Source organism: Streptomyces phaeolivaceus, assembly GCF_009184865.1.
Taxonomy (GTDB): Bacteria; Actinomycetota; Actinomycetes; order Streptomycetales; family Streptomycetaceae; genus Streptomyces; species Streptomyces phaeolivaceus.
Genome location: NZ_CP045096.1, coordinates 1,719,970 through 1,949,306, shown reverse-complemented (window position 1 = coordinate 1,949,306; position 229,337 = coordinate 1,719,970). Strand labels below are relative to the sequence as shown.

Here is a 229,337-nt window from a genome sequence, read left to right as displayed (position 1 = left end):
CCCAGGTGCCGAAGGAGGTCACCCACTCGGCGAGCGCGGCGACCAGCGCGGCGGCCGGCAGGGTCAGACCCCAGGCGACGAACATCCGGGTCGCGGTGGACCAGCGGACCACCCCGCCCTTGCGGCCGAGACCCGCGCCCATCACGGCACCGGAGACCGAGTGCGTGGTGGAGAGCGAGAAACCGAGGTGCGAGGAGGCCAGGATGACCGTGGCCGCGCTGGTCTGGGCGGCGAAGCCCTGCTGCGGCTGGAGGTCGGTCAGGCCCTTGCCCATCGTGCGGATGATGCGCCAGCCGCCCAGGTAGGTGCCGAGCGCGATGGCGGCTCCGGCGGAGACGATGACCCACACCGGCGGGTCCGAGTCGGGCGCGAGCGCGCCACCGGCCACCAGGGCGAGGGTGATGATGCCCATCGTCTTCTGCGCGTCGTTGGTGCCGTGGGCCAGCGAGACCAGACCGGCGGAGGCGATCTGCCCGGCGCGGTAGCCCTTGCCGGACGCCTTCTCGCTGGTGTGCCGCCCCAGCCGGTACGTCAGCCGGGTGGCGAGCATCGCCGCGATGCCGGCCACCAGCGGGGCCGCGATCGCGGGGATCAGCACCTTGGTGACGAGCACGTCGCCATGGACCGCGCCCACGCCGACCGAGGCGATCGTGGCACCGATGAGGCCGCCCATCAGGGCGTGCGAGGAACTGGAGGGGAGCCCGACCAGCCAGGTCAGCAGGTTCCAGAGGATGGCGCCGACGAGCGCCGCGAAGATGACCTCTGGCTGGATGCCGGACTCGTCGACGAGCCCCTTGGAGATGGTGTTGGCGACCTCTATGGAAAGGAACGCGCCGACAAGGTTGAGCACGGCGGACATGGCCACCGCGACCTTGGGCTTCATGGCGCCGGTCGAGATGGTGGTGGCCATCGCGTTGGCGGTGTCGTGGAAACCGTTCGTAAAATCGAACGCGAGCGCGGTGATCACCACGATCGCGAGGATCAGCGAGAAGTTTTCCATTTACCCAAGCTTCTTTCGGACGTCAGTGTCACGAGGACCGTAGGCAACCTGGGTGAACGGAAGATGAACTGGGGCGGGCGTGGGGGTGTAGTGAATGAGGGGCTGTCATTCCGCTTGTGTGTCGACCGGCGCGTCGGGCCCGGCGTACCGGCGACTGGACGTTCGAACTCAGGCGGAACACCGAGGTCCGCTACCCCTCGGCGAACTCCTTCAGTCGGCCCATCGACCCGTTGAAGAGGTTCTGGTCACCGGGGAGGCTGCCGCTGCCGTTGTCGTACTGCCAGATCGTCCAGAACTTCCACCCCGCGGGCAGCTCTCCCGCCCCCGAGGAGTCGTACCGGGCCAGCCACAGCGCGTGGTTCGCGCCGAAGGCCCCGCTGTTGCCGGTGCAGGTCTTCCACCAGTGGGTGGTCGTGTAGATCACCGGACGGCGGCCCGTGAGGCGCTTGACCTCGTCGCTGAACGACTTGATCCAGGCGACCATCCCGCGGTCGCTCAGGCCGTAGCACTTCCTCTTCTTGTCGTACGGGTTGTATTCGATGTCGAGCGCCGGTGGCAGGGTCCGGCCGTCCGCGCGCCAGCCGCCGCCGTTGCTCACGAAGTAGCCGGCCTGGGTCTTGCCGGACGATTTGTCCGGCACCGCGAAGTGGTACGCGCCACGGATCAGGCCCGCGTCGTACGAGCCGTCGTACTGCTGGGCGAAGTACGGGTTGCGGTAGGTGGTGGACTCGGTCGCCTTCACGTAGACGAACCGGGCGCCCTTCGCCTTCGCGCTCGACCAGTTCACCTTCTTCTGGTGCGAGGAGACGTCGTGCCCCTTGGGCTTGGCGGCGGCGGAGACCGGCAGCTCGGTGAGGGCGGTCCCCCCCAGGGCGAGTGCCGCGACGGAGGCGGCGAATACGCGGTTGCGGCGACGGCACGGCTTGAGGGTGTGAGCCATGGTTCCCCCGGAATGGCGACTTGTGCGACAAAACACCCGGAGGCTATTGGAAGATCGCCGCATCACGGTCGATCACCGGCCAATCACCAACTCCAGTCGTCATATACGCAGATGTTCTCTTCCGAAGGTGCGCGTCCGGCCCTACGGTGCCCGCGCGCCGTCCGCACGGTGCCCGCCCCCGGCACCCGTCGACACGATCCGCCTGGCAGGATCACGGCATGGCTGAGCAGCGGCGCGACACCCGGGACGAGCGGGACGCGGGCGAGGATTCGCAGGGTTCGCCGGAGGTACGGGGGCGGGGTGTGCCGGACGACGACGTGGCGCGGGCGTGGGACGAACTGGTCGCGACGGCCCGCCGGACGGTGGCCGACGGTCTGGTCGTCGGCACCTCCGGCAATGTGTCCGTGCGCGTGGGGGACACCGTCCTGGTCACACCGACGGGAGTGCCGTACGACCGGCTCACCCCGGCCGACGCGACGGGCGTCGACCTCTCCGGACGGCAGGTCCTCGGCACGCTCCGGCCGACGAGCGAACTCCCCATGCACCTGGCGATCCACCGGACCACCGACGCCCGTGCCGTCGTCCACACCCACGCGGTCCACGCGACGGCCGTCTCCACCCTCGTGAGCGAGCTGCCGCTGATCCACTACATGTCCGCGGCCCTCGGCGGCCCCGTCCGGGTCGCCCCCTACGCGACCTACGGCACCCCGGAGTTGGCCGAGAACATGCTCCGCGCTTTGACAGAGCGCACCGGTTGTCTCCTCCAGAACCACGGCACGATCACTTACGGAAGCACCCTCTCCGAGGCCTACGACCGCACGGCCCAACTGGAATGGATGTCCCACGTCTGGCTGAAGGCCTCCGCGATCCCGGGCCACACCCCGACCCTGCTCACCCCCACCCAACTGGAGGAGGCGGCCCACCGACTCCAGAGCTACGGCCAGCGGCGCTAGGCTGGCCCCACCCCTGCTGGGTCATCACTCTCGGGCGTACGCCCACTGGCCCCGGGCGGGGTCCGCCAGGACACTGGACGGGTGGGTGCAGTCGGAGCGGCAGTCGCGGCCGTCGGTGTCGCGTTCGCGGCCGGCGTGGCGAGTGTCGCCGCGGGCCGGATGGCGAGCGACGTCGCGCTGAAGGCGTCGCCGGGCGAACCGCTGCCCACGGAACCCCGGCTGACCGTGCACTCCACCGCCGCCGGCCGCATCGCCCTGACCCGTGCCTTCGCCTCCCGGCGCCCCGGCACCTACGGCCTCACCGGCAACGGCTCCCACGCGGTCGTCGGCGCCGTCCTCGACGGCGCCCCGCACGCCCCCGACGCCGTCGTCCGCCGCCTGGAACGCGTCACCCACGGCACCCTGGAGCCCGGCGACAAGGTGTGGCTCACCCCCGACCTGCACATCGGCGACCCCCGCACCGCGCTCGGCCTCGGCCACGAGGACGTCGAGATCCCCGGCGAACTCGGCACCCTGCCCGCCTGGTTCGTGCCCGCCGCCCGGGACACCTGGGTGATCGCCGTGCACGGCCTCGGCACCACCCGCGCGCACACCATGAACGTGATGGAGTTCCTGCACCGCCACCGCTTCCCGGTGCTCGCCCTCGCCTACCGGGGCGACCCGGGCGCCCCCCGCTCCCCGGACGGCCTGAACCACCTCGGCGAGACCGAGTGGCGCGACGTCGACGCGGCGCTCAGGCACGCCGTCCGGTTCGGCGCCGAGCGGATCGTCCTGCTCGGCTGGTCCACCGGCGCCACCATGGCCCTGCGCGCCGCCACGCACTCCGCGCTGCGCGACCGCGTCGCCGGACTCGTCCTGGACTCCCCGGTCCTCGACTGGCCCGCCACCCTGCGCGCCCTCGCCGCCGCCCGCCGCACCCCCGGTGCCCTGCTGCCCCTGGCCGTCCGCGCCGCCCAGGGCCGTACGGGACTGCGTGTCGCCCCCGGCGACCAGGACACCGACCCGCCGGGGCTCAGGACACCGACCCTGGTCTTCCACGGCCCCGACGACACCGTCGCCCCCTGGGACCCGTCCCGCCGCCTCGCCGCCCGCCGCCCCGACCGGGTCACCCTCCGCACGGTCCCCCACGCCCCGCACGGCGCGATGTGGAACGCCGACCCCGAGGCGTACGAGGAGAGCCTGCGCCGCTTCCTGACGCCACTGACGTAGGCGTGCGCGGGAGTGTTCACGCGGGAGTGTTCAGTCTCTCCGGCATGCCCCCAGACAGGTACGCCTCATTCCGCTTAGTGCCGAACCAAGGCGATACCCACCCATGTCCCCCCGGAGGGACCCGTGCGTTGGCCACCCCTGTCGCCCGCTGTGACATTCCGTTTGGGTTTTCGGACCGTCAACCGGAAGACTGCCCCTGTGACGTCCCGTACTCCGCGCGACTCCAGGCTCCGCCTCGTCGGCCCGCGAACCCTGGCCGCCGCTCCCCGAGCAGCAGTGACCCAGCGCCGCCGACCGGCTCCCCGGCCCCCGGAGGGCACACCGCCGCCCGTGGAACTCGCCCGCATGGCCCGCGCCGTCCTGGCCGACGCGGCCCGCGTCGCCCACTGGGCCGACGCCGCACTGCGCCCCGGCCGCGACGGCGCGAGCCCCGACGGCAAGGGCACCCTCTCCGCCGCGACCGCGGAACGGGCCGCCGACGACCTGGGGCTGACCCCGGATCAGGTCCGCCACGACTGGGACACGGCACGACTGGCCGGCCTCATCGAGGTGCACGGCGACAGCGCGCGCCCCGGCTGGCGCCTGCGCGCCTGGCACCGCGACGACAGCGCCGTACTGCGCGGCTGGGTCGCGTTCTTCGACGCCTGGTCCATCGCCTACCCCGAGCCCGAGGAGCGCGAGCCCGCGGCGGTCGCCGAGGTCGTCTCGGCCATGCCCCAGGTGCTCTCCTTCCTCCAGCTCTCCGCCGGACCCGTCCCCGTGGAACAGCTCCTCGACCTCCTGGAGCAGCGGGTCACCGAACTGCGCACCGAACGCTGCGAGGTGCCCTACGGGCCGCGGCCCGAGCCCAGCCCGGAGCCCGCCGAGGACACCCCCCTCGCCCCGCTCCTCGACTGGTCCCTGCGCGCCCTCGCCTCCGTCGGTGCCCTCACCTACGGTGACGCCCAGGCCACCCTCACCCCGCTCGGCAGCTGGGCGGTCTGGGTCAAGCTGGAGCAGATCTGCGTCGCCGCGCAGAGCCCCGCCGGGAACATCGAGGTCTCCGCCGAGGACATGCTCAGAGGCTGCGCCCAGCTCCGCCCCAACGCGGCCCGCGCCGAGTACCGCGCCTGGCTCGCCGCCCGCCCCGTCGGCGGCGCCGTCACCGAACTCATCGACGCCGCCCGCGGCGAGGACGCCCTCATCCGCAGCCTCGCCTTCGAGGCCCTGCGCGTCGTCGGCGCCCCCGCCGAGCCCGACGTCCGCACGGTCGCCGACAAGACCCCGCTGCGCCCCTACGCCCTGCTCTGGCTCGCCGAGCACGACGGTGCCGACCCCGAGGACGCCCACGAGGTCCTCACCCGCGAGGAGTCCACCTGGCTCTGGGTGGACACCGCCGCCGCCGTCGCCGACCACGGCGAGGCCCCCCTGCTCGTACGGCACCTGGAGTCCGCGGTGCAGCCCACGGTCCCCGCGCTGCTCGCCGAGGTCCGCGCGGTCGGCCACCCCCGCACCGTGCAGGTCCTGGTCGCCCTCGCCGCCGCCCACCCCGACCCGGCCCTCGCCAAGGCCGTCCGCCGCGCCGCCTTCCAGGTGCACACCGGAGGCAGCTGAGCGGGGCACGCGAGCGCCGGGGCGGGTGTCAGCCGCCTATCTCGGGGGCGTACGTCCCGAAGCTCCACACATTGCCCTCGGCGTCCCGGGCCATGTAGTCCCGCGAGCCGTAGTCCTGGTCCGTCGGGGGCGTCAGGATCTCCACGCCGTGCTCCACGGCCCGCCGGTGGTGGGCGTCCACGTCGTCCACGACGATGTACACCCCGGTGGGTCCCGCGCCCTTCATCGCGCCGTCGAAGACGCTGCCGCTGCCCTTGGAACCGACCATCACCGCGCCGTTGCCCTGGGTCAGCTCGGCGTGCTGGACGATCCCGTCCTCGCCCTCGTACACCGACAGCTCGGTGAAGCCCAGCGCCTCCGTGAGCTGCCGGACGGCGGCCTTGGCGTCCGCGTACAGCAGTGTCGGATAGACGCTCGGACGTCCGTCGCTCCTGCCCGCCATACCGATCACGACCTCTCTGTCGTCCGGTCCGTCGTCCGGTCGGTCGTCCGGTCCGTCGTCCGGAACACGACCCGCTGCCCAGTTTTGCACCGGCCACCGACAACGCCCCGCCGAGCCGGTGACCGAGACCACGTGATCCCTTGTCACACGGGCGGAAATCCGCTTGCCGCCCCCAGTTAGAATCGGCCCATGGCCATTCTCCTCGCGCATTAGACGGCGGGAACGTCCTCAGCCGCCCACCCGCCACCCCGATCCGCTCTGGAGTCTGTCCGTGATCTCCGCCTCCGCCGTCGAGCTGCGCGCCGGTGCCCGCGTCCTCATCGAGTCCGCCACCTTCCGCATCGCCAAGGGCGACCGCATCGGCCTCGTCGGCCGCAACGGCGCCGGCAAGACCACCCTCACCAAGTGCCTGGCCGGTGAGGGCATCCCGGCCGGCGGCACCATCACCCGCTCCGGCGAGGTCGGCTACCTCCCGCAGGACCCCCGTACCGGCGACCTCGACGTCCTCGCCCGCGACCGCATCCTCTCCGCGCGCGGCCTCGACGTCCTGATCCGCAAGATGCGCGAGAACGAACAGCGCATCGCCAGCGGCAGCGGCGCCACCCGGGACAAGGCCCTGCGGCAGTACGAGCGCCAGGAGACCGAGTTCCTCACCAAGGGCGGGTACTCCGCCGAGGCCGAGGCCGCCACCATCGCCGCCGCGCTCAACCTGCCCGACCGGGTGCTCGGCCAGCCGCTGCACACCCTCTCCGGCGGTCAGCGCCGCCGTATCGAGCTGGCCCGGATCCTCTTCTCCGACGCGGACACCCTGCTCCTCGACGAGCCCACGAACCACCTCGACGCCGACTCGATCGTCTGGCTGCGGGACTACCTCAAGACCTACCGCGGCGGCTTCATCGTGATCTCCCACGACGTCGACCTGGTCGAGACGGTCGTCAACAAGGTGTTCTACCTGGACGCCAACCGCGCCGAGATCGACGTCTACAACATGGGCTGGAAGCTCTACCAGCAGCAGCGCGAGGCCGACGAGAAGCGCCGCAAGCGCGAGCGGCAGAACGCCGAGAAGAAGGCCGCCGCCCTGCACTCGCAGGCCGACAAGATGCGCGCCAAGGCCACCAAGACCGTCGCCGCGCAGAACATGGCCAAGCGCGCCGACCGGCTGCTCGCCGGCCTCGACGCGGTCCGGGTCTCCGACAAGGTCGCCAAGCTGCGCTTCCCCGAGCCCGCGCCCTGCGGCAAGACCCCGCTCACCGCCGAGGGCCTGTCGAAGTCGTACGGCTCGCTGGAGATCTTCACCGATGTCGACCTGGCCATCGACAAGGGCTCCCGGGTCGTCATCCTCGGCCTCAACGGCGCCGGGAAGACCACCCTCCTGCGCCTCCTCGGCGGCGTCGAGAAGCCCGACACCGGCGAGGTGATCGAGGGCCACGGCCTCAAGCTCGGCTACTACGCGCAGGAGCACGAGACCCTCGACCCCGAGCGCACGGTCCTGGAGAACATGCGCTCCGCCTCCCCGGACCTGGACCTGGTCGAGATCCGCAAGACGCTCGGCTCGTTCCTGTTCTCCGGCGACGACGTCGACAAGCCCGCCGGGGTCCTCTCCGGCGGCGAGAAGACCCGTCTGGCGCTCGCCACGCTGGTGGTCTCGTCCGCGAACGTCCTCCTCCTCGACGAGCCGACGAACAACCTCGACCCCGCCAGCCGCGAGGAGATCCTCGGCGCGCTGCGCACCTACAAGGGCGCGGTCGTCCTCGTCACCCACGACGAGGGCGCGGTCGAGGCGCTCCAGCCGGAGCGGATCATCCTGCTCCCCGACGGCGTCGAGGACCTGTGGGGCGCCGACTACGCGGACCTCGTGGCGCTCGCCTGAGCCGGCCGATCCGCCCGATGGCTTGATCGAATGGGTTGATCAACTGCCTCTGGATCATTCGGCCCATCCGTGATCCATCATCTGTGTGAGATCTCCTCGTACCGAGGTGTGTCCTACATCGATTTCGCGACCGAGTCCTTCCGTGCGAAGGGCTCGGCCGTCGTGCGTCTCTGACCTGGCACTTCACGGAACAACCCGTTCGGGCGTACGGACACGCCTGGGCGGAATGACAGGTTCCGCTTGTGGGGACGCGCTCCTGTCGTCAAAACCTTGTCTCACGGACCTTGCCGAATGGGTGGCCATCCCGCCCCGGAGGGGTGATCATGAGGAGACCAGAGCGCACTTCCCATGAGGAGGACCGGGTGGCCGAGACTCTGAAGAAGGGCAGCCGGGTTACCGGCGCCGCGCGCGACAAGCTCGCGGCAGACCTGAAGAAGAAGTACGACTCCGGTGCGAGCATTCGGGCACTGGCCGAGGAAACCGGCCGCTCGTATGGCTTCGTACACCGGATGCTCAGCGAGTCGGGCGTCACGCTCCGAGGGCGTGGCGGCGCGACGCGGGGCAAGAAAGCCGCCTCGGCCTGACGCCGGGCGGCCATCGCCTTCGATGGTGGCCACCCGGTCGGTCGGCTGATCGACCGGGTGGTTACTGTGCAGTCACTTAGCATCGCTTCATCGCTCTGCTGACCGCACTCATCGGAGGCGCCCCATGGCTTCGCTCGAACCGCTGCTCGACAAGGACGGCGTACGGCTCACCGTCGACGACGTGATCGCCACGGTGACGCTGGCCAATCCGGCCAAGCGCAACGCGCAGAGCCCCGCTCTGTGGCGGGCGCTGATCGAGGCCGGGCGGTCGGTGCCGGGCTCCGTCCGTGTGGTCGTGCTGCGTGCCGAGGGCAAATCGTTCTCCGCCGGGCTCAACCGGCAGATGTTCACGCCCGAAGGCATCGAGGGGGAGCCGTCGTTCATCGATCTCGCGCGCCGTGACGACGCCGGGCTCGATGCGAGCATCGCCGAGTTCCAGGAGGCGTTCACCTGGTGGCGGCGCAACGACATCGTGTCCATCGCCGCCGTGCGGGGGCACGCCGTCGGTGCGGGCTTCCAGCTTGCCCTCGCCTGTGATCTGCGCGTCGTCGCCGACGACGTGCAGTTCGCCATGCTCGAAACCAGCCTCGGACTCGTCCCCGACCTCACGGGCACCCACCCGCTGGTGAGCCTCGTCGGCTACGCCCGCGCGCTGGAGATCTGCCTCACCGGGCGCTTCGTCCAGGCGGACGAGGCCCAGCGGATCGGCCTCGCCAACCTCGCGGTGCCCGTCGAGCAGCTCGACGACGCCGTCCGGGACCTCGCCGGAGCGCTGGTGACGGCCCCGAGGGACGCCGTGATCGAGACGAAGGCGCTGCTGCGAGGGGCCGGGGGCCGTTCGTACGACGAACAGCGCGCGGCGGAGCGGGCCGCGCAGGCACGCCGGCTGCGGGACCTCGCGGGCGTCGGGGAGTAGCCGACCCGACCGGGTCCGATCCGGCCCGGCCCGACCGGGGGAGCCGTCGCCCCGACTAGCCGCCGACGGCCGTGACCAGCACCGCCACCGACGGGTGGTCCGGCAGGGCCGCGCTCACCGCTGACCGTACCTCGCGTGCCACGTCCAGGGCTCGTCTCTCCTCCGACACCGCCAGTTCCACACGGACATGGCGGCGGGGGAGGGCGGGCCCTGTCGTGAGAGCGCCACCGAGGGCCGTCGTGAGACGGACGACCCCGGGGACCGCGAGAGCGGCGGCGGCCGTGCGGGAGTCCTCGTCGTCGCCGGTGGGCGGGGCCGGGGCGCCGGGCGTGGGCTCAGGGGCGGGGCGGGCGGCCCCTTCCGCGTCCTCCGGGTGCTCCGCGCCCTCGGGGTTCTCCAGCAGGTGCGTCACCCGGAGATCCACCTCGGTCACCCGCAGCCCGAGGCGTTCCTCGGCGGTGCAGGAGAGCGCGGTGCGCAGCCGGGACGCCATCGCCGGGAAGGGCTCGGCGGCCGGGCCCGCCGCGGCGGCGAAGTCGGCCGTGACACGGAGCGGACCGGGCGGAAGGGCGCTCGGGGGAGCGGGTACGGCTGCTTCGGCCTCGGGGGCGTCCGGGTCGGCCGATGAGATGCGGAGGGCGCCCAGGGCGACCCCGCGCAGCGAGTCCGCGCCCCGGCGCAGCGCCGATTCGGCCGCCTGCTCGGTGATCCACGCGCCGTCGTGCGGGCCGCCCAGGGGGAGCACCCGGCCGAGCCCGAGCTGCTGGCGTACCGCCTTCGTCCAACTGTCCGCCGTCATTCCTCCAGCCTGCCGCATCCCCGGCGCGCGGTGCCGCAACCGCGCTTACTGTGGGCTTGAGGGGGTCGACCGGAAGGGACGTACGGCATGACTGACATGACGGAGCGGAACCGGACGGAAAAGCCCGACACCGGCAAGGAGCCGACGCAGGTCGGGCGGAAGACCACCCGGCGTGGCGGCGGAGATCCGGCGGGCCGGGGGCGTACCACCATCGCCGACGGCGTCGTGGAGAAGATCGCCGGGCTCGCCGCGCGGGAAGTGGTGGGCGTGCACGCCATGGGCAGCGGACTGTCGCGGACCTTCGGGGCCGTACGGGACCGGGTGCCCGGCGGGGCCAAGTCCGTGACCCGGGGTGTGAAGGTCGAGGTCGGCGAGGTGCAGACCGCGCTCGACCTGGAGATCGTCGTCGACTACGGGGTGTCCATCAGCGACGTGGCCCGTGATGTGCGCGAGAACGTCATCGCGGCCGTCGAGCGGATGACCGGCCTGGAGGTCGTCGAGGTCAACATCGCGGTCAGTGATGTGAAGCTGCCGGACGAGGAGGACGAGGAGGACGACTCCCGGCTGCAGTGAGCCAGAGAGCCAGGGTGAGCCGGCTTTGTCAGGAGACCTCGATTCGCTAGGAGCGCAGGATGGGCTTGGCCGTGATCGGCATGATCGCCGGGATGGCGCTGGGCTTCGCCGGGTACTTCGGCGGATTCGGTGCCTTTCTGCTGGTGGCCGCGTTGGGCGCCGTCGGCTTCGTCGTCGGCAGGTTCCTGGAGGGGGACCTGGAGCTGGGCGACTTCTTCCGTCCGCGTGACAACCGACGTCGATGAGTCCGGTCGACGGTGGCCCGGCCACGCGGACGAAGGCCGTCACTGCCGGGGAGCGCGGGGCGACCCGGATCGCCGACCGGGTGGTCGCGAAGATCGCCGCGCGGGCGGCGCGCGAGGCACTGGTGGCACCGGTACCGGACTCCGCGCCCCCCGACGCCACCGTGGTGGTGCATCACGAGACGGCGCGCGTCCGCGTCACGCTCGGGCTCCCTTACCCCTCGGACATCGGTGGCCAATGCGCTGCGGTGCGTCGTCATGTCATCGAGCGGGTAGGGACGTTGGCGGGAATGCACGTATCGGAGGTGGCCGTCCAGGTGGAGCGGCTGCACCTGGCGCACGGACACGACGTGGTTCAGGGGAGGACGCGATGAGCGAACCCCAGCGCTCCGAAGGCACCACACAACGACTGCCCGTCATCGAGAAGACCGCCGACAAGACCGCCGACAAGACTGCCGACAAGGCCTCCGAGAAGACCGCCGACAATGCCTCCGGGAAGGCGGCGGAGGAGGCCGACGCGACAGCCGGCGGTACGGCGGGCGACCGCGAGCCGGACCAGTCCGCGTCCGCCGCCGCCTACGACCCGCCGCCCGTCCTCGACGACGAGAACGGCGGGGAGAAACGCTTCTGGTCCGCGCGCAGAATCCCCGCGGGCGTCCTCGCGGTGCTGCTCCTCGGCGGCGCGGGCCTCCTCCTGTACGACGTCGTCGCCGTCCGCGCCGACCGGCCCGCGATGGCGTGGCGCCGTTCACTGGCCCGGGAGCTGGCCGAGCGGCCCCTCGACGACGTCTGGGTGCTCGTCGGCGCCGGGGTCGCCGTACTTCTGGGCCTCTGGCTGCTGGTGCTCGCCGCGACCCCCGGGCTGCGCGACGTCCTGCCGATGCGGCGCGTCCACCCCCGCGTCCGGGCCGGGCTGCACCGGGGCGCCGCCGCGCTGGCCCTGCGCGACCGGGCCATGGAGGTGTCCGGTGTGCGGTCCGTACGCGTCCGGGCGGGCCGCAAACGGGTCGACGTCCGCGCGGTGTCCCACTTCCGGGAACTCGACGAGGTACGGGCCGACCTGGACGCCACGCTCGCCGACGGCATCCGGGGCCTGGGCCTGTCCCGGCCGCCCGCCCTGTCGGTGCATGTCCGCAGGCCCGGCCGGAAGGGGTGAGCGGCGATGCTCAGGATCGTCAACCGCGTACTGCTCGGGTTCGTCGGGCTCGTCCTGGTCGTGTTCGGCGGCGCCGTCCTCGCCGTGGGACTGGGCGTCGACCCGCCCTCCTGGTGGCCGTACGACAGCCCGAACGACGTGCTGCTCAGCGACGCCGACCGGACGCGCTGGCGGGACTCCGGCTGGTGGTGGCCCACGGTCATCGCCGTGCTCGCCGTCCTCGTGCTGCTCGCCCTGTGGTGGCTGACGGCGGTCCTGCGCCGCCACCGCCTCGCCGAGGTGCTCGTCGACACCGGCGACGGCGAGGGCGCGCTGCTCCGGGGGCGCGCCCTGGAGGGTGTGCTCACCGGCGACGCGGCCGAGGCGGACGGCGTCGAACGCGCCCACGCCCATCTGACCGGCCGCCGCAACGCCCCCGAGGCCCGGATCCGCCTCCTCCTCCAGCCCCATGTGAACCCGGGCGACGCGTTGCGGACCCTGACGACGGAGGCGTTGGCCCACGCCAAGGACTCGGCGGGGCTGGCGGAACTACCGGCGGAGGTCCGGCTGCAAGCGGCCAAGCACGGTGCGGAACGCGTGAGTTGACGGTGCCGTCAGAACCCGTGCCGCATGCCGCCGTCCACGGGCAGCATGATCCCCGTCAGATAGGAGGCGGCCGGGGACAGCAGAAACGCCCCCGCGCGCCCGAACTCCTCCGGTCGCCCGTACCGCCGCAGCGGAATCCGTGACTCGTGCGCCGCCCGGGTCGCCTCCGGGTCCGCCGACATCCCGTCCAGCTCCCGTACCCGGTCCGTGTCGATACGGGCCGGCAGCAGCCCTACCACCCGGATCCCGCGCGGCCCCAACTCGTCGGACAGCGACTTGGCGAACCCGGCCAGTCCCGGCCGCAGCCCGTTGGAGATGGTCAGCCCCGGGATCGGCTCGTGCACGGACCCGGACAGCACGAACCCGATGACACCGCCCTCGCCCAGCTCCTCGGCCGCGGCCCGCGCCAGACGGACCGCCCCCAGGAACACCGACTCGAACGCCGTGGTCCACTGCTCGTCCGTGTTGTCGGCGACGAACCCCGGCGCCGGCCCGCCCACGCTGACGAGCACGCCGTCGAAGCCCCCGAAGTGCTCACGGGCGACGGCGATCAGCCGCCCCGCGACCTCGGGGTCCGCGTTGTCCGCGGCCACCCCCACCGCGTTCGCCCCGAGCGCGGTGGCCGCCGCGGCCACGCTCTCCTCCTCGCGGCCCGTGAGGACCACCTTCGCGCCGTCGGCGACGAGTTCCCGCGCGACCGCGTTGCCCAGTCCGCGGGTCGCCCCGGTGACGATGTAGACACGGCCCTTCAGCCCAAGATCCATGGCCCTATCCTGCCTCTTCCCCGTCGAAGAGGGCGAGGGCGGTGCCGACCAGACCGACATGGCTGAACGCCTGCGGGAAGTTCCCGAGCTGCCGGTCCGCGACGGGGTCGTACTCCTCCGCCAGCAGCCCCACGTCGTTGACCAGCCCCACCAGCCGTTCGAACAGCTCGCGCGCCTGAGTCGTACGGCCCGTCAGATGCAGCGCGTCCGCCAGCCAGAACGAGCAGACGAGGAACGTGGCCTCACCGCCCGGCAGCCCGTCCACGGAGGTGGTCTCGGCCGTGAGGTGGTCAGTGCTGTAGCGGCGGACCAGCCCCTCGTGGCTCAGCTCCTCGCGGATCGCGTCGACCGTGCCGATCACCCGGGGGTCGTCCGGCGGCAGAAAGCCCATCAGGGGGATGAGCAGCAGCGCGGCGTCGAGTTCGCGGGAGCCGTAGGACTGGGTGAAGGTGCCCCGTTCGGCGTCGTAGCCGAGTTCGCAGACCTCGCGATGGATCTCGTCGCGCAGATCCCGCCACCCTTCGAGGTCCCCGCCGATCAGCTCCGGGTCCTCCTCCAGGGTGCGCACGGCCCGGTCGGCGGCGACCCAGCACATCACCTTCGAGTGGGTGAAGTGGCGGCGCGGCCCACGCATCTCCCACAGCCCCTCGTCCGGCTTCCGCCAGGCCGTCCGCAGATACTCCATCAGCGCGCACTGCATCCCCCACATGTCCGGCTTGTCGGGCAGACCCGAACGCCGGGACAGGAACAGGGAGTCGATGACCTCGCCGTACACGTCCAGCTGCAACTGCCGTACGGCGTCGTTGCCGACCCGGACCGGGCGCGAGCCCTCGTACCCGGACAGCCAGGGCAGGTCGTACTCCGGGATCCGGCGCTCACCGGCGAGCCCGTACATGATCTGCAGGTCGGCCGGGTCGCCGGCGACCGCGCGGAGCAGCCAGTCCCGCCAGGCCTCGGCCTCCTCCTGGTAGCCGCAGGACAGCAGCGCGCCGAGGGTGAGGGTGGAGTCGCGCAGCCAGCAGTGGCGGTAGTCCCAGTTGCGGACGCCGCCGATCTCCTCGGGGAGGGAGGTCGTGGCCGCCGCGACGATCCCGCCGGTCGGGGCGTAGGTGAGCGCCTTGAGGGTGATCAGGGAGCGCACCACGGTGTCGCGGTGCGGTCCGTCGTACCGGCAGCGCGCCGCCCAGGCCCGCCAGTCGTGCAGGCTCGCCCGCAGCGCCGCGTACGGGTCGACCAGGCGGGGGCGGGGTTCGTGGGAGGGGTGCCAGGTCAGCACGAACGCGACCTGCTCGCCCGGCTCGACCGTGAACTCCGCGTACGTGGCCCGGTCCTCGCTCCACGACCGGACCCCGGGCTCGCTGCGCAGCCACACCGAGTCCGGGCCGGCGACCGCCACCCGGTGGCCGTCCGACCCGCGCATCCAGGGGACGACCGAGCCGTAGTCGAAGCGGAGGCGGAGCGTGCTGCGCAGGGTGACGCGGCCGGACAGGCCCTCGACGATCCGTACGACGTCGGGGGCGCGGTCGCGCTGTGGCATCAGGTCGGTCACCCGTACCGTGCCGTCGGCCGTCTCCCACTCGGTGTCCAGGACGAGCGAGTCCTGTCGGTACGACCGCCGGGGGTGGGCGTCGCCGTCTCTCGGGGCGATGGTCCAGTGGCCGTTCTCCTCGTCGCCGAGCAGGGCGGCGAAGCAGGCGGCCGAGTCGAAGCGGGGGAGGCAGAGCCAGTCGATGGAACCGCGGCGGCTCAGCAGCGCGGCGGTCTGGTGGTCGCCGATCAGGGCGTAGTCCTCGATGTGGGGGTGCACGGGGGTCGGGTGCCCGGAGCGGGGGGTGATCAGTCCGGTGGATCGCGGGTGCGCCGGGGGGATGGAGGGCGCAGCCCTCCTCCAGGGGCGCGGGGCCGTGTCGATATGCGGCTCCGCCGCGTGGGCGCGACCAGCCACGCGCGGACCCGCGGACGCGCACGGTGATGGCACCCCCCGCTGGTGGCGCGCCGGCGTGCACGGGTAGCGCGCCCCTCACCCAGGTCCCGTCCCCGCCGTCGTCCCTCCCACTCCCGAGAAGATCACCCCGGAGCCGGAGGGGGCCTGGTTGAGGACCCAGAGGCCGAGGAGGGTCGCGAGGGCGAAGACCAGGAGCACCAGGACGGCCAGGACCAGCCGCCGTCGCCGCTCCCGGCGGAGCCAGTCCCCCCGCGCCGTCCGGTACGCGTCCGGCGCGGCGTGCACCCCGCCCGCCAGCGCGGCGAGCGCCGACGCCAGTTCCCGTTCGGTGCGGTCCTGCCCGGTGTCGTTGCCGGTGGTGTCGTTCATCGCCGGGCCTCCATCGCCTGGGTGAGGGCGGCGAGGCCGCGTGCGGTGTGGGTCTTGACCGAGCCGGCGGAGATACCCATCGCGGCGGCGATCTCGCTCTCCTTCAGCCCGAGCCAGTGGCGCAGCACCAGCGCCTCCCGCTGCCGCGCGGGCAGCTGCTGGAGCGCGCCGATCAGCACCCGCTGGTCGTCGTGGAGCAGGGCCGTGCTCTCGGCGGACGCGACCGGCTCGTCCGGCGGGGTCTCCACATGTCTGCGGACGACCTGGAGATGGCGTATCCGCATCCGGGTCAGATTGCAGACGGTCGACCGCAGATACGCCTCCGCCGCCTCGGCGTCCCTGAGGCGCCGCCACTTGCGGTAGATCTGGTAGTACGCCTCGGCCACCACGTTCTCGGGGTCGTCCGCGCCCAGCAGCACCGCGAGCCGCAGCATCGAGGAGTAGTGCAGCTCGAACAGCCGGGCGACACCCGCCTCGCGTTCCACGTCGGCGGGATCGCCGAGGGCACCCGGCGGCAGGGCCGGCTTCGGCACGAAGGGCTCGGCGGCGGGCACCGGCACCGAGGCCGCCGGTGCCGTCGGAGCCGTCGAAACCGCCGGGGGCACCGGCACACGCCCGTACTGCTGTCTGCGTCTCACGGGTTGCTCGCTCCCGTCTCGGGGCGCCGCCTGACGGTCAGGCGGGACGGTAGGTCGGTCACGTCGGCGCCGCGCGGGACGCCGAGCCGTTCGAGGACCGTGGTGCCGAGGACGGCGACGGTCAGATTGAGGAGGAGGGCGAGCAGACCGGCGTAGATCTCCAGCGAGCCGCCGCCCAGGAGCACGATGGACGAGAACCCCTCGCGCACCACCAGGAACGTGCCGGTCACCATGCCGACCCCCCACCCGGCGAGCAGCGCCCTCGGGTGCAGCCGCCCGGTGAACAGGCCGACCGCGACCGCCGGGAAGATCTGCAGTATCCACACCCCGCCCAGGAGCTGGAGGTTGATGGCGTCCTGGTCGCGCAGCCCGAACACGAACGCCACCGCCCCCACCTTCGCGGTCAGCGACACCACCTTGGCGATCCGCACCTGCCGCTTCGGGGTGGCGGTGGGCTGGAAGTACTCGACGTACACATTGCGGACGAAGCCGGTGGCCGCCGCGATCGACATCACCGCCGCCGGGACCAGCGCGCCCACGGTGATCGCGCCGAACACCAGTCCGGCCAGCGGTGCCGGCATCAGCCGGTCCACCAGCATCGGCACGGCCGCCTCGGCACCGCCCTCGGGGGCCCGGACCCCGGACGCGAGCGCCGCGATGCCGAGGAAACCGAAGAGGGCCAGCAGTCCCGTCCAGGCGGGCAGCGCCACGGCGACCTTGCGGACCGTGCGCGGCCCGTCGGCGGCGAACCCGGCGGTGAGGACGTGCGGGTACATCAGCAGGGCCAGCGCCGAGCCGAGCGCGAGGGTGGCGTAGGCGGGCTGCTGCTCGGGGGAGAGGAGGAGGGCGGACTCCTCGACGCCGGTTCCGCTCAGCCGCGCCGCCGCCCCGTCGAAGACCGCGCCCGGCCCGCCGAACCGGTCGAGGACCAGCCAGCACACGGCGGTCAGCGACACGAAGACGGCCACCGCCTTCAGCGCCGAGATCACGGCGGGCGCCCGCAGCCCGTGCCGGTACGTCGCCACCGCGAGCCCCGCGAACAGCGCCACCATCACCAGGTCACCGGCCACGCCGTCCTTCGGATACACGCCCCCGGCCGTCAGCACCGCCCGGATGCCGAGCAGTTGCAGGGCCAGATACGGCATCGTCGCGAGGATCCCGGTCAGCGCCACCACCAGGGCGAGCGGCGCCGAACCGTAGCGTCCGCGCACGAAGTCCCCGGCCGTGACATAGCCGTGCCGCCGGGCCACCTCCCACAGCCGGGTCAGCAGCACGAAGGCCAGCGGGCAGACGATCACCGTGTACGGCACCGCGAAGAAGGCGGGCGCCCCGTTGCCGTACGCGAGGCCCGGTACGGCGGTGAAGGTGTACGCGGTGAAGATCGTGCCGCCGAGCAGCAGCCAGGTCCACACCGGGCCGAGCGCGCGGTCGGCCAGCGCCCAGCCCTCCAGCGAGGGCAGCCGGTCGGTGGGGCGCAGCCGGCGCGCGGTGACGGCGAGCAGCGACGCTCCGCCGATCACGGCGAGGAACGTCGCGGTCATGGCAGCGTCCGCCATGGGTCACCGTCCTTGGTGTGCCTGGGCCGCCGGGTGTACCGGGGCCCTTGCGTGTTGGTTGCGCGGCCGACCGGTTCGGAGGACACGGATCGGCGAGAAATCCTCCTGAAAAACATCCGGAACTCGCTGTCAACCGGATCCGGCGGGTGGGCAACTCTTGCACAGACCCACCGCGATCGGGAGAGGAGCACAGCCCATGGCACACCCCAGGCCACACCCCATGGCACACACCGCTCACCAGCGGCTACGACGCGTCGCGATCGCCGTCCTGCTCCTCGCCCCCGCCGCCGGACTGCTCTGGGTCCCCTGGTACGCCGCCGCGGAGCCACGGCTCGCGGGCACGCCGTTCTTCTACTGGTACCAGCTCGCCTGGGTCCCGGGATGCGCGCTCTGCCTGCTCGCCGCGTACGCGCTGACGGACCGACATCGCTGAGCCGCACGCCTTCCCCGCCGCCGCTTCACATCCGTCCTCTGCCGTACACCCGTCCTCTGCCGTACACCCGTTGATGTCAGGAGCCGCCATGTCCAGCTCAGCCATGCCCGAATCCGGGCGCGAGACGCCGGAGAAATCCCCTATGTCACAGAAGATGTCGCCGAAGTCGCTCGCGCTCTGGATAGCCGTCGCCCTCGTCGGCGCGATCGGCTGGGCCGTGCTCGCGCTGTCCCGGGGCGAGGAGATCTCGGCCGTCTGGCTGCTCATGGCGGCCCTCGGCTCGTATGCGATCGGCTACCGCTTCTACTCCCGGTTCATCGCCCGCCGGGTCCTCCAGGTCGACGACACCCGGGCGACCCCGGCCGAACGCCTCGAAGACGGTGTCGACTACCACCCCACCGACAAGCGGGTGTTGTTCGGCCACCACTTCGCGGCCATCGCCGGCGCGGGACCGCTGGTCGGCCCGGTGCTGGCGGCCCAGATGGGCTATCTGCCGGGCACCATCTGGATCATCGCGGGCGTGATCTTCGCCGGTGCGGTGCAGGACATGATCGTCCTCTTCCTCTCCATGCGCCGGGACGGCAAGAGCCTCGGTCAGATGGCCCGGGACGAGATCGGCAAGGTCGGCGGTGCCGCCGCGCTGATCGGTGTCTTCGCCATCATGATCATTCTGCTGGCGGTCCTCGCGATGGTCGTCGTCAATGCCCTCGCCGAGTCCGCCTGGGGCACCTTCTCGGTCACCATGACCATCCCGATCGCCCTCTTCATGGGCTTCTACCTGCGGTATCTGCGCCCCGGCCGGGTCGTCGAGACCAGCTTCATCGGCGTCGCCCTGCTCCTGCTGGCCATCGTCGGCGGAGGCTGGATCCAGGACTCCTCGCTCGCCGAGTACTTCGTCTGGAGCCCCGAGACCCTGGTCTTCTGCCTGGTCGGCTACGGCTTCGTCGCCTCGGTGCTCCCCGTGTGGATGCTGCTGGCCCCGCGCGACTACCTCTCCACCTTCATGAAGGTCGGCACCATCGCGCTGATGGCCGTCGGTGTCGTGGTCGCCGCCCCGAACCTGCGCGCCGAGCCGGTCACCGAGTTCGCGCACACGGGCGCCGGACCGGTCTTCGCGGGCTCCCTCTTCCCCTTCCTCTTCATCACCATCGCCTGCGGCGCGCTCTCCGGCTTCCACGCCCTGGTCTCCTCCGGCACCACGCCGAAGCTGATCCAGAAGGAGTCCCAGGTCCGCATGATCGGCTACGGCTCCATGCTCACGGAGTCCTTCGTCGCCGTCATGGCCCTGATCGCCGCCTGCGTCCTCGAACCCGGCCTGTTCTACGCCATGAACTCCCCGGCCGCGCTGCTCGGCCCGACCGTCGACACCGCCGCCGAGGCGGTCAAGAACCTCGGCTTCACCATCACCCCGGAACAGCTCACCGCGGCGGCCAAGGCCGTCGAGGAGGAGACCCTCGTCGGCCGCTCCGGCGGCGCGCCCACCCTGGCCGTCGGCATGTCGGAGATCTTCGCCGGGGTCTTCGGCGGCGCCGGGATGAAGGCCTTCTGGTACCACTTCGCCATCATGTTCGAGGCCCTCTTCATCCTCACCACGGTGGACGCCGGCACCCGCGTGGGCCGCTTCATGCTCCAGGACATGCTGGGCAACGTCTGGAAGCCGATCGGCCGCGTCACCTGGAAGCCCGGCATCTGGATCACCAGCGCCCTGGTCGTCGGCGCCTGGGGCTACTTCCTCTACGCCGGTGTCACCGACCCCCTCGGCGGAATCAAGCAGCTGTTCCCGCTCTTCGGCATCGCCAACCAGCTGCTCGCCGCGGTCGCCCTTGCCGTGACGACGACGGTCCTGATCAAGTCGGGCAAGCTGCGCTGGGCCTGGGTCACCGGCATCCCGCTGGCCTGGGACGTGGCCGTCACCTTCACCGCCGGCTGGCAGAAGATCTTCTCCGACAACCCGGCCATCGGCTTCTTCGCCCTCCGTGACAAGTACGCGGCGGCCATCGACAGGGGCGAACTCCTGCCGGGCGCCACGAACATGGACGACATGCACACGATCGTCACCAACAACACCGTCGACGGCGTGATCATGGCGATCTTCCTGCTGCTGGTCCTCACGGTCCTGATCAACTGCGCCGTCGTCTGCGTCCGCGCCGTACGCTCCCCGGCCCCGCTCCCGTCGACCGAGGCCCCGTACGTCGAGTCCCGCATCGACGCGGAGGGCTCCGAGAAGGAGCTGGTGGGGGCCGGAAAGTGACCGCCCGGAACTGGGTGCGCGGGGTCCGCTGGTACCTCCGGGAACTCACCGGCGAAGCCGAGTACGACCGCTATTGCGACCGCCACCGCCGACACCATCCGTCGGCACCGGTCCCGACGAGACGGGAGTACGACATCCTCCGCACCCTGCACCGAGAGGAACACCCGGAGGGCCGCTGCTGCTGAGAGCCGGGGCCGCCCCCGCTCCGGCTGCGGGTAGTCGTTCCGGCCCGGGTGTGTTGTCGGGTGCGGGCGAGTGGGGGCTGGTCGCGCAGCCCCGGCTTTTCAGGGGCGCGGGGAACTGCGCGAGAAGCCCCACCGACCCGCACCCGACAACACACCCCACCCCACCCCACTCCACCCCACCCCCGACCCGGATCCAGAGATGCCGATACGCCGCCCCGCCCTCCTGATCCGCCCCGAACTCGACGACGACGCACTGCGCAGAACCCTCGACGAACTCCGCCCCACCCAACAGCTCCACGGCCTCGGCGCGGGCCGCACCCGCCCCCCATGGGAACCGGTCGCCACCCTCCTGCGCACCACCGGCCGGGACTGGGACCGCCGAGCCCACCGCCTGACCGTCCTGGCGGAGCACCTCCCCACCGCCGTCCCGCAACGCTGGACCACCGACCGCCCGACCGACGGCGACGCCCTCACCCTGCGCGCCTTCGTCGCGTCGCACCGCACCCCCGCCACCGACCACGGCGCGGTCCGCCACGCCGAACACATCTGCCTCCGCGCCGCCGAGGCCTGCCCGGAGGACCCCACACCCTGGCTGGCCCTGCTGTCCCTGATGTACACCTGCGCCGTACCCGTCAAGGACGCGGTCCCCGTCTGGACCGAGGCCGTCAACCGGGCTCCCTGGCTCCGGACCTCGTACCACCGGCTCCTGCGCCATCTGTCCCCGCGCGGCCACGGCACGGTCCCCGACATGATGGACTTCGCCTGGCAGGCCGCCGCCCGCGCACCGCACGGCTCCCCGCTCGCCCTGCTCCCCGTGGCGGCCCGCGTCGAACTCATGGCCCACCGTCAGGAGACGACACCCCTCGACGCCCTCGGCTCGGGCGGCGGCAACTGGAACGAGCCCCGCGCCGTCCACGAGATCGACCTCGCGCTCAAGGCCTGGTTCGACGCCGACACCGCACCGCACGCCGAAGCCGTCACCGACCTCAACATCCTCGCCTTCGCCCTGACCCGCGCCCACCGCCCGGCCGAGGCGGCCCCCGTCTTCCGACGCCTCGGCCGCCATATGACACGCCACCCCTGGAACCTGCTTCCCGAGCCGGAACGCACGTTCGCGTACTGGCGGGACCGATCGACGGCGGACCGCGGCCGATAGCGAGGCCGTCTGACCGGTAGTGAGGCCGTCTGACCGGACTAGGCCGGAGAGGCCGCCGTCTCCTTCTCGTCTTCTTCCTCCGCCTGCGCGGTGGCCTCCGCCTCCGCGCGGTCGCGGCGCTCACGGCGGACGAGGATGACGTAACCGACGGGGACTCCGAGGGCGAAGAGCCACCACTGAAGGGCGTAGGCGTAGTTCAGCGCGGCGTTCTCGTTGCCGGGGCTGTCGAGCTGTTCCGGGGTGTCGCCCTTGGGCTCGGGCGCCGTCTGCGCGAGATAGCCGCCGAGCACCTGGACGCCGAGGCGGTCCGCCTCCCGCTCGCTGTCGATCAGCATGATCTGCCGGTCCGGCAGGCCCTGGAGATCCTTGATACCGCTGGCCTCGGTCGTCTCGTCGGGCATCAGCCGCCCGGTGACGGTGACCTCGCCGCCGGGCGGCGCGGGGACCTCGGGGAACGCGGTCTGACTCGGGCCGTCCGCGGGGATCCAGCCCCGGTTGACGAGCAGCACCTTGCCGTCGTCGAGCACGAACGGGGTCAGGACGTGGAAGCCGACCTCGTCGTCGGCGTTGACCCGACGGCGTACGACGACCTCGTCATCGGTGTCGAAGTGCCCCTTCGCGGTCACCGTGCGGTAGCGCTCGGCGCTGGTGACGGTGTGCCCGGGGGACGTCAGCCCCTCCACGGGCACCGGCTTCGCGGCCATCGCGTCGGCGACGAGCTGATTCCGCGCGCTGCGCTCCTCATACCGATGCATCTGCCAAACACCCAGCCTGACCATGGTCGGGACCAGGACGAGCGCGAGCAGAGTGAGGATCACCCACTGCCGGGACAACAGGAAGCGGTACACCCACTGACCGTACCTCGCGCGATTCGGCCCCCGGCGGGAGGGTCCCACCGGGGGCGGTCACCTCCGCGGACGCGGAGAGCACGCAACCGACTTGTACGGGCGTGGGGTCTACCGCGGGCCGCCCCCGCATCGGCGGGGACAAGATCTCTCGCGCTGCCACGGCGGCACGGGCAACGACGATTCGGCCGAGGCGGTCACGCGTCACCTCCGACTTTGTCGACGATCCCCACCTTCCCCTCGGCCCGTGCGCAGTGGGCGCCGCAGTACCAGTGGCCCTCGACCTCGACGCCCTGGCCGATGATCTGCACCCGGCAGTGCTCGCAGATGGGGGCCATGCGGTGGATCGCGCAGGAGAAGCAGTCGAAGACGTGCACCGCGCCCTGCGCGTGGACCTCGAAGGTCATTCCGTAGTCATTGCCGCAAACTTCGCATCTCGCCATGCGCCACAGGGTGAGCCGTCGGCACGGTGCGGGCGAGAGGGTGCCGGGCGAGTCGCGTGCCAATCACCCAGAACGACTCACCAGCCGCTCACACCTCCCGCCGCGCGCCCGCCCCCTCACTCGTCCGCGGGCTCCACATCGCGGAGCAACTGCCCGAACCCCGCCTCGTCCACTACCGGTGTTCCGTACTGCCGGGCCTTGACCACCTTCGACGTGTTCGAGTCCGGGTCGTTGGTCACCAGCAGACTCGTCACCCGGGACAGACTCGTCGCGACATGCAGCCCGGCCTCGATCGCGCGGTCCTCCAGCAGATCCCGTTCGATCGACGTGTCCCCGGAGAAGGCGACCCGCATCCCCTGCTTGAGCGGCTTGCCGTCCTCGTACCGCCCCGGGTTGGGATACGGGCACGCGGGCCGCTTCCGCGAGGGCCGCCAACTGGTGGGCCGATACGAGCCGTAGCCGCCCCCATAGCCACCGCCGTGCCCCGCCTGCTGCCCGATCCGGGGCGCGGCGGGGCCGTCCCGCCACTCGGTCAGCGGCCGGCACTCGTGCAGCGGCAGCCGTACACCGCTCGCCGCGGCGACCCGCAGACTCGGCCGGAACGCCTCCGCCAGCACCCGCGCGTCGTCCAACGCGTGGTGCGCACGCTGCTGCACGACCCCGAAGTGCGCCGCCAGCGACTCCAGCTTGTGGTTGGGCAGCGGCAACGCCAGTTCCTTCGACAGCGCGATCGTGCACAGCCGCTGCCGCACCGGCGCCTCGGTCTCCGCGCGCGCGTACTCCCGGGCGATCATCGACCAGTCGAACACCGCGTTGTGCGCGACGAGGACGCGGTCCGCGAGCCGGGACGCGAACTCCTCCGCGATCTCCTTGAAGAGGGGCGCCCCTTCGAGCACCTCACTCGTCAGCCCGTGGATCCACACCGGTCCCGGATCGCGCTCAGGATTGACCAACGTGTACCAGTGGTCCTCGACCTCGCCCCGCGCGTCCAGTCTGTACACGGCCGCCGAGATTATCCGGTCGTCCCGGGCCAGCCCGGTCGTCTCCACGTCCACGACCGCGTACCCCTGCGGATACCCGGCCGGCCAAGGCGCTTGCGACGCTGCGGTCGTGTGGTCTTCGAGCATGGTCCATGAGGATACGGGCCGGGACTGACACAGTCGGCCTCGGACCGTGGCGCCGGGCCGGCACGCCCTCACCCCGGCATCGAGAACGTTCCCAACAGGATGTCAGAAAACCCCCTCTGTGCCATTCTGACCTGTGTCGCGCAGGGGCCGGACGAGAGGTACGGGGTCACGGGGTATGGGGGAGAACAGGCGTGCGCTGATCGTGGCGGTCCCGCAGTACGAACTCTCCGACCGTTTCGCGGATCTGACGGACACCATCGGTCGCGACGTCGAGTTGATGAGCACGGCACTGCGCTCCTCCGGCTACAGCGTCGAAGTCATAGGAGCGACCGCGAGCGAATCCGCCGGGCGCTCACGGATCCTCAGCGCCGTCAGCCGGGTCTGCGCCACGGCACCGGAGGACGCCACCGTACTCGTCCACTTCACCGGGCACGGTCTGTCGGTGGCCGGCGCGGATCATCTCGTGCCCACGGACGCCCAGTTGACCTGGGGGACCACACCCCCCGAGGTCGACGTCGACAGCCTCATCCCGCTCGACCTGGTCAAGCTGTTGAAGGGCTGCCGTGCCGACGCGGTGCTGCTCACCGTCGACGCCTGCCGCGACGGCGCCGGCGGCCCGTCCTCCGGCGGCCGGGGGACGACGTTCCCGGCCGGGCTGGAGCGGGTCGCCGTCCTGTTCGGCTGCGACTCCGGGCAGACCTGTGGAACCGACGAGGAACTCGGCAGCCATTTCTCCCGCGCGCTCGCGGACGCGCTGCACGTCGACACCTCGCCGCGCACGTTCGCCGAGGTCGTCGCCCACACCACCCGCAGGACGGCGGAGTTCGCCCGTGCGGCCCGGCAGAAGCAGACGCCACGGCCGCACTACCCGCCGACCGGCCCCGTCCCCGTCCACGAGGTGGAGCTCTGCGCCGGACGCACCCTCCAGGAGGAGTGGACGGTCGCGGTCCGTGACCCGGAACTGTGGGAAGCCGTCGCCTGCGACGACCGGCGCCGTGAGGAACTCCAGGCGGCGCTGGTCCGGTTGACCGGAGAGTGCGCGAAGTGGCGCGCGGGCGCCCTGGCCGGGGTGCCCGACCCCTGGGCGGACGACGACTACCCCGTACGGGTGCTGACGCGGGGTCTGCGGCCCCTGCTCGCCCCCTCACAGACCCGGGGCGGGCCTCTCCTCGACGGCGGCGAGTTCGCGGCGCTGGCCGCCGCCCCCTTCGTACGGGAGGCGGTGTACGCCATGGGGATCAAGGACATGGCCGCCGTCGACCCCTTCCAGCTCGATCCGGCCACCGGCGACGCGGGCAGGGAACCGGAACGGGTCGATCTGGAGCACACGTTCGCGGCGCACTCCCTGCTCCGGCGCAAGGGGCGGGAGTTGGCCGGGCGCGAGCGCGAGGAGGACGCCGAGGCCGTCGCGGCCTGGCTCCTGCACCGGCATGTGGGCGCCAAGGAAGAGCTGTTGGACGCCTACGCACCCCAACTCCTCGCCCCTCTCGCGAAGGTGATCATCGGGGCCTCCGCGACACCGGCCCGGATCGGGGAGCTCACCGACGAACTGGTGCGCGTCTGCCGCCAGACCGCCGTGGTGCCCAGCCAGCCCTTCCAGGGGGAGCGGATACCGGTCGACTCCCGCTGGCGCCTGGACGAGGTTGTCCGCCCGGACGGTACGTCGGAGCGCTGGCGCCCCCGCGAGCTGTCCTGGCTGATCGGCGTCGCGGGCCTGCTCGGAGTGGATCTGCGTCAGCTCCCCGGTGTCCTGGTCGACAACGTCGGCATCACGGACGGCCTGCACCCGTCCCAGGCCGTCGAAGCCGTACGGCAGTCGCACTGGGTCCGTGGTCTGCGCGGCGAGGAACTCGACCTGGATCTCGCCTGCCCGCATCCGGCGGTCCACGCGGGTCTGGAGACCTTGACGAAGTGGGCCGACGACGCGGTCCAGAACATCCGGCAGCACATCGTCCCGAGCGGGCCCACCGACCTCCTGGCCCATCTGCCCGACCGGGTCACCTGCCGCAGACTGCGCCCCCAGTACGACGTGCTGACCAAGGGCGACGCCTATGGAGTGCCGCTGATGCGCTTCGGTCTCGCCGAGGACGAGATGCGTGAACTCCTCATGGGCACCCGCCTCTACGGCGACCGCGCGCTCGCCCTGCGCGAGCTCTACCAGAACGCGCTGGACGCCTGCCGCTACCGACAGGCCCGGCTCTCCTACGGTGAGGCCGCCCGGACCATCCCGCACACCTGGTCTGGCGAGATCGTCTTCCGCCAGGGCACCGACGAGCAGGGCCGGCCCTACGTCGAGTGCGAGGACAACGGCGTCGGCATGGGACACGAGACCCTGCACGGCACCTTCTCCCGGGCCGGCCGCCGCTTCGAGCAGTCCCGTGAGTACCGCCGGGAGCAGGCCGCGTGGCGCCGGGCGGACCCGAACCTGAGGATCTACCCCAACAGCCGTTTCGGCATCGGCGTCTTCAGCTATTTCATGCTCGCCGACGAGATCAGCATCTGGACCCGCGCCACCGACGAGTACGGGCGCGCGGAGACCGGCGGCGGACTGCGGGTGGACATCGCGTCCAGCGGCAGCCTCTTCAGGATCCGCAGAAGCGAGGACGCACAGCCCGGAGGCGGCACCAGAGTACGGCTCTACCTCCAGGCCGACGACGTGGACGTGGCCGAGCAACTCGGCACCCACATCTGGCGCTCGGGCTTCACCATGCGAGTGGAGCGGAACGGGGAGACCACCCGTACCTGGGAGGAGAAGGCGCTCTACTACTTCGGCGATCACACCCGACCGCTGCCGGCGGGCCCGGACGCCTGGTTCGTCGAGGGGTTGGGATGTCTGCTGGCAGATGGTGTGCGGGTGAACCCGGAGGGGATGCTTCACCCGGGCGTGGGTAGTGCCCGCGCGTGGCTGGAGGCGGAGGGGCACAGAGGCCGGCCGTACGGGCGTGATGAGGCCCCCCTTGACTGGCACGGACTGGGCGGACATCCCTTCGGCCTGGTGCTGGACCTGCGGGAGACCCACTCACCCGACATCAGCACTAACAGGAACGATCTACTGGCCTATGACCGGACCTGGGTCGACGACCGCATCTACGAGGCCGGTGAGGAATTCCGGCCGCCCGAATGGCTGACCCTGGAGTGGCTCTGGGCCTTCGCCCGGCATCACCCCATTGCCGCCGCGCGTCTGACGGAACGGCTGCTGGCCGCCGACGCTCACGTCACCAGCCAACTCGGCTGGAACAGGACCACCGTCGTCCGACTCCGCGCAGTCGGTTGCCTTCCCCTGGACGCGCTTCTGGTGACACTCACCCACGACCAGGTGAACTCGACTCTCGCAGGGTTCTACTCCATAGACTCCATCGTGGCCTGGCGCGTCGCTGTCCTTCGGTCCGGGCGCATCCCGTTGCGGAGGGCTGGACCCTCGCTGCCGGAACCGGACGCGGTCGAGGGTTATCCGGAGCCGCAGCCCTGGCAGACACAGATCAGCGGACGGGGCCCCAACGACTCCATCGCCCAGGTGAGAGAAGCGGCTCTGGCCGCGTTGCCGGGGGAGACGCTCACTCTCGGCACGGTGTTGCGGCGACTGCGGCGCTATGCCATCACAGGACTGACGCTCCCCGCGCTCTCCGACCTCGACTCCACGCACCGTATGGCCCTTGACGCGCTGGACCGGCGGCTCCTGCTGGGAACGGGCTATGCCGACGGACTTCTCTCCCCTGTCGTCTTCGCACGGGAGGAGACAGCGACGGACACACTCCGCCGGTTCAGCGCGGAGCTGAAGTTGCCCGTGGGCGAGGCCATGGGAAGGGCCCGTCGCTACGCGGCCGCCGGATTCGCCTTGCACGTGCCGGAGGCGGCGGCGGAACCCCCCGCCGATCTGATCGCCACGTCGCGCGAGACCTTCGTACTGTCCTGGCACCCCGACCTCGCTCCTGCTCAAGAACGTTCCCCGACGGCCCGCCCGAGTCGGCGCGAATACGAGGAAGTGCTCCAGCGGTACCAGTGGCTCGGCCTGCCCCCGGACGATTCGTCCGCAACCGACGAGCCCGCGTTCTCCAAGGAGCACCCTGACTTTGTCGTGACAAGTGAGGAGAGAATCGAGTTCCAGCGGGTCTTCGGGCTGTCCTGGCTCAAAAATGATGTGGATCTGACTCTCTGTCATCTCGCGCAGGCCTCAGGTGTGTTGTCCTTGCCCGTCGCCGCGGTGGTCGAGCGCTACACCGAGTTGTTCGCCAGACGGAACCTGCGTGTTCCGGACATCGGTGACCTGGCTGATCGGACCTTCACCCGACTCGAAAGTGATCTGGTGGGCGGAGTGTTGGTCAGCTGGGAATCCGCCCTTGAAACATCCACAGTGACCTATCCCGTGCCCCTGGCCTACACGGCAGCGGCGGTGTGCAGGGTTCAGGAGGGCGAGGCGGAGGTGAACGAGGCCCTTGAGGAACTCGTGGTCCTTGGCCTGGTGGAGAGTGAGTCGCCACACCTCGTGCATCGCTGGCGCTGTCTGTCCGACGGCGATTGGCGCTTCCTTCCGCTCACGGGCTCCCGGGTCGGCGTGGTCCCCTACCAGATCGGGCAAGCGATCAGCACCGCCGTCCGGGACGGAATCGGACACGTCTACCTCTTCTTGATCGCGTCGCACGCCCACACGTCCGTCGGTGAGGCCCGCACTCGCCTCATGTCCCTCGGGCCCCTTTTCGGTATCGACACCACATCCCTGGAGGGGGAGCTCGACCCGGCCGTGGCCGCGGCCCGTCCTACCGATGCGGACATCAACGCCTGTTGCGAACTCGTGAATCCGCGACCGGACGCCCTCTGGCTGTCGCCGACCGCGAAACGCCTCGTGACCCATGCCCGTGCCTCCGAGGGAACCCTCGGCGAGAGCATCGCCCGGCTGAACCAGTACGCCCCACTGGGCGCGTTGTGGACCGAGCCGCGCGACTCGGGCCATGGTGACGCATGGCGTGATCACCGTCCCACCGCGCACGACGAGGCGTTCCTGGCGCAGGATCTCCTGGGGGAGGCCCCCGTCGGCCCCCTCGAAGTACTACGCGTCGCCGCGCGCTTCGGCTGGCGCGTCGACCAGGCCTGGGACCGCATCGCGCTGTACCGGCCGTTCGGCGTGGAACTGGTCGTGGACCGCCCGGAGTTCGACACCGTCCCGACCTGGCGGGACCTGATCCTGCTCACCGAGTACTGCACGGGAAGCGCGCCGGCGCTGACCGGACTGGTCACTCCGGACCGTATCGCCCTGCTCGCCAGGGAGTTGGAACGGCCCACCCGCTGGGTGCACGAAAGACTCGGCCTGTACGCCGCGTTCTTCGGCCTCGAACTGCCGCAGGAATACCCGGCGGAACCGGCCCCGACGCCGGAACCCGAGTACTACCGGTCCGACGCCGAGCAAGCCGAGTAAGGAGCCCTGTTCCATGCCCGCACACCAAGCCACCGAGTTCCGCGAGCACGAGACCGTGATCGCGGCGGGGGACACCTTCACGGTCGTACGGTCCGACGACGGGCGCTGGTACACGGTGACGGGACCGTGTCCGACATGCAGGGCGACAGCCGTTTTCAGGGTCGCCTACGGGGTGTTGGGGCCGTCGAAGAGATGGTGGACCCGCGACCGTGGCCGGCCCGAGCCGCTGACCGGAAGCATCCCCGTGTACTGCCAGTGCGGCTACCCCCACGCGGAACGGCCCCCCGAGTCCCCCGACACGGGCTGCGGGGCATTCTGGGACGTACCGGTACCGGTGGGATCCGCCCCCACCCCTGCCCCTACCCCCACCCCCGATCCCTCCTCCGGGCCGACCGCATGACCGACCTGACGCGGAAGCGGTTCGCGCAGCTCGGACAGCAGCTGCAGTACGACCAGCTCGGCACCGTGCGACGTCAGGCGGAAGGGTGGCGCAACGGCCTGACCGGGCTCACCGGGCTGGTGGGCGCGGTCTTCGTGCTCAAGGGACGCGAGAGCGTGGCGGGGATGCCCGACCTCTGGCGCTGGACCACGGCGGCGCTGCTGGTCCTGGCGTTCCTGCTGCTGCTCTCGGGGGCGCTGCGCGCGGTCCGGGCCGCGCACGGGCAGCTGGGGGAGCGGACCTGGCTGAGCGGCGACCTGCTCTTCGCCGCCGTCCTGGACGAGGTCGAGCGCACTCAGAATGCCCTGACCTCGGCGCGCCGACGCTCGGTGACCGGGCTGTGCCTGATCGTCGCCGCCGTGGCCGTCTCCTGGGTGGTGCCCGCCGACGACCCGGCCGCGGTACAGCCCGCGCGGGCGCACGTCCTGGTGAGCGCCGGAGGGGAAACGCGCTGCGGGGAGCTGGTGATGAGCGATCGGCGCGCGGTGACCATCAAGGTCGGCAAGAGGGGTGCGCTGCGCTCGATCCCGGCGGCCCGCATAACCTCCGTCACACCGGTGGACCGCTGCTGAGCGGCCCACTCGGCCGGGGTGTTGGTGGAGAACGCCAAGAAGCAAGCGCGTACCACCGGAAATACTTGTCAGTAACAACGTCTGGCCCCCGCCGACCAGCGGTTCTACCGTGCCCCCATGCCGAACCTGCCCGATGTCGTGCTGTGGTCGATACCCGCCTTCGTGCTGCTCACCGTGATCGAGGTGATCAGTGTCCGGATCCATCCGGACGACGATGCCGCGGGGTACGAGACGAAGGACGCCGCGACGAGCGTCGGCATGGGGCTCGGGAGTCTCGCCTTCGACTTCCTCTGGAAGATCCCGATCGTCGCGATCTACACGGCGATCCACGAGCTGACCCCGCTGCGCGTCCCCGTCCTGTGGTGGACGATCCCGCTGATGCTGCTCGCGCAGGACTTCTTCTACTACTGGTCGCACCGCGGCCACCACGTGATCCGGATCCTCTGGGCCTGCCATGTCGTCCACCACTCCAGCCGCAAGTTCAACCTGACCACCGCCCTGCGCCAGCCCTGGACCACCTGGACCGTATGGCCGTTCTACGTCCCGCTCATCGCCCTCGGCGTGCACCCGGCCGCGCTCGCCTTCTGCTCCTCCGCCAACCTCGTCTACCAGTTCTGGATCCACACCGAGCGGATCGGCAAGCTGCCGCGCGCGTTCGAGTTCGTGTTCAACACGCCCTCGCACCACCGTGTCCACCACGCTTCCCAAGGGGGCTATCTGGACCGCAACTTCGGCGGCATCCTCATCGTCTGGGACCGGCTCTTCGGCTCGTTCGTCGAGGAGACCGAACGGCCGGTGTACGGGCTGACGAAGAACATCGACACCTACAACCCGCTGCGGGTCGCCACCCACGAGTACGCCGCCATCGCCAAGGACTTGAGGAGGGCGAACGGATGGGGCGAGCGGGCGGGCCGGGTCTTCGGCGGCCCCGGCTGGCAGCCCACCCGGCCGGCGGAAACCGCCGAGCACGACACCACCGCCCCGATCACCGCCGAGCACGACACCACCGCCCCGACCACGGAGACCGCCGCGTGAGGCCGGACAGGGGCTCCGCCCTCCTCCTCGCCTTCGGGGTGGCCGCCGCCGTCGACCTCGGCTCCCTCGCCTTCGGGTTCTCCGAGGGGCACGGCGTCGCCAAGCCCTTGCTGATGCCCCTGCTCGCGGCCTACGCGTACACACGCGGCGCGCCCCGACCGCTGCTCGCCGCACTGCTGTTCGGCTGGGGCGGCGACGTACTGCTCCTCTCCGACGCCGAGCCGGCCTTCCTCGCCGGGATGGCCTCCTTCGCGGCGGGCCACATCTGCTACCTCGTGCTCTTCGGGAGGTCCGGGGAGCGCGGGCGGCTCACGTACGGCATCGGGTACGCCCTCGCCCTGGCCGCCGCCGTCGCGAGCCTGTGGCCCGGACTGCCCCCGGACCTACGGCTCCCCGTCGCCGCGTACAGCGCCCTGCTGACCGCGATGGCCTGGTCCGCCACCCGGCTGGGGCTCGCCGTGGGCCTCGGCGGCGCTCTCTTCATGGTGTCGGACCTGCTCATCGCGACCGGCGTCGCCGAGTGGCCGCAGCCGCCCCGCCCCGACCTGTGGATCATGCTCACCTATCTGGCGGCCCAGTACCTGCTGGTCCGGGGAGTCCTCGGCGCTCGCGAAACCCCCGGCCCGCGCCGGCCCGCGCCCACCCCGGCCCACGACGAGGCATCCACGAACACGGCCTGACACCCCTCACCCTCACCCCTCACCCTCACCCCCCAACCGCACCCCTCACCCTCACCACCGGATCGGCACCGGCAACGCCGTCAGCAGCGCCGACACCGCGACGACCGCGCCCAGCACCACCACCTCCGCACGGGCGGGCGCGCAGGCGTCGAGCGGGTCGCCGGTCGTGCGCCGCAGCCGCAGCCGCAGCCGGGCCCAGAGGGCGAGGGCGGCGACGGCGGCCACGAGGAGCACCTTGGCGAGCAGGGCACGGCCGTACGCCGTCTCCGTGAGCTGGTCCAGGACCGTGCCGGGCGGCATCCGGCGCAGCGTGCTCCACACCCCGGTGGCGGTGATCGCGGCGAGCAGAACGGCGGCCACGCGCGCGTAGAGGCCCAGCAACGCGGCACCCGCCCCCGACGAGCGCCACGCGCGCGTGCCCAGCGTCCGCAGGACGTGGAGCAGCCCGCCCGCCCACAGCGCCGCGCACGTCAGGTGCACCACGGTCAGACCGGTGCCGACGAGCGGTCCGTCCTCCGCGGTGGGATGGGCGCGCAGCGCCTCCGCGACCACGATCGCGGCCAGCGGCAGCACCTGGGCCGCCGGGCGGCGGGAGAGCGCGAGCAGCCCGGCCGCCGCGAAGGCGTTGACCTCCAGGAGGGCGAGTCTGCCGTCCCGGGTCTCGTAGAGGCCGCCCACGTCCAGGTCGGCGGGGGAGTCCGGCACCAGATTGCCCGTGGCGACGACCGAGGCCAGCCCCAGCGAGGCCACGAACCCGGCCCCGGCCGCCCCCGCCGCCCAACCGCGCGGCGCCACCCCGGGCGCCCCCGGCACCCACCGCGCCAGCCACGTCACGAACAACTCGCCCACCGGTACGCACAGCGCGGCCAGCAGCACCGCCCGCAGCAGGGCGATCCCACCGGCCCCGGGCGCCCCGGCCTCACCCGTACCGTCCAGCGCGACGCGCGGCCCGAACAGGGGCATCAGCGCGCCCACGGCCACCAGGACGAGCACGACGACGGCCCGGCCGATCCCACCCCCACCCCTCGGCGGCTGCCCGGGCCTCCGCCCGGACTCATCGGCCTCCGCCCCCGCTCCTGTCCCCGCGCTCGCGTCCGTCTCCTCCGTCGTCCGTCGCGTCCGGCTCACCCCGAAAAGTTCACCAGTCGCACCAGACCTGGGCAAGTGCCGGAAACCAACTGGCAGTTCGACATTCCACCCATACGTACGGCTCAGGAGCCCCGGTGACTCAACGCCAGCGCGCCTCGTCCGCACCCCAACGCCCCGGTGGCCGGGCCCAGTCGTCCGGCCCGCCCTCGAAGGACACCGGCGGCAGCGCGTACCGCAGCCGCCCGAGCGGGCTGTCCCGCTCGGCGAGCCACGCGTCCGGCGCGCCGGGAGCCTCGCCCTCGCCCGGGTCGCGGTCGATCCCGCCCGTCAGCCAGGCCGCCGTCCGCGCGAGCGACAGCCGGACGACGCGACCGCCGCCCCCGTCCAGCCGCTCGGTGAGCGCCCGCAGCACCGCCGCCGCCAGCAGATACCCCGTCCCGTGGTCGAGCGCCTGCGCGGGCAGCGCGCCCGGCCGCTCCGCCGTGCCCTCGACCGCCGCGATCCCCGTCGCCACCTGCACCAGACTGTCGAACCCCCGCCGCCCGGCCCACGGCCCGTCCGCGCCCCAGGCCGAGAGCTGCGCCACGATCAGCCCGGGGCGCCGTTCCACCAGTGCCTCGGGCGACAGCCCGAACCGGTCCAGCGCGCCGGGCCGGTACCCGGTGACGACGACGTCCGCCTCGGCGAGCAGCGCCTCGAAGGCCCCGGGGTCGGCGGCCAGATCGAGCGTCGCCGACCGCTTCCCGAAGCCCGTGTCGGCGTGCTGGTCGAGGATCTCGGGCATCCCCGGCGGATCGAGCCGCAGCACGTCCGCGCCCAGCAGGGCGAGCGTGCGGGTGGCGACCGGGCCCGCGATGACCCGGGTCAGATCCAGGACGCGTACCCCGGCGGCGGGCGACAGCGGCCCCTCGGCCGAGGGTGCGAGCACGCGCGTGTACGCGGTGTCCGGCCGCCGGTGCTCGACCAGCGGCCCGGCCGCCACCCGCGCCTGTTCGTGCGCGGCCCATTCCCCGGGCGTCCGCAGCGCCACGGCCAGACCACCGGCCGCGTACACCGCCTCCTCGACCTCCAGGGCGGACCGCTCGGCGAGCGCCGACTCCACGGCGGGCACGTCGGCGGTGGACACCCCCAGCGCGGACAGCAACCGCTTCCGGTGATGCGGATAGTTGGCGTGCGTCCGCACCCACCCGTCCGCCGTCCGCCAGAACCGTGACAGCGGTGCGAAGGTCACCGGCGCCCGCCCGTCGATCAGCAGATGCCGTTCGCTCACGAACGCCGTGCCGACCGCCCCGTCGTCCACCCGCACCCGGGGCACCTCCGCGAGCCCGGCCCGCCGCGCCCCCAGCTCGGCCGCCGCCAGCGCGCACACCCCGACACACGCCCGTGCCAGCTCCCGTACCGGCAGCCGGGCGTCGAGCACCCCGTCCCGTACGACGGTGGAAACCCTCGCCAGCAGGGCGGGATCGCCGCCGAGCGCCGCCCACGCGTCTTCCTTCGCGTCTTCCTTCGCGTCTTCCGTCTCAGTCATGACGGGACTGTGCAACGAAAGGGCCGGACGGTGTGACACCGCCCGGCCCTTCACCGTCCTACGAGAACGTCCTACGAGAACGTCCTACGAACGACGACGAGAACGGGGTGCACCACCCCTGCCCGGTTACTTCTCGACGGCCTTCAGGGCGTTGACGATGCCGAACCCGTAGAAGCCGTTCACGCTCGGGGTGCCCTCGCAGACCGCGTCCTGGACACCGTCGCCGTTCTGGTCGTACGACGTCGGGCAGGCGAACTTGTCCGCCTCGGCCTTCAGCAGCCGCTGCAGCCGGCCCGGGTTCGCCCCCGGGTGCGTGGACTTCAGCAGCGCGGCGACACCGGCGGCGTGCGGCGACGCCATCGACGTGCCCTGGAGGAAGCCGTACTCGCCGTTCGGCATGGTGGACAGGATGCGGCCGTTCTTCGACGGCGTGTCCGGGATCTGGTAGCGGGCGTCGCCGCCCGGCGCCGCGATGTCGATGACTCCGTTGCCGTACGTGGAGTAGTACGACTTCTCGTTCTTCACGCCGGTCGCGCTGACCGTGACGATGCCCTCCAGCTGGGTCGGCACGTCGAAGCACTCGCTCGGGTCGATGGTGCGCTCGACCGGGGTGGTGTCGTTCGGGCTGGACGCGTCCAGGATCGCGTCGGAGGCGAGGTCGTGGTTGGAGTTGCCGGCCGAGGCCAGGTGCAGGGTGCCCTTCTTCGTGGCGTACTTCTGCGCCCGGTTCACCGCGTCGACGATGGCTTCCTGGTCGGGGTCGTCGACACAGTTGTAGAGCCACGGGTCCACGTAGTAGCTGTTGTTCGTGATCTCCACACCGCGGTCGGCGGCGAAGACGAACGCGCAGACGACGCTCTCCGCGTAGAACAGGCCGCTGGCGCGGTCGGTCACATTGATGCTGGAGACCTTCACACCCGGCGCGACACCGGCGACACCGATGCCGTTGCGGGCCGCGGCTATCTCACCGGCGACGTGGGTGCCGTGGTAGTCCTGCGGGGTGTACGGCCGCCAGGCGCCCTCGCTGGTGTCCGCGACACCGCCGTTGCAGTTGGCGGACTGGGACTTGGAGAAGTTCGGCGCGAGGTCCGGGTGGGTGTCGTCGACGCCCGTGTCGATCACGGCGACCGTGACCTTGTCGCTGCCGTCGTTGATCTTGGCGGCCTTGTCGGCGCCGATCGCCCGCAGGTCCCACTGGTCCGCTTCGAGCGGCTCGGCGTCGGGGATGTCCGCCGAGGCGGCCTTCACCTTCGCGGCCTCCGCGTCCGTCAGGTAGTCGACGGCACCCAGGTCCGTCGTACCGGCGGGGGTCAGCGGCGAGGTCCGGGTGGCACCGGCGGACTCCACCCCGCGCACGGCGCGGATCGTGGCACCGAACGCCGGGTCGGTCGAGTGGACCACGATCACGCCGATCTCGTCGTACGTGATGACTATCTTGCCGCCGGCCTCGGCTATCGCCTTCTGCACGGCGGCGATCGTGCGCTTGTTCGTCTTCGTGTTCACGACGTACGAGAGGTTCGGGCCCTCCGCGGTCGCGACGGTGGACTGCGCGAGCGGGGCCGCCGAGGCGACACCCGGCAGGAAACCGAGCGAGGCGGTCAGCGACAGGACGACCGGCACGGCGAGTGCGAGCTGTCGCCTGGAGCGCAGATGAGCCATGGGATCTCCACATCATCCTCAAAGAAACCGGCCCGGGACACATGGGTCCCTGGGCAGGTACATGACGTTGGTGGTGCAGCCCGAAGCTATCCCTGGTCGTCGCCGGCCAGCAACGACTTCATGGGCGGGAGGCCGAAGTAGAGGGGTAACCCTCGAAGTCACCGCACTTCCCGGCCACTTCCACATCGGCCTGCACAGCACTTCCGAATCGGTTTTCGAAAGAAACACGCACGGTTGAACCGGTCCTCGCGCGCCGCCGTGACGTTGAGCAGGGAGCCCGAGCACGATCGTGCACCCGTCACCGAAGGAACAGAGCCGACCCATGTCCGTACCCAGTCCGTCCCCCGATCCGACGGCGGAGAAGCCGCCCTCCACCGTCGCGACCGCGGCTCAGACGCGAGGAGACTCCGTGGCAACCGACGCACCGCCCCCCGCGAAGGCCGAACATCACCTCCCCTCCCCCGAGGAGTTCTCCGCAGTCCATGAGAGCGCCGAGTTCGCCGAACTGCGACGCTCCTACCGCTCGTTCGCCTTCCCGCTGACCGTGGCCTTCATCGCCTGGTACCTGCTGTACGTCCTGCTCTCCAACTACGCGGGCGACTTCATGGGCACCAAGCTCTTCGGCAACATCAACGTCGCCTTCGTCTTCGGCGTCGCCCAGTTCGTCACCACGTTCCTCATCGCCTGGTGGTACTCGCGGCACGCCGCCGCGAAGCTCGACCCCAAGGCCGAGGCGATCAAGTCCCGGATGGAGGGCGGCGCATGAGCCCCGTACAGCAGACATTCCTCGCCGCGAACGAGGCCAGCGAGCACCGGCCGCTGATCATCACCCTGTTCGGGCTGTTCGTCCTCGCCACCCTCGGCATCACCATCTGGGCCGGCCGCCAGACCAAGGACGCCGCCGACTTCTACGCCGGCGGACGCCAGTTCAGCGCCTTCCAGAACGGCCTCGCGGTCTCCGGCGACTACATGTCCGCCGCCTCGTTCCTCGGCATCGCGGGCGCCATCGCCCTCTTCGGCTACGACGGATTCCTCTACTCCATCGGCTTCCTCGTCGCCTGGCTGGTAGCCCTCCTGCTGGTCGCCGAGCCGCTGCGGAACTCCGGCCGCTACACCATGGGCGACGTCCTCGCCTACCGCATGCGCCAGCGCCCCGTCCGCACCGCCGCCGGTACGTCCACGATCGTCGTGTCGATCTTCTACCTGCTGGCCCAGATGGCGGGCGCGGGCGTCCTCGTCTCGCTGCTCCTCGGCATCACCTCCGACGCGGGCAAGATCCTCATCGTCGCCCTCGTCGGCATCCTGATGATCGTCTATGTCTCCATCGGCGGGATGAAGGGCACCACCTGGGTCCAGATGGTGAAGGCCGTGCTCCTGATCGGCGGCACGCTCCTCATTACGTTCCTGGTGCTGCTGAAGTTCAACTTCAACATCTCCGATCTGCTCGGCACCGCCGCCGAGAACAGCGGCAAGGGCGCCGCCTTCCTGGAGCCCGGCCTCCAGTACGGCGCGACCGGCACCTCCAAGCTGGACTTCATCTCCCTCGGCATCGCCCTGGTCCTCGGCACCGCCGGTCTGCCGCACATCCTGATCCGCTTCTACACGGTGCCCAACGCCAAGGCCGCCCGTAAGTCCGTGAACTGGGCCATCGGCATCATCGGCGGCTTCTACCTGATGACCATCGCCCTCGGCTTCGGCGCCGCCGCGCTGATCTCCCAGGACGAGATCATCGCCTCCAACCCGTCCGGCAACACGGCGGCCCCACTGCTCGCCCTGCATCTGGGCGGTGTCGACTCGGCCTGGGGCGCGATCCTGCTCGCCACGATCTCGGCCGTGGCCTTCGCGACGATCCTCGCCGTGGTCGCCGGCCTCACCCTCGCCTCGTCGTCGTCCTTCGCCCACGACATCTACGCCAACGTCATCCGCAAGGGACAGGCCTCCGGCGCCGAGGAGGTCCGCGCGGCCCGCTGGGCGACCGTCGCCATCGGCATCGTCTCCATCGGCCTCGGCGCCCTCGCCCGCGACCTGAACGTGGCCGGCCTGGTCGCGCTCGCCTTCGCGGTCGCGGCCTCCGCCAACCTGCCGACGATCCTGTACAGCCTGTTCTGGAAGAGGTTCACCACCCAGGGCGCGCTGTGGTCGATCTACGGCGGTCTGATCGTCGCCGTCGGCCTGGTGCTGTTCTCGCCCGTCGTCTCCGGCGACCCGAAGGCGATGTTCCCGGACGTCGACTTCGCCTGGTTCCCGCTGAAGAACCCGGGCATCATCTCCATCCCGTTCGGCTTCCTGATGGGCTTCCTCGGCACCGTCCTGTCCAAGGAGAAGCCCGACGAGGCCAAGTACGCCGAGCTGGAGGTCCGCTCCCTCACCGGCACCGGCGCGCACTGAGCCGCGACCCCTCGATCCCGGCCTCGCGCGGGGCCGTCGTAGATCTCTACGGCGGCCCCGCGCCGCGTGTGCGCCCAGCATGGGCGGTTGCTTGGGGGTGGAAGTCCTCTGGGGGAAGAGGTGGTGCTAACCCCGAGCCGGAGGCAAGGGCGTCATCGTGAGGTGGGGTCTGGAGGAAGCCCGAGGCGAGACCTGGGTACCGAGGAACACGAACCGTGTATGAGGCGTACTGGTCGGGTGAGCCTGCACGCGAAGGTGAAGCCCGTCACTGCCAAGAAGGCCAGTGCGTAGACGCGGCGGGGATCCAGGGACAGTGATCGTTCTTACCTGGGGAGATCTGTCCGGGTGTCGGTTGTGCTGAAGATGTCGCCGCGCCGACGGTCCGTGCTGGAAGGTGCGGGCTGACCGGGCAGAAGTCAGCAGAGGCCGTAGTACCAGCCGGGATGGGCACGGTGGCTGGGAAGGGCTGAACATCGAGTGGAACGGGTGATGTGGTGGTTGCTCGTGCTGGTCACAGGGACCGCAGCAACACTGCTTCGGCGGTGCCGCGGGGGGAGGAGCCGGTGCATCCGGCGGAGCCCACGGCGGAGCGTAGTGGCCGGTCGGCGCACTCCACGGAGGACGTTCACCGCGAACAGCGTTCCTCGCTTTGGGAGTTGATGCTCTCGAAGGAGAACCTGCTCGCGGCGCTCAACCGTGTCGAGGTGAACCGGGGTGCTCCCGGGGTGGACGGTATGACCACGGCCGAACTCAGGCCGTGGATCGCGGTGCACTGGCCCGAGGTCCGGGCCGAACTCGATGCGGGCATCTACCGGCCGGCGCCGGTCCGTCAGGTGATCATCCCGAAGCCTGGCGGCGGTGAGCGGATGCTGGGGGTGCCGCGGGTGCTGGACCGCTTGATCCAGCAGGCCGTCGCGCAGGTGCTCGTGCCCATTTTCGATCCTGGTTTTTCGGGGTCGTCCTTCGGGTTCCGTCCCGGCCGGTCCGCCCATCAGGCGGTCAGGGTCGCGCGGCGTGCCATCGAGGACGGCAACCGGTGGGTCGTGGACCTTGATCTGGACCGGTTCTTCGACCGGGTCCAGCACGATGTCCTGATGGCACGGGTCGCGCGCAAGGTCACTGACCGCAGGGTCCTGAAGCTGGTTCGCAGGTATCTGGAAGCCGGGGTCATGGTGGACGGCGTGAAGACGCCGGGCAGGGAGGGGACCCCGCAGGGCTCCCCGCTCTCGCCCGTCCTGTCGAACATCATGCTCGACGACCTGGACCGGGAACTGTTCAGGCGCGGTCACCGGTTCGCACGTTACGCCGACGATCTGCGGATCTTCGTGCGGAGCAGGCGGGCTGCTCAGAGGGTGCTCGACTCGGTCACGGCCGTGGTCGAGCAGCGGCTGAAACTGAAGGTCAACCGGGTGAAGTCGAAGGTGGTCCCAGCTTCCGTCATGACGATGCTGGGGTTCGGCTTCTACTTTGTCCGGGGTGGGAAGGTCAGGGTCCGGGTCGACCCGAAGGCGGTCGAACGCCTGAAGGTTCGGCTCAAGGAGCTGACCTCGCGCCGGTGGAGCGTTGCGATGGCTGACCGCATCGCGCAGATCAACCGCTTCACCACAGGCTGGATGGGCTACTTCCAGCTCGCGGACACTCCCAAGGTGTTCCAGGAGCTGGACAAGTGGTTCCGTCGCAGGATGCGGCAGATCCGCTGGAAGGAATGGAAACGGTACGCGACCAGACGTCGTAACCTGCGGGCGCTCGGGATCGGTGAGCGTGATGCTCGGGAATGGGCGGCCAGCAGCAAAGGCTACTGGCGGGTCGCGAAGTCACCTGTTCTGGACAGGGCACTGCCCATCTCCTACTGGGACGACCTGGGCCTGAAGATGCTCAAGCCGACCTGGCAACGGTTGAGACCAGCTTGGTGAACCGCCGGATGCGTGACCCGCATGTCCGGTGGTGTGGGAGGAGGGACGGGCGACCCGTCCCTCCTACCCGATCTCGTGCGATCGGGCCTGTGATGTTGTCAGTGGGGTCACGTAGGCTCGCAGATGTTCAGGAATCACTGATCCGGCGACGGGAGGGGCACACGTGCTCATCGACACCTATGGCCGAGTGGCCACCGACCTGAGGGTCTCGCTGACCGACCGGTGCAATCTGCGCTGCACCTACTGCATGCCCGAGGAGGGTCTGCAGTGGCTGGCCAAGCCCGACCTGCTCACGGACGACGAGATCGTCCGCCTCATAGACATAGCCGTCCGCGTCCTGGGCATCGAGGAGGTCCGCTTCACCGGCGGTGAGCCCCTGCTGCGCCCCGGTCTGGTCGGCATAGTGGAGCGGGTGGCGGCCCTCACCCCCCGCCCCCGGATGTCCCTCACCACCAACGGCATCGGCCTCAAGCGCATGGCGACGGCCCTGAAGGCGGCCGGACTGGACCGGGTGAACGTCTCCCTGGACACCCTCCGCCCGGACGTCTTCAAGACCCTCACCCGCCGGGACCGCCACAAGGACGTCCTCGAAGGCCTCGAAGCCGCCCGCGCGGCGGACCTGACCCCCGTCAAGGTCAACTCGGTCCTGATGCCGGCCCTCAACGACAACGAGGCCCCGGACCTCCTGGCCTGGGCCGTCGAGCACGACTACGAGCTGCGGTTCATCGAGCAGATGCCCCTGGACGCCCAGCACGGCTGGAAGCGCGACGGCATGGTCACGGCGGGCGACATCCTGACCTCCCTGCGCACCCGCTTCGACCTCACCCCCGAGGGCCGGGACGAACGCGGCTCGGCCCCGGCGGAGCGCTGGATCGTGGACGGCGGCCCCCATCGGGTGGGCGTCATCGCCTCCGTCACCCGCCCCTTCTGCTCGGCCTGCGACCGCACCCGCCTCACCGCCGACGGCCAGGTCCGCACCTGTCTCTTCGCCCGCGAGGAAACCGACCTGCGCGCCGCGCTGCGTTCCGGCGCCCCCGACGAGGAGATCGCCCGAATCTGGCGTCTGGCGATGTGGGGCAAGAAGGCGGGAGCGGGCCTGGACGACCCGTCGTTCGTCCAGCCGGACCGGCCGATGTCCGCGATCGGCGGCTGACAGGGGAGGGCCGAGCGCTCTACGGCGCCGGGTCCTCCCACTCGTCGAGCTTCACGACGTCCTTCAGGAACCCCCGCACCCCCAGGAACTGCGACAGATGCTCCCGGTGCTCGTCACACGCGAGCCAGGTCTTGCGCCGCTCCGGCGTGTGCAGTTTCGGGTTGTTCCAGGCGAGCACCCAGACCGCGTCGGCACGACAGCCCTTGGCCGAACAGATGGGGGAGGACGGATCGGAGCCGGGGACGTTGAGGATGTTCACACGTCGACCCTAGCCGCAGCGATCCGGCCGTAGAAAAGGCGACGCCGAGCAGCCACGGGGGGAGCTGCCCGGCGTCGGTCTGTCGCTCCGACGGGGGATGCGGAGCGCGTACGAAGTATGTCACGGGTAAGCCTCTGCCCGGCACAGGAACTACATGATTGATCTGAGCATTTCTTGAGCTTGGCGGGTGGCCGGATTCCGCTTCGCGGGGATACCCGGTGCTCAGGCCCGCTCGCGCGGCTCACTGCGCCGACCGTCGGCGGGATCGGCCGGGGCGTCTTCCGGGAAGGGTTCCGCGGACGGCGCGATCATCGGCCGCACGGGGGCCCGTACGAATGTCGACGGCAGCGACGGCGCGTTCTCCCGGCCCGCGTTGGCGATCACCACGGCGATGTACGGCAGCACCGCGCCGAGCACCAGTGCGACGACCGCGACGTGCCGTTCGACGTTCCAGAGGACCGCGGCGGCGATCACCGCGAGGGTGCGGACGGACATCGAGATGATGTACCGGCGCTGCCGACCGCGGACGTCGTCGGCAAGCCCTTGCCGGGCGCCCGTGATCCGGAAGACCTCCACGTGTCGCTGCTTCCGCATCACGTTCCACCACCCGCCTGTATCGGACGCTCCCCGGCCCGTGCCCGTCCGTGCCCGCTACAACGAACACGGTTCGGACAAGTTCCACGTTACGCCGCGTCTGCGCCGCCTACGAGACCGGGTCACCTTCCACGGAGAGTGCAGGAAATGCGCCGCGCCGCGTACGACCGTGCCCGACATGCGGCGTACCGCAGGCGGGCCGACACTGGGCGTAATGCTCACGTAGAGCCGTACGAGGAGGCAGCCATGGGCTGGTTGTGGGCGATCATCGTGGGATTCATCCTCGGCCTGTTGGCCAAGGCGATCCTCCCGGGCAAGCAGCACAGCCCGCTCTGGCTGACGACGATCTTCGGCATGCTGGGCGCCGTCGTCGGCAACGCGATCGCACGCGGCTTCGGCGTCGAGGAGACCGCCGGCATCGACTGGAGCCGCCACATCTTCCAACTGGTGGCCGCGATCATCATCGTGGCTCTGGGCGACATGGCCTACATGGCGACCCTGGGCAAGAGAAAACAACAAACCTGAGCCCCGTAAGGGGCGCGGGGAACTGCGCGAGCAACCACGACGGGGTGGCAGCCGCCAGATCACCCGCGCCCCTTGCGGTGTCTAGGCCCCGATGACCTCGACCGCGGCCAGATTCCTCTTCCCACGGCGCAGCACCAGCCACCGCCCATGAATGAGGTCCTCCGACGCCGGCACGGCGTCCTCCGCGGTGACCTTCACGTTGTTCACGTACGCCCCGCCCTCCTTCACGGTCCGCCGCCCCGCGGACTTGCTGGGCACCAGCCCGACCTCCGCGAGGAGATCCACGACCGGCGCCAGCTCGGCGACCCTCGCGTGCGGCAGCTCGGACAGCGCCGCCGCCAACGTGTTCTCGTCCAGCTCCGCCAGCTCGCCCTGCCCGAACAGCGCGCGGGACGCGGCGATCACCGCGGCCGTCTGGTCCGTGCCGTGCACCAGCGTCGTCAGCTCCTCGGCCAGCGCCCGCTGCGCGGCCCGCGCCTGCGGACGCTCCTCGGTCTGCCGCTCCAACTCCTCAAGCTCCGCACGGGACTTGAAGGACAGGATCCGCAGGTACCGGGTGATGTCACGGTCGTCCACGTTCAGCCAGAACTGGTAGAACGCGTACGGCGTCGTCATCTCCGGGTCGAGCCAGACGGCGCCGCCCTCGGTCTTGCCGAACTTGGTGCCGTCGGCCTTGGTCATCAGCGGGGTGGCCAGCGCGTGCGCCTCCACACCGGGCTCCAGCCGGTGGATCAGGTCCAGACCGGCGGTGAGGTTGCCCCACTGGTCGCTGCCGCCCTGCTGGAGGGTGCAGCCGTACCTCCGGTAGAGCTGGAGGAAGTCCATGCCCTGGAGGATCTGGTAGCTGAACTCGGTGTAGCTGATGCCCTGGTCGGACTCCAGACGACGGGCGACGGAGTCCTTCGTCAGCATCTTGTTGACGCGGAAGTGCTTGCCGATGTCCCGCAGGAACTCGATGGCCGACAGGCCCTCGGTCCAGTCGAGGTTGTTGACCATGACGGCCGCGTTCTCGCCCTCGAAGGACAGGAACGGCTCGATCTGGGCGCGCAGCCGGCCGACCCAGCCGGCGACGGTCTCCGGGTCGTTCAGCGTGCGCTCCGCCGTCGGACGCGGGTCGCCGATCAGACCCGTCGCGCCGCCCACCAGCGCCAGCGGCCGGTGCCCGGCCTGCTGGAGCCGCCGCACGGTGAGCACCTGCACCAGATGCCCGACGTGCAGGGACGGCGCGGTCGGGTCGAAACCGCAATAGAACGTGACAGGACCGTCCGCGAGCGCCTTGCGCAAGGCGTCCTCGTCGGTGGACAGGGCGAACAGCCCCCGCCACTTCAGCTCGTCGACGATGTCCGTCACGGTTCTCGTGTCTCCTCGAGTGGGTCGCACCAGGTGAATCAGGTACGAGGTTATACGCCCTGGCTGACAGAACTCATATTGAAATCCGGCACCCGCAGCGCGGGCATCGCGGCCCTGGTGAAGTAGTCGCTCCACTCGCGCGGCAGCGTCTTCTCGGACCGCCCGGCCTCGGTGGCCCGGCCGAGCAGGTCCACCGGCGACTCGTTGAACCGGAAGTTGTTGACCTCGCCCGTGACCTCGCCGTTCTCCACGAGGTAGACGCCGTCCCGGGTGAGCCCGGTCAGCAGCAGCGTCGCCGGGTCGACCTCGCGGATGTACCACAGGCAGGTCAGCAGCAGCCCGCGCCCGGTGTTCGCGACCATCTCCTCCAGGGAGCGGTCCTCGCCGCCGTCCAGGATCAGATTGCCGATCGTCGGCACCACCGGCAGTCCGGTCAGGCCCGCGCTGTGCCGGGTGGTCGGCAGACGCGCGATCTCGCCCGCGCTGATCCACTCGGTCGCCGTCAGCGGCAGCCCGTTGTCGAACACCGAGCTGTCGCCGCCGGAGGAGTGGGCCAGCACGAACGGCGCGGACTCCAGGCCCGGTTCGTTCGGGTCGCTGCGGAGGGTCAGCGGCAGCTCGGTGAGCCGCTCGCCGATCCGGGTGCCGCCGCCGGGCTTGCTGAACACGGTCCGGCCCTCGGCCGCGTCCCGCGCCGACGCCGACCACATCTGGTAGATCAGCAGATCCGCCACGGCCGTCGGCGGCAGCAGCGTCTCGTACCGCCCGGCGGGCAGCGGCACCCGCCGCTCGGCCCAGCCCAGCCGTACGGCCAGCTCGGCGTCGAGGGCGCCGGGGTCCACGTCCTTGAAGTCCCGGGTCGACCGCCCCGCCCACGCCGAGCGCTTGCGGTCCGGGGACTTGGCGTTCAGCTCCAGCGTCCCGTTCGGCTGGTCGTGGCGCAGCCGCAGCCCGGTGGACGTACCGAGATAGCTGGTGACCAGCTCGTGGTTGGCGAAGCCGTACAGCTCCCGGCCGCCCGCACGCGCGCGGGCGAAGGACTCACCGAGCGCCGGCGCGAAGTCGGCGAATACGGCCGAGGAGGTCTCGGCGGGCGCGTCCGTGAAGTCGGGGGAGTGCGCCACGCCCGTGATCAGCGGCTGGGCGTCCTCGGCGGGGCCGGCGCCGCGCGCGGCGGCCTCGGCGGCCCGGACCAGCGGCTCCAGCTCCTCGGGGGTGACGGCGGACCGCGACACGACCCCGGAGGCGGTGCCCTCCCTGCCGTCGACGGTGGCGACGACGGTCACCGAGCGGCCCCGGGTGACCCCGTTCGTGGTCAGCGCGTTGCCCGCCCAGCGCAGGTTCGCCGTCGAGTACTCGTCGGCGATCACCACACAGCCGTCGGCCCGGGAGAGCGCGAGGGCCCGCTCGACGATCTCGTGCGGCTTGTGGGTACGGGCGCTCATCGACCGGCCTCCTGCGTGGTGTTGAGAATGTTGACGCCCTTGAAGAGGGCCGACGGGCAGCCGTGCGACACCGCGGCGACCTGGCCCGGCTGGGCCTTCCCGCAGTTGAAGGCGCCGCCCAGGACGTAGGTCTGCGGTCCGCCGACGGCCGCCATGGACCCCCAGAAGTCGGTCGTCGTCGCCTGGTAGGCGACGTCCCGCAGCTGTCCGGTGATCCGCCCGTTCTCGATCCGGAAGAACCGCTGGCCGGTGAACTGGAAGTTCACCACCGGGTCAGGGGGCATACCTCTCTGATCGGCGTTCGCGCAGGTCAGGCGGTGTTTCACGGTCTGCCCTCAATCCCTGTTCATACGGGTTGAAACCGGACGGTACGGGGTCTGGTGATGACTTGGTGTCGACCTCCGGAGGTGCCTCCGGGGTTTTCTGAAGTGGCCTTCAGATGCTGGGATCTGGATCAGGGCAGAGACTACCGAGTGGCTGCTCGGAGGCGGTACGCGAACACCGGCGGGCGACGGAGGCGAGAGCCTGCACGGCCGTCCGGTCGCCGCCGTACCCTCGACGTATGGCTGAGCACTTGGGAGACCGGCTCGTCCGCCTGCGGGGGCTGGCAGACCTCACGCAAGAGCGACTTGCTGAGAAGTCCGGCGTGTCCTCGGACGTGATCAAGCGGCTTGAGCAGAAGCGCAAGCACAGTGCGCGGCTGCCGACCCTGCATGCCTTGGTTCAGGGACTAGGGGTCGAGTTGACTTCCTTGCTCGGCGACCCTCCGGGTGTGCCGTCCACGGGTGAGGCCGACCCGCCTCAACTCGTGGCCGTGCGGCGCGCGATCATGCCGCCGTTGTTCGTGCCGCCGCCCGAACCGAACGGGCCTGAGCGGCTGACGGTGCCGCTCCTCCGGCGGGAGATCGCTGACGCGTGGACCCTCTATCACGGCGCGGAGTTCGGTCGGCTCATGGAGGTGTTGCCCGGCATCATCAATGACGCGCGCTTCGCCGCTTCGGTCGGTCAGGGTGACGAGCGGGCAGCCGGGCAGGCAGCGTTGGGCAAGGCGCTTCAGCTGGCTGGACACCTCGCCATTCGCCTGGGGAAGACCGACCTTGCTCTGAGCGCGCTGGAGCGGGCCATGAGCGCCGCTGAGCAGTCCTCCGATCCGCTGCTGGCACCCATGGTCAGCAACTCTGTCGCGTGGAACTACCAGCGGCAGAACCGGTTGGACGACGCGGAACGCCTCGCTGTGTACGCCGCCGACCGGGTTGAGCACGATCACGGCGACACGGCCGAAGGTGTGCGTGTGTGGGGCGGGTTGCTGATGTCGGCGGCGACGAGTGCGGCCCGCTCGGGCGACTACGACACGGCGAACGAGATGATGACGACGGCCGAGACGGCGACCAAGCGCCTGGCCGTGCTCCCGCCTCCGGCCAACGGCCGGATGGTGTCCGTCTTCAGCCGCTCGTCGGTACGCATCGAGCGCGTCCGTCTCGCCGTGCAGCACGGACGCCCTGAGGAGGCTCTTGGCCTGGCCAAGGGGATGCGGCTCAGCTCCGACACACCTCCCTCGTGGCGTACCTGGCTCCTGCTCGACGTTGCCCGTGCGCACACGGACCTGGGGAACGCCGAAGGGGCGGTGAAGGCCCTGACTCGGCTGCGCGAGATCGCCCCGGCGTGGATGCGGCATCACACGCTGGCCGTGGCGATAGTGAGTGACCTTTGGGCGCTGCCATCGCGTCCACGGGGACTGCGCAAGCTTGCCGAGTTCCTTGGGGTCGCGAACTAAGGCCGCAGAACTGGGCCGTTGCGTCCCTGTACTACAGCCGTGACTCGTGATCTCGTCTGTCGCGGGTGGTGTAGTGGCAGCGTTGTGCGCGGGTCTGGTGGGTGCGGCGCCAGCGTGACTGCTTGATCACGGTTGCCGGCGGTGGGGGTGCGGTGGCCCAGAGGAGCCGGTTGAGCAGGCGGCGGATCTCTTCGGCGGTGTAGCGGATCAGCTTTTCAACAGCCCTCGGTGTTCCCCCTTTTCGGAGGTCCTGGCCGGATCGGTCGGCGTGGGCAGGTCGGCAGTGCTGTCGGGTTCTGGGAGGTGGCGGGTGCGGGTGTCGGTGATGGTCAGGAAGGCGAGGGCGGCCATGGACAGGGTGATGTGGCGGTGCCAGGCGTCCCAGGTGCGGACTTCGTAGTGGTCCAGGCCGCAGTCGGACTTCGCGGTCTCGAAGCAGTCCTCGATACTCCAGCGCAGGCCCATCACGCGCACGATCTCGCCGATCGGGGTGCCGGCCCTGGCGTGGACGGCGAAGTAGGCGATCCGGGTGGGGTCGGTGACCGAGCGCCGCACCAGCAGGAGATGGACGTAGCCGCGGCGGGGGCCGCCCTCGGCGCCGCCGGGCCAGGTGACCTCGGCCAGTGCCCAGTCGTAGGAGCGCGGCCCCTTGGCGCCGGCTCCGCACGAGCGGCGCTCGAACAGGAGCGGGACGGCGGCGGCGAACGCATCCACGCGCAGGTTTCCGGTGCCGCGGGTGTGCACGGTCTCGTCGACCGGGACGGCCATGACGTAGGGGATGCGGCGGCGTTCGAGGGCGGCACGGAGCTTGCGGTCCTGGCCGTAGGCACTGTCGGCGGCCACCCATCCGAACGGGACCCTGGCCCGGCGGCACCGTTCGACCATGCGCCGCCCCAGTTCGGGCTTGGTGACCACGGCCTTCGCGCGGGGGCGGGGGATGCGCTGGAGCTGGCAGCGACCGGCGTCCTCGCACCATGCGGCCGGCAGGTACAGCTCGCGGTCGATCAACGCCCTGCCGGTGTCGGTGGCGTAGGCACAGAACACCGCGACCTGGCAGTTCTCGATCTGCCCGGTGATCCCGGCGTACTGCGGGGCCACCCCGGCCGACATCCGGCCCTTCTTCAAGAACGCTGTCTCGTCCAGCACCAGCACCCCGTCCGGGCGGGCCAGGAACTGCACGACGAACAACCGCAGAGCGTCGCGGAGTTGATCCGCGCACCAGGTCGAACGCGCCAGGAACCACTGCACCCGGTCCGGCGTCGCGTGCCCGACATGCTCAGCGATCTGCCAGCCGTTTTTTCCGCTCGACCGGCGCGATCAACGCCTTCACATACGACATCGCCATCCGGCGCGGCTCGACCCGCCCGAAGACCCCCGCCAAAGAGGCGAAGAAGTCATCGAACCAGCCCGCCCAGACCAGCACCGCCCGTTCCGTATCCACGAACCGGACAACGCGTCACACACGGACCGGACACGGGAACGAGTCACGGCTGTAGTACCTGTAGTGCCTCCCGCGCCCTGCGTGACGATTGCCGTTCGCAGATCGTCGACGCGAGGAGTGAACGATCATGTCGGGTAGCGCGCGTGCGCGGCTGGCGGAGGCCATCAAGCTGTTCGGCACCGACGGGCGGCTACTCGTCTTCCACGATCCTCACGATCCGTGCGGCTCCACAGCGGAGGGAGCCGACCTGGCTCCGCATTCGGGCATCGAGCGGACAACGGATCCGACGCTGAGGGAGAAGGTCCGGGAGGCCAACGCTCGTAGTCGGGGCGAGGTCCTGTGAGTGCGCGTTCGGTCATCCGCCACGAGACGTGGACGCTGGAGCCGGACCATGAGCCGGACGCGGAGCCCACGACGTACGCCATGCAGTGCGCGGTGGACGACGAGACGTCACCTGCGAGTGAGGACTTCAACGAGCCGCAGAAGTGGGTGCTGGAGCACTGCGGCCGGAACCCCTCGCATCGCACCTACAGAGAGATCATCACGCGCCCGTGGCGCACTTGGCGGGATGCGTAGCCTGCGCGGGGTGGGGTCCTATCCCCTCGATGTGGCGCGCCTTGGCCACGCCGCCGGCCGTAGAGGCTTTGGGCGGGAGCTGCCGTGGGGCGAGTGATCATGGCCCCTTACGCTGCCTCGCGGATCGGGCAGTCTTTGGGACCTGCCCGCAATAGCCCGATCGGGGCCATGATCTTCGAGGCTCGCCCCATGGTGGCTGCCTAAAGCCTCGTAGGCCGTCGGCCCCCAGCCCCTGTGGGGTGAACTCGGCTGCGGCTCAGCGGGGCGTCGATTGATCCGTGAGAGAGGCACAGGGGCTCGCCGGTGCGTGCCTCGGTCCGGATCGAGGGCTGAGGTCCTGGAGGACGTGAGACACGACCATGGCCGACGGGAGTGAGCGGACCGGGAAGGGCTGTGGAGAGCTGGCTCACTTCAGGGCTGCTCGTGGGCGCGGGCGGCTGCGCCCGGACCGGACCGGCCGAAGGCCGCATGCCGGGCCGGAGCGCCTGGCCGCCCGGCGCGCCGCAGGCGCGCCCTGGAAGAAGTGAAGACAGTTTCCGCCACAGGTCCTGAGCCACTGTCCGATCAGGGACCTGGTGGGCGCATGGCGCGTGGCACATCCGGCCGGACAGGTTCGCTTGGTCATCGAATCCGGATGCGTGGCGCGACCTTCGGTCTGCCTCAACTGCTACGCCCTGGCGGTAATTCGGTCGCTCCGCAGAAGCCGTCTTGAGATCATGAAGGTCGAGCGACGAGCCTTCTTTCAGCGAATCTCAGACACAGACGCAGACATCTTTCAGACGAGACATCACAGCTCTCTTCTCTGCCCTTCGGTCTTCATCACGCTGCCTCGCCACGCTCTCAGACTCTGCGATCTCACTCTCTCTCAACTCTCGCAAAGGACTCAGCCATGACTCACATCCACGTCCGTGCTCGTGCTCCTCCCATGCCCGTCCGTCCTGGAGGTGCCCCGTGTTCAACGCCTCGTCAGAGGTGACCACCCAGTCTGCTCGCTCTGTTGAGCTGGAGTGTGACAAGCGTCTGCGGCTGCTGTCCGATGCCGATCGGGACGTAATCCGCCTCGCCAACGACCCCGGATACCCGCGCTGGCTGGAACAGATCAAGGCCATCGGGGGCTGCGCCCACCCGGTCTACCTGTCCGGCTCCACGATCACCCGCAACGCCGCAACTGGTGAGGTGATCTCGTCCTACTCGACCGCCCATGAGCCGGGTGAGCGGCTTGCCGTGCGCTGCCGCAACCGCCGGGCCTCGGTCTGTGCTCCCTGCTCCCGCCTGCACGCCGGAGATACCTTCCACCTGGTCCGGGCGGGCCTGTCCGGCGGCAAGAGCGTGCCCGACGCAGTCCGCGACCGGCCCCGGCTGTTCGTCACCCTCACCGCCCCGTCCTTCGGCCCCGTGCACCACGCTACTGACGACGGCAAGCGGTGCCGCCCCCGCCGTGACGCCCCTGCCTGCGAGCACGGGAAGCCACTGGGCTGCGGTCTGGTCCACACCGACGACGACCGCCTGACCGGACTGCCGCTGTGCGCGGACTGCTACGACTTCACCGGCCACGTGCTGTGGCACGCGCATGTCGGGCGACTGTGGGACCGGTTCACCACCGCCGTACGGCGTCACCTCGCCTCGACAGCCGAGATACCTCGGTCCCGGCTCGCTGAGCACTTGGTCGTGTCCTTCGCCAAAGTCGCTGAATTCCAGCGCAGGGCGGCCGTCCTTCCATGCCGTCGTGCGCCTCGACGGGCCCGATGGTCCGGCCGTGCCCCCGCCGGACTGGGCCACCTCCCTCCTCCTCCTGGACGCCGTGCGGCAAGCTGTGGCGTCCGCCTTCGTCACTCCGCCGGACTCAGGCGCCTACGGCACCGAACGCTTTGCCTGGGGAGCGCAGTTCGATGCCCGGCCGATCCACTCGTTCGCCGACGGTGACGCCCTGTCAGACGGCGCGGTCGCCGGTTACGTCGCCAAGTACGTGAGTAAGGGCGCGGCCGAAACGGCTGCTGGACTGGACTACCGCGTCACCAGCCTGGACGACATCCGCGCAGCGGCCGTCACCGGCCACGTACGGGCCCTGATGGGTACCTGCTGGCGCCTGGGCGGCCTCGCCGAACTCGAACACCTCCGGCTGCGGTCATGGGCCCACAGTCTCGGCTTCCGAGGCCACATCCTCACCAAATCCCGTCGCTACTCCACCACCTACGCCGCACTGCGCGACGACCGCGCCACCCATCTGCGTGCCGGTGCCGGGACGGCGGTGGACGATCCGCACACGGTGACGGAATCGGCCTGGCGATACGTCGGCTCCGGTCATACCCCCGGCGCTGCCCTCCTCGCCGCCGGAATCGCCGAAGACCTCGAACAGTCACGGCAGCTCTACAAGGAAGCGAAGGAAGACCAGGCTTGGGGGTGGGAGCTGTGAGGGGCGGCAGCAACCTGCTCATGACGCCGGATGAGGCTGCCGCAGAGCTGGGCGTCACGAAGCGGGTCCTCATGGACTCGTACCGACGTTGGGGCATCCCCTTCCTCAAAGTCGGCAAGCACGTTCGGTTCCGAACTCGCGATCTGCACAACTGGGTTGAGGGGCGCATGCAGCGCGGCTAGGCTGACGATCAGTCACTAACCAATCAACATGTGAAGGGTTAACAATCGTGGCGACCATCAAGAAGGAAGACTGCACCTGTCCCCGGCGCAAAAAGCCGACGTGCCCGCACAAGCCGTACCGGGTGACGTACCGAGAGCCCGGAGGCCGCGCGGGCAAGCCGCGTCAGGTGTCCTTCAAGAAGCTCGAAGACGCGGAGGCGTTCGCGGTCAAGGTCGAGCGGGACAAGGACCTCGGGACATACATCAACCCCAAGGCGGGGATGCGGACGTTCGAAGAGGTGTGGCACGAGTGGGTTGGGGCGGGGACCCTCGAAGAGTCCTCGAAACGGAACTACGGCAGCGTCTACGCCAACCACTACGGGCCGTTCTTCGGCAACAAGCCCATCGGCAGCATCACCCCGACGACGATCCTGGAATGGGAGGCAGATCAGAAGGAGCGGGGTTACCGGGAAAACGGCATCAATGGACGTAAGAACGTCCTCTCATCCGTCTTCAACTACGCGGTGGCGGCAGAGATCATCGGCCGCAACCCATGTAAGAAGGCCAATCCTCGGCGGCGCTCAGGGCAGACGCTCACCCCGATCACCGGCGACGACGTCCCGAGCATGGAAGAGGTCCTCGGGATCATCGCGGAGGCCCCCAAGCTGATCCGCGCTGGCTTCTGGGCCATGGCTGGCTGCGGGACGCGTCCGGGGGAGTCCCTGGCGCTGTCCGACGAGTCAATGGACTGGGAGCGCAGCGTTCTGGCTGTGGATCACCAGGTCTCGGCGTACGGCTGTCAGGAGATCTCCGGCTATCGGCGCGGGGTGAAGCGCGGTACGAAGCACCGGGCCTTTGACCAGGCGCGGCGGACACCAGTACCCGAATCGATCAACAAGATCTTCGACGATCACATCGACGCGTTCGGTACCTGGGGCGATCGGGGCTGGTTCTTCGAGTCGCCTCGCCTGAATGACCGCCACCCGTCGTATGACTGGTTTCTTGATCAGTTCAAGGCGGCGGCCAAGCTGGCGGGGACTCCGCAGTACACCCCGAAGAGCTTCCGGCACTTCTTCGTCTCGGAGGCCATCCACGCCGACATCCCGCTCTTCGAGGTGGCGGCCTGGGTCGGACACCGGACCACGAGGACTACGGAGCTGGTTTACGGGCACCTTGTGCGCCGGGCCATGGAGCGCGGCGCCCGGACCATGCACAACCGCCTGGGGCTGAAGCTGGAGCCTTTCCGGGGTCTCATCGTCCCACCCTCGCTGACCCCCTCAGAGGAGGACATCGAGGACTGGGACGACGTGGCGTAGGAGGTTCGCCGTGATCGCGTGTCGACCTGGTGCAGACTTCTGGCCCTGTGTGACGCCTCGTCAGTCGCGGCCGGACTCGTTCGTCGTGTTCAAGATATTCACACTTCGAAACAGTGCGGACGGGCAGCCGTGAGACACCGCGGCGACCTGCCCAGGCTGGGCCTTTCCACAGTTGAAAGCCCCTCCCAGCACATAGGTCTGGGGTCCTCCAGCAGCCTCCATCGACCCCCAGAACTCGGGGGTGATCCCCTGATATGCAAAGTCTCTGACCTGCCCCGCTAGGCGGCCGTTCCGGATCATGTATGCTCTCTGACCCGTAAACTGGAAGTTGTAGCGCTGCATGTCGATGGACCACGACCGGTCCCCGACGACATAGATCCCGCGGTCGACCCCGCCGATCAGATCCTCCGTCGACATCCCGGCCGGGTCCGGCCGCAGCGACACGTTCGCCATCCGCTGCACCGGCACATGCCCGGGGGAGTCGGCGTAGGCGCAGCCGTTGGAGCGGCCCAGCCCGGTCAACCTGGCGATACGGCGGTCGAGTTGATAGCCGACGAGCGTGCCGTCCTTCACCAGGTCCCAGCTCTGGCACTCCACGCCCTCGTCGTCGTACCCGATGGTCGCCAGGCCGTGCTCGGCGGTGCGGTCACCGGTGACGTTCATCAGCTCGGAGCCGTACTTCAGCTTGTTGAGCTTGTCGAAGGTGGCGAAGGACGTGCCGGCGTACGCGGCCTCGTAACCGAGCGCGCGGTCCAGCTCGGTGGCGTGGCCGATGGACTCATGGATGGTCAGCCACAGGTTGGAGGGGGCCACGACCAGGTCGTAGACGCCCGCCTCGACGCTCGGCGCCCGCATCTTCTCGGCGAGCAGCTCCGGGATCCGCTCCAGCTCGTCGTCCCAGTCCCAGCCGGTGCCCGTCACGTACTCCCAGCCGCGCCCGGCCGGCGGCGCGAGCGTCCGCATCGAGTCGAACTCACCGCTGGACTCGTCGACCGACACGGCGGTCAGCGACGGGTGCAGCCGTACCCGCTGCTGTGTGGTGACCGTCCCGGCGGTGTCCGCGTAGAACTTGTTCTCGTGCACGGTGAGCAGCGAGGCGTCGACGTGGTTGACCCCGTCGGCCGCCAGCAGCCGGGTGCTCCAGTCCGCCAGCAGCGCCGACTTCTCCTCGTCGGGGACGGTGAACGGATCGATCCCGTACGACGAGATCCACGTCTTCTCCGCGTGCACGGGCTCATCGGCCAGCTCGACCCTCCCCCACTGCCCGAAAGGCGTGGGAGGTGCCCCCACGTCGGACCCGGCGGCCTTGATGACCTGCGCGGACAGCTTCGCCATCGCCACGGCCTGCGAGGCGACCTTCGCTGCGGCGTCCATCGTCAGATCCACCCCGGAGGCGAACCCCCAGGTCCCGCCGTGCACCACCCGCACCGCGTACCCGAGATCGGTCGTGTCCGACGACCCGGCCGGCTTCGCGTCCCGCAGCCGCCAGGACGCGCTGCGCACCCGCTCGAACCGGAAGTCGGCGTGATCGGCGCCGAGGGCACGTGCTCGGGCGAGCGCGGCGTCGGCCAGGGCCCTTAGCGGTAGTGCCGTGAAGGCGTCGTCGATGGAATGAGGCACCGAGGTCTCCCTGTTGCCGAGCGGTTGTGGTGGCCTGTCGGGTCCGATCATGTCGCGCCCGCGGGCGGCCGGACCACATCTTTCCGGCTCAGGGCGGCGGGCTTTCTGTAGGGACCCCACAGCGCCGTCCCCGAGCCACTGTCACAGCTCGAATGCCCACCCGGCGGACCGGACCGATAGGTTTTCGGGGAAGGCGCCCGCCGTCCAGGCATTCGGGCAGGCGTTCAGACCGCTAAGGAAAGGGTGATCCGTTGAGCCGCTCGGTTCTCGTCACCGGAGGCAACCGGGGCATCGGCCTCGCCATCGCCCGCGTGTTCGCCGACGCCGGCGACAAGGTCGCCATCACATACCGCTCGGGGGAGCCGCCGGCCGGCTTCCTGGCCGTCAGGTGCGACATCACCGACCCCGAGCAGGTGGAGCAGGCCTACAAGGAGATCGAGGCCGAGCACGGCCCGGTCGAGGTCCTGATCGCCAACGCCGGCGTCACCAAGGACCAGCTCCTGATGCGGATGTCCGAGGAGGACTTCACCTCGGTCATCGACACCAACCTCACGGGCACCTTCCGGGTCGTCAAGCGCGCCAACCGCGGCATGCTGCGCGCCAGGAAGGGCCGTGTGGTGCTCATCTCGTCCGTCGTCGGTCTGTACGGCTCGCCGGGGCAGGCCAACTACGCCGCCTCCAAGGCCGGTCTGGTCGGCTTCGCGCGCTCGCTCGCCCGTGAGCTGGGCTCGCGAAACATCACCTTCAACGTCGTCGCCCCCGGCTTCGTCGACACCGACATGACGAAGGTGCTCACCGACGAGCAGCGCGAGGGCATCGTCAAGCAGGTGCCGCTCGGCCGGTACGCGCGCCCCGAGGAGATCGCCGCGACGGTGCGGTTCCTCGCCTCGGACGACGCCTCGTACATCACTGGAGCCGTCATCCCCGTAGACGGCGGACTGGGAATGGGTCACTGATCACCATGAGCGGAATCCTCGAGGGCAAGCGCGTCCTGATCACCGGTGTGCTGATGGAGTCCTCCATCGCCTTCCACACCGCCAAGCTGGCCCAGGAGCAGGGTGCCGAGATCATCCTCACGGCCTTCCCCCGGCCCACGCTGACCGAGCGCATCGCCAGGAAGCTCCCCAAGCCCACCAAGGTCATCGAGCTGGACGTCACCAACGACGAGCACCTCGGGCGGCTGGCCGACATCGTCGGCGAGGAGCTGGGCGGCCTCGACGGCGTCGTGCACTCCATCGGCTTCGCCCCGCAGGACGCCCTCGGCGGCAACTTCCTGAACACGCCGTTCGAGTCCGTCGCCACCGCGATGCACGTCTCGGCGTACTCCCTGAAGTCGCTCACCATGGCCTGCCTGCCGCTGATGCAGAACGGCGGCTCGGTCGTCGGTCTGACCTTCGACGCGAAGTTCGCCTGGCCGCAGTACGACTGGATGGGCCCGGCCAAGGCCGCCCTGGAGGCCACCAGCCGTTACGTCGCCCGTGACCTGGGCAAGCAGAACATCCGCTGCAACCTCGTCTCCGCCGGCCCGCTGGCCTCCATGGCCGCCAAGTCCATCCCGGGCTTCGGCGAGCTGGCCGCCGTGTGGGACGACCGTTCGCCGCTGGAGTGGGACCTCAAGGACCCCGAGCCGGCCGGCCGCGGTGTCGTCGCGCTGCTCAGCGACTGGTTCCCGAAGACCACCGGCGAGATCATCCACGTGGACGGCGGGCTGCACGCGATCGGCGCCTGACCGCCATCGCTCCGGGTCGTACGCCGGGTCGTCACCGGTTCGAGGGCGCGCATCCATTCGGGTGCGCGCCCTCGCCGTACTCCTGTCCGCCCCGATCGTCACTCGTTCGGCTCATCCGGCGGGCCGCCGGGGCCGGGTGCCGCGCACGCTGGACGTACACCGCTCAGCCGATCGGCCGAGGAGGTCCCCCTTGTGCGCATCTCCCGCAGCGTCGCCCCGGCGGTCGTCGCCCTGGCGCTCGTCCTCACCGTCCCGTCCGAGTCGGCACCGCACGCGCGCGCGGAGACCGGGGAGCGGCACGCGCGCGCGAAGGACGCCCTTCACCCGCGCGTGAAGGGCGACGACAAGCCCGATCCGGACGACAGGCCCGATCCGTTCGGCGCGGCCTGCCGCAGCACGGTCACCGGCTCCCAGGTGATCGCGCACTGCTTCAACCCGCACGCGACCGTGGACCATGTCCGGCTGCACATCGAGTGCGCGCGCTGGTGGGACATCGACAGCGACAGTGCCGCCGTCGAGACGGCGCCCGCGCGGACCGTACGGCTCACCGGGCGCTGCTGGAAGGAAGTCCGCTCGGTGTGGTTCAGCCACCGGCGCGGGGCGGACTGACCCGGCCGGGGCGGCAGAGGAACGGATAGCCGGCCGCCTCCGCCGCGGCGGTCTCGGCGTCGCCCGCGCGGATCGCGTCCATGAGCCGGGTGTGGTCCATGTACGTCTCCGGGGTCAGCTCCTCGCCCACGTCACCGCGCAGCCAGTCCCGCAGGACCTCGCCCAGGTCGGCGTGGACGGTCGTCATGACGTCGTTGTGGGACGCGGCGACGACGGACAGGTGGAAGGTGGCGTCGGCGGTCACGAAGGCCTCCGCGTCGCCCGACGCCCAGGCCTCCTCACGGCGGGCCAGGAGCGCGTCGAGCTGCTTCAGGTCCTTCTCGGTGCGCCGCTCGGCGGCCAGCCGCGCGGCGCTCGACTCCAGGGCGGAGCGCAGTTCGGCGATATGGGTCGGGTCGGCGCCCGCGAAGCGGCGGTGCATCACGCCCGCGAGTTCACTGGTCGCGACGACATAGGTGCCGGAGCCCTGGCGGATGTCCAGCAGTCCGTTGTGCGCGAGCGCGCGGACGGCCTCGCGGACCGTGTTCCGGGCGACACCCAGCTCCTCGACCAGCTCGGGCTCGGTGGGGATACGGGAGCCGACGGGCCACTCGCCCGAGGCGATCTGGTTCCGCAGAGCGGCGATGACCTGCTCGGACAGCGCCGATCGGCGGGGATGGCTCAGCGGCATGGCACACCTTCGCACGGACGGGCCGACCGGGAGTGGCCGGGCCATGGACACCCAATCATCCTATGATTCTATGATGGGTGTCATGGTGAGCGAGAAAACCCTGACGCCGACAGCCGCACCCGCAATCCCCTCCGAACGCCCCATGTTCGAACGCCCCATGTCCGAAAGCCCGGTGCCGTCGCCCACGCGCGCGTGGGCGACACGACTGGTGGTCGTGGGCATCGTCCTGACCGCCCTCAACCTCCGCCCCGCCATTACCAGCCTCGGCGCCCTCCTCGAAGAGGTGCGCGTCGGGCTCGGGATGAGCGGCAGCGCCGCCGGGCTCCTCACCTCCGTGCCACCGCTCTGCTTCGCCCTCTTCGGCGTCATGGCACCCCGGCTCGCCCGCCGCTTCGGCCCGGTCGCCGTCGTCTGCGCGGGCATGGTCGCGATCGCGGGCGGGCTGCTGCTCCGGCCGTACGCCGGCGGCACGGCCGGTTTCCTCGCCGCGAGCGCCCTCGCCCTGATGGGCATCGCCGTCAGCAACATCCTGATGCCGGTCATCGTCAAGCGCTGGTTCCCCGACCGGGTCGGCTCCATGACGGGCCTCTACTCCATGGCCCTCGCCCTCGGCACCTCGTCCGCCGCCGCCGTCACCGTGCCCATGACCGAGGCACTGGGCGGGAGTTGGCGGACCGGGCTAGCGGTCTGGGCGGGCCTGGCGGCGGCTGCCGTACTGCCCTGGCTGCCCTTCGTCCGCGACCGCGCCCCGCGCCCCGCCGACTCCCTCCCCGCGCGCGGGGAGGGACCGACCGGGACGGCGCCCGCGCGCGGGGAGGATTCCGTCGGGACGGCACCCGCGCCCGAGGACGTGCCCGCCGTCCGGATCACCCGGAGCCGTACCGCCTGGGCGCTCGCCGTGTTCTTCGGGCTCCAGGCGACCGCCGCCTACATCACGATGGGGTGGATGGCGCAGATCTTCCGGGACGCGGGCGTCCCGGCCGGTACGGCGGGGCTGCTGCTGGCCGTCACCATGGTGATGGGCGTGCCGCTGGCCTTCGTGATCCCCCGGCTCGCCACCCGGCTGCCCCACCAGGGCCCCATCGCGGTCGTCCTGGGCGTCTGCGGGCTCCTCGGCTACGGCGGGCTCTACCTCGCCCCGGCCGGCGGAGCCTGGGCGTGGGCGCTGCTGACAGGCATCGCCAACTGCTCCTTCCCGCTCGCGCTCACCATGGTCGGCATGCGGGCCAGGACCGGCGCGGGCGTGGTCAAGCTGTCCGCCTTCGCCCAGAGCACGGGCTATCTGATCTCCATCCCCGGCCCGCTCCTCGTCGGCGTCCTGTACCAGCACAGCGGCGGCTGGGGACTGCCCCTGGCCCTCATGGCGGCCCTGATGCTCCCGCAGATCGCGGCGGGCGTCCTGGCGGGCCGCGACCGGGTCGTGGAGGACGAGGCGGTCACGGGCCGCTGAGGGGCGCCCGGCGAGGGGCGCCCGGCGGCTCTCCAGCGGCTCCACGGTGGCGGGACACCCCGGAGGCTCCGCGGCGGGCCGGGGGTGCGAGACTGGGCCGCATGCCAGTGCTCGACCCGAACCCCCAGAACGGCCAGAAGAAGATGCTCCTCGTCTTCGGCTCGTTCCTCGCCATCTTCGTCGTCATCGGGATCATCGCGGTCATCGCGTCACCGTGAGCGGCCGGGGGTGGGGATAACCCCCCATCCCCTAGTACTGCAACCGCATCTGCGGGTTGTGGCCTCGGCGTTTGTAGTGGGAGCGGCGGGCACGGGCCTGGCTGCGTCGTCGGAAGCGTGACCAGTGCAGATGATGGTCGTTGCTGTGGTGGCGGGGCGTGACGATGATGTGGCCGATCAGTCGGCGGATCTCCGGGACGCTGAGGGGTATGAGGTCTTGCTCGTCGTCCGCTCCGCCCCTTTTGCGGCTTCTGCGGCGCGGACGGCGGTCAGGTAGGCGAGGGCGGCCATGGCCAGGGTGATGTGGCGGTACCAGGCCCGGTAGAGCCTCACCTGGTAGTGGTCCAGGCCGCACTCGCCCTTGGCGGTCTGGAAGCACTCCTCCACCGCCCACCTCGCGGCGGCTACCTTGACCAGGTCTTTCAGCCGGGAGGCCACCGATCCGTAGCAGACGTAGTAGGCGATCTCGGTGGGGTCGCTGATGCTGCGGCGGGCCAGAACCCAGTGCCCGAAGCCGTTCTCCCAGTACGGGCGGATGGCGACGCGGGCCCAGTCGTAGATCCGTTCGCCGTGCGCGCCCTGGCCCCCGGAAACCCGCTTCCACGCTTGCCTGGGCAGGGCGGCGACCAACTGGTCCACCCTGGCGTCGCCGCCGTCCGCCGTGGTCACGGTGTCGTTGACCTTGGTGGCCAGTACGTGCGCGATCCTGCGTTCCTCCAGCCATACCCGCAGGTGCTTGACCTGCCCGTATGCCTCGTCAGCGGTGACCCACGCGAACGGGATGCCTGCGTCGACGGCACGTTGCAGCATCCACTTGCAGTGCTCATTCTTGGTCGCGAAGGGGATCTCGTCGTCGATCCCGGCTGCGCGGCAGCGCTCACGGTCATCCGTCCAGGAAACGGGGATGTAGAGCTCACGGTCGATCAATGCCCGCCCCCTGGCGGAGGCGTAGGCCAGGAAGGTCCCGATCTGGCAGTTCTCCGTGCGGCCGGCGGTACCTGTGTACTGCCGCTGGACTCCGGCGGACTTGGTGCCCTTCTTCAGGAAACCGGTGTCGTCGCAGATCAGGACCGCGTTCTTGGCTCCGATGGTCTCCACGACGAAGTCGCGCACATCGTCGCGGACCGCGTTCTCGTCCCAGTCGGAGTGGTTGAGCAGGCGCTGGACGCCGTCCGGGCGGAGCTGCCCGACCTGCTCGGACAGCGTCCACCCGTTCTTCTTCTCCAGCGGCGCGACGAGTCCGTTCAGGTAGTCCAGCGCCCGCTCGCGGGGCTCCGACCTGCCGAAACGGTGGGCGAACCGGGCATGGAGCCCGGCCACCCCCTCGGACCACGACTCGACCTGCTCAACCGTCAGCGCATCAGCACACAGTCATACCAACGAGACCGCCGACCATCCGTCACGCCAGATGCGGTTGCAGTACTAGGGGGCGAGTCTCAGGGTGAAGTGGGTGGATCACCGGATGGGACGGAGCGCTCGCATTCCGTAGCTTCGAGATGTGGCCGGGAGACGGGCCACGACCCACTCGCGGACCACGGAGGCGGCATGTCGGCCCCTACGCACACCCGGCCCCACCCGGCGCCCCCGACCGGCGTCGACATCCGGCTGCCCTGGTGGGCCGTCGCCCTGCCCGCCCTCGGCTTCGCCGCCCTCCTGCTGCTGATCCTGAACCCCGCGCAGGCCCAGGCGGCGAGCGGCGACCCGGTGCTCGCCCACTTCCTGGAGTGGATACAGCGGGCCCTGCCGAACCACACACCGTGACGAGCGGCCAGCCCGCCGGAAGCACATGTACCGGTCTCGGGTATCCGCACTTCAACTCCCTGCGCCCCATGGCCTGTTTCGTGCGAAGCTGGGACGCATGAGCGTCGCAGAACCCCGCAAGATCGTCCTCTTCCGGCATGCGAAGGCCGACTGGCCCCAGGTTTCCGACCACGAACGGCCGCTCGCCGACCGGGGCCGTATGGACGCCGCCGTCGCCGGTCGCAAGCTGGCCGACTCCGGTATCCCCCTCGACCTGGCCCTCTGCTCCACGGCCGTCAGGACCCGCGAGACCTGGAAGCTGGCCGTCCACGAGCTGCCCGAGCGGCCGAAAACGGTCTACGAGGAGCGGATCTACGAGGCCTCGCCCGGTGAGCTGATCGCCCTGCTCAACGAAACCCCGGACGACGCGCAGAACGTCGTCCTGATCGGCCACAACCCCGGAGTGCAGAGCCTCGCCGACATCCTCGCGGGCAGCGCCGAGGGCGACGCCCGCGAGCGGATGAACCGCCTCGGCTTCCCGGCCGCCGCCTTCGCCGTGCTCTCCTTCGAGGGCGCCTGGAAGAGCCTGGAGCCGGGCGTGACCACGCTGGCCGACTACTGGGCGCCGACGGAATAACCCCGGCCGCGCGGCCCCCGGCCGCCGACACGACAGAGGCCCGGCACCACCTCGGTGCCGGGCCTTCCCGTGTATATGGCGCACACCGCTCGGTGTACGCCCCGCTACTCGTCGTACGCCCGGCCGCTCGGCACGCGCGCCCCGCTACTCGTCGTGCGTGTCCGCCGCCTCGACCTCTTCCCGGGTCACCCCGAGGAGGTACAGCACGGTGTCGAGGAAGGGGAAGTTCACCGCCGTGTGCGCGGCCTCGCGGACCACCGGCTTGGCGTTGAAGGCGACGCCCAGACCCGCCGCGTTGAGCATGTCGAGGTCGTTGGCGCCGTCGCCGATCGCCACGGTCTGGGCCAGCGGCACCCCCGCCTCGGCCGCGAACCGGCGCAGCAGCCGGGCCTTGCCCGCGCGGTCCACGATCTCCCCGACGACCCTGCCGGTCAGCCTGCCGTCGACGATCTCCAAGGTGTTGGCCTGCGCGAAGTCAAGGCCCAGCCGCTCCTTCAGATCGTCCGTGACCTGGGTGAACCCGCCCGAGACGACGCCGACTTGGAAGCCCAGCCGCTTCAGCGTACGGATCAGCGTGCGCGCCCCCGGCGTGAGCCGGACCTCGCTGCGCACCTTCTCCACCACCGAGGCGTCGAGCCCCTCCAGCAGCGCCACGCGCGCGTGCAGGGACTGCTCGAAGTCCAGCTCCCCGCGCATCGCGGCGGCCGTCACCTCGGCGACCTCCTTTCCGCACCCGGCGTGCGCGGCGAAGAGCTCGATCACCTCGTCCTGGATGAGCGTGGAGTCCACGTCCATGACCACCAGCCGCTGCGCCCGCCGGTGCAGACCCGCCGCGACCACGGCCACGTCCACGCCCAGCGCCACCGACTCGGTGACCAGGGCGGTCCGCAGGGTCTCCGGTTCCGTACCGGACACCGCGAACTCGACGGCCGTCACCGGGTACTTGGCGAGCCGGAAGATACGGTCGATGTTGCCGCCGGTCGCGGTGATCCGGGCGGCGATGCGGGCGGTGTTCTCGGCGGTCAGCGGGTGGCCCAGAACGGTGACGTGCGAGCGGCCGAGGCCGCGGGGCCGGTTGTCGCCCAGGCCGGAGATGATCTCCGCCTGCATCTTCATCGACTCCGCCCAGCTGTGCACGGTCGCCCGCAGGTCGCCCTCCTGCCCGGCGGGCGGCTCGGTCACGAGCGCGCACAGCACGATCCGGCCACGGGTGACGACCTGCTCGATGTCGACCACGTCGACGGAGTAAGCGGCGAGGGTGTCGAACAGCCCGGCGGTGATGCCCGGCCGGTCCTTGCCGAAGATCTTGACGAGGAGAGTGGGGACGTCAGAGGAGGTCTGCGAAGCGCTCATGATGTGCCAACCGTATCCGGCGTCCCGTGCGCTTCGCCCCTGAGGTCCGCCCAGCGGACGGAGAACACTGGGTTACCGGCGACTGAAGCGCACCCGGATCGTGTACGACGCCCCGGAGCGCCCTCACAGGATCGCCCGGCCCCGGACCCTCTCAACGCCCCCGGGGCCCCCGTGGAGGAGGCGGTGGCGGTGCCTCCTCCGGTGGCGGCGGCGGAGGAGGCGGCGGCGGCGCGGGCCAGGCCCCCGACCTCGCCCCTGATCCGGACCCTGATCCGGACCCTGACCCCGCTCCTGACCCGGGCCGCCGCGGGGGAGGCGTGACCCTCCGCACCGCCGTGGGCGCACCGTACACATCGGGCGACCGAGCCCCGGAACCACCACGACCCCCCGCTCCTCCGGGCGCCCCCGGCGGACCCGAAGCCCCCGGCGGCCCCCGCAGCTCGTCCGGCAGCCGCAGATACGGGTTGGTGTCCGGGTTCGGCGGCCGGTACGGCCTGCCCGGTGCGTACGGTCCCGAGGCGGAGCCCGTCGCTGAGGTCTCGTGGGGCCCGGCGGCGCCCGCCGGGCCTGCGCGACCCGCGTCACCCCGCGCCCACGGCGAGGCCCGTAGCCCGGCGGCCCGGGTCAGGCAGGCCAGCAGCGCCCCGGCGGCCCCCGCGCCAGCGCCCCACAGCGCGCCCAGCACCAGCGCCACGGCAGCCTGCCCGCGCAGCTCGATGCCCGCGTCGAACGCGTCGATGCCGAACACCGCCAGCGAGGCGTCCACCGACAGCTCCGTCAGCCGGACGAGCAGCGCCAGCGCCACCGCCGTCGCGAGCCCGAGCCGAAGCGCGCAGCGCGCGACGAAGCCGAGCGCACCCCCGCCCCGTACATCCGCACCGGGCGCGCCTCCGGCGGCGGTGGCAGCCGATTCCCGTACAAAAGGCGTACGCACGGCGGTCAGTACTCCCGCGTACAGCATCATGAGCGCCGCCGCGAGGCCCAACAGCCACACCCGGCCGTCGAGTTCGGCGAGGCGGCCGAGGGTGACGGGTTCGCTCGCGTCGATGCGCAGCAGTTCGTCGAGGGGGTCGGGCAGCAGGTCGGCCAGTGCTCCGGTGGCCCTGCCGTCCCAGGGGACGAGGAGGCCGAGGGGGACGCCCAGCCAGACCCCGTTGGGGGCGCCGAGGAGTGCCGCGCCGGCGATCCGCTTGGGGTGCGGGTCGCCGATCGCCGCGTACGCCGCCGCCGCGAGCCCGGCCAGAACCGCCACCAGCAGCACGGTGACCACCGCGGACACGGCGGGCCTTACGACCCGGTGCAGGGCGTCGAGGGCGGGCGGCAGGGGAGTGCGGCGCGAGGCCAGCAGGGCGATGAGCAGCACGCCCAGGCACCAGGTGAGGCCGCCGAGGAGGGTCGGGACGGTGTCCACCGTGAAGCCGACCCGCGCGTTCGCGTCGGCGAGGTCGCCCAGCCGGTCCGGCAGCAGCCCGCCGCCGATGTCCCCGAGGTCGCCGAGCCCGGGGATCTCCACGTCGTCGAGGGCGCCGCCCCCGCCCGGCAGTTGTCCGTCGATGCCGAGTTGACCGCCGTCGAGGGTGATGACGGCGTTCCCGGCCCAGGCCAGGCCGCCCATCAGGGCCACGAAGAGCGCGAGCACCGTGCCCACGCGCGCGAGGAGTTCGGCGGGGGAGAGCACCGCTCCCGCGCCGCGCAGGGACCGCAGGAAGAACCAGGAGAGCAGGAGCGCTCCCACCAGAGCGACACCCAATGGCGTGATCTCGATGGCGGTGGTGGCCTGCGCTCCGTCCAGGCCAAAGACGGACACATCGCCGGACGGCGTCACCGACCCACCCGCCCCGAGCGCCACAACCGCCGCCGTCATGGGCCCCAGTCCGCCCGCCGAGTCGGCCTCCAGCAGCCGCAGCCCGAGCGCCGCCGTGGCCGCCATCCCGATCAACGCCCAGCTCACGGCGGCGATCGCGGAGAACAGGACGTCCCCCCACGGCACGCGCCCGCCTGGGCCGATGTTCCGGTCGCTCATGGTCGGACCCCCCGATCCACATCGCGGCGTTGCACCGCCGATGTCCCCCTCGCGTGGGATTACCACTCTCCGGCCCGGTTTCAACCCCGTCAACGGGACCGGCGGATGCCCCCGTACGTTCTCTTCACAAGGCCCGACTTTCGGTCAGGGGGTCGAGCCTGAAATAGTTCCCCCCGATGTTCGACATCCCTAGACTCCCTGTGTTGGGGGTAATTCGGGGGACAACTCAGTGGGGCATGGAGTGCCGGAACTCGTACTGGAATTGAACGGACAAACCTGGACGCTCGATCCGTCCAGGGCATATACCCTCGGACGTGATCCGCAGGGGGACATCGTGTTCGACGACGCCAGGGTGTCCTGGCGTCACGCCACGATCAGCTTCGGCGGCCGTAGTTGGGTGATCGAGGACCACGGCAGCACCAACGGCACCTTCGTGCAGGGGCAGCGGATCCACCAGTTGGAGATCGGCCCCGGCTCGGCAGTGCACCTGGGCAACGCGACCGACGGCCCGAGAGTCGGCCTCTCCGGCACCGCCGCGTCCGTCGCACAGCCCCAGCAGCAGCCGTACGCGGCGCAGGGCGCGAGCGCCGGATACGCCGGCCAGCAGGCCCCGCAGCCGCAGGCGCCGCAGGCGGGCTGGCAGCAGCCGCCGGCGGCACAGGTCCCGCAGCAGCAGGGCTTCCCGCAGCAGGGCCCCGGTGGTGGCGCGGGGGCGCCGCCGGTCTACGGCGACCGCAGCCCGACCACGTTCCACCAGCTGGCCCTCGGCCGTGTGATGCGCATCGGCCGTGCCCTGGAGAACGAACTGGTGGTCTCCGACCTCCAGGTCTCGCGCAACCACGCCGAGTTCCACGCGACGCCCGACGGGCGCTTCGAGATCCGTGACCTCGGCTCGCACAACGGCACGTTCGTCAACGGTATGCCGATCGCCAAGGGCGGCACGGCCCTCCTCGGGCCGAACGACATCGTCGGCGTCGGCCACTCGACGTTCCGTATCGTGGGCGACCGCCTCGAAGAGTTCGTCGACACCGGTGACGTCTCCTTCTCCGCCCGCCATCTGACGGTCACCGTCGACGGCGGCAAGCAGATCCTGAAGGACGTCTCCTTCGGTGTCCCGGAGAAGTCGCTCATCGCGGTCATCGGCCCCTCCGGCTCCGGCAAGTCCACCCTGCTGAAGGCGCTCACGGGCTACCGCCCCGCCAACCAGGGCGACGTGCTCTACGACAACCGGAACCTGTACAAGCAGTTCGCCGAGCTGCGGCAGCGCATCGGTCTGGTCCCGCAGGACGACATCCTGCACAAGGAGCTGACCGTCAAGAAGGCCCTCAAGTACGCGGCGAAGCTCCGCTTCCCGGCCGACACCACGGCCGCCGAGCGCGACGCCCGGATCGACGAGGTGCTGCGCGAGCTGAAGCTCGACATCCACAAGGACAAGAAGGTCACCTCGCTCTCCGGCGGCCAGCGCAAGCGCGTCTCGGTCGCCCTGGAGCTGCTGACCAAGCCGTCGCTGATCTTCCTGGACGAGCCGACCTCCGGCCTCGACCCGGGCATGGACCGTGACGTCATGCAGCTGCTGCGCGGTCTCGCCGACGACGGCCGTACGGTCCTGGTGGTCACCCACTCGGTGGCCGAGCTGGCGATCTGCGACAAGCTCCTGGTGATGGCCCCGGGCGGCTCGGTGGCGTACTTCGGTCCGCCCGAGGAGGCGCTGAACTTCTTCGGCTACGACACCTGGGCCGATGTCTTCTCCGCCTTCGAGAACTACCGCGACTACGACTGGGCGGGCCGCTGGAAGGGCTCGCAGCACTACCAGATGTACGCCGCGGACATCGACGCCGTCGCCCCGCAGTCGGTGCACATGCCGCCGCCGCAGGCGATGCGCCCGCCGAAGCCGCAGGGCTGGTTCTCCCAGCTCACCACGCTGGTCCGGCGCTATGTCTCCGTCATCGTCTCCGACAAGGGCTTCCTGGCGCTGACGGTGATCCTGCCGGCCGTCCTCGGCGCGGTGAGCCTGCTCATCGACCCGGACAAGGACCTGCTGGTACGGGGGGTGAACAAGGCCACGGGCCTGCCGATCCCGAACGGCACGGCCACCACGGTGCTGCTGATCCTCGCGGTCGGCGCGTGCTTCGCGGGTGCCGCCAACTCCGTCCGAGAGCTGATCAAGGAACGGGTGATCTACGAGCGGGAGCGGGCCACCGGCCTGTCGCGCTCGGCGTACCTGATGTCCAAGGTGATCGTCCTCGGCGCGGTCACCGTGTTCCAGGGCGCGATGGTCGGCGCGATCGGCTTCTCCAGCCGGACCATCCCGGACGAGAGCCTGATCTTCGGCGACGGCAAGTTCGCCGTGATGCTCGAACTCTCCATCCCGATCATGGGCCTCGGCTTCACGTCCATGATGTTCGGCCTGGTCATCTCCTCGCTGGTGAAGACCGCCGAGAAGACGATGCCGCTGCTGGTCATGTTCGCGATCGTCCAGGTCGTCTTCACCGGCTGCCTCTTCGCGCTGCACGGCAGCCCCGGCGTCAACGAGTTCTCGTACCTGATGCCGTCGCGCTGGGCGGTCGCCGCCGCCGGTGCCACGCTGGACTTCAACAACATCAGCCCGCCGAAGGAGGCAGGCGACACCGACCCGCTGTGGGACCACACGGTCGGCGCCTACAGCCTCGACATGATCGCCCTCGTCGTGCTCGGTGTGATCTGCGGATTCCTCGTGGCCCGCTTCCTGCGCCGCCACGAGCCCGAGGTCATGCGGAAGTGACCGAGGTACACGTGTGAACGAAGGGCGGCACCCGCACCGGGTGCCGCCCTTCCACGTTCTCAGAGGTCCCGCGCGGGCCTCAGTACGCGCTGTTGACGTTGTCGATCGAGCCGTAGCGGTCCGCGGCGTAGTTCGCGGCGGCCGTCAGGTTGGCGACCGGGTCGTACTGGCTCTTCTTCGTGCCCGGGACGTGGTAGGCGTCGAAGGTCGGCTTGATGACCTGCAGCAGACCGATCGACGGGACGCCGTTCTTGGCGTTGATGTCCCAGTTGTTGATGGCGTTCGGGTTGCCCGAGGACTCCCGCATGATGTTCTTGTGCAGGCCGTTGTAGGTGCCCGGGATCTTGTGCTTCTTCATGATGTCGAGCGCCTCGCGGATCCAGCCGTCGAGGTTGTTCGGGTACGACTTCGCGGCGGCCTTGGCGACCTTGGCGCGCTGGGCGGACCGGCTCGCGGCCTCCTTCTTCGCGCGCTCCTGAGCGGCCTTCTTCTTCGCGGCAGCGGCGGCGGCCTTCTTGTCGGCGTCGGCGGCCTGGTTCGTGACGCTCGCCTTCGCGGCCTTGGCCGGGTTCTGGCTGAACGCCGCCGGAGCCGCGGACACGGTCTGTGTGGCGGTCTGAGCCTCGGCCGGCACCAGCGAGAACGCGAGGGCGGCGGCGCCGAAGGCGGCCACTCCGGCGAGCGAGAGCTTGTGGGTCTTGGTCAGCGCGAGACTGTGGCCGGGGTTCTTCTTGGCGTTCTTGGACATGAGTGATGGACCTCTTCGAATAGCGCGGAGGTCGCTCTCGTGCCGTGTGGGGACACTGCTCTTCCAGCACAAACGCCGCGGGGCGACCCGCGGCGTCGAGCGACAGCAGCAATTCTTAGCGGCCGCAAAATCGTGTGGCAAAGGTGTGACGTACGATCCCCGGTAGTTGGAGCGGAAACGGCAAAACAGGACAGACCAACCCGTCTCTCCCGCTCAAACCGCCCTTATCCCTCTCCTAGGCAGGTTCGTACGTGATGCGCGCCCTATGGGCGGGCTCACACGGGGCGGGCCCGCACCTCACGGGCAGTTGCTGCCGCAATGCTCTGTGTGAGGCCCTTTCCCGCGCGGGACCCCCGGCAGGATGAGGTGCACGTCCCCGAACTCGTGCCAGAGATAACGCCCCTCGACCGCCGCCTCGTACGCGCGGTCGATCGCCGCCCGCCCCGCGACCGCCTCCAGCATCAGCAGATGCGAGGCCTCCGGCTCGTGCAGCCCGGTCAGCAGCCCGTCCACCACCCGCACCCCGCGCTCCGGCGTCACCACCAGATCCGTCCAGCCCTCCCGGGCCCGTACGACACCGTCGGCCCCGGTGGCCGACTCCACCGCCCGCACCGCCGTCGTCCCCACGGCGACCACCCGGCCGCCACCTGCCCGCGCCGCGTCGATCAGCCGCGCCGACGCCTCCGGCACCGCGAAGCGCTCCGGATACGGCGGCTCGTGCGCCTCCGCCGACGCCACCCCCGTGTGCAGCGTGACCGGCGCGAACCGCACGCCCCGGCTCACCAGCTCCGCCACCAGCCGCGCCGTGAACGGACGCCCCGCACTCGGCATCTCCGCGCTCCCGGCCCCGTCCCGCGACGGCAGCGCGAACACCGTCTGATACACGGACAACGGCTGGTCCCGCTCCGTGTACGCGTACCGGATGGGCCGCCCGTGCTCCCGGAGCACCTCGGCGAGGGCCGGTGCCTCCGTGACGGCCCGCACTCCGGTGCCGTCCGACGAGGACACCCGGGCCCACCACAGCCGCTCGCCCCGCTCGCTCAGCGGCTCCTCCAGAACGAGCCGTACATCACAGGGGAGCCGCACCTCCGTCCCCACCGGACCGCCCGCACGCGCGCGCGTGGTGCCGCGTCCGTCCGGATCCCGCAGTTCGACGGCCCACCGTCCGTCGTCGCCCCGTGTGGAGAAATGCACCACCACGCGCGCGTGCCCGACCCTCCCGTCCCCGACCGTCCCGTCCACCGCCGCCGACAGCGTCGCCGAGGTGTTGACGACCAGCAGATCCCCCGCTCTCAGGAGCCCCGGCAGTGCCGCGAACGTCTGGTGCGACACCTCCGTCCCCCGCGAGACCAGCAGCCGTACGCCGTCCCGGTCGAGCCCCGGCCCGCGCTGCTCGGCGGGCACGCGCGCGTGCAGCCCCTCCGGCACCCGTACCGTCGCCGTCGTCATCGCCCCTCCAGCAGGGAAGGAGCCCCGTAGCGGCCACTGGCCGGCCGCTCGTCCAGCAGCCGCAGGAAGGCCGGGACCACACTCGCCGGACTCGGCCGCGGATCCTCGTCGTCCGGCACGGCCGCCGCGTACAGGTCCGTGCCCATGTCCCCGGGATCGACGGCCCACACCCGAAGCCCCGGTTCCTCCTCGGCCAGCACCGCCGACAGCTGGTCCAGCGCCGCCTTGGAGGCCCCGTACCCGCCCCACGTCCCGTACGCCTCGGCCGCGGCGTCCGAACTCACACCGATCACCGCGCCCGCCTCCGAGGCCCGCAACAGCGGCAGCGCCTCCTGGACCAGCCCCAGCGCCGCGACCACATTGACCTCCAGGGCCCGCCGCAGCCCGTCCAGGGCCAGCCCCTCCAGCCGGACGAGCGGCTCGGCGCCCAGCGCGCTCGCGTTGTTCACCAGCAGGTCCACCCCGCCCAGCGCCCGCGCCGCCGCCACCAGCTCCGCCCGGTGCCCGGCGTCCGTGACATCCCCCGGCAGGGCCTCCACCCGCGTCCCGTACGCCGCCAGCTCCGCCGCCGTCTCCTTCAGGACCCCGGCGGTCCTGGCGTCCAGCACCAGATCCCACCCGCGCTCCGCCAGCGCCGCGCCGAGTGCCCGGCCCAGCCCTTTCGACGCCCCCGTGATGATCGCTACCGGCATGACAACCGTCCCCTCGTCCTGGCCCGCCTCCCGAACCGGTCGGCGGTGATCCCAACGTAGGAACCGGACGGCCCCCACCGCCTCGTACGCGGGCCGCAGATCACCGGGGCACTTCGCCCTAGGACGGCGGGCCGACCCACGGGACCTAGGTCCGGTCGTAGGCCCACGGCCTAGGTCCGAGGACCCCGGCGAGGCCTCCGGCGGTCCGATCCGCCGTGTCGGACCCCGCCGGTACGGTGAGGTCATGAGTCAAGGTCCACGGTCCGGCCTCGCCGCGGTGAGCAGCGCGTTGCTGGCCATGAGCAGACACCTGGAGGTACGCGACGTCCTCAAGACGATCGTCGCCTCCGCGCGTGAGCTGCTCGACGCGGAGTACGCCGCGCTCGGCGTCCCCGACGACCACGGCGGCTTCGCCCAGTTCGTCGTCGACGGCGTCAGCGACGCCCAGTGGAAGGCCATCGGCCCCCTCCCGCGCCAGCACGGCATCCTCGCCGCGATGCTCCACGAGGCCACCCCCGAGCGCCTGGCCGATGTCCGCGAGGACCCCCGCTTCGAGGGCTGGCCCAGCGCCCACCCCGACCTGATCGACTTCCTGGGCCTGCCCATCCGCGACGGCGACGAGGTCATCGGCGCCCTCTTCCTCGCCAACAAGCGCTGCCCCAGGCCCGAGGGCGGCTGCGGCTTCACCGGCGAGGACGAGGAACTGCTGTCGATCCTCGCCCAGCACGCCGCCATCGCCCTGACCAACGCCCGCCTCTACGAACGCAGCCGCGAGCTGACCATCGCCGAGGAGCGCTCCCGGCTCGCCCACGAGCTCCACGACGCCGTCAGCCAGAAGCTGTTCTCCCTGCGCCTGACCGCCCAGGCCGCCGCTGCCCTCGTCGACCGCGACCCCACGCGCGCGAAGGGCGAACTGCAGCACGTGGCCGCCCTCGCCGCCGAGGCCGCGGACGAACTGCGCGCCGCCGTCGTCGAGTTGCGCCCCGCCGGACTCGACGAGGACGGCCTGGTCGCCACCCTGCGCACCCAGGTCCACGTCCTGGACCGCGCCCACAGCGCCCGGGTCACCTTCTCCGGCCGCGGCGCCCGCGCGCTGCCCGCCGCCCAGGAGGAGGCCATGCTGCGCGTCGCCCAGGAGGCCCTGCACAACGCCCTGCGGCACTCGGGCGCCGAGCGGGTCGACGTCACCCTCGACCGGCACGGTGGCGGGGCCGTCCTGCGGGTCGCGGACGACGGCACCGGCTTCGACACCCAGGCCGTACGCCGCGCCGGACGCCACCTGGGCCTGGTCTCCATGCGCGACCGGGCCAGCGGGGTCGGCGGCCGGCTGAGCGTGGAATCGGCGCCCGGAAAGGGCACCACGATCGAGATGGAGGTCCCCGGTGGCTGACGCAATCAAGGTGCTGCTCGTCGACGACCACCAGGTGGTCCGCCGCGGTCTGCGTACCTTCCTGGAGGTGCAGGACGACATCGAGGTCGTGGGAGAGGCCGCCGACGGAGCCGAGGGAGTCGCCCGCGCCGAGGAACTGCGGCCCGACGTCGTCCTCATGGACGTCAAGATGCCCGGCATGGACGGCGTCGAGGCCCTCCGGAAACTCCGCGAACTGGCCAACCCCGCGCGCGTGCTCATCGTCACCAGCTTCACCGAGCAGCGCACGGTCGTCCCCGCCCTGCGCGCCGGCGCCGCCGGGTACGTCTACAAGGACGTGGACCCCGACGCGCTGGCCGGCGCCATCCGTTCGGTGCACGCCGGCCACATCCTCCTCCAACCGGAGGTCGCCGACGCCCTGCTGTCCCAGGAGGAAGTCAACTCCGGTCAGGGCAGAGGCGGTTCACTCACCGAGCGGGAGCGCGAGGTGCTCGGTCTGATCGCCGACGGCCGCTCCAACCGAGAGATCGCCCGCGCACTCGTCCTCTCCGAGAAGACGGTGAAGACCCATGTCTCGAACATCCTGATGAAGCTCGACCTGGCGGACCGGACACAGGCCGCGCTGTGGGCGGTACGCCATGGTGTGGCCGGATGACGTGCTGATTGTCCGGCAACACGGAGGGTTCCACTCCGGGCTGAGATTCATACTGTCGGGTGTATGTCCCCCGGGCGGCGCATCCTGCCGGGACCGCCCGCGTTCTTCAGTGCGTGCTGCGTGCGACCGCCGCAGTGACCGCAAGGAAGGGCTCAAAGTGAAGAACCTGAAGAAGGCCGCCGCTGTCACGATGGTGGCCGGTGGCCTCGTCGCCGCCGGTGCCGGCATGGCCTCCGCCTCCGACGGCGGCGCGCACGCCGACGGCAAGGCGATCGGTTCGCCGGGCGTCGTCTCGGGCAACGTCATCCAGGCCCCCGTCAACATCCCCGTGAACGTGGTCGGCAACAGCGTGAACGTCATCGGCGTCCTGAACCCGGCCTTCGGCAACCTGGGTGTCAACCACTGACGTTCCCGCCCCGGAGCACCAGTGACCACCGGCCTCCCAGGCGCCCCTGGGAGGCCGGTCAGGTTGTCACCCCAATGCGCCGAACAGGCAGTTCCCGTCGTTCGTCCGTGCCACCCTGTGACCGCCCCGCGTTGATCAGCGCACGGCCCGCGGGCGGGCCGGACACGTACGACGCTGGAGGAACGCAGCTCATGAACTTCGCCAAGAAGGCCGCCCTGACCGTCACCGCCGCCGGGCTCGCCGCGGGCGCCTCGTCCGGCGCTGCCGTCGCCGACTCGTCCGCCGACAGCGCCGCCGTGCACTCCCCGGGCGTCGGCTCCGGCCTCGACGTCCAGGTCCCCGTCAACGTCCCGGTCACGGTCACCGGCCTCAGCGCCAACCTCATCGCGGCCCTCAACCCGACCTTCGGCAACATCTCGGCCAACCACTGAGCCGAGCCGCGCCGCGCTCAAAGGCCCCGCGACCTCCCCGGGTTCGCGGGGCCTTCGGCTGCCCGTTCAGACTGCGCCCACCCGTGCCGCTGGGGCGGCACGGGTGGGCGCAGCGGCATCTCGTGAGCGCCGAGTCGCGCAGCCGACCCCCGCCCAGCCACAGCCCCCGGGCACCGCACCATCGCCCGCCCACGACCGCGCCGTACTACCGCCCCCGCTCCCGCTCCTCCACGAACGCGTTGTACGCCGCCACCTGAGCCCGCCGAGCCGTCCGCTCCACCGGCCGCAGCGCCCCCGCCCGCGAGGCCATCTCCGAGGCGCTCACGGCCCCGCCGTCCCCGTTCTCGAACGCCACCGAGATCAGCAACCCCACCCGCTGCGCCAGCTCCAGCACCCGTACCGCACGCGGCGGATACCCGGGCGCCAACACCTCCCGCCCCCGCTCGGCCCGCGCCCGATACGCGTCGATCGCCGCCTCGGCCACCGGCCCCGACGCCGCGACGTCCAGCCGGGCCAACACCTCCGTAGCCTCCCGCAAGGCCTCCGCCAACTCCCGCTCGGCCTCCCCGAGGGACGGCACATCGGCGGGCGGCGCCTCCCGCGCCTCCAGGCAGTGCCAGACGACCTCCACGTGCTCGTCGCCCGCGGGGCCGACCGCGTACACCTCCGGCACGAGCCCCAGCGCACCCCCGTGGCAGACGACGGCCTCCTCCGCCTCCAGCGCCCGCTTGTTGAACTCCGGCGGCCCGCTCAGCCCCAGCGGATGCCCCGCCGCGGGCAGCGCGACCCGCAGCCCGGTCACCCCGAGGGCCCGCAACCGCCCCAGCGCCAGCGTCAGCCCGACGGGCGCCGACTCCCCGGGCAACCCCTCGACCCGATGCACCGAGTCCTCCCCGACGATCGCGAGCACCGCGTCATCCGGTGAGACAAGTCCGGCAAGAAGGGCATTTCCCCATGAGGCGAGGCGCCCTGAACGTGGTTCCGAAAGCATGCCCCCACCCTAAGGACCGACCGAGGGGATGGACGGCCCGACCGGTGGCGTAGATTTCCCTGAGGGCTGCGCCCACCCGGCGGTGGCTCCGACCACAGGCGTACGCGACAGCCGAGACAGGCCGACACTGCAAGGGGAGACAGCGCGCTCATGAGCGATGTTCTGGAGCTGGAGGACGTATCCGTGGTCCGCGAGGGCCGGGCTCTGGTGGACCAGGTCTCCTGGTCGGTCAAGGAGGGCGAGCGCTGGGCCATCCTCGGCCCGAACGGCGCCGGCAAGACCACCCTCCTCAACATCGCGTCCAGCTACCTGTACCCCAGCAAGGGCACCGCCACGATCCTCGGCGACACCCTCGGCAAGGTCGACGTCTTCGAACTGCGCCCCCGTATCGGCATGGCCGGCATCGCCATGGCGGAGAAGCTCCCCAGGCGCCAGACCGTCCTGGAGACCGTGCTGACGGCCGCGTACGGCATGACGGCCACCTGGAACGAGGACTACGAGGAGATCGACGAGCTGCGCGCCCGCGCCTTCCTCGACCGTCTCGGCATGACCGACTACGTCGACCGCAAGTTCGGCACCCTCTCCGAGGGCGAGCGCAAGCGCACCCTGATCGCCCGCGCCCTGATGGCCGACCCCGAGCTGCTGCTCCTCGACGAGCCCGCCGCCGGCCTCGACCTCGGCGGTCGCGAGGACCTGGTACGCCGGCTCGGCCGCCTCGCCCGCGACCCGATCGCCCCCTCCATGATCATGGTCACGCACCATGTCGAGGAGATCCCCCCGGGCTTCACCCACGTCCTGATGATCCGTCAGGGCAAGGTCCTCGCCGCGGGCCCGCTGGAGCTGGAGCTGACCTCCCGCAACCTCTCCCTCTGCTTCGGACTCCCGCTCGTCGTCGAGCAGATGGGCGAGCGCTGGACCGCCCACGGCCTGCCGCTCACCTGACCTCCAAGTTCTCCCGATCTTCCGCAACTCGGGCGCCCCGGGACCACAACAGAGCCCGGGAGCACCCGACTTGGGAGCCCTCTGTACGCGATCTTTGACCGTGCGCTCTGTTCGGCGGGCGGATCGCGGTTCTACCATGGCCGTTGTGGACAGCATCGACGCATGGGTGTGGTGGCTGATCGGCGCGGCCGGGCTCGGGATCGCCCTCGTCGTGACCGCGATGCCCGAGTTGGGCATGCTCGCCCTGGGCGCCGTCGCCGGCGCCGTGGTCGCGGGGCTGGGCGGGGGAGTCGTACTCCAGGTCGTCGTCTTCGCGATCGTCTCCGTCGCGCTCATCGCCGTCGTCCGGCCCATCGCGGCCCGGCACAGATCCCAACGGCCCCAACTGGCCACCGGCATCGACGCGTTGAAGGGCAAACACGCCGTCGTCCTGGAACGCGTCGACGGCTCGGGCGGCCGTATCAAGCTCGGCGGCGAGATCTGGTCCGCCCGCGCGCTGGACAGCGGCCAGGCCTACGAGGTGGGTCAGGAAGTGGACGTCGTGGAGATCGAGGGAGCCACCGCGATCGTCATGTGACCTCGTACGACGTGGTCACGAGGCGGTGACGCTATGACCTGAACGACCCCCCTGGCAGGCGGTGTTCTGCCAGACTCGACCACAAGATCTTCAACATCTCAACGGCCTCGACAGGCATAAGATCTTGAAGACTTTCAAGATCTTCAGGAAGCGCCACGGCGGAGAAGGGCTCGGGGAGCACACGATGGAACCGATCATCATCGTCCTGATCATTCTGGTGGTGTTGGTCTTCATCGCCCTGATCAAGACCATCCAGGTGATTCCACAGGCCAGCGCGGCCATCGTCGAGCGGTTCGGCCGCTACACGCGCACGCTCAACGCGGGCCTCAACATCGTCGTCCCGTTCATCGACTCGATCCGCAACCGCATCGACCTGCGCGAACAGGTCGTGCCGTTCCCGCCGCAGCCGGTGATCACCCAGGACAACCTGGTCGTGAACATCGACACGGTCATCTACTACCAGGTCACCGACGCCCGCGCGGCCACCTACGAGGTCGCCAGCTACATCCAGGCGATCGAGCAGCTCACCGTCACCACCCTGCGCAACATCATCGGTGGCATGGACCTGGAGCGGACCCTGACCTCCCGCGAGGAGATCAACGCGGCCCTGCGCGGCGTCCTCGACGAGGCCACCGGCAAGTGGGGCATCCGCGTCAACCGCGTCGAGCTGAAGGCGATCGAGCCGCCCACCTCCATCCAGGACTCGATGGAGAAGCAGATGCGCGCCGACCGTGACAAGCGCGCCGCGATCCTCACCGCCGAAGGTACGCGCCAGGCGGCCATCCTCACCGCCGAGGGCGAGAAGCAGTCCCAGATCCTCCGCGCCGAGGGTGAGGCCAAGGCCGCCGCCCTGCGCGCCGAGGGCGAGGCCCAGGCCGTCCGTACGGTCTTCGAGGCCATCCACGCCGGAGACCCGGACCAGAAGCTCCTCTCCTACCAGTACCTCCAGATGCTCCCGAAGATCGCCGAGGGCGACGCCAACAAGCTCTGGATCGTCCCCAGCGAGATCGGCGACGCCCTCAAGGGCCTCTCCGGTGCCATGGGCAACTTCGGCAACCTCGGCGGCGGCCCGTCCGTCCCCCGCCCCACCGACGGCAACGGCGACCGCCGAGAGAAGCCGGCGATCGACTAGGACACACGACATCGGGCCCACCCTCGAAGAAGAGGGTGGGCCCGATGTCTTTGGTCTTTTGGCTTTTAGGGGCGCGGGGGACTGCGCGACAAGCCACGACGCACCCGCGGTCCGCAAATGACAGAGGCCACGACGGCGCTCAACGGCCTTCCCGGCGGAGCCCTACGCGGCCCCCTGCGACAGCCACCCCGGAAGCGCGTCGAAGTCATCGTGTCCCAGGGACAGCAGCATCGCATCGGCCGGAGTAGGCTCGAACGGCTGCCGCAACAACGGCATCCCCGCCTGCTCCGGAGTCCGGTCAGCCTTACGGTGGTTGTCCTCGGCGCAGGAAGCCACCGTGTTCAGCCAGGTGTCCCCACCGCCCCGCGACCGCGGCACCACGTGGTCCACGGTCGTCGCCCGACGACCGCAGTAGGCGCACCTGTGCCTGTCCCGTACCAGAACACCCCGCCTCGACCACGGCGCTTGTCTTCGGAACGGCACCCGTACGTACCTGCAGAGCCTGATCACCCGGGGCGCCGGTATGTCGACCGCGGCTCCGCGCATGCGCAGTTCGGGGTGGGTCTGCTCGACGACGGCCTTGTCCTGCAGTACCAGCACGACGGCTCGGTTGAGCGTGACCGTCGACAGCGGCTCGAAGCTCGCGTTCAGTACCAGCGTGTCCCGCATTCCAGCCCACCTCCTGTGCCAGCCCACCCCCCGGCGGGCTTGGATCAACTCTGGCCGGGCACGACGAGATGGACAACGCAATAAAAAATGCCCGTCTCTGATCACTTCCAAGACCAGAGACGGGCAAACGTTCAATGAACGTCCGGCTTCGTTACTTTTCCGCCACGGCGGCGTACTCACCGAGGAGTTGAGCGCGCCCCAGCGTGTGGAACCGCAGGTTGAAGCCGACCACGGCGGGCGAGGCGTCCGCGTCAGGACCGAGCTTCTCCTGATCCACCGCGTACACCGTGAACACATACCGGTGCGCCGGATCCCCCGGCGGCGGCGCGGCCCCGCCGAAGTCCTTCGTCCCGTAGTCGTTGCGCGCCTGGACGGCGCCCTCGGGCAGTCCCTCGAACTTCCCCGACCCCGCACCCGTCGGCAACTCCGTCACCGACACCGGGATGTCGAACACGACCCAGTGCCAGAACCCGCTGCCCGTGGGGGCGTCCGGGTCGTAGCAGGTCACGGCGAAACTCTTGGTCTCCGGCGGGAAGCCCTCCCAGCGCAGCTGCGGCGAGGTGTTCCCCTCCGCGTAGACCTGAGCGTCCTTGAGCGTCGCACCGGCCTCGACATCCTCGCTCGCGACCGTGAAGGACGGCACGACCGGGTGGAAATCGTGGGGGAGCGGCGGCCTCTTCGGCTCGGTCACCTCGGTACCTCCTGATGGATCCGGGGTAGGTGTGGTTCCAGTTGTGTCGAGCAGCCAGTTGTGTCGAGCGGGTCGAGCCTAGAACCAACTGCGCTTGCTGCCGACCTCCGAAAGCCACTGGTTCAGGTACGCCGCCCAGTCCGTCCCCTGGTAGTCGTGCAGCCCCACCTTGAACGAGCGGAACGAGTCGCTGCCCTCGCTGAACAGACCCGGCTTCTTGTCCATCTCCAGCACGACGTCCATCTCGCGCTCGTCGGCGACGAAGCTCAACTCGACCTGGTTCAGGCCGTGGTACTGCTGCGGCGGGTAGAACTCGATCTCCTGGTAGAACGGCAGCTTCTGTCGCGTCCCCCGGATGTGACCGCGCTCCAGGTCCGCGTTCTTGAAGCGGAAGCCCAGCTGGATGAAGGCGTCCAGGAGGGCCTGCTGCGCCGGCAGCGGGTGCACGTTGATCGGATCCAGGTCACCGGAGTCCACCGCGCGCGCGATCTCCAGCTCGGTGGTCACACCGATGTTCATGCCCGGCAGTGTCTGCCCCTGGATGGTGGTGACCGGCGTCTCCCACGGGATCTCCAGCCCGAAGGGCACCACATGCACCGCCCCGGCCTTCAGCTCGAAGGCACCACCGAGCCGCTGCTTGGTGAACTCGATGTCCTGCTTGTACTCCGCGTCCTGGCCCTCGACCTCGACCTTGGCCTGGAGACCGACGGACAGCCCCTCGATCTGCTGGTCCACGGAACCGCCCTGGATCCGCACCTCACCCTGGACGACACCACCCGGGACGACATTGACCTCGGTCAACACCGTCTCGACCGAAGCGCCACCGGCCCCCAGGCTCGCGAGCAGCCGCTTGAACCCCATGTCTGTTCCTCCCGTCAGGCAACGCCTGCGTATATATCTGCGTGGTTCCGTGTTCGTGCCTTGTGTGGCGTGGACCCTGATCCCTACAAACGCAGTCCGACGGCCGCTGGTTCCGCACCCGTCTGGACTACGCTCGTACGCCATGATCGCGAGCCCCGACCGTACGCCCCTCGCCCGTGAGTTCTTCGACCGCCCCGTACTGGAGGTGGCCCCGGACCTCCTGGGACGCGTCCTCGTACGCTCCTGCCCGGAAGGGCCGATCGAACTCCGCATCACGGAGGTCGAGGCATACGACGGTGCGAACGACCCCGGCTCCCACGCCTATCGGGGACGCACCGCCCGCAACAGCGTGATGTTCGGTCCGCCCGGACATGTGTACGTCTACTTCACCTACGGCATGTGGCACTGCATGAACCTGGTCTGCGGACCGGAGGGCCGGGCGAGCGCGGTTCTGCTGCGGGCCGGCGAGATCACCGAAGGCGCCGACCTCGCCCGCAAACGTCGAATCTCGGCCCGAAATGACAAAGAACTGGCCAAAGGCCCCGCCCGCCTGGCCACGGCCCTGGACGTGGACCGAGCCCTCGACGGCACGGACGCCTGCGCCTGCGACACCCCGCCCCTGACGGTCCTGCCCGGCACCCCCGTCAGCGCTGACCAGGTACTCAACGGCCCCCGCACCGGCGTCTCGGGCGACGGTGGCGTCCACCCCTGGCGCTACTGGATCGCCAACGACCCGACGGTGAGCCCGTATCGGGCCCACGTCCCCCGCCGGCGCTCAACTTGACTCGCTCCTGGGCGATCCGTAACGTAGCCCGAGCCGCTTGAACCGGTTACGGCGATCAGCCAGCAGCCGAGAGCGGCCAACCCACTACCTACGACATCCCCTCGGCGGGGGCGAATTAGGCATGCCCTGATTCCAGCCCGCAGCACTCAATTATGAGTTGCCGAGGGAATCGGCTAACGTAGTGAATGTCGAAAGGCCGCAAGGGAAACCGAGAGGCCAATAGACAGCCGAAAGGCAAAACCCCCGACAGGGAATCGGACCGGAAAACGATCTGATAGAGTCGGAAACGCAAGACAGCAACACAGCAGGACCGAAGGGAAACTGCCCGGAGGAAAGCCTGAGTAACAACTTGGGTGAGTACGAAGGAAGCGTCCGTTCCTTGAGAACTCAACAGCGTGCCAAAAATCAACGCCAGATATGTTGATACCCCGTCTCCAGCTTCTGCTGGGACGAGGTTCCTTTGAAGAAAACACAGCGAGGACGCTGTGAACCATCGGATCATTCCTCCGGTGGTTCCGCTCTCGTGATGTGTGCACCCGATTACGGGTAAACATTCACGGAGAGTTTGATCCTGGCTCAGGACGAACGCTGGCGGCGTGCTTAACACATGCAAGTCGAACGATGAACCACTTCGGTGGGGATTAGTGGCGAACGGGTGAGTAACACGTGGGCAATCTGCCCTTCACTCTGGGACAAGCCCTGGAAACGGGGTCTAATACCGGATAATACTTTCTGCCTCCTGGCAGGGAGTTGAAAGCTCCGGCGGTGAAGGATGAGCCCGCGGCCTATCAGCTTGTTGGTGAGGTAACGGCTCACCAAGGCGACGACGGGTAGCCGGCCTGAGAGGGCGACCGGCCACACTGGGACTGAGACACGGCCCAGACTCCTACGGGAGGCAGCAGTGGGGAATATTGCACAATGGGCGAAAGCCTGATGCAGCGACGCCGCGTGAGGGATGACGGCCTTCGGGTTGTAAACCTCTTTCAGCAGGGAAGAAGCGAAAGTGACGGTACCTGCAGAAGAAGCGCCGGCTAACTACGTGCCAGCAGCCGCGGTAATACGTAGGGCGCGAGCGTTGTCCGGAATTATTGGGCGTAAAGAGCTCGTAGGCGGTCTGTCGCGTCGGATGTGAAAGCCCGGGGCTTAACCCCGGGTCTGCATTCGATACGGGCAGACTAGAGTGTGGTAGGGGAGATCGGAATTCCTGGTGTAGCGGTGAAATGCGCAGATATCAGGAGGAACACCGGTGGCGAAGGCGGATCTCTGGGCCATTACTGACGCTGAGGAGCGAAAGCGTGGGGAGCGAACAGGATTAGATACCCTGGTAGTCCACGCCGTAAACGGTGGGAACTAGGTGTTGGCGACATTCCACGTCGTCGGTGCCGCAGCTAACGCATTAAGTTCCCCGCCTGGGGAGTACGGCCGCAAGGCTAAAACTCAAAGGAATTGACGGGGGCCCGCACAAGCAGCGGAGCATGTGGCTTAATTCGACGCAACGCGAAGAACCTTACCAAGGCTTGACATACACCGGAAACGGCCAGAGATGGTCGCCCCCTTGTGGTCGGTGTACAGGTGGTGCATGGCTGTCGTCAGCTCGTGTCGTGAGATGTTGGGTTAAGTCCCGCAACGAGCGCAACCCTTGTTCTGTGTTGCCAGCATGCCCTTCGGGGTGATGGGGACTCACAGGAGACTGCCGGGGTCAACTCGGAGGAAGGTGGGGACGACGTCAAGTCATCATGCCCCTTATGTCTTGGGCTGCACACGTGCTACAATGGCAGGTACAATGAGCTGCGAAGCCGTGAGGCGGAGCGAATCTCAAAAAGCCTGTCTCAGTTCGGATTGGGGTCTGCAACTCGACCCCATGAAGTCGGAGTTGCTAGTAATCGCAGATCAGCATTGCTGCGGTGAATACGTTCCCGGGCCTTGTACACACCGCCCGTCACGTCACGAAAGTCGGTAACACCCGAAGCCGGTGGCCCAACCCCTTGTGGGAGGGAGCTGTCGAAGGTGGGACTGGCGATTGGGACGAAGTCGTAACAAGGTAGCCGTACCGGAAGGTGCGGCTGGATCACCTCCTTTCTAAGGAGCACTTCTCACCGATCCCTCCGGGGTGAGGTCAGAGGCCAGTTCATCAGCGAACGTCTGATGCTGGTTGCTCATGGGTGGAACGTTGATTATTCGGCATCGTCAGTCATCTCAGGCTGTGAGTACTGTCCTTCGGGGCGTGGAAAGCTGACCGGAGTGGCGAAGATGCCGGGCACGCTGTTGGGTGTCTGAGGGAATGAATCCCCTCGACGCCGACCCCAGTGAACTCGTCTGTGAAGGCGGGGTGGTGGGTGGTTGGTCGTTGTTTGAGAACTGCACAGTGGACGCGAGCATCTGTGGCCAAGTTTTTAAGGGCGCACGGTGGATGCCTTGGCACCAGGAACCGATGAAGGACGTGGGAGGCCACGATAGGCCCCGGGGAGTCGTCAACCAGGCTTTGATCCGGGGGTGTCCGAATGGGGAAACCCGGCAGTCGTCATGGGCTGTCACCCTTGCCTGAACACATAGGGCAAGTGGAGGGAACGCGGGGAAGTGAAACATCTCAGTACCCGCAGGAAGAGAAAACAACCGTGATTCCGGGAGTAGTGGCGAGCGAAACCGGATGAGGCCAAACCGTATGCGTGTGAGACCCGGCAGGGGTTGCGTATACGGGGTTGTGGGATCTCTCTTTCACAGTCTGCCGGCTGTGAGGCGAGTCAGAAACCGTTGATGTAGGCGAAGGACATGCGAAAGGTCCGGCGTAGAGGGTAAGACCCCCGTAGCTGAAACATCAGCGGCTCGTTTGAGAGACACCCAAGTAGCACGGGGCCCGAGAAATCCCGTGTGAATCTGGCGGGACCACCCGCTAAGCCTAAATATTCCCTGGTGACCGATAGCGGATAGTACCGTGAGGGAATGGTGAAAAGTACCGCGGGAGCGGAGTGAAATAGTACCTGAAACCGTGTGCCTACAAGCCGTGGGAGCGTCGCACAAGGACTTGTCCTTGTGTCGTGACTGCGTGCCTTTTGAAGAATGAGCCTGCGAGTTTGCGGTGTGTTGCGAGGTTAACCCGGGTGGGGTAGCCGTAGCGAAAGCGAGTCCTAACAGGGCGTTTGAGTAGCACGCTCAAGACCCGAAGCGGAGTGATCTAGCCATGGGCAGGTTGAAGCGGAGGTAAGACTTCGTGGAGGACCGAACCCACCAGGGTTGAAAACCTGGGGGATGACCTGTGGTTAGGGGTGAAAGGCCAATCAAACTCCGTGATAGCTGGTTCTCCCCGAAATGCATTTAGGTGCAGCGTCGTGTGTTTCTTGCCGGAGGTAGAGCACTGGATAGGCGATGGGCCCTACCGGGTTACTGACCTTAGCCAAACTCCGAATGCCGGTAAGTGAGAGCGCGGCAGTGAGACTGTGGGGGATAAGCTCCATGGTCGAGAGGGAAACAGCCCAGAGCATCGACTAAGGCCCCTAAGCGTACGCTAAGTGGGAAAGGATGTGGAGTCGCAGAGACAACCAGGAGGTTGGCTTAGAAGCAGCCACCCTTGAAAGAGTGCGTAATAGCTCACTGGTCTAGTGATTCCGCGCCGACAATGTAGCGGGGCTCAAGCGTACCGCCGAAGTCGTGTCATTCCAGCAGATACCCCCAACGGGGGCTGGGATGGGTAGGGGAGCGTCGTGTGCCGGGTGAAGCAGCCGCGGAAGCGAGTTGTGGACGGTTCACGAGTGAGAATGCAGGCATGAGTAGCGATACAAACGTGAGAAACGTTTGCGCCGATTGACCAAGGGTTCCTGGGTCAAGCTGATCTGCCCAGGGTAAGTCGGGACCTAAGGCGAGGCCGACAGGCGTAGTCGATGGATAACCGGTTGATATTCCGGTACCCGCTGTGAAGCGTCAAACACTGAACCAGGCGATGCTAAGTCCGTGAAGCCGCCCCGGAGCCTTCGGGCAAAGGGGAGTGGTGGAGCCGACGGACCAGACTTGCAGTAGGTGAGTGATGGGGTGACGCAGGAAGGTAGTCCATCCCGGGCGGTGGTTGTCCCGGGGTAAGGGTGTAGGCCGTGCGACAGGTAAATCCGTCGTACATGGAGGCTGAGACCTGATGCCGAGCCGATTGTGGTGAAGTGGATGATCCTATGCTGTCGAGAAAAGCCTCTAGCGAGTTTTATGGCGGCCCGTACCCTAAACCGACTCAGGTGGTCTGGTAGAGAATACCGAGGCGTTCGGGTGAACTATGGTTAAGGAACTCGGCAAAATGCCCCCGTAACTTCGGGAGAAGGGGGGCCATCACCGGTGATAGCACTTGCTGCTTGAGCTGGGGGTGGCCGCAGAGACCAGCGAGAAGCGACTGTTTACTAAAAACACAGGTCCGTGCGAAGCCGTAAGGCGATGTATACGGACTGACGCCTGCCCGGTGCTGGAACGTTAAGGGGACCGGTTAGTCAGGATTCGTCTTGGCGAAGCTGAGAACTTAAGCGCCAGTAAACGGCGGTGGTAACTATAACCATCCTAAGGTAGCGAAATTCCTTGTCGGGTAAGTTCCGACCTGCACGAATGGCGTAACGACTTCTCGACTGTCTCAACCATAGGCCCGGTGAAATTGCACTACGAGTAAAGATGCTCGTTTCGCGCAGCAGGACGGAAAGACCCCGGGACCTTTACTACAGTTTGATATTGGTGTTCGGTTCGGCTTGTGTAGGATAGCTGGGAGACTGTGAAGCTCGGACGCCAGTTCGGGTGGAGTCGTCGTTGAAATACCAGTCTGGTCGTGCTGGATGTCTAACCCGGGTCCGTGATCCGGATCGGGGACAGTGTCTGATGGGTAGTTTAACTGGGGCGGTTGCCTCCCAAAGGGTAACGGAGGCGCCCAAAGGTTCCCTCAGCCTGGTTGGCAATCAGGTGGTGAGTGTAAGTGCACAAGGGAGCTTGACTGTGAGACCGACGGGTCGAGCAGGGACGAAAGTCGGGACTAGTGATCCGGCGGTGGCTTGTGGAAGCGCCGTCGCTCAACGGATAAAAGGTACCCCGGGGATAACAGGCTGATCTTCCCCAAGAGTCCATATCGACGGGATGGTTTGGCACCTCGATGTCGGCTCGTCGCATCCTGGGGCTGGAGTCGGTCCCAAGGGTTGGGCTGTTCGCCCATTAAAGCGGTACGCGAGCTGGGTTTAGAACGTCGTGAGACAGTTCGGTCCCTATCCGCTGCGCGCGCAGGAATATTGAGAAGGGCTGTCCCTAGTACGAGAGGACCGGGACGGACGAACCTCTGGTGTGCCAGTTGTTCTGCCAAGGGCATGGCTGGTTGGCTACGTTCGGGAGGGATAACCGCTGAAAGCATCTAAGCGGGAAGCCTGCTTCGAGATGAGTATTCCCACCCACTTGATGGGGTAAGGCTCCCAGTAGACGACTGGGTTGATAGGCCAGATATGGAAGCCTGGTAACGGGTGGAGTTGACTGGTACTAATAGGCCGAGGGCTTGTCCTCAGTTGCTCGCGTCCACTGTGCTAGTTCTGAGACAACGACCGTTGTCGGTTTGAGCAGAACGCATAACTCATAACTACAGAGTGTGCTTGTTCGCTCGAAACCATTAGGGTTTCGGTGGTCATAGCGTGAGGGAAACGCCCGGTTACATTCCGAACCCGGAAGCTAAGCCTTACAGCGCCGATGGTACTGCAGGGGGGACCCTGTGGGAGAGTAGGACGCCGCCGAACAATCTTTGGAAAGGACCCCTGGTCCCAGCGTTCAGCTGGGACCAGGGGTCCTTTTGTTTCTAGAATGCTTGCAGTACCGAAGACAGGAGTCACCCATGTCCACCAACTCTCCCGACGATCGACCGGAGCGCGACCAGCGGCGACGGGACAGTGGTGACCGTGGCGGCTATCGCGGTGGACCGCGCCGGGACAACGACCGACGCGACAACGACCGTGGTGGCTACGGCCGGCGGGACGACCGCCGTACCGACGACCGTCGTGGTGATGACCGTCGTGGTGACGACCGCGGGGGCTTCCGTCGCGACGATCGTCGCGATGACCGTGGCGACCGTGGTGGCTTCCGGCGTGACGACAACCGTGGTGACCAGCGCGGCGGCGGTGGCGCCGGTGGATTCCGTGGACGGGACGACCGCCGCGACGGCGAACGTGGGCCTCGCCCCGCGTTCCGGCGCGACGAGCGTCCCGGAGGTGCGGGTCCCGGTGGTGCCGGTCCCCGTCGTGACGACCGCGATCGCGACCGAGGCTTCCGGCGGGACGGCGACCGGCCGGCCTTCCGCCGCGACGACCGCCGTGACGACCGCCGTGACGACCGGCGTGACGACCGAGGTGGCGAGCGTCGTGGCGACGACCGTGGGGGCTACCCCCGTCGCGATGACCGTCCGGCGTTCCGTCGCGACGACCGACGTGACGACCGGCGCGACAGCGGTGACCGTGGTGGATTCCGTGGACGGGACGACCGTGACCGGGACCGTGGGTTCCGTCGCGACGACCGACCCGACCGTCGCGAGGGCGACCGTCCCCCCTTCCGTCGTGACGACGACCGTGGCGGCTTCCGCCGCGACGATCGTCGCGACGACCGTGGCGGCGAGCGCCCCGGTGGCTTCCGTGGGCGTGACGATCGCGGACGTGACGACCGGCGTGGCGACGACCGTGGTGGGCGTCCGCCGTTCCGGCGCGACGACCGCCGGGACGGGGACCGCCCGGCCTTCCGCCGCGACGACCGCAGGGACGATCGGCGGGACGACCGTCGTGACGAGCGCCCCGTCCGTCGTGAGGGCGAGCGGCCCCCGTTCCGTCGTGACGACGACCGTGGCGGCTTCCGCCGAGACGACAACCGTGGTGAGCAGCGCGGTGGCGGCGGTGGCTTCCGGCGTGACGACAGCCGTGGCGGCGAGCGCTCCGGCGGCTTCCGTGGGCGGGACGATCGCGGCCGGGACGACCGGAGCCGCGGGCCCCGTCGCGACGACCGTGGCGGCCGACCCACCGGTGGTTTCCGTGGCCGGGACGACCGTCGGGGCGACGACCGGCGTGACGACCGTCGCGGCGGCGGGTTCCGTGACGAGCGTGACCGGGACCGGGAGCCGATCAAGCGGCTGCCGATCCCCGAGGACGTCACGGGCGACGAGATCGACAAGGACGTACGCCAGGAGCTGCTGAGCCTGCCCAAGGGGCTGGCCGAGGAGGTCGCCAAGAACCTGGTGATGGTCGCCCGGCTCATCGACGAGGAGCCCGAGAGCGCCTACGCGTACTCGCGGGTGGCCCTGCGGCTGGCGTCGCGTGTCGCCGCCGTACGGGAGGCGGCCGGCTTCGCCGCGTACGCGAACCAGAAGTACAGCGAGGCGCTCGCCGAGTTCCGGGCGGCCCGGCGGATGACCGGCAACGTCGACCTGTGGCCCGTCATGGCCGACTGCGAGCGTGGTCTCGGGCGGCCCGAGAAGGCGCTCGACATGGCCGGGGCGCCCGAGGTGCACAAGCTGGACAAGGCCGGTCAGGTCGAGATGCGGCTCGTGGCCGCCGGGGCCCGGCGTGACATGGACCAGCTCGACGCGGCCATCGTGACCCTGCAGAGCCCGGAGCTGGCTTCGAACTCCGTACAGCCGTGGACCGCGCGTCTGCGGTACGCGTACGCCGACGCGCTGCTCGCGGCCGGGCGTGAGGGCGAGGCGCGCGAGTGGTTCGCCAAGGCCGTCGAGGCCGACAAGGACGGCAGCACGGACGCGTCGGACCGGCTCGCGGAGATGGACGGGGTCGAGTTCGTCGACGCCCTCGGCGAGGACGAGAGCGGGCACGACACCGACGAGGCACCGCAGTCCGTGTCAGCCGTAGCGGACGCCACGGACGCCGAAGACCTGGACGCCGAAGACGTGGACGGCGAAGACGTGGAGGACGTCAAGGACGTCGTGGACGGCAAGGACTGACGTTCGGCGGACGATGAAGGGCGGGATCCCGTACGCGGGGTCCCGCCCTTTCGTATGTCGGGTGGTCTCAGAGTTCCAGGGCGCGCAGCACCAGCCCCGACGCCGGCTTCGGGCCGAACGACGTGGACTTGCGGGGCATGGTGACGCCCTGGCGGGCGAGGTCGCGTACGACCTCCTCGCGGACCGGGTGCATGAGGACGGCCGTGCCGCCGTCGCGTTCGGCCTTCTCGACGGTGGCGGCCGTGTCGTGGATGTAGGCGATGTGGGCCGGGGAGTCCTCGGGGATGTGCCAGACGTGGTCGAGGAGGGCCGCGTGCAGGACGGTCGCGTCCAGGGTGCGCCAGGCGGCCGGGCGGTCGGCGGGGATCGTACGGGCGAGGAGGTCCGGATCCGGGCGGTCGACCAGATGGAAGGCGCCGTCGCCCGCGAGGAGGAAGGCGTTTCCGGCGGCTGCCGCGTCCGCCAGGGCCGCGAGGGCCTCGGTGAGCGGGACGTCCAGGGCGCGGACGCGGAACCGGCCGTCCAGGGCTGCGAGGGCCTCGCGGACCGGGAGTCGGTGCAGCAGGCGGTGGATCGCGCGGACGCGCAGCGGGTAGCGGGCGGTGTCCACCAGGAGGACCAGGCCGTAGTCCCAGGGGCTGGGGGACGGGTGTTCGGTGCGGAGCCGGAGGTAGGTGGCCCAGCGGTGGTGGCCGTCGGCTATCAGGGCCTGGTGCTGGGCCAGGTCCGACTGGATCTCGGTGAGATCGGCCGGGTCGGTGACCGCCCAGAGGCGGTGGCGGAAACCGTCCTCCGTGGTGGTACGGAAGAGGGGGGCGCGTCGCGTGGTGCGTTCGACCACGGCGGTCGCGCCGGCCGTGGCGCCGTTGCCCCGGTAGGTGAGGAGCAGGGGCTCCATGTTGGTGGAGGTGGCGCGCATCAGGGCCGCGCGATCCGCGATCACATGGGGGATGACGTCCTCGTGGGGGAGGACCACACCGGCGGAAGGGTCCGACAGGCGCAGCGCGCCTATGAGACCGCGTTGGACGATGGTGTCGTCCGCCTGCTCGTAGACGTAGAGGCCGGGCTCCGCGTCGGGGGCGAGGACGCCGTCGGCGAGCCAGCGGCGCAAGGTGTCGGCCGCCAGTTCGTCGCGTGCGGCGGGTGTTCCGGCCTGGGGGAGAATCAGGCGGACGATGTTGTGCGGATCAGCGGATTCGAGGTGGAGCAGACCGTCCGGCCGCACGACGACGTCGTACGGCGGTGATGTCACGGCGGCCAGGCTGCCGACCCGGTCGGGGTCGTAGCGAAGCCCCCGGAACGGGGTCAGTTCGAGGCCGCTGCGCGCCGGGATCTCCTCCGCGGGACCTGCGTAGTTCATTGATGCATCGTAGGGGTGTCGGCTGTGTGAGGGATGATCGGAGAAAGCGACCTAACCGATTGTTGACCCACCGGCCGGCCGGCCGACCCGGGGCGACCGATCGGACGATGGACCGAACGAGGAGCGGAGCGCGATGAGCCAGGCAGTCAGGACGCGGCCCGACGGCAGTGGGCAGGCCCTGAGCGAGGCGTACGACACGGCGCTGCTCGATCTGGACGGGGTGGTGTACGCGGGCGGAAGCGCCATCGCGTACGCGGTGGAGTCCCTGGGCACGGCGCGCGCCGGCGGAATGCACCTCGCGTACGTCACGAACAACGCGCTGCGGACACCCGACACGGTGGCCGCGCATCTCACGGCGCTCGGCATACCGACCGAGGCCGGTGACGTCATCACCTCGGCGCAGGCCGTGGCCCGGCTGATCAGCGAGCAGCTGCCCGCCGGCGCCCGGGTGCTGGTCATCGGCGGTGAGGGACTGCGGGTGGCGCTGCGCGAGCGGGGCCTGGATCCGGTCGAGTCGGCCGACGACGACCCGGCGGCCGTGGTGCAGGGCTACGGCGGCCCCGACCTGCCCTGGGGGCGGTTCGCGGAGGCCAGCTACGCCATCGCGCGCGGGGTGCCCTGGTACGCCTCCAACACCGATCTGACGATCCCCAGCGCGCGGGGTATCGCGCCCGGCAACGGTGCGGCGGTGCAGGTGGTCCGGATCGCGACCGGGGCCGAGCCGCAGGTGGCGGGCAAGCCGCTGCCGCCGATGCACCGGGAGACGATCCTGCGGACGGGCGCCGAGCGGCCGTTGGTGGTCGGGGACCGGCTGGACACCGACATCGAGGGCGCGTTCAACGGCGAGGTCGACTCGCTGCTCGTCCTGACCGGCGTGACCGACGGCGCACAGCTGCTGGCCGCGCCCCCGCAGCACCGGCCGACGTATGTCGACGCCGATCTGCGGGGCATGCTCACCGGGCAGCCGGAGGTCGTCGAGGCGGGCGCGGGCTTCCGCTGCGGCGGCTGGACGGCGACGGCGGGCGCGACGGGGGTCCCCCCGCTCGGGCGAAGCCGAGAGTGGGGGAGGCTCGAACTGGACGGCGAGGGCGGCGCCCTGGACGGCCTGCGTGCACTGTGCGCGGCGGCCTGGACGGCGGCCGGCGAAGGTGTGTGTGAGCTGGACGGGGGGAAGGCGCTGGCCCGGCTGGGGTTGTGAGGGCGGCCGGTGCCCCGGAGCCCGTACGGGCCGTACGTTCATGTAGGGCTCGCACGGGCCGTACGCCTGTGTGGTGTTCGCGGACGCGATCGAGTGAAAAGTAGAGGATAGGCTAACCTAACCGGGTGTTGGTCGACAGTCCTCCTGAACCGAGCGCGGAGACCGCCCCCGCGCCCCCGAACCGCCGGGCGATACGAGCCGCAGGGCTCCTCGTGTCCCTCCTGATCCTCGTCCTCGTCGCCCTGGCGAGTATCGCGATCGGTGCGAAAGAGCTGTCGCCGGAGCAGGTCTGGCACGGTCTGTTCGAGGACACGGGGACGTACGGCGACGCCGTGGTCGGGGAGCGGATCTCGCGGACGCTCCTCGGACTGCTCGCGGGGGCCGCGCTCGGACTGGCCGGTGCCGTGCTCCAGGCGCTCACCCGCAACCCACTGGCCGACCCGGGACTGCTCGGCATCAACGCGGGGGCGTCCGCGGCCGTGGTCACCGCCATCACCTACTTCGGTGTCACCTCGCTCAGCGGTTATGTGTGGTTCGCGTTCGCGGGGGCCGCCGCGGTCGGGGCGCTGGTCTGGTTCCTCGGCGGCAGCCGGGGCGCGACGCCGGTGCGGCTCGCGCTCGCGGGCACGGCGATCAGCGCCGCCCTCTACGGCTATCTCCAGGCTGTGATGATCATGGATGACGCGGCGCTGTCCAAGATGCGCTTCTGGACGGTCGGTTCGCTCGCCTCGGCCACCGACGGGACCATCACCCAGGTACTGCCGTTCCTCGCCGTCGGCACGGTCGTCGCGCTGCTGCTCGCCCGGCCGCTGAACGCGATGGCCATGGGCGACGACACCGCCCGCGCCCTCGGCGCCAACCTCAACCGCACCCGGGCGCTCTCCATGGCCGCCGCCACCGTGCTGTGCGGCGCCGCGACCGCCGCCTGCGGACCCATCGTCTTCGTCGGGCTGATGGTCCCGCACGTCGTACGGTCCTTCACCGGGCCCGACCTGCGCTGGATCCTGCCGTACGCGACCGTCCTCTCGCCCGTGCTGCTGCTCGGCGCCGATGTCCTCGGCCGCATGGTGGCCCGGCCCGCCGAACTCCAGGTCGGCATCGTCACCGCGATCCTCGGCGGGCCGGTGTTCATCTTTCTCGTACGACGGCGGAGGACGACGCAGCTGTGAAGACACAGGTCACGAGGGAGAAGGCGAGTATCGCCGGGAGGGCGCGGGCCATGGGCGTGCCCGGTGCGCGCGATCGCGCGGTGCGTACGCCCGGCGGGCTGTCGGTCCGGCTGGACGCGCGGGCGTCCGTCGTCGTCGCCCTGCTGCTGGTCGCGGCGCTGACCGCGAGTGTCGTACTGATCGGCACCGGCGACTTCCCGATCCCGGCCGGCGACGTACTGAGGACGCTCCTCGGCAACGGCGAGGCTGGCCAGGAGCTCATCGTCAACGAACTGCGGCTGCCGCGCGTCCTGGTCGGGCTGCTCGTCGGGGCCTCGCTCGGGCTCGGCGGGGCGCTGTTCCAGTCCATCTCCCGCAATCCGCTGGGCAGTCCGGACGTGCTCGGCCTCTCGCAGGGCGCCACCGTCGGCGCGCTGGTCGTCATCGTGCTGTTCTCCGGCGACGCCAACGAGGTGGCCGTGGGAGCGCTCGTCGGCGGCCTGGTCACCGGCCTCGCGATCTATGTACTGGCCTGGAAGCGGGGCGTGCACGGCTATCGGCTCGTGCTGGTCGGCATCGGTGTCTCCGCGATCGTCACGGCGGTCAACGGCTATCTGATCACCAAGGCCGACCTCGTCGACGCGGCCCGCGCGGTCGTGTGGATGACGGGATCCCTCAACGGCCGTGACTGGGACCAGGTCTGGCCGCTGCTGGTCATGTGCGCGATCCTCGTGCCGTTGGTGCTCGGCAACGCGCGCGGGCTGCGGATGATGGAGATGGGTGACGATGTGTCGTACGCCCTCGGGGTGAGCGTGGAGCAGGTACGGCTGCTGCTGATGGTGTCGGCCGTGCTGCTCACCGCCGGGGCCACCGCCGCCGCCGGACCGGTCGGCTTCGTCGCCCTCACCGCGCCCCAGCTCGCCAAGCGGCTCACCCGCTCGCCCGGCCCCAACCTGGTCCCCTCCCTGTGCATGGGAGCGACCCTGCTGATCGTCGCCGACTGGGCCTCGCAGCGGGCCTTCGGGGCCGACCAGCTGCCCGTCGGCGTCGTCACCGGGGTGCTCGGTGGCGTCTATCTGTTGTGGCTGCTGGTCACGGAGCGGAAGGCCGGGCGGATATGAACCAGAACGACAGCGCGTCGGCGCACATGAACGACAAGAGGAGCACTGTGAACCGTCTGTCCGCCGAGAACGTCACCCTCGCCTATGACCAGCGGGTCATCGCCGAGCAGCTGTCGGTGGAGATACCCGACAACTCGTTCACCGTGATCGTCGGCCCCAACGCCTGCGGCAAGTCCACGCTGCTGCGCGCCCTGTCCCGGATGCTGAAGCCGTCCCAGGGGCGGGTGCTGCTCGACGGGAACGTCATCCAGTCGATGCCCGCGAAGAAGGTCGCCCGGACGCTCGGGCTGCTGCCGCAGTCGTCGATCGCGCCCGACGGGATCACCGTCGGCGACCTCGTGGGCCGCGGCCGGTACCCGCACCAGGGGCTGCTGCGGCAGTGGTCCACCGAGGACGAGCGGATCGTCCGGGAGTCGATGGAGTCGACCGGGGTCGCCGAACTGGCCGACCGTTACGTCGACGAGCTGTCCGGCGGTCAGCGCCAGCGCGTCTGGATCGCCATGGCACTCGCCCAGCAGACCCCGCTGCTGCTGCTCGACGAGCCGACCACCTTCCTCGACATCCAGCACCAGATCGACGTCCTCGACCTGTGCGCCGAACTCCACGAGGAGCGGGGCCGCACGCTGGTCGCGGTGCTGCACGACCTCAACCACGCCGCCCGGTACGCCACCCATCTCATCGCCCTGCGCGGCGGTGCGGTGATCGCCGAGGGCGCCCCCTCCGAGATCGTCACGGCCGAGCTGGTCGAGGAGGTCTTCGGGCTGCGCTGCCAGGTCATCGACGACCCGGAGACGGGCACACCGCTGGTGGTACCGGCGGCCCGCAAGGCGCGGACCGGCGTCGCGAAGGTGGGGGCCGACGTGAAGGTGGGGGCTGAGGCGAAAGTGGGGGCTACAGAAGCTTCCTGAGCTGGAGGAGGTCGCGGAAGCCCGCCTCCAGCTTCACCCGGCCCGCACCCCAGGCCTTGGCGAAGTTCAGCTCGCCGCCGACGAGGGCCACCAGATCGTCGCCGGTCATGGCCAGCCGGATCTGGGCCTTCTCGGTGGGCGGGCCCTCAAGGGTGTCGTGCACCTCGATCCGGCCCTCGCGCATCCGGCCCACGAAGGTGACGTCGAGATCCTTGATGTGGCAGCTCACCGAACGGTCCAGAGCCGTCGCCTCGCGCACCTGTCCATCGGCGCCCGCCATGTTGTCCGAGAGCTTTTCGAGTGCGGCTCGGCACTCCTCAATCGTTGCCATCGCGACCGACGGTACCCCAGAGCTTCGCGGTAGCGTCTGGGCATGAGCGACTCTTTGCCCGAGGTCACAGTGGTGGAGGAGACGGAGGACGCGGCTGCGACGGTTGTCGGGCCCGAGGACGACCCCGCCGCACCGGCCCCGCTGCACGTGCCCCGCGCCGCCACCGGCCACCCCGAGGTCGACACCGCCCTCGACCGGCTGGCCGACGCCGACCACCTCGCGACCGACGGCCATGTGGAGGTGTACGAGGATGTACACCGGGGGCTGCGCGACGCGCTCACCGCGCTCGACGCCCGCCCGGGACCACCGGCTCCCACCCGTCACCCGACCACCGCCCCTCAATGAGACCCTTCGGGTCGCACCTATCGATCGCCGTACGAGAGCAGGAGCTGAACCCACCGTGGCAGGAGTCGCACGCCGCCGTCTGGACGCCGAACTGGTCCGGCGGAAGCTCGCGCGGTCGCGTGAGCACGCGAGCCAGCTGATCGCCGCCGGACGGGTCACCGTCGGCAAGACCGTCGCGACCAAGTCCGCCACCCAGGTGGAGACCGCCGCCGCGATCGTCGTCGTGAGCGACGACGGCGACCCGGAGTACGTGTCGCGCGGCGGGCACAAGCTCGCGGGCGCCCTGGATGCCTTCGTCCCGCGGGGGCTCGCCGTCGAGGGGCGGCGGGCGCTGGACGCCGGTGCCTCCACCGGAGGCTTCACCGACGTACTGCTGCGGGCCGGAGCCGCGCACGTCGTCGCGGTGGACGTCGGATACGGACAACTCGCCTGGACTCTGCGGAGCGATGAACGCGTCACCGTCAAGGACCGTACGAACGTACGCGAGTTGACGCTCGAAGCGATCGATGGGGAGCCTGTGGATCTAGTCGTGGGGGATCTGTCCTTCATCCCGCTCGGCCTGGTACTGCCCGCCCTGGTGCGGTGCGTGAAGCCTGACGCCGATCTGGTGATGATGGTCAAGCCGCAGTTCGAAGTGGGCAAGGAGCGGTTGGGCAGTGGGGGAGTCGTACGGAGTCCGGAGCTGCGCGCCGAGGCGGTGCGCGGAGTGGCCCGGCGGGCCGGGGAGCTGGGGCTCGGGGTGAAGGGTGTGACGGCCAGTCCGCTGCCCGGACCCTCGGGCAATGTCGAGTACTTTCTGTGGCTGCGTGCCGGGGCTCCCGCGCTGGACCCGGCCGACGTCGATCGAGCAGTGGCGGAGGGGCCGCGTTGACTCAGGACCGATCTCGAACTGTTTTCCTGCTCACCCACACCGGGCGGCCGGCGGCGATCCGCAGTGCCGAACTCGTCGTCAAGGGGCTGCTGCACCACGGCATCACCGTGCGGGTCCTGGAACACGAGGCCGAGGACATCCCGGTGCCGGAGGAGGTGGAGCTCGTCAAGGAGGCGACCCCGCAGTGCCTCGACGGCTGCGAGCTGCTCATCGTCCTCGGCGGTGACGGCACGCTGCTGCGCGGCGCCGAGTTCGCCCGCGCGTCCGGGGTGCCGATGCTCGGCGTCAACCTCGGCAGTGTCGGCTTCCTCGCGGAGGCCGAGCGGGACGACCTCGACAAGGTTGTCGACCGGGTGGTGACCAGGGCGTACGAGGTCGAGGAGCGGATGACCGTCGATGTCGTCGTTCATCAGAACGGGGACATCGTCCACACGGACTGGGCGCTCAACGAGGCGGCCGTGCAGAAGGCCGGCGCCGAGAAGCTGCTCGAAGTCGTGCTGGAGATCGACGGGCGGCCGGTGACGGGGTTCGGGTGCGACGGGATCGTGCTGTCGACTCCGACCGGGTCCACGGCGTACGCGTTCTCGGCGGGCGGGCCCGTGGTGTGGCCGGAGGTCGAGGCGCTGCTGATGGTGCCGATCAGCGCGCACGCGCTGTTCGCCAAGCCGTTGGTGACGTCGCCGGATTCTGTGTTGGCTGTGGAGGTTCTGCCGCACATTCCGCCGGGTGTGTTGTGGTGCGACGGGCGGCGGACGGTTGAGTTGCCGCCCGGGGCGCGGGTCGAGGTGCGGCGGGGGGCCGTGCCGGTGCGGCTGGCTCGGCTGCATCACGCTTCGTTCACGGATCGGTTGGTGGCCAAGTTCGCGTTGCCCGTTTCCGGGTGGCGGGGGGCTCGGCACTAGCGCGATGTGGGGGAGGGCGGGGACTCGAGGGGCGCGCTGTCGCTCGCCGGGGTGACATTGGTACCGGGGGGCGTCGCACTTCGCTCCCCCGACCTCGTATGGTCGTGTCCGTGTTGGAGGAGATGCGGATACGGTCGCTCGGAGTCATCGACGACGCTGTGGTCGAGTTGTCGCCCGGCTTCACCGCCGTGACGGGTGAGACGGGTGCGGGCAAGACCATGGTCGTCACCAGCCTCGGCCTGCTGCTCGGCGGGCGGGCGGACCCGGCGCTCGTGCGGATCGGTGCGAAGAACGCCGTCGTGGAGGGCCGGATCGCCGTGCCCGAGGGCGCGTCGGCGATCGTCCGGGCCGAGGAGGCCGGGGCCGAACTCGACGACGGGGCGCTGCTGATCAGCCGTACCGTCTCCGCCGAGGGACGGTCACGGGCACACCTCGGCGGGCGTTCCGTCCCCGTGGGCGTGCTCGCCGAGCTGGCCGACGAACTGGTCGCCGTGCACGGGCAGACCGACCAGCAGGGGCTGCTGAAGCAGTCCCGGCAGCGGGCGGCGCTCGACCGGTACGCGGGCGACGCGGTGGCCGTGCCGCTCACCAAGTACGGCGAGGCCTACCGGCGGCTGCGCGCCGTGGTCGGTGAACTCGACGAGATCGTCACCCGCGCGCGTGAGCGGGCCCAGGAAGCCGACATGCTGCGGTACGGGCTCGACGAGATCACGGGCGTCGAGCCACGGGCCGGCGAGGACGTGGAGCTGGCCGAGGAGGCCGAGCGGCTCGGGCACGCGGAGGCGCTGGCGTCCGCCGCCACGGCCGCGCACGCCGCGCTCGCGGGCAACCCCGAGGACCCGGAGGGCGTGGACGCCGCCACGCTCGTCGCCGGCGCGCACCGGGCGCTGGAGGCCGTGCGGTCGCACGACCCGGCGCTCGCGGCGCTCGCCGAGCGGATCGGGGAGATCGGGATCCTGCTGGGCGATGTGGCGGGGGAGCTGGCGGGATACGCCGACGACCTGGACGCCGATCCGCTGCGGCTGGCGGCCGTCGAGGAGCGGCGGGCCGCGCTGACCGGGCTGACCCGCAAGTTCGGCCGGGACGGTCAGGACATCGCCTCGGTGCTGGCGTGGGCCGAGCAGGGTGCCCGGCGGCTCACCGAACTCGACGGCGACGACGAGCGGATCGACGAGCTGACCGCCGAACGGGACGGGCTGCGGGCCGAACTGGGCGGGCTCGCCCAGGCATTGACGGACGCCCGCGCGGAGGCCGCCGAGCGGTTCGCCGCCGCCGTCACCGCCGAACTCGCCTCGCTCGCCATGCCGCACGCGCGCGTGTCGTTCGACATCCGGCAGAACGACGACCCCGAGGGCGTCGAGGTGGACGGGCGCACGGTCGCGTACGGGCCGTCCGGCGTCGACGAGGTCGAACTGCTGCTCGCCCCGCACCCGGGTGCGCCGCCCCGGCCCATCGCCAAGGGCGCGTCCGGCGGTGAGCTGTCGCGGGTGATGCTGGCCGTCGAGGTCGTGTTCGCGGGGACGGACCCGGTGCCGACGTATCTCTTCGACGAGGTCGACGCCGGTGTCGGCGGCAAGGCCGCGGTCGAGATCGGCCGGCGCCTCGCCAAGCTCGCCAGATCGGCCCAGGTCGTGGTGGTCACGCATCTGCCCCAGGTGGCCGCCTTCGCCGACCGGCAGTTGCTGGTGGAGAAGACGAACGACGGGTCCGTGACCCGGTCCGGGGTGAAGGTCCTGGAGGGCGAGGACCGGGTGCGCGAGCTGTCGCGGATGCTCGCCGGTCAGGAGGACTCGGAGACGGCACGGGCGCACGCGGAGGAGCTGCTTGCGGCGGCCCGCGCGGACGCGTAGCGGTGGGCGCGCGGGCCGCCGTGTGCGTCGGCCCTGAGCGAACGGGGCGGTGAACGCGGCGGGCACGCGTGGTGCGGAAGTCACGTCGAGTGGCAACCCCGTGCGGGAGTTCACTCGTGTGGGTGACCCTGGGTCCGGGGTTGCCCGCCCCTCCGGCCGCCGCCCCGTCCGGCTGTCCCGGAACACCCCCGCGGCCTGGCATCCTTGGTCAGGTATGTCCGATCGCGATCCAGGAGTCCCGGCCACGTGAGCCACGTGAGCAGCCACTCACCGCCCGGCCAGTCGCCGCTGCGCACCGTGCAAGTGCTCGGCGGCGGCAGCGCGGTGAGCAGTGCGCATGTGCGGTCGCTGGCCTCGGGTCTGGTCGCCCGGGGCGTAAGGGTCACCGTGTGCGCCCCCGGTGACGCCGACGGCCTGTACGACTTCACCGGCGTCGGCGCCCACCACGTCCACGTACCCCGCAGCAGCGACCCCTCCTCGGTGGCCAGTCTGCGCAGCGCCTGCGCCGACGCCGACCTGGTACACGCGCACGGCCTGCACGCCGGCTTCCGCGCCACCCTCGCGCTCGGCCGGCGCACCACCCCGCTCGTCGTCACCTGGCACACCCGTTCCTACGCGGAGGGCGCGCGGGCGCATCTGCTGCGGCTGCTGGAGCGGCGGGTCGCCAAGGCCGCCGCCGTGGTCCTCGGCACCTCCTCCGACCTGGTCGACCGGGCCCGCAGCCGGGGCGCCCGCGACGCCCGGCTCGCCGCCGTCGCCCTGCCGGCGCCGCGCCGGGCCGGCCCCGGCGACGACGCGGAGCGGCCCGCCTCCAAGGTCCGCGCCGAACTGGGCGCCACCGCCCGCCCGTTGCTGATGGCCGTCGGTACCCTCGACCGCCACCGGGGACACGACACCCTGCTCGACGCCGCCCGGGAGTGGCGCCGCCTCGATCCGGCGCCGCTGCTCGTCGTCGCGGGCGAGGGGCCGCTGCGGAGCGTCCTGCAGCGGCGCATCGAGGACGAGGAACTGCCCGTACGGCTGCTCGGGCGGCGCGACGACGTCTCCGAACTGATCGCCGCCGCCGACCTCGCGCTGCTGCCCGGCGGCCCCGAGGCCCGCTCCGTCCTCGCGCAGGAGGCGCTCCACGCGCGCGTGCCGCTCGTCGCCGCCGCCGTCGGCTCGGTGCCCGACCTCGTCGGCGACGCCGCCGAACTCGTCCCGTACGGCGACGCGGAGGCGCTCGCCACGGCCGTCGTACGCCTTCTCGGCGACCCCACCGGGTGCGAGGCGCTGCGGGACCGGGGCACCCGGCAGGCCGCGACCTGGCCGACCGAGGACGAGACGGTGGCCCAGGTGCTCAGCGTCTACGACGAGTTGACGCAGCTGCGGCCCCTCGGCTGACGGCCCCGACACCGATCCCCCGGGTCCCCGGCTCAGACGACGTGTCTGCGGGCCCGCAGTGCCAGGCTCAGGGCCAGGACCGTCTGGGGGTCGTCCAGGTCGGTGCCGAGGAGTTCGCCGATCCGGGCCAGCCGGTTGTAGAGGGTCTGCCGGTTGAGGTGCAGCTCGCGGGCGGTCTCCGCCTTGCGGCCGGCGTGCGCGAGATAGGTCTCCAGGGTGGGCAGCAGCGGGGGCCTGGCCCGCTCGTCGTGGTCGCGGACGGGGCCGATGGCCCGGTCCACGAAGGCGGCCAGATCGGGGTGGTCGCGCAGCCGCCACAGCAGCAGGTCGATGTCGAGGCGCCGGGCGTCGTACCAGGGGCGGTCGGCCAGGCCCTGCGCGGCCGTCGCCGTCTCCGCCGCGTGCCTGAGGCCCGCCGAGGCCGCCGCCCAGCCGCCGGGTACGCCGACGACCACCACCGGCGGTCGCCCGCCCGGCCTCTGCATCCCGGCCCGCTCCACACCGGCCCGCAGCGCCGCCGCGACCTTGTCGGCCACCGCCGGGCGCTCCGCCTCCGCGCGCAGGCCCAGCAGCAGCGGCACACGGCCCTCCACGGGGCGTACGCCGAGCAGGACGGGCACACCCACGGAGGCCAGCTCCTCGGCCACCGCGCGGGCCAGGACGGCCCAGCCGCCGCCCGGGGAGAGACCGTCGGCGAGCCGCATGACGACGGGGAGCAGCGGGCCGCCGCCAGGCTTGAAGCCGAGGAGGCGGGCCTGCGCGGGGGCGTCCTCGGCCCGGACGCGGCCCTCGGCGAGGTCGGTGAGGAAGTCGCCGCGTCCGCGCGCCGCCAGCTCCTCCTCCTGCCGGGCCTGCATCAGGACCACGGCGAGGATGCCGGCCGCGCGCTCGGCGGCCATCCGGTGCACGGGGCCCAAGGGGGCGACGACGGGCAGCAGGACCAGCCGGGCCCGTACCGAGCCCGTGCCGGGGCCGCCGCCGGGGACGTCGACGAGGGCCGCCCCGGCCGGCGGCTCGTCCTGGTGCCGGTCGCGCAGCCCCTCCCACACCTGAAGCGGATCGGTGTCCGCCGGGCCGGTCCCGGCGGCGTACAGAAGCTGTCCGTCGGCGGTCTCCAGGAAGACCGGGTTGCCGCTGAAGTCGGCCAGGATGGCGAGGACCTGGGGGACGCCGCCCCCGCCGAGCAGCGCCTCGGTGCAGCGGCGGTGGACCTCCTCGGCCCGCTGGAGGAGCGCGTAGTGGCCGTTGACGATCTCGGTGTGGATCTCCTCGGTGACCGTCACGAAGGCCACCTCGCGGTGGAGTTGGACGAGCGGCAGACCGGCCGAGCGCGCCGTCTCGACGAGGGCGGACGGCAGACGGCTGAAGCGCGGGCCCAGTTCGACGACGAGGGCCGCGATACCGCGCTCGGCCAGGGTCCTGACGAACGCGCGCTGGTCGGCGGGGCGGGTGCCGAGCCCGTACCCGGTGGTCAGCAGCAGTTCGCCGCCCTTGAGGAGCGAGGCGATGTTCGGTACCTCGCCCGTGTGCACCCAGCGCACGGTCCGGTGCAGCCGGTCGGCGCCCGCCAGGATCTCCGGCAGCCCGCCCCGCAGCCCCGGCAGTTCCAGCGCCCGCCGTACGGTGATACCGCCCTGCGCCTCACGGCCGTCACCTGGTGCGCGGCTGTCACGGGTGTCCATGGAGCGGACGGTACCCGCTCGTCAGGCCGGCGGGATGTTGTGGTTGAAGCGGAACACGTTGTCGGGGTCGTACCGGTTCTTCACCGCGGTCAGCCGCCGGTGGTCGTCGACGCCGTGCCCCGCCACGACCCGGTCGGCGCCCTCGTCGCCGACGAAGTTGAGGTAGACCGCGCCGGTGCTCCACGGCCGTACGTCGGCGCGGACGTCCCGCACCCACTGGAGGCACCGCTCGTCGTCCGCCGTGTCGTCCCAGATGCCGAACGGGTGCACCGCCCAGGGGGAGTCGCGGTACGGCACGGGATAGTCGGCGGGGCCCTCGGCGATCGCGCCGCCCAGCGGGAAGAGGATGTGCTGGGTGCCGGTCGGCACGGGCATCGTCCAGGCGCGGGTGGCGAAGACCTCCACCAACTCGTCCGGCAGACCGGTCAGATACTCCGCCGACCAGTAGTTCCGCATGCCCGGCGGGTCGTCGATCATGCACTGCACGTCCGCGTACGGCATCGCGCCGACGATCTCGGCCTCGTGCTCCATCGCCAACAGCGGCTGGGCGACCTTGCGCATGTCCTCCTCGGTGCCCGCGTACGTCAGCAGCACACCGCAGGCCAGCTCGCCCACCAGATGCTCGGGCACGAACTCCTCGGGCGGGGCGGTGAGATAGATGACACCGCCGCTCGCCTCGCGCGGGCCGGTCTCGATGATCTCGCGGTACACACGGATCACCTCGGGGCCGTGCTCCGGGCGGTAGAGCAGCAGGGCGATGGCGAACGCGGGCAGGTCGTGCAGCCGGAGGGTGAGCGCGGTGGCGACGCCGAAGTTCCCGCCGCCGCCGTGCAGGGCCCAGAAGAGGTCCGGGTTCTCCTCGGCGCTCGCGCGGACCGCCTGACCGTCGGCGGTCACCAGTTCCACGCTGAGCAGATTGTCGACGGCCAGCCCGAAGGCGCGGTCCAGCCAGCCGCTGCCGCCGCCGAGGACGAAGCCGCCGACGCCCGTGGTGGACGCCCGGCCGCCGGTCGTCGCCAGGCGGTGGGGTTCGGTGGCGCGGTCGAGATGGCTCATGGTGGCGCCGCCCTCGATCCGGGCGCTCATGGAGCCGGGGTCGACCGTGACCGTGTGCATCCGGCGCAGATCGATGACGAGGCCGTTGTCGTTGAGTGCCATTCCGGCCACGCTGTGGCCGCCGCCGCGTATCGCGATCGGCAGATCCAGATCGCGGGCGAAGCGCACGGAACGGACGACATCGGTTTCGTCCGCGCACTGGGCGATCACGGCCGGACGTCGGTCGATCATGGCGTTGAAGACCGCGCGGGCGTCGTCGTAGCCCGGATCGTCCGGTGCGAACACCTCGCCGGTCAGGTCCTCGCGCAACGCGGCGAGGGCCGCGCGCGCCTTCGAGAGGGGAGCCATGGTGAGCCGCCCCCTTTCGGCCAGGGGACAGGACTCTTCCCAGGCTAGGCGGGGGCGGCGGATCGGGCCTGTTCTCGGGCGGCCGGGGGCGGCCGGGGGCAACCCGTACTACCCGGGCGGCCCGTGCAACCCGTACCAGCGAGCGCAAGCGCTTGCCGCACGCGCCTGCCCGCGCCCCGGTCCGCCGCCGTGCGCGCCGGACCGGAGGGCGCGCGTCAGCCGCCGTACGCCCCCGAGGCGGTCAGCCGCAGGGCCGTGTCGATGAGCGGGACATGGCTGAACGCCTGCGGGAAGTTGCCCACCTGGCGCTTGAGCACCGGGTCCCACTCCTCGGCGAGCAGGCCAAGGTCGTTGCGGAGGGAGAGCAGCTTCTCGAACAGCTTGCGGGCCTCGTCCACCCGGCCGATCATCGCCAGGTCGTCGGCCATCCAGAACGAGCAGGCCAGGAACGCGCCCTCGTCGCCCGGCAGGCCGTCCACGCCCTCCTCGTCGCCCGAGGTCGGGTAGCGCAGGATGAAGCCGTCCGGGGTCGACAGCTCGCGCTGGATCGCCTCGATGGTGCCGATGACCCGCTTGTCGTCCGGCGGCAGGAAGCCCATCTGCGGGATCAGCAGCAGCGAGGCGTCCAGCTCCTTCGAGCCGTACGACTGGGTGAAGGTGTTGCGCTCCTTGTCGTAGCCCTTCTCGCACACGTCCCGGTGGATGTCGTCGCGCAGCTCGCGCCACTTCTCCAGCGGGCCGTCCGCGTCGCCGGACTCGATGAGCTTGATCGTGCGGTCCACGGCGACCCAGGCCATGACCTTGGAGTGCACGAAGTGGCGGCGCGGACCGCGCACCTCCCAGATGCCCTCGTCCGGCTCGTCCCAGTGGTCCTCCAGGTAGCGGATCAGCTTCAGCTGGAGGAGGGAGGCGTAGTCGTTGCGGGCCAGACCCGTCATGTGGGCCAGGTGCAGCGCCTCGGTGACCTCGCCGTAGACGTCCAGCTGGAGCTGGTGCGCGGCGCCGTTGCCGACCCGGACCGGGCCCGAGTTCTCGTACCCGGGCAGCCACTCCAGCTCGGCCTCGCCCAGCTCCCGTTCACCGGCGATGCCGTACATGATCTGCAGGTTCTCCGGGTCGCCGGCGACCGCCCGCAGCAGCCACTCGCGCCAGGCGCGGGCCTCGTCGCGGTAGCCGGTGCGCAGCAGCGAGGAGAGGGTGATGGCCGCGTCGCGCAGCCAGGTGTAGCGGTAGTCCCAGTTGCGGACGCCGCCGATGTGCTCCGGCAGGGAGGTGGTCGGCGCGGCGACGATGCCGCCGGTCGGGGCGTACGTCAGGGCCTTCAGCGTGATCAGCGAGCGGATCACGGCCTCGCGGTAGGGGCCGTGGTACGTGCACTGCTCCACCCAGTCCCGCCAGAACTCCTCGGTGGCCTGGAGCGACGGCTCCGGCTCCGGCAGCGCGGGGGGCTGCTTGTGCGAGGGCTCCCAGGACACCGTGAACGCGATCCGCTCGCCTGGCGTCACCGTGAAGTCGGCGTACGTCGTCAGCGCCTTGCCGTAGGTCTCGCACTCGGTGTCGAACCACACCGAGTCCGGCCCGGCGACGGCCACCGTGCGCCCCTCGTGCTTGTGCACCCAGGGCACCACCCGGCCGTACGAGAACCGCATCCGCAGCGCCGAGCGCATCGGCACCCGGCCGCTGACGCCCTCCACGATCCGGATCAGCTGCGGGGCGCCGTCACGCGGCGGCATGAAGTCCGTCACACGGACCGTGCCGCGCGGGGTGTCCCACTCGGATTCCAGGATCAGCGAGTCGCCGCGGTACCGGCGGCGGGAGGCCGTCGGCGGCTCGGCGTCCGACGCGTGAGCCGGGCCCAGTCTCCAGAACCCGTGTTCCTCGGTGCCGAGCAGTCCCGCGAAGACGGCGTGGGAGTCGAAGCGGGGCAGGCACAGCCAATCGACCGTGCCGTCCCGGCAGACCAGCGCCGCTGTCTGCATGTCTCCGATGAGTGCGTAGTCTTCGATGCGCCCGGCCACGTGCAACTCCAGTCGAACGGCCACGTCGTCGCCCCCCGAGGGGCGGTCGCTGTGCGGTGTGCGGTCAAGGGACCCAAGGGATCGACAAAGGAACCATGTTTCCAGAGTGATCCAAGGGACGGTGTCATGCGATGTCGCTCAACGATCCTCAACGCATATGAGGCGATCGTTGCTCAACGGACTGACGAGCTCTCATGATTACCGGAAGACGGCCGGGGTGGTGCCGTCGCGCCGGCCGCGCTCGGCAGCGAGTGTCCGAAGAGGATACGACGCACCGGAGGGCTCCGCGTGCCGCTCCCGGCAACGCGAGTGGGCCGAACGGGTGAGCCAAGGGTGAAGGCTGACCGAGATTCGCCGACAGTCGTACGAGGTCCGTGTCGGCCCGTGCGCGGAGCGTGGCCGGAAGCGATCGTGTCCTGTCGCTGATACCCTGGTAGCCCGTGGACCGGTGGGCGCCCCAGTCGAAAAGCTCGGCAACAGGGACCCCCGAACCGCAGCGAAGGCACCCCCGACGGATGAGATCGGGCGGCGGCCGACCCGCACACCGAACCGCGACCACGGGAGCCCCCTCTTGGCCATGCCGCCCGCTGCTTTTCGAAACACGACGACCAAGCACATCTTCGTCACCGGGGGTGTCGCCTCCTCGCTCGGCAAGGGTCTGACCGCCTCCAGCCTCGGCATGCTGCTCAAGGCCCGTGGTCTGCGCGTCGTGATGCAGAAGCTCGACCCCTACCTCAATGTCGACCCCGGCACGATGAACCCCTTCCAGCACGGCGAGGTGTTCGTCACCAACGACGGCGCCGAGACCGACCTGGACATCGGCCACTACGAGCGCTTCCTCGACCGCGATCTGGACGGCTCGGCCAACGTCACCACCGGCCAGGTCTACAACACGGTCATCGCCAAGGAACGGCGCGGCGAGTACCTGGGCGACACCGTGCAGGTCATCCCGCACATCACCAACGAGATCAAGCACCGCATCCGGCGCATGGCCTCCGAGGAGGTCGACGTCGTCATCACCGAGGTCGGCGGCACCGTCGGCGACATCGAGTCGCTGCCGTTCCTGGAGACCGTCCGCCAGGTCCGGCACGAGGTCGGCCGCGACAACGTCTTCGTCGTCCACATCTCGCTCCTGCCGTACATCGGGCCCTCGGGAGAGCTGAAGACGAAGCCGACCCAGCACTCGGTTGCGGCTCTGCGCAACATCGGTATTCAGCCAGATGCGATCGTGCTGCGCTGCGACCGTGAGGTGCCCGCCGCGATCAAGCGCAAGATCTCCCTGATGTGCGACGTCGACGAGGCCGCCGTGGTGGCGTGTCCCGACGCCCGCTCGATCTACGACATCCCGAAGACCGTGCACGGCGAGGGCCTGGACGCCTATGTCGTCCGCAAGCTGGACCTGCCGTTCCGCGACGTGGACTGGACGACCTGGGACGACCTGCTCGACCGCGTCCACAACCCGCTGCACGAGATCAACCTCGCGCTGGTCGGCAAGTACATCGACCTGCCCGACGCCTATCTCTCGGTCACCGAGGCGCTGCGCGCGGGCGGCTTCGCCAACAAGGCCCGTGTGAAGATCAAGTGGGTCACCTCGGACGACTGCAAGACCCCGGCCGGTGCCGCGGCCCAGCTCGCCGACGTGGACGCGATCTGCATCCCCGGCGGCTTCGGCGACCGCGGTGTCTCCGGCAAGGTCGGCGCCATCCGGTACGCCCGCGAGAACCGCGTCCCGCTGCTCGGCCTCTGCCTCGGCCTGCAGTGCATCGTGATCGAGGCCGCGCGCGACCTGGCCGACATCCCGGACGCCAACTCCACCGAGTTCGACTCCGCCACCGCCCACCCGGTCATCTCCACCATGGCCGAGCAGCTCGACATCGTCGCCGGCGAGGGCGACATGGGCGGCACCATGCGCCTCGGCATGTACCCGGCGAAGCTGGCCGAGGGCTCGATCGTGCGCGAGGTGTACGACGGCAAGGAGTACGTCGAGGAGCGCCACCGCCACCGCTACGAGGTGAACAACGCCTACCGCGCGGAGCTGGAGAAGAAGGCCGGTCTCCAGTTCACCGGGACCTCGCCCGACGGCAAGCTCGTCGAGTACGTCGAGTACCCGCGCGAGGTCCACCCCTACCTGGTCGCGACCCAGGCGCACCCCGAGCTGCGCTCCCGCCCGACGCGCCCGCACCCGCTGTTCGCGGGGCTGGTGAAGGCCGCGGTGGAGCGGAAGACCGGTAAGTAAATCCGGTCGGCACGAGAGCTGTACGGTGACCGGGGTGCGCGTCTTTCGGGGTGTGTGCCCCGGTTTCTTTTTGTACGTGTGGTTTCTATTTCGTGCGTGGTTGTACGTGTGGGAGGACGAGTCGACATGACGATCAAGGACACCGCCGAGCAGTGGGAGGTCCGGGCGAGCGAGACGCCGTTCGTCGGCAAGAAGACCTCCGTGCGCACGGACGACGTGGTCATGCCCGACGGGTCGGTCGTCCGCCGCGACTACCAGGTGCACCCCGGGTCCGTCGCCGTCCTCGCCGTCGACGACCAGGACCGGGTGCTGGTCATCCGGCAGTACCGCCACCCGGTCCGGGAGCGGCTGTGGGAGATCCCCGCCGGGCTGCTCGACGTCCCCGGCGAGAATCCGCTGCACGCCGCGCAGCGCGAGCTGTACGAGGAGGCGCACGTCAAGGCGGAGGAGTGGCGGGTGCTGACCGACGTCTACACCACGCCCGGCGGCTGCGACGAGGCCGTGCGGATCTTTCTGGCGCGGGATCTCTCCGAGGCGGAGGGGCGGCGGTTCGAGGTGGAGGACGAGGAGGCCGACATGGAGTTGGCCCGGGTGCCGCTGGACGAGCTGGTGCGGGGGGTGCTCGCGGGCGAGCTGCACAACAACTGCCTTGTGGTGGGGGTGCTTTCGCTGGTCGCCGCGCGGAGTGGGGGCGGGGTGGAGTCGCTGCGGGCGGCTGAGGCGCCGTGGCCTGCGCGGCCGTTCGAGATTTAGGGGTGTTTGGGGTTGTGGTGAGCTGCGGGCCGTATGTGGCTGGTCGCGCCCACGCGGCGGAGCCGCATGTCGATGCAGCCCCGCGCCCCCAAAAGCTTCGGGGCCCGGCTCTCCTTCACGTTGCCCTCACCGCGCCAGTCGTACGATCTGCTGATCCGATCAGGCGACCTGCCCGCCCCGCTCCGCCCAGATCGTCGCAGAGCGTGAACTAGGCTCGGGAAACGCCCGAACCGGAGTCCCGGCGGGCTCGTTCGTGCGGTGGGACGGGAGCGTGGCCCGTGGCGGATCAGGCGGTGGACCTCGGGGGTGCCCGGGTGTCCGGAACAGGGCGGCCCGCGGCTGTCGAGGCCGCCCCCACGGACAGTCAGTTCCTCGGCCGGACAAGAGAGTTGAAGGAACTGCGGGCCGACATCGGCCGGGCCGGGCTCAACACCCTCGCGGGCCGCAAGGCGCCCCACGCGCGCGTGCTGCTCATCGCGGGCAGGCCCGGCTACGGCCGCACCGCGCTCGCCGAGGAGCTCGTCCGGCAAGTTACCGATGGTTACCCCGATGGGGTGCTGCGGGCCCGGCTGACCGAGCCCGACGGCACCCGGGTGCCCGTCGAGCGCGCGGCGCGGGAACTGCTCGGGGAGCTGGGGCTGCCGGCCCCGGCCGGGGCGGACGAGGACGACCTCAGCGAGGCGCTGCGGGAGGCGCTGGCCGACCGCCGGGTGGTGCTCCTGCTGGACGACGCGGCCGACGCCGAGCAGGTCGACGCGCTGCTTCCGGACACCCCCGACTCCCTGGTCGTGGCGGTCTCCGAGGGGCCGCTGACGGGCATCTCCGACGTCCGGCCGTGCACCCTGGGCGGACTGGACACCAAGTCCGCCGTGGAGCTGCTGGAACGCTTCAGCGGCTCGGTGCGCATCACCGTGGACCCGCGCTCGGCCGAGGGGCTCGCCGAGGTCTGCGGGGCCCAGCCCGCCGCGCTGCGCCTCGCCGGGGGCTGGCTGGCCGCCCGGCCCGCCGCCGCCGTCTCCGACCTCGCCAAACAGCTGCGCGCCGAGGAGGACGACAGCCCGCCGCTCGCCAAGGTCCTCAAACTGGCGTACGCCTCGTTGCCGACCGCCGCCGCCCGGATACTGCGACTGCTCGCTCTCGCCCCGGCGGGCCTGGTCGACCCGCACATCGCCTCCGGGCTCGCCGGCTGCTCGGTCGGCGCGGCCCGCACCACCCTGGACGACTTCGTGGCCCTCGGCTTTCTGCACCGGGTCGGGTCGCCGCTGCCCGAGTACGAGGTCCCCGGCTGCCTCCAGCCGCTGCTGTGGTCCCTCGCCGAGAGCCAGGAACGGCCGGGCGAACTGCAGCTCGCCCGCGCGCGGATGCTGGAGCGGACGGTACGGCTGCTCCAGTCCTGCCGGGCCATCACCGAGACCGACAGCCCGCAGGCCCGCGAGAAGCTCCTCGCGATGCCCAAGGCGCTGCGGTTCCCGACCCCCCGGGCCGCCGAGGAGTGGCTGCGCGTCCGCCGGCCCGCGCTGCTGGCCGCCGCCCGGCTCGCGGTCGCCGACGGGGAGCTGGACACCCTCGCCAGACGGCTGATGTCCCAGCTGGTCCGGGCCATGGTGGCGCACTTCGGCACGCGGGCCGCCGCCCCCGACCTCTACGACGTCCACGGTCTCGTCCTCGATGTGGCCGAGCGCCGCGACCTGCCCCGCGAACAGGCCGCGGCCCTGCTGAACCTCGGCGACCTCGACGCCAGGACCGGCCGTACGAAGGCGGCGCTGGCCCGCTACCGGGCCGCGCTGGACGCCGGACGGCGGGCGAACGACCCGTACGCGACCGGCCGCGCGATGGAATCCGTAGGCGGTGCCCATCAGGAGCTGGAGGACTACGACCGGGCCGCCGACTGGTACGGCAGGGCGCTCGCCCAGCGGCTGGCCCGGGACGAGCGCGAGGACGCCGCCCGGCTGTACGGCCGCATCGCCACCGCGCACACCTACGCGGGCCGCTACGGGGAGGCGCTGCGCAACTGGAGTTCGGCGCTCACCGGCCACCGTCGGCTCGGCGATGTGGGCGGCCAGGCAAGGGCGTTGAGCGAGATGGCACGGGTCCAGGAGTACGCGGGGCGGCCCGAGGAGGCGCTGCACACCTGCCAGGAGGCGGCGGAGTGGGCGCGCCGCGCCGACGACGTCCGCTTGCAGGCCGCGATGCAGCTGCGGATCGCCGACACCCTGGAGCGGCTCGGCGATCCGGCGGCGGCCGGGCTGCACCGGGCAGCCGCCGAGCGGCTGCTCGGAGACGAGGTCCCGGACCCCGAAACCCCTGAGATCGAGCCGGAACAAGACCCTAACGCCTGCGAAATCAGTAGTGCATCCACGAAAGATTGATGCATTGAAAGGCTAGACAGCGGGGATACCTTCATTAGACTGGCTGCGCCGCCGGTTCTCCCGCGGCGTCTCCCGGTGCGCTCCGATATGTACGGGTATGTCCTGCATTGTTCGGGCATGTTCCGCCTGTGCGTGCGAGACCCCACACCCCTCCGAGCCAAGGACCGTGATCGACGTGAAGGTCGGCATCCCCCGCGAGGTCAAGAACAACGAGTTCCGGGTGGCCATCACCCCGGCCGGCGTGCACGAGCTGGCGCGTCACGGACACCAGGTCGTCATCGAGCAGGGCGCCGGAGTCGGCTCGTCGATCCCGGACACCGAGTACGTCACCGCCGGCGCCGAGATCCTGGCCACCGCCGACGAGGTGTGGGCCGCCGCCGACCTGCTGCTCAAGGTCAAGGAGCCCATCGCCGAGGAGTACCACCGCCTCCGCAAGGACCAGACGCTCTTCACCTATCTGCACCTGGCCGCCTCCAAGGAGTGCACCGACGCCCTCGTCGAGTCGGGCACGACCGCGATCGCGTACGAGACCGTCGAACTGCCCGGCCGCGCGCTGCCGCTGCTCGCCCCCATGTCCGAGGTCGCGGGCCGGCTCGCCCCCCAGGTCGGCGCCTACCACCTGATGCGGGCCAACGGCGGTCGCGGGGTCCTGCCCGGCGGGGTGCCGGGCGTGCTGGCCGGCCGGGCCGTCGTCATCGGCGGCGGTGTCTCGGGCTGGAACGCCGCGCAGATCGCCATCGGCATGGGCTTCCACGTCACCCTGCTCGACAAGGACATCAACAAGCTCAAGGAAGCCGACAAGATCTTCGGCACCAGGATCCAGACCGTCGTCTCCAACGCCTTCGAACTGGAGAAGGCGTGCCTGGAGGCCGACCTCGTCATCGGCGCCGTCCTCATCCCGGGCGCCAAGGCCCCGAAGCTGGTCACCAACGAACTGGTGTCGCGGATGAAGCCCGGAAGTGTCCTTGTCGACATCGCCATCGACCAGGGCGGCTGCTTCGAGGACTCCCGGCCCACCACCCACGCCGAACCGACCTTCCCGGCCCACGAGTCGGTCTTCTACTGCGTCGCCAACATGCCCGGCGCGGTGCCCAACACCTCCACCTACGCGCTGACCAACGCCACGCTGCCCTACATCGTGGAACTCGCCGACCACGGCTGGGCCGAGGCCGCGCGCCGCGACCCGGCGCTGGCCAAGGGCCTCAACGCCCATGACGGCAGGGTCGTTTACCGCGAGGTCGCCGAGGCGCACGGCCTGGAGCACGTCGAACTGGCCTCGCTGCTCGTCTGACCCGCTGGTCCGACCGGCTGGTTTTAAGTCACCTTTCGGTAAAAGGCGATACGTCAACACGGGTCGTCAACAGCGGTTTCCCGGCCGGATCTTGCCCGACAAGGTCCGGCCGGATGTGTGTATGGTCACTTTGCGACACTCGCGCAACTCGCCTCGAACGTAACCGTTCGGATGTTTCGCGCACCGGTGAAACCTGCCGTGCGACGGCCCTACGCCCTTGACAGCCGCATGTTTCATTGCCGACACATCGGGCCGGGTCCGGCGGATTGTGTTGCTGCGGACCGCCGACACGCCATAGAGTCGCCAGCTGTCGGCATGGTGCCACGCTGACCTATCTAGAAGTTTCCTGGTCACCAAGGAGGTAAGACGACTTGTGAATGAGTCGACATTTACTCCCGGGGGTGGTCAACCAGGAATGCCTGCGCCGGTCTCGGGCCCTACTGGGTTCGCGGCTGTCGGCTCCGTCGCTGTCCGCACCTTCGCAGCCCGCCAGAGTCAGCAGCTAGCCGAGCTAACTCCGCCAGCACACCAGAGCATGGATGGCCTACACGTGAACGCCATGGCCGGCGACGGAAGTGGCGGGGTCCACAACCACTTCGCCGACTACGACGAGCTGCCCGACGGGCACTTCTACGACCCCGACGCCGAGTACGAGCCCGATCCGGAGTACGCGGCCACGCTCGCGCCCGACGCGGCCCGTCAGCGCCGCGAGCGCATCGGTCCGACCGGTCGCCCGCTGCCGTACTTCCCGATCCCGGGTCCGCTGACCGACCACGGTCCCGCGAAGATCATCGCGATGTGCAACCAGAAGGGCGGCGTCGGCAAGACCACGTCGACCATCAACCTGGGTGCCGCGCTCGCGGAGTACGGGCGCCGGGTCCTGCTCGTCGACTTCGACCCGCAGGGCGCCCTCTCGGTCGGCCTCGGTGTGAACCCGATGGAGCTCGACCTCACGGTCTACAACCTGCTCATGGAGCGGGGCATGTCGGCCGACGAGGTCCTGTTGAAGACCGCGGTCCCCAACATGGACCTGCTGCCGAGCAACATCGACCTGTCGGCGGCCGAGGTCCAGCTGGTCTCCGAGGTCGCGCGCGAGTCCACCCTGCAGCGGGCGCTCAAGCCGCTGATGGCCGACTACGACTACATCGTGATCGACTGTCAGCCCTCGCTCGGCCTGCTCACCGTGAACGCGCTCACGGCCGCACACAAGGTGATAGTGCCTCTGGAGTGCGAGTTCTTCGCCCTGCGCGGAGTCGCGCTGCTCACCGAGACCATCGAGAAGGTCCAGGAGCGGCTCAACCCCGACCTGGAGCTCGACGGCATCCTCGCCACCATGTACGACTCGCGCACCGTGCACAGCCGTGAGGTCCTCGCCCGCGTCGTCGAGGCGTTCGACGAGCACGTCTACCACACGGTCATCGGGCGCACGGTCCGCTTCCCGGAGACCACGGTCGCCGGTGAGCCGATCACCACGTACGCCTCCAACTCCGTCGGCGCCGCCGCCTACCGCCAGCTCGCCAGGGAGGTGCTCGCCCGGTGTCACGCCGAGTGAGTCTGCCGGGGGCCGACGAACTCTTCCGTACGACAGGGGGAATGGCGCTGCAGCCGTCCACTCCCCGGCGGGGGGCCAACGGAGAAGCCCGTGTGCCCGCTCCCGCCGGGGAGAGCGACGGAGCCGTCGGCGCCGGAGCGGAGGACGCGCCGCCGTCCGTGCCCGTGCGGGGCGGTGACGGCGAGGGGTCCGAGCATGTGGCCGCGGACGCCGAGTCCGACGGCGACCAGCCGCGCAGTCGCTCCGCCGCGGCCGGGGCCGAGCGGGCCGCGGCGGCCGGGCGTCAGCCTCAGCCTCAGGGGAAGCCGCAGGAAGGTTCTGCCGCCGGGTCCCGTAAGCGGGGGCGGGCCTCCGGGCGCCGGCCCAGTGGGCGGGAGCGGCACGACGAGAAGATCACCGTGTATGTCTCCGCCGAGGAGCTGATGGATCTCGAACACGCGCGGTTGGTGCTGCGCGGGGAGCACGGGCTGGCCGTGGACCGCGGGCGGATCGTGCGGGAGGCCGTGGCCGTGGTGCTGGCGGATCTGGAGTCCCGCGGGGACGCGAGCATCCTCGTACGGCGGCTGCGGGGGCGGTAGGGGTAGCCTGCGGGGGCTATGACCTCGTTTGACTCCTCTGGCGCGGGCTCGGCCTCCGGTGGTTCCACCGGTCGTCGGCGTGCGCTGGGGAGGGGGGCGCTGGCTCCGCCCTCGGCTCCGCCGGTCGAGCCGGTCGACGCGGGCGGCGGTGACGAGGAGCCCTCGGGTGTCGTCCCCGTCGAAGTCGAGGCCGAGGCCGAAGTCGTCGATGCCGTTGACGCCGTTGATGACGGGGTCTTCAAGGTTCGGCTCGCCAATTTCGAAGGGCCGTTCGATCTCCTCCTTCAGTTGATCTCCAAGCACAAGCTGGATGTCACCGAGGTCGCGCTCTCCAAGGTGACCGACGAGTTCATGGCGCACATCCGGGGCATGGGGTCGGACTGGGACCTGGACGAGACGACCGAGTTTCTCGTCGTCGCCGCCACCTTGCTGGATCTGAAGGCCGCCCGGCTGCTGCCCGCCGCCGAGGTCGAGGACGAGGCGGATCTCGCGCTGCTCGAAGCCCGGGACCTGCTGTTCGCGAGGCTGTTGCAGTACCGGGCGTACAAACAGATCGCGGAGATCTTCAACCGGCGGCTGGACGAGGAGGCCCGGCGGTATCCACGGACCGTCGGGCTGGAGCCGCAGCACGCCGAACTGCTGCCCGAGGTGGTCATCAGCATCGGGGCGGAAGGATTCGCCAGGCTGGCCGTGAAGGCGATGCAGCCGAAACCGAAGCCGCAGGTGTACGTCGACCACATCCACGCGCCGCTGGTGAGTGTCCAGGAGCAGGCCGGGATCGTCGTGGCCCGGCTGCGGGAGCTGGGCGAGGCCTCCTTCCGGGTGCTCGTCGAGGACACCGACGACACCCTCACCGTCGTCGCCCGCTTCCTCGCCCTGCTGGAGCTGTATCGCGAGAAGGCCGTGGCCCTCGACCAGGAGACCGCGCTCGGTGAGCTGACCGTGCGCTGGACCGGTGGGGACGAGGGCGCGGAACCCGTGGTCACGGACGAGTTCGACCGCCCGCCCGAGCCCCCCGAGTCGTCCAAGCCGTCCAAGGAGGAGAAGGCGTGAGCGAGGAGAGAACCGATACGCCCGCGGGGCCGCGTACCGTCGCCGACCTCGACCTCGGGCCCGCCCTGGAGGCCGTTCTGATGGTCGTGGACGAGCCCGCGACCGTGGAGCATCTGAGCAAGATCCTGGAGCGGCCGAAGAGGCAGATCTCCAAGGCGCTCAGGGAACTGGCCGACGAGTACGCGACGCAGGGGCGCGGGTTCGAGCTGCGGCTGATCGCCGGCGGGTGGCGGTACTACACCCGGCCCGAGTACGCCGCCGCCGTCGAACGGTTCGTGCTGGACGGGCAGCAGGCCCGGCTTACCCAGGCCGCGCTGGAGACGCTGGCGGTGGTCGCGTACCGGCAGCCGGTGAGCCGGAGCAGGGTCTCGGCCGTGCGCGGGGTCAACTGCGACGGGGTCATGCGGACGCTGCTGCAGCGGGGTCTGGTCGAGGAGGCGGGCGCGGAACCCGAAACAGGTGCGATCCTGTACAGGACGACGAACTACTTTCTGGAGCGGATGGGCCTGCGCGGCCTGGACGAGCTCCCGGAGCTCGCGCCCTTCCTCCCGGAGGCTGAGGCGATCGAGGCCGAGACGCAGGAGGGGGTCCCGTCGTTCGATCCGGACGCCCCGGATTCCGAGGACGCAGACGACAAGACGGAACTTTGATGCGAAGCAGTAGCGGCAGGAACAGCAGCGGAAACAACGGCGGGAGCCGTGGTGGCAACAGCGGCGGCCGCGGCGGGAGCAGCGGTGGCCGAGGTGGGAGCGGCGCGGGCCGCGGCAACTACCGCGGTGCCGGGAACGACCGCGACGACAGGCAGGGCGGCCGGCCGAAGAACCCGCGCCCGGAGGAGCGGCGCTACGACGTGGGCCCCGGCGGCACCCAGGAGGGGCCGAAGTCGGGGCGCGGCGCGTCCGCGCGCGGCGGTGCCAAGGGTGGCCCCAAGCAGTCCCCGAGCGGTGGGCGCGGCCGTTGGGCCCCGGCGACCTCGCGTGAGTACGACGCGCGGGCCGAGGAGCGCAACCGGGAGCGGTACGCGAACAAGAAGGACGTCAAGCTGCCCAGGACCTTCCCGGGCGCCGAGCAGGAGGGCGAGCGGCTGCAGAAGATCCTCGCGCGCGCGGGCTACGGCTCCCGGCGGGCCTGCGAGGAGCTGATCGAGCAGGCGCGGGTCGAGGTCAACGGCGAGATCGTCCTGGAGCAGGGCAAGCGCGTCGACCCGGAGAAGGACGAGGTCAAGGTCGACGGGCTGACGGTCGCGACACAGTCGTACCAGTTCTTCTCGCTGAACAAGCCGGCCGGTGTCGTCTCCACGATGGAGGACAACGAGGGCCGGCAGTGCCTCGGCGACTATGTGACCAACCGCGAGACGCGGCTGTTCCACGTCGGGCGGCTCGACACCGAGACCGAGGGTGTCATCCTGCTCACCAACCACGGTGAGCTGGCGCACCGGCTGACCCACCCCAAGTACGGCGTGAAGAAGGTCTATCTCGCGCACATCGTGGGCCCGATCCCGCGCGACCTGGGCAAGCGGCTCAAGGACGGCATCCAGCTGGAGGACGGGTACGCGCGCGCGGACCACTTCCGGGTCGTCGAGCAGACCGGCAAGAACTACCTCGTCGAGGTGACCCTGCACGAGGGCCGCAAGCACATCGTGCGCCGGATGCTGGCGGAGGCCGGCTTCCCGGTCGACAAGCTGGTGCGTGTCGCCTTCGGGCCGATCACCCTCGGCGACCAGAAGTCGGGCTGGCTGCGCCGGTTGTCGAACACCGAGGTCGGGATGCTGATGCAGGAGGTCGACCTCTAGCCTCCGTCGGATTTTCGACCGCGTGCGCGCGGTGGGCCGGTCCCGGGTTTGCCGTCGGGGCCGGCCCTTTGCCGTTCCCGGTGCCGTGCTTGACGCGGTTCTTGGCCTTCCTTTCCCCGTAAAAGGGTTGTGCCCGGACACCCGTCGCTTTTATAGTCGTGATGACTATTAGTCATGGTGACCATAAAGGGGGCGAAGGCCATGACCTCACCCGAGGGCTACGACAAGTACGCCTACGAACCCTTCGCCGTCACCGTCGACCTGGCCGTCTTCACCGTCCGCGCGGGCACCCTCCAGGTGCTGCTCGTCGAGCGCGGGCAGGAGCCGTACGCGGGCCGCTGGGCACTGCCCGGCGGGTTCGTGCTGCCGGACGAGTCCGCCGAGGAGGCCGCCCTGCGGGAACTCGCGGAGGAGACCGGGGTCAAGGACGTCGCCGGGCTCCATCTGGAGCAGCTGCGGACCTACAGCGAGCCGGGGAGGGACCCCCGGATGCGGGTCGTCACCGTCGCCTTCGCCGCGCTGTTCCCGGACCCGCCCGTCCCGCACGGCGGCGGTGACGCCGCCCAGGCCCAGTGGCTGCGCTTCAACGCCATCGGTCCGCTCGCCTTCGACCACGACCGCATCCTCGCCGACGCCCACGAACGCGTCGGTGCCAAGCTGGAGTACACCTGTCTCGCCACCTCCTTCTGTCCGCCCGAGTTCACCCTCGGTGAGCTGCAGCAGGTCTACGAGACCGTGTGGGGCACTCCGATCGACCGGCCCAACTTCCGGCGCAAGGTGCTGGCCACGCCGGGCTTCGTCGAACAGGTGCCCGGCGCCGCCCGTCTGACCGGCGGTCGCGGCAAGCCCGCCGCACTGTACCGAGCGGGTGGGGCCACCGCCCTGCACCCGCCCCTGCTCCGACCCACCACGGAAGGACGGCCCTGATGACCATGACGCTCCGTACGAAGCGTTCCGCCACCGGATCCCTGCTCGGACTCGCCCTCGGAGACGCCCTCGGCTTTCCGACGGAGTTCAACGACATCCCGTCGATCCTCGCCAAGTGCGGCCCCTGGCGGAAGATGGAGCTGCCGAGGCCCGCGATCGTCACCGACGACACCCAGATGACGCTGGCACTGGCGCACGGGCTGCGGGCGGCCATGGACCGCGGCTCGCTCGGCGCCGAGGCGCTGGAACGGGCCGTCCGCAAGGAGTTCGTGGAGTGGTCCCGCTCCCCGGAGAACAACCGCGCCCCCGGCCACACCTGCCTGGTCGCCTGCGACCTCCTCGCCGTCGAGCGCCACCCCTGGCAGTTCGCCAGCCAGATCGGCTCCAAGGGCTGCGGCGCCAACATGCGGGTCGCGCCGCTCGGCCTGATCGGCCCGCTCAGCGACGAACAGCGCGCGGGCGCCGCCCAGTTGCAGGCCGCCCTCACCCACGGCCACCCCACCGCGCTCGCCGCCTCCGACCTCACCGCCCACGCGGTACGGCTGCTCGCCCAGGGCACCGATCCGCTGGGCCTGGTCGGCCGACTGCGGTCGTACGCCCTGGAGAACCGCTCCCGCTACCACGCGCGCTGGCTCGGCGACCTGTGGACCTACAGCCAGGACCCCTCGCCCGAGCACTACATCGCCCGGGGCTGGGACGAGTGCCTGGACGCCCTGGACCGGGTCCAGGACGCCCTGCGGCTTCCGTCGCCCGAGACCGACCCCTGCCTGGCCACGGGGGAGGGCTGGGTCGCCGAGGAGGCCCTCGCCACCGGGCTGCTGTGCTTCCTGCTCTTCGTCGACGAGCCCGTCACCGCGCTGCGCCGCGCCGCCTGCACCTCGGGGGACTCGGACTCCATCGCCTGTCTCACCGGCGCCTTCGCGGGCGCCTACCACGGGCCGGACGCCTGGCCCGCCGAGTGGGCCGACCGGATCGAGTACCAGGGTGACCTCGTGTCGCTGGGGGCGCTCTGGGACGCTTGAGGGATGACGGACACCCTCGACGCCCTCGACACCGACCTGGCCCCGGTGGTCGCCGAACAGCCCGATCCCCTGCTGTTCGCGACCGTCTCCGGAGCCCATCTGTACGGCTTCCCCTCGCGCGACTCGGACGTCGACCTGCGCGGTGCGCATCTGCTGCCGGCGGCCGAACTGGTCGGGCTGCGCGAGCCGGAGGAGACCCGGTCGAGGATGTGGGACCGGGACGGGGTCGAGATGGACCTCGTCACCCACGACCTGCGCAAGTTCGCCCGGCTGATGCTGCGCCGCAACGGCTATGTGCTGGAGCAGCTGCTCTCCCCGCTCGTCGTGCACACGGGCGAGTCGCACCGCGAACTGGTGGCGCTCGCCCCCGGTGTCCTCACCCGTCACCACGCCCACCACTACCGGGGGTTCGCCATCACCCAGTGGCGGCTCTTCGAGAAGACCGGTGAACTCAAGCCACTGCTCTACACGTTCCGGGTGCTGCTCACCGGCATCCATCTGATGCGCCGCGGCGAGGTGGAGGCCCATCTGCCCACGCTGCTCCCGCAGCTCGCCGAGGCGCCCGCGTATCTCCCGGACCTCGTCGCGGCGAAGGCGGCCCTGGAGCACGGCAAGGCGGAGGTCGACCAGGAGCGGGTCGCGGCGGACGTGGAGCGCCTGCACGGCGTCCTGGACGAGGAGCAGGCCCTGTCAGCGCTGCCGGAGAGTCCCTCCGCCCACGACGCCCTGCACGACTTCGTCGTCCGGGTCCGCCTGGAGGGGCTGAAGGGCTGAGGCGGAGCGCAGTGCCGAGGCGCGTCGGGCGCGTACGACGAAGTCCTCGACCCGGGCCCGGTCCGGCTCCGGCGGGAGGGGGCTGTGGGCCGCCGCCTCCTCCGCCTCCGTGGCCAGCCGGGCCATCCAGGACTCCACCCGGGCCCAGGGGACCTCGCCGCGCTTCACCGCGAGCAGGGAGTCGCGCCGGTCGCCGACGTCGACGGTGAGTGTGCCCGTGCGCAGCAGGTCCCGGCAGCTCATCAGGAGGCGGAGCAGATGCATGGCGTGCTTCCAGCGGGGGGCGCCGTGGGTGCGGACGTCCGCGTCGAGCTTCTTGCGCTGGCCGAGGGCGTAGCGGGCGAAGGTCTCGTGGGCCTGACGGGAGAGGAACGCCCCGCGCAGGTCCAGCAGTTCACGTCCCGTGGCGTCGATGTGCTCGACCAAGGGGGAGTGCAGGCACTCCAGGATGTTGGGGTTGGCGCGCAGGGCCAGAGCGCAGAATCGCTCCAGCTCCCAGCCGAACTGCTCCTCCGCAGGCCCCTCCACATGCGTCGGCGGCTTCTCGAAGCGCCAGAACAGCTCGGTGGGGGCCAGGAAGACACCCCGCAGGTCGGTGTCGCTGTCGTCCGTGGCCAGGCCGAAGGCCCGCGACCCCATCACACAGGCGTAGACGGTGTGGTCGCGGACCAGATCGTGCGGATGCGGATGCGGGGGCTGCATGCCCGGGAGCGTACGGGGTGGTTCAGGCCAGCCGAATCGAATTTCCCGAGACCTTGATCTCCTCGGCGGGCAGCGGCTTCGTGGCCGGTCCCTGCACCACCGCACCGTCCGTGATCTTGAACTTGCTGCCGTGGCAGGCACAGTCGATCGTCTCGTCCGCGATACCGCTGACGATGCAGCCCTGGTGCGTGCAGACGGCCGAGAAGGCCTTGAAGTCGCCCTCCGCGGGCTGTGTCACGACGACCTTCTCCTCCTTGAAGATCTTGCCGCCGCCCACCGGGATGTCGGCCGTCGTCGTCAGCTCCTCACCGGCGCCACCGGTGCCCGCGTCCCCGGGCGAGGTCTCCGCCGGGGAGTCACCGCCGTCGCCGCCGTCGTCCCCGCCGTACTCGCCGCACCCCACCAGCAGCGCCGCCGTGCCCGCCGCGCCGGTCGCCAGGACCGCGCGCCGCGTCGAACCCATCGTCATGTCGTCACTCCGAACGTGCGGAAGAACCAGAGGGCGGAGGTCAGCCAGACGACCGTGAGAGCGGTGAAGACGAGACCGCCGACGATCGGCAGGAGCCAGCCGGGGAGTCGCTCCGAGCGGAGCAGCAGCATCTTCGCACTGAAAACACCGAAGAAGAAGCAACCCAGGAGAGAGTGCCACAAAACGCGTGTTTCGTACGTCTGGAAGCCCAGGGCGTACAGACAGTGCACCGCCACCGGCACCGCGACCAGGAACGCCACCCGCCCCGACCAGCGGTGCAGCACCCCCGACCAGCTCGGGCCCGGCAGCTTGCCGTACAGCATCAGCGCCGAGGTCAGCTGGACGAGCGCGAAGCCGAACGACACCGTCGCCAGCCATGACTTCACGGCGCCCGTGCTGCTGAACCCCGCGAGGTTGAACGCGGTGCCCGCCGGGTCGTGCGCCTTGCCGTAGACGCCGAGGCCGACCGCCACCGCGCAGGCCACGAGCGCCGGGACCAGATAGCGGGAGGCGCCGCCGGGGCCGGCGGGGGAGGGTCGAGGGGAGGGGAAGTCCTGGGTGGCGGCGTTCGGGTCGACGGTCATGAGCTGCTCTCCGGGGTGACGGGGCGGGCCGTGAGCTGTTGTCCGTCGACCGTCACCGCACCGGTCTCCGGGTCGATCTCCGGGGCTGCCGCGGCCTTGCCGTCGCGCTTGAGAATGCCGACCTGGCTGCCGTCCGGCAGCACGATCCAGCCGCCGTCGACCTCGGCCCCGCGGACGTTGGCCGTCGCCCGGTACAGCGCGGACTCACCGGTCTCGGGCGCCGTGAAGCCGTACTCCCGGCCGCCGATGTCGACCGTGCCCCGGACGCTCCCGCCCTTCAGCGTGCCGTTCAGCTCGGCGCCGTCCTTGCTCGTGAGCCGCATGCCGCCGTCGTCCTCGACATCGCCCTTGAGCCAGGACTCCTGGGTGCGGCCGTCGCAGAAGTAGGCGACCGCCTTGCCGTCGCGCAGGGTCACGGCGATCGCGGCGGAGTCGTCGTCGGTACGGCCCGCGTAGTCGGCGTCGGCCGGCGGGGAGGGTGTCGCGCGCGGCGACGGCGAGTTCCTCGTCGGGGACGGGCTCGGGGACGGGCTAGGCGCGGCCGAGGCGGGCGGCGGGTCGTTCGTGGTAGAGGTCGAGCCGGCGCGGGTCCCGGTCGTCGCGTTGAACGACAGCAGGATCAGTGCCAGCACCAGCCCGCCGAGCAGAGTGACAAGTGGTCCGGAGCGCTTCATACGAGCCTCCCCCGAGGCGTGGCGCGGACGGCCTCCCCCATGCAAGCGGACCCGCGCGGCGGCGTCCAGGGGCGCATGGAGGTATTTCACCCCAAGTGACGGGACAGTGACATTCGCGAGACATTGTCGGGTTGCGCGCCGAAGATCCGCCACCGGGGGCGCCTCCCGCGCCGCACGTCTCGGCAGGCGGGCGCCGCGCACCGGGCAGGCGCGGGCTGACTAGGCTGGTCGTACAACGAGCCGGGATGTACATCAGCGAGGAGCACAGCCGTGGCGGTACGAGCGGTCCGGGGCGCCGTCCAACTCGAACGGGACGAGGCGGGGCACATGGACGAGCAGGTGGGCGAACTGCTCACCGCGGTCCTGGAGCGCAACGGGCTCGGCCCGGACGACCTGATCAGCATCTGGTTCACGGCCACCCCCGACCTGCACAGCGACTTCCCGGCCGCCGCCGCCCGCAAGCTCGGCATCGTGGACGTCCCGCTGATCTGCGCGCAGGAACTGGACATCGAGGGGGCCATGCCCCGGGTCGTCCGGATACTCGCGCACATCGAGTCCGACCGGCCGCGCTCCGAGATCGCCCATGTGTACCTGGGGGCCGCCGCCGCACTCCGCAAGGACATCGCCCAGTGAGAACCGCCCTCGTCATCGGCACCGGGCTGATCGGCACCTCCGCCGCCCTCGCCCTGGCCCAGCGCGGTGTCACGGTCCACCTCACCGACCACGATCCGGAGCAGGCCCGTACGGCCGCCGCGCTCGGCGCCGGCACCGACGAGGCGCCCGACGGCCCGGTGGACCTCGCGATCGTCGCGGCCCCGCCCGCGCATGTGGCCGCGACCCTCGCCGACGCCATGCGCCGGGGCCTGGCGCGCGGCTATCTCGACGTGGCCTCCGTCAAGGGCGGCCCCCGCCGCGAGCTGGAGGAGCTGGGCCTCGACCTCTCCGCCTACATCGGCACCCACCCCATGTCGGGCCGCGAGAAGTCCGGCCCGCTGGCCGCCACCGGTGATCTGTTCGAGGGGCGCCCCTGGGTGCTCACCCCGACCCGGGACACCGACACCGAGGTCCTGAACCTCGCCCTGGAACTGGTCTCGCACTGCCGGGCCGTCCCGGTGGTCATGGACGCCGACGCCCACGACCGGGCCGTCGCCCTGGTCTCCCACATGCCGCACCTGGTCTCCAGCCTGGTCGCCGCGCGGCTGGAGCACGCCGAGGAGTCGGCCGTACGGCTGTGCGGACAGGGCATCCGGGACGTGACCCGGATCGCGGCCTCCGACCCCCGGATGTGGATCGACATCCTCTCCGCCAACCCCGGACCGGTCGCCGACCTCCTCGCCGATGTCTCCGCCGATCTCGACGAGACCGTCCAGGCGCTGCGCGCGCTGCAGGCCTCCGACGAGGCCAAGCGGCGCGAGGGCGTCAGCGGGATCGAGGACGTGCTGCGCCGGGGCAACGCCGGTCAGGTCCGCGTCCCCGGCAAGCACGGGTCCGCTCCGCGCGCCTACGAGGTCGTGGCCGTCCTGATCGACGACCAGCCCGGCCAGCTGGCCCGTATCTTCGCCGACGCGGGGGCCGCCGGGATCAACGTCGAGGACGTCCGCATCGAGCACGCCACCGGGCAGCAGGCCGGTCTGGTGCAGCTGATGGTGGAGCCCAAGGCGGCGGTGGTGCTGACGGGGGCGCTGCGGGAGCGGGGCTGGGCGATCCGGCAGTAGGACCGGGCGGCCACGGCCACGGTCACGGCCGCAGCGGTGGCCGTGGGCACGGCCGGATGGGCTACGCGCACCCAGTACCCTTGTGCGGGGCGTCTTCCGTCTCGCCCCCACCACCTCGGACCAGGAAAGGTGCTCCCCAGTGGAACGCGCCACAGTGATCGTTGCCATCGACGGCCCCTCCGGCACGGGCAAGTCGAGCACCTCGAAGGCCGTGGCCGCGCAGCTCGGGCTGAGCTATCTGGACACGGGCGCCCAGTACCGGGCGATCACCTGGTGGATGGTCACCAACGGCATCGACATAGAGGACCCCTCCGCGATCGCCGCCGTGGCGGGCAAGCCGGAGATCGTCTCGGGCACCGACCCGTCCGGGCCGACCATCACCGTCGACGGCACCGATGTCGCCGGACCCATCCGCACCCAGGACGTCACTTCCAAGGTCAGCGCCGTCAGCGCGGTACCGGAGGTGCGGGCGCGGATCACCGAGCTGCAGCGGTCCATCGCGTCGGGCGCGGAGAACGGCATCGTCGTCGAGGGCCGCGACATCGGCACGACCGTCCTGCCGGACGCCGACCTGAAGATCTTCCTCACCGCCTCCCCGGAGGCCCGTGCCGCCCGCCGCAGCGGTGAGCTGAAGGGCTCCGACGTCCAGCAGACCCGCGAGGCGCTGCTCAAGCGGGACGCGGCCGACTCCAGCCGGAAGACCTCGCCGCTCGCCAAGGCGGACGACGCGGTCGAGGTGGACACCTCGGACCTCACCCTCCAGCAGGTCATCGAGTGCGTCGTCACCCTCGTCGAGGAGAAGCGGGCGGGGAAGTGAGCGAGGCCTCCGCGGAGCGGGCCCCGTCGTCCCGGGCGACCCCGGCCGGGACGACATCGGCCGAGGTTCCCTCGCCGATCGGCGCCGAGGTGGGCCGGCGTATCGGCGTCGGTCTGATGTACGGGCTGTGGAAGCCGCGGGTGCTGGGCGCCTGGAAGGTCCCCGCGACCGGCCCGGTGATCCTCGCCCCCAACCACTCCCACATCGTCGACGGCCCGATGGTCATCGGCGTGGCGCCCCGGGCCTCGCACTTCCTGGTCAAGAAGGAGGCGTTCATCGGTCCGCTCGGCCCGTTCATGCGCGCCGTCGGCCAGGTCGAGGTGGACCGTACCACCGCCGACCGCACCGCCATCACCCGCGCGCTCGCCGTCCTGGCGGGCGGCGGTGTGCTCGGTATCTTCCCGGAGGGCACCCGGGGCGAGGGCGACTTCGCCTCGCTGCGGGCCGGGCTCTCCTACTTCGCCGTGCGCAGCGGCGCGCCGATCGTCCCGGTCGCCGTCCTGGGAAGCACGGAGCGGCGGGGACGGTTGATCAAGGGGCTGCCTCCGCTGCGCTCCCGCGTCGACATCGTCTTCGGCGACCCGTTCGAGGCGGGCGACGGCAGCGGACGGCGGACCCGCAAGGCACTCGACGAGGCGACCGTGCGCATCCAGCGGCAGCTCGGCGCACACCTGGACCATGCCCGGCGGCTCACCGGCCGCCGGTAAAACGCCGGGCGTCCGATCGGTCGCTGGGCGACACTGAGTAGTGGACCGGCCGGCGGACACGCCGGGTGTTCCACCGATCACCACGATGAACTACGAGGTACGGACTTCATGAACGACCAGTTTCCCTCCGAGCACGAGCACGGAGAGCTTGGCGACGCCGAGTACGCGGAGTTCATGGAGCTCGCCGCGGTAGAGGGCTTCGACGTCGAGGACGTCGAGGGCGCCATCGAGGAGGCGGGCCACGGCCCGCTGCCCGTCCTCGCCGTCGTCGGCCGTCCGAACGTCGGCAAGTCGACCCTGGTGAACCGCATCATCGGCCGCCGCGAGGCGGTCGTCGAGGACAAGCCCGGCGTCACCCGCGACCGTGTCACCTACGAGGCCGAGTGGGCGGGCCGCCGCTTCAAGGTCGTCGACACCGGCGGCTGGGAGCAGGACGTCCTCGGCATCGACGCCTCCGTCGCCGCCCAGGCCGAGTACGCCATCGAGGCCGCCGACGCGGTCGTCTTCGTCGTCGACGCCAAGGTCGGCGTCACCGACACCGACGAGGCCGTCGTCCGGCTGCTCCGCAAGGCGGGCAAGCCCGTGGTGCTCTGCGCCAACAAGGTCGACGGCCCGAGCGGCGAGGCCGACGCGACCGCGCTGTGGTCCCTCGGCATCGGCGAGCCGCACCCGGTCTCCTCGCTGCACGGCCGCGGCACCGGCGACATGCTGGACGCCGTCCTGGAGGCCCTGCCGGAGGCGCCCGAGCAGAGCTTCGGCACCGCCGTCGGCGGCCCGCGCCGGATCGCGCTCATCGGCCGTCCGAACGTCGGCAAGTCCTCGCTCCTCAACAAGGTGGCGAACGAGGAGCGCGTCGTCGTCAACGAGATCGCGGGCACCACCCGCGACCCGGTCGACGAGCTGATCGAACTCGGCGGTGTCGTCTGGAAGTTCGTCGACACGGCGGGCATCCGCAAGCGGGTCCACCTCCAGCAGGGCGCCGACTACTACGCCTCGCTGCGCACCGCCGCCGCCGTCGAGAAGGCGGAGGTGGCCGTCATCCTCATCGACGCCTCCGAGTCCATCTCGGTGCAGGACCAGCGGATCGTGACGATGGCCGTCGAGGCGGGCCGCGCGATGGTCATCGCGTACAACAAGTGGGACACCCTCGACGAGGAGCGCCGCTACTACCTGGAGCGGGAGATCGAGACCGAGTTCGGCCAGGTCGCCTGGGCTCCCCGGGTCAATGTCTCGGCGCGCACCGGCCGGCACATGGAGAAGCTGGTCCCCGCGATCGAGACCGCCCTCGCCGGCTGGGAGACCCGCGTCCCGACGGGCCGGCTGAACGCCTTCCTCGGTGAGCTGGTCGCCGCCCACCCGCACCCGATCCGGGGCGGCAAGCAGCCCCGCATCCTCTTCGGCACCCAGGCCGGCACCAAGCCGCCGCGCTTCGTCCTCTTCGCCTCCGGCTTCATCGAGGCGGGCTACCGCCGCTTCATCGAGCGCCGCCTGCGCGAGGAGTTCGGCTTCGACGGCACCCCGATCCACATCTCGGTACGGGTGCGCGAGAAGCGCGGCAAGAAGAAGTAGACGAAGGCCCGGCAAGAAGAAGCAGAAGAAGCAGAAGAAGAAGCAGAAGAAGCAGCCGCGGGCGCTATGACTGAGGAGGCGGCCACCCGGATCCCGGGTGGCCGCCTCCTCATGTCACGTACGGGGTGCCCGTACGAGGTGCCCGCTTCAAAGGCCTCGGCGCGGTCCCGGCGGCAGCGGGGACGGGATGTGGTGCATCCCGGTGTGCCCGGTGGGGATCCGTCCGACCGGCTGCCACACGGCCGCCGTCGAGGGCGCCTGGCCGGGCTGGGGATCGCGCTGGGTGGCGAGATGCCCAGCCGCGTGCCGGGAGCCGTACGCGCCGGAGCCGTACGCGCCGGAGGCGTACGACCCGGTGGTGCGATGTCCGCCCGAGCCGTGCGACAGGGTCCCGAAGCCGGTGAACCCCAACTCCTCCTCCCCGTGCCGGTCGCCCGGCAGGGTCCGGTAGGTCCTGACCCACTCCGCGTAGAGCGAGTCGTAGATGGGCGTGGCCGAGGGCCCGCCCGACGGATCCTGAGTCGGCCGCATGGACGGGATCGACTGGTAGGACTGGCGGCGAGGTACGTCGTATGCGTGCACGTCTGTGCCAACGACCCCACGGGGCAAGAGATGCGCTACCTCAACCATTCAGCCTCCGGGGTGGGTGAGCGCCCCGCAGGGGCGCGGGGAACCGCGCGACAAGCCCCGAACTACCCGCAGCCGACTGACCAGCCGCATTGCTACGGCGGGTTGTCACGGCCCGCCGAGCGGAGCGATCACGTCCCGGCCAGCGGCAGCGTGGCCGCCACCAACTTCCCGTTCGCCGCGGCCTTGTCGAGCGCGTCACGCAGCAGATCCTCCCGCGGCTGCCGCCCGATCGACCCGACCGGCGCCGCGAACATCAGCACCTGCTGATGCTTGTTCGCGGCGGCCCGCCACGCGTCGGCGACCTGGAGCGCCTGATGGGCCTGCCACCACGCGACCGGCGAACCGCCCGTGCTCCCCGGCTGCAGGATGGCGTGCAGCTGACCCATGGCGAGCAGGACGGACCAGCCGTGCAGCACGGGCGGTACGGCGTCGATCTGGGGGAGCGGCATGAAGCCCTGCTCGATGAGTAGCGGCAGGAAGTCGTCGCCCACCCCCGTCGTACCCGGGCGGGCGATGGGGGCGGTCGGCTCGACGACCAGCGCCGGGTGCAACTCGCCGCTGAGCAGGATCAGTCCGCTGGTGACACCGAGTACGGCCTGCTCGGGCGCGGCCTGGGCGGCCGGGGCGTCCCCGGCGATGGATCGGGCGGCGCCCTGCAACTGCTCCTCGGTGACCTGGACGACCTGGGAGGGCAGACAGGTGGCGTGGGCGAAGGCGAGAACGGCTGTCTCGTCGCCGACGAAGAGGACGGTGCTGGTGCGCTCCTGCTCGGAGTCGCCGGGGGTGCGGCAGGACGTGCAGTCGTAGCCGCCGGGGGCGTTCTCTCCGGCGAGCAGCCGGTCGGCTTCTTCGTCGCCGATCTCGGCGCGTACCTCGTCGCTGACCTCGAGCATGCGCGGCACGGGTGGCTCCTCGGGATGCGGTGCGTGTCGGTGCCGGGTGGCGCCCGGCCCCTGAGCGCGGAGGTTCCGGCTCATGCAGAGACAACGGGCGATCTGTGGCCGGAGTCACGCCCGATGACGAACGGAATCGAACCAACCGCGGCGCAGGGTGAATCCGTGGGCGGAATCGGTTACTCCGCGCCAACTTCCCGAGGGTCCGGCGAAGTTGACCCGGTGAAGTGGGTCACAGGTCAACAGGGGCCCTGGATGACATATCCGGAAATCAGGGAATGAAGTGGGTGGCCGGAACTCGTCGCTACTCGGGGTAACGGCGAACTGGCCTCGTATGACAAGCGATTACTTGCTGACAGCCCGTCAACATCCCTACATTCCCCGCCGTGTGCAACGAGCACCGCTCGGGTACGTCCGCCGGCCGCGCAGAGCCAGACAGCGCGCAGCAGCACCACCGTCGGCGGACGGGGCGGAGCGCGACCCCCGCGTCCGTACGCGGGAAGCGCCCCGCCCGGGGGACCCCGGGTCCGTGGAGAGGGATCTTCATGCCTGGATGTGGATGCGCCGACACCACCCGCGGCGGCACTCGCAGGACGCGTACGGCGGCGGTTCTCGCCGGGGCGGCACTGCTCGCCCCGCTCGGGCTCCTGGCCGTCACCGGCAGTGCCTCGGCGGCCGACAGCGGGGTGTGGGACCGCATCGCCAAGTGCGAGAGCGGCGGCGACTGGCACATCAACACCGGCAACGGCTACTACGGCGGACTCCAGTTCGCCGCCTCCACCTGGCGCGCCTACGGCGGCACGGCCTACGCGGCCACGGCCGACAAGGCCTCCAAGTCCCAGCAGATCGCCGTCGCCACCAAGGTGCAGCGCGCGCAGGGCTGGGGAGCGTGGCCCACCTGCTCCGGCCGCGCCGGAGCCTCCGGCGGCGCGCCGGCCGCGCCCTCCACCGGGTCCGGGAAGACCGACAAGGCTCGGGAATCCGTGCGGCAGGCCCCCGCGAAGGTGCCGTCGCGTCCCTCCGCCCACCCGGACCGCGGCGCGTCCCGCGGTGACTACACCGTCCGGCAGGGCGACACCCTGAGCGGCATCGCCACCCGGCACGGGACCACCTGGCGGCAGGTCTACGCCGCGAACAGGGCCGTCGTCGGCGCCGACCCCAACCTGATCGTCCCCGGGCAGCGCCTCGACCTCTGACCTCTGACGCCTGGTCGGTGAGCCGGGCGGGGCACACGCGGCGCGACGGATCAGGCGAGTTCGACCGCCTCACCGGCGAACGCCAGTGCCCCGCGCCGGAGTTCGTACACGAGTACGCCCGGTACGCCCCGCAGCACCGGCGGCAGCCGCTGCTCGGCGACGACCACGCACGCGTCGAGGCGGCCCAGCAGCTCGTACGTACGGGCCGCGACCGCCGGTGACATGCCCTGGGTCGGCTCGTCGACGAGGACCACACGCGCGCGGGCCGACAGGGCACGGGCGAGGGCGAGCATGCGCTGCTCGCCCCCGGAGAGGGTGCCCGCGCGGCGCGCGAGCAGGGGTTCGAGCGGCGGAAAGGCGTCCAGGGCGTACGGCAGGTCCGGCGCGGCGAGTGCGAGGTTCTCGCGCACGGTCAGCGAACCGAAGACGGCCCGGCGCTCCGGTACGAGGACGAGGCCTCGCCGGGCCCGTTCGTACGCGGGGGTCCGGGTGACGTCGGCCCCGTCCCACACGACGGCCCCGCCGGAGAGCGGGACCGTGCCGGCGAGGGCCCGCAGCGCGGTCGTACGGCCGGAGCCGTTGCGGCCGAGCAGCACGGTGAGGCCGGGGCCCGGGGCGGCGAGGGTGAGGCCGTGCAGGGCCTCCAGGGGGCCGTAGCGGACGCGGGCGTCGCGCAGGGAGAGGAGGGTCATCGTTCGACCGCCCGGTCGAGCGGGTCCGGCGGGCCGAGGGCGCCCGGCGGACTCAGGACGTGGTCGGCGGGGCCGGAGGTGACGATCCGGCCCCCCGCCATGACGTGCACGACGTCCGCGAGGTCCGCGACGAGGTCGAGGTCGTGCTCGACGACCAGCAGGGCCATGCCGTCGTCGGCGAGGGCGCGCAGCACGCGGGCCAGGGCGGCGACCTCGGTGGTGTCGAGTCCGGCGGTGGGTTCGTCGAGCAGCAGTACGCGGGGGCTCCCGGCGAGCGCCCTCGCCAGCTCGACCTGGCGCAGTGTTCCGGTCGGCAGGCCGGCCGCCGGTGCCGTCCGCACCGCGCCGTCCAGCCCGAGCAGCCGCAACGCCCGTTCCACGGCGCCGGGATCGGCGGTCCGTCCCTGTTCGGCGCCGACGCGGACGTTCTCCTCCACGCTCAACGACGGGAAGACCGCCAGCTGTTGGAACGTCCGCGCGATTCCGAGCCGGGTACGGGCGTGCGCGGCCAGCCGTGTCACGTCCCGCCCGCCCAGGCGCACCCGACCGCTCCCGGGCCGCAGCGTCCCGGCGAGACAGTGGAAGAGGGTGCTCTTCCCGGCCCCGTTCGGCCCCACGACAGCACCGACCCGACCGGGCACGACATCGAGATCGACCCCAACGAGAGCCGTGAACTCGCCGTAGCGCAGGTGGAGGTTGCGCGCTTGGAGGGAGGGAGAGGGGGAGGGGGAGCGGGGGATGCGGTGGGCCGGGGGGCCGACGGGGGCGTCGGGCGCCTGTTCGGTGTCGGCGTCGGCCACGGCCGCCGGGCCCGGGGCGCCGGGCAGCTCCCCACCGGGCTTTCCTTCGCCGGCCCCGGTACCGCGGTTCCCTGCGCCGGGTTCGGTGGGGTCGGGCTTCTCTGGACCGGGTTCGGTGCGGTCGAGTTTCCCTGTCTCCGCATCGCCCCACCGCCCCCCTGCCGAGCCACGCGCCGAGCGGAGGCTCCCCCCGACCGCGACCCCACCCCCGACCCCAACCGCCCCGTTCAGCCCCGCCGTCTCCCTCGGCCCCCACGCCCCGCCGAACCCCGCCGGACCCCCACTCCCCGCCCCGGCCCTCGCCCCCGTCCGTACCCTCTCCCGGGCCCGTCTCCCCCTCGCCGTCAGTTCGCCACGCGGCCCCGCCCCTGCCCGCAGACGGGCGATCCGTGTCCGTGCCGCCTCGTAGGGGCCGGTGGGGAAGTGGCCCAGGAAGGTGGCGAGGAGGCCGATGGTCGCGGCTGCCACTCCGCCCTTGGTGCCGGCGTCCAGGCCGACGAGGAGGGCGGCTGCGGCCAGGGCGCCGACGGTGCTGTCGGCGCCGAGGACGACGATCGCGGCGAACCAGAGGAGGCCGCGGACGGGATCGTAGGCGGCGGGGTCGAACGCGCGGACGCCCATGGCGAGCATCCCGCCGCCGAGCGCGGCGAGCGCGGCGCCCGTCACGAACGCCGCCAGTTTCAGCGAGGGGACGCGCACGCCCGCCGCCGACGCCCCCGCCTCGTGGTCCCGCATCGCGGCCAGCGCCCGACCCGTGCGGCCCCGGCGCAGGGCGTGGGCGGCGAGGAGGGCGAGGGAGAGAAGGACCAACTCCAGGACGTAGTACGCGCGGTCGCCCTCGAAACCCGGGGGACGTGTGACGGTGAGCCCCGACGTGGCGTACGGCTGGGCGAAGACGAAGCGGCTCACGCCGACGCCCACGGCGAACGTGGCGAGGGCCAGGGCCAGACCGTGCCGGCTGATCGCGGGCCAGCCGGTCAGCAGCCCGAGAGGGGCCACCAGGAGCACGGCCACCAGGAGCGCGGCCAGTTCGGGGAGCGCGGGGAGGAAGGGGAAGCGGCCGGCGGTCAGGAGCGCCGTGAACAGGGCGCCGAGGCCCGCGTATCCCGCCTGGCCCAGGGAGATCTGGCCGCCCCTGCCCGTCACCACCACCAGTCCGTGGAGTCCGTGGAGTCGTCGTCCCGGTCGGGTGCCTCGCAGATCGGGCAGGGCCGCAGGTCGCCGCTCGTCAGCACCCGGGAGTCCACCGGCACCGCTTCCGCCTTGCCGGCCACCAGCGGGCAGTCCGCGCGGTGCCAGAGCGTGCCGCCGGGCACCATCAGCAGTCGGCCGCTGACGGCGAGGGGCGCGTCCGCCCGCCCGGACCCGGCGGCGGTGTCGACCGGTTCGGCGGCGACCAGCAGGCCGTACAGCTCCTCGACCCGGGCGGCGGCCAGGGCGTCGCGGACGTGGGCGAGGAGGACCGCGCCCCCGACGATCAGTGCCGCGCCGGGGATCGTGCAGGAGGCGAGGTAGGGGAGCTGCCGTTCGGCGAACCGCTCGCCGGAGACGCCGTACCAGCCGATCACGCACAGCACCGCGCCCCCGGCGAGCGCGGCCCAGCCGGCCCACAGGACGGGGTGCGCGGTCCGGGGCCGGGCGGTCGGCGGTCGGGCTGTCCGCATACGGGGCATCCGGGGCATCCGTGGCTCCCACACGTCGTGTGTCTGACAGCTTTTCAACCCTGCCGATGGCTTGCACTATGCCTTCTGCAAGCTGACCCTGAAAGAACCGGGCGCGTGCCGCCCGGACCGACACCCGGTGGTGAGCCAGATGGTTCTCGGGAGCGACCTCAGGCGGGCGAACGGACGGCGGGGACGCGGTCCGGGGGCGGCGGGACGGGGTACGGCGCTGGCCGCCGCCCTGGTCCTTCTCCTCGCCCCGGCCCTCGCGGCGTGCAGCGACGACAGCGGGGGCGGCGGCGACACGGCACCGCCCACCCCCTCCGTGGAACGGACGGCGAGCGAACCGGCCGAGGAGACGACGTCCGCGACCGCGTCCGCGAGCGGGCCCGCGGACACCGCGGCGGCCGAGAAGGAGATCCAGCAGAACTGGAAGACGTTCTTCGACCCCTCCACCTCCACCGAGGAGAAGCAGGCCGTTCTGGAGAACGGCGACGAGATGGGCCCGGTCCTCGCGGCCTTCAGCGGTGACGAGCGCGGCGGGCAGGTGGAGGCCGAGGTCCAGAAGGTCGCCTTTACCTCCGCGACCGGCGCCGATGTGACGTACACGCTGCTCCTGGAGGGTGCCACGGCCCTGCCGGACGCGGCGGGCACGGCCGTCGAGCAGGACGGCACCTGGAAGGTGTCGGTCAAGACGCTGTGCGGACTGGTCGCGCTGAGCGGCGATGCGACTCCGGGTCCGGGCTGCTGAGACGGCCGCCGCCGGTCTGCTGCTGCTCCTGGCGACGGCCTGCGGCAGCCGGCTCCCGGAGAGCGACTTCGAGCGCCGGGACACCGCCGCGGCCACGGCTCCGGCGACCGCCGAGCCGCTGCGCGTCGGGATCATCACCAGCGTCACCAGCCCGGTGGGCGGGTCCGCGTTCACCGGGCCGCGCGACGGGGCGAAGGCCTGGTTCGCCGCGCTCAACGCGCGCGGTGGCGTCGACGGCCGCCGGGTCGAGGTCCGGGAGTGCGACGACGGCGGCAGCGGCGTCGGCAACAACGAGTGTGTGCACGAACTCGTCGAGGAGGACGACGTGGTGGCGCTGGTCGCCACCACCGCCCTCGACTACGCGGGCGCCTCCCGTGTCGCACGCGCGCGCGTGCCCGACATCGGCGGCCAGCCCATCGGCCCGGCGTACGACACCTATCCGTACCTGTACAGCGTCTACGGCAGCCTCGCGCCCCGACACGGCACGACCGGCTGGGACGGGGAGCAGTACGGCGGCACCGAGGTGTACCGCTACTTCGAGCGCGAGCACGGCGCCCGCACAGCCGCCGTGGTCTCCTACAACCAGTCCGCGTCGGCCGCCTACGCCCGCCTGGTCGTCCAGGGGCTGAAGGCCGAGGGGTACCGGGTCGTCACCGAGCAGGTCGACTTCGCGCTGCCCAACTTCCGCGCGGCGGCGGCCGACATCAAGGAGCAGGGCGCCGACCTGGTCTTCGACGCCATCGACGGGCACGGCAACGCCCGGCTCTGCGAGGCGCTGGACGACGTGGGCGCCGAGATCACCGCCAAGGTCACCAACGTCCAGAACTGGACCTCCTCGGTCGCCGAGGACTACAAGGACGCCCCGCGCTGCCGCAACGCCCTGTGGGCCACCGGCTCCAGCCGCAACTTCGCGGACGACGGCGACGCGGCCGTACGGGAGTTCCGGGACGCCACGAAGGGGCTGGAGACCCATTCCCAGTGGCAGTTGGAGGGCTGGGCCGCCGCGATGTGGTTCACGGACGCGGCGCGCTCCTGCGCGGGGGCCCCGGAAGGCGTCACGCGCGCGTGCGTCGACCGGTTCATGAACCGCGCCGAGCCCTACAGCGCCGACGGACTGCTCGTCCCGGTCCGCTTCGAGCGGCTCGCCGAGCCCCCGAAGACCCGCAGGACCTGTGTGTCGGTGGCCCGCTGGCAGGACGGGAAGGGGTGGCTGAGCCAGGGGGACATGAACGACAACTGCTTCGACGTGCCCCAACTCCCCTACAGGCCCTGATGCGATTCGAGGCGAACAGGTTCCCTCCTGCGGCTATCGATCGGGCAACCGTTGCGGAACAAGTTGATGTGGAAGTCCAACCATTCCCAGGGATGCCGGGTCTAAGCGTGTGGCGGTGGACCAGCACCGCCATTGACGGATGACCGGGGAAATCAGCGGATGACCAGGGAAATCAGGGGGTTCGGGGGACGCATGCACATTTCATTCCTCATACACAACGCGTACGGGATCGGCGGGACGATCCGCACGACGTACAACCTTGCGAACACCCTGGCAGAACAGCACGACGTGGAGATCGTCTCCGTCTTCCGCCACCGCGACGAGCCCGTCTTCGACGTGAGCCCGAAGGTCCGGCTGCGCGGCCTGGTCGACATCCGGGAGGGCGGCGCCGACAAGGGCCACGCCGACCTGGAGCGTCCCGCCAAGGTCTTCCCGCGCGCCGAGGGCCGTCACCACCAGTACAGCGCCCTGACCGACCGGCGGATCGCCGAGCACCTCGCCTCGGTCGACGCCGACGTCCTGGTCGGCACCCGCCCCGGGCTGAACGTGCACCTGGCCCGGCAGGCACGTCGCGGCCCGATCCGGGTCGGCCAGGAGCATCTGACGCTCGACAGCCACTCCTCGGCCCTGCGCGCCACCCTGCGCGGCGTCTACCCGAGGCTCGACGCCCTCACCACGACCACCGAGGCCGACGCGCGCGCGTACGGCGCGAAGATGCGGCTGCCCGGCGTCCAGGTGCGGGCCGTGCCCAACCCGGTGCCCGCGCCCGGCATCGACCCGGCCGACGGCACCGGCAAATGGGTCGTGGCCGCCGGGCGGCTCGCCCCCGTGAAGCGCTACGACCTGCTCATCAAGGCCTTCGACAAGGTCCGCGAGGAGCGCCCCGACTGGCGGCTGCGGATCTACGGCGGCGGCAAGCAGAAGGACAGACTCCGCGCCCTCGTCGACAAGTTGGGCCTCTACAACCATGTCTATCTGATGGGCCCGGCCAACCCCATCGAGCCCGAGTGGGCCAAGGGCTCCATCGCGGCCGTCACCTCCAGCCTGGAGTCGTTCGGCATGACCATCGTCGAGGCCATGCGCTGCGGACTGCCGGTGGTCTCCACCAACTGCCCGCACGGGCCCGGCGAGATCATCGACGACGGCGTCGACGGCCGCCTGGTCAAGGTCGGCAACGTCAAGGCCATCGCCGGCGGTCTGTTGGAACTCATCAACGACGACGACAAGCGGCAGCGGATGGCGCACGCCGCGCTGGAGGACTCCGAGCGCTTCGACCCGGCCCGGATCGCCGAGCGCTACGAGACGCTCTTCGGCGGCCTCGTCGCCCGCGGCGGCGCCTCCTCGGTGGGCCGGATGCGTGGCTCCCTGCACCGCACCCGCGGCGCCCTGCTCGGTGGCGCGTACGCCGTTCGGGATGCCGGACGAACCGCTTTCAAGAAGGGGCGCACCGCATGATGACGCTGGCTCCGCAACAGCCCGCACGCCGCGACGACCGGGAGGACCGGGCGATGCCCCCGCGCGCCGACTGCGTGGCCGACTTCGCGGGCGGCCTGACCTTCGAGGTCCCCGACCTGGGCGAGCCCGGCCCCGCCCACCTGGTCCTCGTCTCCCGCGACGGCGACCCGGAGGTGCGCCTGCCCCTCACCCCGGCCGGCGACGGCCGTCTGAGGGCCGCGCTGCCCGGCGGCGTGGCCCTCCCCGAGGGCTACTGGGACGTCCACCTCCAGGTCGCCGACGGCGAACCGCTGCGGCTGTCGCCCGGCGTCAACGACCTGCGCTCCCTCGTCGACCGCGCTCCCGTCCCCACCGCCGACCGGATCGTCGTCCGCATCCCGTACGGCACCAAGCACGGCAACCTCACCCTCCGCTGCTGGGAGCGCTCCCCGCACGCCGAGGCCGGCGCGCTCCATATAGGCGAAGGCCGGCTGGAGGTGACCGCCCGGCTGTACGGCGCCGAGCCCACCCCCGACGCGTACGCCGAGATCGCCGACCAGAACGGCGTGGCCCCCGCGGTGCGGGCCGACCTCACCGCCGACGACGACCGGGGCGACATCCGCTTCACCGTCGCCTACGGCGAACTGCCGCCCGGCCACTGGGACCTGTGGCTGCGCCCCCGGGGGGAGAGCGGTCCGAGGGTGCGGATCGGGCGGCTGCTCGACGACGTCGTCGACAAGCACCCGGTCTTCGTCTACCCCAGGTCCCGCGCCGAGTCCGGGCGGGGCGCGGTGGAGGGCGAGCCGTACTACACGGCCCACAACGACCTGTCCGTCACGGTCGTCGCCGTGAGCTGAGGCGCAGCCGTCGAGGACACTCCCTGTCCTCGACGGCTGGCAGACTCGCCCCATGTTGGAGACATCGGCAAGGCTGCTGCGGCTGCTCTCGCTCCTGCAGTCCCACCGCGAATGGTCCGGCTCGGAGCTGGCCGGCCGGCTCGGCGTGACCGCGCGCACGGTCCGCCGGGACGTGGACCGGCTGCGCGAGCTGGGCTACCCGGTCAACGCCAGCCCCGGCACCGGCGGCGGCTACCAGCTCGGCGCCGGTGCCGAACTGCCGCCGCTGCTCCTCGACGACGAGGAGGCGGTCGCGGTGGCCGTCGGCCTGCGCTCGGCCGCCGGGCAGGGCATCGACGGCATCGGCGAGTCCTCCGTACGCGCCCTCGCCAAACTCGAACAGGTGCTGCCGAGCCGGCTGCGCCGCCGGGTGAGCGCCCTGAACGCCTTCACCGTGCCGCTGCTGCGCGGCCCCCAGCTCTCCACGATCGACCCGGCCGTCCTCACCGAACTCGCGAACGCCTGCCGGGACGCCGAGCGGCTGCGCTTCGAGTACCGCGACCACGGCGGCGCCACCACCCGCCGTACCGTCGAGCCGCACCGCCTGGTGTGCACCGAGCGCCGCTGGTACCTGGTCGCCTGGGACGTCGAGCGGGCCGGCTGGCGCACCTTCCGCGTGGACCGGGTCACGCCCACGCCACCGCACGGCCCGCGCTTCACCCCGCGCGAGCCACCGGCCGAGGACCTCGCCGCGTACGTCTCCCGAGGCGTCTCCACGCGCGCGTACGCCTCGCACGCCGTCGTACGGCTGCTGGTGCCCCTCCAGGAGGCCGCCGCGCGGGTCTCGCCGTCGGCGGGCACCCTGGAGCCCTACGACGAGCACAGCTGTCTGCTGCGCACCGGGGCCCCGAGCCTCGATGTGATGGCCATCCACGTGATGATGACCGGCGTCGACTTCGAGGTCGTCGAGCCGGAGGCGCTGACGGAGACGATCAGGACCCTTCGGGACCGCCTGTCGGCCGCTCTTGACCGAACCGGGGATGCGGTGTCCCCTCCTGCCCCTTCCGGGTCTGAGGTGGCGTGATCGCCGCGAACGCCGGGTGGTGCAGGTCGAACGCCGGGGACTCCGAGCGGACCCGGGGCAGCGTCACGAAGTTGTGGCGGGGCGGCGGACACGACGTCGCCCACTCCAGCGACCGGCCGTACCCCCAGGGGTCGTCGACGTCGACCTTCACCCCGTACCGGGACGTCTTCCAGACGTTGTAGAGGAACGGCAGCGTGGACAGGCCCAGCAGGAACGCGCCGATCGTCGAGACGGTGTTGAGCGCGGTGAAGCCGTCGGCGGCCAGATAGTCCGCGTACCGCCGGGGCATGCCCTCGGCGCCCAGCCAGTGCTGCACCAGGAACGTGGTGTGGAAGCCGACGAACAGCGTCCAGAAGTGCATCTTGCCGAGCCGCTCGTCGAGCATCTTCCCGGTGAACTTGGGCCACCAGAAGGAGAACCCGGCGAAGGTGGCGAAGACGACCGTGCCGAAGACGACGTAGTGGAAGTGCGCGACCACGAAGTACGAGTCCGTGACATGGAAGTCCATCGGCGGTGACGCCAGGATCACCCCGGTCAGACCGCCGAACAGGAACGACACCAGGAAGCCGGTCGCCCACAGCATCGGTGTCTCGAACGACAGCGAGCCCTTCAGCATCGTCCCCGTCCAGTTGAAGAACTTCACGCCCGTCGGCACGGCGATCAGGAAGCTCATGAACGAGAAGAACGGCAGCAGCACCGCGCCCGTGGCGAACATGTGGTGCGCCCACACCACGATCGACAGCCCGGTGATCGCCATCGTCGCCCCGACCAGCGTCAGATAGCCGAAGATCGGCTTGCGGCTGAAGACCGGGATGATCTCCGTGATGATCCCGAAGAACGGCAGCGCGATGATGTAGACCTCCGGGTGCCCGAAGAACCAGAACAGGTGCTGCCACAGCAGCGCCCCGCCGTTGGCCGCGTCGAACACCCGCGATCCGAACCGCCGGTCCGCCTCCAGGACCAGCAGCGCGGCGGCGAGCACCGGGAACGCCATCAGGATCAGGATCGACGTGAACAGCGTGTTCCAGGTGAAGATCGGCATCCGGAACATCGTCATCCCGGGCGCGCGCATCCCGACGATCGTGGTCAGGAAGTTCACCGCGCCGAGGATCGTCCCGAACCCGGCCAGGGCCAGCCCCATGATCCACATGTCGGCCCCGATCCCCGGCGACCGCTCCAGACTGTTCAGCGGCGCGTAGGCGAACCAGCCGAAGTCGGCGGGCCCCGACGGCACCAGCAGCGAGCCCATCACGATCAGCCCGCCGAACAGGAACAGCCAGTACGACAGCATGTTCAGCCGGGGGAAGGCGACATCGGGCGCGCCGATCTGCAAGGGCATGATCTCGTTGGCGAAGCCGGCGAAGGTCGGTGTCGCGAAGAGCAGCAGCATGATCGTGCCGTGCAGGGTGAACAACTGGTTGAACTGTGTGTTGTCCACGATCTGGGTGCCCGGCCGGGCCAGCTCGGCGCGCATCACCAGCGCCATCAGACCGGCCGCCAGGAAGAACAGGAACGACGTGACCAGATAGAGGTGGCCGATCTTCTTGTGGTCCGTGGTGGTCAGCCAGTCGACCACGACACGTCCCGGCTTCCTCGCCCGCACGGGTCGTGCCGGCGCCTGTACGGTCTCGGTCCCCATCGCTCGCCCCTTCGCCGCCGCGTCCTGGACCCGTGCGCACGTCATGACACGCGCGGCCCCGCTCGCTCCGACAGGGGCGTAGGGGGGAAGTGTGCGGGAACCGTGTATTTCCCATGAGGTGGGGGCTTCCGGGAGCCGTCCGGGAATCGGTGGGAAAAGGCTGGACATGCACCGGACACACGGCCCCGGACACGTATTCCGACGGGCTATTCGCGATGGTGTCGAAGGGGCCGGGAATTGTGTTCGGCAGCGCGCGTAAGGCGTAAGGAACCGCCCGTACGTGTGACTGAGTTGGGCCGAATCGGGTGTCGTGGTTCTGTGACAGAAGCGTGACTGCGGGAGGACAGCGGGCCCTCCGGGCGCCTACCGTGGCGGTCATGGCACCCATTCCCACCCCTTCCGAAGAGCCCCGGGACGACCCCGACGCCTACGTCGGTCTGGAGGCGCCGAACGCCGAGCGCCGCGCCGCGGAACGCGGCTGGTCCACGGTCAGAAAGCTGCCGCCGGGCGCGATCGTCACCATGGAGTACCGCTTCGGGCGGCTGAACCTGGAGGTCGAGGACGGCCGGGTGAGGCGCGCCTGGAAGGGCTGAACCGCGCGTCGTCGGATCCAGGACGGGCGAAGGCCCGGCTCCCTTCGGAGCCGGGCCTTCGCCGTGCGGGGCATGGAGTGTGCGTACCGGCCCCGCTGTCTCGTGTCAGCCGCCCGCCAGCGGTCGGGCCGAGGTCGCGTTGTGCGCGACCCGGTCCGCGTGGGGCGGTCGGCGGGAGCCGGTCGGGGTCACCGGGGCCCGCTCCGACCTGCTCAGATGCGGTCCGGGGGCCAGATGCAGCGGCACGATCGGCGGGTGCGCGGCACGGGCCGCGACACCGGTCTCCCGGACGGTCGCGGGCTCCTCGCCGGGCGCCCGCAGCGGGGCCGTCCCCACGGCGGTGGGCGTCGGCGCGGTCGCCGGCACGGGCGCCGTACGGCGGTCGCGCCAGGAGTCCCGCAGCGAGAAGAGCCAGGCCTCGGCGCGGGCGATCAGCGGCTCGAACCAGGGCAGCGCCAGCATGATCAGCAGACCGGCGGCCCAGCCCAGCAGGACGTCGCTCAACCAGTGCGTACCGAGGTAGACGGTGGTGAGGCCGACGCCGAGCGAGATCACGGCGGACAGCGCGGACAGCCAGCGCCTGGCCCTCGGCGTCGACGCCAGATAGGCCAGGATTCCCCAGGTCACCACGGCGTTGGCGGTGTGTCCCGAAGGAAATATGTCGCCGCCCAGCCACATCTCGTTGGAGCCGATCTCGGTGGCGTAGTGCGGGCCGAGGCGGCCCATGCCGATCTTGGCGGCACCGACCGTGATGTTCAGCAACAGCAGCGAGACACCGAGCGCCAGCATCGGGCGCAGGGTGTGCTGTCTCCACGAGCGCCAGCCCAGCCAGGCGGCGACCATCACGGCGGTGGGGCCGCGCTGGCCCAGGACGACGTAGTAGTCCAGGAAGGCGTGGATCTGCTGCCACTGCTGGTACGGCCGGAAGAACATGATCTGCCAGTCGAGCCGGACCAGCCACGAGGTGATCACGACGGCCCACACGATGGCCACGTAGAAGGCCAGGGTGGAGCCGAAGAGCACCACCCGGTGCCTGGTCATCACCGGCACATCGATGTGGGCCGGTCGTTCCGGCTCACGGTCCAGCCTGGAGAAGACCCGGTCCAGACGGGTCGGCTTTAGTTCGGTACGCACTCAATCGACGTTACAGCGAGTGAGCTCCGACGCGGCGTGAATCACCGGCTTTGTGATGACGCCGTGATGTGGGATTGCTCTCAGATTGATGTTTATTTCTGCTGAATGACGAATCGTTGCGCCACTCGGCCTTCAATTCCATGGCCTAATGGAGAGCACCCGTTTTGCGGCCCTTTTGAATTCGTTCACCGAATGCTTGCGTGGAATTACCCGTCCGCTCGCCCTCCGTGGCAAGCGGATCAGGGCGGACCCGAGCCGTTCAGCCAGAACGCCCCGTAGACCGCCGAGGCCACCGCGACAACGCCGAGAATCGCCGCTGACCTGCGGGTACGCGCTCCGGCGAGGGCGCGGGCGAGGGGCAGCAGCAGCGGGAAGGCGGGCATCAGCAGCCGGGGCTTCGAGCCGAAGTAGCTCGACGCGCACAGCGCCAGCGCGGTGACCGCCCCCGCGTAGACCAGCAACGGCAGCGGCTGTCCCTGTCTTACGCACACCACGTACAGCCAGACGAGCGACGCCACCCCGATGATCAGTCCGACACCCGCCGGGACCGACGGAAACGACGTGAACTTTTCGGCGACGAAACGCGCGAAGGCGTACCCGCCGTCGAAGCCGTTGCGCCACCCCGCCTGGACGTCGAGGTAACCCAGCGGGCCCTTGCCCGTGCGATGGCCGACCCACAGGACGTAGCCACCGGCCCCCAGGGGCGCCAGGGTCATTCCGAGGGCGCGCGGCCGGAGCCGGGCGCCCCTCGATGCCTCCGCGCTCCGTCTTCGTGCGAACGGGGGAGCGGGTTCGCGCCGCCGCCGCTCCCGCAGGCAGGACGCGATCGCCGCCGCCCAGACCGCCGCGACCACCGCCAGCCCCACCGGGCGGGTCAGCCCGGCGAGCGCGGCCAGCGCGCCCGCCGTCACCCAGCGGCCGGTCAGCACCGCGTACAGCGACCACGCGGCCAGCGCGGTGAACAGCGCCTCCGTGTACGCCATCGACTGCACGATCCCGACCGGCAGCACCGCCCACAGCAGCACCGCGCACACCCCGACCCGGCGCCCGTACGCATGGTCGGCGACCGCGAAGATCCCCCAGGCCGCGGCGAGCGAGGCGAGCGTGCCGACGACGAGACCGGCGTGGGCGTACGACAGCCCGGTCACCGCCGACACCGCCCGCTCCAGCCACGGCAGCAGCGGGAAGAAGGCCAGGTTCGAGTGGACGTCGCCGTTCGGCAGCCGCACCTCGTAGCCGTAACCGAGTTCGGCGACACGGGTGTACCAGAGCGAGTCCCAGCGGGCCGACAGCAGTGTCAGGGCGCTCTTGTCGCGCGCCGCGCTCCACCCGGCGAGGGCGACGAGGCCCAGGACGCGCACGGCGGCGTACCCGAGGAGCGCGGGGGCGGCCCGCCTCGGGAGAGGCGGCGCCGGGCGCGTAACAAGATCGGTCACGCGCTCGATTATCGGCGGAGCACCGCCCGAGCCGGGAACCGGCCGGGAAACGGTCACGTGGTCGTCGGTGAGCGACCGCGAGGGACGGTGACGGACCCCGCGTGGCGTATGCCACACCTCACATGAGGGTTCCATGAGACACCCGCCACCTTTCACCGGCCGGGACTCGCGTACGCTGACGGCTCGCTCGCCATTCGATGCGCGGGCCCGGGACGCCGCTCCTCCCGGGCCGTAGCAGCCGGGGAGTCCCCACCCCGCTGGTTCCGCCGAACGCGAGAGCATCTGGGAGGTACGTACATGTCCGGGACGCCCACGGCCGCCGCACCACGCCGTCGGGACACCGGGGCCGGTGCCAGGGCCCTTCTGATGAATCTCCGTGGCGTCGCGGCGTTCGGCACGCACGCTCGCCGCACGGCGCGAAGGGCCAGGTGGCTCCGCCACAAGACCCTTCACACCGCACGCCGATCGCAGGCACCGAACGCCGCTCCTTCTTCCACGGGGATTCATCAGAAGGGCCCTAGCCGCTGGGTCGTCCTCGTCGTCCTCTGCGTGAGCCTGCTCCTGGTCGCCGTCGACGCCACCGTGCTGCACGTGGCGGTGCCCGCGGTCACCGAGGACATCAAACCGAGCGGCATCGAGCTGCTCTGGATCGTCGACGTCTACCCGCTGGTCTGCGCCGCGCTGCTGATCCTCTTCGGCACGCTCGGCGACCGCGTCGGCCGCAGACGGATCCTCCTCCTCGGGTACGCCCTCTTCGGCGTCGCCTCCGCCCTCGCGGCCTTCGCCGACAGCCCGCACGTCCTGATCGCGGCCCGCGCCCTGCTCGGCGTCGGCGGCGCGATGATCATGCCCGCGACCCTGTCGATCCTGCGGCAGGTCTTCCCCGACCGGCGCGAGCGGGCGCTCGCCATCGGTGTCTGGAGCGCGGTCGCCGCCGTCGGCGCGGCCGTCGGCCCCCTGCTCGGCGGGTTCCTGCTGGAGCACTTCTGGTGGGGCTCGGTCTTCCTCGTCAACATCCCGCTGATGCTCGTCAGCCTGCCCGTCGGCCGGCTGCTGCTGCCCGAGTCGACGGGCGACCGCGACGGCCCCTGGGACGTGGTCGGCGCCCTGATGGCGGCCGTCGGCCTCTTCGGCGTCGTCCTCGCCGTGAAGCGGCTCGGCAGCGGACACCCGCCCTTCGACCCGGGCACCGCGCTCGCCCTCCTCGGCGGCGGCGGGCTGCTGACCGCGTTCGTACGACGGCAGCGGCGCCGGACGCATCCCCTGGTCGACCTGCGGATGTTCGCCCGCCCCGCGTTCAGCACCTCGGTCGGCTGCATCGTCCTCGCCATGCTCGCGCTGGTGGGTCTCGAACTGATCGCCGCGCAGTATCTGCAACTGGTCCTCGGCCTGTCCCCGCTGGAGACGGGTCTACGGCTGCTGCCGCTGACCATCGCCGCGATGGCGGCCGGACTCGTCGGCTCCCATCTGCTGCACCGCTTCGGGCCGCGCCGCATGGTCTCCCTCGGCTTCTGTCTCACCGCCTTCGCCGTCGTCCTGCTGACGGCGATGGGGCGCCAGGACAACGCGGGGCTGCTGCTCGCCGGGTTCGTACTGCTCGGCTTCGGGCTGGAGACGACGCTCTTCGGGGCGTACGAGTCGATGCTCAGCGAGGCGCCCGCGTCCTCGGCGGGCGGGGCGGCGGCGATCGGCGAGACCTCCTACCAGCTGGGCGCCGGCATCGGGATCGCCCTCCTCGGCAGCGTCATGAACGCGGCGTACACGCCCGGGTTGTCGTCCGTGCCGGGGGTGCCCTCGTCGGCGTCCGCCGCCGCCGGGCACTCGCTGGGGGAGGCGTACGAGGTCGCGGACCGGCTGGGCGGGTCCTCGGGGGAGGCGCTGCGACACGCCGCCCGGGACTCGTTCGTGCACGGGCTGCACGTCACGCTGTTGGTGAGCGCGGCGCTGCTGGTGCTGGGCGCGGTGATGGCGCTGCGGCTGCCTCGGGGGATGGAGTGCGGGGGCGCTGCCGCGGAGGTGCCGGGGCCGAGGGAGGCGAAGACGGCTGCGCCTGTGCGGGCGGAGTCGGTGCGCTGAGCTGTTTCGGCACCCTTTGCCGGGGCTGGGCCAGGAGCGGCTGAGCGGGCGGATGGGTACGGTGGTGAGCGTCGCTAGTTTTGTGAGCCGGAGGTGCACCCCATGAGCTTCGACCCTGCCGATTTCCTCGGCCTCGACGATCTGCTCGACCCCGAGGATCTCGCCGTGCGGGACACCGTGCGGAGGTGGGCCGGGGATCGGGTGTTGCCGTATGTCGCCGAGTGGTACGAGCGGGGGGAGCTGCCCGGGATCCGGGAGCTGGCGCGGGAGTTGGGGGCGCTCGGGGCGCTCGGGATGTCGCTCCAGGGGTACGGGTGCGCGGGGGCGAGTGCCGTGCAGTACGGGCTCGCCTGTCTGGAGCTGGAGGCCGCCGACTCGGGCATCCGCTCGCTCGTGTCCGTGCAGGGGTCGCTCGCCATGTACGCCATCCACCGCTTCGGCAGCGAGGAGCAGAAGCGGGCGTGGCTGCCGCGTATGGCCTCGGGCGAGGTGATCGGGTGCTTCGGGCTGACCGAGCCCGACCACGGCTCCGACCCGGCGTCGATGCGGACGTACGCCAAGCGGGACGGCGGCGACTGGGTGCTCGACGGGCGGAAGATGTGGATCACCAACGGGTCCGTCGCCGGGGTCGCCGTCGTATGGGCGCAGACCGAGGACGGCATCCGGGGGTTCGTCGTACCGACCGACACCGCCGGCTTCTCCGCGCCGGAGATCACGCACAAGTGGTCCCTGCGCGCCTCCGTCACCAGTGAACTCGTCCTGGACGACGTGCGGTTGCCCGGAGACGCCGTACTGCCGGAGGTCAAGGGGCTGAAAGGTCCGCTGAGTTGTCTTTCGCACGCCCGCTACGGAATCGTGTGGGGCTCGATGGGAGCCGCGCGCGCGTGTTTCGAGTCGGCCGTTGAATACGCGCGGACACGGGAACAGTTCGGGAAGCCGATCGGGGCATTTCAGCTCACCCAGGCCAAACTCGCCGACATGGCGGTCGAGTTGCACAAGGGGATTCTGCTCGCCCACCATCTGGGGCGGCGGATGGACGCGGGACGGCTCCGTCCCGAGCAGATCAGTTTCGGCAAGCTGAACAACGTACGGGAGGCGATCGAGATCTGCCGTACCGCCCGCACGATTCTCGGCGCGAACGGGATCTCCCTGGAGTACCCGGTGATGCGGCACGCGACGAACCTGGAGTCCGTGCTCACCTACGAGGGCACTGTCGAGATGCACCAACTCGTGCTGGGCAAGGCGCTCACCGGTCTCGACGCCTTCCGGTGAGCCGCGTCGTACGCCCGGATGCCGGAGGCAGGGCCGACGTGCGGCCCTGCCTCAGCTCTGGTTGAAGAAACCGTCCACCGGACGGCTCGCGACCTCACCGCTGATGATCTCTGTGTCGGCGGGGGTCAGCAGGAACACACGGTTGGAGACCCGCTCGATCGAACCGCGCAGGCCGAAGATCAGGCCGGCCGCGAAGTCGACGACCCGCTTGGCGTCGGCGGACTCCATGTTGGTGAGGTTCATGATCACCGGGACGCCGTCCCGGAAGAGCTCGCCGATGTGCCGGGCGTCACGGAAGCTGTCCGGCGTGACCGTGCCGATCCGGCGGCCGTGGTCCTGCGCGGCCTCGGACGCGACCTTGACGCGAGGGTCGGTGACCCAGGCCTCGCCGGAGCCGGACTCCCGCTCATCGGCGTAGTCGTCGTCGTAGTAACGCTCGTCATCGTTGTCGTCGACGAGGCCAAGCCAGGCACTCGCCTTGCGCACCGATCCCATGGACGCCTCCTCTCGCAGCGGTCTTTCGTGCTTTCCGCATCCCTATCGTCGTCCATGATGCGGATGTCTCGCCAAGTGGATAGACGCCGCACGGGGGTTTCGTGACGGTACTGGTGCAGAACGAATTCGTCGAGAGTCCATGTGCCCCAAGGGCTCCGCTGTACACACCTGCTGACAGAGAGTGAAATAATATTGTTCGCGGCGTTTGGGTGAGTCGCGGGCCGTCCGGGTGAACGTTACGGCGGCTACGATGCGGCCACGCCGACGGGTGTACGAAGGCACGGGAAGACACGGGGGAGTGTCGTGTTCGGAATGGTGAGGCCCTGCGGGCATCGGCTCGACGACGGGCTGTGGGCGCAATGGATGGCGCATCTGTGCGGACTCTGTCTCGCACTGCGTGGGGACCACGGGCAGTTCGCCCGGGTCGTCACCAACTATGACGGTTTGCTGGTCTCGGTTCTGACGGAGGCTCAGGCCGGGAGCGGTACGGAGGGGCGGCGCACCGCCGGGCCCTGCCCGCTGCGCGGGATGCGGACCGCCTCCGTCGCCCGGGGCGAGGGCGCGCGGCTCGCCGCCGCCGTCTCGCTGGTGCTGGCCTCCGCCAAGGTGCGTGACCATGTGGCCGACGGGGACGGACTGCTGGCGCGCAAGCCGGTGGCGCGCGCCGCGCGCCGGGTCGCGACCAGTTGGGGACGCGCCGGGGCGCGTACCGGATCGGACATCGGGTTCGACACGGCGGTGCTGGTCGAGGCCGTGGACCGGCAGGTCGGTATCGAGGCGCTCGCCGGGCTCGGCACCCCACTGCTGACGGTCACCGAGCCGACCGAGACGGCGACCGCGGCGGCCTTCGCGCACACCGCGGTCCTGGCCGGACGGCCGGGGAACGCCGCACCGCTCGCCGAGGCCGGACGTCTCTTCGGACGGCTCGCCCATCTGCTGGACGCGGTGGAGGACCGGACCGCCGACGCCGCCGCCGGCGCGTGGAATCCGCTGACCGCCACGGGGACCCCGGTGGCCGAGGCCCGGCGGCTCGCCGATGACGCGCTGCACGGCATCCGGCTCGCGCTGCGCGAGGTCGAGTTCGTGGACGGCAGGCTGGCCCATCTGCTGCTCGTGCACGAGCTGCGCAGGTCGGTGGACCGGGCGTTCGGGACGGTGCCGGTGTGCGCGGCGCATCAGCAGGGCGGGTCACACCAGCACGGTGGGGCGCATCCGCACGGGGGCGCTCCGGTGCCGGGGAATCCGTACGCGGGCGGCGCGGGTGATCCGTATGCCGGAAGCGGCGGAAATCCGTTCGCCGGAGGTGGTGGGAACCCCTTCGGGGGTGGTGGCGGTGCCGGCGGGGGCGGTGGCTTCGGCGGGGTGCCGGGGCCGCAGCCGCCGCGGCGGCGGGGGTTCTGGGCGGGGTGCGGGATGTTCACCCTGCTGTGCTGCACCTGCCAGATGTGCTGTGCGAAGGAGTACGAGGGTCCCTGGTCCCGGAAGAAGCGCGAGGGCTGCTGCCGGGACTGCGACTGCTGCGAGGCGTGCGAGTGCTGCGGCTGTGACTGCTGAGGAGAAGAGCGAACGCGAGGGGAGGGGGCGCGTGTGAAGGCCAAGAGGGAGAACAGGAACGGCGCCCCTCGAGAATCGGGGCGCGCAGTGGGGTCGGGTCAGCTCAACAGGAGGAGGACCACACTCGACCGAAGTCGATGTGGGAGCGCTTGACCAGCCACTGCTGCGAATACATGGATTAAGTGGAACAGGCATCCGATGGTGAGTCAACCGACTTGAGACGTAGCGCTCACAGTTCGGACAACCTTGACAGTGAGGGGAAAGACCGCCGTACTCTCGGCACAGACCGCTGCTGAGGGGCTCGGTCGCCCGCGTCCATGTTCACGCGCAGGGACGCGCTCTGTGTGAAGGCACCCGTGTTCGACTCGGACATCACGGAGCCTTTCGCATGCCGTCTTCCTCTTCCTCCTTGTCCGTGCGGCCGTCCTTGGTGATCGTCGGGGCCGGGCCGCGCGGTACCGGGCTCATCGAGCGGATCGCCGCCAACGCGGGCGCGCTGTACGCGGGCGCGGGCTTCGACATCCATCTCGTCGATCCCCATCCGCCGGGTGCCGGGCGTATCTGGCGGGCGGACCAGTCGCCGCTGCTGTGGATGAACTCGCAGGCCGAGGACGTCACCATGTTCACCGACGAGACGGTGCGGATGGACGGGCCCGTACGGGAAGGACCCACCCTGCACGAGTGGGCCGGGCTCGACGGGAGATTCTTCCCGGACCGGCGCATCCAGGGCGAGTATCTGCGCTGGGTGCACGAGAGCGCCGTGGCAGATCTGCCCGAGGGCGTCGTCGTCCACCATCATCCGCGGCGGGCGCTGCGGATCGGTGGTTCGCCCGAGGGACGTCAGCAGGTGTGGCTCGAAGGGCGCCCGCGGCCACTGCTCGCGGATCTCGTCGTCCTCGCGCTCGGTCATCTGGACGCCGAACTCGACGACGAACAGAAGGAGTTGGCCGAGTACGCCCGCACCCATGGGCTGGTCCATCTGCCGCCCGACTTCACCGCCGACAGCGATCTGTCCGCGCTGGCCCCCGGGGAACCGGTGCTCGTACGGGGCTTCGGGCTCGCCTTCGTCGACCTCGTGGTGCTGCTGACGGAGGGGCGCGGCGGGCGGTACGAGGGGGACCCCGAGGGGGAGTTGACGTATCACCCCTCCGGCCGGGAGCCGGTGCTGCACGTCGGGTCGCGGCGCGGGGTGCCGTACCACTCGAAGATCGGGTACGACCTGGCGGGGGAACGGCCGCCGCTGCCGAGGTTCTTCGGGCCGGCCGAGGTCGACGAGCTGCTGGAACGCGCGGACCGGGTCGGGCGGCTGGACTTCCGGCGGGATGTGTGGCCGTCGGTGGAGAAGGAGTTGGGGTTCGCCCACTACCACCGGCTGTTCCACGCCCATCCCGGGCGGACCGCCATGGCCTGGGCGGACTTCGAGGAGAAGTACGCGGCGGTCGTGGACGCGGGGGAGCGGGCGGCGCTGGTGGCGTCGGCGGTGCCGGACGCGGCCGACCGGCTGGACCTGGCCGCACTGGACCGACCGTTGGAGGGGGCGCGGTACGGGTCGTACGAGGAGTTCCAGGACGGGCTGCGGGGCTATGTCGAGGGCGATCTGGCGCGCCGGCACGACCCGTCCTTCAGCGCCGACCTGGGTGTCTTCTTCGGGCTGTTGTCCGTCTACGGGCAGCTGATCCGGCTCGGTGACGTCGGGACCTGGTGGCACGGGTTCTTCAGCTATCTCGCCTCCGGGCCGCCCGGACCCCGGCTGCGGCAGCTGCTCGCGCTGTCCCGGGCCGGCCTCCTGAACTTCGTCGGGGCGGACATGCGAGTGGTCGCCGAGGACGGGGTGTTCCGGGCGTCGAGCGTCACCGTGCCCGGGGCGCTGGTCGAGGCGAGGGCGCTGGTCGAGGCGCGGCTGCCGGAGCCGACGGTGGCGCGGGTCCGGGACGGGTTGCTGCGCGAGCTGTACGACGAGGGGGGCGTCGTCGAGACGGTGGAGGGGCTGGTCGCCGTCGACCCCACGGACGGCCGGGTACTGGACCGGGCCGGACGCCCGCACCCCCGGCGCTTCGCCCTCGGCCCCTACACCAACAGCCGCACCCCCGGCGCCTTCACCCGGCCACGCACGGGCGGCCCCGCCTTCCGCCAGAACGACGCGACGGCTCGGGCCGTACTCGCGTTCCTGCGCGACCTGGACTGCCGCGCGGTGGCGTGAGGGGCGGGTGGGGACGGTCCGTTCGAGGTGGTTCTGGGTGATTTTGGCGGTGTGTTGAGAGGCGTCCCGTGGGGCGTGTGGTTCGGGTGGTTCGGGTGGTTCTCGTGGTGGAGAGAGGTTGGTCGGGATGGGGTCGTCGTACGGTCGGGGGCGGTTGCATCTGGCCGCTGCCATTGATCAGCGGGCGGTGTGTGCTGCCGGGGCGTTCGTGGAGCTGGGGCGGCTGGCGGAGCGGGGCGCGCTGGACTTCGTGACGGTCGGGGACTCGTTCGGGCGGCCGGGGCTGGACGCCTTGGCGGTGCTGGCGCGGGTGGCGCCGGAGACGGGGCGGGTCGGGCTGGTGCCGGCGGTGACGACGACACACACCGAGCCGTTCCATGTGCAGGCCGCCGTGGCGACCCTCGACTGGGTCAGCCGGGGGCGCGCCGGGTGGTGGATCGAGGTGTCGGGCACGGAGGCGGAGGCCCGGCTGTTCGGCCGGCGGCCCGCCGCGCCCGCCGACGCGTTGTGGCGCGAGGCCGGTGAAGTGGCCGACGTGGCCGCCCGGTTGTGGGACAGCTGGGAGGACGACGCCGAGATCCGCGACATCGGGACCGGGCGGTTCATCGACCGGGGGAAGGTCCATCACGTCGACTTCGAGGGCGTCGAGGGCGCCGGCTTCTCCGTCCGGGGTCCCTCGATCGTGCCCCGGCCGCCCCAGGGGCATCCCGTACGGGTCGTCGACGCGACCGAGAGGGAGAGCCGGGCGACCGCCGCCGCGCACGCGGACGTCGCCCTCGTACGGGCGGCCACCCCGGACCACGCCGACGCCGTACGGAGGGAACTGCGGGACGCGGCGGCCCGGACCGGGCGGGACCCCGATGAGCTGCGGGTGCTGGTGAGTCTCCGGGTGGACCTCGGCGGTGGGGAGCACGCGGCCGAGCCGGGGCACGGCGGGGGAGGGCCGCGGCCGACCGCGCACGGTCCGCTGTACCGGGGCGGACCCGTCGACCTCGCCGAGCTGATCATCGCCTGGCACCGGGCCGGGGCCGTGGACGGCTTCCATCTCGTGCCCGTCGAACCACGCCGTGACCTGGAACGACTCGTCAACGGGACGGTGGCGCTGCTCCAGCACCGCGGACTGTTCCGCACCTTCTATCCGGGCAGCACGCTCCGCGAGCACCTGGGCCTGGCCCGGCCCGGCAACCGTTACACCGCGGCCGGGAAAGCGGCAGGGCGCGCGACATGACCGTACGAGGGGGAGCGACATGACCGTGCGGACGGGGGAGGTGGTGCGGATGCGTCTCGCGGCGCACTTGCCCGGGGCCGACAACACCACCGTCTGGGCGGATCCGCGGTCGCGCTCGCAGATCGAGTTCGCCCCGCTTCGAGCGAAGTCGAGAAGTGGGGAGGTCGCCGCCGAGCTGGAGGAGTGCGTGCGGGCCGGTGCCGTCGACGGCTTCGTCCTCGTACCGCATCTGACACCCGGCGGGCTCGACGAGTTCGTGGACCGGGTGGTGCCGCTGCTCCAGGAGCGGGGTGTGTTCCGAACGGAGTACCGGGGCACGACCCTGCGCTCCCACCTCGGACTGCCCGAGCCCGGCTGACGGGAGCGGAGGGCGGGACGGCGGGGAGAACGGGGCGGTGGGGAGGGCGGGGGCCGTGGGACCCGGATGACGGAGGGGACGGCTGAACGGCCCAACGCATGATTTCCGGACACCCCCGGGCGGTGGACCCGGGTACTCCGACCGGGCGCCTCGGAGGGTGCCCTCCGCCGCGGCCGACGATAGTGGTGCTCGACGCTCCCGGGCCCTGCGGCCTGCTCCGACGACCCGTCAGCCGGTCACACCGGGAGCCGCTCAGCATTCACACATAACCCGCACATATGGCCTGGTGAGATCAACTGACGTGGAGGGCGCGCCGGTTGGATTCCGAGAGGCCGAAAGGCACCCTTGCGTGGGTCGGCGGTACGGCCGAATACTTCCCCCCAGCGCCTTGTCAGGGGCACGGCGTGTCCGGAATCCGGACCGATGTCCCTGATCTGCGCCTCACGGGCCCCGACCCCACGCGGGCCCCCGACTTCCCTTTGGAGGGAACGACTAGTGAGGATCAAGCGCACCACCCCCCGCAGCGGTATAGCGAGACGGACCCGGCTGATCGCCGTGACCGCCGGACTCGCGGCCGCGGCCGCCGTCACGGTCCCCACCGCCAACGCGGCAGGCACCCAGACGTTCAGCGCCTCCGAGCTCAAGAGCGCCAGCTCATCGGTGCTCAAGGCCGATATCCCGGGCACCGCCTGGGCGATCGACCCGGCGACGGACAAGGTCGTCGTCACCATCGACAGCACCGTCTCCCAGGGCGAGCTGGCGCAGATCAAGGAGGCGGCGGGCGAGAACGCCGACGCTCTGACGATCAAGCGGACCCCGGGCAAGTTCAACAAGCTGATCAAGGGCGGCGACGCCATCTACGCGACCAGCTGGCGCTGCTCGCTGGGCTTCAACGTTCGCAGCGGGAGCACGTACTACTTCGTGACCGCCGGTCACTGCACCGACGGCGCGGGCACCTGGTACTCCAACTCCGGCCGCACCACGGTCCTCGGCCCGACCGCCGGGTCGAGCTTCCCGACCAACGACTACGGCCTCGTGCGCTACAGCAACACCACCATCGCCAAGGACGGCACCGCGGGCAGCGTCGACATCACCAGCGCCGCCACTCCGAGCGTGGGCACCAATGTCATCCGCACCGGCTCCACCACCGGTACCCGTACCGGACGCGTGACCGCTCTCAACGCGACCGTGAACTACGGTGGCGGCGACATCGTCTACGGCATGATCCAGACCACGGTCTGTGCCGAGCCCGGCGACTCCGGCGGCCCGCTCTACGGCAGCAACGGCGTGGCGTACGGTCTCACCTCCGGAGGCAGCGGCAACTGCACCTCCGGTGGCACGACCTTCTTCCAGCCGGTCACCGAGGCCCTGAGCGCGTACGGGGTCAGCGTCTACTAGGCGCTGGGCGATACACGTACACGTCAACAGGCCGAACGGGGCCGGCGCACTTCCCCCCGGCGCCGGACCCCACCCAGCTGCGGCTGGTAGCAGGCGAGCCCCCACACACCATGTGTGCGGGGGCTCGCCCTCGTTCGGGCGGCGGAGTTACCTTCGAGAGGCGTGCGGAGTGCGCGCCGAGCGCGTGTGCGCCGCCGCGGGTACTCCCTCGGCGCGCCCGTGGAGTACTCCCTCTCATACGCCCACTTCGGACCCTGGGGGCCGTGATGGTCGAGGAGCTGGTGGCGGCGGGGGTGGCCCTGGTGTCCGTCGGCACGGTGTACGTGATGTCGGCGGCGCGGGTCGTGAAGCAGTACGAGCGGGGGGCTTCCGGCTCGGCCGGCTGAGGCCGACGGTGCGCGGGCCGGGCTTCACGATGGTGGTGCCGTTCGTCGACCGGCTCCAGAAGGTCAACATGCACATCGTGCCGGTGCCGGTGCCCGCGCAGGAGGGCATCACCCGGGACAACGTCACCGTGCGGGTGGACGCCGTCGTCTACTTCAAGGTGACCTCGGCGGCGGACGCGATCGTACGGGTGGAGGACTACCGGTTCGCCGGCTCCCAGATGGCCCAGACCTCGCTGCGGTCCATCATCGGCAAGAGCGAACTGGACGATCTGCTCGCCGACCGGGAGAAGCTCAACCAGGGGTTTGAGCTGATGATCGACAGTCCGGCGGTGGAGTGGGGGGTCACCGTCGACCGGGTCGAGATCAAGGACGTCTCGCTGCCCGAGACCATGAAGCGGTCCATGGCCCGGCAGGCCGAGGCGGACCGGGAGCGGCGGGCGCGGGTCGTCAACGCGGACGCCGAGCCGCAGGCCTCCAAGAAGCTCGCCGAGGCGGCCAAGGAGATGTCCGAGCAGCCCGCCGCGCTGCAACTGCGGTTGCTGCAGACCGTGGTGGCGGTGGCGGCGGAGAAGAACTCCACGCTCGTCCTGCCGTTCCCGGTGGAGCTGCTGCGGTTCCTGGAACGGGCCCAGCAAGGGGCTCCGCCGGGGCCGGGGGCGCCGTAGCGGGTGGGGGTGCGTTGGCGGGTGCGGGTGAGTGGGGGCTGATCGCGCAGTTCCCCGCGCCCCTGAAAAAGCAGGGGCTGCGCCCCCTGCTTTTTCGGCCCGAAGAGCACGGGGCGCAGCCCCGGCTCTTCAGGGGCGCGGGGAACTGCGCGATCAGCCCCACGCACCCGCACCCGCCAACGCACGCCAACGCACCCCGAATTTCCCCACACGATAGGCGAGTTTCAGACAGGACTAGACCTCACCCGTTGCTGAAGAGGCCGTTGCTTGCCGTGTTTGCAGTGCGAACCGGTGGGAGCGTGAGGTGGGGTGTTACCGGACGGTAGCGGCATAGGGGGCGTGCGCCCCGGTCGCTCGTCCGGCCTGAAGTCGACCTTGTGTGCCCCCTGCACGCCTAGGAATAGTGGGCGCCGCACAGTTGGCATGGACGCGGCGTTTCTTCTTGTCGGTCGCCCCCCACGCCGTACGAATTGCGGTCGCCGGGGCCCCACGCCCCGCGCGGCCAAACCCCCCACAGGAGGACGTGAGTTGAAGCACCGACGCATACCCAGGCGCCGTGCCGTCATGACGGGCGCGGGCATCGCCGCGCTGGTCGCCGCAGGAGTGACCTTCCAGACTGCGAACGCGAGCGAGACCGCGCCGACCTCCGAGCCGAAAGCGCTCTCCATCGCGGCGGCCGGAAAGCTCGCCCTGACCCTCGACGCGGACCTCGGTGCCGACGCGGCGGGAACGTACTACGACGCGAAGAGCAAGCTCCTCGTCGTGAACGTGCTGGACGAGGCCGCCGCCGAGACCGTCGAGGCGGCCGGCGCCAAGGCCCGTGTCGTCGAGCACTCCCTCGCCGAGCTGAAGAGCGCCCGGACGACCCTCAAGGCGGACGCCACCATCCCCGGCACGGCCTGGGCCACCGACCCGACCACCAACAAGGTCGTCGTCACCGCGGACCGCACCGTCTCCAAGGCCGAGCTGGCGAGACTCACCAAGGTCGTGGACGGCCTCGGCGCCAAGGCCGAACTCAAGCGCACCCAGGGCGAGTACAAGCCCTTCGTCGCGGGCGGCGACGCCATCACCGGCGGCAGCGGCCGGTGCTCCCTCGGCTTCAACGTGGTCAAGGGCGGCGAGCCGTTCTTCCTGACGGCCGGTCACTGCACCGAGGGCATCACCGAATGGTCGGCCGACGGCCAGGTCATCGGCGAGAACGCGGACTCCAGCTTCCCCGGCGACGACTACGGCCTGGTCAAGTACACCGCCGACGTCGACCACCCCAGCGAGGTCAACCTCTACGACGGCTCCACCCAGGCCATCTCCGGCGCCGCCGAGGCGACCGTCGGTATGAAGGTCACCCGCAGCGGCTCGACCACCCAGGTCCACAGCGGCACGGTCACCGGCCTCGACGCCACCGTGAACTACGGCAACGGCGACATCGTCAACGGCCTCGTCCAGACCGACGTCTGCGCCGAGCCCGGTGACAGCGGCGGCTCGCTCTTCTCCGGCGACAAGGCCATCGGCCTCACCTCCGGCGGCAGCGGCGACTGCACCTCGGGCGGCGAGACCTTCTTCCAGCCCGTCACCGAGGCACTGTCGGCGACCGGCACGCAGATCGGCTGACCGGTCTGAGGCTTCAGGCCTCAGGCTTCAGGCCTCAGGCTTCAGGCCTCAGGCCTCAGGCTTCAGGCCTCAGGCCTCAGACCTCAGGCTTCGGCGGCGGGCCGGGATTCCGGCTTTCGCCTCAGGGCCGCCATCACCAAGGTGATGGCGGCCCCCGCCACCGCCCAGGCCGAGAGCACCAGCAGCGGGCCGGTGATGTCGTTGCCCTCGAAGTACGCGATCGAGCGGGCCACCCAGACGCCCGCGCCCGGGGGCAGCGCCGGGCCGATCGCCGCCCAGAACGGCGGCAGCAGCGGCGGCGGCAGCGCGCCGCCCGCGCTCGGGTTGCCCGTGATCACCACCAGCAGGACGGCCACGCCGATACCGGCGATCCCGAAGACGCACTGGAGCGCCAGCGTGGCCGCGCCCACCGCGAAGACGACCAGCGCCCCCAGCCCCCACAGCGCCGCCACACTGCCCGGCAGCGCGGTCAGGACCGGCCCGGCGATCACCGCGCCGCCGAGTCCGCCGAGCACCGCGAACAGCGCCAGGACGGCCAGCCGGATGATGCCGCGCCGGATGTTGGTGGGCCGCGCCCCCGCGCTCATCGCCAGCGCCGACGCGCACAGATAGCCGCCGACGCACCAGCCCACGACCAGGTAGAAGGACGTGAGCCCGTTGGCGTCCCCGATGTCGGCCGGGGCCACGTCCACCGTCCGCAGCGTGCGGCCCTCGGACTTCTCCAGCGCGGTGACGAGTGTGACCAGCGCATTGGCGAGGGTGCGACCGCCGCCGGAGGCGACCAGCAGGGTGTCGGTGGTGCCGGCCGGGTCGATCAGCAGGGCGCCGTCGATCTCCCGGTCCACGATCAGCTCGCGCGCCGCCGCCCGGTCGGCCACCGTCCGCGGGTCCAGCGGCTCGCCCGGCAGCCGCTCCAGCCGGGTCACCGCCTGCTCGGCCACCGCGGCCTGCGGCGCGACCACCCCGAACGGCACGTCCCTGAGCTTCGGGTTGTGCAGCGCTCCCACGTACGAGGCGATGAAGAGCAGTTGCAGGGCGAGCACCCCGATGACGAGCAGGGTGGCCCGGGGGGTGACCCCGTCCCTGAGTTCGTCGAGGAAGGACCTGGGGTCGGAGGCGGGGGAGGGGCCGGGGGCGGCCGTCTGTGTCATGTCCTCACGGTCCGAGGCGGGGGGCGTTTGCGCAGGTGGGACGGGGCCGAATGGTTGTCGTACAGAAGTTCGAAAAGTGGTCTATGGTGGAGGCGGGAAGGCTGGGAACTGATGTTCGAGTCGAGTGATCGACCGAGTACGGGAGGTGCGTGTGCCGGGGTTCACGCATCTGCGCACCGTCTCCGGGTTCTCCCTCCGATACGGGGCCTCGCATCCGGAGCGGCTGGCCGAGCGCGCCTCCGGGCGGGGCATGGACGCCCTCGCGCTCACCGACCGGGACACCCTCGCGGGGGCGGTCCGGTTCGCCAAGGCCTGCGCCGGGGCCGGGATCCGTCCGCTGTTCGGGGTGGAGCTGGCGGTGGAGGTGCCCGCGCTCGTGTCCGGCGCCGCGCCCGGCGCCGGACGGCAGGCCCGGCGGCGTGCCCCCGTGCGCGGCGGTGCCTTCGTCGACGAGTCGACTCCTCGGGCGACGTTCCTCGCGCGCGAGGGTGCGAGCGGCTGGGCCGAGCTGTGCAGAATCGTTTCGGCGGCGCATGCGGGAGGTGGTCCGGGCGGGGGCAGGACCGAGACTCCACCGCTGCTGCCCTGGGCGGAGTGCGCCGCCGAGGGCCTGACCGTGCTGCTCGGCCCCGCCTCCGACGTGGGGCGCGCGCTGGCCGCCGGGCGCCCCGACCGCGCCGCGAGACTCCTCGGACCCTGGCGGGAGCGGTACGGCGACGCCCTGCGGCTGGAGGCGGTGTGGCACGGCCGTGAGGGCACCGGCCCCGGCTCGCTGCGGCTGGCCGCCCGGACCGTCGGCTTCGCCGCCGAGCAGCGCGTACGGCCCGTGCTCAGCAACGCCGTACGGTACGCCGACCCCGGGATGGGCCCGGTCGCCGACGTTCTGGACGCGGCCCGGCGGCTCGTCCCCGTCGACCCCAGGGGCGAGCTGGACTCCGGGGAGGCCTGGCTCAAGGGCGCGGACGCCATGCTGGGTGTCGCCGAGCGGGTGGTCGAGGCCGCCGGATACCGCCGTGACACCGCGTACCGGCTGCTGGAGCAGACCCGGGCCACGGCCGCCGAGTGTCTGGTCGACCCGGAGGACGACCTCGGCCTCGGCACCGTCCACTTCCCCGAGCCGCGTCTCGTCGGCGCGGGCCGCCGCACCGCCCAGCGGGCGCTGGCCTCACGGGCGGCGGCCGGGATGGTGCGGCACGGCTACGGCGCCCGGCACGCGTACTGGGAGCGGATGCACCGGGAGCTGGACGTGATCGCCCACCACGGCGTCGCCTCCTACTTCCTGACGGTCGCTCAAGTCGTCGACGACGTGAGGAAGATGGGCATCCGGGTCGCCGCGCGCGGCTCCGGCGCGGGCTCCCTGGTGAACCACCTCCTGGACATCGCGCACGCCGATCCCGTCGAACACGGCCTGCTGATGGAGCGGTTCCTGTCCAGGCGCCGGGTCGTGCTGCCCGACATCGACATCGACGTGGAGTCCGCGCGCCGTCTGGAGGTCTACCGCGCGATCATCGCCCGGTTCGGCACCGAGCGGGTGGCGACCGTCGCGATGCCGGAGACGTACCGCGTCCGGCACGCCGTCCGCGACGTGGGCGCGGCCCTCTCCCTGGACCCCGCCGACATCGACCGGATCGCCAAGTCCTTCCCGCACATCAGGGCACGGGACGCGCGCGCGGCGCTCGAAGAGCTGCCCGAACTCAGGCAGTTGGCGGGGGAGTTCCAGCGGGAAGGAGCGAAGTACGGCCGACTGTGGGAGCTGGTCGAGGCGCTGGACGCCCTCCCGCGCGGAGTCGCCATGCACCCGTGCGGGGTGCTCCTCTCCGACGCGTCCCTGCTCCGCCGTACGCCGGTGATGCCGACCAGCGGCGAGGGGTTCCCCATGTCCCAGTTCGACAAGGACGACGTCGAGGACCTCGGGCTGCTCAAGCTCGACGTCCTGGGCGTGCGGATGCAGTCGGCGATGGCGCACGCGGTGGCGGAGGTGGCGCGGGCCACGGGGGAGCGGGTCGACCTGGACGCGCTCGACTTCGAGCGCGGGGCCGGCGATCCGGCGACGTACGAACTCATCCGTTCCACCGAGACGTTGGGCTGCTTCCAGATCGAGTCGCCGGGGCAGCGGGACCTGGTGGGGCGGCTCCAGCCGGCCACCTTCCACGACCTCGTGGTCGACATCTCCCTCTTCCGGCCGGGGCCGGTCGCCGCCGACATGGTGCGGCCGTTCATCGCGGCCCGGCACGGGCGGGCGCCGATCCGCTATCCGCACGAGGATCTGGCGGAGCCGCTGCGGGAGACGTACGGCGTGGTCGTCTTCCATGAGCAGATCATCGACATCGTGCACCTGATGACCGGCTGCGGCCGGGACGAGGCGGACCGGGTGCGGCGCGGGCTGTCCGACCCCGAGTCGCAGGGGCGGATCCGGGTCTGGTTCGCGCAGCACGCGGCGGCGAAGGGGTACGACGCCGAGACGATCGGGCGGACCTGGGAGATCGTCGAGGCCTTCGGGTCGTACGGCTTCTGCAAGGCGCACGCGGTGGCGTTCGCGGTGCCGACGTACCAGTCGGCGTGGCTGAAGACGCATCATCCGGCGGCGTTCTACGCGGGGCTGCTCACCCATGACCCCGGGATGTATCCGAAGCGGCTGCTGCTGGCGGACGCGCGGCGGCGGGGGGTGCCGATCCTGCCGTTGGACGTGAACCGGTCGGCGGTCGCCCACCGTATCGAACTGGTGTCTGAATCAAGGGGTTCGGGGACGGGTTCTGGTTCGGGAGAGGTGAAGGTGTGGGGGGTCCGGCTCGCGCTCTCCGATGTGCATGGCATCAGTGAGGCCGAGGCGGCGCGGATCGTGGACGGGCAGCCGTACGCCTCGCTGCTGGACTTCTGGGAGCGGGCGCGGCCGAGCCGGCCGCTGGCCGGACGGCTGGCGCAGGTGGGCGCGTTGGACGCGTTCGGGGCCAACCGGCGTGATCTGCAACTGCACTTGACCGAGCTGCAGCGGAGCGGCCGGGGTGCGGGCGGTGGGCAGTTGCCTTTGGCGGGTGGGCGGCGGACCGCGTCGGCCGGGCTGCCGGACCTGTCCTCCGCCGAGCGGCTCAGCGCCGAGCTGGGCGTGCTGTCGATGGACGTCTCACGCAATCTGATGGACGACCACCGGGCGTTCCTCGACGAGCTGGGCGTGGTGTCGGCGCGGCGGCTGCGCGAGGCGCGGCACGGCGAGACGGTACTGGTCGCGGGCGCCAAGGCGGCGACCCAGACCCCGCCGATCCGCTCCGGCAAGCGGGTCGTCTTCACCACCCTCGACGACGGCACCGGCCTGGTCGACCTCGCCTTCTTCGACGACTCCCACGACGCCTGCGCCCACACCGTCTTCCACTCCTGGCTGCTGCTGGTGCGCGGGGTGGTGCAGCGGCGCGGCCCGCGCAGCCTCAGCGTGGTGGGCGCGGCGGCCTGGAACCTCGCCGAGCTGGTGGAACTGCGGCGCGAGGGCGGCCTCGACGCGGTCGCGCCCCGGCTGGCGGAGCCGGAGCCCCTGGACACCGGGGGTGTTCCGGGGAGCGGTGACAGCGACGGCGGGCGGCGCGGCGACCCGGGCCGCCGGATCCGGATGCCCACCGGCTACGAGATGCATCCATGGGCCGATCTGCGGCCCGCGGGCGAAGAGCCCTCACAAGGTCCTTCTCAGGTACGGAAGTTGTGGCACCAGAGTCCAGGGAGTGCGGGATGACCATCCTCTGCGTACGTTTCCAGTTGCCGCCGAGGTACGAGGCCGCGCTGCCCGGTCTCCTCGGGCTGGTCGAGGACTTCACCCCGGTCGTCCAGGCGCTGCCGCCCGACGGGGCGCTGGCCGATCTGCGGGGCGCCGAACGGTACTTCGGTCGGGACGCCGAGGAACTGGCCCGGCTGATCCGGGTCCGCGCCCTCGCGCTGTACGGCGTCGACTGCCTGATCGGCGCCGGGCCCGGACCGCTGACGGCACGGCTGGCGCTGGGCGCGGCGGCGCCGGGTGTGCCGTGCGCGGTGCCCGAGGACCTGGTCGTCGACTTCCTCGCCGAACTGCCGGTCGGCGCGCTGCCCGGCGTCGGCACCGCGACCGCCCGCACCCTGCGCGAGTACGGCCTCGACACCCTCGGCGCGGTCGCCTGCGCGCCCCTGTCCACGCTCCAGCGCCTGGTCGGCGCGCGGACCGGCCGCGAACTGCGCGAGAAGGCGAGCGGCGTCGACCGGAGCCGGGTCGTACCCAACGCCGCCGCCCGCTCCCTCGCCACCGAACACCCCTTCCCCCTCGACGAGTTGAACCCCGACCGGCACCGCCGCGCCCTGCTCGCCGGCACCGGGGAACTGGGCTCCCGGCTGCGCGCCCTGGACAAGGTCTGCCGCACCCTGACCCTCACCGTCCGCTACGCCGACCGCACGTCCACCAGCCGCACCCGCACCCTCAAGGAGCCGACCGCCCACTCCCCGGCGCTCACCGCGACGGCCTACTCCCTGTACGACGCCCTCGGCCTCCAGCGCGCCCGCGTCCGCGCGATCGCCCTCCGCGCCGAGGGCCTCACCCCCGCCGACCAGGCCTCCCATCAGCTCGCCTTCGACCCGGTCGACGAGAAGGTCCGCCGTATCGAGGAGGTCGCGGACCGCGCACGGGAGAAGTTCGGCCCGCACGCGGTGATCCCGGGGGCGCTGGCCGCGTAGCCCTCGGGGTCGCCCGCGCCCGGGAGTGGGCCGACGCGCTCGGCAGGGCGGGTGAATTACGGGTGTTGTGGGAGCGATTGGGATTGATCGCGCCCTACGGTCCCCTCAGGCCCGCCTGGTGACGGTTCGACGTCACGTGTCAGTACTTTCCGGTCGTCAACGGTCATCACTTGAAGTTTTTACTGACGCGTAACTTCCTACTTTTTCTACTCGCCCGTAACTTGGCGAATTAGAACAGCATCCTCGTGATCCGGATCACAGGGCGAACGCCGTCGCACGTCCCTTGAGCCGCAAGGAGATCACCCGATGCTGCCCTGGAAGCGCCTGATCAGACCGCTGGCCGCCCTGTGCCTGGCCGCCGCGGCGACCGTCGTCCCCGCCACCGCCGCCGAGGCCGCCGACACGGCCGCCGCGACCTCCCGTGGCTGGAACGACTACTCCTGCAAACCCTCCGCCGCCCACCCCCGCCCCGTCGTCCTCGTCCACGGCACGTTCGCGAACTCCGTCGACAACTGGCTGGGCCTCGCGCCGTACCTCGTGAACCGGGGCTACTGCGTCTACTCCCTCGACTACGGCCAGCTCCCCGGCGTCGCCTTCTTCAACGGGCTCGGCCCCATCGACAAGTCGGCGGAGCAGCTGGACGCCTTCGTCGACCGGGTGCTCGCCGCGACCGGCGCCGCCGAGGCCGACCTCGTCGGTCACTCGCAGGGCGGCATGATGCCCCGCTACTACCTCAAGTTCCTCGGCGGAGCCGCGGAGGTGAACGCCCTCGTCGGTATCGCCCCTTCCAACCACGGCACCACCCTGAACGGCCTCACCCAACTCCTCGACCACTTCCCCGGCGCCGGAGACCTGCTGTCCAGCGCCACCCCCGCCCTCGCCGACCAGGTGGTGGGCTCCCCCTTCCTCACCAAGCTCAACGCGGGCGGTGACACCGTCCCCGGCGTCACGTACACGGTCCTCGCCACCAAGTACGACGAGGTGGTCACGCCGTACCGGTCCCAGTTCCTCGTCGGGCCGAACGTACGCAACATCGTCATCCAGGACCTCTGCGCGCTCGACCTCTCCGAGCACGCGGCGATCGGGCTCCTCGACCGCATCGCCTTCCACGAGGTCACCAACGCCCTCGACCCGGCCCACGCCACCCCGACGACCTGCCTCTCGGCCGTCGGCTGACACCTGCCGGTACGTTCCGCCGGGGCCTGTCCGGCCTGAGCCGCCCGACAGGCCCCGGAAGTTCCCCGTCCCGGTCAGCGGCCGTGCCGGCCGCCGGCCGTCGCGCGCCGGCGGGCCGCGGCGAAGAGGAGGGAGGACCCGGCCGCCAGAACGGCCGCGCCGCCGAGGGCCAGATACGCGGTCCTGTCGTCGCCGCCGGTGTCGGCGAGCCCCTCCTTGCCCCCGGCGGGCTCCGCGAGGCCGTTCCCCGCGCCCGACCCGTCGGCCGTCGTCGACTTCGCGGTCGGTGACGCGCCGGCGGAGGCCCTGCCGGCGGCGTCCTTCACCGCCGACTTCTCCGATGCCTTCGGGGTCTTCGGGGTCGGGTCCGTCGTGGTGTCCGGGTCGTCGTCGCCGTGGCCGCCGTGCTCGACGGTCGACTCGTCGGCGCCGTCCTCGATCTGCTCCTCGGAGGGCGCGGAGGCGCTGCCGTCGCCCGTCCTGCCGCCGCCGAAGGTGACGTCCGAGCAGGAGTAGAACGCCTCCGGGCTGTCCGAGCGCTGCCAGACCGCGTACAGCACGTGCTTGCCGGAGCGCTGCGGGAGGGTGCCGGAGAACGTGTAGAAACCGCCCGACGCGGCCGGGTCGGTGGCCCTCGCGACCGGGTGCGCGAGGTCGAGGTCGTCCCAGGCGAGCGGCCGGGACGGGTCGTGGCCGGGCTTGGTGACGTACACCTCGACGGTGCCCTTGTGCGGGGCCGTCACCCGGTACCTGAACGTGGACGATCCGGCGCGCACGCTCGTCGTCGGCCAGTCGGCGCGGGCCAGGTCGAGGCCCCTGAACGCCTCGTTGCCCGCGCTGCACAGCTCGCCGTCCGGAATGAGCCGCCGGTGGCGGCCGGCCGCCTCGCCGATCCTGACGCCGTTCCAGTCGTAGAGCGCCTGGGTGCCGCCGGCCGCGACCGCCGCCGCGCAGGCCGCCGACCTCGGGCTCTCGGGGCCCTCCGCGTAGCACTGGGCGACCCGGCTCACCGGGTCGCCCATCGAACCGTGCGCCGCGGCCGGTCCGGCGGCGAGCGCGGTCAGGGCGAGGGGGACGGCGGTGGCCGCCCCGACCGCACCGACGACCCGTGCGGTGGCGGACGCGGGGGCCTTGCGGCGGGCAGCGGGCATGGCGGGCACTCCTCGGGACGGGGCCGATCAGCAAGCTAGCCCCAAGAAACCGCGGAATCGCCTGCTGGGAGCGGGTGCGCGCGATCCTTATGGTGGCGTTAAGGATGGGCTAACCGAGGGCTGAGGAAAGCCCGTTGAGAAGCCGCCCCGCAGAACAGGGCCCGAAGATCTGATTCTTACCTCGGTGCGTGAGACTGGGTGCCGTTCGTGTCCGTCGCAGAGAAGGGAACCCGCGCATGACCGCCGTACGCGGAACGACCGTGGACATCACCACCGAGGACGGCACCGCCGACGCCTACCTCGTCCACCCCGACGACGACGCCGCGCATCCGGCGGTCCTGTTCTACATGGACGCGTTCGGGATACGGCCGCATCTGAGGGCGATGGCCGACCGACTGGCCGGAGCCGGGTACACCGTCCTGGTACCGAACGTCTTCTACCGGTCGGGACGGACCCCGGTGTTCGATCTCCCCGAGTTCATCGACCCGGCCGCGCGTCCGCAGATGTGGGACCGGATCCTGCCGGTCATGCTGACGCTGACACCGGAACTCGCGCTGCGGGACGCGGCGGGGTACCTGGGGTGGCTGGCCGACAGCCCGCGCGCCGCCGCCGGGCCCGTCGGGATCACCGGGTACTGCATGGGCGCCCGGCTGGCGCTGTACACCGCGGGCGAGTTCCCGGAGCGGGTCGCCGCCGCGGCCGGCTTCCACGGTGGGCGTCTCGCGACCGACGACCCGGACAGCCCGCACCTGGCGGCGGCCCGGATCACCGGTGAGGTGTACCTCGGGCACGCCGACGGGGACCCGTCCCTGCCGCCGGAGCAGATCGACCTGCTCGACAAGACGCTCACCGAGGCGGGCGTCCGCCACCGCACCGAGGTCTACGCGGGCGCCTCGCACGGCTACACGCAGTCCGACACCGCCGCGTACGACGCCGAGGCGACGGAACGCCACTGGGACGCGCTGCTGGAGTTGCTGGACCGCGCGCTGACGCGGCCCGGGGGCTGACGGCGGGCCGCCCGGTACGGACGGCCCCTGGAGTTCGTGGTCACGCGCGCGTGCTCAGCCGTCCGGCCACCAGGTGCGCGCGATGTCCTTTCGCACTTCCCGGCGCTCGACGGGGCGTTCGTCGGCCTCGTCCCGCACCCGGCGGGACGAGGACTTCCTCAGGGGCTTCTGCACGGTCGTACGGCGCATGGCTGCCTCCTTGCGTCTACCGGGTTCCGCGTTCTCACGGAGGTAGACCCGTTCCGGGAGCGTTACTCATCGTTCGTTCTCTGTCAGTGGCGGCTGTCACCATCTGGACTGTCAGTGGCAGGTGTCACTCTGGCGGCATGACCAACATCGACGACGGTGAAACCTCCCCGGGCCCTCGAACACCGAATAAACCGGCGGCAGATGACTCTTCGGAGCCCGTCGACTGGGACGCGGAAGCCCCCTCCTTCGACGAGGAACCCGATCATGGTTTGCGGGAACCCGCCGTCCGGGCGGCCTGGGCGGCCCGGTTGCGGGACTGGCTGCCGCGCCGCCCCTCCGACGTGCTCGACCTCGGCTGCGGCACCGGCAGCCTGTCACTCCTCGCGACCGAGCAGGGGCACCGGGTGACCGGAATCGACACCTCCACGGCCATGGTCGCCCTCGCCCGCGCCAAACTCGCCGGGCGCCCCGCCGTGTTCCTCGTCGGCGACGCGGCGGCACCGCCCGTGGGGGAGGAGCGGTTCGACGTGATCCTCGTCCGCCATGTGCTGTGGACCCTGCCCGACCCGGGCCGCGCCCTCCGCCACTGGTGCGGACTGCTGCGGCCCGGGGGGCGGCTCGTGCTGGTCGAGGGGGTGTGGGGCACGGTCGGTCCGGTGGGGATACCCGCCGAGCGGCTGTACGGGCTGCTCGCGCCGCTGGTGTCCGAGGCGGAGGTGGTGCCGCTGGCGGACGACCCCGCGCTGTGGGGGAGGCAGGTCGAGGACGAGCGGTACGCGGTGGTGGCCCGGCTGTGACCGGCTACTCCAGCAGCGCCTCCAGGCCGCCTTCCACGGTGGCGAACACCTCCAGTTCGTCGAGGGCGGTCATGGCCGCCGCCGCGGCCTCCGGGTCGCTCGCCGCGAGCCCGCTCGCCTCGAACTCGTCCTCGTCCAGCCGCAGTACGGTCGCGCCGTCGGCGGAGCGCCACAGGTCCAGGTCGAGGTCCTCGACGACGAGTTCCCCGCCGGAGAGGGTGGCGGGCCTGGTGATGTCGCAGTACCAGCCCTTCAGCCTGCCGTGTGCGTCCCGGACCTCCTTCACGGCGTACCACCGGTCGCGCCAGTAGTACTCGGTGAAGACGTCACCGGGCCCGAACCGTACGAAGCCGAAGTCCCGTACGCCGTCGGTCGCCCAGGCCGCGTGGACCACGACCCGGTTGCCGTCGTCGCTCAGCAGCCGCGCCGGGTAACGGATCTTCGTACGGCCCGCCTTGAGCAGGACGACGTCCAACTCCACGTCCGACTCCACGTCTGACTCCACCACCGGCTCAGCCGAGTTCCCTGACATACCGCACCTCCGTCGCGCAGACCTCGTATCCGAACCACTTGTTGACCGCGAGCATCGGCCCGTTGCCGGCGTCGTTGCCCGTGAACGCCTCCGTACGGCCGGCGGCGCGGGCGCGGTGCAGGGAGTCGTTCTTGGCCAGCTTGGCGAGACCCCGGCCGCGGAAGGCGCGGGCCGTGCCCGTCATCCCGGTGAAGTAGCGGTCCCGGCCGTCCGTACGGACCGCGGTGAACGCGGCGGGTGTGCCGTCCACCACGACCACCGTGCTCAGGACGTGGTCGAGGAGGGGGTGGCGGTAGGTTCCCGCGAGCCACCGCTCGTAGTCGTCGAACTCCGCGTCGAGGTCGCCGGGCTCGTCCGCCGAGGTCTCCGCGTCCAGGTCGAACAGAGGGCGCGGGTCGTCGGCGAAGTCGGCGGCCGTACGCAGTTCCACGCCCGGGGGCGGGGTCCCGAGCGGGGGCAGGGCGCCGTGGGCCAGGTCCAGGCGGAGGAAGTGCGCCGAGCGGCTGGGCGCGTACCCGCGCCGCTCGGCGAACGCGCGGTTCTCCGGGGTGTCCGGCACCCACGACAGCAGCCGCTTCGCCCCCACCCCCGTCAGCCGCTCCTCGGCGGCGCGCACCAGCAGGCCGCCCGCGCCCCGGCGCGCGTGCTCCGGGTGCACATACACGTTCAGGTACCCCTGGCCCGGTACGGGACTGTCGTCGGCGATGCCCAGCTGCACGGTGCCGATCACCTCGCCGTCGGCCTCGGCGACCAGCTGCCCGTAGTGGGCCTCGGGGGTCGCGTGGGCGGCGTCGTGGAGCACGGACCCGGCGGTGGCGACCATGAAGGGCAGGGCCCGGCGCCGTACCTCGGCGAAGGCCTCGGCGTCGGCGGGATCGGAGGCGCGGAGGTCGCGCACGATCGGTGTCATGTGTGCGCACGGTACGCGGGGCGCGAGGTGGGCTGCCTCCGAATTTCCGGCGGGTACGGGACAATCGCCGCGTGACCTTGAAGATTCGCATCGTGGACGGGAGCGCGCCCTACGAGCAGGTGCGCGCCCAGATCTCGGAACAGGCCCGCTCCGGCGCGCTGCCGGTGGGGTACCGACTGCCGACGGTACGGGGGCTCGCCGAGCGGCTCGGGCTGGCGGCCAACACCGTCGCCAAGGCGTACCGCGCGCTGGAGACGGACGGGGTGATCGAGACCCGGGGGCGCAACGGGACGTTCGTCGCGGCGGCCGGCTCCGCCGCGGAGCGTGAGGCGGCGGGCGCCGCGGCGGCGTACGCGGAGCGGGTGCGGCGGCTGGGGCTGAGCGAGGCGCAGGCGTCGGCAGCGGCCCGGGACGCCCTGCGGGCGGCGTACGGGGAGTAGCCCCGGGCCGGGGTTCGCGTCGGTACGGCACCGCCGCGATGCGTCGGCGGCCCCTACCGACCTACAGGTACAGGCCCGCGTCCGCGCCGCCCCTCGGCTCCGGGACCGAGGTCGGGGACGTGCCCCGGCGCAGGGCGTACAGCTCGGCCAGGGTCGCGCCCTCGCGGCCGACACCCTCGTCCGTGCCGAGCCAGGCGACCGCCTCCGCGCGGGTCAGAGCGCCCACCTCGATCCGGGCGAGGCAGCGGCCGGGGCGGACCACGGCGGGGTGCAGCCGCTCCAGGTCCTCGTTGGTGGTGACGCCCACCAGGACGTTGCGGCCCTGGCCGAGCAGGCCGTCCGTGAGGTTCAGCAGCCGGGACAGGGCCTGGCCCGCCGTGTGCTTGGCCTCGCCGCGGATCAGTTCGTCGCAGTCCTCCAGCAGGAGCAGCCGCCAGCGGCCCTTGCCCGTGGAGTCGTCCTCGCCGATGGCGATGTCCATCAGATAGCCGACGTCGGAGAAGAGCCGCTCGGGGTCCAGGACGCAGTCGACCTGGCACCAGTCCCGCCAGGAACGCGCCAGCGTGCGCAGCGCGGACGTCTTGCCGGTGCCGGGCGGGCCGTGCAGCAGCAGGAGGCGGCCCGCGATGTCCTCCGGGGTCGTCTTCATCAGCCGGTCCATGGCGTCCGCCACCGGCGCCGTGTAGTTCGGCCGGACCGCTTCCCAGGTGCCCGCCGAGATCTGCCGGGTCGTACGGTGCGGGCCCCGGCGCGGCGAGACGTACCAGAAGCCCATCGTCACGTTCTCCGGCTGCGGCTCGGGCTCGTCGGCCGCGCCGTCGGTGGCCTGGCCGAGCACCTTCTGGGCCAGCTCGGCGGTGGTCGCGGTGACCGTGACGTCGGCGCCGCGGTTCCAGCGGGAGATCAGCACGGTCCAGCCGTCGCCCTCGGCGAGGGTGGCGCTGCGGTCGTCGTCCCGGGCGGAGCGCAGCACCCGGGCGCCCGGCGGCAGCAGGGTGGCCCCGGACCGTACCCGGTCGATGTTGGCCGCGTGCGCGTGCGGCTGCTCGCCCGTCGCGAAACGGCCGAGGAACAGCGCGTCGACGACATCGGACGGGGAGTCGCTGTCGTCGACGTTGAGCCGGATCGGCAGTGCGTCGTGTGGGTTGGCAGACATGTCGCCATGATCCGTCACCGAAGGCTCCCCGTGCATCCGCTTTCCGTAGTGCGCCAGGAGTGCGCCGGTTGTGCCCCCAGCCGTCGCCCAGGCTGTTCCTCCAGCGGTTCCCCGGCTGTTCCCCCGGCCGTTCCGGCTGTCGTCCGGCTGTCGGTCCGGGCGGAAGCTCCCGCACGGCCGGTCCGCGCGGTTACTGTTGCCCATGATGGGACGTCATGGGTGGAATTCGGGGGACCGGCGGTGGCGGCTCACCGCGCTTCTGGGCGTGGGGGCGGCCGTTCTGGCCCTCGCCGTGACCCTGCTCAGCACACTGCCCGGGAACGGCGGCAGCACCACCGGCACCTCGCCCGACGGCGACAAGGTGCACGGCACGCCCGCCACCCCCTCGGGGGATCTCGGGCCCGATGTGGGGTGGGGCTTCACGCACACCCAGTACAGCGCGGACGAGGGCAGCGGATCCGCCGTCGCACGCGTCGAGAAGCGGCTCGGTGAGCGGCCCCTGCCGCAGATCCAGCACATCATGGGCTGGGGCGCCGGCAACCCCGAACCCGTGAAGGGGCGTTACGACTTCGAGGAGATGGACCGGCGCATCGACTTCGTCCGCGCCACCGGCGGCACGCCCGTCGTCACCCTGTGCTGCGCGCCCGACTGGATGAAGGGCGGCAGATCCGGCGCCGACCGGACCGACTGGAGCCAGACCGCGCTGGAGACCGCGCCCGAGCCGGAGCACTTCGCGGACTACGCCGCCCTCGCCGCGACCGTCGCCAAGCGCTACCCGGACGTCAAGCACTTCATCGTCTGGAACGAGTTCAAGGGCTTCTGGAACAACGCGGAGGCCCGCTGGGACTACGAGGGGTACACCGAGCTGTACAACCTCGTCCACAAGGCCCTGAAGAAGGTCGACGAGGACATCATGGTCGGCGGGCCGTACCTGGTGATGGACAGCCTCGATCCACGGCAGGAGCAGGACGCGTCCACGTCGCTCAAGGGTGACTGGGGTGCCATGGACCAGCGGGTGCTGGACGCCTTCGACTACTGGAACGAGCACAAGGCCGGCGCCGACTTCGTGGTGGTGGACGGGTCCAGCTACAGCAAGGACGACGAGCTGATCCCCGACGAGTTCGCGGCCACCGACAAGTTCACGGCCGTCAGCGAATGGGTGCGGGAGCGGTCCGGTGATCTGCCGCTGTGGTGGGCCGAGTACTACGTCGAACCGGCCGACGGCGACGACAACCGGCACGGCTGGTCCGAGAACCGCAGGGTCGCCGTCCAGGCCTCCGGGCTGATGGCCATGGCCAAGGGCGGGGCGACCTCCGGGTTCTACTGGAACCCCGAGGAGAAGAGCGGGGAGTGCCCCGGGTGTCTGTGGACGCCGACCGACCAGCGGGACGGCGGGCGGGAGTTGCCCATGTACGGGCTGCTGTCCCGGTTCGGGGAGGAGTTCCCGCCGGGGACGGAGTACGAGTCGGTGTCCGTCGCCGCCGACGACAGGCCGAACGTGCGCGTGCTGGCCGACGACAAGGCCGTGCTCGTCGTCAACACCCTCGACCGCAGGATCAGCGCGGACGTCGACGGACAGAAGTTCGACATGGCCGCGTACGAGGTGAAGTGGCTGAAGCGGTGAGCCTCACCGCGGGCCTGTCACTGCAACCCCATCGTCACGAAGCGCTGCACCAGTGACGCCAGCAGCAGTGCCAGCAGGGGCAGGCTGAACCAGAAGCTGCTCTGGAGCCAGCGGAGTTGGCGGACGCCCGGCCGGACCGCCACCCGTACGATCTCGCGGACGCTCAGCAGGACGATCAGGGCGATCGCGGCCAGGCCGCCCACCACCGACCACGGTGTCCAGGTGACCTGGGGGCCGATCGGGCCGGGATCGGGGGCCGGGGCCCTGCCCGGCTGGTCGCGCAGGGCGAAGATCGTGGCGTCGGTGTTGGAGAAGACCTGTTCGAGGTCGGTGCGTCTGTCGAGGTTCTGGATGAGCCGGGACTCCCAGTTCTCGGAGTAGCCGGCATCCATCTGGAGGTTGACGACCTGGCTGCGGTTGACGATCAGGAAGGAGTTGGCGCCCGCGTCCTTCAGCGCCTTGGCCACCCCGGACACCAGTACCGGGTCGCTCGGCGCGAGCGTCGGCACGTACTCGACCTTCTCCATGTCCCGCGCGCCCCACGGCATCGCGGGCGTCACATTGTTCACCGGGTCGTCGCTGAGCCAGAGCAGCCGTACGGTCGGGTCGTCGTGGGCGTAGACGTACTCCATGGCGGCGACCTCGCCCGGACGGACCCGTTCGAAGGGTTCGTTGCCCCAGCGGGCGACCAGGAAGCCGCCGATGAGGACGAGACCGGCCAGCAGGGCGGCCGGCGGGGCGAGGCTCACCCGGTCCTTGTCGCGTTCCTCGGCGGTGACGCCGGTGCGCGGGAAGAGGGCGAGGCCGGCCAGCAGCGCGGCCCCCGGCAGGGCGAACATGAAGACCCGCAGCGCCATCTCGCCGCCGTACGACTGCATGCCGAAGCCCAGGAACGGGACGAAGGTCAGGACCAGCAGGGAGCGTTCGCGGTACCTGTTCCCGCGGCGGCGCCAGAAGCCGTAGCAGGCCAGGAGCATGACCGTGCCGGCGAGGGCCACGCGCGCGTAGAGGACGAGTTTGTGGGTCGAACTGCCCTCGCCGATCCGGCCGGAGACCGAGGACGTGACATTGCCGCCGACCCCGCCGACCCCGCCGAAGAGTTCGTCGAAGTGGCCGGACCAGTAGGGCTCGGCGAGATAGCCCACCCAGACGGCGACCAGCACGGCGAACAGGATGGGCAGGCCGCGCAGTTCGCAGCGGCCGATCAGGACCAGGGCCGCGAGGACGCCCAGCATCACGAACGGGGTGAGCTGATGGGCCGGGACCGTCGCCGCGTACAGCCCGATCAGGACCATCAGCAGGACCGCGCGTTGGCGGCGGTCCGTCGGCTCCACCTCGGCCTCGCCGGGGCGCACCTTGCCCCACAGCATGTGCGGGGCGCGGAACCAGACCAGCAGGATCGCGACGAAGACCAGGTAGAGGAGGTAGGTGAAGCCCTGCGGGGAGAAGTAGTCCTGGCCCACCCAGCCGCTCAGGACGAAGACCCAGATGCCGGTCCAGCGGGCGCGCCAGCCCGCCCGCATATGGCGGGCGAGGAGGAACATCGGCGCCAGATAGAGGAGTTGGATCGCCGTCGGCCACCAGCGGATGATCTCGGTGAAGTCGGTGACCCCGCAGGCCTCGGCGACGAACGCCGCCGCCGCGAAGAAGCCGGGCCAGCTCCAGCGGGCGTCCAGGTCGGGTACGGCCGTGCCGGTGCGGTCGATGTAGTCGATGAAGCCCAGATGCTGCCAGGCGGTGGCGAAGCGGGGCTCGGTCTCGATCACGGCCGGAAGCGCGTGCAGCGAGAACACCGTGGCCAGGAGCGTGATCAGCAGCAGTCCGCGGTGCTCACGGGCCGGCCACAGCAGCGCGGCGAACACGACGGCCAGCAGCGCCGCCCCGACCAGCGTCGGGGCGGGCAGCACGGAGATCAGGCCGAGCCCGCCCATCCGGTCCAGATCGGCGTCGTCCAACGCCAGCGCGGGCACCCAGTAGAGCAGAAGCGCGCAGAGCAGGAGGAAGCCGAGGACCACACCGGTGATCGTGGGGTGCGACAGGCGTTCGCGGAGGGGCACCCGGGGCGCCTCCTCGGCGGACGTGACTTCCTGGACCGGGGGCTTCGCGTCGGGCCGCTCGGGTGCCTCCGCCCGCGCCGCGAGGTCCGGTTCCCGCACGGCCGGCTCGAACGGCGCGTCCACCTCCGGGACCTCCGCCGGGCCCGGCGACGATTCGGAGCCGGGCTCGCGCTCTTCCACCGGCAGGCCCAGCGAGGCGAGCGGGGTGAGCGGGCGGGTCGGCCGGTCCTGGGCCCAGGCCGGCCGGTGGTCCTTGCGTACGGGGCGTACGGACGCGGTTCCGGTGGGCGGGGTGCCGGGGCCCGGCCGTACGTCCGGGCGGCGCTCCAGATGGTCGAAGTCGACGTGGACGCCGAGCGCGAGGGTGTCGGAGTCGAGCCGCCGCGACCACGCGCCGCTCTGCCGCTTCGCGGCGGAGGCCACCCGGCCCAGATCGGCGAGATCGCCGTCCGGAGCCGTGCCGGCGGGCACCTCGGGGGGCCCGGCGGCACGCAGGATGCGGTACAGCCGGGGCGCGGCGATCAGCACGATCACCGCGAGGCTGGAGATCTCGGCGACCCCCGCGCCGGTCAGGCCCATCCGGGGCAGCAGCACCAGCGTCAGCCCGAGTACCAGGGCGCACAACAGGCCCTGCAGCCAGGCCAGTCCGGCCGTGCGGCTCTGCGCGCGCAGCACCGCGAAGTACGTCTCCATCACGACCCGCAGCAGCGCGCCGACCGCGAACCAGCGCAGCAGCCCGGTCGCCGCGTCCGCGTAGGCCTGCCCGAAGACGGCCAGGATCCAGGGCGCCCCGAAGAACAGCACCCCGCACACCGGCAGCATGATCCGGGCCATCCGCTTCAGCGCGGCCCGGGTGTTGGCCGCGAGCCGGGCCGGATCGTGCGCGCCCTCGACGGTCAGCGAGGCGCCCATGTTGATGGCGAGCAGATTGACCGTGCCGCCGATGGTGGTGGTGATGTAGAAGTACGCGTTGTCGGCGGAGCTGACCTGGGCGGCCACGATCACCGGCACCAGATAGACCACGGCCAGCGAGAAGAGGGACCCCGTGTAGTCGCCGGCGAGGAAACGGCCGATCTCCCGCAGCGACGGCGGACGCGCGTGGTCCTCGGTGGCCCCCACATGCCTCGGGATCAGCCGCCGGAACACCAGCCAGCCCAGCGGCAGCACGGACAGCGCGATCGCCGCGACCCAGGACACGAAGACGCCCATGGTCGGGATCGCGGCGGCGAACACCACCAGGAGCACCAGCTTCACCGCCGAGAACACGGTGTTGCCGACCGGCACCCAGACCGCGCTGCGCAGCCCGGTGAGCACCCCGTCCTGGAGCGTCAGCGTCGACCAGGCGACCACCGCGAGCACGAAGAACACGGCGTTCAGCGGATCGTGCAGAAAGCGGTACGACGACCCCCACAGGCCCAGCGTCAGCAGGAACACGCCCGCCGCGACCGCCACCGTCAAGGCGCTGCCCGCGTACGTACGGAAGATCAGCCGGCCGGTGTCCCGGCCCGCGACCGGGATGAACCGGGCCAGGGCGCCCGTCAGCGTCAGCGCGGTGAGCCCGGCGAGGAGCTTCATCGCGGCGATCGCGGCGGAGCCCTGACCGACCGAGGCCTCGGTGTAGTAGCGGGCGGCGGCCAGCCAGAAGCCGAGGCCGAGCACGGCCGAGATACCGGTGTTCAGCATCAGGGCGTAGGCGTTGCGGAACAGTTGGTCGCCTCCCGCCCCCCTGCCCAGTCCGGGCAGCCGCAGCCGTCGCCCGCGGCCGGCGCCGGAGCTTCGCCCGGTCTCCTCGGTCGTGGTGTTCTCGGCCTCGTCTGCCGTGGTGGTCGTCGTGTCAGACACGGGAACGGATGGCCTTCCGGACCTGTCGTGCTCTTCGGACCATGGCGTACCCCTTGGTCAGGGCACGGTCCCGGGCGAAGTTACGGGCGATCGCACGGCCCTCGACGAGCCGTTCGAACTCGGCGATCCCGGTGGAGCGCCGTACGGTCACCCGCCGCAGCGCGTACGGGCCCTGCGCGCGCCGGGCCAGCGCGTTGCCGACCGCCAGCGACTGGGCGAACCCCGTCTCCCGCACCGCGACCCGCACCCGGCGGCTGGAGTAGCCGTACGGGTAGGCGAACGAGACGGGCCGGGTGCCCAGTTCGTCGGCGACGATCTGGCGGCAGCGCCGCAGTTCGAACCGGAGCCGGTCCTCGTCGAGCGTGTCGAGCTGCGGATGGGTGTGGCTGTGCCCGCCGATCTCCACGCCGCCCGCGGCGAGTTCGCGGACCTGGTCCCAGCCGAGCATGGTGTCGAGGGCCTCGCCGTTGTCGTACGGGCCCTCGATCCAGCCCGTGGTGACGAACAGCGAGGCCGCGAAGCCGTGTTTGGTGAGGACGGGCAGGGCGTGCCGGTGCACACCCGCGTAGCCGTCGTCGAAGGTGATCAGCACGGGCCGGGCGGGGAGCGGGCGGCCGTGCCGCCAACCCGCCGCCAGATCCGCCGTGTCGACCGGGGTCAGGCCCAGGTCGTCGATGAGCGCCATCTGTTCCGCGAAGGCCTCCGGGGTCACCGACAGTTCCCTCGTGGCGTCGTTCGGCGCGGTGGACACCGCGTGGTACATCAGGATCGGTACGGCCGTCGCCGCCCCCGTCGAGTCCGTCATGACGAGCCCCCCTCGCCCCCCTTGCCGCCCGTACCACCCGGGATCCCGCCGACCGAGAACGTGACCTCGCCCCGGCGGGCCCGGACGCTCCCGACAACGTACCCCCCGGCCGCCGCCGCCACCCCCGTGACGATCGCGCCCGCACGTCCCGCGCCCCCCTTGCGGCCGAGCAGCGCGTCCCGCAGTCCGCGCGCCACCCCGGCGGGCAGCACCCGTGTGGTGTACCGGCGCTCCGACTCCAGCCCCTTGCCCGCGCCGACGCTCCGCGCCACCAGCGCCTTCGACAGGCCCTCGGCGTAGGTGCGCGTACGGAAGTACCCGAACCGCTCCCGTACGCCCGGCACCCGGTGGTGGATCACCGCCCGGTCGTCGAGCAGCAGCACCGCGTCCGGCCGGGCCCGGGAGAGCCGGATGCACAGCTCCGTCTCCTCGCCGCCCAGCGGGCGCTTGTCGCCGTCGCGGCCGATACCGGTGGCGAAGCCGCCGGCCGCGTCGAAGGCGGTGCGGCGGAACGAGGCGTTGCCGCCGAGGACGTTGCGGACCTCGGCGACCCCACCGGGCAGGCCCTTGTAGGCGCAGCCCACCACCCAGTCGAACTCCTCCGGGAACCAGGCCGGGCGGCGGCCGGACGCCCACACGGGCACCGTACGGCCGCCGACGGCCATGACCCGGGGGTCGGCGTACCCCTCGACGAAGTACGCGAGCCAGTCGCGCTCGGCGACCGCGTCGTCGTCGAGGAAGGCGATGATCTCCCCGTACGAGGCGGCGATGCCCGTGTTGCGGCCCGCGGACAGCCCGCGGGGGCCCGCGTTGGCGAGCACCCGCACCTCGTCGACCTCCTTGTACTCCCCGGTCAGACGCTCGAGGAGGGCCTGGTTGTGGTCCACCACCAGGAGCGTCTCCAGGGCCGGCCGGGACTGGGCGCGCACCGAGGCGACCGCCGCGAGGATGTCCTCCCAGCGGTCCTCGGTGTACACACAGACCACGACCGAGACGGCCGGCTCGCTCAAGACGACTCTCCCCGGCCCGCGGTGAGCGTCGTGGCGTGCGAACGGCTGCGCAGCGCACGCCGGTTGTTGCGCTCCTTCAGGATCACCCGCAGCACGCGCAGTCCGTCGCGGACGGCCCGCAGATTGCTCGCGCCGTGGATGCGCAGATACTCGTGGCTGGGGATCTCCTGCACCTTCAGGCCCGCCTTGACGACCCGGATGTTCATCAGGGTCTCCACCTCGAAGCCGGTGCAGTCGAGGTCGATCTTGTCGAGGCAGTGCCGCCAGAACGCGTTGTAGCCGTAGCACAGATCGGTGTAGCGGGCGCCGAACTTGCGGTTCACGGTGGTGCACAGCGCCCAGTTGCCGAGCTTGCGGATCAGGGTCATGTCGTCGGTGCCGCCGCCGTTGGCGAAGCGGGAGCCCTTGGCGAAGTCGGCGCCCGAGACCAGGGCGGACACATAGGAGACGATCTCGTGCCCGTCGGCCGAGCCGTCCGCGTCGACCATCACGATGATGTCACCGGTGCAGGCCGCGAACCCGGTGATCAGGGCGTCGCCCTTGCCCTTGCCCCGCTGCGGGACGACCTTGACGTCCGGCCACAGTTCACGGGCCACCGCGACGGTGTCGTCGGTGGAGTTGCCGTCGACCAGGACCACTTCGTGGATCCAGCCCGGCAGCGTCTTGAAGACGTACGGCAGGTTCTCCGCCTCGTTCATGGCGGGGATCACCACACTCACCGGCGGCGCGATGGCCAGGTGGTTGGAGATCGGCCGGTACTTCGCGAGCGTCGGCTCGTCGGCGTCGGTGGTATCGGACTCTGATGTCGGTTCGGATATCGCCGGGCGCAGAACTGAGCTCATGAGTCTGGTCCCTCTCGTCCGGTGGACCACCCGCCCCTGGGTGGTCCGGCAATGTGTCCGGTTCGAAAGGGGGGTTCTCACTCATGGCATGCCGAAGTCGATCTCCGTGCACGCCGGGTGAGCTGGCAAAAGCCGGCCGACTGCCGTGACTCGGCAGTCGGTCGCGCGGCACGACTCGGTGAACGGTGCGGTCACCGAGCACGGCACCCCCCTACCGCGCCCCGCGCCGGGATCGCCGCGCCCCTTGAGCCCTCCCCCAGGAGCATGTGCTGACGGACCGATGCGGGTTGATGTACAACGATGTAAGACGGTATTGATGGTTGAGCCCGTATGGCAAGGCCTATTGCGAGGCCTCACGTTTTTGTTGTTGTGTCCGTTACCTGACCTCCCGACCGGATACTTCCCAACCGTTTCAACAGTCTGTCCGCCGGCTCGAACAACTCCGGTCGCGCCAGCACCGCGTTGCGCAGTGCCCTGACCGGTGCCCGTCGGGCCCGGTGCCCGAGCGCCACCGGATGGCGCCGGGTGACCCACCCCTCCGACACGGAGATCTCCCGGGTCTTCAGGGAATCCTTGTACTGCTTCTGACCCCGGCCCAGATCCAGATAGGCGATGCCGTCGGCGGCACCCTCCTCGGCCATGTGCAGATGCAGCAGCAGGCCCGGCGAGAACCGCGCGAACGCCGGGTCGTACGCCGGGAACCAGCAGGTCAGCACCCGTTCGGAGCGCAGCCCGAAATGAGCCGCGGCCGGCTTGCCGTCCGCGTACAGCACGGACAGCTGACCGGCGAAGGATTCGGAGCGGGTGTGGAAGAGGCGGTGCACCAGCCGGGTGATCCACGGGTGCGCGAAGCGGTCGCTGCGACCCGTCCTGCGGTACTGCGCCGACTTCCAGGCCATCAGCGTGCGCAGCGCCTCGGGGTCGCGCTCGTCGTGGACATAGCGCACCTCGTTCGCCGCGCGGCCGAGCCTGCGCTCCTTGGCGAACGTCGAGCGGACGAACTTCGGTGAGCGGGCCCGCAATTGGCTCAGATAGGCCTCGTAGCCCTGCTCCAGGTCCATCACCGGCGACGGGAAGCTGTCGGTGACATGGGCGGCGAACGGGGTCTGCCCCTGCGCCAGATGGTCGAACTCCCACACCGCGAGCCCGCAGGCGCGCAGCAACTCCTGGGCGTCCCAGGTGAAGCCGGGGCGGTGGACCACGCCCTGGCAGTCGGAGAGGCCGAGCCCGACGGCTCTGCCCACCCCGACGGCGGATCTCTGGTACGGGAAGAAGGCCACCGGTTCGCCGCCCTCCCGGACGACCGCGATCCGCACCCCGCGCCGGCAGCGGCCCACCGCGAGCGCGAACTCCGGGGACAGGAACGGGTTCGCCAGCTCCGGCGCGCCGTGGAGATGGGCCTTCGACTGCAAGGCGGTCCAGGCCGCCCGGTCGACGGCGGTCAGCTCGCCTGGGCGGTACACACTGATGTCCACGTCTCAGGTCCGTCTTCTCTCCGTACGGCCGCGCATGAGCCGTACCAGACTCGGCAGGAGAACGAGCGAGCTGATCACGGTCACGGCCGTGATCCCACCGGTCACCGACCACGAGTGGGTGGCGATCATGCCCTGGGCGACGAGGAGGTTCACCGCGATCGCGCCCGCGAGGGACGTCACGACCCGGCCGAACGGCTCCAGTCCGCGCAGTACGGCACCGATGGCGGCTCCTGGCGCCACGAGGAGGAAGAACAGGGTGAACGGGCCGCGCAGCACCGAGTCCGCGTCGGCGAACGCGAGCGCCGCGCCGACCCCCGCCACGGCCGCGGCCACGCCCGCCAGCAGTGGCCCGCCACCGCCTGACCAGGATGGCTTGATACCCAAGGTCTGCATTGGCGACTTTGCCCCCTGAAGCGCCGGATGCCGGGCTTCAATGTCGCTCAGTGGGCGCGGGGGAGTCAATACGTCGAGGCGCTCCGCACGGGTCCCTGGGCCTTTTCGTCATGCGTGGGCAAAGAATCGCGCCGCCTCATACGGAATTTCCCTGGAGGCGAGCCGCGCCTCCAGGGAAACTTCCGTTCACGGTCGGACAGTCGTGCGGTCGATCGGTGTTACGGGACGATCTGCAGCAGACGGTTCGGGGAACCGGTGCCGGGGCTGGTGACCTTGCCGGTGACGGAGCCGCCGGTCAGGGCCGTGGCGACCTGGGCCGGGGTGGCCGAGGTGTGGCCGGCCAGGTAGATCGCGGCGGCGCCCGCGACGTGCGGGGTGGCCATCGAGGTGCCCGAGATGGTGTTGGTCGCGGTGTCGCTGGTGTACCAGCCGGCCGTGATCGACGAACCCGGGGCGAAGATGTCCAGGACCGAGCCGTAGTTGGAGTAGCTGGCGCGGGCGTCCGTGCTGGTGGTGGCGCCGACCGTGATCGCCTCGGTGACACGGGCCGGGGAGTACGAGGAGGCGTTGGCGCTGCTGTTGCCGGCCGCGATGGCGTAGGTCACGCCGCTGGCTATGGAGTTGCGGACGGCCGTGTCGAGCGCGGTGGAGGCGCCGCCGCCGAGGGACAGGTTGGCGACCGAGGGGCCGCTGTGGTTCGCGGTCACCCAGTCGATGCCCGCGACGACACCGGCCGTGGTGCCGGAGCCGGCGTTGTCCAGCACGCGCACGGCCACGATCTTCGCCGACTTGGCGATGCCGTAGGTCGAGCCCGCGATGGTGGACGCCACATGGGTGCCGTGGCCGTTTCCGTCCTGCGCCACGTTGTCGTTCGAGACGGCGTCGTAGCCGTTGACCGCCCGGCCGCCGAACTGGGAGTGCGAGATGCGCACACCGGTGTCGATGACGTACGCGGTCACGCCGCTGCCCGCGGTGTCCGGGTAGGTGTAGGTGCCGGAGAGCGGCAGCGACGCCTGGTCGGAGCGGTCCAGGCCCCAGGGGGCGTTGGTCTGGGTGGCGTCGGCGGTGAAGACCTGGTTCTGCTCGACGGAGGCGACCGCCGGGTCGGCGGCCAGTCTCTTCGCCTCGGTGGCGGAGAGCTCGGCCGCGTAGCCGTTGAGCGCGGTCTTGAAGGTCCGCTTCACCGAGCCGCCGTACTCCTCGACCAGGTCCTTGCCCGCGCTCGACGCGGCCTTGAGGCCCGCGCTCTTCTTGAGCGTGACGATGTAGCTGTCCTTGACGGCGGTGGGGGAACCGGCCGCGAGCACCTTGCCCTCGGCCGGGGCGGCCTGGGCGGGGAGCGCGGTCAGGCCGCCGAGCAGGGCGGCGGTCGCCACGGTGGTGACGGCGGCGACACGGATGTTCTTGCTACGCAGGTGTGCCATTACGAGGGATTCCTCCTCATGGGCGGCGCACGCCTTGGGTGGGGCGCGCGTCTGTGGGGGGTGCGTGCGGGATCGCACTCACGGCCGGGAGCGTCGCGTTCCGCCAGCGGCTGTAAGCAGACTGGTCGAGCGATCGGGTGTGACTCAAGGGAGTTGAGGTCTTGTCATGTTTCTGTCACACCCGTGAAATCCAACGGGGGTCGGACGCGGTGGGTACGTTCCCTTGCGACCGGGAAAGTATTGACATGAACACTTCCGATCAACACGCGTAGTTGCTACGACGGTTGAGGCAGAGATCCTGCTAAAGGGAGGTTCCATGAGACGTTCCCGACTTGCGGCATACATGACCGCACTCCTCCTCGCCGCCGGCGTCGCCCTCACCGGGGCCGCGACGGCGCAGGCGTCCCCACAGGCCGCCGCCACCGGCTATGTGGCGCTCGGCGACTCCTACTCCTCGGGTGTCGGCGCGGGCGGCTACATCTCCTCCAGCGGCGACTGCAAGCGCAGCACGAAGGCCTACCCGTACCTCTGGGCCGCCGCCAACGCCCCCTCCTCGTTCGACTTCACGGCCTGCTCGGGCGCCCGAACGGGTGATGTTCTCGCCAACCAACTGGGCCCGCTCGGGGCGGGCACCGGACTGGTCTCCGTCAGCGTCGGCGGCAACGACGCCGGCTTCGCCGACGTCATGACCACCTGCGTCCTCCAGTCCGACAGCAACTGCCTCGCGCGCATCAACACGGCGAAGGCGTACGTCGACTCCACGCTCCCCGGCCAGCTCGACAAGGTCTACTCGGCGATCAGCGCGAAGGCACCGGCCGCCCATGTGGTGGTGCTCGGCTACCCCCGCTTCTACCAGCTCGGAGGCACCTGCCCCGGCCTCTCCCAGGCCAAGCGGACCGCCATCAACAACGCGGCCGACCACCTGAACACCGCCCTCGCCAAACGCGCCGCCGACCACGGCTTCACCTTCGGCGACGTCCGCTCCGCGTTCACCGGGCACGAACTGTGCTCGGGCAGCGCGTGGCTGCACAGCCTCAACCTGTTGAACATCGGCGAGTCGTACCACCCGAAGGCCGCGGGCCAGTCGGGCGGCTATCTGCCGGTGTTCAGGAACGCGGCCTGACGGCCCCGTTCAGGGCCCCGGCCTCGTCGTCGTAGTCGGCGTCGGAGTCGCTGTAGTCGTCAGGGTTCTCCGAGTCGTCGGAGGGGGAGGTCCCGCCCGTGGTCGGGGCCTCCGTCTCGCACGACACCGAGAACGCGACCGAGTTGGACTCGGCCTTCAGCGGCCCGCGGACCTCGACACTGATCTCGTCCGCGTAGCTGCTGTTCGCCGAGACGGCGACCCGGTCCTGCTGGGTCTTCCCGCCACCGGACGTGAACGACAGGGTCTTCCAGCCCTCGTCCTCGACCTCGCCGCCGCGCGCCACCCAGCGGTACTCGACGTCCGCGGGAAGGCTGCCCACGGTGAACGTCGCGGTGAACGTGGGCGCCTCGGCCTCCGCCGGCGGACAGGCCCCGGAGTAGTCCGTGTTCGCGCCCTCCACCGCCACCTCGACCGACTGCGCGGGCGGCTTCGTGGTCGGCTCCTCCTCCTCGTCGGGTGTCGCGGAGGGGGTCTCCTCGTCGGCGCTCGGCTCCTCGCCCGTACCGCCGTCACCGGTCTGCTCGCTCGCGCCGCCCACCGTGCCCGCGCCGTTGGTGGGGTTGCCGCTGTTCCCGCCGTCGTCACGGTTGAGCAGGGCGTACGTCAGTCCCGCGACGGCGAAGGCGATCGCCGCGACACCCGCGACCAGGAAGACCAGGGCCCGGCGGTTGCGGTCGGGCTCGCGGGTGGGCACCGGGGAGGGGTGGGTGGCGGCCGGGGTGGGACGAGGCGGGGTCGGCGACCCGTACCGGCTCACGTCCCGTTCCGGGTCCGCGCCCGTGACCGGGAAGGCGGCCACCGTCGGGCTGTACGGGGGCGTCTCGTCCGAGCGCGGGGTGCCCCCGGCGCCGATGATCCGCAGATCCCGCTCGGCCTGCTCGGCGGAGATCCGGTCGGCCGGGTCCTTGCGCAGCAGGCCCTCGATCACCGGGGCCAGCGGACCGGCCCGGAGCGGGGGCGGCAACTCCTCGTCCACGACCGCGCGCAGGGTGCTCAGCGGGGTGTTCTGCCGGAACGGCGAGTTGCCCTCGACCGCCGCGTACAGCAGCACACCGAGCGACCACAGGTCCGACTCGGGGCCGAACGCACGGCCGAGCGCGCGCTCCGGGGCCAGGAACTCCGGGGAGCCGATCACCTCGCCGGTCATCGTCAGCGCGGAGCTGCCCTCGACCGTGGCGATACCGAAGTCCGTGAGCACCACCCGGTCCTCGTTGGACAGCAGCACATTGGCCGGTTTCACGTCCCGGTGCAGCACCCCGGCCTCGTGCGCGGCCCGCAGCGCGGACAGCACCTCGGCGCCGATGTGCGCGGCACGCCGCGGGGAGAGGGGGCCCTCGGCGTCCAGGAGATCGGCGAGCGACAGTCCGCGCACCAGCTCCATCACGATCCACGGGCGGCCGTCCTCCATGGCCACGTCGTACACCGTGACGACATTGCGGTTGGCGACCCGGGCCGCCGCCCACGCCTCCCGCTCCAGCCGGGCGTACATCCGCTCGACGTCGGCGACCGCGACACCGCCCGGCGCCCGCACCTCCTTGACGGCGACCTCGCGGTGCAGCACCTCGTCACGGGCCCGCCACACGGTTCCCATGCCGCCCTCGCCGAGCGGGGTCAGCAGCCGGTAGCGGCCCGCGATCACACGTTCACCGCCGGGTTCTTCGGACACGGCCATCCCCCGTCACTCGTATCCGCACGCACTCGGGCCCGGAATCTCCACTCCGTACGTTTTCTGCCCAAAAGTAGCTCAGCCGAGTGCGGATGTTGCCCCCCTGAACACCAGAACGGCCCCGAGCCCGACGACCAGCAGGGCCGAGGCCAGCGGTACGGTCCTGCGCACCAGCGCGGCCGTCGGCCCGCCGAGCCTGCCCTCGCCCCGGTCCATCACCCGCGTCACCCAGCCGCCCGCCTTCACCACGGCGTACCCGGCCGCCGTCAGCGTGAGCGCCAGACCGATGCCATACGCCAGCACGAGCAGCAGCCCGAACCAGGCCTTGCCCAGCGCCGCCGCGCCGACCAGCACGACCACGGCCGAGGGGCTCGGCACCATGCCGCCCGCGAAACCGAGCAGGATCGTGCCCCGCAGGGTGGGCGCGGTGGGGTGCGTGTGCGTGAAGCCGCCGTGGGTGTGCGTGACGCCACCACCGAAGAGGGAGCGCTTCTGGGCGGGGGCGTCGTGGTCGTGGCTGTGGTGGTCATGGTCGTGCTTGTGACCATGGCTGTGATCGTGCTCGTGATCGTGGGTGTGGGTCGCGACCGACGCGTGGGCGTGCGTGTGCGAGGTGGCCTGGGCGAGGACGAGTTCCCGGCTGGGCTCGTGCGCGTGGTCGTGCGCGTGGTCGTGCGTGTGGGAGTGCCCGTCGCCGTGGCTGTGGTCGTGGTGGTGACCCTCTTCATGGTCGTGGTCGTGGTCATGGCTGTGGTCGTGGCCGTGTTCGTGCCCGTGCCCATGTTCGTGTTCATGTCCGTGCGCGTGCGCGCTCGCGTGGGTGAGGGACAGTTTGCGGTTGAGCCAGGCGCGGCGGGCCAGGGTGACGCCCGCGCCCATCACGAACAGGCCGCTCGCGATGCCCAGCCAGGTGATCACGGACGGCGCGGCGGCGGAGCCGGCCAGGACGAGGAGGCCGAGGGCGACGACGCCCAGGGTGTGGGTGACCGTCACCGACGCGGCCATGGGCAGGACGTCCCGCATCCGGGCCCGGTCGCGGGCGGCGGCCGTCGCGGCCATCAGGGTCTTGCCGTGGCCCGGACCGAGCGCGTGCATCGCGCCCAGGAACATGGCGATGCCGAAGGCCAGCGCACCGAAGCCGAAGGTGAGGTCCTGGCTGGAGACCAGGTCGTCCAGGGCCCGGGTCCAGCGGTCCGCGCCGCGCGGGAGGATCGACGCGCCCGGCGCCGCGTTCTCCTGCTCGGCCAGCGCGGGGCCGCCCGGCTCCACCTGGAGGGAGGCCTTCGCCGTGTCCTCCGGCGACTGCAGCAACTCCGCCGGGTACTCGGTGAGTTGATTCGAGACCGACTCCTCCGGCACGTCCGACCCGGCCAGCGTCATCCGGTCGCCCTGAGCGGTGACCTCGCGCCAGCCGGGCCCGGAGTCCACGGCCGCGTGGAAGCGTACGTCGGCGGCCCGGTCCGGCAGCGCGGCCGTCAGCCGGCACTCCACCCGCAGCGTCTTCAGCCCCGCCTGGCCCGGCCGTTCCTCGGCCCGGCTGGACTTCAGCGCCACCTCGACGGCGTTCCCGTCGACGGTGACCTCACTGCCCTCGGTGGCCTTCTCGCACCGCTCGCGGGCCCAACTCTCCTCGCCCTGACGCTTGATGGCGGGCGCGGCCTGGGTCGCCGGGATCTCCGCCAGGTCCTCGACATGGAAGATCTTCAGCTGTCCGGGGGCGGCGACCAGACCGTCGTACCGGTTGACGGTGAAGTTGCCGAGCGGGTGGGCGCTCGCCGTCCCGGTGGGGACGAGGACGAGTGCGCAGGCGGCCAGGAGGACCGCCGTGCCGGAGGCGAACACGCGCCGGGGAGAGATCACTTGGCGGTCTCCAGAGCCTGCAGTTTCTTGAGGGTCCTACGGGCCTCCGCCGCGCCGAGCGGCGAGAAACCGGCGTTGAGGTCGAGCGCCGCCTTCAGGGAGGCGCGGGCCTCCTTCTTGTCGCCGGCCGCGTACTCGACCATTCCCCGGTGGTACAGGAACGTCGCGTCCTGGTATCCGGTGGCGGTGGCGCGGCGGGCGTACGGCAGGGCCTCGTCGTCGCGGCCGTTGACGTGCAGCGCCCAGGCGAGGGCGTCGGCGGTGTGGACCGTCTCCCGGCGCTTCCACTCGGCCTCGGCGGCCCGCAGCGCGGCCTTGGTGTCGCCGTGGTCGGCGGCTGCGAGCGCGGTGTCGAGGTCGGCGTTGACGCCGTTGGAGCGGGCGATGGCGGTGTAGGCGTCCACCAGCGCGTACTGGTCGCCCGCCCGCGTCTTGTCGCCCTTGGCCTCGTACAGCTCGCCGAGCACGACCAGCGGGCCGGGCAGCGGGTAGGAGGAGACGACCTGTTCCAGGCCGCGGATCGCCTCCGCGCCGTCGCCGCTGGCGGCCTGGGCGCGGGCGCGGCCCTCCAGGGCGGGGAGGTAGGTGTCGTCGGCGCCGAGGGCGCGGGCGTAGTGGTCGAGCGAGGTCCTGTAGTCGCCCTGCTTCCAGGCCAGTTGGCCGAGCTGGGTGGCCACGTAGGCGATGTCGCCGCGGGTGGCGGCCGAGTCGAGGGCCCGTTCCAGGACGCGCCGGGCGGTCTTCACGTCGCCGCGCAGCTCGTACACATAGGCGTACCGGGTGAAGACGGGGATGCCGGGGCGGCGGGTGTCGGCGAGCTCGACCGCCTTCAACGCGTCGTCGTAGCGGCCGAGTTCGACCAGGGCGTCGACGCGGCTGCACAACGCCCGTTCGCTGTACGGGTTCTCCTTGAGCGCCTTGTCCGCGTACCGCAGGGCGTCCTCGAACTCGTGGCGGGCGGCGGCGAGGGCGGCGAGGCCCGCGAGCGCCGGGTCGTTGCCCGGCCGCAGCTTCAGCGAGCGCTCCAGGGCCTTCTCGGCCTGCGGGTAGCGGGACGGGTCGCCCTTCACCCGCGCCTGCTCCACATAGGCGAGGCCGAGCGTGGACCAGGAGCCGAAGTCCTTGGGCTGTTCCTTGAGATGGGCCTGGAGGCGCTCGACCGCCGTGTCGAGGTCCCCACCGGCGAGCTGGGCCGACGAGACACCGGGCGAGGAGGACATGGCCACCGTCCGCCCGTCGTCCTTGGCCCCCAGCGCCACCGCGAACCCGGTGAACGCCACAGCCAGCGCCGCCGCACAGGCGACGACCCGCCCCAGCCGCCGCCGCGCCGACTCGCCCGCGGGCCCACGCCCGGACCCGGCGGCCCCGGCTTCCGGCTCGACGGTGTCGGGGCGGTCGTTGTCGGGTGCCCCCTCGTCGGGGCGGGGGCGTCCGTCCTGGGGCGCGCTCTCGTTCGTACGCGGGGACATGGCCCTCTCCTCAACATCCTTGCCGAGTGCGGTGATCGTGGTCGTGGGGCGCGGCCCGCGCCGTGGGGGATGGATACGAGCGGGCCGCGCCGGTCATGGTGACCGGGCCCAATGGGGGAGGGCCCGGTCGGGGGCCCGCGGAGGGGCGGACGGCCCGGCCGCAGGCGGGTCGGCCTAGTAGTAGGCGCGGTCGTTCCGGCGGCGCCACCACAGCAGGCCCGAGCCGATCAGCAGGACACCGGCCGCGCCGGCGCCGGCCGAGGCGGCGATCAGCGTGGTGTCGTCGGTGCCGCTCTCGACACCGCCGCCCAGCGCGCTGCGGACGTTGTTCGTGGTGTTGCCCTTGACGGTCTTGCCGCGCGAACCGGCCGTCGGCAGACCGACGTACGGGAAGGACTTGCCGAACTTCTTGTCGTTCTTGTCGACCGCGTCACCCAGGTCGTTGGGCGCGTCCACGAGTTCGCCCTCGACGACCTGCAGCGCGATGTCGATCACGTCGTCGGTGAGCCGGCGTCCGTTCGGGAAGCCCTGGTTGTCACCGTCCAGCACACCGAGCCGCTTCGGCTTCTTGGTGGGCTCGATGGAGGTGTTGAGGCGCAGCTGCTCCGACGGGGTCACGTGCGGCGGCTGGTTGAGGCCCTCGACACCCTTGAGGAAGACGTCCACGAGGTCGTTGCGCGGCTCGGCCGGCGCCGGGATCTTGTAGATCGCCTCGATGAGCTTGGGCAGTTCGGGCTCGGTGACGTTCTTCAGGAACTGCGCGTCGTCCACCGGCGAGGACGCGTTGAACTCGTCCTTGTCGCCGATGGGGTTGACGACCTCGTTCACCAGCGGCATGCCGAGGCGCGACACCTGGTGGTACTGGCCGTCGGCGCCCGCGCGCTGGGTGGTCGACCAGATGCCGACGATCGGCTGGTCCTTGGACCCGACCAGCGCCTCGCTCGGGACCTGGAGGGCGATCGAGTTGACGTTGTAGCCCTTGAGCGTGTCCCGCCCGACCTCGGAGAGGTCACCGCCGTACAGCAGGTCGAAGACGCGCAGGTCCAGGAAGAACGGGTCGTCTGCCTGACCGGCGTACGTGGTCACCCCGCTCGGGGCCTCGTAGACGGCCTCGTCGCGCAGCTTCTTGAAGTCCGGCATCGACGCCTTGCCGACGTTCGACGGCGCCACCCACACATCGTCCGCGAGCTGCGTCTTGGAGACCGCCTTGCGGTTCCTCAGCTTGATCAGCTCGATGTCGTACGTCTGTGTGATGTTCAGGTCCGGGTCGTCGAGGCTCTCCACGACGCCCGTGTTGTACAGGAAGGTCTTGTCGTTCTTCGTCTTCGTATTGAACGTGTACCGGAAGATCAGGTCTTCCTGCGCGTCGCCGTCCTGGTCGACGCGGATGTCGTACTGCGCGTCCTCGGAGAAGGTGAAGAAGTTCGGTCCGCCCGCGGGCTCCTCGAAGGGGATCCAGTTCGCGATGACCGTGGTCGTGTCCGGCTTGTCAGGGCTGACGAACGCGTACACGTCGGTGTTGTCGAACTGGGGCTCCCCGGAGATGAGCGGGGCCTCCCGGTGGCTGGAAGCCGAGGCCGTCCCCGGTTCGAGCACGGTCACGCCGGCGGCTGCGAGCCCTCCGGCGGCCAGCGATGCACAGATGAGGGAGGCGATGCTCCGCCGTCCCGAGCCGCTCCTGGAAGTAGGTGTCGTCATGCCGTCCGTCCTCTGTCCCAACTTGCCTGACGAACGCCATTCGGTGCGGTCGGCAGGGTGGATTGGTCGAATCCCAAACGTTCTTACGGCGCGTTTGAAGGGTTGTTTCAGTGGAGAGCGACATTCGTTGATCCGATGTTCGGATCGGTCGGCCCGATCGGTCGGCCCGATCGGTCGACCGGAGACCCGCGTATTGGGCAGTCTGATCCGTAACCCCATCCGGAGGTGGGTCGGTTGCGAATGGCTTACGCGCGGGGATGGCCGTGCTCGGCCGGAGGCGAGGGGGAGCGAGTGGAGGCGGACGAGCTTCTGGTCCGGGTGGCCGGAGGCGACCAACGGGCGTTCGAGGAGCTGTACGTACTGGTGTCCGGCCCGGTGTTCGGGCTGGTCCGCCGGGTCGTGCGGGACCCCGCGCAGTCGGAGGAGGTGGCTCAGGAGGTGCTGCTCGAACTGTGGCGTTCCGCGGGCCGGTTCGACCCCGCCCGCGGCAGCGCGCTGTCCTGGATACTCACCCTCGCGCACCGGCGCGCGGTGGACCGGGTGCGCAGCGCCCGCGCCGCCACCGAACGCGAGCAGCGCGAGGGACGCCGTAACCACCACCCCGCCTTCGACCAGGTCGCGGAAGAGGTCGAGGCCGGACTCGAACGCCAGTGGGTGCGCCACTGTCTGGAGAAACTCACCACCCTCCAGCGCGAGTCGGTCACCCTCGCCTACTACGACGGCTACACCTACCGAGAAGTGGCCGAGCGGCTCTCACTGCCGCTCGGCACGGTCAAGACCCGTATGCGCGACGGACTCACACGGCTGCGCGAATGCCTGGGAGGAGTCGCATGAGCGCCCAGTTCGGCCGGCCCGGGGGAGGTGCGGAGTGAGCCTCTTCCGTCGCGAGGATCTCCACTCGCTCGCCGCTCCCTACGCCCTCGACGCCCTGGAGCCCGAGGAGCGGCGCCGCTTCGAGCAGCACCTGGAGCGCTGCGACCGCTGTCCGGCCGAGGTGCGCGCCCTGTCCGAGGACGCGGTCCGCCTCGCCTGGTCGACGGCGGCCCCGGCACCCATGGCGATGCGCGACCGGGTCTTCGCCGCCGTACGCAACACACCACAGGAGAACCGGTCCTGGAGCGCGCGGTCGGCACGGGACCGGCATCTGCCGCGCCATGTGTGGGGCACCGAGCCGCCGCCGAAGGCGCGCGCCCGTGCGCCCCGTCTGCGCTCTTTGCGCGTCCCGCTGGCCACCGTCACCGCCGCCGCCGCACTCGTCGTGGCCTCCCTCTTCGCCGTGCAGGTCGACCGCACCCGGGACGAACTGGCCGCCGAGCGGGACCGGGCCAGTGAGATCGCCCACGTTCTCGCCGCGCCGGACGCCCGCGCGACCAGCGACCGGGACACGGAGGGCCATCGCATCGGAGTGATCGCCTCCGCGGAGGAGGGCAGCGCGATCGTGACCCTCAGCGGATTCAAGGACCTCCCGAACAACCGGGTGCATCAGCTCTGGCTCATGCGCCCCGACGTGCAACCACGCTCCCTCGGTCTCTTCGACGGCGACACGCCCTTGGTCACCGAGGGAATGGACAACGATGCGACGTCACTCGCGGTGACCGTCGAACCCGACGGTGGATCAGCGCAACCCACCAGCCAGCCAGTTGTCCAACTCGCCCTGGAATCGGTCGGATTCGGAGAGTAGTCAACAACCCCCCGACGGGGTAGAGGAATACCGGGACCGTGATTCCCGAGTGCTCCAACGGGGCGATATGGTTACGCTGCCCGGGCCGGGTGGACTCGTACGGGTGGGGAGTGACATGGAACAGATAACAGTGCGCAGGGCGCGAGTCCCTGCGATCACGTGCGGGAGCAGCGCGACCAGTTCGCGTCTCGACCGCCATCTCTCGGTGCTGAGCGGCCCCGCCGTGCCACAGCGCGAGGCGGCGGAGGCGACCTCGCTGATGCGTGAGATAACGTCACGTTCCCCGCAGGAGCGCAGCAACCGCAAGGACACGCGCGTCGGCCGGGTCTCGCTGTTCGCACCCCTGAAGAGGCTGCGCCGCTCGCTGTTCGGCAGCCGCTAGTACCCCACGCTCCAAGGGCTTTCCCGCAGGAGGGCCCGCGCTCAGGCGACCACACCGTCCCGGCGCAGCGCTGCGATCTCCTCGTCCGTCATCCCCGCGGCACGCAGCAGCGACCCGGTGTGCTCCCCGAGTGCGGGCACCGCTCCCATCCGCGCCTCGTCCCCGCCCGGCAGCGTGATCGGCGGCAGCAACGCCCTCAGCGGCCCCACCGGTGAACCCACCTCCCGCCACCGGTCCCGGGCCGCCAACTGCGGATGTGCCGCCACCTCCGTGACATCCCGTAGCCGCGCACAGGCGATCCCCGCCGCCTCCAGCCGCGCCAGCGCCTCATCGGTGCCCAGCACTCCGAGCGCCCTCCCGACCAGCTCGTCCGTACGCTCCCGGTGCTCGACCCGCGCCGGGTTCGTCGCGAAACCCGGATCGACCGCCAACTCCGGCCGCCCCAGCACCTGTTCGGCGAGCCGCCGCCACTCACGGTCGTTCTGCACCGACAGCAGCACCCGTCCGCCGTCCGCCGTCGCGTAGGCGTCGTACGGCGCGATCACCGCGTGCCCGAGCCCCGTGCGCGCCGGCGCGCTCCCGCCGTGCATCGCGTGATGCAGCGGATGCCCCATCCACTCCGCGAGCGCCTCCAGCATCGACACCTCCACCGGCCCGCCCCGCCCGGTCGTGCCCCGGCGGACGAGCGCCGCGAGCACCCCCGAGAACGCGTACATCCCGGCGGCGATGTCCGCCGCCGGGATGCCCGCCTTCACCGGCCGCTCCGGGGTGCCCGTCACCGACACCAGCCCGGCCTCGCACTGCACGAGCATGTCGTACGCCCGCTTGTCCGAGTACGGCCCCGACGCCCCGTAGCCCGAGATGTCCACCGCGATCAGCCGGGGGTGCGCGGCGCACAGCGTGGCGGCGTCCAGGCCGAGCCGCGCCGCCGCGCCGTGCGCGAGGTTCTGCACGAACACGTCCGCGTCCGCCACCAGCCGCCGGACGACCGCCAGGCCGCGCGGGTCCTTCAGATCCAGCGCCAGGGACTCCTTGCCCCGGTTGCACCACACGAAGTGCGAGGCGAGGCCCCCGGCGGCCGTGTCGTAGCCACGGGCGAAGTCACCGCCGTCCACCCGCTCCACCTTGATCACCCGCGCGCCCAGATCGGCGAGCTGGCGGGTGGCGAAGGGGGCCGCGACCGCCTGCTCGACGGCGACGACGGTGAGGCCGTCGAGCGGCAGGGGATCGGCGGGCCGGGGCTCGGTGGACTGCGGATCGCGGGGTAGGGGATCGCCGGGCGAAGGTTCGGTGGGCGGAGGTTCGGTGGGGCCGGACGGTGAGCGCATGCCGTGGATCATGTCCCCGCCGGGCCGCCGTTGTCACCAGGACGTAGCGCGTGTCACGTGCCCCCGGCGACCCGGCGACCCGGCGACCCGGCGACCCGGCGACCCGGCGACCCGGCGACCCGGCGACCCGGCGACCCGGCGACCCGGCGACCCGGCCGCCGGGGGCACCGGGGGCACCGGACTCCGGCCCGTCCCCCGAACGGGCCGGAGGTCACTTCGCCCCGGCCGCGTACGTGCGGACCGCGAGCGGTACGAACACGGCAAGCAGCACGGCGCACCACAGCAGCGACCCGGCGACGGGATGGCTCACCGGCCAGGCGGCACCCTCCGGCACGGGCGCGTTCCCGAACAGGTCGCGCAGCGCCGTGGCGACCGCGCTGATCGGGTTCCACTCGGCGACCGTGCGCAGCCAGCCGGGCAGCCCCTCGGTCGGGATGTACGCGCTGGACAGCAGCGGCAGCAGGAACGTGGCACCGCCCAACTGCCCGGCCGCCTCCTCGTTGCGGGTCAGCAGGCCCAGGAAGACACCGATCCACACGCACGCGAAGCGGAACAGCAGCAACAGCCCGAAGGCACCGGCCGCCGCGAGCGCGCCCCCCTCGATCCGCCACCCCACCGCGAGCCCCACCAGCAGGAACGGCACCGTCCCCGCGGCGGTGACGAGCACATCCGCCAGCGCCTGCCCGAGCGGCACGGCGGCCCGGCTCATCGGCAGCGTCCGGAAACGGTCCATCACCCCCCGGTGCGTGTCCCCGGCGGCCTGGAACATCCCGGTCATGATCCCGCCGGACGCCGTCGCCACCAGCAGCCCCGGCACCAGGAACCGCCGGTACTCCTCGCCCGGCACGGCGAGCGCGCTGCCGAAGACGTACCCGAAGAACAGCAGCATCGAGATCGGCATGACCTGGGTGAGGATCAGCAGCCCCGGATTGTTCCGCACCCGCCGCAGCTGCCGGCCCAGCATCGCCGTGCCGTCGTACGCCAACGCGCTCATGCCGCACGCTCCTTGAGGTCCACGGGGCCGGCCGTCAGCCGGAGGAACACGTCGTCGAGGGTCGGCGGGCGCAGGCTCGCGTCGACCAACGGCACGCCTGCCGCGTCGAGTTCACGCACCAGCCGGGGGAGCGTGAGCGTCGGGTCCAGGGCGACCGCGCCCACGGCGTTCCGCTCGCGGTCGAACGAGGGCTCCGCGCCGGTGAGTTGGTCGAGGACGCCCGCCGCCCCGGTCAGCGCGTCCGCGTGGGCGACGACGACCTCCGCGTACGAGCCGATGAGCGCCTTGAGTTGGGGCGGCGAGCCGCTGTGCGCGATCCGGCCCCGCTCCATCAGCACGATCCGGTCGGCGAGTCGGTCGGCCTCCTCCAGATACTGCGTGGTGAGCAGCACGGTCGTGCCCTCCGCCTTCAGGGCGCGCACGGCGTCCCAGATCTGGTTGCGGCTCACCGGGTCCAGCCCGGTCGTGGGCTCGTCGAGGAAGAGCACCGCCGGGTGCCGGATCAGGCTGGCGGCGAGGTCGAGCCGGCGGCGCATACCGCCCGAGTAGGTGGAGGCCGGCCGGTCGGCGGCCTCCGTCAGGCCGAAACGGTCGAGGAGTTCACCCGCGCGGGCCGCCGTGTCACGGACCCGGTGCAGCCGCGCGAACAGCCGCAGGTTCTGCCGCCCGGTCAGATCCCCGTCCACCGACGCGTACTGCCCGGTCACCCCGATCGCCCGCCGGACCGCGCCCGGCTCGCGCACCAGGTCGTGGCCCGCGATCCGTGCGGAGCCCGCGTCCGGCCGCAGCAGCGTCGCCAGCAGCCGGACGACCGTCGTCTTGCCCGCCCCGTTCGGGCCGAGCATCCCGACCACCGTGCCCTCCGCCACGGCCAGATCCAGGCCACGGACGGCATGGACGTCCCCGAAGCTCTTCTCCAGACCCTCACTAAGTACGGCGTACGTAGTAGTCATGGGCCGACCATAGCGCATTACGTACGCTGTACGTAACTAGGATGGTGGCCGAGGTGATGATCGATGGCTGGCCGAGCGGCCCAACCCGAAGTGATCTGGGCGCGCCCCGAGCGCACCGGCCGAGGCCCCCGGCCCGCGTTCAGCCGCGCGGACATCGCGGCGGCGGCCGTGCGGCTGGCCGACGCGGGCGGACTCGACGCGGTGTCCATGCGGCATGTCGCGGCCGAGCTGGGCTGCGGCACGATGTCGCTCTACAACTACGTGCCGCGCAAGGAGGACCTGTACGAGCTGATGGTCGACACGGTCAGCGGCGAGCACGAGCTGTGGGAGCCCGGCGCCGACTGGCAGGCCGACATGCGCCGGGTGGCCCACCAGACGCGGGCCCTGTTGCGCCGGCACCCCTGGATGCCACGGCTGATGTCGCCGGTCTACGGCTTCAGCCCCAACGGGCTGCGGTATCTGGAGCACTGCATGACCTGCATGGACTCGCTCGACGCACCGTACGGGACGAAGATGCAGCTGCTCGCGATGGTGAACGGGTGCGTGACGACGTACGTCGCGAACGAACTGGCGACGGCCGAGCGGGTGCGGTCACTGCCGTGGTCGGAGGAGCGGGAGAACGCGGTGCGGATCGCGTATCTCGGGGGTCAGATCGCGAGCGGGGCGTATCCGCGGCTGGCCGCGGCGTTCACGGAGGATCCGGGGCCGATCGATCTGGACGCCGCGTTCGAGTGGATGCTGGGGAGGGTGCTGGAATCGTTCGCGCCGTAAGGGGTGGTGCACCCGGCTGCTCTGCAAGTCCCCCTACAGCAACGTGAACTGGCCCTCCGGGCCCTCCTCGTGATGGTCCAGGACCGAGGCGGGGCCGCGGGAGGATTCCGGGACCGGGAGTACGCCCGCCTCGCGCAGATCGGCCGTGGTGATCGGTTCCTCCACGGTCAACTCGCCCTGCCTCTGCCGCTGTTCCGCCAGCAGTGCCAGCACGGTGATCAGCTCCAGCAGTTCCGACGTCCAGGTCTGCGGCCAGGTCGGCGGGCGGATCGCCTCCAGCGTGCCGGGCTCGGCGGCCTCCGTCCGACGCGCGAACCACTCCTCCAGGACGCGCGCACCGCCCACATGGAAGTCCCAGGCCTCGGACGGCACGGGCGAGATACGGCCCTCGCCGACGAGCAGACTCTCCTCCTCGCGGTCGTAGAGGAGTTCGAGGGGGCGGGCGGGCAGCGGGGCGCGGACGTAGGGGCGGCGACCACCGGGGAGTCTGGGGCGGTCGCCGTCGCGGCGCAGGTGCAACCAGAGGACGCGGCGGCCCAGTTCGACGCCGTGCGACCAGGCCTCCGGGTCGGTGGGGAGCGGGACGTCGACCCGGTTCGGGCCGGGCCGCGCCGCCACCAGGATCCAGGCGAGGACGTCGACGGGATCGACGGCGCCCGTGCCGAGACGTGCGCCGAGATACTCCGGCAGGCCCGGCGCGAGGTTGGGCTCCAGGCCGCCCGGCCGCCGGTACAGGGGCCGGACGCGGCCGACGCGCGGGCCGTGGAGCGGGAGCAGCGGCAGGACGGGGGAGGCGAGCAGGACCGGCCCCGAGGACTCCGGGGCGACCGTCTGCTCGACCACGAAGACCTGCCGCTCGTCCGCCACCCGCCACAGCTCGGGGCGGGCCGCGTCGATCAGCCGGTGGTCGGGGACGAGCCACTGCTCGTCGAACGGGGCCGCCAGGATCCGCACGGGCTCCGGACAGGGCCCCGACTCCCGGGCCAGCCGCCCGGTGCCGCTGGACTGCCCCGGCAGCTGGGCCACCGCCGAGGCCAGGGTCCGGGACCGGGTGGGGGCGAACAGCGTCTCTCGGTCCGGGCCCTCGGCCTTCACCAGGGCGTCCCAGCGGGCCTTCAGGGAGGCGGCGTCGGGACCCGTCGGCCACCCCCGGCCCAGCCGTGGCGGTGCGACGGACCACGGCATGAGGTCCGCGAGCAGCGGAACGTCGTCGGGCGTCACGCTGGGCATCGTACGACGGGCACGGTGAAAGGACTTCTCAGTGCGCGTCGAGGGTCACCGTGAACGAGAAGCGGTCGCCGCGGTAGTGGATGACCGCCACGTCCAGGACGCGGCCCGCGTCGTCGTAGGTGACGCCCGTGTAGTGGAGGATCGGGCTGAGGAGGGGGACGTGCAGGAGGCGGGCCGTCTCCGGGTCGGCGATACGGGCCTCGACGGTGTCGGTGATCCGGCTGATGCCCACGCCCACCACGTCCCGCAGGACCTTGGTCATCGGCCAGCGCAGCAGATCGTCGCGGTCGATGCGCGCGGCCAGCTCCGGGCGGACGTAGTTGCGGGCGTGGTTGGTGGGCTCGCCCGTCTTCTCGTCGGCGCGCAGCCGGTGGTACGTGGCCACCTCGGTCAAGTCGGGGAAGTACTCAGAGAGTTCACCCGACAGAGGGGCGGTGCCCTGGTCCAGCAGCTCGGTCGTCATCCCCGACTGCTGCGCCACGATGGCGTCCACCGAGCCGAGCAGCCGCACCGGTGAACCCCGGCGCGCGCTCGGCTCGATGAACGTGCCGCGCCGGCGGTGCCGGGTGATCAGCCCCTCGTCCTCCAGTTCCTTCAGCGCCTGCCGCATGGTCAGCACGCTCACCCCGTAGTGCCCGGCCAACTGCTCCTCCGTCGGCAGCCGCAGCGGATCCCGGGCCGACCGGCCCAGTATCGAGGCGCGCAGGGACTGCGACACCTGATACCAGAGCGGCAGTTTGCGGTTCAGGACGAGCGAGTCCGGAGCGAAGGAGGTCATGACGGAATCCGTACCCGGCCCGGCGCGTTCAGCGCAACGGGCCGAAGTGGCGCTGGAGTCCGGACCACACGTCGTCGTACCCCCGCTGGAGCCGCTCCGTGCGGGCCGCCTGCGCGGTCGTGAGGATCGGCCAGCGCGTCTCGAACATGAACGCGAGCCCGTCGTCGACCCGCTGCGGCCCCAGCTCCGCCGCGCTCGCCCGGTCGAAGGTCTCCCGGTCCGGTCCGTGCGCCGACATCATGGTGTGCAGCGAGCCACCGCCCGGCACGAAGCCCTCCGCCTTCGCGTCGTACGCGCCCTCGATCAGGCCCATGTACTCGCTCATCACGTTCCGGTGGAAGTACGGCGGCCGGAACGTGTCCTCGCCCACCAGCCAGCGCGGCGCGAACACCACGAAGTCCACCCCCGCCAGGCCCGGGGTGTCGCTCGGCGAGGTCAGCACCGTGAAGATCGACGGGTCCGGGTGGTCGTACGAGATCGTCCCGATGACATTGAAACGGCGCAGGTCGTAGACGTACGGGGTGAGATTGCCGTGCCAGGCGACCACATCGAGGGGGGAGTGGTCGTAGACGGCCGTCCAGAGGTTGCCGCAGAACTTGTTCACCACCTCCACCGGGCCCTCGACCTCCTCGTACGCGGCCACCGGCGCCCGGAAGTCACGGGCGTTGGCGAGGCCGTTGGCGCCGATCGGGCCGAGGTCGGGGAGGCGGAAGAGGGCGCCGTAGTTCTCGCAGACGTAGCCGCGGGCGGTGGTGTCGAGGAGGTCGACACGGAAGCGGACGCCCCGCGGGATCAGGGCGACCTCGCCCGGCTCGGCGTGCAGCAGACCGAACTCCGTGCGCAGCAGGAGGCCGCCCCGCTCCGGGACGATCAGGAGTTCGCCGTCCGCGTCGCCGAAGACCCGCTCCATACCGGAATTGGCGTGATACAGGTGCACCGCCATGCCCGAGCGCCGCGCCGCGTCGCCGTTGCCGCCGAGCGTCCACAGGCCGGCCAGGAAGTCGGTGCCCGGCGGCGGCTCCGGCAGGGGGTTCCAGCGCAGCCGGTTGGGGTCGGGGACCGTCTCGGTGAAGGGGGCCGAGCGCAGGGTGCCGTTGTCCGCGCGCGTGAACGCGGGGTGGGCGGCCGAGGGGCGGATCCGGTAGAGCCAGGAGCGGCGGTTGTGGGCCCTCGGCTCGGTGAACGCGGTACCGCTGAGCTGCTCCGCGTACAGGCCCAGCGGGGCGCGCTGCGGGGAGTTCCGGCCGTGCGGCAGGGCGCCCGGGACCGCCTCCGAGGCGTGTTCGTTGCCGAATCCGGTGAGGTACTCCAGCGCCTCGGCCGTCTTCCTCGCGTCCCCGCTCATGCCCGCTCCCTCGCGATCCCGATTCCTATGCTTCACCGTAGGATTCGGCCGCGCCGGGCGCAAGGGGGCGACAACCGGACGCCGCCGGACCGTCCACGGATCGGGTGCGTCGGGCGGAGAGGGAGAACCGGACCGGCACCGGATCCGTCCTGTCAGTGCGGTGCTCTAGTCTCCCGGCAAGCCATCGACGCGCGGACGCCCACTGTCCGCCGCGTCCACGGCTGAGCGGGATCGGCGGTAGCACCCGTACTGATATTCGGAAGGCATTCGGACCTCGGCGGAAAGGCATGCATGAAGCCCGTGTCCCAGGCGACCTCCCTGCGCCGCGCACCCGTGCAGCGGCGCAGTGCCGAACGACTGACAAGGATCCTCGACGCCTGTGCCGACCTCCTCGACGAGGTGGGGTACGACGCGCTGAGCACCCGTGCCGTGGCGCTGCGCGCGGGTGTGCCCATCGGCTCCGTCTACCGCTTCTTCGGCAACAAGCGCGCGATGGCCGACGCCCTCGCCGAACGCAATCTGGACCGTTTCACCGACCGGGTGACCCGACGCCTCCAGGCGACGGGCGGCCGGGACTGGCGTACCGCGATGGACGCCGTCCTCGACGAGTACCTCGACATGAAGCGCAACGCCCCCGGCTTCGCCCTCATCGACTTCGGCAATCAGATCCCGGTCGGCGGACGCCGTCAGGAGCCCAACCACCGCGTCGCCGACCGGCTGTCCCAGCTGCTCTCCGCGTTCATCGACCGCACCCCCGACGAGGATCTGCGCCGTACCTTCCTCATCGCCGTCGAGACCGCCGACACCCTGGTCCACCTGGCCTTCCGGGTCTCCCCGGAGGGCGACGCACGGGTCATCCAGGAGATGCGGGAGCTGCTGCGGGCGTATCTGGCGCGGGTGCTGGACTGACGCCGGGCCGGGGGTCCCGTGGTCGCGCCGGGCCCGCGCGTCCCGTGAGCGTGTCGTGCCCGGGGTCCCGCGATTTCCCGACAAGACCCCCGGCGGCCCCTCCCCGTGATGCATACCGGTCGGTATGCTCGACCTGCCCGTACGCCCACGCCTCCGGGAGGCGACATGCCCAGTACCGCCCTGCGTATCTGCCCGCTCTGCGAGGCCACCTGCGGGCTCACCCTCACCATCGAGGGCACCCGCGTCACCAAGGCGCGCGGCGACCGGGACGATGTGTTCAGCAAGGGGTTCATCTGCCCGAAGGGCGCCTCCCTGGGCGCGGCCGACGGGGACCCGGACCGGCTGCGCACCCCGCTGGTCCGCAGGGACGGCGAACTGCGGGAGGCCACCTGGCAGGAGGCCTTCGACGCCGTCGCCGCCGGCCTGCGGCCCGTCGTCGAGGCCCACGGCCCGAACGCCGTCGGCGTCGTCCTCGGCAACCCGAACGTCCACACCGTGGCCGGCGCCCTCTACCCGCCCGTCCTCCTCGCCGGCCTCGGCACCCGCAGCCTGTTCACCGCCTCCACGGTCGACCAGATGCCCAAGCACGTCTCCAGCGGCCTGCTCTACGGCGACGCCCACGCCATCCCCGTACCGGACCTGGACCGCACCGACCATCTGCTGCTCCTCGGCGCCAACCCCCTGGAGTCCAACGGCAGTCTGTGCACCGCCCCCGACTTCCCCGGCAAGCTCAAGGCCCTCAAGGCACGCGGCGGCACCCTCACCGTCGTCGACCCGCGTACGACCCGCACCGCAAAGCTCGCCGACCGGCATGTGGCGATCCGCCCCGGCACGGACGCGCTGCTGCTCGCGGCTATGGCACACGTCCTCTTCGACGAGCACCTCGTCGACCTCGGGCATCTCGCCCCGCATGTCCAGGGCGTCGAGGAACTGGCCGCCACCGTAAGGGAGTTCACGCCCGAGGCGGTCGCCGAGGCCTGTGACGTCGACGCGGACACCGTCCGCGCGCTGGCCCGCGAACTCGCCGCCGCGCCCACCGCCGCCGTATACGGCCGCATCGGCAGCTGCACCGTCCCGCACGGTACCCTCGCCAGCTGGCTCGTCGATGTGCTCAACATCCTCACCGGCAACCTCGACCGGCCCGGTGGCGCCCTCTTCCCGCAGTCCGCGACCGACAAGACGCCCCGGCCCGCCGGACCCGGCCGCGGCTTCACGCTCGGCCGCTGGCACAGCCGCGTCGGCGGCCACCCCGAGGCCAAGGGCGAACTGCCGCTGTCGGTGCTCGCCGAGGAGATCGACACCGCCACCCCCGAGGGCGGCCCGATCCGCGCCCTCATCACGATCGCCGCCAACCCGGTGCTCTCCGCCCCCGACGGCGACCGCCTCGACAAGGCCCTCGACTCCCTGGACTTCATGGTCAGCGTCGACCCCTACCTGGGCGAGACCGCCCGGCACGCCGACGTCGTCCTGCCGCCGCCCCCGCCCTCCCAGGCCCCGCACTACGACTTCGCGCTCAACACCCTCGCCGTACGCAACCAGGTCCGCTACAACCGCGCCGCCGTGCCCCTGGAGGAGGGGCGCATGGCCGAGACGGAGATCCTCGCGCGCCTCGTCCTCGCCGCCACCGGGACGCACGGCGCCGACCCCTCCGCCGTCGACGACCTGGTCGTCGGCCAGACCCTGGGCAAGGCCGTGAAGGAGGCCCACTCGCCCGTCCACGGCCGCGACCCGAAGGAACTCGCCGGCCTGCTCACGGGCGACACCGGCCCCGAGCGCCGCCTCGACCTGATGCTCCGCCTCGGCCCGTACGGCGACGGCTTCGGCGCCGACCCCGAGGGGCTGACCCTCGCGAAGGTCCTCGCCCACCCCCACGGCATCGACCTCGGGCCGCTGCGATCCCGGCTGCCGCAGCCGCTGAAGACGGTCAGCGGCAAGGTCGAACTGCTGCCGCGGCCGATCGTCGACGACCTGCCGAGGCTCCGCACCGCCCTGCGCGAGCGCCCCGACGGCCTGGTCCTCATCGGCCGCCGCCACCTCCGCTCCAACAACAGCTGGCTGCACAACATCCCCGCCCTCACCGGCGGCACCAACCGCTGCACCCTGCACATCCACCCCGACGACGCCGACCGCCTCGGCATCACCGACGGCGACCCCGTACGGATCAAGGGCGCCGGGGGAGAGGTCACCGCTCCCGCCGAGGTCACCGACGTCGTACGGCGCGGTGTCGTCAGCCTCCCGCACGGCTGGGGACACGACCGCCCCGGCACCCGCATGAGCCACGCGGCACTCGACCCGGGCGTCAACGTCAACCAGCTCCTCGACGGCTCCCTGCTCGACCCGCTCTCCGGCAACGCGGTCCTCAACGGCATCCCCGTCGAACTGGGCCCCGCCGACCGGGCCCGAGCAGGCGCAACGCTGTGACCTGGAGTTCTGCTCTTATTGCTCGCATGTCAACGTCTTGTTAAGACTTGTGGGCCCGCCCTAACGTCGTCGCACCGCCGGTGCCCTGGTGGGAGTTCAAGGGCGAACGTTAGGTATCCACATGTTGACCATCCTCGGCTTCGCCATGATCGCGACCTTCCTGGTCCTGATCATGATGAAGAAGATGTCGCCGATCGCGGCACTCGTACTGATCCCCGCGCTCTTCTGCGTGTTCGTCGGAAAGGGAGCCCAGCTCGGCGACTACGTCATCGAGGGGGTGGGCAACCTCGCGCCCACCGCGGCGATGCTGATGTTCGCCATCGTGTACTTCGGCCTGATGATCGACGTCGGTCTCTTCGACCCGATCGTCCGGGGCATCCTCAAGTTCTGCAAGGCCGACCCGCTGCGCATCGTCGTCGGCACGGCTCTGCTCGCCGCGATCGTCTCCCTGGACGGCGACGGCTCGACCACCTTCATGATCACCGTCTCGGCGATGTACCCGCTGTACAAGCGCCTGAAGATGAGCCTGGTCGTGATGACCGGCGTCGCCGCCACCGCCAACGGCGTGATGAACACGCTGCCCTGGGGCGGCCCGACCGCCCGTGCCGCCACCGCGCTCAAGCTCGACGCCGGCGACATCTTCGTCCCGATGATCCCCGCGCTCCTCGTCGGTCTGCTCTTCGTCTTCGTCCTCGCCTACTTCCTCGGCCTGCGTGAGCGCAAGCGCCTCGGTGTGCTCAGCCTCGACGAGGTCCTGGAGCAGGAGAAGATCGTCAAGGACGAGGAGCAGCCGGAGTCCGAGGAGACCGTGCTGGTCGGCGCGGGCGCCTCCGCCGTCGGCTCCGGTGACGACAAGGCCCGTACGACGAAGACGACCGGCGGCGCCGGCTCCGGTACGGACGCCGATGCCGAGGACGACGACGAGGACGACGCCCGGCTCCAGGGCCTGGACCCCAACCGCCCGACGCTGCGCCCCAAGCTGTACTGGTTCAACGCGCTGCTCACGGTCGCGCTGCTCACCGCCATGATCATGGAGCTGCTGCCGATCCCGGTGCTCTTCCTGCTCGGCGCCGCGCTCGCCCTGACGGTCAACTTCCCCCACATCCCCGACCAGAAGGACCGGCTCGCCGCCCACGCGGACAACGTCCTCAACGTCTCCGGCATGGTCTTCGCCGCCGCCGTCTTCACCGGCGTCCTCCAGGGCACCGGCATGGTCGACTCGATGGCGAAATGGATCGTCGACGGCATCCCCGGCGGCATGGGCCCGCACATGGCCCTCGTCACCGGCTTCCTGAGCCTGCCGCTCACCTACTTCATGTCCAACGACGGCTTCTACTTCGGTGTCCTCCCGGTCCTCGCCGAAGCCGGTGCCGCGCACGGGGTGTCGCCGCTGGAGATCGCCCGCGCCTCCCTCGTCGGCCAGCCGCTGCACATGTCCAGCCCGCTGGTGCCCGCCGTGTACGTGCTCGTGGGCATGGCGAAGGTCGAGTTCGGCGACCACACCAGGTTCGTGGTGAAGTGGGCGGCGGCCACCTCGCTGATCATCCTGGCCGCGGGCGTACTCTTCGGCATCATCTGATCCGCCGATCCCCGCCGATCCCCGCCGATCCGCGTCGATCCGCGTCGTGGCGTGAACTGCCCCAAGGAGGACCCGCATCGTGAGGCCCGGTAGGAACCGCGGCTGGCTGCTCCGCCTCGTCATCGCCTTCAGCTTCGCGCAGGGGGCGGTGTCCATGGCCCGGCCCGCCGTGTCCTACCGGGCCCTCGCGCTGGGCGCCGACGAGCGGGCGATCGGTGTGATCGCGGGGGTCTACGCCCTGCTCCCGCTGTTCGCCGCCGTCCCGCTCGGCCGCAGGACCGACCAGGGCCGCTGCGCGCCCCTGCTGCCGATCGGCGTCGTCCTCATATCCGGCGGCTGCGTGCTGAGCGGCCTCGCGAACTCCCTGCCGACGATGGCCGTGTGGAGCGGTGTGATGGGCCTCGGTCATCTCTCCTTCGTGATCGGCGCCCAGTCGCTGGTGGCCCGCCAGTCCGCGCCGCACGAACACGACCGCAACTTCGGCCACTTCACCATCGGCGCCTCCCTCGGCCAACTGGTCGGCCCCATCGCCGCGGGCGCCCTGATCGGCGGCCAGGACATGGCGCGGACGAGCGCGCTGGCGCTGGTTGTGGCCGGCGCGGGGGCGGCGGTCTCGTTTACCTCGCTGTGGCGCATAGAGCGTCCCGTCGACCCCAAGTCCCTTACGGCGCGGGGCGATCGGATCCCGGTGCACCGGATACTACGGACCCGGGGTGTGCCCGGCGGCATCTTCATCAGCCTCGCCGTGCTGTCGGCGACGGACATTCTCACCGCGTATCTGCCGGTGGTCGGCGAGGACCGGGGCATCGCCCCCTCGGTGATCGGCCTCCTGCTGAGCCTGCGCGCGGCGGCCACCATCGCCTGCCGACTGGTGATGACCCCCATGCTGCGGCTGCTCGGCCGGACCGCGCTGCTCACCGTCACCTGTCTGCTCGGTGCCGTGCTCTGCGCCGGGATCGCGCTGCCGGTCCCGGTGTGGGCGCTGGCCCTGATCCTCGCCGCCCTCGGGTTCTGTCTGGGGGTCGGACAGCCGCTGTCCATGACGACGGTGGTGCACGCCGCGCCGGACGAGGCCCGGTCCACCGCCCTCGCACTCCGGCTGACGGGGAACCGGCTGGGGCAGGCCGGGGCGCCCGCCGCGGCCGGTCTGATCGCCGGGGTCGCGGGCGTGGCCGCGCCGTTCGTGATGCTCGGCGCGCTGCTGCTGGTGTCGGCGGGCATCGCCCTGCGCTCACCGGCGGAGCCGGGGCGGGGGAGCGGCGAGCGGGAGAAGGCGGGCACGGAGAGTGCGTCGCCCGGTGCGTCCCTGAGCCGTAAGGGGGACATCTGACGGGTCGTCGGGCGCGGCTCCCCCCGTGCCCGGTGTGATGTGACAGAGAGTCAAGCGAAAGAGCGATTTGTATGAAAATCGTCTGACTCGGAGGTTCTGCATGTCCACCTCGTCCCGCCCGCGCCCCGCCGGAGTGCGCGCGAGTGCCGCCGCCGTCGTCCTCGCGGCACTCACCGCCACGGGAGCCAGCCTGATCACGGCACCGGCCGCCGTCGCCGCCCCGGGCGACCCCGACGTCGTGATCCACAAGGTGGGCTTCCCGTTCGACAACCCGCGCAACCAGCGGCTGGTCTGCGACTTCTACCTCTCCGCCTTCAACTTCCCCGAGAATCCCCGACCGACCCAGCGCATCAGCTGGACCGTCGACCGGCAGCCCCCCGCGCCGCGCACCGACCCCATCGCCATGGGCGAGATCAGTCTCGCGGCCGACGGCACCGGACACAGCACACCCGTGGCGCCCGAGAGCGCGGCACGGGTCCCCGACGGAAACTATGTGCTGACCTGGAGAACCGTGACCGGGCCGCTGGAGGAGGGGCGCAGGGACATCACCGTCGACTGCCCGCTCACCGGCCCCGGAGCCGACAGGCCCGGAGCGGACAGGCCCGGAGGCGCCGGGCCCGACCGTGTCGTGGAGGCGGGCGCCGTACCGGAGGGCGCCGTCCCGGCCGGTGGCGGCGGTCTCGCCCTGACCCAGAACTTCTCGCCGGTCGCGGGCGCGGCGGCCGTGGGCCTCGCCGCGGTCGGCGGGGTGGCCTGTCTGCGGCTGCGCCGTCGCCGCGCCGATGGCGCCGCGTAGACGTCGGCCGAGGCCCTGGTACCGGACGCGCGCCTACCGCCTGGCACGGACGGTCGCGATGACCGTCGTGCTGGTGGTGGGCGGCGTCCACCTGGCGGAGGACAGGGAGCGGACGGACACCGCCGGGGCGCGCTCCGCCTGGGCCGACACCGGGGCGCGTGGTGCGGGGGCCCCGCGCGCCCAGGCGTCCCTGTACTTCACGCCCCCACCCCCCGACGAGCCCGCGCGCGCCTCGACCCCGGCGACGCCCCCCGGCCGACGGGCCGAACGGACCGCCCCCGCCCCGCCGACGGCACCGGCCACCACCGACCCCACGAGGCCGGTCCCGGCGGCCACGCCCACCGCACCGGCGGCCGGCACCCCCACCGCGTCGGCGCCCGCCGAGCCCGTGCGCCCCGCGCCCGCCACCGGGCCGGCCGAGCCGAAGCGGCCCGCCCGGCCCCGTACGCTGCCGGCCTCCCCGGCGAAGACCGTCACCATCCCCTACCTCGGCATCGAGGCTCCGGTGACAGGGCTGCGCCTCGACGCGCGACGGCGGCTTCCCGCGCCGCCGGACGACAGGCCCAAGCTCGTCGGCTGGTACACGGAGGGGCCCGCGCCCGGCGGGCCCGGAACGGCGGTCGTCGTCGGTCACCGGGACACCCGGACCGGCCCCGCCGTCTTCGCCGCCCTGGACGCGATCAAGCCCGGCCGCCCGGTGGAGGTCCTGCGGGCCGACGGCCGGACCGCCGTCTACACCGTGGACGCCGTCAAGTCGTACGAGAAGGACCGCTTCCCCAGCAAGGAGGTGTACGGCCATCGCGGTCGCCCCGAACTGCGGCTGATCACCTGCGGCGGGACGTACGACCGGCGGAAGGGGTACGCGAGCAACGTGGTCGTGTTCGCGCATCTCACCGCGACCCGGGAGCCCGCGCGCAAGCCGTGAACCGGGGCGCGGGGCGTGGACCAGCGCGTGGGGCGTGCGATACACGCTCCGGCGGGCCCCGGGGGCGTACGGGCGCACCCGCGGCCCGCCCCCGGCGCGGCCGACGGAACCGGAGTCGGAGCTACCGCTAGACGTGGACGCATGAACTCGCACCCCGTCTCCCCGCGCACCCGCCGCCGCGCCCACACCCACACCCGCGCCCGGGTCGCCCTCGCCGCCGCCGTCTGTCTGCTGACCGTCGCCGCCCCGACCGCGTACGCGACCCTCGCCGAGGACGCCCCCACCGGTTCCGTGGTCGCCCCGGCGCGCGGGACGCCGTACATCGAGACGCGGCTGCTGTTCGGCACCGAGCGGCCCGACGGCGGTCCGGCCGTCACCGACCGGCAGTTCACGGCCTTCGTCGACCGCGAGATCACCCCCGGGTTCCCGGACGGGCTGACCGTGCGGGAGGGGCGAGGGCAGTGGCGGGACGCGAGCGGGACGATCGAGAAGGAGCGGTCGTACGAGCTGATCCTGCTGTATCCGGTGTCGGCGGCCGTCGCGAGCGACCGGAAGATCGAGGAGATCCGCGGCGACTATCTGAAGGCGTTCGCGCAGGAGGCGGTGGCGCGGGTCGACGACCGGAAGCGGGTCGACTTCTGAGGCGCGTCGACGAGTCCTGCCTCACTCCCCGGGCCCCTGGTGCCGGAAAACTATCAGAGCTAGTTTTTGGGGCGGACGACCACGCCCGCCCGGGAGGCAGCACGATGAAGGCACACGACGGCATGTACATCGGCGGGACCTGGCGGCCCGCCGCCGGGACCGACACGATCGAGGTCGTGAACCCGGCCGACGAACAGGTGATCGCCCGGGTCCCGGCGGGCACCGCCGAGGACGTCGACGCCGCCGTGCGCGCCGCCCGTGCCGCCCTCCCCGGCTGGGCCGCGGCCCCGCCCGCCGAGCGGGGCGCGCTCATCGGCGCCCTGCGCGACGCGCTCGCCGCGCGCCGGGAGGAGATCGCCCGGACGGTGACGGCGGAGCTGGGCTCACCGCTGCCGTTCTCCCAGAAGGTGCACGCGGATCTGCCGGTCGCGGTCGCCGGTTCGTACGCCGAACTGGCCGCGAAGCACGCCTTCGAGGAGCGGGTCGGCAACTCGACCGTCCACCACGAGCCCATCGGCGTCGTCGGCGCGATCACCCCCTGGAACTACCCGCTGCACCAGATCGTCGCCAAGGTCGCCCCGGCCCTCGCCGCCGGTTGCACGGTCGTCCTCAAGCCCGCCGAGGACACCCCGCTGGTCGCACGGCTCTTCGCGGAGGCCGTCCATGAGGCGGGCCTGCCCGCCGGGGTGTTCAACCTGGTCACGGGCCTCGGCCCGGTCGCCGGGCAGGCCCTCGCCGAGCACGAGGGCATCGACCTGGTCTCCTTCACCGGCTCCACGGCAGTGGGCAGGCGCATCGCCGCGACCGCCGGTGCCGCGATCAAGAAGGTGGCCCTGGAACTCGGCGGCAAGTCCGCCAACGTCATCCTCCCGAGCGCCGACCTCGCCAAGGCGGTGAGCGTCGGCGTCGCCAACGTCATGTCCAACTCCGGCCAGACGTGCAGCGCCTGGACCCGGATGCTCGTCCACACCGCCCAGTACGACGAGGCAGTCGAACTGGCGGCGACGGCCGCCGCGAAGTACGGCGACCGCATCGGACCGCTCGTCAACGCCAAGCAGCGGGAGCGGGTGCGGGGTTACATCGAGACGGGCGTGAGCGAGGGAGCCCGCCTGATCGCCGGCGGCGTCGAACCCCCGCGCGAGCAGGGCTACTTCGTCAGCCCCACCGTCTTCGCCGATGTCACCCCCGAGATGACGATCGCCCAGGAGGAGATCTTCGGCCCGGTCCTGTCGATCCTGCGCTACGAGGACGAGGACGACGCCCTGCGGATCGCCAACGGCACGGTCTACGGCCTCGCCGGCGCGGTCTGGGCCGGTGAGGAGAGCGAGGCCGTGGCCTTCGCCCGCCGGATGGACACCGGCCAGGTCGACATCAACGGCGGACGCTTCAACCCGCTGGCCCCGTTCGGCGGTTACAAGCAGTCGGGAGTGGGGCGCGAGCTGGGCGCGCACGGCCTGACGGAGTACCTCCAGACCAAGTCCCTCCAGTTCTGACCGGGTTCCAGGAAAACAGGTAGGAGAGTCGTACCCCCATGGCCGTTCGCGCTGCCGTACTGCCCGCCGTCGGTGCCCCGCTGGAGATCACCGGGATCGAGCTGCCGGACCCCGGGCCCGGTCAGGTCCGGGTGCGGCTCGCCGCCGCCGGGGTCTGCCACTCCGACCTGTCGCTGTCCGACGGCACCATGCGGGTGCCGGTGCCCGCCGTGCTCGGCCACGAGGGCGCGGGCACGGTCCTCGCGGTCGGCGACGGGGTCGGTCATGTCGCACCCGGCGACGGAGTCGTCCTCAACTGGGCGCCCTCCTGCGGCAGTTGCCACGCCTGCTCGCTCGGCGAGGTATGGCTGTGCGCCAACGCGCTCGTCGGCTCCGGCAACGTGTACGCCCGCCGCGCCTCCGACGGGACCGACCTCCACCCCGGGCTGAACGTGGCCGCGTTCGCGGAGGAGACGGTCGTGGCCGCCGGGTGCGTGCTCCCCGCCCCGGACGGCGTCCCGCTCACCGACGCGGCCCTGCTCGGCTGCGCCGTGCTCACCGGCTACGGCGCCGTCCACCACTCGGCGCGGGTCCGGGAGGGCGAGACGGTCGCCGTGTTCGGGGTGGGCGGTGTCGGACTGGCCGCACTGCAGGCGGCGCGGATCGCCGGCGCGTCCCGGATCGTCGCCGTGGACGTCTCCCCGGCGAAGGAGGAACTGGCGCGGGCGGCGGGGGCCACGGAGTACGTCGTCGCCTCCGAGAACACCGCCCGTGAGATTCGTGGCCTCACCGGCAAGCAGGGTGTGGACGTGGCCGTGGAGTGCGTCGGCCGGGCGGTCACCATCCGCACGGCCTGGGAGTCGACCCGACGCGGTGGCCGCACCACGGTCGTCGGCATCGGTGGCAAGGACCAGCAGGTCACCTTCAACGCGCTGGAGCTCTTCCACTGGGGCCGCACCCTCGCCGGCTGCGTCTACGGCAACTCCGACCCGGCCCGCGACGTCCCGATCCTCGCGGACCACATCACCGCGGGCAGCCTGGACCTGTCCGCCCTGGTGACCGACCGCATCTCCCTGGACGACATCCCGGTGGCCTTCGACAACATGCGAGCGGGCAAGGGCGGCCGGGCGCTGGTGACCTTCTGACGGGCCCGCAGGGGCCTGGTCTCCAGGGGCGCGGGGAACCGCGCGACCAGCCCCCACCCCTCGCACCCGACAACGCACCCCCCGCACCCGACAATGCCCTCCCCGCACCCGACAACGCACCCCCCCGCCCGGCGAAGCCACCCGCGCACGACCGTTGACCTACATACCGTCTGGTCAGTACGTTCCCCGGAACGTCCCCGCACCCATCGGAGTGTGCTCGCATGGACACCGCTCCCTCCCCCGTCACCACGACCCGCCCCCAGAGCCACCGCAAGGTGGCCACCGCCGCGGCCCTCGCCTCGGTGATCGCGCTGGTCCCGATCAAGATCCTCGCGGGGAGGGCGGGCTCCCGAACGGACGGTTAGGGCCCCTGGGCCCCATCGGCCCTACGCGACCTGACCCGACGGCCCGGGTCGCGGTGCCGGAACGACATCCGGCGCCGCGGCCCCGTCCCCGGGCACGGCCTCCCGGGTAGGCGTCCGGGTCCGCGCCGGGGACCGGGACACCGCCACCCCCGCCAGGCACAGCGCGCCACCGGCCGGTGTGAGCGGACCCGGGACCTCGCCCAGCGCCAGCCAGGACATCAGCACGACCAGCGCGGGCACGGCGTACGTGGTCGCGCCCATCCGGCTCGCGGTCGTCCGGGCCAGGGCGTAGGCCCAGGTGGTGAAGGCGAGGGCGGTCGGGAACACGCCCAGGTACACCATGTTGAGGGTCGCGGAGAGCGGCGCGTCGGCCGCCTCCCGCACCAACTGCCCGGCGAACGGCGGACACTCCCCCACTCTCGGCTGCGCTCGAGCGGGAGGGGCCCCCATCCGCGCCGACGAGACAGCCGAAGATGGTCACCCGGAGCGGGCTCGCCGCACCCAGCGCGGGCTTCTGCGCGACGACCCCGGCCGCGTACCCGAACGCCGTGAGCACACAGAGGACGACGCCCAGCACCGAGGCACCGCCCTCGCCGGACATCGACAGACCCACGGCGACCGCGCCCGCGAACGACACCGCCATTCCGGCGCGCAGCCGGGGCGGCATCGCGTCGCCCAGCAGCCGGGCGCCGAGCAGGGCGATCAGGATCGGCCCGATGTTCACGACCAGCGCGGCCGTACCCGCGGCGACCTGCTGCTCGCCCCAGTTCAGGGCGACCATGCAGAACCCGAACCACAACACCCCGGACACCGCGATACCCCGCCACACGGCCCTCGGCGGCAACCCTTCCTTGCGCCACAGCCAGATCGCGCCCAGGGCCACCGCCCCGGCCGGCAGCCGCCCGAGTGCCGGCGCGCCCGGCGAGTACGCCTCACCGGCGCTCCGGATCGACACGAACGCCGACGCCCACAACACGACGGTGACGGCAGCCGCCCCCGCCGCGAGCAGCTCGACCTTACGGGTGGGCGTGACCCGGGGGGTGTTCGTCATGGGTCGAGGCTGGGCGGGGGACCACCGCCGGGGCTCGCGGTTTTCAGACGCCTACCTGGGGAGGCCTGGGCCCCACCCGCTCGTACTGCTGCTCCAGCCCGTCCAGCAGCGCCCGCAGCCCCATCTCGAAGGCCCGCTCGTCCACCTTCTCCTGCTGCTCGGCCAGCAGGTGGGCCTGCCCGAGATGGGGATAGTCGGCCGGGTCGTACGCGCTCTCGTCGTCGACGAAGCCCCCGGCGAACGACCCGATCGCGGAGCCCATGACGAAGTATCGCAGCAACGCCCCGACGGACGTGGCCTGGGCCGCCGGCCAGCCCGCCTCGACCATCGCCCCGAAGACGACGTCGGCGACCCGCAGACCGGCGGGCCGTCGGCCGGGCCCCCGGGCGAGGACGGGCACGATGTTCGGATGGTCGCGCAGCGCGGCCCGGTAGGAGACCGCCCAGTCGTGCAGCGCGGTCCGCCAGTCCCGGCCGTCCTCGAACATCGACAGATCGACCTGCGCGCTCACCGAGTCGGCGACCGCCTCCAGGATCTGGTCCATCGTGCGGAAGTGGTTGTAGAGCGAGGGCCCGCTCACCCCCAGCTCGGCGGCGAGCCGCCGCGTGGAGACCGCCGCCAGCCCCTCCGCGTCCACCAGCGCCCGCGCCGTCTCCACGATGCGGTCGGTGCTCAGCAGGGGCTTGCGCGGTCGGGCCATGGCGCACATAGTAGGGCCGCACCCTAAAACTAGCAGTGGTAATTTAATTGCCTACGAACGAGAGGCGGGCGGGCCGCGTGAACCTGGAGCTCAGCGAGGAGCAGACCGCCGTACGCCGGCTCGCGAGGGACTTCGTCGCGCGCGAGATCGCCCCGCACGTCATCGCCTGGGACCGCGCGGAGAGCGTCGACCGGGGCATCGTGAAGAAGCTCGGCGAGGTCGGCTTCCTGGGACTCACCGTCGACGAGGAGTGCGGCGGCTCCGGCGGCGACCACCTGGCGTACTGCCTGGTCACCGAGGAACTGGGCCGCGGCGACTCCTCCGTGCGCGGCATCGTCTCCGTCTCCCTCGGCCTGGTCGCGAAGACGATCGCGGCCTGGGGCGACGAGGAGCAGAAGCGCCGCTGGCTGCCGGGGCTCACGGCGGGGGAGTACGTCGGCTGCTTCGGCCTCACCGAACCCGGCACCGGCTCCGACGCGGGCAACCTCACCACGCGCGCGGTCCGGGAGGGCGGCGACTACGTCATCAGCGGCACCAAGACGTTCATCACCAACGGCACCTGGGCCGATGTCGTCCTCCTCTTCGCCCGCTCCACCGACACCCCCGGCCACCAGGGGATCTCCGCCTTCCTCGTCCCCGCCGACACCCCCGGCCTGACCCGCCGCGCCCTCCACGGCAAGCTCGGTCTGCGCGGCCAGGCCACCGCCGAACTGGTCCTCGAAGGCGTCCGGGTCCCCGCCTCCGCGATGCTCGGCCCCGAGGGCAAGGGGTTCGGCGTCGCCATGTCCGCCCTCGCCAAGGGCCGTATGTCGGTCGCGGCCGGCTGTGTCGGCATCGCCCAGGCCGCGCTGGACGTGGCGGTCCGGTACGCGGGCGAGCGCGAGCAGTTCGGCAGGCCCATCGCCCACCACCAGCTCGTCCAGGAACTCCTCAGCGACATCGCGGTCGACGTCGACGCGGCCCGCCTGCTGACCTGGCGCGTCGCCGATCTCGTCGACCGGGGGCAGCCGTTCGCCACCGAGGCGAGCAAGGCCAAGCTCTTCGCCTCCGAGGCCGCCGTCCGCGCCGCGAACAACTCCCTCCAGGTCTTCGGGGGTTACGGCTACATCGACGAGTACCCGGCCGGAAAACTCCTGCGCGACGCCCGCGTGATGACCCTCTACGAGGGCACCAGCCAGATACAGAAACTGCTCATCGGGCGGGCGCTGACCGGGGTTTCGGCGTTCTGAGTACGCGCGGCCCCCGCCGTCCGCCGATCTGAGTATCCGAACGGATATGGCCCGCACCACGGTTGCCGAACCATGTCCCCATGAGTGAGACACCGGTCAAGCAGCAGAACACGGCGGCCTTCTACGGCCAGGCCGTCGCCTCCTTCGCCGTCGCCATGGCGGCCACCACCGTCGGCATCTACAACCTCGACGCCGACACCTGGGTCCGCGCCTTCCTGGCCGTCGCGGTCCTCTACCTCGTGACCTCGTCCTTCACCCTCGCCAAGGTGATCCGCGACCGGCAGGAGGCTGGGCGGATCGTCAGCCGGGTCGACCAGGCCAGACTGGAGAAGCTCCTCGCGGAACACGACCCCTTCGAGAAGCTCTGAGCGCGGCACAGCCCTGAACGGGCCTTCTAAGCGCTCGCTCACCCTTCGGCGGTATGGTGGTGCCCAGCCATCGGAAGGGGCGAACCAGCGATGAGTACGGCGGAGGACACGGCGGGCGACGAGCCGCAGCCGTGGGGCGAGGTCAACCCGGACGCGGCCCGGCGGCTGCTGGTGGCCGCCGTGGAGGCCTTCGCCGAACGGGGCTACCACGCGACCACGACCCGTGACATCGCGGGCCGCGCGGGGATGAGCCCCGCCGCGCTGTACATCCACTACAAGACGAAGGAAGAGCTGCTCCACCGGATCAGCCGGATCGGCCACGAGAAGGCACTCGACGTGCTGCGCACGGCGGCCCGGGGCGAGGGCAGCCCGGCCGACCGCCTCGCCGAGGCCGTACGCTCCTTCGTCCGCTGGCACGCCGGCCAGCACACCGTCGCCCGGGTCGTCCAGTACGAGCTGGACGCCCTCGGTCCCGACGCCCGCGCCGAGATCGTCACGCTCCGCCGCGAGAACGACGCGGCCGTGCGCGGCATCATCGAGGACGGTGTCGCCTCCGGCGACTTCGACGTCCCCGACGTCCGCGGCACCACCGTCGCCGTCCTCTCCCTCTGCATCGACGTGGCCCGCTGGTTCAACGTCGACGGCCCCCGCACCCCCGACGAGGTGGGCACCCTGTACGCCGATCTCGTGCTGCGCATGGTGGGCGCGAAGAAGTGACGCGGGCGATCGGACGACGCTTCGAAACATTCGAAGGGTAGGGGAGGTCGCCCGATCCCCCTCACAACGGTCTTGGCGCTTCTTCGCTGGTGCCGACCGCGAATGTTTCGGGATCAACGCCGAAAGCATTGACAGTTGGCAGGGGCAGGCCAACACTCCCCGGGTGACAGGGCGAACCCCCACGAGCCCCGAGGAGGACGCGCGCGTATGAACGACGCACCCGCACCCGCGGTCACCCCCACCCCCACCCCGTCCCCGTCCCCGTCCCCGTCCCCGAGCCGCAGGCTCTTCCTGGGCGGTCTCGGCGCGACCGCGCTGGCCGCCGCGACCACGGTGGCCCTGCCCGGCACCGCCCGCGCGGACACGGTCGTCACCACCAACCAGACCGGCACCGACAACGGCTTCTACTACTCCTTCTGGACCGACGCCCCGGGCACGGTCTCCATGACCCTGGCCTCCGGCGGCACCTACCGGACCTCCTGGAGCAACACCGGGAACTTCGTCGTCGGCAAGGGCTGGAGCAACGGCTCCCGTCGGACCGTGAGCTACTCGGGCACCTTCAACCCGTCCGGCAACGCCTATCTGACGCTCTACGGCTGGACGGCCGGTCCGCTCGTCGAGTACTACATCGTCGACAACTGGGGGACCTACCGGCCCACGGGGACGTACAAGGGCACGGTCACCAGCGACGGCGGCACGTACGACATCTACCGGACCACGCGGTACAACGCGCCGTCCGTCGAGGGCACCCGCACCTTCGACCAGTACTGGAGCGTGCGCCGGTCGAAGCGGACGGGCGGCAGTATCACCACCGGCAACCACTTCGACGCCTGGGCACGCGCCGGGATGCCCCTCGGCAGCTTCAGGTACTACATGATCATGGCCACCGAGGGATACCGGAGCAGCGGCAACTCCAGCATCACGGTGGCTCCGTGAGCACCGCGGCGCGCCACTCGCCCCGGCTCCCGGGCAGGCGGTCGGCCGTCGTCGCGGCGGTCCTGGCGAGCCTCGTCCCGCTCGCGCTCACGACCGCCGGGGCCGCCCCGGCGCGGGCCGCCGCCTGCACCGGCCATGTCGGGCTCACGTTCGACGACGGCCCGTCCGGCAGCACTCCGGCCCTGCTCGACGCGCTCCGGAGCAACGGGCTGCGGGCCACCATGTTCAACCAGGGCCAGTACGCCGCCGCCAACCCCGCCCAGGTACGGGCCCAGGTCGCCGCCGGCATGTGGGTCGCCAACCACAGCTACACCCACCCGCATCTGACCCGGCTCGGCCAGGCGCAGATCGACTCGGAGATCTCCCGCACCCAGCAGGCCGTCGCGGGCGCGGGCGGCGGTACGCCGAAGCTGTTCCGGCCGCCGTACGGCGAGACCAACGCGACCGTGAAGTCGGTCGCCGCCCGGTACGGCCTGACCGAGATCCTCTGGCAGGTCGACTCGCAGGACTGGAACGGCGCGAGCACGGATGCCATCGTGCAGGCCGCCGCCCGGCTCACGGGCGGCCAGATCATCCTGATGCACGACTGGTCCGCGAACACGCTCGCGGCGATCCCCCGCATCGCGCGGGGCCTGACCGACCGGGGCCTGTGCGCCGGCATGATCTCCCCGCAGACCGGCCGGGCGGTCGCACCCGGGTAGGCGCGCACGAAGTGGCGCGGCGGTCGGCGACGCCGCGCCACCGGGGATCAGAAGTAGTAGCGGGACACCGACTCCGCCACGCAGACCGGCTTGTCGCCGCCCTCGCGCTCCACGACGACCGCCGCCGCGACCTGGACACCGCCGCCGACCTCCGTGACCTCCTGGAGGGTGGCCGTGGCGCGCAGCCGCGAACCGACCGGTACCGGCGCCGGGAAGCGGACCTTGTTGGTGCCGTAGTTGACACCCATCCTCACGTTGTCGACCTTGAGCACCTGCGGCACGAGCAACGGCAGCAGGGACAGGGTCAGATACCCGTGGGCGATGGTCGTCCCGAACGGCCCGGCCGCCGCCTTCTCCGGGTCCACATGGATCCACTGGTGGTCACCGGTGGCCTCGGCGAAGAGATCGATCCGCTTCTGGTCGACCTCCAGCCACTCGCTGTACCCCAGCTGCTCGCCCACCGCCGCCTTCAGCTCCTCGGCGGACGTGAAGATCCTCGGCTCTGCCATGTCCCGGCCTCCCTGATCCCAAATATCTAAGCAACTGCTTAGCATGGTCGGCCGTGGGGCCCCTGTCAACGGACCGCGCCCCTACCGGGCAGGGCTTCGGACATGGGTAGGCTCGGAGGGGTGCCCCAGATCCCTGAGAAGATCCACGAGTTGACCGTCGGCCAGCTGTCGGCCCGTAGCGGTGCCGCCGTCTCCGCGCTGCACTTCTACGAGTCCAAGGGGCTGATCAGCAGCCGCCGCACCACCGGCAACCAACGCCGCTACAGCCGGGACACCCTGCGCCGCGTCGCGTTCGTCCGGGCCGCGCAGCGCGTCGGCATCCCGCTCGCCACGATCCGCGAGGCGCTCGCCGAGCTGCCCGAGGAGCGGACACCGACCCGCGAGGACTGGGCCCATCTCTCCGAGGTCTGGCGCTCCGAGCTGGACGAGCGGATCAAGCAGCTCAACCGGTTGCGCGACCACCTCATCGACTGCATCGGCTGCGGCTGCCTCTCCCTCGCCAACTGTGTCCTGTCCAACCCCGACGACGCCTTCGGTGAACGCCAGAGCGGCTCCCGCCTGCTGGTGGAACGCCGGAAGCCGGTCGCGGAGGAGGGGCGGGAGAAGGAGAACCGGCAGGAGCAGGAGCAGGAGCAGGAGCAGGAGCCCGGGAGCTGCCGCTGAGCGGTGGCTCCCGGGCTCCCGGGTCTCACTCGTACTCGGTGCCGCCCTTGCGGGTCAGATACGCCGGGCTGACCGCCTTGGCGACGGCCCGGCCGCCGGTCACCGGGCTGTACCGCTCGGTGGCGGGCCGGATCACGACCCCCTCGCGCAGATGCAGATCGCGCCCGGAGACCGTCTCCCGGCCGGTGGCGATCTCCAGCACCCGGTCGATGGCGTACGGACCCTCGTACAGCCTCGGCACCAGCGGGAGTTCGCCGTCGAGCAGTTCGGCCAGCTCCGCCGAGTGCAGCCAGCGCACCTGCCCGTCGATCTCGGCGGAGACGTCGAACACGGCGTACCCCAGGGTCTCGCGACGGCCGTCGGCGCCGTACGACAGATCCTGCACCCCGGCGCCGTACACCTCGCCGAAGACACCGACCCGGCGGGCGCCGAGCCGCTCGGCGAGCCGGGAAGCGGCTTCGGCGACCTTGTGGCCGTGGACGGCGCGCCAGTACAGGTTGCGCGGATCCTCCTTCAGCGCCAGGGACTTCGAGCCGAAGCCCTTCGAGGAGACCTGGACGCGGCCGTCCTCGGCGAAGTACGTCGCCAGGCAGGCCGTGCCGTGCAGCTTCTCCGTCAGGACGATCCGCTCGCCGGGCGAGAAGATGTCGGGATAGCGCTGGATGTTCTCGATGTCGACCCAGGGCAGCAGATCCGGCGCCGACTCGACCTCGCCGCTCATCGTGGGTGGGATCGGCGGCACCCATTTGACGATGCCGAGCCGCTCCGCGAAGTCCGTGCCGTCGGTGACGGCGGCCGTCAGGTCCACGTCCCCCAGCGCCCGGGGCCGGCAGACGATGCCCTGGGACAGCTCGCCCCGCAGCCGTACGGCCTTCACCCGGTCCGACCTGCCGCCCGCGAGCCGTCCGGTCAGCCCCAACTCCTCGATGAGCGCGGCCGGGAGCACGGACTGCTCGGGGATGTAGACGGCGGTGTCACCGGTGCGGTAGGCCCCCTTCGCCACGACGGCTCGGTACAGGCCCACCTGGGCCAGTTCGAGCGCGTCGGCGTTCGGGTGTTCGTGGATCGTCAGCACTTCGGCGGTGACGCGCAGCGTCGACATCGGGCACTCCTCGGTTCCGGTCGGGCTCAGGGCTGTTTCATCGCCCCCAACTGTCCTGACGGGAAAGGGGTGGAGCGACCGGATTTGGCACTGCTAGGGTCGCGGAGCCCCCTCGCGTGTCAGGGGCGCGGGGCTGTGTCGATTTGCGGCTCCGCCGCGTGGGCGCGAGAAGCCCCACCCCCCTCCCACCTCGCGGCGACCCCCGTCGAGAATGTGTCATGGACACAGACGGGCGGCACGGTCCCGCCCCTGGCAGGGAAGGCGCGTCGATGAGCGTCGTCATCTGTTCGCTGAAGTGGGAGAAGGCACACTCCGGCGTGCAGCGGATCACCTACGACTCGGACGGCTACCACCTGGTGCGCTTCCCGTACGAGAAGACCGGGGAGTCGTACGACCCCTGGAAGATGCACGACCCGGCGAACGGCGGCGACACGGCCTCGACGTTCCCCGACGCGCGCTCCGGACTGATCTGGCCCAGCCACGACGGCTGGGGCGTGCTCTCGGCGATGGTGTTCTGGGAGGCGGACCCCAGGACGTCGGAGTACCGCGCCCGCTTCGTACGGGACCCGCTGAGCCTGACGAAGAAGAAGTACGACTCGACCGCCACCACGGACAGCGCGCTGACCCGGGGCGGTCAGTACCGCACCTTCATGTGGCAGATGTTCGTGCACAAGGACGTGCCGCTCGGCCTGAAGATATCCGCGCGTGGGTCGGGGGACACCAGGCGGGCCACGGCGCTCACCCTCGCCGAGTTCAAGCTCGCCATCCACACGGACGTCAAGAAGCCGTAGTTCGTCGCGCCGTACCGGCTCATACACGGGGGTGCGGCATCCCCGGCGCACCCCCGCCGTGCTACGCCGAGATCAGCAGCCGTCCGCGCCTGGACTCCGCCAGGGCCTCGGGTGTGAGCACCGGTCGTGGCACCACGATTCCGCACTCCGTGCAGACCGGGCCCGAGGACGGTTCATGGGCCAGGTCGTAGAGGTAGACGAGGCGCTCGCCCTCGCAGACCGGGCAGGACGAGCCCGGTTCGCGCTCCAGCGCGGCGATGAGCCGGCGCAGCACCTCCGCCATCGGTTCTTGGGGATGGACCTTCGGGTCGTCGCACCAGGCGACCCCGAACCCGCCCCAGGTCAGCCGGTGCCAGTCGTCGACACTGCCCGGCCTGCGCAGCCCGTCGTGCTTCTCCTTCTTGCGGCGCTGCGCGAACTGCGTCTCGTAGTCGAGCCAGACGGAGCGGGCCTCCTCCAACTCCTCCAGTGCGGCCACGAGCCGCGCCGGGTCGGGGTTGCGGTCCTCGGGGCCGAAGCCGGCCCGCGAGCACAAGTGGTCCCATGTCGCCCGATGCCCGTACGGGGCGAACCTCTCAAGGCACTTGCGCAGCGAATAACGCCGCAGCGCCAGGTCGCACCTGGGATCTCGCACCTGTCTTGCCAGACTCCGGAAACCGGCCATCGCCCTGCACCTCCGTCACACCTGCACCTGTACTTCGGTCACTTCGGCGTCGTCGTCGGGACGTCGCCGAATAGACGTATCGACACGCGATTCGGCTCCATCCGATTTCCGATGACCTCCATAAGTCGTCTGCTGAGCCGTTCACGACCGTTCCTGCCTACGTCTGACTGCTTCTCACTTCTTCTTGTCTGCTTACGACTACTTCTGAGTGCCTGTTCACGCTGTCAGTCACCTGTCCGTAAACGGTGATCCCAAAAACGTGACGCATGTTCATCTTCAAAGCCGGGGATACCGGCGGTAACATCCGGCCCACCCCCGTCGGGAGGAGCTGCCATGCCCTGGCGCACCCCACGCACCTCACGCACCGCACCGGACAGACTGAGAACTCCCCGTGGATTCGCGGAGTTCCTCAAGGCCGCCTCCATATGCGCACTCGTTGCCGGTCTCTTGTCGCCTCTTTCCCCGGCTTCCCCGGCTGCCGCCGCCGACACCGAGGCCGTACAGGCGGCGGCGGTGACCGACTACTGCGGCGGCCAGTGCTCCGACATCCTGCCGCCCGGCCAGAACGGCAACGCCACCCTCGCCCAGATCCTCCTCAACCAGGCCTTCGGCTCCATGCCGGAGAACGCGAGCAACCAGCTCGGCCCCTACAACAACCTGGCCACCGGCTACCCGGGCCTCACCAACTCCACCATCAACACCTTCTTCAACGACGCCTCCTTCGGTGTCGCCGCCGACCAGGTCGCCTCCACCCTGAACCCGGCCGGCCGCACCGATGTCACGATCGTCCGCGACAAGAAGACCGGTGTGCCGCACATCACGGGCACCACCCGTTACGGCACCGAGTTCGGCGCGGGCTACGCCGCCGCCCAGGACCGGCTGTGGCTGATGGACGTCTTCCGGCACGTGGGCCGCGGCAAGCTCACCCCGTTCGCGGGCGGCGCCGCCTCCAACCAGGGCCTCGAGCAGGAGTTCTGGCGCCACGCCCCCTACACCGAGGCCGACCTCCAGGCCCAGATCGACAAGGCGGTCGCCTCCAACGGTGAGCGCGGCCAGCTGGCCCTCGCCGACGTCAACGCCTACGTCGCCGGCATCAACGCCTACATCGACGCCTCCGACAGCGCCCGCAACTACCCCGGCGAATACGTCCTGACCGGCCACAAGGACTCCGTCACCAACGCCGGCACCATCGAGAAGTTCAAGCCCACCGACCTGGTCGCCCTGGCCTCCGTGATCGGCGCCCTCTTCGGCTCGGGCGGCGGCGGCGAGGTCAACAACGCCCTGTCCCTGCTGGCCGCCCAGGAGAAGTACGGCGTCACCGAGGGCACCGAGGTCTGGGAGTCCTTCCGCGAGCGCAACGACCCCGAGGCCGCCCTCACGGTCCACGACGGCAGCTTCCCCTACGCCACCAAGCCCGCGGACCCGCAGGGCATGGCCCTCCCCGACGACGGCACGGTCGCCGAGGAACCCCTCGTGTACGACCGCACCGGCAGCGCCGCCACGGCCGCCTCCACGAACGTCTCCTCGGAGGCCACCGACACCGCCCTCAGCTCCGCCCGGCGCGGTATGTCCAACGCCCTCGTGGTCAGCGGCAAACACACCGCGAGCGGCCGACCCGTCGCCGTCTTCGGGCCGCAGACCGGTTACTTCGCCCCGCAGCTGCTGATGCTCCAGGAGATCCAGGGGCCGGGCATCAGCGCCCGCGGCGCCTCCTTCGCGGGCCTGAGCATGTACGTCGAACTCGGCCGGGGCCAGGACTACGCCTGGAGCGCCACCACCTCCGGCCAGGACATCATCGACTCGTACGCGGTCGAGCTGTGCCAGGACGACGTCCACTACCTCTACCACGGCACCTGCACGGCCATGGAGAAGATCGAGCAGACCAACGCCTGGAAGCCCACGACCGCCGACTCCACCCCGGCCGGCTCGTACCGGATGCAGGTCTGGCGCACCAAGTACGGCCCCGTCACCCATCGCGCCACGGTCGACGGCAAGAAGGTCGCCTACACCACCCTGCGCTCCTCCTACCTGAACGAGGCCGAGTCGATCATCGGCTTCCAGATGCTGAACGACCCGGACTACGTCAAGGGCCCCGAGACCTTCCAGAAGGCCGTCCAGAACATCAACTACACCTTCAACTGGTTCTACGCCGACTCCACCCACACCGCGTACTACAACAGCGGCGACAACCCGGTGCGCGCCGCGAACGTCGACCCCGAGTTCCCGGCCTGGGCCCAGTCGGCCTACGAGTGGCGGAACTGGAACCCCACCACCAACACCGCCGACTACACCCCGCCCTCCGCCCACCCCAACTCCATCGACCAGGACTACTACATCTCCTGGAACAACAAGCAGGCCCGGGACTACACCACCGCCCCCTGGGGCAACGGCTCCGTCCACCGCGGCGACCTCCTCGACGACCGGGTGAGGATGCTGGTCACCGTCGGCGGCGTCACCCGTGCCACGCTCACCAAGGCGATGGCCGAGGCGGGCCTCGCCGACCTACGGGCCGAGGACGTCGTCCCGGACCTGCTCAGGGTCATCAACAGCGGCACCGTCACCGACACCACGGCCGCCGCGGCGGTCACCAAGCTCCAGACCTGGGTCACCTCCGGCTCCAAACGCACCGAGACCTCGGCCGGTTCCAAGACCTACGCCCACGCCGAGGCCATCCGCATCCTGGACGCCTGGTGGCCACTGCTGGTGAAGGCCCAGTTCGAACCCGGCCTCGGCACCGACCTGTACACCGCCATCACCGCCAACCTGCCCATCGACGAGTCCCCGTCGGCCGCGCACGGCCCGACCGGCTCCCACGCCGGCAGCTCCTTCCAGTACGGCTGGTGGAGCTACGTCGACAAGGACATCCGCTCGGTGCTGGGCGATACGGTCCAGGGACCGCTGGCGAACGAGTACTGCGGCGGCGGCAGTCTCAGCGCCTGCCGCACCATCCTGATCAACACCCTCAAGGAGGCGGCCGGCAGGACCGCCGCACAGGTCTACCCCGGCGACGCCTACTGCTCGGCGGGCGACCAGTGGTGCGCCGACTCGATCATCCAGCAGCCCCTGGGCGGCATCAAGCACAACAAGATCAGCTGGCAGAACCGGCCGACCTACCAGCAGGTCGTGGAGTTCCCCTCCCACAGGTGAGCGCCCACGGACACCGGTAGGTTCCGGTGAGCACATGCCGGCGGCGGGCCGGGATCAGACGACACGGCCCGCCGCCAGCACCACCCGCGCCAGCTCCCGGTGACAGATGTCGCTGTGGGCACCGGACGGCGCACCGCCCCGCTTCACCACGGCGGAGGCGTCGATGTTCACACAACCCGCCGTCGGCAGCTGGGCCTTGAGGGCGTCGGCCAGCTTGAACGACCGGGTGCCCTTGACCGCCTGGACACCGCCGTAGCCGAGGGCGCCCCATTTCGCGCCCAGCAGGCTGTTCACGCTCAGCCCCAGCACCGTCCGCGCGTCGCCCGCCATCCGGGAGGCGAGCGGATAGATCGTGCCCAGCGCCGAGTCGTGCTTGGAGTGACAGCACACCAACGGGCCGTCGATACGCTTCTGTTGGCCGTTCAGCACCCCGCTCGCACGGCTGTCGTGCGGCAGCCGCGGCGCGAACGCGTAGTGGGAGAAGGCCGCCTGAAGGAGCGTCACCGACTTCACGGTGTGCACCCCCTCGGGCAGTCCGCGCAGCGCGAACGACACGAGTCGCGCGCCGAAGCTGTGCCCCACGAGGTGCACCCGCACCTTCGGCGCCCTCCCCGCGAGCTGCCCCAGCAGCCGCCCGAGCCCCCGCTCGCCGACCGTCCCCGCCCGCCGCTTCATCGCGAAGTACGTGGCCTGCCGCAGGAGTTCATGGGCGCCGTCCCAGGCCCGGGGAGGGGTGACGGCGGCCCCGGTCGGCACCTCGGTCGTCCCGACCTCCGCCAGCGCCGACGCGAAGTCCGCGCACACCGCCACCGGGTCCCCGCACAACATCCCGGGCGTGCCCTCCGGCACCCCCTCGGTGAGGGTGTCCGCCGTGAACGCGCCCTGCGGCCCCTGCGGCTCCACCTCCACCAGCAGCCTTACGAGCCGCCCGAACTCCTCCAACGAGGCGCCCTCGTCCGGCCGTTGCTCCAACAGCCGGGCGAGCTGCTCGACGAGGACGGCCCGCCCGGGGAAGACCTCCAGCAGGGCGTGCCGGGTGTTCTTGTCGAGCGCGGGGCGCCCCGGCGCCACGGCCGGGACGGGCTTGAAGTCCGGGATCGGCTCGTCCGAGAACCGCATCGAGGGCCACAGCACACCGACGTACCCCAGCCTCGCCTTCGGCGCCAGGTCGGGGAACGGGGCGAGGAAGCGGCTGTAGAGCCCGGTCGCGCCGGACCGGTCGCTGTTCCAGCCGTGCGCGAACACGACCAGATCCACCACCCCGCGTTTCCCGACCCCGTCCAGCAGCCGGTCCCGCTGACCGGTGTCCACGTCCCCGTCCGCGTCGAAGGTCAGTTCCCAGTAGGGAGTCACGCTCATTCCCGGATCCGCCATGACGAGCCCCCTTCGGCCCCCGTTGGTGGTGCGCTCAGGCGCATGGTCCTGCCAACGGCGAAAGATGGCCATACGTCACGTACGAGCTCCGCTAGCGGTACAGCAGGTACCGCTCGCGCACCCGGCGGAACGCCGCCAGCTCCTCCTGCCAGCCCGCCACGACCTCGTCCGTACCGGCACCCGCGTCGATCATCGTCCGCACCCGGGCCGAACCGGTCAGCCTGTCGATCCAGTTGTCCGGCCGCCAGGCGAAGCCGCTCCACACCCGCTTGGCGGTCACCAGCAGCCCGACACCGGTACGGACGGGGTCGTACGCCACCCGGTCGTGGACATGGATCTGTACGCCCCCGACGGTCTTCCCCTGGAACTTCGAGAACGTCGGCGCGAAGTACGCCTCCCTGAACCGCACACCGGGCAGCCCGAGTTCGTTCGCCGCCGCCGCCCAGCGCCGGTCGACGCCCTCCGCGCCCAGCAGCTCGAACGGCCGTGTGGTGCCCCGCCCCTCCGACAGGTTCGTCCCCTCGAAGAGACACGTCCCGGAGTACACGAGCGCGGTGTCCGGCGTCGGCATGTTCGGGCTCGGCGGCACCCAGGGCAGCCCGGAGGAGTCGTAGAACCGCGACCGCTTCCACCCCGACATCGCCACGGTCCGCAGCGGTACGGGCGTGGTGAGGAACTCCTCGTTGAACAGCCGCGCCAGCTCCGCCACCGTCATCCCGTGCGCCTGCGCGATGGGCTGCCGCCCGACGAAGGACGCGAACTCCTTGTGCAGGACCGGCCCCTGGGCGGCGCGCCCGGTCATCGGGTTCGGACGGTCCAGCACCACGAACCGCTTCCCGGCCAGCCGGGCCGCCTCCATGCAGTCGTAGAGCGTCCAGATGTATGTGTAGAAGCGGGCGCCGACGTCCTGGATGTCGAAGACGACCGTGTCCACGCCGGAGGCCGTGAAGATGTCCGCGAGGGCCCGGCCGCTCTTCTGGTACGTGTCGTAGACCGGCAGGCCGGTCGCCGGGTCGTCGTGACGGCCCTCGGAGCCGCCGGCCTGGGCGGTGCCGCGAAAGCCGTGCTCCGGGCCGAAGACGGCCCTCAGGTCCACCCGGTCGTCGGCGTGCGTCACATCGACGATGTGACGGGCGTCCCGGGTGACGCCGGTGGGGTTGGTGACGATGCCGACCTTCTGACCGCCGAGGAGTTCGTAGCCGTCGGCGGTCAGGCGCTCGAATCCGGTGCGGAGCCCCTGGCGGGCTGCCTCGGCGGGGGGTGCGGAGGTGAGGCCGGCTGTGGCTGCGGTCGAGGCGGTGGCCGCGGTGGAGGCGGCGAGGAAGGTACGGCGGGAGAGGTGCATGGGGGTGACCTCCGTCATCGCGGGGAGCGGTGTTATGGGCAGGCTAGGCGCTTCCGCGGGTGGTTTGTCGTCCGCGGGTCCGGTGGGGCTTCTCGCGCCCACGCGGCGGAGCCGCAAATGTCACAGCCCCGAGCCCCTGTCGGGGCGCGGTGGTGGCGCCCTTTCTCGGGGACATACCGACCGGTTAGTCTGAGGCTGTGGGTGAGCCGTTCTTGATGTGTCGGTGTTGAAGGAGAGCGATCGTGGGAGACGTGCGGGGCGCGGGTGTGGTCGTGACCGGGGCCGGTGGGGGGATCGGGGCCGCTCTGGCGCGGCGGTTCGCGGCCGAGGGGGCCCGGGTCGTCGTGAACGACCTGGACGGGGACCGGGCGAAGGCGGTGGCCGACGAGATCGGCGGGATCGCGGTGCCGGGGGACGCCTCGGCGATCGTCCCGGCGGCGCGCGACGCGCTCGGCGGGACCGTGGACGTGTACTGCGCCAACGCCGGGCTCGCCTCCGGTGGCACCGAGGCCGCCGACGAGAAGGTGTGGGCGCTCGCCTGGGACGTGAACGTGATGGCGCACGTCCGGGCCGCGCACGAGCTGCTGCCCGAGTGGCTGGAGCGCGGCGGCGGCCGTTTCGTGTCGACGGTCTCGGCGGCGGGGCTGCTGACGATGATCGGCGCCGCGCCCTACAGCGTCACCAAGCACGGGGCGTACGCGTTCGCCGAATGGCTGTCCCTCACCTACCGGCACCGGGGGATCAAGGTGCACGCGATCTGCCCGCAGGGTGTGCGCACCGACATGCTGACGGCCTCAGGGAGCGCCGGCGACCTGGTGCTCGCGCCGACCGCGATCGAGCCGGAGGATGTCGCCGACGCGCTCTTCCGGGGCATCGACGAGGACCGCTTCCTGATCCTGCCGCACCCCGAGGTGGCCGGGTACTACCAGGCCAGGGCGGCGGACCCGGACCGCTGGCTGACCAACATGAACCACCTCCAGCAGAAGTGGGAGACGACCGGCTGACCGGCCCTGCCCGGCGGACGAATGCCGGAGAGTGGGATGATCCTCCGGCGGGAGCGCCCGATTCCGCCCGATCGGGAACCGATCGAGGGGCGGCGGGCGACCAGTAGGCGACAACAGAACCTCGGAAGGCAGGTGGCGGCAGTGCCCAGGACGACGGACGGAGACGGTACGCCCGTCCCGCAGCGGCTGCTGGCCGCCGCCACCCGGCTCTTCGCCGAGCGGGGCTACGACCGCACCTCCGTGCAGGAGATCGTCGAGGCGGCCGGTGTCACCAAGGGCGCGCTGTACCACTACTTCGGTTCCAAGGACGATCTGCTGCACGAGGTGTACGCGCGTGTGCTGCGGATCCAGCAGGAGCGGTTGGACGCGTTCGCGGGGGCCGACGCGCCGGTGGAGGAGCGGTTGCGGGGGGCCGCCGCGGATGTGGTCGTCACGACCATCGACAATCTCGACGACGCGATGATCTTCTTCCGGTCCATGCACCATCTGAGCCCCGAGAAGAACAAGCAGGTCCGTGCGGAGCGCCGCCGGTACCACGAGCGCTTTCGGGCGCTCGTGGAGGAGGGGCAGGAGACGGGTGTCTTCTCCACGGCCACGCCCGCGGACCTGGTCGTCGACTACCACTTCGGCTCGGTCCACCATCTGTCCACCTGGTACCGCCCCGATGGCCCGATGGGCCCGCAGGAGGTGGCGGACCACCTGGCCGACCTGCTGTTGAGAGCACTGCGACCGTAGGGCGCGTGATGGCTCGGGGGTGCGGGTTCGGTTGGCGGGTGCGGGTCCGGTGGGGCTTCTCGCGCAGTTCCCCGCGCCCCTGAAAAAGCAGGGGCTGCGCCCCGTCCTTTTTCAACGGCCCGCAAGGGCCGTTGCCTTCAGGGGCGCGGGGAACTGCGCGGCCAGCCCCCACTCACCCGCACCCGCCCACCGAACCCGCACCCGCCCACCGAACCCGCACCCGCCCACCGAACCCGCACCCCCGAGCCATCACGCGCCCAACCTCACACGTACCGCTTCAGCTCCCGCCGGGCCAGCGACCGCTGATGCACCTCGTCCGGCCCGTCCGCGATCATCAGCGTCCGGGCCCCCGCGTACAGCTCCGCCAGCGGGAAGTCCTGACTGACACCCCCCGCCCCGTGCAGCTGGATCGCCCGGTCGAGGATGTCCACGACCGTCCGAGGCGTCGCGATCTTGATCGCCTGGATCTCGGTGTGGGCCCCCTTGTTGCCCACCGTGTCCATCATCCAGGCCGTCTTCAGCACCAGCAGCCGCAGCTGCTCGACGGCCACCCGCGCGTCGGCGATCCAGTTGTGCACGACCCCCTGCTGGGCGAGCGCCTTGCCGAACGCCTCCCGGGCCACCGCCCGCCGGCACATCAGCTCGATCGCCCGCTCGGCCATCCCGATGAGCCGCATGCAGTGGTGGATACGGCCGGGGCCGAGCCGCGCCTGCGCGATGGCGAACCCGCCGCCCTCCTCGCCGATCAGGTTCGAGGCGGGCACGCGCGCACCCTCGAAGACGACCTCGGCGTGGCCGCCGTGGGAGTGGTCCTCGTACCCGAACACCCGCATCGCCCGCTTCACCGTGACACCCGGGGTGTCACGCGGCACCAGCACCATCGACTGCTGACGGCGGACATCGGCGGCACCCGGGTCCGTCTTGCCCATCACGATGAAGATCTGACAGTCGGGGTTCATCGCCCCGGAGATGTACCACTTCCGCCCGGTGATGACGTAGTCTCCCCCACTCTCGGCTCCGCTCGAGCGGGAGGTGCCCCCCTCGTCCCGCTCGATGAGCGTGGTGATGTTGGTGGCGTCCGAGGAGGCCACCTCCGGCTCGGTCATCGCGAACGCGGACCGGATCTCACCGGCGAGCAGCGGCTGGAGCCACTGCTTCTTCTGCGCCTCGTCGCCGAACTGGGTCAGCACCTCCATGTTGCCGGTGTCGGGCGCGGCGCAGTTCAGCGCGGTCGGCGCCAGCTGCGGGGAGCGCCCGGTGATCTCGGCGAGCGGGGCGTACTGGAGGTTGGTGAGCCCGGCCCCGTACTCGGAGTCGGGCAGGAAGAGGTTCCACAGGCCCTGCCTGCGGGCCTCGGCCTTCAGCTCCTCCACCACGGCGGGCGTGTCCCACGGCGAGGCCGACTCGGCCCGCTGCTCCTCGGCCACGGCTTCCGCCGGGTAGACGTACGCGTCCATGAAGGCGAGGAGCCTGGCGCGCAGCTCCTCCGTACGGGCGTCGAATGCGAAGTCCATGGGAGATCAGCCCTCCTGGGCGGCGGAACCGGAACCGGAGCCGGTGCGAAGAGTCGTCAGGCCGTGTTCGATGAAGACGGGGACCAGGTCGCCGATGCGGTCGAAGCCGCGGCCGACCGTCTGGCCGAGGGTGTACCGGTAGTGGATGCCCTCCAGGATCACGGCGAGCTTGAACCAGGCGAACGCCGTGTACCAGGACACCGCGGAGACGTCCCGGCCCGAGCGCGCCGCGTACCGCTCGACGATCTCGGCCGGATCGGGGTGTCCGGCGGCCGTCGCGGTGGTGGAGACGGGCGAGTCGGGCGTGGCCAGCGGCACGCTGTACATGACCAGCAGGCCCAGGTCGGTGAGCGGATCGCCGAGGGTGGACATCTCCCAGTCGAGGATGGCCTTGATCGCGTCGTCCTCGCCG

General features: G+C 71.1%; 198 protein-coding genes, 3 rRNA genes and 7 pseudogenes (2 of these 208 only partly in view). 125 read left to right on the top strand and 83 right to left on the bottom strand.

Annotated elements, in window-relative coordinates; all coding sequences use genetic code 11:
• Window positions 1–1,000, bottom strand: partial view of an inorganic phosphate transporter gene (locus F9278_RS09205; protein WP_152167859.1) — the 5' portion only. Its footprint begins 263 nt before the window's first position; the window shows 1,000 of its 1,263 coding nt (coding positions 1–1,000); the start codon lies at window positions 998–1,000; the stop codon falls past the left edge of the window.
• Between the two features lie 190 nt (window positions 1,001–1,190).
• Window positions 1,191–1,940 (bottom strand): lysozyme, encoded by a 750-nt coding sequence (locus F9278_RS09200; RefSeq protein WP_152167858.1) that lies wholly within the window; start codon window positions 1,938–1,940, stop codon window positions 1,191–1,193.
• Window positions 1,941–2,158: 218 nt separating this feature from the next.
• On the opposite strand from F9278_RS09200, the gene F9278_RS09195 reads away from it, so the two are divergent.
• The 3 genes from F9278_RS09195 (at window position 2,159) to F9278_RS09185 (ending at window position 5,695) form a co-directional block, all read left to right on the top strand.
• Window positions 2,159–2,893 (top strand): class II aldolase/adducin family protein, encoded by a 735-nt coding sequence (locus tag F9278_RS09195; protein ID WP_152167857.1) that lies wholly within the window; start codon window positions 2,159–2,161, stop codon window positions 2,891–2,893.
• Window positions 2,894–2,974: 81 nt separating this feature from the next.
• A complete protein-coding gene (locus F9278_RS09190) occupies window positions 2,975–4,102 on the top strand; it encodes an alpha/beta hydrolase family protein (protein WP_152167856.1) in 1,128 nt (375 codons plus the stop codon).
• 198 nt (window positions 4,103–4,300) lie between these two features.
• The gene (locus F9278_RS09185; RefSeq protein WP_193241411.1) at window positions 4,301–5,695 is read left to right on the top strand and encodes a hypothetical protein; all 1,395 of its coding nucleotides are present in this window, start codon (window positions 4,301–4,303) and stop codon (window positions 5,693–5,695) included.
• Window positions 5,696–5,723: 28 nt separating this feature from the next.
• Here the strand turns inward: F9278_RS09185 and F9278_RS09180 are convergent, their stop codons facing one another.
• A complete protein-coding gene (locus tag F9278_RS09180) occupies window positions 5,724–6,146 on the bottom strand; it encodes a VOC family protein (protein ID WP_152167855.1) in 423 nt (140 codons plus the stop codon).
• A 262-nt stretch (window positions 6,147–6,408) separates the two neighbouring features.
• Between F9278_RS09180 and F9278_RS09175 the strand changes: the two genes are divergently transcribed.
• The 3 genes from F9278_RS09175 to F9278_RS09165 all read left to right on the top strand — a co-directional run bounded on the left by F9278_RS09175 (window position 6,409) and on the right by F9278_RS09165 (window position 9,507).
• Window positions 6,409–8,007 (top strand): ABC-F family ATP-binding cassette domain-containing protein, encoded by a 1,599-nt coding sequence (locus tag F9278_RS09175; protein ID WP_152167854.1) that lies wholly within the window; start codon window positions 6,409–6,411, stop codon window positions 8,005–8,007.
• 362 nt (window positions 8,008–8,369) lie between these two features.
• On the top strand, window positions 8,370–8,591 hold the full coding sequence (locus F9278_RS09170) for a helix-turn-helix domain-containing protein (RefSeq protein WP_006123601.1): 222 nt from the start codon (window positions 8,370–8,372) through the stop codon (window positions 8,589–8,591).
• Between the two features lie 124 nt (window positions 8,592–8,715).
• Entirely contained in the window at window positions 8,716–9,507 is a 792-nt protein-coding gene (locus F9278_RS09165) for an enoyl-CoA hydratase/isomerase family protein (protein WP_152167853.1), read from the top strand.
• A 55-nt stretch (window positions 9,508–9,562) separates the two neighbouring features.
• On the opposite strand, the gene F9278_RS09160 is transcribed toward F9278_RS09165, so the two are convergent.
• Window positions 9,563–10,306 (bottom strand): nucleopolyhedrovirus P10 family protein, encoded by a 744-nt coding sequence (locus tag F9278_RS09160; RefSeq protein WP_152167852.1) that lies wholly within the window; start codon window positions 10,304–10,306, stop codon window positions 9,563–9,565.
• An 87-nt stretch (window positions 10,307–10,393) separates the two neighbouring features.
• On the opposite strand from F9278_RS09160, the gene F9278_RS09155 reads away from it, so the two are divergent.
• From F9278_RS09155 to amaP, 5 genes are read left to right on the top strand one after another with little or no spacing between them, the layout of a single operon-like run.
• A complete protein-coding gene (locus tag F9278_RS09155) occupies window positions 10,394–10,879 on the top strand; it encodes an Asp23/Gls24 family envelope stress response protein (protein ID WP_152167851.1) in 486 nt (161 codons plus the stop codon).
• Window positions 10,880–10,938: 59 nt separating this feature from the next.
• Window positions 10,939–11,124 carry a hypothetical protein gene (locus tag F9278_RS09150; RefSeq protein ID WP_152167850.1) on the top strand — a complete coding sequence of 62 codons (186 nt, stop codon included), beginning with the start codon at window positions 10,939–10,941 and terminating at the stop codon, window positions 11,122–11,124.
• Window positions 11,121–11,495: an Asp23/Gls24 family envelope stress response protein gene (locus F9278_RS09145; protein WP_152167849.1), complete on the top strand. Its 375-nt coding sequence runs from the start codon at window positions 11,121–11,123 to the stop codon at window positions 11,493–11,495. The genes F9278_RS09150 and F9278_RS09145 overlap by 4 nt, the downstream gene beginning before the upstream one ends.
• Window positions 11,492–12,277 (top strand): DUF6286 domain-containing protein, encoded by a 786-nt coding sequence (locus tag F9278_RS09140; RefSeq protein WP_152167848.1) that lies wholly within the window; start codon window positions 11,492–11,494, stop codon window positions 12,275–12,277. The genes F9278_RS09145 and F9278_RS09140 overlap by 4 nt, the downstream gene beginning before the upstream one ends.
• A gap of 6 nt (window positions 12,278–12,283) precedes the next feature.
• Complete coding sequence (gene amaP, locus F9278_RS09135) at window positions 12,284–12,862, top strand: alkaline shock response membrane anchor protein AmaP (RefSeq protein ID WP_152167847.1); 579 nt, start codon at window positions 12,284–12,286, stop codon at window positions 12,860–12,862.
• A gap of 8 nt (window positions 12,863–12,870) precedes the next feature.
• On the opposite strand, the gene F9278_RS09130 is transcribed toward amaP, so the two are convergent.
• From F9278_RS09130 to F9278_RS09110, 5 genes are all read right to left on the bottom strand, one after another.
• A complete protein-coding gene (locus F9278_RS09130) occupies window positions 12,871–13,626 on the bottom strand; it encodes an SDR family oxidoreductase (protein WP_152167846.1) in 756 nt (251 codons plus the stop codon).
• Window positions 13,627–13,630: 4 nt separating this feature from the next.
• On the bottom strand, window positions 13,631–15,433 hold the full coding sequence (locus F9278_RS09125; RefSeq protein WP_152167845.1) for a glycoside hydrolase family 15 protein: 1,803 nt from the start codon (window positions 15,431–15,433) through the stop codon (window positions 13,631–13,633).
• 213 nt (window positions 15,434–15,646) lie between these two features.
• On the bottom strand, window positions 15,647–15,940 hold the full coding sequence (locus F9278_RS09120) for a hypothetical protein (RefSeq protein WP_152167844.1): 294 nt from the start codon (window positions 15,938–15,940) through the stop codon (window positions 15,647–15,649).
• Window positions 15,937–16,578, bottom strand: coding sequence for a SigE family RNA polymerase sigma factor (locus F9278_RS09115; RefSeq protein WP_404818866.1), 642 nt, complete (start codon window positions 16,576–16,578; stop codon window positions 15,937–15,939). The genes F9278_RS09120 and F9278_RS09115 overlap by 4 nt, the downstream gene beginning before the upstream one ends.
• Window positions 16,575–18,134: a sodium:solute symporter family protein gene (locus F9278_RS09110; protein WP_152167843.1), complete on the bottom strand. Its 1,560-nt coding sequence runs from the start codon at window positions 18,132–18,134 to the stop codon at window positions 16,575–16,577. The genes F9278_RS09115 and F9278_RS09110 overlap by 4 nt, the downstream gene beginning before the upstream one ends.
• A gap of 220 nt (window positions 18,135–18,354) precedes the next feature.
• Between F9278_RS09110 and F9278_RS09105 the strand changes: the two genes are divergently transcribed.
• From F9278_RS09105 to F9278_RS09090, 4 genes are all read left to right on the top strand, one after another.
• On the top strand, window positions 18,355–18,567 hold the full coding sequence (locus F9278_RS09105) for a DUF3311 domain-containing protein (protein WP_152167842.1): 213 nt from the start codon (window positions 18,355–18,357) through the stop codon (window positions 18,565–18,567).
• Between the two features lie 88 nt (window positions 18,568–18,655).
• Window positions 18,656–20,818 carry a carbon starvation CstA family protein gene (locus tag F9278_RS09100; protein ID WP_152167841.1) on the top strand — a complete coding sequence of 721 codons (2,163 nt, stop codon included), beginning with the start codon at window positions 18,656–18,658 and terminating at the stop codon, window positions 20,816–20,818.
• Window positions 20,815–21,003: a YbdD/YjiX family protein gene (locus F9278_RS09095; RefSeq protein ID WP_152167840.1), complete on the top strand. Its 189-nt coding sequence runs from the start codon at window positions 20,815–20,817 to the stop codon at window positions 21,001–21,003. The genes F9278_RS09100 and F9278_RS09095 overlap by 4 nt, the downstream gene beginning before the upstream one ends.
• A gap of 199 nt (window positions 21,004–21,202) precedes the next feature.
• On the top strand, window positions 21,203–22,159 hold the full coding sequence (locus F9278_RS09090) for a hypothetical protein (protein WP_152167839.1): 957 nt from the start codon (window positions 21,203–21,205) through the stop codon (window positions 22,157–22,159).
• A gap of 38 nt (window positions 22,160–22,197) precedes the next feature.
• On the opposite strand, the gene F9278_RS09085 is transcribed toward F9278_RS09090, so the two are convergent.
• From F9278_RS09085 to F9278_RS09075, 3 genes are all read right to left on the bottom strand, one after another.
• The gene (locus F9278_RS09085; protein ID WP_152167838.1) at window positions 22,198–23,007 is read right to left on the bottom strand and encodes an SURF1 family cytochrome oxidase biogenesis protein; all 810 of its coding nucleotides are present in this window, start codon (window positions 23,005–23,007) and stop codon (window positions 22,198–22,200) included.
• A gap of 194 nt (window positions 23,008–23,201) precedes the next feature.
• Complete coding sequence (locus F9278_RS09080) at window positions 23,202–23,447, bottom strand: hypothetical protein (RefSeq protein ID WP_152167837.1); 246 nt, start codon at window positions 23,445–23,447, stop codon at window positions 23,202–23,204.
• Window positions 23,448–23,563: 116 nt separating this feature from the next.
• Window positions 23,564–24,574, bottom strand: a complete 1,011-nt coding sequence (locus F9278_RS09075) for a DEDDh family exonuclease (RefSeq protein WP_152167836.1) — start codon at window positions 24,572–24,574, stop codon at window positions 23,564–23,566.
• Between the two features lie 175 nt (window positions 24,575–24,749).
• On the opposite strand from F9278_RS09075, the gene F9278_RS09070 reads away from it, so the two are divergent.
• The 5 genes from F9278_RS09070 to F9278_RS09050 all read left to right on the top strand — a co-directional run bounded on the left by F9278_RS09070 (window position 24,750) and on the right by F9278_RS09050 (window position 32,710).
• Entirely contained in the window at window positions 24,750–29,984 is a 5,235-nt protein-coding gene (locus tag F9278_RS09070) for an HD domain-containing protein (RefSeq protein ID WP_152167835.1), read from the top strand.
• Window positions 29,985–29,997: 13 nt separating this feature from the next.
• Entirely contained in the window at window positions 29,998–30,384 is a 387-nt protein-coding gene (locus F9278_RS09065; protein WP_152167834.1) for a hypothetical protein, read from the top strand.
• A complete protein-coding gene (locus F9278_RS09060) occupies window positions 30,381–30,995 on the top strand; it encodes a hypothetical protein (RefSeq protein ID WP_152167833.1) in 615 nt (204 codons plus the stop codon). The genes F9278_RS09065 and F9278_RS09060 overlap by 4 nt, the downstream gene beginning before the upstream one ends.
• A 117-nt stretch (window positions 30,996–31,112) precedes the next feature.
• Complete coding sequence (locus F9278_RS09055; RefSeq protein WP_226966677.1) at window positions 31,113–32,030, top strand: sterol desaturase family protein; 918 nt, start codon at window positions 31,113–31,115, stop codon at window positions 32,028–32,030.
• On the top strand, window positions 32,027–32,710 hold the full coding sequence (locus tag F9278_RS09050) for a lysoplasmalogenase (RefSeq protein ID WP_226966676.1): 684 nt from the start codon (window positions 32,027–32,029) through the stop codon (window positions 32,708–32,710). The genes F9278_RS09055 and F9278_RS09050 overlap by 4 nt, the downstream gene beginning before the upstream one ends.
• Before the next feature lie 51 nt (window positions 32,711–32,761).
• Here the strand turns inward: F9278_RS09050 and F9278_RS09045 are convergent, their stop codons facing one another.
• From F9278_RS09045 to F9278_RS09035, 3 genes are all read right to left on the bottom strand, one after another.
• Window positions 32,762–33,838, bottom strand: coding sequence for a CopD family protein (locus F9278_RS09045; protein ID WP_404818865.1), 1,077 nt, complete (start codon window positions 33,836–33,838; stop codon window positions 32,762–32,764).
• Window positions 33,839–33,938: 100 nt separating this feature from the next.
• On the bottom strand, window positions 33,939–35,327 hold the full coding sequence (locus F9278_RS09040) for a CoA transferase (RefSeq protein WP_152167831.1): 1,389 nt from the start codon (window positions 35,325–35,327) through the stop codon (window positions 33,939–33,941).
• Between the two features lie 126 nt (window positions 35,328–35,453).
• Complete coding sequence (locus tag F9278_RS09035) at window positions 35,454–36,986, bottom strand: S8 family serine peptidase (RefSeq protein ID WP_152167830.1); 1,533 nt, start codon at window positions 36,984–36,986, stop codon at window positions 35,454–35,456.
• 409 nt (window positions 36,987–37,395) lie between these two features.
• On the opposite strand from F9278_RS09035, the gene F9278_RS09030 reads away from it, so the two are divergent.
• The 4 genes from F9278_RS09030 to moaA all read left to right on the top strand — a co-directional run bounded on the left by F9278_RS09030 (window position 37,396) and on the right by moaA (window position 42,440).
• Complete coding sequence (locus F9278_RS09030; RefSeq protein ID WP_152167829.1) at window positions 37,396–37,752, top strand: DUF485 domain-containing protein; 357 nt, start codon at window positions 37,396–37,398, stop codon at window positions 37,750–37,752.
• Window positions 37,749–39,374, top strand: coding sequence for a solute symporter family protein (locus F9278_RS09025; protein ID WP_152167828.1), 1,626 nt, complete (start codon window positions 37,749–37,751; stop codon window positions 39,372–39,374). Before F9278_RS09030 ends, F9278_RS09025 begins: the two co-directional genes overlap by 4 nt.
• 659 nt (window positions 39,375–40,033) lie before the next feature.
• Window positions 40,034–41,287: a group II intron reverse transcriptase/maturase gene (ltrA, locus tag F9278_RS09020; RefSeq protein ID WP_152167255.1), complete on the top strand. Its 1,254-nt coding sequence runs from the start codon at window positions 40,034–40,036 to the stop codon at window positions 41,285–41,287.
• Between the two features lie 163 nt (window positions 41,288–41,450).
• Window positions 41,451–42,440 carry a GTP 3',8-cyclase MoaA gene (moaA, locus tag F9278_RS09015; RefSeq protein WP_152167827.1) on the top strand — a complete coding sequence of 330 codons (990 nt, stop codon included), beginning with the start codon at window positions 41,451–41,453 and terminating at the stop codon, window positions 42,438–42,440.
• Window positions 42,441–42,459: 19 nt separating this feature from the next.
• Here the strand turns inward: moaA and F9278_RS09010 are convergent, their stop codons facing one another.
• Both F9278_RS09010 and F9278_RS09005 read right to left on the bottom strand, forming a co-directional pair.
• Window positions 42,460–42,699: a hypothetical protein gene (locus tag F9278_RS09010; protein ID WP_152167826.1), complete on the bottom strand. Its 240-nt coding sequence runs from the start codon at window positions 42,697–42,699 to the stop codon at window positions 42,460–42,462.
• A 222-nt stretch (window positions 42,700–42,921) separates the two neighbouring features.
• Window positions 42,922–43,293, bottom strand: coding sequence for a DUF3099 domain-containing protein (locus F9278_RS09005; protein ID WP_152167825.1), 372 nt, complete (start codon window positions 43,291–43,293; stop codon window positions 42,922–42,924).
• A 246-nt stretch (window positions 43,294–43,539) separates the two neighbouring features.
• Here F9278_RS09005 and F9278_RS09000 point away from each other — a divergent pair, with 246 nt between their 5' ends.
• Entirely contained in the window at window positions 43,540–43,818 is a 279-nt protein-coding gene (locus tag F9278_RS09000; RefSeq protein ID WP_152167824.1) for a GlsB/YeaQ/YmgE family stress response membrane protein, read from the top strand.
• Window positions 43,819–43,899: 81 nt separating this feature from the next.
• On the opposite strand, the gene tyrS is transcribed toward F9278_RS09000, so the two are convergent.
• From tyrS to F9278_RS08985, 3 genes and pseudogenes are all read right to left on the bottom strand, one after another.
• Window positions 43,900–45,168, bottom strand: coding sequence for a tyrosine--tRNA ligase (tyrS, locus tag F9278_RS08995; protein ID WP_152167823.1), 1,269 nt, complete (start codon window positions 45,166–45,168; stop codon window positions 43,900–43,902).
• 50 nt (window positions 45,169–45,218) lie between these two features.
• Window positions 45,219–46,613: a metallopeptidase TldD-related protein gene (locus F9278_RS08990; protein ID WP_152167822.1), complete on the bottom strand. Its 1,395-nt coding sequence runs from the start codon at window positions 46,611–46,613 to the stop codon at window positions 45,219–45,221.
• Window positions 46,610–46,876: pseudogene (locus F9278_RS08985) on the bottom strand (metallopeptidase TldD-related protein); the annotation flags it as partial. The gene F9278_RS08990 and the pseudogene F9278_RS08985, both read right to left, overlap by 4 nt.
• 299 nt (window positions 46,877–47,175) lie before the next feature.
• On the opposite strand from F9278_RS08985, the gene F9278_RS08980 reads away from it, so the two are divergent.
• Window positions 47,176–48,387 (top strand): helix-turn-helix domain-containing protein, encoded by a 1,212-nt coding sequence (locus F9278_RS08980; protein WP_152167821.1) that lies wholly within the window; start codon window positions 47,176–47,178, stop codon window positions 48,385–48,387.
• Between the two features lie 207 nt (window positions 48,388–48,594).
• Here the strand turns inward: F9278_RS08980 and F9278_RS08975 are convergent.
• Window positions 48,595–49,828 (bottom strand): annotated as a pseudogene (locus F9278_RS08975) (IS701 family transposase).
• A gap of 127 nt (window positions 49,829–49,955) precedes the next feature.
• On the opposite strand from F9278_RS08975, the gene F9278_RS08970 reads away from it, so the two are divergent.
• The 5 genes and pseudogenes from F9278_RS08970 to F9278_RS08950 all read left to right on the top strand — a co-directional run bounded on the left by F9278_RS08970 (window position 49,956) and on the right by F9278_RS08950 (window position 54,294).
• Entirely contained in the window at window positions 49,956–50,171 is a 216-nt protein-coding gene (locus F9278_RS08970) for a hypothetical protein (RefSeq protein ID WP_152167820.1), read from the top strand.
• Window positions 50,168–50,404, top strand: a complete 237-nt coding sequence (locus F9278_RS08965; RefSeq protein WP_152167819.1) for a DUF7848 domain-containing protein — start codon at window positions 50,168–50,170, stop codon at window positions 50,402–50,404. The genes F9278_RS08970 and F9278_RS08965 overlap by 4 nt, the downstream gene beginning before the upstream one ends.
• Window positions 50,405–51,355: 951 nt before the next feature.
• Window positions 51,356–52,817: pseudogene (locus tag F9278_RS08960) on the top strand (replication initiator).
• Window positions 52,818–52,837: 20 nt separating this feature from the next.
• The gene (locus tag F9278_RS08955) at window positions 52,838–52,999 is read left to right on the top strand and encodes a helix-turn-helix domain-containing protein (RefSeq protein ID WP_152167818.1); all 162 of its coding nucleotides are present in this window, start codon (window positions 52,838–52,840) and stop codon (window positions 52,997–52,999) included.
• A 47-nt stretch (window positions 53,000–53,046) separates the two neighbouring features.
• Complete coding sequence (locus F9278_RS08950; RefSeq protein WP_152167817.1) at window positions 53,047–54,294, top strand: tyrosine-type recombinase/integrase; 1,248 nt, start codon at window positions 53,047–53,049, stop codon at window positions 54,292–54,294.
• Window positions 54,295–54,354: 60 nt separating this feature from the next.
• Here F9278_RS08950 and F9278_RS08945 read toward each other — a convergent pair whose 3' ends face one another.
• Window positions 54,355–55,914 (bottom strand): TldD/PmbA family protein, encoded by a 1,560-nt coding sequence (locus tag F9278_RS08945; RefSeq protein ID WP_152167816.1) that lies wholly within the window; start codon window positions 55,912–55,914, stop codon window positions 54,355–54,357.
• Between the two features lie 251 nt (window positions 55,915–56,165).
• Between F9278_RS08945 and fabG the strand changes: the two genes are divergently transcribed.
• The 3 genes from fabG to F9278_RS08930 all read left to right on the top strand — a co-directional run bounded on the left by fabG (window position 56,166) and on the right by F9278_RS08930 (window position 58,252).
• Entirely contained in the window at window positions 56,166–56,870 is a 705-nt protein-coding gene (fabG, locus tag F9278_RS08940) for a 3-oxoacyl-[acyl-carrier-protein] reductase (protein ID WP_152167815.1), read from the top strand.
• Between the two features lie 5 nt (window positions 56,871–56,875).
• Window positions 56,876–57,643, top strand: a complete 768-nt coding sequence (gene fabI, locus F9278_RS08935; RefSeq protein ID WP_005477633.1) for an enoyl-ACP reductase FabI — start codon at window positions 56,876–56,878, stop codon at window positions 57,641–57,643.
• Between the two features lie 192 nt (window positions 57,644–57,835).
• A complete protein-coding gene (locus tag F9278_RS08930) occupies window positions 57,836–58,252 on the top strand; it encodes a hypothetical protein (RefSeq protein WP_152167814.1) in 417 nt (138 codons plus the stop codon).
• Here F9278_RS08930 and F9278_RS08925 read toward each other — a convergent pair.
• Entirely contained in the window at window positions 58,227–58,922 is a 696-nt protein-coding gene (locus F9278_RS08925) for a FadR/GntR family transcriptional regulator (RefSeq protein ID WP_152167813.1), read from the bottom strand. The two genes, F9278_RS08930 and F9278_RS08925, sit on opposite strands and share 26 nt — an antisense overlap.
• Window positions 58,923–59,079: 157 nt before the next feature.
• Between F9278_RS08925 and F9278_RS08920 the strand changes: the two genes are divergently transcribed.
• Window positions 59,080–60,372, top strand: coding sequence for a CynX/NimT family MFS transporter (locus F9278_RS08920; protein WP_404818864.1), 1,293 nt, complete (start codon window positions 59,080–59,082; stop codon window positions 60,370–60,372).
• Window positions 60,373–60,473: 101 nt separating this feature from the next.
• The gene (locus tag F9278_RS48125) at window positions 60,474–60,590 is read left to right on the top strand and encodes an SGM_5486 family transporter-associated protein (protein WP_086757448.1); all 117 of its coding nucleotides are present in this window, start codon (window positions 60,474–60,476) and stop codon (window positions 60,588–60,590) included.
• 177 nt (window positions 60,591–60,767) lie between these two features.
• Here the strand turns inward: F9278_RS48125 and F9278_RS08910 are convergent, their stop codons facing one another.
• Window positions 60,768–61,946, bottom strand: a complete 1,179-nt coding sequence (locus F9278_RS08910) for an IS701 family transposase (RefSeq protein WP_152166950.1) — start codon at window positions 61,944–61,946, stop codon at window positions 60,768–60,770.
• A 189-nt stretch (window positions 61,947–62,135) separates the two neighbouring features.
• On the opposite strand from F9278_RS08910, the gene F9278_RS08905 reads away from it, so the two are divergent.
• Window positions 62,136–62,351, top strand: coding sequence for a hypothetical protein (locus F9278_RS08905; RefSeq protein WP_152167811.1), 216 nt, complete (start codon window positions 62,136–62,138; stop codon window positions 62,349–62,351).
• A 97-nt stretch (window positions 62,352–62,448) separates the two neighbouring features.
• Window positions 62,449–62,967 (top strand): SixA phosphatase family protein, encoded by a 519-nt coding sequence (locus F9278_RS08900; protein WP_152167810.1) that lies wholly within the window; start codon window positions 62,449–62,451, stop codon window positions 62,965–62,967.
• A gap of 144 nt (window positions 62,968–63,111) precedes the next feature.
• Here the strand turns inward: F9278_RS08900 and serB are convergent, their stop codons facing one another.
• Together serB and F9278_RS08890 are read right to left on the bottom strand one after the other, a co-directional pair.
• Window positions 63,112–64,320, bottom strand: coding sequence for a phosphoserine phosphatase SerB (gene serB, locus F9278_RS08895; RefSeq protein ID WP_152167809.1), 1,209 nt, complete (start codon window positions 64,318–64,320; stop codon window positions 63,112–63,114).
• A 151-nt stretch (window positions 64,321–64,471) separates the two neighbouring features.
• The gene (locus F9278_RS08890; RefSeq protein WP_152167808.1) at window positions 64,472–66,343 is read right to left on the bottom strand and encodes a streptophobe family protein; all 1,872 of its coding nucleotides are present in this window, start codon (window positions 66,341–66,343) and stop codon (window positions 64,472–64,474) included.
• A 241-nt stretch (window positions 66,344–66,584) separates the two neighbouring features.
• Between F9278_RS08890 and F9278_RS08885 the strand changes: the two genes are divergently transcribed.
• On the top strand, window positions 66,585–69,104 hold the full coding sequence (locus F9278_RS08885) for an ABC transporter ATP-binding protein/permease (protein WP_152167807.1): 2,520 nt from the start codon (window positions 66,585–66,587) through the stop codon (window positions 69,102–69,104).
• 79 nt (window positions 69,105–69,183) lie between these two features.
• Here F9278_RS08885 and F9278_RS08880 read toward each other — a convergent pair whose 3' ends face one another.
• The 3 genes from F9278_RS08880 to F9278_RS08870 all read right to left on the bottom strand — a co-directional run bounded on the left by F9278_RS08880 (window position 69,184) and on the right by F9278_RS08870 (window position 71,993).
• A complete protein-coding gene (locus F9278_RS08880) occupies window positions 69,184–69,852 on the bottom strand; it encodes a transglycosylase SLT domain-containing protein (RefSeq protein ID WP_152167806.1) in 669 nt (222 codons plus the stop codon).
• Window positions 69,853–70,149: 297 nt separating this feature from the next.
• Window positions 70,150–71,301, bottom strand: a complete 1,152-nt coding sequence (locus F9278_RS08875) for an S-adenosylmethionine:tRNA ribosyltransferase-isomerase (RefSeq protein WP_152167805.1) — start codon at window positions 71,299–71,301, stop codon at window positions 70,150–70,152.
• On the bottom strand, window positions 71,298–71,993 hold the full coding sequence (locus F9278_RS08870; protein ID WP_152167804.1) for an SDR family NAD(P)-dependent oxidoreductase: 696 nt from the start codon (window positions 71,991–71,993) through the stop codon (window positions 71,298–71,300). Before F9278_RS08870 ends, F9278_RS08875 begins: the two co-directional genes overlap by 4 nt.
• 244 nt (window positions 71,994–72,237) lie before the next feature.
• Between F9278_RS08870 and F9278_RS08865 the strand changes: the two genes are divergently transcribed.
• The 4 genes from F9278_RS08865 (at window position 72,238) to F9278_RS08850 (ending at window position 74,854) form a co-directional block, all read left to right on the top strand.
• On the top strand, window positions 72,238–73,383 hold the full coding sequence (locus tag F9278_RS08865; protein ID WP_152167803.1) for a GAF domain-containing sensor histidine kinase: 1,146 nt from the start codon (window positions 72,238–72,240) through the stop codon (window positions 73,381–73,383).
• On the top strand, window positions 73,376–74,017 hold the full coding sequence (locus tag F9278_RS08860) for a response regulator (RefSeq protein ID WP_152167802.1): 642 nt from the start codon (window positions 73,376–73,378) through the stop codon (window positions 74,015–74,017). Before F9278_RS08865 ends, F9278_RS08860 begins: the two co-directional genes overlap by 8 nt.
• A 157-nt stretch (window positions 74,018–74,174) precedes the next feature.
• Window positions 74,175–74,423, top strand: coding sequence for a chaplin ChpE (gene chpE / locus F9278_RS08855; protein ID WP_152167801.1), 249 nt, complete (start codon window positions 74,175–74,177; stop codon window positions 74,421–74,423).
• A 191-nt stretch (window positions 74,424–74,614) separates the two neighbouring features.
• Window positions 74,615–74,854: a chaplin family protein gene (locus F9278_RS08850; protein ID WP_152167800.1), complete on the top strand. Its 240-nt coding sequence runs from the start codon at window positions 74,615–74,617 to the stop codon at window positions 74,852–74,854.
• 205 nt (window positions 74,855–75,059) lie between these two features.
• On the opposite strand, the gene F9278_RS08845 is transcribed toward F9278_RS08850, so the two are convergent.
• Entirely contained in the window at window positions 75,060–75,845 is a 786-nt protein-coding gene (locus tag F9278_RS08845) for a hypothetical protein (RefSeq protein ID WP_152167799.1), read from the bottom strand.
• Window positions 75,846–75,995: 150 nt separating this feature from the next.
• On the opposite strand from F9278_RS08845, the gene F9278_RS08840 reads away from it, so the two are divergent.
• The 3 genes from F9278_RS08840 to F9278_RS08830 all read left to right on the top strand — a co-directional run bounded on the left by F9278_RS08840 (window position 75,996) and on the right by F9278_RS08830 (window position 78,496).
• Complete coding sequence (locus tag F9278_RS08840) at window positions 75,996–76,787, top strand: ABC transporter ATP-binding protein (RefSeq protein WP_152167798.1); 792 nt, start codon at window positions 75,996–75,998, stop codon at window positions 76,785–76,787.
• A gap of 145 nt (window positions 76,788–76,932) precedes the next feature.
• Entirely contained in the window at window positions 76,933–77,364 is a 432-nt protein-coding gene (locus F9278_RS08835; protein ID WP_152167797.1) for an NfeD family protein, read from the top strand.
• A 184-nt stretch (window positions 77,365–77,548) separates the two neighbouring features.
• Complete coding sequence (locus tag F9278_RS08830) at window positions 77,549–78,496, top strand: SPFH domain-containing protein (protein WP_013004691.1); 948 nt, start codon at window positions 77,549–77,551, stop codon at window positions 78,494–78,496.
• A gap of 162 nt (window positions 78,497–78,658) precedes the next feature.
• Here the strand turns inward: F9278_RS08830 and F9278_RS08825 are convergent, their stop codons facing one another.
• The 3 genes from F9278_RS08825 to F9278_RS08815 all read right to left on the bottom strand — a co-directional run bounded on the left by F9278_RS08825 (window position 78,659) and on the right by F9278_RS08815 (window position 80,717).
• Window positions 78,659–79,165, bottom strand: coding sequence for an HNH endonuclease (locus F9278_RS08825; RefSeq protein WP_152167796.1), 507 nt, complete (start codon window positions 79,163–79,165; stop codon window positions 78,659–78,661).
• A 151-nt stretch (window positions 79,166–79,316) separates the two neighbouring features.
• On the bottom strand, window positions 79,317–79,856 hold the full coding sequence (locus F9278_RS08820; RefSeq protein WP_152167795.1) for a YbhB/YbcL family Raf kinase inhibitor-like protein: 540 nt from the start codon (window positions 79,854–79,856) through the stop codon (window positions 79,317–79,319).
• A 78-nt stretch (window positions 79,857–79,934) separates the two neighbouring features.
• Window positions 79,935–80,717, bottom strand: coding sequence for a sporulation protein (locus F9278_RS08815; RefSeq protein WP_152167794.1), 783 nt, complete (start codon window positions 80,715–80,717; stop codon window positions 79,935–79,937).
• Between the two features lie 142 nt (window positions 80,718–80,859).
• Here F9278_RS08815 and F9278_RS08810 point away from each other — a divergent pair, with 142 nt between their 5' ends.
• The 5 genes from F9278_RS08810 to F9278_RS46940 all read left to right on the top strand — a co-directional run bounded on the left by F9278_RS08810 (window position 80,860) and on the right by F9278_RS46940 (window position 89,431).
• Window positions 80,860–81,501 (top strand): DNA-3-methyladenine glycosylase, encoded by a 642-nt coding sequence (locus tag F9278_RS08810; protein WP_152167793.1) that lies wholly within the window; start codon window positions 80,860–80,862, stop codon window positions 81,499–81,501.
• Window positions 81,502–82,054: 553 nt separating this feature from the next.
• Window positions 82,055–83,580, top strand: a 16S ribosomal RNA gene (locus tag F9278_RS08800).
• Window positions 83,581–83,884: 304 nt separating this feature from the next.
• Window positions 83,885–87,006: ribosomal RNA gene (locus F9278_RS08795) — 23S ribosomal RNA — on the top strand.
• Between the two features lie 110 nt (window positions 87,007–87,116).
• A 5S ribosomal RNA gene (gene rrf / locus F9278_RS08790) occupies window positions 87,117–87,233 on the top strand.
• Together the 16S, 23S and 5S rRNA genes form the textbook arrangement of a ribosomal RNA operon.
• Window positions 87,234–88,606: 1,373 nt before the next feature.
• A complete protein-coding gene (locus F9278_RS46940; RefSeq protein WP_226967270.1) occupies window positions 88,607–89,431 on the top strand; it encodes a tetratricopeptide repeat protein in 825 nt (274 codons plus the stop codon).
• Between the two features lie 67 nt (window positions 89,432–89,498).
• On the opposite strand, the gene F9278_RS08775 is transcribed toward F9278_RS46940, so the two are convergent.
• Window positions 89,499–90,791: a DUF1015 domain-containing protein gene (locus tag F9278_RS08775; RefSeq protein WP_152167791.1), complete on the bottom strand. Its 1,293-nt coding sequence runs from the start codon at window positions 90,789–90,791 to the stop codon at window positions 89,499–89,501.
• Window positions 90,792–90,924: 133 nt separating this feature from the next.
• Between F9278_RS08775 and F9278_RS08770 the strand changes: the two genes are divergently transcribed.
• The 4 genes from F9278_RS08770 (at window position 90,925) to F9278_RS08755 (ending at window position 95,166) form a co-directional block, all read left to right on the top strand.
• Window positions 90,925–91,989: an HAD hydrolase-like protein gene (locus F9278_RS08770; RefSeq protein ID WP_152167790.1), complete on the top strand. Its 1,065-nt coding sequence runs from the start codon at window positions 90,925–90,927 to the stop codon at window positions 91,987–91,989.
• 125 nt (window positions 91,990–92,114) lie between these two features.
• Entirely contained in the window at window positions 92,115–93,158 is a 1,044-nt protein-coding gene (locus F9278_RS08765; protein ID WP_152167789.1) for a FecCD family ABC transporter permease, read from the top strand.
• A gap of 50 nt (window positions 93,159–93,208) precedes the next feature.
• Window positions 93,209–94,258, top strand: coding sequence for a FecCD family ABC transporter permease (locus F9278_RS08760; protein WP_152173760.1), 1,050 nt, complete (start codon window positions 93,209–93,211; stop codon window positions 94,256–94,258).
• Entirely contained in the window at window positions 94,255–95,166 is a 912-nt protein-coding gene (locus F9278_RS08755) for an ABC transporter ATP-binding protein (RefSeq protein WP_226966675.1), read from the top strand. The genes F9278_RS08760 and F9278_RS08755 overlap by 4 nt, the downstream gene beginning before the upstream one ends.
• Here the strand turns inward: F9278_RS08755 and F9278_RS08750 are convergent.
• Window positions 95,150–95,497 carry an SCP2 sterol-binding domain-containing protein gene (locus F9278_RS08750; RefSeq protein ID WP_152167788.1) on the bottom strand — a complete coding sequence of 116 codons (348 nt, stop codon included), beginning with the start codon at window positions 95,495–95,497 and terminating at the stop codon, window positions 95,150–95,152. The genes F9278_RS08755 and F9278_RS08750 overlap by 17 nt on opposite strands.
• Before the next feature lie 42 nt (window positions 95,498–95,539).
• On the opposite strand from F9278_RS08750, the gene F9278_RS08745 reads away from it, so the two are divergent.
• From F9278_RS08745 to F9278_RS08725, 5 genes are all read left to right on the top strand, one after another.
• Window positions 95,540–95,842 carry a hypothetical protein gene (locus F9278_RS08745; RefSeq protein WP_152167787.1) on the top strand — a complete coding sequence of 101 codons (303 nt, stop codon included), beginning with the start codon at window positions 95,540–95,542 and terminating at the stop codon, window positions 95,840–95,842.
• 55 nt (window positions 95,843–95,897) lie between these two features.
• Entirely contained in the window at window positions 95,898–96,713 is an 816-nt protein-coding gene (locus tag F9278_RS08740) for a TlyA family RNA methyltransferase (protein WP_152167786.1), read from the top strand.
• Window positions 96,710–97,615: an NAD kinase gene (locus F9278_RS08735; protein ID WP_152167785.1), complete on the top strand. Its 906-nt coding sequence runs from the start codon at window positions 96,710–96,712 to the stop codon at window positions 97,613–97,615. Before F9278_RS08740 ends, F9278_RS08735 begins: the two co-directional genes overlap by 4 nt.
• Before the next feature lie 98 nt (window positions 97,616–97,713).
• Window positions 97,714–99,465, top strand: a complete 1,752-nt coding sequence (gene recN / locus F9278_RS08730; RefSeq protein ID WP_193241409.1) for a DNA repair protein RecN — start codon at window positions 97,714–97,716, stop codon at window positions 99,463–99,465.
• A 246-nt stretch (window positions 99,466–99,711) separates the two neighbouring features.
• The gene (locus F9278_RS08725) at window positions 99,712–100,848 is read left to right on the top strand and encodes a glycosyltransferase family 4 protein (protein WP_152167783.1); all 1,137 of its coding nucleotides are present in this window, start codon (window positions 99,712–99,714) and stop codon (window positions 100,846–100,848) included.
• Between the two features lie 32 nt (window positions 100,849–100,880).
• Here the strand turns inward: F9278_RS08725 and F9278_RS08720 are convergent, their stop codons facing one another.
• The 3 genes from F9278_RS08720 to F9278_RS08710 all read right to left on the bottom strand — a co-directional run bounded on the left by F9278_RS08720 (window position 100,881) and on the right by F9278_RS08710 (window position 105,976).
• Window positions 100,881–102,530 (bottom strand): PucR family transcriptional regulator, encoded by a 1,650-nt coding sequence (locus tag F9278_RS08720; RefSeq protein WP_152167782.1) that lies wholly within the window; start codon window positions 102,528–102,530, stop codon window positions 100,881–100,883.
• Between the two features lie 21 nt (window positions 102,531–102,551).
• Complete coding sequence (locus F9278_RS08715; RefSeq protein WP_152167781.1) at window positions 102,552–103,934, bottom strand: FAD-binding oxidoreductase; 1,383 nt, start codon at window positions 103,932–103,934, stop codon at window positions 102,552–102,554.
• A 215-nt stretch (window positions 103,935–104,149) separates the two neighbouring features.
• Window positions 104,150–105,976 (bottom strand): glycoside hydrolase family 15 protein, encoded by a 1,827-nt coding sequence (locus tag F9278_RS08710; RefSeq protein WP_226966674.1) that lies wholly within the window; start codon window positions 105,974–105,976, stop codon window positions 104,150–104,152.
• 553 nt (window positions 105,977–106,529) lie between these two features.
• Here F9278_RS08710 and F9278_RS08705 point away from each other — a divergent pair.
• From F9278_RS08705 to F9278_RS08650, 12 genes are all read left to right on the top strand, one after another.
• On the top strand, window positions 106,530–108,188 hold the full coding sequence (locus F9278_RS08705; protein WP_152173758.1) for a CTP synthase: 1,659 nt from the start codon (window positions 106,530–106,532) through the stop codon (window positions 108,186–108,188).
• Between the two features lie 126 nt (window positions 108,189–108,314).
• Entirely contained in the window at window positions 108,315–108,941 is a 627-nt protein-coding gene (locus F9278_RS08700; RefSeq protein ID WP_152167780.1) for an NUDIX domain-containing protein, read from the top strand.
• 278 nt (window positions 108,942–109,219) lie between these two features.
• On the top strand, window positions 109,220–111,310 hold the full coding sequence (locus F9278_RS08695; RefSeq protein ID WP_152167779.1) for a tetratricopeptide repeat protein: 2,091 nt from the start codon (window positions 109,220–109,222) through the stop codon (window positions 111,308–111,310).
• Window positions 111,311–111,476: 166 nt separating this feature from the next.
• A complete protein-coding gene (gene ald / locus F9278_RS08690; protein ID WP_193241408.1) occupies window positions 111,477–112,601 on the top strand; it encodes an alanine dehydrogenase in 1,125 nt (374 codons plus the stop codon).
• Window positions 112,602–113,016: 415 nt separating this feature from the next.
• Complete coding sequence (locus F9278_RS08685) at window positions 113,017–114,153, top strand: ParA family protein (RefSeq protein ID WP_152167778.1); 1,137 nt, start codon at window positions 113,017–113,019, stop codon at window positions 114,151–114,153.
• Entirely contained in the window at window positions 114,138–114,731 is a 594-nt protein-coding gene (locus tag F9278_RS08680; RefSeq protein ID WP_152167777.1) for a hypothetical protein, read from the top strand. Before F9278_RS08685 ends, F9278_RS08680 begins: the two co-directional genes overlap by 16 nt.
• An 18-nt stretch (window positions 114,732–114,749) precedes the next feature.
• On the top strand, window positions 114,750–115,784 hold the full coding sequence (locus F9278_RS08675; RefSeq protein WP_152167776.1) for a segregation and condensation protein A: 1,035 nt from the start codon (window positions 114,750–114,752) through the stop codon (window positions 115,782–115,784).
• Entirely contained in the window at window positions 115,781–116,434 is a 654-nt protein-coding gene (gene scpB / locus F9278_RS08670) for an SMC-Scp complex subunit ScpB (protein ID WP_152167775.1), read from the top strand. Before F9278_RS08675 ends, scpB begins: the two co-directional genes overlap by 4 nt.
• The gene (locus tag F9278_RS08665) at window positions 116,434–117,576 is read left to right on the top strand and encodes a pseudouridine synthase (protein WP_152167774.1); all 1,143 of its coding nucleotides are present in this window, start codon (window positions 116,434–116,436) and stop codon (window positions 117,574–117,576) included. The genes scpB and F9278_RS08665 overlap by 1 nt, the downstream gene beginning before the upstream one ends.
• Window positions 117,577–117,777: 201 nt before the next feature.
• Window positions 117,778–118,503, top strand: a complete 726-nt coding sequence (locus F9278_RS08660; protein ID WP_152167773.1) for an NUDIX hydrolase — start codon at window positions 117,778–117,780, stop codon at window positions 118,501–118,503.
• Window positions 118,503–119,525, top strand: coding sequence for an ADP-ribosylglycohydrolase family protein (locus F9278_RS08655; RefSeq protein ID WP_152167772.1), 1,023 nt, complete (start codon window positions 118,503–118,505; stop codon window positions 119,523–119,525). Before F9278_RS08660 ends, F9278_RS08655 begins: the two co-directional genes overlap by 1 nt.
• Window positions 119,526–119,528: 3 nt before the next feature.
• Window positions 119,529–120,299: a nucleotidyltransferase domain-containing protein gene (locus F9278_RS08650; RefSeq protein ID WP_152167771.1), complete on the top strand. Its 771-nt coding sequence runs from the start codon at window positions 119,529–119,531 to the stop codon at window positions 120,297–120,299.
• Here the strand turns inward: F9278_RS08650 and F9278_RS08645 are convergent.
• The 4 genes from F9278_RS08645 to F9278_RS08630 are packed head-to-tail and all read right to left on the bottom strand — an operon-like array spanning window position 120,216 to window position 122,728.
• Window positions 120,216–121,001, bottom strand: a complete 786-nt coding sequence (locus F9278_RS08645; RefSeq protein WP_152167770.1) for a nucleotidyltransferase domain-containing protein — start codon at window positions 120,999–121,001, stop codon at window positions 120,216–120,218. The two genes, F9278_RS08650 and F9278_RS08645, sit on opposite strands and share 84 nt — an antisense overlap.
• Before the next feature lie 22 nt (window positions 121,002–121,023).
• The gene (locus tag F9278_RS08640) at window positions 121,024–121,470 is read right to left on the bottom strand and encodes a QcrA and Rieske domain-containing protein (protein ID WP_152167769.1); all 447 of its coding nucleotides are present in this window, start codon (window positions 121,468–121,470) and stop codon (window positions 121,024–121,026) included.
• Entirely contained in the window at window positions 121,467–122,054 is a 588-nt protein-coding gene (locus F9278_RS08635; RefSeq protein ID WP_152167768.1) for a DUF6529 family protein, read from the bottom strand. The genes F9278_RS08640 and F9278_RS08635 overlap by 4 nt, the downstream gene beginning before the upstream one ends.
• The gene (locus F9278_RS08630) at window positions 122,051–122,728 is read right to left on the bottom strand and encodes a hypothetical protein (protein ID WP_152167767.1); all 678 of its coding nucleotides are present in this window, start codon (window positions 122,726–122,728) and stop codon (window positions 122,051–122,053) included. Before F9278_RS08630 ends, F9278_RS08635 begins: the two co-directional genes overlap by 4 nt.
• 270 nt (window positions 122,729–122,998) lie before the next feature.
• Between F9278_RS08630 and aroH the strand changes: the two genes are divergently transcribed.
• The 5 genes from aroH (at window position 122,999) to der (ending at window position 127,536) form a co-directional block, all read left to right on the top strand.
• The gene (gene aroH, locus F9278_RS08625) at window positions 122,999–123,361 is read left to right on the top strand and encodes a chorismate mutase (RefSeq protein WP_033528887.1); all 363 of its coding nucleotides are present in this window, start codon (window positions 122,999–123,001) and stop codon (window positions 123,359–123,361) included.
• The gene (locus F9278_RS08620; RefSeq protein ID WP_152167766.1) at window positions 123,358–124,443 is read left to right on the top strand and encodes a prephenate dehydrogenase; all 1,086 of its coding nucleotides are present in this window, start codon (window positions 123,358–123,360) and stop codon (window positions 124,441–124,443) included. Before aroH ends, F9278_RS08620 begins: the two co-directional genes overlap by 4 nt.
• Before the next feature lie 139 nt (window positions 124,444–124,582).
• Window positions 124,583–125,260, top strand: a complete 678-nt coding sequence (cmk, locus tag F9278_RS08615; protein WP_152167765.1) for a (d)CMP kinase — start codon at window positions 124,583–124,585, stop codon at window positions 125,258–125,260.
• Window positions 125,218–125,967, top strand: coding sequence for a lysophospholipid acyltransferase family protein (locus tag F9278_RS08610; RefSeq protein ID WP_193241407.1), 750 nt, complete (start codon window positions 125,218–125,220; stop codon window positions 125,965–125,967). The genes cmk and F9278_RS08610 overlap by 43 nt, the downstream gene beginning before the upstream one ends.
• Before the next feature lie 108 nt (window positions 125,968–126,075).
• Complete coding sequence (gene der, locus F9278_RS08605) at window positions 126,076–127,536, top strand: ribosome biogenesis GTPase Der (protein ID WP_152167764.1); 1,461 nt, start codon at window positions 126,076–126,078, stop codon at window positions 127,534–127,536.
• A 147-nt stretch (window positions 127,537–127,683) separates the two neighbouring features.
• On the opposite strand, the gene F9278_RS08600 is transcribed toward der, so the two are convergent.
• Window positions 127,684–128,067, bottom strand: coding sequence for a hypothetical protein (locus F9278_RS08600; protein WP_152167763.1), 384 nt, complete (start codon window positions 128,065–128,067; stop codon window positions 127,684–127,686).
• Between the two features lie 227 nt (window positions 128,068–128,294).
• The gene (locus tag F9278_RS08595) at window positions 128,295–129,068 is read right to left on the bottom strand and encodes a hypothetical protein (protein WP_152167762.1); all 774 of its coding nucleotides are present in this window, start codon (window positions 129,066–129,068) and stop codon (window positions 128,295–128,297) included.
• A gap of 536 nt (window positions 129,069–129,604) precedes the next feature.
• Here F9278_RS08595 and F9278_RS08590 point away from each other — a divergent pair.
• Entirely contained in the window at window positions 129,605–130,255 is a 651-nt protein-coding gene (locus F9278_RS08590) for a LysM peptidoglycan-binding domain-containing protein (protein WP_152167761.1), read from the top strand.
• A gap of 50 nt (window positions 130,256–130,305) precedes the next feature.
• On the opposite strand, the gene F9278_RS08585 is transcribed toward F9278_RS08590, so the two are convergent.
• From F9278_RS08585 to F9278_RS08575, 3 genes and pseudogenes are all read right to left on the bottom strand, one after another.
• The gene (locus F9278_RS08585; protein ID WP_152167760.1) at window positions 130,306–130,947 is read right to left on the bottom strand and encodes an ATP-binding cassette domain-containing protein; all 642 of its coding nucleotides are present in this window, start codon (window positions 130,945–130,947) and stop codon (window positions 130,306–130,308) included.
• Window positions 130,944–132,911, bottom strand: a pseudogene (locus tag F9278_RS08580) (branched-chain amino acid ABC transporter ATP-binding protein/permease); the annotation flags it as partial. The gene F9278_RS08585 and the pseudogene F9278_RS08580, both read right to left, overlap by 4 nt.
• Complete coding sequence (locus tag F9278_RS08575; protein WP_152167759.1) at window positions 132,890–133,411, bottom strand: hypothetical protein; 522 nt, start codon at window positions 133,409–133,411, stop codon at window positions 132,890–132,892. The gene F9278_RS08575 and the pseudogene F9278_RS08580, both read right to left, overlap by 22 nt.
• Before the next feature lie 148 nt (window positions 133,412–133,559).
• Between F9278_RS08575 and F9278_RS08570 the strand changes: the two genes are divergently transcribed.
• From F9278_RS08570 to F9278_RS08550, 5 genes are all read left to right on the top strand, one after another.
• Window positions 133,560–134,159: a hypothetical protein gene (locus tag F9278_RS08570; protein ID WP_226966673.1), complete on the top strand. Its 600-nt coding sequence runs from the start codon at window positions 133,560–133,562 to the stop codon at window positions 134,157–134,159.
• Window positions 134,134–135,432, top strand: coding sequence for an ABC transporter substrate-binding protein (locus tag F9278_RS08565; protein WP_152167758.1), 1,299 nt, complete (start codon window positions 134,134–134,136; stop codon window positions 135,430–135,432). The genes F9278_RS08570 and F9278_RS08565 overlap by 26 nt, the downstream gene beginning before the upstream one ends.
• Before the next feature lie 192 nt (window positions 135,433–135,624).
• Window positions 135,625–136,887 carry a glycosyltransferase family 4 protein gene (locus F9278_RS08560; protein WP_152167757.1) on the top strand — a complete coding sequence of 421 codons (1,263 nt, stop codon included), beginning with the start codon at window positions 135,625–135,627 and terminating at the stop codon, window positions 136,885–136,887.
• Window positions 136,884–137,723 (top strand): hypothetical protein, encoded by an 840-nt coding sequence (locus tag F9278_RS08555; RefSeq protein WP_319023104.1) that lies wholly within the window; start codon window positions 136,884–136,886, stop codon window positions 137,721–137,723. Before F9278_RS08560 ends, F9278_RS08555 begins: the two co-directional genes overlap by 4 nt.
• Window positions 137,724–137,775: 52 nt before the next feature.
• Window positions 137,776–138,786 (top strand): helix-turn-helix transcriptional regulator, encoded by a 1,011-nt coding sequence (locus F9278_RS08550; RefSeq protein WP_152167756.1) that lies wholly within the window; start codon window positions 137,776–137,778, stop codon window positions 138,784–138,786.
• On the opposite strand, the gene ctaD is transcribed toward F9278_RS08550, so the two are convergent.
• The gene (gene ctaD, locus F9278_RS08545; protein WP_152167755.1) at window positions 138,695–140,425 is read right to left on the bottom strand and encodes an aa3-type cytochrome oxidase subunit I; all 1,731 of its coding nucleotides are present in this window, start codon (window positions 140,423–140,425) and stop codon (window positions 138,695–138,697) included. The genes F9278_RS08550 and ctaD overlap by 92 nt on opposite strands.
• 377 nt (window positions 140,426–140,802) lie before the next feature.
• Between ctaD and F9278_RS08540 the strand changes: the two genes are divergently transcribed.
• Complete coding sequence (locus tag F9278_RS08540; RefSeq protein WP_152167754.1) at window positions 140,803–141,018, top strand: I78 family peptidase inhibitor; 216 nt, start codon at window positions 140,803–140,805, stop codon at window positions 141,016–141,018.
• 105 nt (window positions 141,019–141,123) lie between these two features.
• On the opposite strand, the gene F9278_RS08535 is transcribed toward F9278_RS08540, so the two are convergent.
• Together F9278_RS08535 and F9278_RS08530 are read right to left on the bottom strand one after the other, a co-directional pair.
• Window positions 141,124–142,152: a phosphatase PAP2 family protein gene (locus tag F9278_RS08535; protein ID WP_152167753.1), complete on the bottom strand. Its 1,029-nt coding sequence runs from the start codon at window positions 142,150–142,152 to the stop codon at window positions 141,124–141,126.
• Window positions 142,153–142,391: 239 nt separating this feature from the next.
• Window positions 142,392–143,588 (bottom strand): glycosyltransferase family 39 protein, encoded by a 1,197-nt coding sequence (locus F9278_RS08530; RefSeq protein ID WP_152167752.1) that lies wholly within the window; start codon window positions 143,586–143,588, stop codon window positions 142,392–142,394.
• Window positions 143,589–144,089: 501 nt separating this feature from the next.
• On the opposite strand from F9278_RS08530, the gene F9278_RS08525 reads away from it, so the two are divergent.
• Window positions 144,090–145,664: an MFS transporter gene (locus tag F9278_RS08525; protein ID WP_152173753.1), complete on the top strand. Its 1,575-nt coding sequence runs from the start codon at window positions 144,090–144,092 to the stop codon at window positions 145,662–145,664.
• Between the two features lie 102 nt (window positions 145,665–145,766).
• On the top strand, window positions 145,767–146,936 hold the full coding sequence (locus tag F9278_RS08520) for an acyl-CoA dehydrogenase family protein (RefSeq protein WP_152167751.1): 1,170 nt from the start codon (window positions 145,767–145,769) through the stop codon (window positions 146,934–146,936).
• Window positions 146,937–146,987: 51 nt separating this feature from the next.
• Here F9278_RS08520 and F9278_RS08515 read toward each other — a convergent pair whose 3' ends face one another.
• Window positions 146,988–147,431 (bottom strand): cell division protein SepF, encoded by a 444-nt coding sequence (locus F9278_RS08515; protein ID WP_152167750.1) that lies wholly within the window; start codon window positions 147,429–147,431, stop codon window positions 146,988–146,990.
• Window positions 147,432–147,734: 303 nt separating this feature from the next.
• On the opposite strand from F9278_RS08515, the gene F9278_RS08510 reads away from it, so the two are divergent.
• From F9278_RS08510 to F9278_RS08480, 7 genes and pseudogenes are all read left to right on the top strand, one after another.
• Complete coding sequence (locus tag F9278_RS08510; protein WP_152167749.1) at window positions 147,735–148,985, top strand: DUF5685 family protein; 1,251 nt, start codon at window positions 147,735–147,737, stop codon at window positions 148,983–148,985.
• Window positions 148,986–149,373: 388 nt separating this feature from the next.
• Complete coding sequence (locus F9278_RS08505; protein ID WP_193241406.1) at window positions 149,374–151,185, top strand: FAD/NAD(P)-binding protein; 1,812 nt, start codon at window positions 149,374–149,376, stop codon at window positions 151,183–151,185.
• A gap of 127 nt (window positions 151,186–151,312) precedes the next feature.
• The gene (locus F9278_RS08500; protein ID WP_152167748.1) at window positions 151,313–152,413 is read left to right on the top strand and encodes an LLM class flavin-dependent oxidoreductase; all 1,101 of its coding nucleotides are present in this window, start codon (window positions 151,313–151,315) and stop codon (window positions 152,411–152,413) included.
• 163 nt (window positions 152,414–152,576) lie between these two features.
• Window positions 152,577–152,771, top strand: a pseudogene (locus F9278_RS08495) (F420-dependent methylene-tetrahydromethanopterin reductase); the annotation flags it as partial.
• Between the two features lie 495 nt (window positions 152,772–153,266).
• Window positions 153,267–154,169 carry a S1 family peptidase gene (locus F9278_RS08490; RefSeq protein ID WP_152167747.1) on the top strand — a complete coding sequence of 301 codons (903 nt, stop codon included), beginning with the start codon at window positions 153,267–153,269 and terminating at the stop codon, window positions 154,167–154,169.
• Window positions 154,170–154,435: 266 nt separating this feature from the next.
• Window positions 154,436–155,220 (top strand): annotated as a pseudogene (locus tag F9278_RS08485) (slipin family protein).
• 528 nt (window positions 155,221–155,748) lie between these two features.
• Window positions 155,749–156,828, top strand: coding sequence for a S1 family peptidase (locus tag F9278_RS08480; RefSeq protein ID WP_152167746.1), 1,080 nt, complete (start codon window positions 155,749–155,751; stop codon window positions 156,826–156,828).
• Window positions 156,829–156,911: 83 nt separating this feature from the next.
• Here the strand turns inward: F9278_RS08480 and F9278_RS08475 are convergent, their stop codons facing one another.
• Window positions 156,912–157,979, bottom strand: coding sequence for an ABC transporter permease (locus F9278_RS08475; protein WP_152167745.1), 1,068 nt, complete (start codon window positions 157,977–157,979; stop codon window positions 156,912–156,914).
• A 151-nt stretch (window positions 157,980–158,130) separates the two neighbouring features.
• Between F9278_RS08475 and F9278_RS08470 the strand changes: the two genes are divergently transcribed.
• The 3 genes from F9278_RS08470 (at window position 158,131) to F9278_RS08460 (ending at window position 163,838) form a co-directional block, all read left to right on the top strand.
• On the top strand, window positions 158,131–161,697 hold the full coding sequence (locus F9278_RS08470; RefSeq protein WP_152167744.1) for a DNA polymerase III subunit alpha: 3,567 nt from the start codon (window positions 158,131–158,133) through the stop codon (window positions 161,695–161,697).
• Window positions 161,694–162,662, top strand: a complete 969-nt coding sequence (locus F9278_RS08465; protein ID WP_152167743.1) for a DNA polymerase Y family protein — start codon at window positions 161,694–161,696, stop codon at window positions 162,660–162,662. Before F9278_RS08470 ends, F9278_RS08465 begins: the two co-directional genes overlap by 4 nt.
• A 306-nt stretch (window positions 162,663–162,968) precedes the next feature.
• Window positions 162,969–163,838: an esterase/lipase family protein gene (locus F9278_RS08460; protein WP_152167742.1), complete on the top strand. Its 870-nt coding sequence runs from the start codon at window positions 162,969–162,971 to the stop codon at window positions 163,836–163,838.
• Window positions 163,839–163,912: 74 nt separating this feature from the next.
• On the opposite strand, the gene F9278_RS08455 is transcribed toward F9278_RS08460, so the two are convergent.
• Window positions 163,913–164,989, bottom strand: coding sequence for a lytic polysaccharide monooxygenase auxiliary activity family 9 protein (locus tag F9278_RS08455; protein ID WP_152167741.1), 1,077 nt, complete (start codon window positions 164,987–164,989; stop codon window positions 163,913–163,915).
• A gap of 236 nt (window positions 164,990–165,225) precedes the next feature.
• Between F9278_RS08455 and F9278_RS08450 the strand changes: the two genes are divergently transcribed.
• Complete coding sequence (locus F9278_RS08450; RefSeq protein WP_152167740.1) at window positions 165,226–165,996, top strand: dienelactone hydrolase family protein; 771 nt, start codon at window positions 165,226–165,228, stop codon at window positions 165,994–165,996.
• 54 nt (window positions 165,997–166,050) lie between these two features.
• Here the strand turns inward: F9278_RS08450 and F9278_RS48120 are convergent, their stop codons facing one another.
• Window positions 166,051–166,185, bottom strand: coding sequence for a hypothetical protein (locus tag F9278_RS48120; protein ID WP_086785113.1), 135 nt, complete (start codon window positions 166,183–166,185; stop codon window positions 166,051–166,053).
• A gap of 137 nt (window positions 166,186–166,322) precedes the next feature.
• Between F9278_RS48120 and F9278_RS08445 the strand changes: the two genes are divergently transcribed.
• Window positions 166,323–166,982, top strand: coding sequence for a class I SAM-dependent methyltransferase (locus F9278_RS08445; protein ID WP_152167739.1), 660 nt, complete (start codon window positions 166,323–166,325; stop codon window positions 166,980–166,982).
• A gap of 4 nt (window positions 166,983–166,986) precedes the next feature.
• Here F9278_RS08445 and F9278_RS08440 read toward each other — a convergent pair whose 3' ends face one another.
• Window positions 166,987–167,514 (bottom strand): DUF402 domain-containing protein, encoded by a 528-nt coding sequence (locus F9278_RS08440; RefSeq protein WP_152167738.1) that lies wholly within the window; start codon window positions 167,512–167,514, stop codon window positions 166,987–166,989.
• Entirely contained in the window at window positions 167,495–168,424 is a 930-nt protein-coding gene (locus F9278_RS08435; protein ID WP_152167737.1) for a GNAT family N-acetyltransferase, read from the bottom strand. Before F9278_RS08435 ends, F9278_RS08440 begins: the two co-directional genes overlap by 20 nt.
• A 71-nt stretch (window positions 168,425–168,495) precedes the next feature.
• Here F9278_RS08435 and F9278_RS08430 point away from each other — a divergent pair, with 71 nt between their 5' ends.
• The gene (locus F9278_RS08430; RefSeq protein WP_152167736.1) at window positions 168,496–168,864 is read left to right on the top strand and encodes a GntR family transcriptional regulator; all 369 of its coding nucleotides are present in this window, start codon (window positions 168,496–168,498) and stop codon (window positions 168,862–168,864) included.
• 61 nt (window positions 168,865–168,925) lie between these two features.
• Here F9278_RS08430 and F9278_RS08425 read toward each other — a convergent pair whose 3' ends face one another.
• On the bottom strand, window positions 168,926–170,020 hold the full coding sequence (locus tag F9278_RS08425) for a DUF5925 domain-containing protein (RefSeq protein WP_152167735.1): 1,095 nt from the start codon (window positions 170,018–170,020) through the stop codon (window positions 168,926–168,928).
• A 205-nt stretch (window positions 170,021–170,225) separates the two neighbouring features.
• On the opposite strand from F9278_RS08425, the gene F9278_RS08420 reads away from it, so the two are divergent.
• A complete protein-coding gene (locus F9278_RS08420; protein ID WP_152173751.1) occupies window positions 170,226–171,644 on the top strand; it encodes a GH39 family glycosyl hydrolase in 1,419 nt (472 codons plus the stop codon).
• A 17-nt stretch (window positions 171,645–171,661) separates the two neighbouring features.
• Here F9278_RS08420 and F9278_RS08415 read toward each other — a convergent pair whose 3' ends face one another.
• The 7 genes from F9278_RS08415 to F9278_RS08385 all read right to left on the bottom strand — a co-directional run bounded on the left by F9278_RS08415 (window position 171,662) and on the right by F9278_RS08385 (window position 181,492).
• Complete coding sequence (locus F9278_RS08415; RefSeq protein WP_152167734.1) at window positions 171,662–175,543, bottom strand: lipopolysaccharide biosynthesis protein; 3,882 nt, start codon at window positions 175,541–175,543, stop codon at window positions 171,662–171,664.
• A complete protein-coding gene (locus tag F9278_RS08410; protein ID WP_152167733.1) occupies window positions 175,536–176,348 on the bottom strand; it encodes a polysaccharide deacetylase family protein in 813 nt (270 codons plus the stop codon). The genes F9278_RS08415 and F9278_RS08410 overlap by 8 nt, the downstream gene beginning before the upstream one ends.
• Window positions 176,345–177,358: a glycosyltransferase family 2 protein gene (locus F9278_RS08405; protein WP_152167732.1), complete on the bottom strand. Its 1,014-nt coding sequence runs from the start codon at window positions 177,356–177,358 to the stop codon at window positions 176,345–176,347. The genes F9278_RS08410 and F9278_RS08405 overlap by 4 nt, the downstream gene beginning before the upstream one ends.
• Window positions 177,355–178,200, bottom strand: coding sequence for a glycosyltransferase family 2 protein (locus F9278_RS08400; protein ID WP_152167731.1), 846 nt, complete (start codon window positions 178,198–178,200; stop codon window positions 177,355–177,357). Before F9278_RS08400 ends, F9278_RS08405 begins: the two co-directional genes overlap by 4 nt.
• 353 nt (window positions 178,201–178,553) lie before the next feature.
• Window positions 178,554–179,675: a GNAT family N-acetyltransferase gene (locus tag F9278_RS08395; protein ID WP_152167730.1), complete on the bottom strand. Its 1,122-nt coding sequence runs from the start codon at window positions 179,673–179,675 to the stop codon at window positions 178,554–178,556.
• A 3-nt stretch (window positions 179,676–179,678) separates the two neighbouring features.
• The gene (locus F9278_RS08390) at window positions 179,679–180,068 is read right to left on the bottom strand and encodes a hypothetical protein (protein ID WP_152167729.1); all 390 of its coding nucleotides are present in this window, start codon (window positions 180,066–180,068) and stop codon (window positions 179,679–179,681) included.
• 218 nt (window positions 180,069–180,286) lie between these two features.
• Entirely contained in the window at window positions 180,287–181,492 is a 1,206-nt protein-coding gene (locus F9278_RS08385; protein WP_152167728.1) for a S8 family peptidase, read from the bottom strand.
• Window positions 181,493–181,808: 316 nt separating this feature from the next.
• Between F9278_RS08385 and F9278_RS08380 the strand changes: the two genes are divergently transcribed.
• Window positions 181,809–182,615, top strand: coding sequence for an SGNH/GDSL hydrolase family protein (locus F9278_RS08380; protein WP_152167727.1), 807 nt, complete (start codon window positions 181,809–181,811; stop codon window positions 182,613–182,615).
• Here F9278_RS08380 and F9278_RS08375 read toward each other — a convergent pair.
• From F9278_RS08375 to F9278_RS08360, 4 genes are all read right to left on the bottom strand, one after another.
• The gene (locus F9278_RS08375) at window positions 182,599–184,308 is read right to left on the bottom strand and encodes a serine/threonine-protein kinase (RefSeq protein ID WP_152167726.1); all 1,710 of its coding nucleotides are present in this window, start codon (window positions 184,306–184,308) and stop codon (window positions 182,599–182,601) included. The two genes, F9278_RS08380 and F9278_RS08375, sit on opposite strands and share 17 nt — an antisense overlap.
• Before the next feature lie 72 nt (window positions 184,309–184,380).
• Window positions 184,381–186,159: a nickel transporter gene (locus F9278_RS08370; RefSeq protein WP_404819005.1), complete on the bottom strand. Its 1,779-nt coding sequence runs from the start codon at window positions 186,157–186,159 to the stop codon at window positions 184,381–184,383.
• Complete coding sequence (locus F9278_RS08365; protein WP_152167724.1) at window positions 186,159–187,631, bottom strand: tetratricopeptide repeat protein; 1,473 nt, start codon at window positions 187,629–187,631, stop codon at window positions 186,159–186,161. The genes F9278_RS08370 and F9278_RS08365 overlap by 1 nt, the downstream gene beginning before the upstream one ends.
• Window positions 187,632–187,805: 174 nt before the next feature.
• Window positions 187,806–189,329, bottom strand: coding sequence for a DUF4331 domain-containing protein (locus F9278_RS08360; RefSeq protein ID WP_152167723.1), 1,524 nt, complete (start codon window positions 189,327–189,329; stop codon window positions 187,806–187,808).
• A gap of 291 nt (window positions 189,330–189,620) precedes the next feature.
• Here F9278_RS08360 and F9278_RS08355 point away from each other — a divergent pair, with 291 nt between their 5' ends.
• The 3 genes from F9278_RS08355 (at window position 189,621) to F9278_RS08345 (ending at window position 191,392) form a co-directional block, all read left to right on the top strand.
• Window positions 189,621–190,163 carry a sigma-70 family RNA polymerase sigma factor gene (locus F9278_RS08355; RefSeq protein WP_152167722.1) on the top strand — a complete coding sequence of 181 codons (543 nt, stop codon included), beginning with the start codon at window positions 189,621–189,623 and terminating at the stop codon, window positions 190,161–190,163.
• Window positions 190,164–190,197: 34 nt separating this feature from the next.
• Entirely contained in the window at window positions 190,198–191,010 is an 813-nt protein-coding gene (locus F9278_RS08350; RefSeq protein ID WP_152167721.1) for an anti-sigma factor, read from the top strand.
• A gap of 115 nt (window positions 191,011–191,125) precedes the next feature.
• Entirely contained in the window at window positions 191,126–191,392 is a 267-nt protein-coding gene (locus F9278_RS08345) for a hypothetical protein (RefSeq protein ID WP_152167720.1), read from the top strand.
• A 41-nt stretch (window positions 191,393–191,433) separates the two neighbouring features.
• On the opposite strand, the gene F9278_RS08340 is transcribed toward F9278_RS08345, so the two are convergent.
• The 3 genes from F9278_RS08340 to F9278_RS08330 form a co-directional block, all read right to left on the bottom strand.
• Window positions 191,434–192,720, bottom strand: a complete 1,287-nt coding sequence (locus tag F9278_RS08340) for a CaiB/BaiF CoA transferase family protein (protein ID WP_226966672.1) — start codon at window positions 192,718–192,720, stop codon at window positions 191,434–191,436.
• Between the two features lie 211 nt (window positions 192,721–192,931).
• The gene (locus F9278_RS08335) at window positions 192,932–193,714 is read right to left on the bottom strand and encodes an ABC transporter permease (RefSeq protein WP_152167719.1); all 783 of its coding nucleotides are present in this window, start codon (window positions 193,712–193,714) and stop codon (window positions 192,932–192,934) included.
• Complete coding sequence (locus F9278_RS08330) at window positions 193,711–194,667, bottom strand: ATP-binding cassette domain-containing protein (protein ID WP_152167718.1); 957 nt, start codon at window positions 194,665–194,667, stop codon at window positions 193,711–193,713. Before F9278_RS08330 ends, F9278_RS08335 begins: the two co-directional genes overlap by 4 nt.
• A gap of 63 nt (window positions 194,668–194,730) precedes the next feature.
• Between F9278_RS08330 and F9278_RS08325 the strand changes: the two genes are divergently transcribed.
• The gene (locus tag F9278_RS08325; protein WP_152167717.1) at window positions 194,731–195,438 is read left to right on the top strand and encodes a TetR/AcrR family transcriptional regulator; all 708 of its coding nucleotides are present in this window, start codon (window positions 194,731–194,733) and stop codon (window positions 195,436–195,438) included.
• A gap of 33 nt (window positions 195,439–195,471) precedes the next feature.
• On the opposite strand, the gene F9278_RS08320 is transcribed toward F9278_RS08325, so the two are convergent.
• The 3 genes from F9278_RS08320 to hmgA are packed head-to-tail and all read right to left on the bottom strand — an operon-like array spanning window position 195,472 to window position 198,791.
• Window positions 195,472–196,668 (bottom strand): type ISP restriction/modification enzyme, encoded by a 1,197-nt coding sequence (locus F9278_RS08320; RefSeq protein WP_152167716.1) that lies wholly within the window; start codon window positions 196,666–196,668, stop codon window positions 195,472–195,474.
• Between the two features lie 28 nt (window positions 196,669–196,696).
• Window positions 196,697–197,446: a GntR family transcriptional regulator gene (locus tag F9278_RS08315; RefSeq protein WP_152167715.1), complete on the bottom strand. Its 750-nt coding sequence runs from the start codon at window positions 197,444–197,446 to the stop codon at window positions 196,697–196,699.
• 28 nt (window positions 197,447–197,474) lie between these two features.
• Window positions 197,475–198,791: a homogentisate 1,2-dioxygenase gene (gene hmgA, locus F9278_RS08310; protein WP_152167714.1), complete on the bottom strand. Its 1,317-nt coding sequence runs from the start codon at window positions 198,789–198,791 to the stop codon at window positions 197,475–197,477.
• A gap of 291 nt (window positions 198,792–199,082) precedes the next feature.
• Between hmgA and F9278_RS08305 the strand changes: the two genes are divergently transcribed.
• The 10 genes from F9278_RS08305 to F9278_RS46090 all read left to right on the top strand — a co-directional run bounded on the left by F9278_RS08305 (window position 199,083) and on the right by F9278_RS46090 (window position 210,375).
• Complete coding sequence (locus tag F9278_RS08305) at window positions 199,083–199,700, top strand: TetR/AcrR family transcriptional regulator (RefSeq protein WP_152167713.1); 618 nt, start codon at window positions 199,083–199,085, stop codon at window positions 199,698–199,700.
• 165 nt (window positions 199,701–199,865) lie between these two features.
• Window positions 199,866–202,121 carry a molybdopterin oxidoreductase family protein gene (locus F9278_RS08300; protein WP_152167712.1) on the top strand — a complete coding sequence of 752 codons (2,256 nt, stop codon included), beginning with the start codon at window positions 199,866–199,868 and terminating at the stop codon, window positions 202,119–202,121.
• A gap of 121 nt (window positions 202,122–202,242) precedes the next feature.
• Window positions 202,243–203,700 (top strand): CitMHS family transporter, encoded by a 1,458-nt coding sequence (locus F9278_RS08295; RefSeq protein WP_152167711.1) that lies wholly within the window; start codon window positions 202,243–202,245, stop codon window positions 203,698–203,700.
• 79 nt (window positions 203,701–203,779) lie between these two features.
• Entirely contained in the window at window positions 203,780–205,030 is a 1,251-nt protein-coding gene (locus tag F9278_RS08290) for an MFS transporter (protein WP_152167710.1), read from the top strand.
• A gap of 100 nt (window positions 205,031–205,130) precedes the next feature.
• On the top strand, window positions 205,131–205,826 hold the full coding sequence (locus F9278_RS08285) for a hypothetical protein (protein WP_152167709.1): 696 nt from the start codon (window positions 205,131–205,133) through the stop codon (window positions 205,824–205,826).
• A 58-nt stretch (window positions 205,827–205,884) separates the two neighbouring features.
• Window positions 205,885–206,751 carry a class F sortase gene (locus F9278_RS08280; protein WP_226966671.1) on the top strand — a complete coding sequence of 289 codons (867 nt, stop codon included), beginning with the start codon at window positions 205,885–205,887 and terminating at the stop codon, window positions 206,749–206,751.
• A 141-nt stretch (window positions 206,752–206,892) separates the two neighbouring features.
• Entirely contained in the window at window positions 206,893–207,393 is a 501-nt protein-coding gene (locus F9278_RS08275) for a DUF3574 domain-containing protein (protein ID WP_152167707.1), read from the top strand.
• Window positions 207,394–207,497: 104 nt separating this feature from the next.
• A complete protein-coding gene (locus F9278_RS08270; RefSeq protein WP_152167706.1) occupies window positions 207,498–208,886 on the top strand; it encodes an aldehyde dehydrogenase family protein in 1,389 nt (462 codons plus the stop codon).
• A 38-nt stretch (window positions 208,887–208,924) separates the two neighbouring features.
• Window positions 208,925–210,010 carry a Zn-dependent alcohol dehydrogenase gene (locus F9278_RS08265; RefSeq protein WP_152167705.1) on the top strand — a complete coding sequence of 362 codons (1,086 nt, stop codon included), beginning with the start codon at window positions 208,925–208,927 and terminating at the stop codon, window positions 210,008–210,010.
• 221 nt (window positions 210,011–210,231) lie between these two features.
• The gene (locus F9278_RS46090) at window positions 210,232–210,375 is read left to right on the top strand and encodes a hypothetical protein (protein WP_193242110.1); all 144 of its coding nucleotides are present in this window, start codon (window positions 210,232–210,234) and stop codon (window positions 210,373–210,375) included.
• 21 nt (window positions 210,376–210,396) lie between these two features.
• Here F9278_RS46090 and F9278_RS08260 read toward each other — a convergent pair.
• Both F9278_RS08260 and F9278_RS08255 read right to left on the bottom strand, forming a co-directional pair.
• Window positions 210,397–211,426, bottom strand: a pseudogene (locus F9278_RS08260) (DMT family transporter).
• A 43-nt stretch (window positions 211,427–211,469) separates the two neighbouring features.
• Window positions 211,470–212,126: a TetR/AcrR family transcriptional regulator gene (locus tag F9278_RS08255; RefSeq protein WP_152167704.1), complete on the bottom strand. Its 657-nt coding sequence runs from the start codon at window positions 212,124–212,126 to the stop codon at window positions 211,470–211,472.
• A gap of 77 nt (window positions 212,127–212,203) precedes the next feature.
• Here F9278_RS08255 and F9278_RS08250 point away from each other — a divergent pair, with 77 nt between their 5' ends.
• From F9278_RS08250 to F9278_RS08230, 5 genes are all read left to right on the top strand, one after another.
• Window positions 212,204–213,355 (top strand): acyl-CoA dehydrogenase family protein, encoded by a 1,152-nt coding sequence (locus F9278_RS08250; RefSeq protein ID WP_152167703.1) that lies wholly within the window; start codon window positions 212,204–212,206, stop codon window positions 213,353–213,355.
• An 80-nt stretch (window positions 213,356–213,435) separates the two neighbouring features.
• The gene (locus F9278_RS08245; RefSeq protein WP_152167702.1) at window positions 213,436–213,723 is read left to right on the top strand and encodes a YiaA/YiaB family inner membrane protein; all 288 of its coding nucleotides are present in this window, start codon (window positions 213,436–213,438) and stop codon (window positions 213,721–213,723) included.
• 90 nt (window positions 213,724–213,813) lie between these two features.
• Window positions 213,814–214,440, top strand: a complete 627-nt coding sequence (locus tag F9278_RS08240) for a TetR/AcrR family transcriptional regulator (protein ID WP_152167701.1) — start codon at window positions 213,814–213,816, stop codon at window positions 214,438–214,440.
• Between the two features lie 207 nt (window positions 214,441–214,647).
• Entirely contained in the window at window positions 214,648–215,376 is a 729-nt protein-coding gene (locus F9278_RS08235) for a glycoside hydrolase family 11 protein (RefSeq protein ID WP_152167700.1), read from the top strand.
• The gene (locus F9278_RS08230; protein WP_152167699.1) at window positions 215,373–216,077 is read left to right on the top strand and encodes a polysaccharide deacetylase family protein; all 705 of its coding nucleotides are present in this window, start codon (window positions 215,373–215,375) and stop codon (window positions 216,075–216,077) included. Before F9278_RS08235 ends, F9278_RS08230 begins: the two co-directional genes overlap by 4 nt.
• 47 nt (window positions 216,078–216,124) lie before the next feature.
• On the opposite strand, the gene F9278_RS08225 is transcribed toward F9278_RS08230, so the two are convergent.
• The gene (locus tag F9278_RS08225; RefSeq protein WP_152167698.1) at window positions 216,125–216,586 is read right to left on the bottom strand and encodes a MaoC family dehydratase; all 462 of its coding nucleotides are present in this window, start codon (window positions 216,584–216,586) and stop codon (window positions 216,125–216,127) included.
• Window positions 216,587–216,706: 120 nt separating this feature from the next.
• Between F9278_RS08225 and soxR the strand changes: the two genes are divergently transcribed.
• Complete coding sequence (gene soxR / locus F9278_RS08220; RefSeq protein ID WP_152167697.1) at window positions 216,707–217,249, top strand: redox-sensitive transcriptional activator SoxR; 543 nt, start codon at window positions 216,707–216,709, stop codon at window positions 217,247–217,249.
• Between the two features lie 25 nt (window positions 217,250–217,274).
• Here the strand turns inward: soxR and F9278_RS08215 are convergent, their stop codons facing one another.
• Window positions 217,275–218,351: an RNA ligase (ATP) gene (locus tag F9278_RS08215; protein WP_152167696.1), complete on the bottom strand. Its 1,077-nt coding sequence runs from the start codon at window positions 218,349–218,351 to the stop codon at window positions 217,275–217,277.
• A 269-nt stretch (window positions 218,352–218,620) separates the two neighbouring features.
• Between F9278_RS08215 and F9278_RS08210 the strand changes: the two genes are divergently transcribed.
• Window positions 218,621–219,142 (top strand): hypothetical protein, encoded by a 522-nt coding sequence (locus F9278_RS08210; protein ID WP_152167695.1) that lies wholly within the window; start codon window positions 218,621–218,623, stop codon window positions 219,140–219,142.
• Between the two features lie 61 nt (window positions 219,143–219,203).
• Here the strand turns inward: F9278_RS08210 and F9278_RS08205 are convergent, their stop codons facing one another.
• Window positions 219,204–219,806: a hypothetical protein gene (locus F9278_RS08205; RefSeq protein ID WP_152167694.1), complete on the bottom strand. Its 603-nt coding sequence runs from the start codon at window positions 219,804–219,806 to the stop codon at window positions 219,204–219,206.
• Window positions 219,807–220,139: 333 nt separating this feature from the next.
• Here F9278_RS08205 and F9278_RS08200 point away from each other — a divergent pair, with 333 nt between their 5' ends.
• Window positions 220,140–222,953, top strand: a complete 2,814-nt coding sequence (locus F9278_RS08200; RefSeq protein ID WP_152167693.1) for a penicillin acylase family protein — start codon at window positions 220,140–220,142, stop codon at window positions 222,951–222,953.
• Window positions 222,954–223,007: 54 nt separating this feature from the next.
• Here the strand turns inward: F9278_RS08200 and F9278_RS08195 are convergent, their stop codons facing one another.
• Both F9278_RS08195 and F9278_RS08190 read right to left on the bottom strand, forming a co-directional pair.
• The gene (locus F9278_RS08195) at window positions 223,008–224,327 is read right to left on the bottom strand and encodes a serine-threonine protein kinase (RefSeq protein ID WP_152167692.1); all 1,320 of its coding nucleotides are present in this window, start codon (window positions 224,325–224,327) and stop codon (window positions 223,008–223,010) included.
• 91 nt (window positions 224,328–224,418) lie between these two features.
• Window positions 224,419–225,672 (bottom strand): exo-beta-N-acetylmuramidase NamZ family protein, encoded by a 1,254-nt coding sequence (locus tag F9278_RS08190; RefSeq protein ID WP_152173749.1) that lies wholly within the window; start codon window positions 225,670–225,672, stop codon window positions 224,419–224,421.
• A 239-nt stretch (window positions 225,673–225,911) separates the two neighbouring features.
• Here F9278_RS08190 and F9278_RS08185 point away from each other — a divergent pair, with 239 nt between their 5' ends.
• Window positions 225,912–226,676: an SDR family oxidoreductase gene (locus F9278_RS08185; RefSeq protein ID WP_152167691.1), complete on the top strand. Its 765-nt coding sequence runs from the start codon at window positions 225,912–225,914 to the stop codon at window positions 226,674–226,676.
• Between the two features lie 141 nt (window positions 226,677–226,817).
• Window positions 226,818–227,411 (top strand): TetR/AcrR family transcriptional regulator, encoded by a 594-nt coding sequence (locus F9278_RS08180; RefSeq protein WP_152167690.1) that lies wholly within the window; start codon window positions 226,818–226,820, stop codon window positions 227,409–227,411.
• A 263-nt stretch (window positions 227,412–227,674) separates the two neighbouring features.
• On the opposite strand, the gene F9278_RS08175 is transcribed toward F9278_RS08180, so the two are convergent.
• Both F9278_RS08175 and F9278_RS08170 read right to left on the bottom strand, forming a co-directional pair.
• Entirely contained in the window at window positions 227,675–228,925 is a 1,251-nt protein-coding gene (locus F9278_RS08175; RefSeq protein WP_152167689.1) for an acyl-CoA dehydrogenase family protein, read from the bottom strand.
• 6 nt (window positions 228,926–228,931) lie between these two features.
• Window positions 228,932–229,337, bottom strand: the end of a protein-coding gene (locus F9278_RS08170) for a phosphotransferase family protein (protein ID WP_152173748.1). It continues 656 nt past the right edge of the window; the window shows 406 of its 1,062 coding nt (coding positions 657–1,062); its start codon lies off the right edge, out of view; the stop codon is at window positions 228,932–228,934.

What these genes read in the sequence shown, in the direction of transcription:
- F9278_RS08340 (WP_226966672.1), bottom strand. Translation starts at nt 192,720, where the DNA reads ATGCGCTCACCGTCCGGCCCCACCGAACCTCCGCCCACCGAACCTTCG.
- amaP (WP_152167847.1), top strand. Translation starts at nt 12,284, where the DNA reads ATGCTCAGGATCGTCAACCGCGTACTGCTCGGGTTCGTCGGGCTCGTC.
- F9278_RS09165 (WP_152167853.1), top strand. Translation starts at nt 8,716, where the DNA reads ATGGCTTCGCTCGAACCGCTGCTCGACAAGGACGGCGTACGGCTCACC.
- F9278_RS08905 (WP_152167811.1), top strand. Translation starts at nt 62,136, where the DNA reads ATGTCGGCCCCTACGCACACCCGGCCCCACCCGGCGCCCCCGACCGGC.
- F9278_RS08200 (WP_152167693.1), top strand. Translation starts at nt 220,140, where the DNA reads ATGCCCTGGCGCACCCCACGCACCTCACGCACCGCACCGGACAGACTG.
- F9278_RS09100 (WP_152167841.1), top strand. Translation starts at nt 18,656, where the DNA reads ATGTCCAGCTCAGCCATGCCCGAATCCGGGCGCGAGACGCCGGAGAAA.
- F9278_RS08315 (WP_152167715.1), bottom strand. Translation starts at nt 197,446, where the DNA reads ATGACCTCCTTCGCTCCGGACTCGCTCGTCCTGAACCGCAAACTGCCG.
- F9278_RS08850 (WP_152167800.1), top strand. Translation starts at nt 74,615, where the DNA reads ATGAACTTCGCCAAGAAGGCCGCCCTGACCGTCACCGCCGCCGGGCTC.
- F9278_RS08880 (WP_152167806.1), bottom strand. Translation starts at nt 69,852, where the DNA reads ATGTCCAAGAACGCCAAGAAGAACCCCGGCCACAGTCTCGCGCTGACC.
- recN (WP_193241409.1), top strand. Translation starts at nt 97,714, where the DNA reads ATGGTCGTGTCCGTGTTGGAGGAGATGCGGATACGGTCGCTCGGAGTC.
- F9278_RS09080 (WP_152167837.1), bottom strand. Translation starts at nt 23,447, where the DNA reads ATGGCGAGATGCGAAGTTTGCGGCAATGACTACGGAATGACCTTCGAG.
- F9278_RS08285 (WP_152167709.1), top strand. Translation starts at nt 205,131, where the DNA reads ATGTCCACCTCGTCCCGCCCGCGCCCCGCCGGAGTGCGCGCGAGTGCC.
- F9278_RS08300 (WP_152167712.1), top strand. Translation starts at nt 199,866, where the DNA reads ATGCCCAGTACCGCCCTGCGTATCTGCCCGCTCTGCGAGGCCACCTGC.
- F9278_RS08270 (WP_152167706.1), top strand. Translation starts at nt 207,498, where the DNA reads ATGAAGGCACACGACGGCATGTACATCGGCGGGACCTGGCGGCCCGCC.
- F9278_RS08460 (WP_152167742.1), top strand. Translation starts at nt 162,969, where the DNA reads ATGCTGCCCTGGAAGCGCCTGATCAGACCGCTGGCCGCCCTGTGCCTG.
- F9278_RS08570 (WP_226966673.1), top strand. Translation starts at nt 133,560, where the DNA reads ATGGTTCTCGGGAGCGACCTCAGGCGGGCGAACGGACGGCGGGGACGC.
- F9278_RS08305 (WP_152167713.1), top strand. Translation starts at nt 199,083, where the DNA reads ATGAAGCCCGTGTCCCAGGCGACCTCCCTGCGCCGCGCACCCGTGCAG.
- F9278_RS08810 (WP_152167793.1), top strand. Translation starts at nt 80,860, where the DNA reads ATGATCGCGAGCCCCGACCGTACGCCCCTCGCCCGTGAGTTCTTCGAC.
- F9278_RS08705 (WP_152173758.1), top strand. Translation starts at nt 106,530, where the DNA reads ATGCCGCCCGCTGCTTTTCGAAACACGACGACCAAGCACATCTTCGTC.
- F9278_RS08770 (WP_152167790.1), top strand. Translation starts at nt 90,925, where the DNA reads ATGAGCCAGGCAGTCAGGACGCGGCCCGACGGCAGTGGGCAGGCCCTG.
- F9278_RS08210 (WP_152167695.1), top strand. Translation starts at nt 218,621, where the DNA reads ATGAGCGTCGTCATCTGTTCGCTGAAGTGGGAGAAGGCACACTCCGGC.
- F9278_RS08745 (WP_152167787.1), top strand. Translation starts at nt 95,540, where the DNA reads ATGAGCGACTCTTTGCCCGAGGTCACAGTGGTGGAGGAGACGGAGGAC.
- F9278_RS08365 (WP_152167724.1), bottom strand. Translation starts at nt 187,631, where the DNA reads ATGTCCCCGCGTACGAACGAGAGCGCGCCCCAGGACGGACGCCCCCGC.
- F9278_RS09150 (WP_152167850.1), top strand. Translation starts at nt 10,939, where the DNA reads ATGGGCTTGGCCGTGATCGGCATGATCGCCGGGATGGCGCTGGGCTTC.
- F9278_RS08755 (WP_226966675.1), top strand. Translation starts at nt 94,255, where the DNA reads ATGAACCAGAACGACAGCGCGTCGGCGCACATGAACGACAAGAGGAGC.
- F9278_RS08195 (WP_152167692.1), bottom strand. Translation starts at nt 224,327, where the DNA reads ATGGCGGATCCGGGAATGAGCGTGACTCCCTACTGGGAACTGACCTTC.
- F9278_RS09195 (WP_152167857.1), top strand. Translation starts at nt 2,159, where the DNA reads ATGGCTGAGCAGCGGCGCGACACCCGGGACGAGCGGGACGCGGGCGAG.
- F9278_RS08970 (WP_152167820.1), top strand. Translation starts at nt 49,956, where the DNA reads ATGTCGGGTAGCGCGCGTGCGCGGCTGGCGGAGGCCATCAAGCTGTTC.
- F9278_RS09105 (WP_152167842.1), top strand. Translation starts at nt 18,355, where the DNA reads ATGGCACACACCGCTCACCAGCGGCTACGACGCGTCGCGATCGCCGTC.
- F9278_RS08540 (WP_152167754.1), top strand. Translation starts at nt 140,803, where the DNA reads ATGGCACCCATTCCCACCCCTTCCGAAGAGCCCCGGGACGACCCCGAC.
- F9278_RS48125 (WP_086757448.1), top strand. Translation starts at nt 60,474, where the DNA reads ATGCCAGTGCTCGACCCGAACCCCCAGAACGGCCAGAAGAAGATGCTC.
- F9278_RS09005 (WP_152167825.1), bottom strand. Translation starts at nt 43,293, where the DNA reads ATGCGGAAGCAGCGACACGTGGAGGTCTTCCGGATCACGGGCGCCCGG.
- F9278_RS09065 (WP_152167834.1), top strand. Translation starts at nt 29,998, where the DNA reads ATGCCCGCACACCAAGCCACCGAGTTCCGCGAGCACGAGACCGTGATC.
- F9278_RS08815 (WP_152167794.1), bottom strand. Translation starts at nt 80,717, where the DNA reads ATGGGGTTCAAGCGGCTGCTCGCGAGCCTGGGGGCCGGTGGCGCTTCG.
- hmgA (WP_152167714.1), bottom strand. Translation starts at nt 198,791, where the DNA reads ATGAGCGGGGACGCGAGGAAGACGGCCGAGGCGCTGGAGTACCTCACC.
- F9278_RS08550 (WP_152167756.1), top strand. Translation starts at nt 137,776, where the DNA reads ATGTTGGAGACATCGGCAAGGCTGCTGCGGCTGCTCTCGCTCCTGCAG.
- ctaD (WP_152167755.1), bottom strand. Translation starts at nt 140,425, where the DNA reads ATGGGGACCGAGACCGTACAGGCGCCGGCACGACCCGTGCGGGCGAGG.
- F9278_RS08455 (WP_152167741.1), bottom strand. Translation starts at nt 164,989, where the DNA reads ATGCCCGCTGCCCGCCGCAAGGCCCCCGCGTCCGCCACCGCACGGGTC.
- F9278_RS08555 (WP_319023104.1), top strand. Translation starts at nt 136,884, where the DNA reads ATGATGACGCTGGCTCCGCAACAGCCCGCACGCCGCGACGACCGGGAG.
- F9278_RS08865 (WP_152167803.1), top strand. Translation starts at nt 72,238, where the DNA reads ATGAGTCAAGGTCCACGGTCCGGCCTCGCCGCGGTGAGCAGCGCGTTG.
- F9278_RS08215 (WP_152167696.1), bottom strand. Translation starts at nt 218,351, where the DNA reads ATGTCGACGCTGCGCGTCACCGCCGAAGTGCTGACGATCCACGAACAC.
- F9278_RS08175 (WP_152167689.1), bottom strand. Translation starts at nt 228,925, where the DNA reads ATGGACTTCGCATTCGACGCCCGTACGGAGGAGCTGCGCGCCAGGCTC.
- F9278_RS08500 (WP_152167748.1), top strand. Translation starts at nt 151,313, where the DNA reads ATGGGGTCGTCGTACGGTCGGGGGCGGTTGCATCTGGCCGCTGCCATT.
- F9278_RS08775 (WP_152167791.1), bottom strand. Translation starts at nt 90,791, where the DNA reads ATGAACTACGCAGGTCCCGCGGAGGAGATCCCGGCGCGCAGCGGCCTC.
- F9278_RS08475 (WP_152167745.1), bottom strand. Translation starts at nt 157,979, where the DNA reads ATGACACAGACGGCCGCCCCCGGCCCCTCCCCCGCCTCCGACCCCAGG.
- F9278_RS09000 (WP_152167824.1), top strand. Translation starts at nt 43,540, where the DNA reads ATGGGCTGGTTGTGGGCGATCATCGTGGGATTCATCCTCGGCCTGTTG.
- F9278_RS08445 (WP_152167739.1), top strand. Translation starts at nt 166,323, where the DNA reads ATGACCAACATCGACGACGGTGAAACCTCCCCGGGCCCTCGAACACCG.
- F9278_RS09035 (WP_152167830.1), bottom strand. Translation starts at nt 36,986, where the DNA reads ATGGCTCATCTGCGCTCCAGGCGACAGCTCGCACTCGCCGTGCCGGTC.
- F9278_RS08295 (WP_152167711.1), top strand. Translation starts at nt 202,243, where the DNA reads ATGTTGACCATCCTCGGCTTCGCCATGATCGCGACCTTCCTGGTCCTG.
- F9278_RS09200 (WP_152167858.1), bottom strand. Translation starts at nt 1,940, where the DNA reads ATGGCTCACACCCTCAAGCCGTGCCGTCGCCGCAACCGCGTATTCGCC.
- F9278_RS09160 (WP_152167852.1), bottom strand. Translation starts at nt 10,306, where the DNA reads ATGACGGCGGACAGTTGGACGAAGGCGGTACGCCAGCAGCTCGGGCTC.
- F9278_RS08920 (WP_404818864.1), top strand. Translation starts at nt 59,080, where the DNA reads ATGTCCGAAAGCCCGGTGCCGTCGCCCACGCGCGCGTGGGCGACACGA.
- F9278_RS09110 (WP_152167843.1), bottom strand. Translation starts at nt 18,134, where the DNA reads ATGGCGGACGCTGCCATGACCGCGACGTTCCTCGCCGTGATCGGCGGA.
- F9278_RS46090 (WP_193242110.1), top strand. Translation starts at nt 210,232, where the DNA reads ATGGACACCGCTCCCTCCCCCGTCACCACGACCCGCCCCCAGAGCCAC.
- F9278_RS08635 (WP_152167768.1), bottom strand. Translation starts at nt 122,054, where the DNA reads ATGACCGTCGACCCGAACGCCGCCACCCAGGACTTCCCCTCCCCTCGA.
- F9278_RS09090 (WP_152167839.1), top strand. Translation starts at nt 21,203, where the DNA reads ATGCCGATACGCCGCCCCGCCCTCCTGATCCGCCCCGAACTCGACGAC.
- F9278_RS08645 (WP_152167770.1), bottom strand. Translation starts at nt 121,001, where the DNA reads ATGCAGCCCCCGCATCCGCATCCGCACGATCTGGTCCGCGACCACACC.
- F9278_RS08825 (WP_152167796.1), bottom strand. Translation starts at nt 79,165, where the DNA reads ATGCGGGACACGCTGGTACTGAACGCGAGCTTCGAGCCGCTGTCGACG.
- F9278_RS08955 (WP_152167818.1), top strand. Translation starts at nt 52,838, where the DNA reads ATGACGCCGGATGAGGCTGCCGCAGAGCTGGGCGTCACGAAGCGGGTC.
- F9278_RS08440 (WP_152167738.1), bottom strand. Translation starts at nt 167,514, where the DNA reads ATGTCAGGGAACTCGGCTGAGCCGGTGGTGGAGTCAGACGTGGAGTCG.
- F9278_RS08700 (WP_152167780.1), top strand. Translation starts at nt 108,315, where the DNA reads ATGACGATCAAGGACACCGCCGAGCAGTGGGAGGTCCGGGCGAGCGAG.
- F9278_RS09025 (WP_152167828.1), top strand. Translation starts at nt 37,749, where the DNA reads ATGAGCCCCGTACAGCAGACATTCCTCGCCGCGAACGAGGCCAGCGAG.
- F9278_RS08420 (WP_152173751.1), top strand. Translation starts at nt 170,226, where the DNA reads ATGGGACGTCATGGGTGGAATTCGGGGGACCGGCGGTGGCGGCTCACC.
- F9278_RS08245 (WP_152167702.1), top strand. Translation starts at nt 213,436, where the DNA reads ATGAGTGAGACACCGGTCAAGCAGCAGAACACGGCGGCCTTCTACGGC.
- F9278_RS08515 (WP_152167750.1), bottom strand. Translation starts at nt 147,431, where the DNA reads ATGGGATCGGTGCGCAAGGCGAGTGCCTGGCTTGGCCTCGTCGACGAC.
- der (WP_152167764.1), top strand. Translation starts at nt 126,076, where the DNA reads ATGAACGACCAGTTTCCCTCCGAGCACGAGCACGGAGAGCTTGGCGAC.
- F9278_RS08360 (WP_152167723.1), bottom strand. Translation starts at nt 189,329, where the DNA reads ATGACGACACCTACTTCCAGGAGCGGCTCGGGACGGCGGAGCATCGCC.
- F9278_RS08335 (WP_152167719.1), bottom strand. Translation starts at nt 193,714, where the DNA reads ATGAGCGCGTTGGCGTACGACGGCACGGCGATGCTGGGCCGGCAGCTG.
- F9278_RS09140 (WP_152167848.1), top strand. Translation starts at nt 11,492, where the DNA reads ATGAGCGAACCCCAGCGCTCCGAAGGCACCACACAACGACTGCCCGTC.
- F9278_RS08565 (WP_152167758.1), top strand. Translation starts at nt 134,134, where the DNA reads ATGCGACTCCGGGTCCGGGCTGCTGAGACGGCCGCCGCCGGTCTGCTG.
- F9278_RS08640 (WP_152167769.1), bottom strand. Translation starts at nt 121,470, where the DNA reads ATGACGATGGGTTCGACGCGGCGCGCGGTCCTGGCGACCGGCGCGGCG.
- F9278_RS08990 (WP_152167822.1), bottom strand. Translation starts at nt 46,613, where the DNA reads ATGAGCGCCCGTACCCACAAGCCGCACGAGATCGTCGAGCGGGCCCTC.
- F9278_RS08590 (WP_152167761.1), top strand. Translation starts at nt 129,605, where the DNA reads ATGCCTGGATGTGGATGCGCCGACACCACCCGCGGCGGCACTCGCAGG.
- F9278_RS09060 (WP_152167833.1), top strand. Translation starts at nt 30,381, where the DNA reads ATGACCGACCTGACGCGGAAGCGGTTCGCGCAGCTCGGACAGCAGCTG.
- F9278_RS08330 (WP_152167718.1), bottom strand. Translation starts at nt 194,667, where the DNA reads ATGACTACTACGTACGCCGTACTTAGTGAGGGTCTGGAGAAGAGCTTC.
- F9278_RS08465 (WP_152167743.1), top strand. Translation starts at nt 161,694, where the DNA reads ATGACCATCCTCTGCGTACGTTTCCAGTTGCCGCCGAGGTACGAGGCC.
- F9278_RS08380 (WP_152167727.1), top strand. Translation starts at nt 181,809, where the DNA reads ATGAGACGTTCCCGACTTGCGGCATACATGACCGCACTCCTCCTCGCC.
- F9278_RS08845 (WP_152167799.1), bottom strand. Translation starts at nt 75,845, where the DNA reads ATGCTTTCGGAACCACGTTCAGGGCGCCTCGCCTCATGGGGAAATGCC.
- F9278_RS08685 (WP_152167778.1), top strand. Translation starts at nt 113,017, where the DNA reads ATGCCTGCGCCGGTCTCGGGCCCTACTGGGTTCGCGGCTGTCGGCTCC.
- F9278_RS09070 (WP_152167835.1), top strand. Translation starts at nt 24,750, where the DNA reads ATGGGGGAGAACAGGCGTGCGCTGATCGTGGCGGTCCCGCAGTACGAA.
- F9278_RS08665 (WP_152167774.1), top strand. Translation starts at nt 116,434, where the DNA reads ATGCGAAGCAGTAGCGGCAGGAACAGCAGCGGAAACAACGGCGGGAGC.
- F9278_RS08585 (WP_152167760.1), bottom strand. Translation starts at nt 130,947, where the DNA reads ATGACCCTCCTCTCCCTGCGCGACGCCCGCGTCCGCTACGGCCCCCTG.
- F9278_RS08520 (WP_152167751.1), top strand. Translation starts at nt 145,767, where the DNA reads ATGAGCTTCGACCCTGCCGATTTCCTCGGCCTCGACGATCTGCTCGAC.
- F9278_RS08320 (WP_152167716.1), bottom strand. Translation starts at nt 196,668, where the DNA reads ATGCCCAGCGTGACGCCCGACGACGTTCCGCTGCTCGCGGACCTCATG.
- F9278_RS08675 (WP_152167776.1), top strand. Translation starts at nt 114,750, where the DNA reads ATGACCTCGTTTGACTCCTCTGGCGCGGGCTCGGCCTCCGGTGGTTCC.
- F9278_RS08980 (WP_152167821.1), top strand. Translation starts at nt 47,176, where the DNA reads ATGGCTGAGCACTTGGGAGACCGGCTCGTCCGCCTGCGGGGGCTGGCA.
- F9278_RS08410 (WP_152167733.1), bottom strand. Translation starts at nt 176,348, where the DNA reads ATGACGGACTCGACGGGGGCGGCGACGGCCGTACCGATCCTGATGTAC.
- F9278_RS08840 (WP_152167798.1), top strand. Translation starts at nt 75,996, where the DNA reads ATGAGCGATGTTCTGGAGCTGGAGGACGTATCCGTGGTCCGCGAGGGC.
- F9278_RS08345 (WP_152167720.1), top strand. Translation starts at nt 191,126, where the DNA reads ATGGAACAGATAACAGTGCGCAGGGCGCGAGTCCCTGCGATCACGTGC.
- F9278_RS08400 (WP_152167731.1), bottom strand. Translation starts at nt 178,200, where the DNA reads ATGAGCTCAGTTCTGCGCCCGGCGATATCCGAACCGACATCAGAGTCC.
- F9278_RS08890 (WP_152167808.1), bottom strand. Translation starts at nt 66,343, where the DNA reads ATGAGCGACCGGAACATCGGCCCAGGCGGGCGCGTGCCGTGGGGGGAC.
- ltrA (WP_152167255.1), top strand. Translation starts at nt 40,034, where the DNA reads ATGCTCTCGAAGGAGAACCTGCTCGCGGCGCTCAACCGTGTCGAGGTG.
- F9278_RS08265 (WP_152167705.1), top strand. Translation starts at nt 208,925, where the DNA reads ATGGCCGTTCGCGCTGCCGTACTGCCCGCCGTCGGTGCCCCGCTGGAG.
- F9278_RS08760 (WP_152173760.1), top strand. Translation starts at nt 93,209, where the DNA reads ATGGGCGTGCCCGGTGCGCGCGATCGCGCGGTGCGTACGCCCGGCGGG.
- F9278_RS08280 (WP_226966671.1), top strand. Translation starts at nt 205,885, where the DNA reads ATGACCGTCGTGCTGGTGGTGGGCGGCGTCCACCTGGCGGAGGACAGG.
- F9278_RS09130 (WP_152167846.1), bottom strand. Translation starts at nt 13,626, where the DNA reads ATGGATCTTGGGCTGAAGGGCCGTGTCTACATCGTCACCGGGGCGACC.
- F9278_RS08875 (WP_152167805.1), bottom strand. Translation starts at nt 71,301, where the DNA reads ATGACGACGGCGACGGTACGGGTGCCGGAGGGGCTGCACGCGCGCGTG.
- fabI (WP_005477633.1), top strand. Translation starts at nt 56,876, where the DNA reads ATGAGCGGAATCCTCGAGGGCAAGCGCGTCCTGATCACCGGTGTGCTG.
- F9278_RS08390 (WP_152167729.1), bottom strand. Translation starts at nt 180,068, where the DNA reads ATGCAGACCTTGGGTATCAAGCCATCCTGGTCAGGCGGTGGCGGGCCA.
- F9278_RS08225 (WP_152167698.1), bottom strand. Translation starts at nt 216,586, where the DNA reads ATGGCAGAGCCGAGGATCTTCACGTCCGCCGAGGAGCTGAAGGCGGCG.
- F9278_RS08925 (WP_152167813.1), bottom strand. Translation starts at nt 58,922, where the DNA reads ATGCCGCTGAGCCATCCCCGCCGATCGGCGCTGTCCGAGCAGGTCATC.
- F9278_RS08450 (WP_152167740.1), top strand. Translation starts at nt 165,226, where the DNA reads ATGACCGCCGTACGCGGAACGACCGTGGACATCACCACCGAGGACGGC.
- F9278_RS08900 (WP_152167810.1), top strand. Translation starts at nt 62,449, where the DNA reads ATGAGCGTCGCAGAACCCCGCAAGATCGTCCTCTTCCGGCATGCGAAG.
- F9278_RS08630 (WP_152167767.1), bottom strand. Translation starts at nt 122,728, where the DNA reads ATGAAGCGCTCCGGACCACTTGTCACTCTGCTCGGCGGGCTGGTGCTG.
- F9278_RS08190 (WP_152173749.1), bottom strand. Translation starts at nt 225,672, where the DNA reads ATGCACCTCTCCCGCCGTACCTTCCTCGCCGCCTCCACCGCGGCCACC.
- F9278_RS08375 (WP_152167726.1), bottom strand. Translation starts at nt 184,308, where the DNA reads ATGGCCGTGTCCGAAGAACCCGGCGGTGAACGTGTGATCGCGGGCCGC.
- F9278_RS09075 (WP_152167836.1), bottom strand. Translation starts at nt 24,574, where the DNA reads ATGCTCGAAGACCACACGACCGCAGCGTCGCAAGCGCCTTGGCCGGCC.
- F9278_RS08275 (WP_152167707.1), top strand. Translation starts at nt 206,893, where the DNA reads ATGAACTCGCACCCCGTCTCCCCGCGCACCCGCCGCCGCGCCCACACC.
- F9278_RS08720 (WP_152167782.1), bottom strand. Translation starts at nt 102,530, where the DNA reads ATGGACACCCGTGACAGCCGCGCACCAGGTGACGGCCGTGAGGCGCAG.
- F9278_RS08560 (WP_152167757.1), top strand. Translation starts at nt 135,625, where the DNA reads ATGCACATTTCATTCCTCATACACAACGCGTACGGGATCGGCGGGACG.
- F9278_RS08325 (WP_152167717.1), top strand. Translation starts at nt 194,731, where the DNA reads ATGGCTGGCCGAGCGGCCCAACCCGAAGTGATCTGGGCGCGCCCCGAG.
- F9278_RS08870 (WP_152167804.1), bottom strand. Translation starts at nt 71,993, where the DNA reads ATGCCGGTAGCGATCATCACGGGGGCGTCGAAAGGGCTGGGCCGGGCA.
- F9278_RS08575 (WP_152167759.1), bottom strand. Translation starts at nt 133,411, where the DNA reads ATGCGGACAGCCCGACCGCCGACCGCCCGGCCCCGGACCGCGCACCCC.
- F9278_RS48120 (WP_086785113.1), bottom strand. Translation starts at nt 166,185, where the DNA reads ATGCGCCGTACGACCGTGCAGAAGCCCCTGAGGAAGTCCTCGTCCCGC.
- F9278_RS08830 (WP_013004691.1), top strand. Translation starts at nt 77,549, where the DNA reads ATGGAACCGATCATCATCGTCCTGATCATTCTGGTGGTGTTGGTCTTC.
- F9278_RS08235 (WP_152167700.1), top strand. Translation starts at nt 214,648, where the DNA reads ATGAACGACGCACCCGCACCCGCGGTCACCCCCACCCCCACCCCGTCC.
- F9278_RS08425 (WP_152167735.1), bottom strand. Translation starts at nt 170,020, where the DNA reads ATGTCTGCCAACCCACACGACGCACTGCCGATCCGGCTCAACGTCGAC.
- F9278_RS08750 (WP_152167788.1), bottom strand. Translation starts at nt 95,497, where the DNA reads ATGGCAACGATTGAGGAGTGCCGAGCCGCACTCGAAAAGCTCTCGGAC.
- F9278_RS09040 (WP_152167831.1), bottom strand. Translation starts at nt 35,327, where the DNA reads ATGACTGAGACGGAAGACGCGAAGGAAGACGCGAAGGAAGACGCGTGG.
- F9278_RS08650 (WP_152167771.1), top strand. Translation starts at nt 119,529, where the DNA reads ATGACGGACACCCTCGACGCCCTCGACACCGACCTGGCCCCGGTGGTC.
- F9278_RS08655 (WP_152167772.1), top strand. Translation starts at nt 118,503, where the DNA reads ATGACCATGACGCTCCGTACGAAGCGTTCCGCCACCGGATCCCTGCTC.
- F9278_RS08240 (WP_152167701.1), top strand. Translation starts at nt 213,814, where the DNA reads ATGAGTACGGCGGAGGACACGGCGGGCGACGAGCCGCAGCCGTGGGGC.
- serB (WP_152167809.1), bottom strand. Translation starts at nt 64,320, where the DNA reads ATGAGCGCTTCGCAGACCTCCTCTGACGTCCCCACTCTCCTCGTCAAG.
- F9278_RS09120 (WP_152167844.1), bottom strand. Translation starts at nt 15,940, where the DNA reads ATGAACGACACCACCGGCAACGACACCGGGCAGGACCGCACCGAACGG.
- F9278_RS08600 (WP_152167763.1), bottom strand. Translation starts at nt 128,067, where the DNA reads ATGCGGCCGACTCAGGATCCGTCGGGCGGGCCCTCGGCCACGCCCATC.
- F9278_RS08660 (WP_152167773.1), top strand. Translation starts at nt 117,778, where the DNA reads ATGACCTCACCCGAGGGCTACGACAAGTACGCCTACGAACCCTTCGCC.
- F9278_RS08205 (WP_152167694.1), bottom strand. Translation starts at nt 219,806, where the DNA reads ATGGCCGGTTTCCGGAGTCTGGCAAGACAGGTGCGAGATCCCAGGTGC.
- F9278_RS08715 (WP_152167781.1), bottom strand. Translation starts at nt 103,934, where the DNA reads ATGGCTCCCCTCTCGAAGGCGCGCGCGGCCCTCGCCGCGTTGCGCGAG.
- F9278_RS08505 (WP_193241406.1), top strand. Translation starts at nt 149,374, where the DNA reads ATGCCGTCTTCCTCTTCCTCCTTGTCCGTGCGGCCGTCCTTGGTGATC.
- F9278_RS08385 (WP_152167728.1), bottom strand. Translation starts at nt 181,492, where the DNA reads ATGGCACACCTGCGTAGCAAGAACATCCGTGTCGCCGCCGTCACCACC.
- F9278_RS09155 (WP_152167851.1), top strand. Translation starts at nt 10,394, where the DNA reads ATGACTGACATGACGGAGCGGAACCGGACGGAAAAGCCCGACACCGGC.
- F9278_RS09055 (WP_226966677.1), top strand. Translation starts at nt 31,113, where the DNA reads ATGCCGAACCTGCCCGATGTCGTGCTGTGGTCGATACCCGCCTTCGTG.
- F9278_RS08435 (WP_152167737.1), bottom strand. Translation starts at nt 168,424, where the DNA reads ATGACACCGATCGTGCGCGACCTCCGCGCCTCCGATCCCGCCGACGCC.
- F9278_RS09145 (WP_152167849.1), top strand. Translation starts at nt 11,121, where the DNA reads ATGAGTCCGGTCGACGGTGGCCCGGCCACGCGGACGAAGGCCGTCACT.
- F9278_RS08255 (WP_152167704.1), bottom strand. Translation starts at nt 212,126, where the DNA reads ATGGCCCGACCGCGCAAGCCCCTGCTGAGCACCGACCGCATCGTGGAG.